Raw genomic sequence first — 230,686 nt, forward strand, 5'->3', positions numbered from 1 at the left:
ACGCCTCTGTCCTCTGTAGGCGTGAGCTTGCTCGCGAAGAACTCCCAGACACCGCGTACATCCAGAATGCCCGCGTCATCATTGGCGATTTTCGCGAGCAAGCTCGCTCCTACAGTGGGTTGCTGTCAGTCCGAGAAATGTTTAGCGGGTCGACACGGGGCGCTTGACCCACACTGGCGACAGGCTGCTGCCGGAACCGGTGACGTACAGCACCGCTGCTTCACCACGCTCCAGGGCTACCGGCTTCACGTCGCCGACTTTCTTGTCGCCGTCGTACAGCGCCAGGCTGACTTTCACCGGGTTGATTTCGCGTTCGCCACGGCTCTTGGCGGCCACGGCCTTGACCACGTCGGTCTTGCCGTCGGCGGTTTTCAAGGTCAGGGCCCTGTCGCTGAGGTTCTGCACGCGCACCAGGGATTTCTGTTTGTTTTTGAACGGCGGCTCTTCGATCAGTTGGGGCTGACCGCTGCTGTTGTTGACCAGGGTGTAGTAGTGGTCGGCGGCAAGTTTCACTGACACGGACTGGCTGCCGACCTTGGCGCTGTAGTCGCCGCCGGGCATAAAGCTGAAGTCACTGCTGGCCAGCGGGGCCACTTCGCTCAGGTTGGTGCTGCCGACGGTGGCGCTGACTTCCTGGTTGGCGGCGTTGTAGACCCGCACGAAGCTGGAGCCTTTCGGTGCGACAGGGCCGTACAAGGCTGCGTCGCCGGCGAAGGCGGACATCGATACCAGGCTCATGCCGGCAGCCAGGGCCAGAGTTTTGGCGAGACGACGCGGAGTCGTAGTGAAAGTCATGTGAGTTACCTCTCTTTCAGTTTTGCGCCCGTTCGGGCGTCTCGGATTTTGGGTGTTTAGCTGGGGTGTTCAGTGCCATGTTCTGTTGGCGCGTACCGGCTTGTTTAAGTTGCGCAACCCACTGCGGGTCGGCATCGCCGATTTCGTTGTTCACGGGCAGATAACGTTCAGGAAACTCCCAGATCAGCACCTGCGGCGGGCTGTTCTTGAAGTCATCGCTTTTGAGGTAGCTGAGCATCGGCAGGATCGGGCCGTGGCCGTCTTCGGAGTAGTTGATGACATCGCTGCCCAGGGCTTGCTTGAGCGCGCCGACGAAGTTCCAGTTGGGGTTGGCGCTGTAGCTGGTGCCGACCAGTGCTACCGGGGTTTCGCTGTCGCTGAACAGCGCGTCGTCGCCTTTGGTGTCGGCCAGGCGCGTGACGCGTTTTTCCAGCGGCTCCTTGGGCGGCATCAGGTTTTCGAACAGCGGGTCCAGGGGCAGGAACAGACGCAGGTCGCCACTGTGCGGGGCGGTTGTCTCGGCCTCGGTGACAAAGCGCTGCGGCTCGCCGCTCAGTGGGGTCTTGGCGGCAATCGCCTTGGCCAGTTGCTTGGCGGCGATTTCGGCACCGTCCGGGGTCCAGTGGGTGTCGGTGCGCAGGAACACTTGCTGGCCGCCGAGCTTGGCCTGTTGCAACGGGCCGAGCAGGTCTGGGGCGAGGATGTGGTCGGCGGCGACACGGGCGTGGAAGTCCTGGTACAGGTTGGCGTGGATGCTCGCCGGTTTCACCTCACCGAGGTGCTCCGGGTACAGGCGTACCTTGGCCGGAATGATCGCCATCACCAGTTGAATGCCTTGGGCCTTGAGCTGCTGGCGCACGCCTTCGACCAGGGCGTAGTTGCCCTCCAGGTTCTGGTCTTCGTTGACGGCCGGGTTGAACTCCTCGTCGCTGTACAACCAGTGATCGCGACCCAGCACTACGCCAGGGCGGCCTTCATTGAACAGCTTGTAGTCCAGCGCAGCCCAGAGGTTGGTGCCGATGCGCTTGATCGGGAACTGGTCGTCGTAGTGCGTCTCGACGGCCTTGGTCCAGCGACCATTGAGCACGGTGGCGTCGGCATTGGTGTTGAAGCCGAAGAAACTGCGCATCGACCAGGCGCCCAGGGCCAGCAGCACCAAGAGAAACAGCGCGATATAGAGGACGCGAAATGAACGGGTCATGGTCGGCTCCCTCAGAATTGGAAGTAAAGGAACGGCGAGAAACTCTGCGCCGACAGTTTGAGAATCGACGCCACGAACAGCAGCAGCACCGCTGCGCGCATGGCGTAGCGTGGCCAGTCAGCGGTCCAGTAGGCCGGTTGTACGGCGGCGTCTTTACCGACGGTGAAACCTGGCTGGTGGATGCTGCCAGGGTCGTCGCCAGGCACTGCCTTGATCAGGCTCGGGTCGGCCGGCTTGGTTTTCTCGGCAGGGCGGTTGCGGTAAAAGTCGCGCAGGCCAAAGAACGCCAGGGTTGCGTAGGCCACCACCAGGGTTGCCACTTGCAGGCCGGTGAGGTTGGCCCGGTTGAGTTCCGACAGCGACCACTCGCCAAAGCTGAACATCGCGCCGTACATGCGGCCGGCGACGTGCAGGTTTTCGGAACGGAAGATCACCCAGCCCATCACCACCAACAGGAAGGTGAAGACCCAGCGCACCGGGTTGAAGCTGCGCGGCGAGGTGTTGAGGCCGATGGCTTTCTCGATGGCCAGCCACATGCCGTGCCAGGCGCCCCACACGATGTAAGTGATGTTCGCACCGTGCCACAGGCCACCAAGCAGCATGGTCAGGAACAGGTTGCGGTAGGTGGTCAGCGTGCCTTTACGGTTGCCGCCCAGGGTGATGTAGAGGTAGTCACGCAGCCAGGTCGACAGGCTGATGTGCCAGCGCCGCCAGAACTCGGTGATCGATTGGCTGATGTACGGCTGCTTGAAGTTTTCCATGAAGCGGAAACCCATCATCAAGCCCAGGCCGATGGCCATGTCGCTGTAGCCGGAGAAGTCGAAGTACAACTGCGCGGTGTAGGCCAGCGCACCGAGCCAGGCATCGCCGGTGGTGGGGTTTTGCAGGGCGAAACAATGGTCGGCCACCACCGCCAGGGTGTCGGCGATGAAGACCTTCTTGATGAAACCCTGCATGAACCGCGTACAGCCCTCGGAGAACTTGTCGAGGGTGTGGGTGCGGTTGTTGAACTGGTCGGCCAGGTCGCGAAAACGCAGCACGGGGCCGGCGATCAAGTGCGGGAAGATCGCCACGAACGCTGCAAAGTCGATGAGGTTGCGCGTGGCCGGGGTGTCGCCGCGATACACGTCGATGATGTAGCTGATGGACTCGAAGATGTAGAACGAGATCCCGATCGGCAACAGCACGTGGGTGAGGATAAACGGCTCCAGGCCCGCTGACTTCATCATCACGTTGATGCTGTCGACGCCGAAGTTGGCGTACTTGAAGTAGCCGAGGATGCACAGGTCGAGCACCACGCCCAGCAGCAGCCAGCGTTGGGCCGGCTTGGTACGCACGCCGGCGGCACCGACCTTGAGGCCGATCCAGTAGTTCCACAGCGTGACGGCGGCGAACAGCGCCAGGAAGTCCACTCGCCACCAGGCGTAGAACACGTAGCTGGCCAGCAGCAGCAGCAGGTTGCGATAGCGTTGCCCGCTCAAGTAGTACAAGCCGAGAAAGATCGGCAAGAACAGAAACAGGAACACATTGGACGAGAAAACCATCCCGATCTCTCCACGTTTAACCAACAGTCAAGGGCCGGAGCCCCCCCAAACCCCCCCACGAATCCGGGGGGAGGTTGTATTGCGTTCTCACTGTCGAAATGCGGTCAGAAATGTGGGAGGGGGCTTGCTCCCGATAGCGGTGTGTCATTCAACACAGATGGCGACTGGTACACCGCCATCGGGAGCAAGCCCCCTCCCACATTTCTTTTTAAACCGCGTTTCGTCAGTGGCTTTTGTTGCCTTTCTCATGTGTCGGGTCGTAGACCTTGGTCAGGTCACCCCCCAGGCGAAAGGTCTTGAACGGCTGCATTCCATGTTTGCGCTCGAGCACATCCGGCGCGCAGGTGTAGAGGCTGCAGAACGGCTCAAGCCAGGCGAATTTCATGTCTTCCTTGAGGTCCTTCATGTCCTGCTCTTTGCCGTTCTTCTGCTCGAAGATCTGCGGGTCTTTGACCCCGGCCAGCACCTTGTCGCCCAGGCGTTTGAGCGCGCCGTTGTTTTCCTGGCGCAGGTCCACCCCGTTGACCAGGGCAAAACTGGCGATCATCGACAGCGGTGGCAGGGCGTAGTTGTGGTACGACAGGGCGCGCTGCTGACGTTTCAATTCGTTCGGCAGGAAGCCTTGGTCGTCGATCTGGTTGACGCCGACCTTGTATTCCTTCACCGACCAATCAAACAGGTCGCGACGGTTGGTCGCGATGGACGTCGCCATCACCGACCAGGCGGCCCAGTAGGAGTGGTTGTTGGTTTTTTCCAGCGGCAGGTTGTCCCAGTCGCTCACCACCTGATCGGCCAGCCGGTTGAACCAGGCTTCGATCAGCTGCGATTCCTGCTGGTGGTTGGCCAGCGGGTGCGAGTCGGAGAACTTCAGGCGCACATAGGCCGAGGCCATGCTGCCCAGCGCCCATTTGCGCATGGATTTGCCGGTATGGTTGAAGTCCTTGGACATCAACGCATCCGCCTTGGCCCAGCTGGTCAGCCAGTTCAAGGTGCATTCCAACTGTTCCGGGCGACCGTCGCGCATGAACTGCATCACGCGCTTGCTGGTGTCTTTTTCCAGCGTGGTGATGTCGGCGGTGCTGTCGCGGAAGGCTTTTTCCGACTGCACGTTCAGCGTGGAGCGCGCCTTGTCCGAACCTTCGTACTTGCTGCGAAACTGCAGCGAGCCGGTGTAGGGCGTCGGCATCGCGTCGCAGCCGTCCTTGAAGTCGCCGGTCTTGAACGCCTCGATCGGTGCAAAGTAGCCCTGGGGCGGGCGCAGCGGCGCGGCGGCATTCACGGAGCCAGCGAACATCGCCAGGCCCAGTAAGGTAGGGATCAATAACTTCTGCATAGGTAACCTCATTGCCCGGTAGAGGCAGTCTGTTGACCACCTGCGGGGAATACGTTGCGTGTGCAAATTTTCGCTTCGACTTTTTGCGCGGCAGCACCCGCTTCGGGGCCCTGCACTTCCACGGCCAGCAAGTTCTGCGAGGCCCAGTCTTCGTCGGTGCGCAGTTCAAAGGCGAAACGCCCGTCTGTATCGGATGTTTCGGGTTTCTCGATCTTGATGTCCTCGTGGCGCCCATTCATGTACCAGAGGGTGGCTTGCAAGGTTTTCACCGACGGATCGGCGAAGCGGATATCGACCTGATGGTTGACGTTGCGCAGGTCTTTGTTCGAGCTGTTGACCATTAATTCGTTCTTGCCGGGTTTCAAGGTGGCGCTGGCACTCATCTGCGCGGTCTTGCCTTCGCAGCCGTTGTCCAGCAACGACATCATCTGGCGATAGATGGTTTCCTGGTCGAGGCGGTACAGCGGCGAGAACTCCCAGATCAAGATCTTCGGCGGACTCTTCTGGAATTCGTCGCTGCCCAGGTACTGGATCATCGAGCCTTCCAGGCCACCGCCGGGGAAGGCGACGTTGAGGATGTCGGCACCGATTTCCTGTTCAAGGAAGCCTGCGAAGTTGTAGTTCTTGCCGCTGTGGCTGGTGCCGACCAGGGTGATCTGCGGGTTGCCCGAATCGCCGAACAGGTCGCCGTCGCCCGCTTCGCCCTTGGGCTCGGTGGTGAACTGGTCCATGTACTGGATCGCGTAGCTGGTGCCGCAGAGTTGCCCGGCCATGTTGTGCAGGGTGCCGGTCTTGCCCATGCGCCCGGAGCGCTTGGTCTCGAATTCACGCTTGGGAATCTCGGCGAACTCGGGCATCGCACGTACTTTGGCGCCGACGATTTTTGCGGTGCGCTGGGCGCCGTAAGGGGTCCAGTGCTGGTCGCCGCGGAAGTAGAAGTCGTGGGCCGGCAATTCATCCGGGAGCTGCTCGTTGGTCAACGGCGACAGGTCCGGCACCACGTAGCCCATCTTGGCGAAACGGCCGAGCATGGTTTTGTAGTTGCCCAGGGCCTTGTCGAAATCGAACGTGGCTTTTTCCTCGGGGTTGAGCTTATTGCGGTTCACCAGGCCACGGGTCGGTTGGTAGACCACCACCAGTTCCACGCCCTTGGCCTTGAACGCATCGTGCAGTTGTTGCATGCGTTTGTAGCCGGCGGGGCTGGTGTCGAACTCGGTGCGCAGATCTTCCTGGGTACGGAACAGCCAGTCGCCCTGGGCTTGCACCAGGGTGGTGAAGTTCTGCTGATAGCGCGTGGTGTAGTTCTTCGCGTCATGCGCCGCCGGGCAGAGGCTGCAGCACGGTTCGGCGCTGAAGGTCGGCGCCTTGATTTCGTCGGCGCGCACGCCCTGGCTGGCCGCAAGCAGGCCGAGGGTCAGACCCGAGAGGCTCAGCAGTTTGATCATGTGTGGGTGCATAAGGGTCATCCTCAGTCCTGCATTTCGGTCTGGCGTTCGACAGGGTCGATCAGCACGGCTTTCTGCTGGCGTACCAGCAGGTCGAGAATTTCTTCCTGGCGCTCGCCAAGAATGCCGTTGAAGCTGATGCCGCTGGATTTGGTCGGCGCCAGCATCGACACGCGGTACAACTCGATGCTCAACGGCGAATCGATCGACAGCGGCCCGCTGCCGTTACCGGCCAGTTCACCGCCGACCACGATCAGCGAGACCTTGGCGTCGAACGGGTCGAGGGCGATGTCGCGGTCGGTGTCGGTCAGATCCTTGATGTGGCCGTAGACCCCGGTCAGGCCGTTGGCCATCGAGGTGTTTTCGTACAGCTTGATGTTGACGCTGTTACGTATACGGATGCCGTGGCGACGGTTGGCGATCACTTTGTTGCCCCACAACAGGTTGTCGCCGCTCTCGTAGAGCGTGATGCCGTCGGTGTGGTTGCGGTAGATCTCGTTGTCGGCGATCAGGTTGTTCACGCTGTTACGGTCGATCACCAGGCCCGAGAGTTTGTTGTCGTAGCTGCGGTTGTTAAAGATGAAGCTGTCGTTCACTTCCCGGGAAATGATGATGCCGTGCTTCTTCTTGGTGCCGTAGACGCTGTTGTCCGCGATGATCAGGCCGTGGGAACGGTCGTGGGGGTCAATCCCGTAGACAATGTTGTCTTTGTAGGTATTGCCCTTGATCACGAAGCCTTCGGTCTCGTAGCAGTAGAAGCCGTACCACATGTCCGAGAACTCGGAATCGATGATCCAGCCGGTCGGCTCAGAGCGCTTGAGCACCTTGGCCATGTTCGGCGTGTACTGGGAAATACTCACCCCATACGACTTACTGTTGGCGTAACCGAAACTGGCCATCTTGGTGTTGGCGATGTAGGTCTCGGTGCCGCCCCAGGCCAGCAGGAACGGACGGAATTCATTGGGCGACTGGAAGGTCGCCGGGCCGTTGGCCTTTTCTTTCCAGCCGGTGATCTTGGTATCGCGCACAAACAGTTGGCCGTCGTTGATCAGGAACGAACCGGCTTCCTGGGACAGGCGCAGTTCTTTGGTCTGCTTGTCGATGTCCAGGATGCCCTTGCGCCCGACCACGATCGGCAACTTGGCGAGGAACACGCCCGGCGAGGTTTCGCTGAGGTACTGCTTGGGCACTTTGCCCAGCAGGTCCTTGAGGTTCATGTAGCCGTCGTCGATAAAGATCGCCTGGGGAATGCCGTGCTGGCGCACCACCCACTCGGCCATCTTGTTGTCGCCGCCGATGAAGTCCTTGAGCGCATCTTCCTGCATCATGCGGCGGATGCTGATTTTGCCGGGCTTCTTGCGCACGATCTTTTTTTCCATCGCCGCAGCGGTGTAGCCCGACAGGTCCGGCAGGGCCGGCTTGGGCATTTCCAGCGGTGCGGTCGGCGGGCTGGAAATGGTGTAGGTCTTGGCCTGTTGCAGTTCTTTGGCGATGGTCGGCGCCTTGACCGGCTGCGCGGTATCGGCGACGGCTGTGGCGCTGGCCATCAGCATCGCGGTCACCAGCAAGCATCTGCCTGTGAAGGGGTGAGCAATCATTGCGCGGGCTCCCATCAGAACTTCCAGATCACGTCGACAAAGGCGCGATGCATGTACGAGTCGACCTGGCTGCCATAGGCGTCGCCCGGTTTGAACACGCCGGCACGAAAGCGCACCAGCGCCGACGGTTCGTCGATCGACTGGCTGAGCGCGGCCGGCAGCAGGCCTTTTTTGAAGTACTTGGTGACGACCAGGTCCATCTCCTGGCCCAGGTCTTTCTTGCCGTCTTCAAGGGGCAGCGAGGTGCTGGACAGGATCGCGCCGGTCACGTCATCGGTGTTGTTCTGCACGGCATCGATGCCGTTGCTGCCCACCGGCTTGTTGCCGTCGACGCGCCAGAACTTGTGGTACACCAGGCTGGCGTCATAGTCCTCGCGCAGTTGCCAGGAAGCGAACAGGCTCATGGACTGCATGTTGTTCATCTCGCCGCGAAACGCTTCGCCGAAACGGTGGACGCGGGACTGCGTGCCGGTCCAGTTCGAGCGGTTGCTCTGCAGGCCGTTCTGCTCGTATTCGGCGCTGGCGCGCGAATAGGCCGCACCGACTTGCCACTGCGGGTCGAGGCGCAGGCGCACACCCAGGTCGGTGGCCCAGCCACTGACGTCGTCGCTGCGCTTGGCGGCGGTGGGGCGGGTGCCGTCGGCGTTCAAGGCGTTGACCGTGTCGCGGTCGCCCTGCATGCCGGTGACGCTGGCCCAGTAGTTGACGGTGTTGGTGTTGCGCCAGTTGTAGGCGTCGCTGTTGGCTTCGATGCCGAGCCAGGTCAGGTCGCCGTTCTCGCGTTTGTCCAACGGGTCAGTGGCCACGCCCGGTTCGGCGTAGTCGAGCTTGCCGTCGTCATGGGTGTGGTGACCGCGCAGGCCGATCCACTGCCCCGGCGTCCACTGGTAGGCGGCGTCAGCGTAGAAGTGCTGGCGGTCCTTGTCCTTGGGCGACAGTTCCTTGAGGTCGGTGCGGTATTCGCTGAAACGTTCGGCGGCACCGACATTGGCCTTGAGCAGGGTCGTGTCGAAGGTCCAGTTCAGCGCTTCGATATTGGTGTCGCGCCATTGGCCGTCGTCATTGTGCAGACGTTGGCGACCGAGCTTGAGGATCTCGCCGGGGTAGGGCGTGAAGCCGCTGTAGCCGACCCAGAACTCGCGCATGGCCAGGTAGTTCTTCTTGGTCTTGCGGTCGTCGTTGCTCGATTGCTCAGTGGCGTCACTCGACGACTGTTGCAGGGTGTCGGTCTCGATGATGTCGCTGGAAGCCACCGCCTGGCCCATGGCGTAGGCGCTCCAGTTGCCGCTTTCGCCGTAGATCCACGGGCGCAGGTCGAGGCCGATGCCGTTGACGTCGCCACCCGCTTTGGTGCCCAGGTCGCGGTCGTCTTCGGACTGGCCGGTGATTTTAACGTCCATGCCGAAATTCTTGGTTTCAGTCAGCGCGGCCAGAGTCGGGCACGACCACAGCAGGGCGAAGGTCAGGCCGATACCGGCCTGCACGAATGGATTGAGCTTCATAGGGATTCCTCGCCGTCTTCTTCTTGCAGGGCGTGCAGTTGCAGCGTGCTCTGGGCCAGGGTGCCGCGCGCGGCCAGTTCCTGTTGCACCAGGCGTTGGCCTTCGGCGCGTTGTTCCGGCGTCAGCGGGGTTTCGAGCTGCGTGGCCAGGTCATTGGCCTCTGGCGTGTCCTGGGCTTTAGCCAATTGGCTGAAGACATAGGCGTTCAATGGGTCGGGCTTGGTGCCCTTGCCTTGGGAAAACAATTGGGCGATGGCGAAGTCGGCGCTGTTCTGGCCGTTGCGCGCAGCGGTCAGCAGGTGGTCCAGGGCCTTTTGCGAGTAGACCTTGCCCAGGTAGCCACGGCGGTAGATCTGGCCGAGGTAGTAATCGGCGGCCACTTCCCGGCCCACGGCTTTTTGGAAGTGTGCTTCGGCGGCCTTGGCGTCTGCCGGTACCCACTTGCCATCGTAGTAGAGCTTGCCCAGCAACAGCTCGGCGCGCGGCTGGTCGGCGGCGCGGCCGTTTTCCAGGTACTTCATCATCTGGTCGACGTCACCCAGTTCGGGGAAGTCGTAGAGCAATTGCGCCAGGCTGACCCAGGACGCGGGGTAGCCGGGGGCGATTTTTTCCAACAGGGCCTGGGCGGTTTTCTCGTCGGTGGTGCCCAGCGTAGCGTCGCCCAATACGCGGGCCACGCTGTCGACACGCTGCGCGGTGACGGTGCCACGGCTGTAGCCGGCTTCCATCTGCTTGAGCAGTTCGGCTTGTTTTTCCGGCTGGGCTTTTTTCTGGTAGACCGTGGCCAGCTCGACGTAGCAGATATCGGTGGTGTTCAGCGCGGCCTTGCAGATGCGCTCAACGTCATCCAAGTGCTGGTCGTAAGTGTCCTGGGTGCGATAGAGCAGCACTTGGGCCAGACCGGCTTCCGGGTAACCCGCCGCCTGCCATTGGTTGATCTGCTGCTGGGCGTTCACGTTGGGGAAGCTGTGTGGGTATTGCAGGTACAGCATCGCCAGCGGGATCAGGGTGTTGCCTTCGCCATTGGCGAAGGCTTTTTTCAGCAGACCTTCGGCTTCGTGGTGTTCGGCTTCGGTGGCGCCGGGCTTGGCCACCAGCAGACGACCCAGGCGGGCCTGGGCGCGCGGCGAAATATCCGCCGCAGCACGGTAAGTGGCCTCGGCCTGTTGGATTTGCGCCGGATCGCGGGTGCCTACCTGGATGTCGGCCAGGCCCACCTGGGCCTCGCTGTAACCCAGGTCTGCCAGTTGCTGGTAATTCTGCTGCGCGGTGACGGTATCGCCACGCTTGAGCGCTTCATTGGCCAGGCGTTGGTCGGGCAGGCCGGCGCAACCGGCGAGGCTGACCGCAAGTGCCAGCAACGCTACAGAACCCTTGTGGGCGCGGGCTTGCTCGCGATGCAGGCCATGCGGTCCGTCAGGCAAACCGCGCAGATCCCATCGCGAGCAAGCCCGCTCCCACAGGGATTGCGGTGTTTTTAGGAGAGTCGTCACAGGCATGTCCTCGCTTACAGTCCGGCAGCCATGGCTTTATCGATCAGCCAGTTCAGCGAGGGGCCACGGTCGCTGGTCACTTCCACCGGCCGGCCGGCGTAGGCGCTGTCCAGCGGAGCATCCGGCTTGATCTGCACGCGGATGTCGGAGGACAGGTCGGCGCTGTTCAGGCTGGTGCTGCTGACGATGGTGCCGGTGCGGGTCTGTTCTTCGTCGGCGACCTGGAAGTTCACCGGCGTACCTGGGCGAACGTCAGCGAACTGGCGATAGGAGAAGCGTGCTTCCACGTTGGCCAGGCTACCGCGTGGCACCAGTTGGAAGATCACGTCGCCTTTGCTCGCGTACTGACCGTCGGCCACCATTTGCTGGGCCACGACGCAGTCGCAAGGGGAGGTCAGGGTGCCGGTCATTTGCTTGCCGAACAGTTCTTCGACCTTGGCCGGTTGCAGTTGGTCTTCGTCCAGGTGGCCCTTGAGCACGTCGAGCATGCTGGTGCTGAAGGTGGCGAGTGGTGCGCCTTTGGCCGCCACCGCATCACCTTTGAGCAGGCTTTGCACGGTGCCGTCGCGGGGCATGGTCACGTTCATGCCGGGCACGCTGACCAGGCCGGCCTGGGCGTGGCTGACAAAGTACATGCCATACAGCGATTTGAAGACGAAACCGAATGCCGCCAGGCCCACCAGGAAGATCGCCAGGCTGAACGTCACGGCGCGCAAGCGGCCGAAGGGGCTCATGTTGCTGCCGCCGTCCTTGACCTTGCGCGCCTTGGTGAAGTTGTCGCGTTGCAGGGTGGCGAGTACGTCACCCATGGTCACGATATCGCCCGACAGGTGCGAGGTGATCAGGTGGCGCAGGGTCGAGATATCCTGCGCATCGAGGTTCTGGAACTGGCAACCGGTGCGCCCGCTCTGGCGGTCGTAGGAGCGAATCTGCAGCTCCACATCCATTGCCAGGCCGAGGTTATCGATGACGAACTGCAGGCGACCCTTGTGGACTTCGCCGACGGTCAACGGCTGCGTGGCGGTGAACGCCAGGCCGCCGGCGGACAGGTCGATGACCCGCGCTTCGGTCTGCGTGCGGTCAGTGTTGAAGAAGCGCAGCTTGGCCGGGATTTTGACTCGGGCGTGCTGGCGCTGGGCTTCGGATTCGTGGACAACGTTGGCGTTTACTTGGCTGTTCATCAGGGCAATTTCCTAGAGTTAATTCAGGCTTGGCAGGGTCAGACCATCATCAGCAACACGGCGACGAAAATGCTGCCGGCGGAGAAGGTCATGGTCCGAGACGACCAGGTGTTGAACCAACGTTGAAAGCTGGCCAAATCGCGGGTCAGTTTGGTGTCCTGGCGGGTCCAGGACTGTTGATCAAGGCGGAAGAACACGTAGATCTTCACCAGCGCGCCCATGATCTGGTTGTAATAGAGAATCACCGGGTACGCCGGGCCGATCCTGTGGCCGGAGCACGACAGCAGCACGGTCAGGATCAGGCGGGTGATGCCGATCCACAGCAGGTACGCGAGGATGAACGCGCCGCCGTACTTGAAGGTGGCGATGATTGCCACGGTCAGGCCGAGCAGGGAGGTCCACATCGACACGCGCTGGTCGAACAGCACCACGCTGGTGAACAGGCCCAGGCGACGTACACCCAGGCCCAGGGCGCGGGAGTTCTGGCGCAGGTTGTTGCCGTACCAGCGGAACATCAGCTTGCGGCTGGCCTTGATAAAGCTCTTTTCGGGCGGGTGTTCCACGGTGTTGATCGCGGCGTCCGGCACGTAGAAGGTGTCGTAACCCAGACGCATCAGGCTGAACCAGCTGGACTTGTCGTCGCCGGTCAAAAACTTGAAGCGGCCCAGGCGCCAGTGTTGCAGCGAGTCGCTTTCCACGTCGGCGATAAAGCCCGGGTCGGTGACGACGCTGGCACGGAACACCGACATGCGCCCGGTCATGGTCAGCACGCGCTTGGACAGGGCCATCGAGCACATGTTGATGTGGCGTTGGGCGAAGCGCAGTTTGTGCCACTCGCTCATGATGTAGCCGCCGCGCACTTCGCAGAACTCGTTGGTGGTCAGGCCGCCGACATTGCCGAACAACTGGAACCACGGCACGGTCTTGCGCACGACGCCTTCGGCGAGCACGGTGTCGCCATCGATCACTGCAACCACGGCGCGGTCATCCGGCAAGTGGCGGGAGATGGCGCGGAAACCGAAGGCCAGGCCGTCGCGCTTGCCGGTGCCGGCGATGCGCACGAAGTCGAGCTTCACATGGTCCGGCGGGTTCATGCGTTCCCACAGGCTCTTCACCAACAGCTCATCGGACATTTCCACCAGCGAGCAGACCACGGTGGTGGGGAATCCGCATTCGATCGCTTCGCGAATCACCGAGCTGTAGACCTGCGCGGTGGTCAGCGCATCGATCCGAAAACTGGTGACCATCAGGAACACATGGGACGGGTCCGCTGACTTGCCCAGCTTGCGCACTTTGCGCCGCAGGTGTGGGTAGACCACGTACAGGAACAGCATGCCGCGAAAGAAATGCGTCGCACCCATCGAGTAGCGCCAGATACCGACGGCACCAATCAGGAAAATAAAATTCTTCGACTCGGAGTCGAACGTACTCGCCGGCAATAGCAGGGCGAGTCCCATCAGCAGGCTCAAGAAGAACAGCCAGCCGGCGGATTGGAGCAGTACGTGTTTTAACTTGGACATAAGCGTCATCCGAAGGTGAAGAAGGCTTCAAGCTGCAAGCGCTGGGGATCAGGACGCTTGCAGCTCGAAACTTGCCGTTGCTGTTACCAGCAAATACCTTCGGTGCGGCCCGTCACGCAGGTGGCCTTGGACATGAAGCCCACCAGGTCGACCACTTGCTTGCCGTGTGGCGCGTTCTGCGCCAGGGCACGGAACTTCTCATCACGGTTGCCGAGGATGATTACGTCGGAGTTGTTGATCACATCATCGAAGTCCGAGTTGAGCAGGGACGACACGTGGGGGATTTTCCCTTCGATGTACTCCTTGTTCGCGCCGTGGACACGGGCGTACTCGACGTTGCTGTCGTAGATGCTCAGGTCGTAGCCCTTGCCGATCAGCATTTCCGCCAGTTCCACCAGTGGGCTTTCGCGCAGGTCGTCGGTGCCGGCCTTGAAGCTCAAGCCCAGCAGCGCGACTTTGCGTTTGTCGTGGCCGGCCACGATGTCGAAGGCGTTCTGCACCTGGGATTCGTTGCTGCGCATCAGCGAGTTGAGCAGCGGCGCTTCCACGTCCAGGGAGCCGGCGCGGTAAGTCAGCGCGCGCACATCTTTGGGCAGGCACGAGCCGCCGAATGCGAAGCCTGGGCGCATGTAGTACTGGGACAGGTTGAGGGTTTTGTCCTGGCAGACCACTTCCATCACTTCGCGACCATCGACGCCGACGGCCTTGGCGATGTTGCCGATCTCGTTGGCGAAGGTCACCTTGGTGGCGTGCCACACGTTGCAGGTGTACTTGATCATTTCGGCAACGGCGATGTCCTTGCGGATGATCGGCGCGTCGAGTTCTTCGTACAGCGATTGCAGGACATCGCCGGAGGCTTTGTCGAATTCGCCGATGACGGTCATCGGTGGCAGGTCGTAGTCGGCGATGGCCGTGGACTCGCGCAGGAATTCCGGGTTGACCGCGACGCCGAAGTCGACGCCGGCTTTCTTGCCGGAGCAGTCTTCGAGGATCGGGATCACCACGTTGGCCACGGTGCCCGGCAACACGGTGCTACGCACGACGATGGTGTGGCGGGTGGTCTTGTCACGCAGGACAAAACCGATCTCGCGGCATACCGATTCGATGTAGTTGAGTTCCAGGTCGCCGTTTTTCTTGCTCGGCGTGCCGACGCAAATCATCGACAGGTCGGTATCGCGGATGGCGTCTGCGAAGTTGGTCGTGCCGCGCAGTCGACCGGTCTCGATGCCCTGGCTCAGCAGTTCGCCCAGACCCGGCTCAACGATCGGCGATTTACCGGCGTTGATCAGGTCGATCTTTTCCTTGGAGATGTCTACGCCGACCACTTCATGGCCACGGGCAGACAGGCAACCGGCACAGACTGCGCCTACGTAACCCAAACCAAATATGCTGATGCGCATCGCATTTACCTCTTTGTCATTGAAGACGGTATTAAATCTGCCAATAGATGGCCGGAGTTCATGTTTGCAAGCGTCACTGATGCCGCGAAAGTTAGGCGAATAGACGCCGACTTATCGCATGCAGGCATGTTGAATAACGAGTGACTAACTATTGCACTCAAGTTGTGCGCAACGTGGCCTTTTTATTGGGGCTTGCCCTCAAATGCAGCCGGCCTTCCTGGGAGAAGGGCCAGGCGCCAGTGCCGCAGGGTCTTGATAGAGGCAATAAGCCTTTAACTATCAATGCCTTGTGTTTCATCACTGACCCATTGGGGTAAACACAGCCTTGGCCTTATAGTGTGTGGCAATTCATCCTTGTCGCCGCTCTTAACTAATCGGTTGGTAATATCAGCCCTGAGTCAAAGTTAAATGTGACAACTTCGCTACTTCCGTTGGTCGCTATGTAAGTCATCTCTTACAGAAACAGAGAATTACGTTACCGGTGGTATGAGCGGTGCTTTAGGACGAAGTTCCTGGCCGCTCATCCTGTTTCCGGAAATTTCTTGAAATATGGGTAAAGATGGCACTGGTACTATATTGATAGCACTTGCTATTTGGGCCAGTAGTTGCGGGGAGTTGGTACGCGGGAATAGTTTTGTGCCACTAGTATTTTAAAAAAGTGGTGCCACTACGAAAAAAAATGATGAATGTCGAGTGAAATAAAAGTTATGGATGTGTCAATGTATTTTTTGACGCCAAACAATTGACGATTTGCGGGGTGGAATGCAGACAAAAATGTGGGAGGGGCGGTGCGACGATTCGACTTGCCCCCGATGGCGGTGTGTCAGTCATACATGTGTCGACTGACCCACCCCCATCGGGGGCAAGCCCCCTCCCACATATGATCTTTAGCGTCTATGAGGGCGGAGCAGGGCCTTATTCCGGTGCGTGATCGCGCAGGAACACCAGTTTGTCGGGCTTGGACTGCTCCGCATTGAAGCGATAACCCTGCACATCGAACTGCTTGAGCTGGGCCGGATCGTTGATGCGCTCTTCGATCACGAAGCGGCTCATCATGCCCCGGGCCTTTTTCGCGTAGAAGCTGATGATCTTGTACTGGCCGTTCTTCAGGTCCTTGAACTCGGTGTTGACGATCCTTGCGTTCAGGGCCGTGCGCTTGACCGCTGAGAAGTATTCGTTGGACGCCAGGTTGAGCAGTACGTCATCGCCTTGTTCGGCCAGGGCTTGGTTGAGCCACTCGCTGATCCGGGTGCCCCAGAAGGCGTACAGGTCCTTGCCACGGGCGTTGGCCAGTTTGGTGCCCATCTCCAGGCGATACGGCATCATCAGGTCCAGGGGGCGCAGCAGGCCGTACAGGCCCGAGAGCATGCGCAGGTGGTCCTGGGCGTAGCTGAAGTCGGCGTCGCTAAAGGTTTCGGCGTTCAGGCCCGTGTACACGTCGCCCTTGAATGCCAGCAACGCCTGCTTGGCATTGGCCGGCGTGAACGCCGGGCTCCAGCTGCCGAAACGCGCGGCGTTGAGGCCGCCGATCTTGTCGGATACATGCATCAATTCGCTGATTTGCGCCGGGCTCAGGTGGCGCAGTTGCTCGATCAGTTCCTGGGAGTGGTCCAGATACTGCGGCTGGGTAAAACGCGGGGTCGCAGGCCTGGACTCGAAGTCGAGGGTCTTGGCGGGGGAAATCACCATCAGCATGAAGTTGGCTCCTGTAATCGTGCGAGGATTCTAGGGTGTTGGGCGTTTTGACTCCACCTATGATGGCGATAGGCGCGATCCGCTATGATGGCCGGTGACTCTGGAGAGGGAGACCCTGTGTGCGAATAGCGTTTTTTTTGTCGGCGTGCCTGTTATGCCTCAATGCCCACGCGGCGCCCGTGGATGTGGCCAGCCTGGATCGTGGCGTCTGGCCGGAAAAACTCAGCAGCCCTGCGCTGTTCGACGTGGCCTCGCGCGCCGAAATCCTGATGTTCGCCCACAGCCTGATCGCCAGCGAAGCCCTGGATGAAGCGGCGCTCAAACAGCGCCTGGGCCTGAAGATCATCAACCTGGCGGCCATCGACGATCTGCGTCGCCAGCTCTGGCAGCGCCTGCTGGAGGGCTACACCTTCGCCCAGGAGAGTTGCGAGGAAGACGCGTCGTTCTGCTACCTGGTGGAAAACATGGACGACTTGCGCGAGCAGGCCGGCAAGTTTGAGATCAGCGAAAACTCCTTCTATATAGGTTGGGCCGGCCCGAGCCACAATTTCCACGAGCGTTACCTGGACGAGCTGCTACGCAAAGCCGCGCTGTTCCCGCAGATCAGCAGCGAAGTCGCGCGTTTCGGCGACCATGAGCGCAATGGCGATGAATTCAACGACCGGTTGTTCCTGCTGACCTTCGACGGCGGCCCGGCCCCGGTCAGCGGCAATACCGACTGGCTCACGGACTACCTGCGCAAGCAGAAGATGAACGCCACGTTCTTCGCCCTTGGCAGCAGCCTGCAAAACCGCGTGGAGCGCAGTTCCGCAGCCGATGTGCAGGCGCTGTACCAAGGCCAGTGCGTGGGCACCCAGGGCTGGCAGTACCGTTCCCACAGCCATTGGGTCGACTGGCAAAGCTCCATCACCCGCAGTGCCTCACTGGCGCAGAACCTGATGCCGGAGAATTACGTGCCGCTGTTCCGTCCACCCTACGGTCAGCGTCGTGCGGACAGCCAGGGTTTCTTCCAGTCCCAGGGTTTGCAGGTGGCGTTGTGGGATATCGACTCCCAGGACGAACCGGGCAAGCTCAAGGCCGATGAGTCGGCGCAGCGGGTGCTGACCTTGATGTTGTTGTGGCGCAAAGGGGTGATTGTGTTTCACGACACCCAGGATAAGGCGCGGGTGGCATTGCCGATGTTGTTGCAGGCAACGGCGCAAAGCGGGCTGGGTTGGCAGGACTGCCGGGAGGCGTTTCGCTGAAAAGGCTGAAGTGCCTATTGCCGTTGGGGATGCGGCATTTCTGCGGTGATTTTGTAGGATATTTCGATGCAGGCGGACTTCCGACTTTAACGGCGTGGCTGGCACTCGGCTAGTGCTATTCGTCATCCTGAAAAATAAACTTCAAAAAAACGTCAAAGTGCTTTTTCCTGTCATGGGTTTTGCGGTATTACGAAGTCAGATCGCCGAAACCTGCAACACAGGTGGCGTCTTCCAAGACTCCTCATGTGGGCAATGCACTTGACGTCCCTCAGGTGCATTCGGTGGTCGAATCGAGGCGCAGCACTGTTGTGGTATTGCGTCGACTGGCTCCCACAAAGGTGACCGAGTATGGATGATCATGGACGTAACCCTTCTTCCGACCAGCCAATCCTTTATGTGCTTGATACCAACGTACTGATCCACGATCCGAACGCGCTGCTTAACTTCGAAGAACACCACGTCGCCATCCCGATGATCGTGCTGGAGGAACTCGACAAACTCAAAAGTGGGCATCACAGCGTGGCAGCAGAATGTCGCCAGGCGATCCGCCTGATCGACAAAACCCTGGGCGAAGCATCACCCGAGGACGTCGAAGTCGGCGTGCCGATCCAGCGCGGCAAGAGCGGGCCCAAGGGCTTGCTGTCGATTCTGATGAGCAAGCGCAGCGAGCCCAACAGCCTGCTGCCGGAAAACCTCAACGACAACAAAATCATCAACCAATTGATCGACCTGCACGCACGTGACAAGGACCTGCGCGTCGTGCTGGTGACCAAAGACATCAATATGCGCCTCAAGGCACGAGCGTGTGGGATCGCTGCCGAGGACTACAGTACTGACCAACTGGTCGACGACGTGTCGATGCTGTCCCGTGGTTATCACACCATGACCGGCTCGTTCTGGGATCGCGTCAGCAAGGTCGAAACCCGTCAGGACCACGGTCGCACCTGGCACCAGGTGCAACTGATCGACAACCTGCCGGCGGTACACGTCAACGAGTTCATCATCGACGAACAGGGTTTTGTGGGCTGGATCAAAGAGATCCAGGTCGACAAGCTGCTGATCCTCGACCTGCATCAGGAACCCCTGTTGCACCAGGAAGCCTGGGGCCTGAAACCGCGTGATATCTACCAGAGCCTGGCGCTGTATGCGCTGCTCGACCCGGACATCCACCTGGTCAACCTGACCGGCGCCGCCGGCTCGGGCAAAACCATTCTTGCCCTGGCTGCCGCCATCGAGCAGACCATGGTGACCAAGCGCTATCGCCGCATCATCGCCACCCGCAGCGTGCAGGGTCTGGACCAGGAAATCGGTTTCCTGCCCGGCACCGAAGCGGAAAAAATGGAGCCGTGGCTGGGGGCGATCACCGACAACCTCGAAGCCTTGCACATGGATGACGAAAACACCCATGGCAGCGTCGACTACATCCTCAGCAAAGTGCCGTTGCAGTTCAAATCCCTCAACTACATCCGAGGTCGCAGCTTCCAGCAGAGCCTGATTTTGATCGATGAATGCCAGAACCTCACGCCGCACCAGATGAAAACCATCATCACCCGTGCTGGCGCCGGTTCCAAAGTGGTGTGCCTGGGCAACCTGGCGCAGATCGACACCCCTTACCTGTCCGCGACCAGCTCCGGGCTGACGTACCTGACGGAACGCTTCAAAGACTTCCCGAACGGCGTGCATATCGCGCTGCAAGGGGTGCCACGTTCGATTTTGGCCGAATACGCCGAATCTCACTTGTAAACGCGGTCGGTGTGGGAGGGGGCTTGCTCCCTCCCACATTTCTTTTACATTGGGTTTACAATCGACGCTCCTGATCAGGAGTATCCCTGTGCTGACTCATCTCGATTCCCAAGGTCGCGCCCATATGGTCGACGTCACCGACAAGTCCGTGACGTTCCGTGAGGCGGTGGCCGAAGCGCGCGTGCGCATGCTGCCCGAGACCCTGAAAATGATTGTCGACGGCGCCCATCCCAAGGGCGACGTGTTTGCCGTGGCCCGCATTGCCGGAATCCAGGCGGCGAAAAAAACCAGCGACCTGATCCCCCTGTGTCACCCGCTGATGCTCACTGGCGTCAAGGTCGAACTCAGCGCTGAGGGTGTGGACGCGGTGCATATCGTGGCGCGCTGCAAACTCTCCGGCCAGACCGGTGTGGAGATGGAGGCACTCACCGCCGCCAGTGTTGCCGCATTGACGATCTACGACATGTGCAAGGCTGTGGACCGTGGCATGACCATCGAAAGCATTCGCCTGCTGGAAAAGCTCGGCGGTAAAAGTGGGCATTTCAAGGCGGATCAAGCATGAGCATCAACGTATTGTTTTTTGCCCGCTACAGCGAAGCGGTGGGCCTGGATTCGCTGGAGGTGGAAGGCGACTTCGCGACCGTCGACGCTGTGCGCCAGGCATTGGCCGGCGACCCGGGCTTTGAGGTGCTCAACGAAACCAGCTTGATGTGTGCGCGTAATCAGGAACTGTGCAGCCTCGACGAACCGCTGCAGGCCGGTGATGAAGTTGCGTTTTTCCCACCCGTGACCGGGGGCTGAGCGTGGCCATTCGTGTGCAGCCCGAGCCCTTTGACCCCGGTGCCGAAGTCAATGCGATGCACGCCGCCAATGTCGGCGTCGGCGCGGTGGTAAGTTTTGTCGGCTATGTCCGCGACTTCAATGACGGCCACGATGTGGCGGGGATGTTCCTTGAACATTACCCCGGCATGACCGAAAAAGCCCTGGCCAAGATCGCCGTGGAAGCCGAACAGCGCTGGCCGCTGCTTAAGCTGGAAGTGCTGCACCGCATCGGCGCGCTGGAACCGGGCGAGCCGATTGTCTTCGTCGCGGCGGCCAGCGCGCATCGCCAGGCTGCGTTTGATGCCTGCGCATTTGTGATGGACTACCTGAAGACCCGTGCGCCGTTCTGGAAGAAGGAAAATACCCCTGAGGGCGCGCACTGGGTCGAAGGGCGCGACAGCGATCACGCAGCAGCGGATCGCTGGAAATAGTCAGCCGAACATAGATGCAAATGTGGGAGGGGGCTTGCCCCCGATAGCTGTGGCACATTCAACATCTCTGTTGACTGACCCACTGCTATCGGGGGCAAGTCGAATCGTCGCACCGCCCCTCCCACATTGTTGAACGCATTTCAGCCTAAGGTCGTTTGCGTTCTACAGCACGGAGCAAGTGCGTCGACGGCGTCTCGCAACTGATCTTACGGCCCAGCAGCGTCTCGATCGACGGCAACTGATACGAGTCATCTTCCCCGGCAAAACTGATCGACACCCCCGCAGCCCCGGCACGGCCGGTACGGCCAATGCGGTGTACGTAGTCGTCCGGCATTTCCGGCAGGGTGAAGTTGATCACGTGGCTGATGCCGTCGATGTGAATCCCGCGCCCGGCCACGTCGGTGGCCACCAGCACGCGGATCTTGCCTTCGCGAAAGCCTTCGAGGGTCTTGATGCGCTTGTGCTGCGGTACGTCGCCCGACAGTTGCGCGGCGTTGACGCCATCGCGCACCAGGCGTTCTTCGATACGGCGCACTTCGTCCTTGCGGTTGGCGAACACCATCACGCGCTCCCAACCGTTGTCGTTGATCAGGTTGTAGAGCAGCTTGTACTTGTCGGCGCCGGCCACGGCAAAGATGTGTTGCTCGACGTTTTCGCTGGCGACGTTCAGCGCCTCGATCTCGACGATGGACGGGTCGGTGGTCCACTGCTTGGCGAGGTTCATCACGTCTTCGGTGAAGGTCGCGGAGAACAGCAGGGTCTGGCGTTCGTTTTTCGGCGGGGTCTGGCGAATGATCTGGCGTACTTGCGGGATAAAGCCCATGTCGAGCATGCGGTCGGCTTCGTCCAGCACCATCACTTCGACCATGTCCAGATGCACGTCGCCGCGCTGGTTGAAATCGAGCAGGCGGCCCGGGGTGGCGACCAGGATGTCGCAATGGCGGGCTTCGAGGTGCTTGAGCTGCTTGTCGAAGTCCATGCCACCGACGAACGTCATGACGTTGAGGCCGGTGTACTTGGTCAGGTCGGCGGCGTCCTTGGCGATCTGCACCACCAGTTCGCGGGTCGGGGCGATGATCAGCGCGCGTGGCTCGCCCATGTAGCGCTCTTTCGGCGGCGGCGTTTGCAGTAGCTGGGTGATGATCGAGATCAGGAACGCGGCGGTCTTGCCGGTGCCGGTCTGGGCGCGGCCGATGGCGTCTTTGCCGGCCAGGGTGAAACCGAGCACCTGCGCCTGGATCGGTGTGCAGTAGGGGAAGCCCAGGTCCTGGATGGCGTGCATCAGTTCCGGTGCGAGCTTGAAATCGTGGAAGCGGGTTTTGCCTTCCTGGGGTTCAACGACGAAATCTTCGAGCTTCCACGGTGTGACGGGCGGTTTGGGCGCGCGTTCACGCCGTGCGGCTTTTGGCGCAGGTGCCGCAGCGGCTTCGGTCGGTTTCGGCGGTTCGGCGGGTGTCACCTCGAGCGGTTTCGGCGCGGCCACAGCGGCGGTCTGGCCAGGCTGTTTACCTTCGTGGCGGCTGCCGGTTGTCGGGACAGGAGCACTGGGAACTGGCGCGAGCGGCTCAGCCTCGCTTTTGCCGAACATCTTCTTAAGTGCTTTGAGCACGGTGATCTCATTAATTGGTTAAGGAATATACGCCGGCCAGTGTAATGCAAGAATCGGGCGCGGCGTAGTGCGTCTGTCATGTGGCTAAATAAACCGGGGCGTTCAGCGCAGACGTTCGGTCAACCACGTACCGATATCGCTGATCTCTTCAGGTAACACTTCGTGACCCATTGGGTATTCCTGCCATGTCACGGTGACACCACGGGTCTTCAAGTGCTCATAAGCGCTGCGCCCCATGGCGTTCTGTACCACATCGTCGTACTGGCCATGCAGGCACAGGACCGGAATGCGCTGCTGACTGGCGGACAACTCCAGTTCGTCGTCGAAAGTGGGCGCGTAAGTGGAGAGGGCAATCACGCCACCCAAGGCGCCTTGCCATTTATGGAACGCGGTGTGGAACACCACGGCGCCGCCCTGGGAAAAACCCGCCAGGAAAATCCGCGAGGCGTCTATTCCGCTGCTTTTTTGTTGCTTGATCAATTCTGTGACCATTTTGGCCGAGTCTTTCAGCTGTTCCAGGCTGATGGAGCGGGCCGGGCTCATGGCCTTGATGTCGTACCAACTGGGCATCTCGTAGCCGCCGTTGATGGTCACCGGACGGGTGGGCGCCTGAGGCAAGACGAAGCGGGTGGTCAGCAAGTTTTCCTGCAGCGCTTCGGCCACCGATTTGAAGTCGTAGCGATCGGCCCCCAGGCCATGCAGCCAGATGACACAGGCGTCTGCGGTGTTGCGGGGCTGAAGAATCAAGGCTTCGGTCATGTCTGCTCCATAAATGTGCGTGCGCTCCGATTAAGTGCGATGGAACGGTGCGCAATAGTTTGATCTGTTACGAGAATGTCGCAAGGTTGAATCTTTTTTCATTGACCTTGGGCTGAAACGACTCAGCAGCCACTCTGGTACGCGCTTTGCTATGTGTAGGTCGATGTCAGAACTTTCCTCGGACGGTAACACTATCAGTGCCTGCCGTTTATGGGATAGCAACTGGAATTACTGCGATCGCCTCATGCCGCTTGACCCTAATAAAAGCCAACACGGGTCGATATCGCCTCATAAGGGTGCGCTGAGGTTCTAGCTCCGACACAACAAGAGCAACTGGAGGTTTGAATGAAGGTATTGAAATCCACCCTGGCCATCGTTTCCGCGGCCGCTGTACTGGGTGTCAGTGGTTTCGCCCACGCCGGCGCCACCCTGGACGCCGTGCAGAAGAAAGGCTTTGTGCAATGTGGCGTGAGTGACGGCTTGCCGGGTTTCTCGGTACCGGATGCCAGCGGCAAGATCCTCGGGATCGACGCTGATTATTGCCGCGCGGTAGCCGCTGCCGTTTTCGGCGACGCGACCAAAGTCAAATTCAGCCAGTTGAACGCCAAGGAGCGTTTCACCGCGCTGCAGTCCGGTGAAGTCGACATCCTGTCGCGTAACACCACCATGACCAGCTCCCGCGATGCCGGCATGGGCCTGAAATTCCCTGGCTTCATCACTTACTACGACGGCATCGGCTTTCTGGTAAACAACAAGCTGGGCGTTAAAAGTGCCAAGGAACTGGACGGTGCAACCATCTGCATCCAGGCCGGTACCACCACTGAACTGAACGTTTCCGACTACTTCCGTGGCAACAACCTCAAATACACCCCGATCACCTTCGACACCTCCGACGAAAGCGCCAAGTCGCTGGAATCCGGGCGTTGCGACGTGTTGACCTCCGACAAGTCCCAACTGTTCGCCCAGCGCAGCAAGTTGGCCTCGCCGAAAGACTACGTGGTTCTGCCGGAAACCATTTCCAAGGAGCCGCTGGGTCCGGTCGTGCGTAATGGCGACGACGAGTGGCTGGCCATCGTGCGCTGGGTAGGCTACGCCATGCTCAACGCTGAAGAAGCCGGTATCACGTCGAAGAACGTCGAGGCGGAAGCCAAGTCCACCAAGAACCCGGACGTCGCACGCCTGCTGGGTGCTGACGGCGAATACGGCAAAGACCTGAAAGTGAAGAAAGACTGGGTCGTGCAGATCGTCAAGCAAGTCGGTAACTACGGCGAAGTGTTCGAGAAAAACCTCGGTAAAAGCACGCCGCTGGAAATTGACCGTGGCCTGAACGCGCTGTGGAACAACGGTGGCATTCAATACGCACCCCCTGTGCGCTGATCGCTGATGGTTCTATCACCCGGTGGGCCAACCGCCGGGTGATGTTCTGTTCCATTCTTTCCGGGGCACTTCATGCAAAATAAAATCGGCGCACCAAAGCAGAAGCTCAGCTTCAGCGATCCCAAAGTGCGTGCGTGGCTCTTCCAGATCATCACGATTGTGGCGGTGGTCTCGCTGGGCTGGTACCTCTTCAACAATACCCAGACCAACCTTCAACACCGGGGCATTACCTCGGGTTTCGACTTTCTTGAGCGCAGTGCCGGCTTCGGCATCGCGCAGCACTTGATCGACTACACCGAATCGGACAGCTATGCCCGGGTGTTTGTGATCGGGCTGCTCAATACCTTGCTGGTGACCGTGATCGGCGTGGTCCTGGCGACTCTGCTCGGCTTCATCATCGGCGTGGCCCGCTTGTCGCCCAACTGGATGATCAACAAGCTGGCGACGGTGTACGTGGAAGTGTTCCGCAACATCCCGCCGCTGCTGCAAATCCTGTTCTGGTACTTCGCGGTATTCCTGACCATGCCGGGGCCGCGCAACAGCCATAACTTCGGCGATACGTTCTTCGTCAGCAGCCGTGGCCTGAACATGCCGGCAGCACTGGCCGCCGACGGGTTCTGGCCGTTCGTGGCCAGCGTGGTCGTGGCCATCGTGGCGATCGTGCTGATGACCCGCTGGGCCAACAAGCGCTTTGAAGCCACCGGTGTACCGTTCCACAAGTTCTGGGTGGGCCTGGCGTTGCTGGTATTGATCCCTGCGTTGTGCGCGTTGATCTTCGGCGCGCCGTTGCACTGGGAAATGCCCAAGCTGCAAGGCTTCAACTTCGTCGGCGGCTGGGTGCTGATCCCTGAACTGCTGGCGCTGACCCTGGCACTGACCGTGTACACCGCCGCGTTTATCGCCGAGATCGTGCGCTCAGGCATCAAGTCCGTCAGCCACGGCCAGACTGAAGCCGCGCGCTCCCTGGGCCTGCGCCCCGGGCCGACGCTGCGTAAGGTCATCATCCCGCAAGCCCTGCGGGTGATCATTCCGCCGCTGACCAGCCAATACCTGAACCTGGCGAAAAACTCGTCGTTGGCCGCCGGTATCGGTTACCCGGAAATGGTTTCGCTGTTTGCCGGCACGGTGCTCAATCAGACCGGCCAGGCCATCGAAGTCATTGCCATCACCATGAGCGTGTACCTGGCGATCAGCATCAGCATTTCCTTGCTGATGAACTGGTACAACAAGCGCATTGCGCTGATCGAGCGGTGAGGAAACGAGCATGAGTTCGCATACGTTCAAACCTGATATGCCACCGCCGAGCAAAGTCTTCGGGCCGATGGCATGGATGCGCGCCAACCTGTTTTCCAGCTGGCTCAACACCCTGCTGACCTTGTTGGCGTTTTACCTGATCTACCTGGTTGTGCCGCCCATCCTGCACTGGGCCATTCTCGACGCCAACTGGGTCGGGACCACTCGCGCGGACTGCACCAAAGAGGGCGCCTGCTGGGTATTCATCCAACAGCGCTTCGGGCAGTTCATGTACGGCTACTACCCCGGCGACCTGCGCTGGCGTGTGGACCTGACCGTGTGGCTGGCGATCGTTGGCGTGGCGCCGTTGTTCATCTCGCGTTTTTCACGCAAGGCGATCTACGGCCTGAGCTTTCTGGTGCTGTACCCGATCATTGCCTTCTTCCTGCTGCGCGGCGGCATTTTTGGCCTGACCAGCGTGGCCACCAGCCAATGGGGCGGCCTGATGCTGACCCTGGTCATCGCCACCGTCGGCATCGCCGGCGCCTTGCCGCTGGGGATTGTGCTGGCCTTGGGGCGGCGTTCGAACATGCCGGCGATTCGTGTGGTCTGCGTGACCTTCATCGAGTTCTGGCGCGGCGTGCCGTTGATCACGGTGCTGTTCATGTCCTCGGTGATGCTGCCGTTGTTCCTGCCCGAAGGCATGGGCATCGACAAGCTGCTGCGGGCATTGATTGGCGTGATCCTGTTCCAGTCGGCCTACGTGGCGGAAGTGGTGCGTGGTGGCTTGCAGGCGATTCCCAAAGGTCAGTACGAAGCGGCTGCGGCGATGGGCCTGGGTTACTGGCGCAGCATGGGCCTGGTGATTCTGCCGCAAGCCCTGAAGCTGGTGATCCCTGGCATCGTCAACACCTTTATTGCGCTGTTCAAGGACACGAGCCTGGTGATCATCATCGGTTTGTTCGACCTGCTCAACAGCGTCAAGCAAGCCGCCGCCGACCCGAAATGGTTGGGCATGGCCACTGAAGGCTACGTGTTCGCCGCCTTGGTGTTCTGGATTTTCTGTTTTGGTATGTCGCGCTATTCCATTCATTTGGAACACAAGCTCGACACAGGCCACAAGCGTTAGGAGTTGTTGTTATGAGCGAAGCGATCAAACAGCCTGTGAGCCCTGAAGGCATTATCCAGATGCAGGGCGTGAACAAGTGGTACGGCCAGTTCCACGTGTTGAAAGACATCAACCTCAACGTCAAGCAGGGCGAGCGTATCGTGCTGTGCGGCCCGTCGGGTTCGGGCAAGTCCACCACCATCCGCTGCCTCAACCGCCTGGAAGAACACCAGCAAGGCCGCATCGTGGTCGATGGCGTGGAGCTGACCAACGACCTCAAGCAGATCGAAGCGATCCGCCGCGAAGTCGGCATGGTGTTCCAGCACTTCAACCTGTTCCCGCACCTGACCATTCTGCAGAACTGCACGCTGGCGCCGATGTGGGTGCGCAAGATGCCCAAGCGCAAGGCCGAAGAAATCGCCATGCACTACCTGGAGCGCGTGCGCATTCCGGAGCAGGCCCACAAGTTTCCGGGGCAACTCTCGGGCGGCCAGCAACAGCGCGTAGCCATCGCTCGGGCGCTGTGCATGAAGCCGAAAATCATGCTATTCGACGAGCCGACCTCGGCCCTCGACCCGGAAATGGTCAAGGAAGTGCTCGACACCATGATCGGCCTGGCCGAAGACGGCATGACCATGTTGTGCGTGACCCACGAAATGGGCTTCGCCCGCACCGTGGCCAACCGCGTGATCTTCATGGACAAGGGCGAGATCGTCGAACAGGCGGCGCCGAATGACTTCTTCGACAACCCGCAGAATGACCGGACCAAGTTGTTCTTGAGCCAGATTCTGCATTGATCGATGGTTGATGCTTGAAGCGATAAACCCGGCACCCGGCCGGGTTTATTTTTGCCTGCTGTTTTTACGCGGACGCTTGAGTTGCAAGCTGCGCATCTTTTGCGATCAGCAGATGGTTCAGGTCTTCGCCGGCATTGAGCGCCTCTATTTCAGCCAGTAGATGCGGATGTTTATCCAGTAGACGCATCAATGTGAGCAGTGGCGCAGGCGGAAAGATTTCAGCCCTTTCGTAGCGGGAAAACGCGTTATGGCCGCGGCCGGTCAATAGCCTTACCGCGTCTTTCTGCGTCAGATGCAATTTGCGGCGAATTCGTTTCATTTCGGCGGCGATGATTGTCCTGGCATCCATTAACAACTTATCGCTGGCATCGGAATAACGCTCTGCGCTATCGGTGTCCGAATCGAATTCGACCTCGTGACAGACCTGGCATTCCCAGCCTGCAATATCAGGGATATCCCGGATCATGCCGCGTGTGTTGATCGTGAAGGTGCGACCTTCGAAATGCTGCATTGCGTCATGGGCTCCGCAGCTCATGCATTGTTGGGTTTTCATAAGGTTTTCTCCTTGAAGGAGATTACGGGAGGACCACCGCCTGGGCGGTAAGTCACTTTGATGTAAATCTCCGTACCGTAAATCTTGATCAGATAGACGTCCTGCCACACACGGTGGTCTGAATAGGTCGTCATTGACTTGTACAACATTCGACTCTCAAGGGCGCAGACCGCGAGTCGCATCTGGCCGATGTTCAACTCAAGTTGTCGAGCCCCCTCCCGCGCGCTTGCGGTGAATGCTCTGCTACCCAACCGGATGACATCCGCCTTTATCACCGCCAAATCGTAATGAGGTGTGTACTTTTCCATAAGACACCTAAGGCTGAAATTACCCTTTAAGGGTGATTTTAACAATCGAAAATACTGCTCCTTTTTCCTGCCTAAGAACCCTAGTGCGTTGCCTTTGTAGGCTGGTCCGAATAGGCTGTAGGGGAATTCATCCTATGATTGGACGAAAGCCCAAAGCCCATGACAGACATCACCCCCCTGATCAAACGCTCCCTGGTCGACCAGGCCCTGGAGCAGTTGCGCCAGCGCATCACCCAAGGCGTCTGGGCCATCGGTGAGCGCCTGCCCACCGAGCCTGAGCTGTCGGCGGAACTGGGTATCAGCCGCAATACCGTGCGCGAGGCCATGCGTGTGCTGGCGTTTTCCGGATTGATCGAGATCCGCCAGGGCGACGGCAGTTACCTGCGGTCGATGACGGACCCGCTGGGCGCCATGCGCGCGTTGTCCCATTGCAGCCTGGAACAGGCGCAGGAGACGCGGCAGATCCTGGAAGTGGAGGCCATCGGCCTGGCCGCCGTGCGGCGCACCGAGCAAGACCTGCACCGGCTGCGCGCGGCGCTCGGCACCAGCGCCGCGCTGTATCACGGGGAGTTGGAGGCCTACATCAGCGCTGATCTGGTATTCCACCAACAGTTGGTGGACGCGGCGCACAACCCGGCGTTGAGCGAGTTGTACCAGTACTTTTCCAGCATCATCGGCGCGCAATTGCGCCAGACCCTGAACATTTCGCCGCGCCGCCAGGCAGTGTTCGACCTGCACACCGCGCTGCTTGATGCCGTCGCGCAGCAAGACCCGGAGCGCGCCAAATCCCTCTGCCGGCAGTTGATCAATGAACCCTGAAGCCAAACGCACGCCCGAGTTGGAACAACTGCTGATCGACGCGGAGGCCGACGACGACGGGGTCCAGCACAGCCACCCGCTGGTGAGCCGGCCGTGGCTGTTGCTGCTGGGCCTGGTGCTGGTGGCGCTGAACCTGCGCCCGGCGCTGTCGAGCCTGTCGCCGCTGCTCAGTGAGGTCTCCAGCAGCCTGGGGTTGTCGGCGGCCAGGGCCGGTTTGCTGACCACGTTGCCGGTGCTGTGCCTGGGCCTGTTCGCACCGCTGGCGCCGATCCTCGCCCGGCGTTTCGGCGCCGAGCGGGTGGTGCTGGGGATTCTGCTGACGTTGGCCGCCGGTATTCTGCTGCGCAGTGCGTTCGGTGAAGTCGGGCTGTTTGCCGGCAGCCTGATCGCCGGTGCCAGCATCGGCATCATTGGCGTGTTGTTGCCCGGTATCGTCAAGCGCGACTTCGCCAAACAGGCGGGCACCATGACCGGCGTTTACACCATGGCGCTGTGCCTGGGCGCGGCGTTGGCGGCGGGGGCCTCGGTGCCCTTGAGTGACTACTTCGGCAACAACTGGAACATCGGGCTGGGCTTCTGGATGCTGCCGGCGTTGCTGGCCGCGCTGTGCTGGTTGCCGCAAGTCGGGCACAAGCACGGCGCGCATCGCGTCGCCTACCGGGTGAAGGGCTTGCTGCGTGATCCGCTGGCCTGGCAAGTGACCTTGTACATGGGCCTGCAATCGTCCCTGGCCTACATCGTGTTTGGCTGGGTGCCGTCGATCCTCATCGACCGCGGCCTGAGTGCCACCGACGCCGGGCTGGCGCTGTCCGGTTCGATCATCGTGCAACTGCTCAGCGCCCTCACCGCGCCGTGGCTGGCCACACGCGGCAAGGACCAGCGCCTGGCCATTGTGGTGGTGATGCTGCTGACCCTCGGCGGGCTGATGGGCTGCCTGTATGCGCCGCTCGACGGGCTGTGGGGCTGGGCGATTCTGCTGGGCCTGGGGCAAGGCGGCACGTTCAGCCTGGCGCTGACGTTGATCGTGCTGCGCTCGCGGGATGCTCATGTTGCCGCCAACCTGTCGAGCATGGCCCAGGGCTTCGGTTACACCCTGGCGTCCTTGGGGCCGCTCGCGGTGGGCCTGATTCACGATTGGACCGGCGGCTGGGCCGCCACGGGCTGGGTCTTCGCGGTGATCGGCCTGGGCGCCATCGTCGCCGGCCTCGGTGCGGGGCGGGCGAAGTACGTCGACGTCAGCAGCGAGAGAGTCTAGAGGTACACCACCTCCAGGGTCGCCGAACCGTCCATGACGATATCGGTGCTCAGGTCCAGGTTCTGTTTGGCGTTGATCACCGTCTCCAGGGTCAGCGTGCTGCTCAGGTTCTGGATCGCCGAGGGGCCGGCGGTGCTGCCGGCGGTGTCAGTGAAGCCCAGCAGGCTTTTGGCGCCGATGTCGATCGGGTTGCGGTTGGCCGTGCGCCAGGCCAGGCCGCCAGTGGTGGATTCGGTGCCGTAGACCTCGGACACGGCATCCACCACGGTCTGCTTTGGATCGAACGCCAGCGAGTACACGCCGATCTTGTTCGCGCTGTTGTCGAAGCCCAATCCGTAATAAATCTCGCTGTTGACGTGGGCCGAGCCGTCGCGGTTGTCGCGCATGCGCAACGCATAACGCACCGGACCGTTGCAGATCACCGTCAGGCCCAGGGACTTGAGGGGCAGCCGCGTGCCCGTCGCGAGGTTGAGGTCTTGCTGGGCGATCTTGCCGAAGTCGACCAGCCCGTTGGCCGACAGGCTCGGGGTGCAGGACGCCGGGATGATCACGCCGTTGACGTTCAGGTCGACGGTGGAGGCGGCATGCGCCGGGGGTAGGTTGACCAGCCCTGTACAGGCGACCAGAAAGATCAGCGATTTTTTCATGGTTCAACTCCTAGAGGTATTTCACGGTCAGGGTCATGGACCCGTCGATGGGTATTTCTTCGGTCAGCGGCAGCGAGGATCAGGTATCGATGGAACATGGGGGTCTCCAATAGTGTTTATAAGTAGGTGATTTCCAGGGTCGCCGAACCGTCGAGCGCTATTTCACTGCTCAGGTCCAGGCTGTCGAGCGGCGCGATAAAGGCTTTCAGGCTCAGTAACGCGCTGAGGTTTTGCAGGGCATTCGGGCCTTCGGTGCTGCCGGTCGTGGCGGTAAACCCCAGGAGGCTGCGTGCGCCGATGGGAAGGGGGGAGGCACTGGCGCTGCTCCAGGCGGCGCCGCCCGTGGTCGAGTCGGTGCGATACAACTGGGGCAGGTTGTCGGCACTCGCCCGGGCCGGGTCGACCAGCAAGTAATAGCGGCCGATTTTCTGCCCGCGTGCATCCAGGCTTAGACCATAGGCCGTTTCATCGATGCCGCCGGTGGCAGAGCCGGCGCGGTTGTCGTGCATGACCAGGGCAAATCGGGTCGGGCTGTCACAGGTGACCGTGAGGCCCAGCGCGCGGGCGGGCAGGGCGGTGTCCTTGTCGCGGTTCAGGTCGCTGACCGACAACGTGCCGAAGTCCACCGTGCCGTTGTTGGCCAGGGTTGGCGTGCAGGCGGCCGGCGCGAAGCGCGCTTGCAGATGCAGCTCGCGTGAGCGCCCGGAGGCGGGTGCGTCGACCAGCGCCGAGGCTTCCCAGGTCTCGGCATCGCGCACCCGAAACGCCTCTTCCCGGGCCCAGGCACTGACCTGCAGTTGTGCAGAAAAACTGCGTCCGGCGGCGGGCTGGCCGTCGTGCAGCGCGACGATGCCGTGGTCGGCGCGCCAAGTCAGGCTCGCCCCCACCTGGGCGGGCGCCTGGCCCGGGCCGGCGAGCAAGCCCAGTTGCACCGCGCGGCCATCGAGCACGGCGTCATGCACCTGCACCCGGTAACTGCCGCCGTCGGTGAAGCGCAAACGCTCGGTGCCGGCGGCCAGGGCGCGGTAGAACAGGCTCATGTCGCCGGTTTCCGGGCAGTTGAGGGTCAAGGACAGGCGCCGTTCGCCGAGCAGTCGCTCCGGCGTCGGCGTTGACGCGATAGCGCGGTTCATCAGGCCAAAATCCAGGCGCGATTCGCTCAGGTCCAGGCGGCAGTCGTCCTGGGCCAGGGCGGTGCCGGTACACAGCAGCAGGGCTGCCAGGCAGGGTTGAAGTTTCATGGGGAATTCCTCAAGGTCTCTGGCAACGGGCCGGTGCGGTTTCGAAATACACGTGGGGGTCGGCCTTGGCCGGCAGTTCAAAGCGCAAGTGGCAGCGCGGCTGGCCGGCGGCTTTGATCCACAGGGGGCGGGTGTCGAGGACGTCAGGCAAGAACACCTGGTTGCCTTCCTGGACCAGGGTGATGAACTCGCCGTCCTCGGTGGTGACGGTCGAGCCGCGTGGCACCGGGGTGTCCAGGGTCAGCAGGGCACGCCGGGTGAGGGACACGCCGAACTCGATGCGGTCGACTGCGCCGCGTCCTGCCGACACCACCGCGAGCCCGTTGTGGATATCGGCATTGCGCGGCAGCGAGCGGGTTTGCACTTCCAGCGGGCTGCGCCCATACGCGCTGAGCTGGGGCGCGACGGCCTGGCCCTGCCAGTCGGTCCACACCGGGCCGCTGGGGGTGTTGACCTTGATCCCGGCCATGTCGCCCACCGACAGCACGGCAAAGGTGTCGCGCACCGGGTAGGGCGAGAACGTCAACCCGTCGCCGTGCAGCACCACGCCGCCGCGTGCGCCGCCCTGGTAGCTGGAGCGTTCGGCGTCGGAGCGGGTGTAGTTGAAGTCCAACTGGCTGTAGAACGGCAGGGCCGAAACGCCGAGGGACGACTCGACCTCGCGGTCGCGGGTGTCATGTTCGACGCCGACCCGATACGCCAAATGGTCGTTGAGCTGTTCGTTGAGCCCAAGCCCGGTGCGGTGCTCGCCACCGGAATTGCGCACCCACGCGCGGCCACGGCGGCTTTCGCCCAGGGGCAGGCTGACCGTCATGTACAGGCTGTCGTCGTTATAGCGGCGCCCGCCCACATGCCATTCGGCGGTGGCGGACACCGACATGCCGGCGACTTGCGTGCCCCAGGAGGCCAGGGCGCGGCTGCTGCTGTCGCCCTGGAACGAGGACGAACGCGAAAACCCCGCGCTGAAGGCGCCCAGCCACGGATGCGACCACGAGGTGGTTGCGCTCTGCTGGTCGCGGTAGCGCGCGCGTTGCTGCTCGCGAGTGTCGGCGATGTAGGTCGACTCGGTGAGGTCGCGATAGCCCTGGGTGCGCCAGGAATTGGCCGCCGTGAAGGCCCAGCGTTCGCTCAGTTTCTGCGACCACGACAGGTCGGTCTGCACACCGCGCTCCTGGGTACGCCGCGAGGCTTCGGAGGTGACCATGGCGACTTGCACCTGGCTGTCCTGCCAAGGCAACAGCCCCAGGCTCAGGCCCGCCGAGCGATAATCCTCGGCCGCCAACACGCCGCTGCCGAAGCTGACCTGCGGATGCGGCGCGGCGCTCCAGCCGGCACTCACCACCCAGGGTTCGGCGCCCGGGCCGTCGCCGATATTGCGCACACGCCCGGCCGCCACCGAGTAACCGGGCGCGGGCAGGCCCAGGCCGAGCATGGCGGCGGGCACGGTGAAGCGCCGTTCTTCGCCGGTGGTTTCCTTGACCGTGACTTCGACGTCGGAGCGCCCATTCAGGCGTGGCACATTGCTTAAACTGAACGGGCCGGCGGGCACCACGGTGGAGTGAATCAATGTACCGTTCTGGCGCACTTCCACCTGGGCCGGGCCGTTGGCGATGCCGTTGATGGTCGCGCTCTGGTTCTGGTCTTGCAGGGCCTGTTCGGTGAGCACTTGCACGCCGGTGATTTGCGCACCTGCGAGCACCGGGTTGTAGAGGTTGATCTGCCCGGCCTGCAACACCGCTTGTTGACTGGCGAAGGTGCGCTGGGCGTAGGCGTCCAGGTGGGTGGTGCTTGAGCTGCTGTCTTGCCAGGTCTGCACCTGGCGGCTGCGCACGATCCAGTCGCCGGCGTTGAAACCGACCTCGGTATTGGCCGAGCCGAAACGGCTGGAATCGTCGCCGTAGTGGTTGTACAGGCCGGTCACGTCGTAGTTGAGCAGCGCGGCAAACCCGCCGGTCTGATAGCCGGAAATGTCCTGGGTGACCGGGCGCAGGGCCTGGGTGGGCACCACCAGGTTCAGGCTCAGGTTGGCCGGGTCATGCTCGATCACGGTTTGCGGGTATTGCTGGAGAAAGTCGTAGCAACTGCTTTCCTCGGCGGGGCCCGAAGACGGCGTCACCAACTGCGCGGCGTCCAGCAGCGGCGGGTCGAAGCAGGTGGCGCCGTGCTGATCCACGCTGACATCGACGCGCCCGCGCCGCTGGCCGTTGACCGTCAGGTTGAGCGCATGGCGGCCTTGGGTAAAACGCGGGGCCTGCATCAGCAGGCTGGCGAGTTCAGGGTCGATGCCGCGCTGGAGCAGGGTCTGTGGGTCAAAGGAACCTGTCGACGACGGCGTTTGTGCCCATGCCAGGTTCGTCAGCAGCCCCTGACTGAGCGTCAGCACCAGCAATGCCAGGCGCGGTGAAACGCCGGGCACGGCTTTGCCGTCACGGAAATGGATGACTGTGTTCACACAAATGCACTCAGATAATGGAAGTGCCCGACTCGATTCCTTATCGCGCCAGACCTTCCCGGTGGCCTTCAGTAGGCGGCCACTTCGTTATAGAGGCGCCGTTGCATCCCTGGGCGCCGTCGCATCACAGGGTTATGGGCGCGTCGTGGGGCGCGACTGCAAAGCCGTACACCGTGGCGGGTTGCAGGCGCACGGTGGTGGCCCCGGCCCTGGCCCCGTTGGCGGTGACGGTCACCGTTTCACCCGGCAGCAGGTACGTGCGTGGCAGCATCGCCGAAGCGTTGCCGGGTAGCAGTTGCAGCTCCTGGGCCAGGCGCACCACATACGGGGTGGGGTTGTGGACGCTGAGTTGATCGGCCTTCAAGGTCCATTCCAGGCCCAGCCACGGCGTGCGATTGGGCGCCAGCCCCTTGGGGTGAATGATCACCGGCAGGTTCTGGCGGACTGTCACGCCCACTTGGGCATGCCCGGCCTTGGCCGGGTCGCGCTGGGCGGGCATGCCTTCGAAAATCACCCGTTTGAGGCGTTGGGTTTTCAGCGGCGCCTGCGTTTGCAGGATGAACCGCACCAATTGGCTCTTGGACGCCTCGACCCGTGTCAGCGGCGGGGTCACGAACAACAGCGTGTCCGTGTCCTCGGGGATGTTTTCGAGGGTCACGTGCAGCAGGGCCATTTTGTTGTCGGTGTTGGTGACCGAGACCGTGGCCTCGCCATCGGCCTCGTTGACGATCACCACCGAGGTGTCCGGGACCATGCCGTCGGCACGCGCGACGCTGGCGCCGAGTACGGCCAATGCCACGCAGCAGAGGCGCGGCATTGCGCGCCAAACGGAAAAAATCAGGTTCATAGCAGGGCTCTTCAAATGGGCCGCCGAGCGCACGGTGCGTGACCGGGGCGGCGGCGGTGCGGTGTTAGAGGTAGCGCAGGTCCAGCGTGATCGAGCCATCGAGGGGCACCTCTTCTTGGAGCGTCAGGGTGTTGGCCGGGCTGATCGAGGTGTCGACCCGCAGGGAGGCCACCAATTGCCGGATCGGCGCGGGCAGCGTGTCGCCGACGCGCGCAAAGCCCATGAACAGGCCCGGATACACGTAAGGCTCCGGTGACCATGTGCCGCCGTTGTCGGATGACGTCAGGGTTTGCATCGACTGCGAGTCGCCTACCGGCCCACGCAGCGAGAGGCTGACCGAGCCCAGGCGTTCGCCGGGTGCGTGGGGGTTCACGCCCAGCCCATAAAAATAATCCGGCGCCAGCGATGACTCGCGCTTGTTATCGATGCCCACCAAGGCGAACAACACCGGGCCTTCGCAACTGATGCTCAAGCCCATTAGCTGGTTCGGCAACACCGTGAACTCGCTGGCGTTGAGCGTCGTCGCCAGGATCTTGCCGTGCTCGACCAGGCCGTTGTCCGACAGCGATACGTTGCACGCGCTGGGGGTGATTCGGCCGTTGACCTCCAACTCCACAATGGAGAGGGCGAAGGCCAAGGGCGCTGCCGTGAACATAAAGGCGAATGTCGGCAAGCGAGTAAGCAGGTTCATGGGGTGAGCTACCTGGTGTTGAACGGGTGGTACGGGCATCGGGCAAGGCGGTGGGTTACAGGTACTTGACTTCGATCGTGGCCGAGCCGTCGATCGGGGTGTCTTCGGTGATGGTCACGTTCTTTGCCGGGTTGATGAACGGGTTGACCGAGAGCGCCATCTGCGTGTCTTTGGCCGGGATAGGTATCAACGCCCCGCTGGCTGCCTTGATCGAAAGCAGGACCGAGGTGGCCCATGCGTCGTCATTCCATTGACGGGACCAGGTGGTGCCGTTATCGACGGAAGCGATAGGCAGGACGGTAGCCGTATCGGCTATGGCGTTGTCGAGCAACAAAATATAGCCGCCGATATGCTCACCGGTAGCGGTCTTGCCGACGCCAAATTCGCTGACGGTGATTGAGGAATCGGCGCGGTTATCGGTGGCTTTCATGGCGAACAGCGTTGGGGACAAGCAGTTAACGCTCAGCGTCAAGGTGGTCGGGGTCAGTAGGGTTCGGCTGTCCTGGTTAAGGTCCTTGACCGAGACCCGGCCCACGTCGACGGTGTTGGCCGAGAGGGTTGGCGTACACGCCGACGGCACGATCAGGCCCTTGACGGTCAGGTCGACGGTGGAGGCGGCAAATGCCGGTGAAAAACTGCCGATCAGGCAGCCGGCGATCAGGGTTTTTATCGGGGTCTTCATGACGTGAATGCTCTTGGCGGATTGAGTGAAGGTCATGGCGTTACAGGTACTTGACTTCGATCGTGGCCGAGCCGTCTATCGGGGTGTCTTCGGTGATGGTCACGTTCTTTGCCGGGAGGATGAACGGGAGTACCGAGAGCGCCATCTGCGTGTTTTTGGCAGGGACAGGGACTCGCGCTGCGCCGGGGTCGCGAATCGAAACCATAAAGGTTGTTGTCCAGGCATCACCCGGACGCATGGTGCCCCAGTCGGCGCCGTTGGTTGAGAAGATATGCGTGACGGTAGCCCCGTCGGCGACCCCTTTGTCGAGGCTCATGTAGTAACCGCCGATACGCTCACCGGGGATCGTCTTGCCGATACCATATTCAGCGTGGGCGCCGGAGTCGGCACGGTTGTCGGTGGTCTGCATGGCAAACAGCGTCGCTGACTCGCAGTCGATGCCCAATTGCAGGGTGGTCGGGGTCAGTTGGGTTCGGGTGTCCTGGTTAAGGTCCTTGACCGAAACCCGGCCCACGTCGACGGTGTTGGCCGAGAGGGTTGGCGTACACGCCGACGGCACGATCAGGCCTGTGACAGCCAGGTCGACGGTGGAGGCGGCAAACGCCGGGAAGGCGCAGCCGATCAGTACACCGGCAATGCTGGTGTGCAGTAGTTTTTTCATGACGGGTGAAGCTCCAGGGATGGATAGGAATACAGGGTGTCCAGGGAGGGACAGGGTTTTACGGGTGTTACAGGTACTTCATCTCAAGGGTCGCGTGCCCGTCGACGTTGACTTCGTCGGTGAGGGTCAGGCCATCGGCGCGGGCAATTCGGGTGTAGAGCACGATGTCCGCGTCGAAGACCGTCACCGCCATTGGCTGAGTGGTGTTGTCCACTGCGGCCACCGCGAGCAGGTTGAGGTGGCCCAACTGCGTACCGGGCGCCCAGGTGGTGCCGCCATCCAGGGACACGAGGGTGCGCACGGCCTGGGTGTCTGCCACGGGGTTGTTCAACGTCAGCGAAACGCTGCCCAGGTTCTCGTCGTTGGGGGTCGTGCCCAGGCCGTGGTGGTTGGGAATCACCGCTGTGCCGTGGCGGTTGTCGATGGTGGTCAAGGCAAAGAGCGTCGAGCCTTCGCACTGCACGTTCAGGCGCAGGGTGTTGCGGGGCAGCAGCGTGTCTCTGTCTTGGTTGAGGTCGCGCGAGGTCAGCTTGCCGTGGTCGACGGTGCCGCCATCCGACAAGCCCGGCGTGCAGGCTTTGGGGGTGATGACGCCGGTCACGCTCAGGTCGATCTGGCTGGCCGCCAACGCGCTGGACACGTTCGTCAGCAGCAGGCTCGCCAGCAGGGCGGGGAAATATTTATGCATGGTATGAACAACCTCTGTGGGCAATGCCCTGCGTGGATGATGAGTTACAGGTACTTGACTTCGATCGTGGCGGAGCCGTCGATCAGTACTTCGTTGCTCAGGTCCAGGTTGTTGGCGGCGGCGATCGTGGTGTCGATCAGCATCTCGGTGACCACGTTCTTGATCGGGATCGGCTTACGGTTCTGGCCTGTCGAGCCGTCGCCAAACGCCGCCAGTTTTTCACTCATCCACATCACATCGTCGATGGCATTCCAGCTCACGCCATCCAACGATTCGATCGGCTCGACGGCGACGTTATCGGCCACCGGGTCTCTGAGGGAGATCCAGAAAATGCCGATTTTCTGCAGGTTGTTGATCAGGCCCAAGCCGTAGCCGCTGCCGCCTTGGCCGTCCATTGACGAGCCGGGACGGTTGTCGGTGCTGCGCAACGCAAACAGGGTCTGGGCCTCGCAGTCCACGCTCAATTGCAACCGGGCGGTGGGCAGTTTGGTTGGGGCGGTGGGGTTGAGGTCTTTTGCCGCGATCTTGCCGTGATCCACCTTGCCACTACCGGACAGTGTCGGCGTGCAGGCGCTTGGGGTAATCAAGCCGGTGACCGTCAGGTCCACGGTACTGGCGGCGAACGTCGTGCCGCTGCCGACAAGGGCGATGGCGGCAGTGAGGGCGGCTAGGGACTTTTTCATGTGATAACGCTTCCGGTGCAAAGCTGACTGCCAAGAGGCTGGGGGCCCTTTGGCAGTTGCGTTGCGACCGACTGGAATGGCCGGTCGCGTCCCGCTCTTGGGATGCCGGGCAATTTATCGGGGGGAGGGCTTCTGGCAAATACAACAAATACGACATTGGGCGGATGTCGCACACACACAATCGACTTGTCGGAACTCGTTTTAATGTCTGTAGGAAATATAAGGATTTCGTAGTTGTTGTATCGCTCAGCCACCCTATTTCGAATAGCTTCCCCGCCGATACAGCTTCACGGCCCATTCGAACGGATGTGAGCATCAGCGCTTGAACCCTCGCCCATCTGTCGGCGCAGGTTCTGTCGGCCGTCGAGGTTGTCGATCCCGGCGCCGCGCGCTTCTTGAAGTTGAGGTAGTCATGTCATCAGGCCCTATCCCAGGCGACCGAGCAGGGGATGACCTGGGCGCGCAGCCCCCATTGACGCGGCATTGGCGCGAACTCAAGGTGCTATTGGTGGACGATCACCCCGCATACTGCCTGCTGATGGGCGCGATGCTGGAGCGATTGGGGCTGGCCTTTGCAGTGTGCGTGCAGGGCCAGGCCGCGCTGGCGATTCTGGATGTCACCCGCGTCGACCTGATTTTCAGCGACTGCCGGATGCCGGTGCTGGACGGCTATGCCATGACCCGTGAACTGCGTTGCCGGGAACAGCGCGCCGGTACGGAGCGCGTGCCGGTCATCGCCTTCACCGGCACGCTGGGAACCCGCGAAATCGAGCAGTGCCAGGCCGCCGGCATGGATGCCTGGCTGGCCAAACCCGTGACCTTTCAACAACTGCGCCAAGTGCTCGGCGACTGGCTGCCCGGCCCGCGCATCAGCGAGGCTGCGCAGCCGGTCATGGCGGTCGAGGGGCGCTGGCCGAGTCGAGCCCGCTTGGGGCAAATGTTCGGTTGCACCGAGGCGCTGCCCGGCATCCTGGCGAGCCTGGTGCATGAAGCCGAGCTCGATCTGCATGCACTGGCCCAGGCCACCGACTGCCTGCAAGCGCAGGCAACGGTCGAGCACTTGCACCGATTGATCGGCAGCGTGGCGTTCTTCGGCGCCACACCGCTGGAGGTGCGCGGTCACCAGTTGATCGAGGCGATCAATCGCGATGGGGTGGCCGCGCACCTTGAGCACTTGCTTGCATTGCGCGGCGACTTGATCGGGTATTTGAAGTATTTGTCGCTGTTAGGAAATGGATGACAGCTCTAGGCGATGACTGCTGTAGGTCGTCAGCGTGAGCAATTTCTTTTTTTTCTGTGGGGCAAAATCCTGCTCCCATAGATTGCTGGGCTATCTGCCATTACGGCTTTGCGGGGCGGTTGTTGCTGATCCGATCCGGGAGTATTTTGCGCGGATTCAAGTTGCCATCATGGTGGTGCTCATGCTTCGCGTAATTATTGCTGACGATCATCCCATCGTGCGTATCGGGCAGAAAGTGGTGATAGAAGCCAACGGCCGGTGCAAAGTCGTCGCCGAGGCCGACGGCCCGGATCAGTTGCTGGCGCTGGTGGACAGCACACCGTGCGATATCCTGGTGACGGACTTCGCCATGCCGGGTAACCAGCAAGCCGACGGCTATGGCTTGCTGGGCCTGATGCGGCGCCGGCATCCGGACTTGCCGGTGATTCTGGTGACCATGTTTGCCAACGTCGCCACATTGCGCGAATCGTTTGCCCAGGGGGCCCGGGCGATCCTGGCCAAAAGCGCGTCGGCCCGCGAACTGCCCCTGGCGATTGCCGCCGTCAGTGAAGGGCGCACCTTCGTCAGCGAATGTTTGCGTGCGCAACTGGCCGAGGCCGGGACGGGCGATCAGCAAGCCGTGCCGCAGCTGTCCGGCAAGGAGCGCGAAGTGGTGCGCATGCTCGCCAGCGGCATGACCGTCAGCCAGATCGCGGCGCGGGTCAACCGCAGCATCTCGACCATCAGCAAGCAGAAAAGCACCGCGATGACCCGGCTGTGCATCTCCACCGATGTGGATCTGTTCGCCTACGCGCGCAGCAGTGGCATGGTGCCCTGAGCCCGCAGCGGTCAGCGGCTTATTTACCCGGCGAATGTTGGTAGCCTTGGCGCTGCGGGCGGCTTATCGTGCGCTATCTTTTCGACGCCAGCGGAGCCTGCCCATGAGTGATGCCCATAACGCCCTGATCAGCGAGTTCTACCGCGCGTTCCAGCGCCTTGATGCGCAAGCCATGGCCGCCTGCTACACCGACGACGTGGTGTTCAGCGACCCGGCGTTCGGCGAACTGCGTGGGCGTGATGCCGGGGATATGTGGCGCATGCTCACCACGCGGGCCAAGGATTTTTCCCTGACCTTCGACCACGTGCGCAGTGATGACACCACCGGCAGCGCGCATTGGGTGGCGACGTACCTGTTCAGCGCGACCGGCAACACGGTGGTCAACGACATCGGCGCGCGCTTCGTGTTTCGCGACGGCAAGATCTGCGAACACCACGACCACTTCGACCTGTGGCGCTGGTCGCGCCAGGCCCTGGGCATCAAGGGGCTGTTGCTGGGCTGGTCGCCCGCGCTGAAAAACGCCGTGCGCGCCCAGGCGCTCAAAGGCCTGAGGGCATTTCAGGCGAGTCGTTGATAAGATTGGCGCTCCTCTGGTTTGCCGAATCGACCCGTGACTGATCTTTCTGAAGCCAAACCCTGGTTCGTTTACCTGGTGCGTGCCGCCAACGGTTCGCTGTATTGCGGCATCAGCAATGACCCGGTGCGCCGGTTTGCCTCCCATCAAAGCGGCAAGGGCGCGCGGTTTTTCCTCTCCAGCCCCGCCGTCGCGCTGGTGTACACCGAGCAGTGCGCCAGCAAGGGCGAGGCGCTGCGCCAGGAACGCCTGATCAAAAAATTGAAGAAGAGCGCCAAGGAATGCCTGGCGGCGAGTGGCGCATTGATCTGATTGATGGGCGCCTATCTCACCCCAGCGCAGTTTTGCAGGCTAAGCTGACCGCTCATTTAATTGAGCGGAGCCTGGTATGTCTGAATTGATCCTGCATCACTACCCGCAGTCCCCTTTCGCTGAAAAAGCCCGCCTGCTCCTGGGCTTCAAGGGCTTGTCCTGGCGCTCGGTGCTGATCTCGCCGGTGATGCCCAAGCCGGACCTGATGGCCCTCACCGGCGGCTACCGCAAGACACCGGTGCTGCAGGTCGGCGCCGATATCTACTGTGACACGGCACTGATCGCCCACCGCCTGGAGCAGGAAAAAGCCGGGCCGGCGCTGTTTCCCCAAGGCCTGGAACTGGTCACCCAGGGTTTCGCCGCCTGGGCCGATTCGGTGGTGTTCGCCCATGCGGTGGCGTTGGTGTTCCAGCCCGAATCCCTGGCGGCCAAGTTCGCCAAAGTCCCGCCCGAAATGCTCAAAGTGCTGGTGGCGGATCGCGCCAAGCTGTTCAGCGGTGGTACCGCAGCCCGTCTGCATCTGGAGCAGGCCAAGCATCAATGGCCGGCGATCATCAGCCGCATCGACCAACAATTGCAGCACCAGGCGGGGGACTTTTTGTTCGGTGAGCCGTCGATCGCCGATTTTGCCCTGGCCCATCCGCTGTGGTTCCTCAAAGGCTCGCCGGTGACCGCGCCGCTGGTCGACGCGTATCCCGCCGTCGCCACCTGGCTCGACCGGGTGCTGAGCGTTGGCCATGGCACTGCCACCGAGATGAGCACCGAGCAAGCCCTGGACGTGGCGCGTCACGCCACCCCGGCGGCGTTGCCCGATGAAGTGTTCGAGGATTTGAATGGCTTCACGGCCGGCCAGGCGGTGAGCATTGCGGCCACCGACTACGGCACCGACCCGGTGGTTGGTGAGTTGCTGTTTGCCGGCCGCGAAGAACTGATCCTGCGCCGGACTGACGAACGCGGCGGCACCGTGCATGTTCACTTCCCGCGCTTGGGTTTTTGCATTCAGGCGCAATAAATCCAAATTATTTTCAACCTGAGGTGAGGTAAACCCAGCGCCCATCCGTGTAGTGTTTGAAACTGCGACCAATTCGCATTAACAGCGTTTTCTACACGGATTCTCACAGCATGAAATCGACGGCGGGCGGTTGGGTTAAACAGTGGCTGGGAGCCTCGGTCTTGACGGTATCGGGGCTGGCGCTGCTGCCCCTGAGTGTGGCGCAGGCGCAGGAGCAACAAAGCGCCCAGTTTAACTTTGCCCTGGCGGCCAAGCCGCTGCCCCAGGCGCTCAGCGATTTCAGCCGGGTCACCGGGCTCAGCGTGATTTATACCGACGAAGCCCCTTACGGTCTCAACGCCCCGGCCGTCAGCGGCCAGATGAGCGCGACCCAGGCCCTGCAACGCCTGTTGGGCGGCTCCGGTTTTACCTTCCGCCAGATCGACGCCCGCACCCTGGCCCTGGAGCCCGTGCCTAGCGACGGCGCGCTGAACCTGGGCGCCACCACCATCAACGCGGTCGCCGAGTCCGCCGACAGCACCAGCTACCAGCCGCCGCCCACCAGCTCGGTGATGCGTTCGCGTGGCCTGCTGCTGGAGACCCCGCAAACCGTCAACGTAGTGCCCGCCCAAGTGTTGCGCGATCAACAACCGCGCAACCTGGATGACGCCCTGGCCAATGTCAGCGGCATCACCCAGGCCAACACCCTCGGCAGCACCCAGGATGCGGTGATGCTGCGCGGCTTTGGCGACAACCGTAACGGCTCGATCATGCAGGACGGCATGCCCGTGGTGCAGGGCCGGGCGCTGAACTCTACGGCCGAACGGGTTGAAGTGCTCAAGGGGCCGTCGTCGCTGCTGTATGGCATCCAGGACCCGGGAGGCGTGGTCAATATCGTCAGCAAAAAGCCGCAGTTGGTGCAGTCCACCTCCTTGACCGTCCGTGGCTCCACCTTCGGCAACGGCAAGAACGGCAGCGGTGGCAACCTCGACACCACGGGGCCCATCGGTGACAGCGGCTTGGCGTACCGCTTGATCGTCGACCACGAGGACGAAGATTACTGGCGCAACTTCGGCACGCACCGCGAGAGCATGATCGCGCCGTCCCTGGCCTGGTATGGCGATACCACCAAGGTGGTGTTCGCCTACGAGCACCGCGAGTTCCTCTCGCCGTTCGACCGTGGTACCGCCATCGACCCCAAGACCAATCACCCGTTGGACATCCCCGCCACCCGGCGCCTGGATGAGCCGTTCAACAACATGGAAGGCCGCTCCGACCTGTATCGCTTCGAGGCCGATCACGAGCTGAACGACGACTGGACGGCGCACGTCGGCTACAGCTGGAACCGCGAGACCTATGACGCCAGCCAGGTCCGCATTATCTCGGTCAATACCAACGGCACCTTGACCCGCAGCATGGACGGCACACGTGGCGCATTGACCACCGACCGCTTCGCTACGGCCAGTTTGGAAGGCAAGGTCAAGCTCGGCGGTATGCAGCATGACCTGGTGTTCGGCCTCGACGATGAGTACCGCAAGATCTATCGCGCCGAACTGATCCGTCAGTCGCAGCGCAGTGCCTTCAGCTACGTCGACCCGGTGTATGGCAACGATGTGCAAGGCACCACGGTGAGCGCCAAGGACAGCGCGCAGACCGACTTGCTGCGCAGTGATTCGCTGTTCTTGCAGGACGCGATTCACCTGACCGACCAGTGGATCCTGGTGGGCGGCGCGCGCTATCAGATGTACGACCAATACGCCGGCAAAGGCGTGCCGTTCAAGGCCAATACCGACGGCAATGGCCAGAAATGGGTGCCGCGTGCTGGCCTGGTGTACCGCTACACGGACGAACTGTCGTTTTACGGCAGCTACACCGAGTCGTTCAAACCCAATTCCACCATTGCCCCCTTGGACGATGGCAGCGTGCTCCGGGGCGACCTGCAGCCGGAGGAATCCAAGGCCTGGGAGCTGGGGACCAAACTCGACATACCGGGGCGCATCACCGCCAGTGCGGCGTTGTTCGATATCACCAAGCGCAACGTGCTGGTGTCCGTCGGTTCGGGTGCTGAAACGGTCTACAGCGTGGCGGGCGAAGTGCGCTCCCGTGGCCTGGAACTGGACGCCAGCGGCCAGCTCAGCGACCGCTGGAGCCTGATCGGCAGCTATGCCTATACCGATGCCGAAGTCACCAAAGACCCGGCGCTGCAAGGCAAGCGCCTGCAGAACGTGGCCAAGCACACCGGTTCGTTGTCGGCGGTGTACGACGTCGGCAGCCTGCTCGGCGGCGATGATCTGCGCGTCGGTGCCGGTGCGCGTTACGTCGGCCAGCGCGAAGGCGATGCCAAGAACAGCTTCAATCTGCCGGGGTATACCGTGGCTGATCTGTTTGCCAGCTACGACACTAAAATCGAAGGGCAGAAGGTCAAGTTCCAGCTCAACGTGAAGAACTTGTTCGATCGCACCTACTACACCTCGGCCGCCAGCTCGGTGTTTGTGTCGATGGGGGATGCGCGGCAGGTGTCGGTGTCGAGTACGTTGGAGTTCTGAGCCAGCGGCGAGGGCGCTTGTCGAGCCTGTCAGGGGCGCTTCGTCCCCCAGCGGGAGCCAGCTCCCTCGCCACAAACACCCGGAACTGTTAGCGTTGCCGCCACTGACGGCTTTGTGGAAAACGGTATTGATGCAGTTTGGACAAAAGTTACACACCGGCGCGATGCTGGTCGGCTTGAGCTTTTTACTGGGTGGCTGCGCCAGCGTTTCGTCGACCTCCAACTCTTCAACCCTGGACCACCTGTTGGCCGACCCGGCCCTGAATGGCGCCACGGTTTCGGTCATGGTGCGCGACGCCCGCAGCGGCAACACGCTCTATCAACACAACCCGCGCACGCGGTTGGTGCCGGCCTCCAACCTCAAGCTGCTGACCACCGCGGCGGCGATGGATGTGCTGGGCCCGCAATATCGGTTTTCCACCCAACTGCTGAGCGACGGCACGCAGCAAGGCGAGCGCCTGAGCGGCAACCTGTACCTGCGCGGCCTGGGTGACCCGACCACGCAGTTCGCCGATTACCAGGCACTCGCCGCGCAACTGGCCAGCCAGGGTGTGCGTCAGGTGCAGGGCGACCTGGTGTTCGACGACAGCTGGTTCGATGCGCAGCGCCTCGGCGTGGATTGGGCTCAGGACGATGAAAGCACCTACTACGGCGCGCAGATTTCGGCGCTGACCGTGTCGCCCAATTCCGATTTTGATGCGGGCACGTTGCTCGTCACGGCCACGGCGCCAGTGAGCCCCGGCCAGCCGGTCAGTGTGGCGATCAGCCCAGCCACCGATTACGTGCAACTGAGCAACCGTGCAGTGAGCGGCTCCGGCAACAGCTATGGGATTACGCGCCAGCACGGCACCAACCTGCTGCAACTCACGGGCGCGCTGGCGCCGGGCAAGCACAGCCGGCAATGGGTGAGTGTGTGGGAGCCGACGCGACTGGTGGCCAATCTGTTTGAACAGGCATTGGCGCAGCAGGGCATCCAGGTGCTGGGCCGGCGCGTGATCGGGGGTGCAAGCCCTGCGACGGCCAGGCTGCTGGCGGAGCATCAATCGGCACCGTTGCAGGAACTGATCACGCCGCTGCTCAAACTCTCGAACAACAACATGTCCGAAGCCTTGCTCAAGGCCATGGGCCGCAAGACCGCGAACGCCGGAACCGCGCAGGCGGGCGTGGCGGCGGTGGCGGCCTTCATGCGGCGCCAGGGAGTGGACCCGGCGAGCCTGAATCAAGTGGACGGTTCGGGCTTGTCGCGGCGCAATCTGGTGTCGGCGCAGACGCTCACCGACCTGCTGTTGGCGACATCCAAACAGCCGTGGTTCGAGGCTTGGTACAACGCCTTGCCGATTGCCGGCAACCCCGAGCGCATCAGCGGCGGCAGCCTGCGTTATCGCCTGCGCGGCACGCCGGCGCAAAACAACTTGCACGCCAAGACCGGTTCCATGGGCGGCGTGTCGTCATTGAGCGGTTACATCACCGACGCCCGCGGGCGGCGCCTGGTGTTTTCGATGATCAGCAACAACTACCTGAGCGACGCGGCACCGATCCGCGCCCTGGAGAACCGTCTGGCCGTCGCCCTGACGCAATGGCACGACTGATTCAGGGCTGGTAGCCCATCCGCCAACTCACCGCCCGGGTCGCCGCCAGCAAGCGCTGCGCCGCCGGGCCATCTTCATCGGCATGGAACAGCGAGGTGGGGCCAACCACGGTCATCACCGCCGCGACCTGGCCGACCGCGTTGAACACCGGCGCCGACAACGCATCCACACCGGGCATCAGCAGGCCATGCACAAAGTGCAGGCCACGTGCGCGGATCTGTTCGCACGCGCTGGCGTAGGCCTGGTCGTCCGCCAGGGCGTGTGCGATGCCGGCCTGGATCTCGCGCTCGCGCAATTCGACGGTTTCTCGCGACGGCAAAAAGGCACTGAACACCAGCCCGGTCGACGAACTGAGCAGCGGCAACACCGAGCCCAGTTGCGTCACTACCGTTACCGCGCGCACCGCCGGTTCGATCTGCACCACGGTCGCGCCCTGGTTGCCCCACACCGCCAGGAAGCAGGTTTCATTCAACTCATCACGCAGCTCGGCCAGGGGCAGGGCGCCGACTTTGAGCACGTCCATGCTGCCCAGCGCGGCGAGGCCCACGCGCAATGCTTCGCGGCCCAGGCCGTAATGGTTGGTGGTGCTGTTCTGCTCGGCGAAGCCCGAGGCGATCAGGGCCTGGAGATAGCGGTGAACCTTGCTCGCCGGCATCTGCACATGCTCGGCCAGGCGCGACAGCGACGTGGAGGGCGACAGTTCGGCCAGGGCCTTGAGGATGTCGGTGCCCACTTCGGCCGAGCGGACTTTTTGTTTACCAGTGTCGCGGGGCTTTTCCATGGGGCAACGGGAATCCGAGAGATGAGTGGGCGTCTTTATAGCTTGACGGTCGACAGTGATCAAATTACGTTATGCGTAACTGGATTACGATAAAAACAACTTCCGTCAGAGGATGATCCATGAACCTCGAATACCTGTCGGGCTTCGGTAATGAATTCGCCAGCGAAGCCCTGCCCGGCGCGCTGCCGGTCGGCCAGAATTCCCCGCAAAAAGCCCCTTACGGCCTGTACACCGAACTGTTCTCCGGCACGGCCTTCACCATGGTGCGCAGCGAAGCGCGTCGCACCTGGCTGTACCGTATTCAGCCGTCGGCCAATCATCCGGCGTTCGTCAAACTGGAGCGGCAACTGGCGGGTGGACCGCTGGGCGCGGTGACGCCGAATCGGCTGCGCTGGAACCCGTTGGCGTTGCCGAGCGAGCCGACCGACTTTGTCGATGGCCTGGTCGGCATGGTGGCCAATGCCGGGGCGGACCAACCGTCGGGCATCAGCATTTACCATTACTGCGCCAACCGTTCGATGGAGCGCGTGTTCTTCAACGCCGATGGCGAGTTGTTGATCGTCCCTGAGCAGGGCCGCTTGCGCATCGCCAGCGAACTCGGCGTGCTGGAAGTCGAACCGTTGGAAATTGTCGTGCTGCCACGCGGCCTGAAATTTCGCGTCGAACTGCTGGATGCGCAAGCGCGCGGGTATGTCGCGGAAAACCACGGCGCCCCGTTGCGCCTGCCGGACCTCGGCCCGATCGGCAGCAACGGCCTGGCCAATCCGCGTGACTTTCTCACCCCGGTTGCCCACTACGAAGACCGCAAGCAGCCGACAACGCTGGTGCAGAAATTTCTCGGCGAACTGTGGGCCTGCGAGCTCGACCATTCGCCCCTCAACGTCGTCGCCTGGCATGGCAACAACGTGCCGTACAAATACGACCTGCGCCGGTTCAATACGATTGGCACCGTGAGCTTTGATCACCCCGACCCGTCGATCTTCACCGTATTGACCTCGCCGACCAGCGTACACGGCCTGGCCAACCTCGATTTCGTGATCTTCCCGCCGCGCTGGATGGTGGCCGAGAACACCTTCCGGCCGCCGTGGTTCCACCGTAACCTGATGAACGAATACATGGGCCTGATCCACGGCGCCTACGACGCCAAGGCCGAAGGTTTCCTGCCCGGCGGCGCGTCGCTGCACAGTTGCATGAGCGCCCACGGGCCGGATGGCGAGACCTGCACCAAGGCGATCAATGTTGAGCTGGCCCCGCACAAGATCGATGACACCATGGCGTTCATGTTCGAGACCAGCCAAGTGCTGCGCCCGACCCGCTTCGCCCTGGACTGCCCGCAACTACAATCTGCTTATGACGCGTGCTGGGCCGCGCTGCCCGTCACCTTCAACCCGAACCGGAGATAACCCATGACTCAACCAACGCTTGCCCGCAGCTGGGTATCCTCCGCTAACGGTCACGGCGATTTCCCTCTGCAAAACCTGCCGCTGGGCGTGTTCAGTATCAACGGCTCGGCACCGCGCAGTGGCGTGGCAATTGGCGACTGCATTCTCGACTTGTTGGCCGCTCGCGATGCGTTTGACGGGGAAGCGCTGCGCGCCGTCGACGCCACCGCCGGCGGGCAGTTGAATGCGTTCTTCGAATTGGGCCGGGGCCCGCGCGTGGCCCTGCGCGAGCGCCTGCTGGAACTGCTCGGGGAGGGCAGCCCGCTGCAGGCGCGGGAGGCCGACGTGCTGCACCGCGCCGCCGATTGCCAGATGCACTTGCCCGCCAAGATCAATGACTACACCGACTTCTACGTCGGCATCGAACACGCGCAGAACGTCGGCAAACTGTTCCGCCCCGACAACCCGCTGCTGCCCAACTACAAGTACGTGCCGATCGGTTATCACGGCCGTGCGTCGACCATCCGCCCGTCCGGCACCGAGGTGCGCCGCCCCAAAGGCCAGACCCTGCCGGCCGGCCAGACCGAGCCGACATTCGGCCCCTGCGCACGCCTGGACTATGAGCTGGAGCTGGGCATCTGGATCGGCCAGGGCAACGCCATGGGTGACTCGATTGCGATTGGCGATGCGGCCGAGCACATCGCCGGTTTCTGCCTGCTCAACGACTGGTCGGCGCGCGATATCCAGGCCTGGGAATACCAGCCGCTGGGGCCGTTCCTGTCGAAGAGTTTCATCACCAGCATCTCGCCGTGGGTGGTGACGGCCGAAGCACTGGCGCCGTTCCGCCAGGCCCAACCGGCGCGCCCCGAGGGCGACCCGCAACCGCTGCCGTACCTGCTGGATCAACGCGATCAGGCAGCGGGCGGTTTCGATATCGAACTGGAAGTGCTGTTGACCACGGCGTCGATGCGTGAACAGAACCTGCCGGCCCAGCGCCTGACCCTGAGCAACACCCGGCACATGTACTGGACCGTGGCGCAAATGGTTGCGCACCACAGCGTCAACGGTTGCCAGTTGCAGGCCGGTGATCTGTTCGGTTCGGGCACCTTGTCCGGGCCGCTGTCGGGGCAGTTCGGCAGCCTGCTGGAGATCACCGAAGGCGGTAAGAAGCCGATTGAACTGGCGTCGGGCGAGGTGCGTAAATTCCTCGAAGACGGTGATGAAATCATCCTGCGCGCCCGTTGCAGTCGTGACGGTTTTGCCGCCATCGGCTTCGGCGAATGCCGCGGCACCGTGGTCGCGGCGCGCTGAGAGGGCCGGGCGATGGAACTCTACACTTACTATCGGTCGACCGCGTCGTACCGGGTGCGGATCGCGCTGGCGCTCAAGGGCCTGGATTTCACCGCCGTGCCGGTCAACCTGCTGGTGCCGGCGGGCGGTGCCAATCGCCAGCCGGAATACCTGGCGATCAACCCGCAAGGTCGCGTCCCGGCGTTACGCACTGATGACGGCGAACGGTTGATCCAGTCGTCGGCGATCATCGAATACCTGGAGGAACGTTATCCACAGCCGCCGCTGCTGTCCCCCGACCTGGCGACCCGCGCCCACGAGCGCGCAGTGGCATCGATCATCGCTTGCGACATTCACCCGCTGCACAATTCCAGCACCCAGAACCTGCTGCGCCAGTGGGGCCATGATGAAACGCAAGTGCTGGCCTGGATTGGTCATTGGATCAGCCAGGGCTTGGGCGCGGTCGAGCAGTTGATTGGCGATCACGGGTTTTGTTTTGGCGAGCGGCCGGGGCTGGCGGATGCGTTTCTGGTTCCGCAGTTGTATGCGGCCGAGCGCTTCCAGGTGTCGTTGGCGGCGTATCCGCGCATCGGGCGGGTGGCGGCGTTGGCGGCGCAGCAGCCGGCGTTTATCCAGGCGCACCCCGCGAACCAGCCCGACACGCCTAAGGGGGCTTAGTGCACCACTGAATTGGGTGGCAGATGCCCCAGCCGTTCGGCCAGGCGCAGGCGCTGGATCGGGTCTTCGCTGAGCAGCAGCGCGTGCTCCAGGTCGAAACGCTCGGCGCTTGGGCAATCCAGGCGTTGATACAGGCTGGCCCGCGCCAGGTAATCGGCGGCGCTGGCATGGCCCAGATCCAGCACGCGCTCGGCGTCGATCAGGGCCGCCAGCGGGTCGTCATTGGAAAGGTACAACTGGCGCAGGTTGCGTGACAGCCGTTGCAGGATAGAGCGTGGGGTGGCGGTGTGCAGGTGGTCGGCCTGCAACTTGAGGTTGGGGCCGTATTGGCGTTGCAACAGGTCGCGGCAATCGTTGGGGTACAGGCGGCGACCGCCACAGGGGTCGAGCAGGTGATCGGCGCCGGGCACCCGCAGCAGGAAGTGGCCGGGGAAGTTGACGCCGACCATGGGGATATTCAGGCGTCGCGCCAATTCCATCGCGATCAGGCCCATGGCCAGGGGTTGTCCGCGCTTGCGCTGCAACACCTTGTCCAGCAGGGCTGCGGCGGGGCGCAGCGGGGTGAAGTCATCCTGGGCGAACCCCAGGTCATTCAGGCGCCGCAACAGCGGTTGGCCGAGTTCATCCGCCGGCAACAGGGGCATGCCCAGGCTGACTTGCTGTTCGAGCGCGTTGAGGTCCTGCAAGATCAGCAGCGGGTGCACCGCCGCATCATGCTCGGCGGCAATCCACAGCGCGGCTTCAAACAGCGCAGGGGGTGAACGTTCCAGGCAGGCGAAAAAGGCGTGGCGGGGGTTCATTGCATTCTCCGGCGGATGCTCCCGTTTTAGCCTTGCTGTGAATTTTCGTCTAGTAGCTTGATAGAAATCCTACTTGCTTATGTCGCATGGCCCACAAAACCGGGCGGCTTATTCCAGCGCACTTCGGCAGTTTTCTGCCGCCCGCCTATACTTGGCGACACCAGAAGTGATTCGGGAGCTTGACGATGTTTGCTCTCATGCACAGCACCCGCCTTGAATCGCTGCACCTGAGCATCGACCCGATGACTGGGTTGAAGGCGGTCATAGCCATCCACAACAGCCGCCTTGGGCCCGCTTTGGGCGGTTGTCGTTACCTCGCGTATCCCGATGACGAAAGCGCGGTGGCCGATGCTGCGCGCCTGGCCCAAGGCATGAGCTACAAGGCCGCCCTGGCCGGTTTGCCGGTGGGCGGCGGGTGCGCCGTGATCCTGCGCCCGGCCCATGTGGAAAGTCGCGCGGCCCTGTTTGAAGCCTTTGGGCGGTGTGTCGAGCAACTTGACGGCCGCTATATCACCGCCATCGACAGCGGCACCTCGGTGGCCGACATGGATTGCATTGCCCAGCACACCCGCTTCGTCACCAGCACCACCGCTGCCGGCGACCCCGCCCCCCATGCCGCCATGGGCGTATTCGCCGGCATCCGCACCACCGCCATGGCGCGCCTGGGCAGCGACAATCTCGAAGGTCTGCGCGTGGCGATCCAGGGCCTGGGCAACGTCGGTTACGCCCTCGCCGAACAACTGCACGCCGCCGGCGCCGAACTGCTGGTCAGCGACATCGACCATGGCAAGGTGCAACTGGCCATGGAACAACTTGGCGCGCACCCGATCGCCAACGAGGCCTTGCTCAGCACCCCCTGCGACATCCTCGCGCCCTGCGGCCTCGGCGCGGTGTTCAATCGCAACAGCGTCGGCCAACTGCGCTGCGCCGCCGTGGCCGGTTCCGCGAGTGCGCAACTGACCAACCTGCAAGTGGCCGACCAACTGGAAGGGCGTGGCATCCTCTACGCCCCGGACTACGTGATCAACTCCGGCGGCCTGATCTACGGCGCCCTCAAACACAGCGGCGCCGAACTGCCGACCATCACCGCGCACCTGTCGAACATCGGCACGCGCCTGACCGAAATCTTCGCCCACGCCCAGGCCGAAAAGCGTTCACCTGCACGGGTCGCCGATGAACTGGCTGAGCGTCTGCTTTACCGATAGGCCATTATTAAACAGGCCCTGAGTCAACGATTCAGGGCCTGTTTAATTCGGGTTTGATTCCGCTGGCGGGTTCAACTATTGGGTTGCTGATCCAGAATCACGACTTCCTTGGCATAAACGAAGAAAGAGCCCGAAGCGTCGAGAACGCCCTCTTTGGCAAGTCGCTGAAACAGTGAGCGTTGGTAGGCGCGAAAGGTGAGGGAGTCGGCTTCATGCTCGAACCACAGACTGCTGACACCGTGCGACACTTGGATATCAGGACCGAAATAGGACGTTATTTTGTCGCCTTCCGGCAGGTAACGAGAGTGTATTTGCTTGCGCACGGCCCGTCCGAATATAGGCTGTTCTGCCGCTACCGCGTCATGAGCCTGGTTCCAGGTCAGGAAAAATCTTTCAAGTGGCACGTCGGGAAGTTTTTTAAGGAAGATCATGACCTTAAAGGCCCCAGTCCCGGGGTGCTGCACCCGTATTTCGCTTTCATCCATCAACTGCGCGATTTGGTTCGACATGTCGGCGAAATTCAGCGCGTCCGGGCCGGTTTTTTGTTGGGTGTGTGGGTCGCTCATGGTTCGAATCATTTGCAAGACATCAGCGAAAAACAATTCGGTCACTGAGTCCCGATGAAATGCTTGCGTGTAAGCAGGATCCGCGTCGGCACCGAAGGCGGAGTCAAACACGTGATTCTGAACGTAGCGACTGAGCCCCAAAGGGTTTTCCCGCGCTAATTGCCCATGTTTATGTTCGATGTAGTTGAGAAACTCGGAATGGGTCATCCCAGGCTTACGACGCACTGCGGCTACAATTTTTATCATCGAAACGCTCACTTTCCAATTTGAGTGCAATCAAGCGACATGCTGCTGTACGTGTGGCAAGGGTGTTCAACGCCTTCCGTGAGCAGGCAGATTTACAACACTTAACACGTACTCCTGTTTGCGCAGCCATCGAGATTGGCGCTAGCAGGTATCGTCCGGAACGCTGCCTGCCCCGTATGTCGATTCGGGTTTGCAGGTATCTCGTTTGCCAATACATCACATCCTGACATGCGATTAGTCAGCGTCCTCTGACACCGGCAACCTTTTCAGCCAGTCGGTCGCGATTTTCGGTGTCCGACCACCACCACCGGACTTACTGGCCCTGACCTCTGAAGAGGGTCTCGGTGAGCCCGTATCATAATTTCAATGGAGTGGTATGGCATGAACATCATTGGCCTTGACGCCCTGGTTTTTGGCGTTGACGACATCCCCGCTTGTGGCGCCTGCCTGAGTGACTACGGCCTGACCCCGGTCGAAGTTGACGGCAACGGTGGGCGTTTTGAAGCCTTGGACGGTACGGCAATTGTCATTCGTCGGGCGGATGATCCTGCATTGCCACCGGCCATCGGCCCGGCTCCCTCGATTCGTGAAACCGTCTACGGCGTGGCCAGCGCGGCGGACCTTGATGCGATCGGGCATGAGTTGTCACGCGATCGAACGGTGACTTGGGACAACGAAGGTGCGTTGCACAGTCTCGATGACTCGGGCTTTGCCATTGCGTTTCAAGTCAGTGTCCGGCGCGATTTCAGCGCCGCGCCCGACCTCACGAACTCGCCGGGTACCGCACCGCAGCGCCCGATCAATCAGCTCGGCATCTTTCCCGACATGCCGGCTGTGCCGCGCACTTTGTCCCATGTTGTGTACTTCGTGCCTGACGCTGTCAAAGCCGAGGCGTTCTATGCCGAGCGTCTGCGGTTCAAAACCACGGATCGTTTCGATCGCGTCGGTCCGTTCATGCGACCGCAAGGTTCAGATGAGCACCATTGCCTTTTCATGATTCAAACCCCGGCCCACATGCAGGGCTGCGAACACTTCACTTTTCACCTGGGCAGCGGCACTGAAGTGCTGATAGCCGGTAAGCGTTTAGAGCAAAAAGGTTGGACCAGTTTCTGGGGGCCGGGACGCCATCTCTTCGGCTCAAACTGGTTCTGGTATTTCAACAGCCCACTGGGTTGTCACATCGAGTACGACGCCGATATGGACCGCCACGACGATGCTTGGGCCGCGCGCGAGGCACCGATATCGGCGGACAGCTCGCAGTTGTTCCTGTTCACCTCGCGTGAGAATTGGTCACCGGGTGGTCCTCCTCCCAAATCAGTTGAACAGGGCTGATGGGCGCAATGCTGCTGTGTCGCATCGACGCTTTGGTCGAGGGTCAAGCCTATGGTTTTGATCCCCTGCAACAAGGGCGTGACAGTGTTTTTGCGCTATGTCATCAGGGGACGGTGCGGGTCTATCTCAACAGCTGCCCGCATCTGCACGTGCCCTTGCAATATCGCAAGGACCGTTTCCTGAGTGCCGACGGCGAGCGAATCATCTGTTATGCCCACGGCGCACAGTTTTTACCCGATACCGGTGAATGCATCTACGGACCTTGTCTGGGTCAAGCCCTGACGGCGCTTGAGTTCAGTCTGGAGGGCGGGTGGCTGGTGCTGCCGGTCGAACAGTTGGCGGTGTAACCGGTGTGATCGAGGTATCGGCTTTGGCGATAGATCGCATCCCAGGACTAGATTGGTCAAATTCTTGTTTTGACGAGAAGCTGATTTAGAGCCAGTCCACGCAGCCTTGCATGCAACACCCTCGGAACCTGCGGCTCTTGAAAGCGTTGCCCCAACACGAGGTGCAGCGCGATGAAACTAAAAAAATAAAAACAACAGTGAGGTTTCTCCATGGCACGTAAAAATGCTGCGGTTTTTCGCGGCGAACGTCCTCCCTTTGCCCTGAGTCTGGCTGCGCTGATGCTTGGCATGATCGGTGCCAATGCCAATGCCTTTGAGTTCGACTCCGGCAATCCCGATCTTCGCGTACGTTGGGACAATACACTCAAATACAGTGCTGCCTGGCGGGTGGAAGGCCAGTCCGACAAGCTGACCAAAGGACAGACTTCCCTCAATCTGGACGACGGTGATCGTAATTTCGACAAAGGCCTGATTTCCAACCGCCTTGATCTGTTGTCGGAGTTCGACGTCACTTACCAGAACTTCGGTGCTCGGCTCAGCGGTGCCGCCTGGTACGACGATGTCTACAACAAGAAAACCGACAACAACGACTCAGGTCGCAATAACAGTCTGTCCGGCGATGATTTCCCCAGTGACACCCGCGAGCTGCACGGCCGCAAGGCTGAGTTGCTGGATGCGTTCATCTTCGGTAAAGGACACATCGGCGATAGAGCGATCTCAGGTCGAATCGGCCAATACGCCATGCAATGGGGTGAAAGCCTTTACTACGGCGCGAACGGTATCGCCGGTGGCATGGCGCCTATCGACGTGGCCAAGAGCTTGTCGGTACCCAATACCCAATTCAAAGAGTTGATCCGACCGGTCAAACAAGTCTCTACACAATTTGAACTCACATCGGAAGTATCGATTGGCGCGTACTACCAATTTGAGTGGGAGGCTAACCGCCTTCCGGCCTCGGGGAGCTACTTCTCGACGGATGATTATTTCGGTGATGGCAACGAGAGGATGTATGTGGGCTCGCCTGTAATGCCAGGAGGCGAGTCTCTGGCTTTCTATCATGGCAAGGACAAGGACGCGAAAGACTCGGGGCAGGGCGGCTTGCAACTGCGTATTCGCGGCGAGAGTGTGGACTGGGGGCTTTATGCGATCCGGTTTCATGACAAATCACCGCAGCTCAATGTGCGCCCGGATTTCGCCAATCTCAATCCTCAGACGGGCAAGGCTGGGGAATATTATTGGCTCTATCCCGAGGGGATTGAGGCCGTTGGCGGCAGTTTCTCCCTTACCCAGGGCGACTACAACATCGCCGGCGAAGTCTCGACGCGCTGGCACCAACCCCTGGCGTCGACCAACCAGCGCACGCTGCTAGCGGGAGAAGCCCTGGACAATGGCGACGGCTCGCTTTACGCCACGGGGCACACCTTGCACGCCAACCTGTCCTGGCTCGCAACCTTGGGCCCTTCGGTGCTTTCTCAGGAAGCCAGTTTCACCGGTGAGTTCGCCTGGAACCGGACCCTGAGTGTTACTCACAGCCCGGCCGCCCTGGATTCCAATGCCGACCGCGATGCCTGGAGCATGCGCACCGTCTACGAGCCGATGTACCGCCAGGCATTTCCCGGCCTGGATATCAGCGTTCCGATGGGCATCAGCTACACCCACGGTAAGTCGTCAGCCCTGGGCACCGGTTTCGGTGTCGATCACGGTGGCGATATCAACATCGGGATCAAGGGCAACTACCTCAATAGTTGGAATTTGGGCCTGACCTACACCCATTACTACGGGCCGGAGAATACTTTTCTCGATGCAAACAATAACTACACCTATGGCCAAACGATGAAAGACCGTGACTTCGTTTCTTTCTCCGTCAGCCGTACTTTTTGAGTCAGGGGCAACCGATGAATACCTATAAACGCATCGCTACTTTGTTTACGTGCCTGGCTTCTTCATTGCTGATTGCCCAAGGTGCCCTCGGAGCCGTATCGGCCGAGGAGGCTGCCAAGCTGAAGACCACCCTGACGCCGCTGGGCGCCGAGCGCGCCGGTAACGCCAGTGGGACGATTCCTGCCTGGGACGGTGGCTACACCAAGGTCGACCCCAACTTTAAAAATGGCGGTAGACGCGGTGATCCGTTCGCCAACGAAAAACCGCTGTACACCATCACGGCGCAAAACATGGGGCAGTACAGCGATCAGCTGTCCGATGGTATTAAAGCGATGCTCAAGAAGTATCCGCAGACTTACCGCCTGGATGTCTATCCGACTCACCGGACCGCTGCCGCACCTCAAATTGTGTATGACACAACCTTCAAGAATGCGACCCAAAGCAAACTGGTCAATGGTGAAGGTGGGCCTGAACCCGAGAATGCCGCAGGCGGTATTCCATTCCCGATTCCGCAAAGTGGCGCCGAAGCCATGTGGAACCATCTGACTCGCTGGCGCGGGGCGTCCTGGCACGCCAGTTTCCTTCAGTACCTGGTGACCTCCGACGGCAAGCCCGTGCTGACCAACGATTCGCGGGCCGATTATCAGATGCCATGGTATTTGCCCAAAGGCACCAACGATAACGGCGTTTTCTGGGCCACGCGGATGACTAACGATGGGCCACCGCTGCGTGCCGGAGAAGGGATCGTCGGGCGTGAGAATCTCAATTCGGACAAAACGGTAGCTTGGACTTATCTGCCAGGGCAGCGTCGGGTCCGTCGTCTGCCCAATAATTGCTGCGATACACCGACGCCGGCCAGCGCCGGGGTCATGAGCTTCGATGAACTGTATGTGTTCACCGGTCGAATCGACCGTTTCAACTGGAAACTGCTGGGTAAGAAGGAACTGTACATCCCGTATAACTCGAACAAAGTCTTTACCGCCAATTCCCCCGCCGATCTGATGGGCCAGCATCACATGAACCCTGATTCGATCCGCTGGGAACTGCACCGCGTCTGGGTGGTGCAGGCAACGCTGGCCGAAGGCAAGCGCCATGTACTCCCCAAGAACACTTACTACCTCGATGAAGACACTTGGAGTGCGGTACTGGCTGACCGATATGACGCCCAGAACCAGTTGGTGAAAGTGTTGTGGACGACCCCCGTCGTGTTGCCTGACCTGCCAGGTGTGGTGACCGTCAACCATGGCTTCTACGACTTGCTGTCCGGCGCTTGGTTTGCAGGCGAAATGTATGCCGGCAAGAGCGAGCAGTACCGAATCATGCCCACTTATCCGGACTCGGTTTTTACCGGCGATTCGCTGGCCGGTGAAGGCGTTCGCTGACACCAGGCGTGCGCCCGTGCATGTGGGCGCCTCCACTCGAGGAGAGGATTGATGGTTTGTCGTCTTAACTACAAGACCCTGCTTGCAAGCGGGCTGCTTTGTGCGCTGCCGACCTTGGCGGTGACGCTAAACGTGCAAGCCGCCGAGCAACCCGATGTGCTGGCGCAACCCAGTGTGATAACGCAACAGGCCACGCATGCCGTGCTGTTGGATATCACGCGGGTTGGCCAGCGTCTGGTCGCGGTTGGTGAGCGAGGTGTGCTGCTGCTGTCGGATGACAATGGCATCGGCTGGCGCCAAGTGCAGATGCCCGTGAGCGCGACCCTGACGGCGGTACAGTTTGTCGATGCCAGAAACGGCTGGGTCGTCGGGCATTCCGGTGTGGTGCTGCATTCTGCGGATGCGGGGCAGACCTGGCAGTTGCAGTTGGATGGGCTGCGCGCCGCCGGGCTGGAATTGGCCGATGCACAACAGGCCGCTGAGACCACGGCCAGCGACGATGCGCAACATCGACTGGCGGCGGCGAAACGCATGGTCGCCGATGGCGCGGATAAACCCTTTCTCGCGTTGAACTTCAGCGATGCGGAACATGGCATGGTCGTTGGCGCTTATGGCCTGGCAATGCGTACCGAGGACGGTGGTAAGCACTGGCAGTCAACGATGGGTCAAATTTCCGATGCCGAAGGCTTGCATCTATATGCGCTGGCCCGTTCCGGTGCGACGGTTTATATCGCCGGCGAACGAGGCTTGTTGCTGCGCTCACGGGATTCAGGAGCGTCATTCGAACGGCTGAACAGCCCCTATGACGGCAGCTATTTCACGCTCGCGGTGCAAGCGGACGGTGCGCTGCTGGTGGGCGGGTTGCGCGGCAATGTCTTCCGTTCACGGGATCAGGGCGAGACGTTCGAGGGGCTGGTTAATCCCGTCCCTGTCTCACTTGGATCGGCAATCGATATCGGACAACGGACGTTGTGGGTCAATCAGGCTGGCGGCCTGCTATTCGGCACGGACGACAGCCCATTTCTGCAACCTCTGGTGACGCCCGAAGGCCCGCCGTTGACCCGTGTGGTTGGCGCCGCCGACGGCTCGCTGATAGGGGCGGGATTTGCCGGTGTCCTGCGACTGTCGATGCCCGCTGTGAACCGCGTGTCCAGTACACCCGCCCAAGCCGCCCTGGAGTAATAGATGAACATCACGACTCCTCCTCGCGCTCAACCCATCATCAGTAGCCTGACCGATTTCGATCGCCACTCCGGTTCGCTTCTTGAGCGGGCACTGTTCAATCATCGGCGTCTGGTCCTGCTGATTTGCCTGCTGGTCACCGCGCTACTCGGCTGGCAGACGACGCACCTGCAACTCAACGCCAGCTTCGAGAAAATGATCCCTGACGATCATCCGTATATCGTCAATTACCTGGAAAACCGCAAGCAGTTATCCGGCCTCGGTAATGCCGTGCGTATCGCCGTGGAGAACAAGTCGGGCTCGATCTACGATGCGCACTACTTGGAGCAACTTCGAAAGCTCAATGACCAGGTGTACCTGTTGCCGGGTGTCGATCGGGCTTATATGAAGTCTTTATGGAGTCCTGCCACTCGCTGGGTGGGTGTCACCGAGGATGGGCTGGAAGGTGGACCGGTCATTCCGGATGGCTACAACGGCGATACCTCCAGCCTCGCGGCGCTCAAGCGCAATGTTGAGCGCTCCAATGAAATCGGCCAGTTGGTCGCTTTTGACCAGCGTTCGAGCATTCTGTATGTGCCGTTGCTGGAGACGACCGCCGATGGTCAACCGTTGGACTACACCAAGTTCTCCCAGCAGTTGGAAAGTCTTCGTCAGCAATACCAAAGCGATACGGTCGGCATTCACATCACTGGTTTCGCCAAGATGGTTGGCGATCTGATCGATGGTCTGAAGAAAATTCTGTTGTTCTTTGCGGCGGCGCTGCTGATCACCACCGCAGTGCTCTATTGGTTCACCCGTTGCCTGCGCAGCACCTTGCTGGTGGTCTGCTGTTCGCTGGTTGCGGTGATCTGGCAACTGGGCCTGTTGCCCATGCTTGGCTATCAACTCGACCCGTATTCGGTGCTTGTACCGTTTCTGGTGTTCGCCATCGGCATGAGTCACGGCGCGCAGAAAATGAACGGAATCATGCAGGACATCGGCCGTGGCGTTCATCAGCAAATTGCTGCTCGCTATACCTTCCGCCGGTTATTCCTGGCCGGCTTGACGGCACTGCTTTGCGATGCGGTCGGCTTTGGCGTGCTGATGATCATCAAGATCCAGGTCATTCAGGATTTGGCGGTGATTGCCAGCATCGGCGTCGCGGTGTTGATCTTCACTAACCTGATTTTGCTACCGATCCTGCTGTCCTTTCTCGGTGTGAGTCAGGCTGCGGCCCTGCGCAGTCTCAAAAGCGAGCAAATGGCCGAAGACGGTGGCGACAAGCATCCCGTGTGGCGTTTTCTCGATGTGTTTACCCAGCGCAAGTGGGCCTCCGTGGGAGTGGTCGTTGCGGGTTCGCTCGCCATCGGTGGTTATCTGGTCAGTACGCACCTCAAAATCGGCGATCTTGATCCAGGTGCGCCTGAGCTGCGCGCCGACTCGCGCTACAACATAGACAATGCGTTTATGACCGGTCATTACGGGGCCAGCAGCGATGTGTTTGCGATTATGGTCAAGACTCCGATTGGCGCCTGCTCCCGTTACGACACGCTCCGACGGGTGGATAACCTGGACTGGCAACTGCGTGGCCTGGAGGGCGTCGACTCGACCAACTCGCTCGCATTGCTTAACCGGCGCATGCTCGTCGGCCTGAGTGAGGGCAGCCCGAAGTGGTATGAGCTGCTGAACAATCAGGCGACCCTGAATATGGTTACTGCGGGGGCGCCACGGGGACTGTACAACGAAGACTGCAGCCTGCTGACGCTTTACGGCTACCTGTCCGATCACAAGGCCGACACCCTGACTCGAGTGGTCGACACCGTGGAAGCGTTCGCCCGTGACAACAATAGCGATCAGGCGCAGTTCCTGCTCGCGGCGGGCAATGCGGGTATTGAAGCGGCGACCAATATCGTCGTCAAGCAAGCCAGCCACGAGATGCTTTGGTGGGTCTATGGCGCGGTCATTCTGCTGTGCCTGGTGACTTTCCGCTCATGGCGCGCGGTGCTCTGTGCGGTGTTGCCCTTGGTGCTCACCTCAATCCTTTGCGAAGCGCTGATGGTGGTGCTGGGTATTGGCGTCAAGGTCGCGACGTTGCCGGTGATCGCCCTGGGCGTGGGGATTGGCGTGGATTACGCGCTGTATGTGATGAGCATTGTGCTGGCGCGCCTGCGTCAGGGTGAAAGCTTGTCCCAGGCCTATTACCACGCCCTGCTGTTCACCGGAAAAGTGGTGATGCTGACCGGAGTGACCTTGGCTATCGGGGTCAGCACCTGGGTGTTGTCCCCCATCAAGTTTCAGGCCGACATGGGCATTCTGCTTGCGTTTATGTTCGTCTGGAATATGGCCGGTGCGCTGATTCTGCTGCCGGCACTGGCTTACTTTCTGTTGCCCGTGAGTCGCCGTGAAGGGACAGAGCAGGCCAAAGAATGGGTACCTGACCTCAATAAGACTCATACCACCGCAGCGGTGCATCGTGAGTCGCCTAATAAGATCTTGGAGGTGTTCAGTGAGCGTTGAACGCAAGGCAGGTTTTGCGCAATCCATATTGCTGCTTCTTGGCAGTTGCCTGCCGGTATTGGGCGCGGTGCTGCTGGCCCCCGTCCTGCCCGGCATTCAGGCACATTTTGCCGACACGCCAGGGGCAAATGTGCTGGTGCCCATCGCGTTAACCTTGCCGGCCCTCATGATTGCGCTCCTGGCCCCCGTTGCCGGCCTGATCGCTGACCGCCTGGGCCGTAAGCCACTGTTGCTGGGCGCGATGCTGCTCTACAGCGTGTTTGGACTACTGCCGATCTGGCTTGAGTCTTTGCCCGCCATTGTCATCAGCAGGGCGGGTATCGGTATTGCTGAAGCCGCGATCATGACCTGTTGTACCGCCTTGATGGGCGACTATTACAGCGGTGCGCGTCGCGAGCGTTTGTTCGCTCTGCAGATGGTCGCCACCTCCCTGGCGGCGACGATTTTCATTGCAGTCGGTGGCTTGCTCGGTGAGTACGGTTGGCGCACGCCGTTTGCGCTGTATGGGGTAGGGATACTATTTCTGCCACTGATGGCCTGGTTGCTGTGGGAGCCGCGTGCGCGTGTTCGGACAGCGGCACCGACGGTGGACAAGGCATTCCCCTGGCGCGTCCTGGCTCCCTTGTATGGCCTGGCTTTCCTGACGGGTGTGAGCATGTTTGTGGTGCCGGTACAGGTCGGTTACCTGCTCAACCTGCTGCACATCGACGGGTCGCAGCAGATCGGCTTGACCATGGGCGCAAGCCAATTTGGTGTGCTCGCTGGTGCCTTGGTTTTCCGTCTGCTCAGTGGCGTGCCGGCGTACCGGCAGTTATGCCTGGCCTTTGTCACGGCCGGTATCGGCGGCGGGTTGATGGCGATAGCTGACAGCCAGGCCCTGGTCGTCATCGCCGTACTGATCAATGGTCTGGGGATCGGTCTGATGATGCCGACGCTGATCACCTGGATCATGGCCCAGGTTGACTTCCAGTACCGCGGTCGCGCCGCCGGAGGCTTTGCTGCAGCGTTCTTTGGCGGTGAGTTTTTCAGCCCGCTGATCGTGCTGGCTATTACCAGCGCGGTGAGTGGGACTTTGCAGATTGCGCTGGGCATCCTTGCAGGTCTTCAACTGGTCGTGGCAGTGGCCTGCCTTCGGCTGCGCGCAAAGAGGGCGGTTTTCCCCGGTGTTGTCGCCGCAGCCTCAGAGAGCTGATCTACACAGTATTTCTCGGAAAAAAGTCGATTGACGTGAAACCCGAAAACGCAAGGTTCAAGCCATTGACGGTGTGCTGCCCTGGATTCAATGCGGTGTCTTATCAAAATAAGAAAAGGGGGAAAACATCATGAGTTATTTGCTCAACACGTGGTACGTCGCCGGATGGGCAGAAGAGCTTGCACAGGACGCACTGCTTGGGAGAACTCTCCTTGAGAAACCCATCGTGTTCTTTCGTGATAGCCAGGGTGTGGATCGCTGCCCACATCGTTTTGCCCCACTGCATATCGGCAAGATTGTCGGTGACAGCGTTCAGTGCCCTTACCACGGCTTGCGTTTCGGTGGCGGTGGCCAATGTACTCACAACCCCCAGGGTAAAGGGAATATCCCCAAGGCCGCCTGTGTTCGCTCGTGTCCTGTCGTTGAGCGCCATGCCGCGATCCGGATCTGGCCTGGCGATCCAACACTGGCCAACGATGCGTTGATCCCCGACTTCTCCTTGTTTGAGCAGGCTCCGCGCCTTGAAGACCCGATTCGAGCAGGGCGTTTGCGGCACTTGTATGACTCGCGTATTGGAAAGCGAACCGGAACATCGCGACATGTTCTTGACCGACGCCGAGAAAGCCCAAAACGACCAGTTCACACCTTGCTGTTCTCGTGCCAGGAGCGCACGCCTGGTGCTCGATCGTTAAGGATATTTTATGAATCAAGCTCTGCCCGCTGCCGCTACGGCACTGTTATTTCTCGAACCTGTTGACGAACTGATTGAGGAGTCGAACATGCAACAACTTTCTGGTTTCAAACGAGTAGTCACCGGGCACGATGCCCAGGGTCGGGCGGTGGTTGCGCACAGCGGACCGACGCCGAGCGTCTTCTCACTCAAGTCCGTACCCGGTACGGTGTTCTATGAAGTGTGGAACAGCAGCAATAGCCCCGCGGCGCTTGATAACGGGGCCGATCCCACAGCCAAACCCCTGCAACTGAGCCCTGTGCCGTTCGGCAGCGTGGTTCGTGTCGTGGATATTCCGCCCGACAGCGTACAGAACCAAGTCAGTGAAGAAGACGCTGCGGCGGCTTTCGCCGAAATCGGCGAGTCCCATGCAGGCACCGGGACAACGGATTCGCAGCACAAGTTGATGCACCGCACCGAGACCCTCGACTACGGCATCGTCACTGAGGGCGAAGTGTGGCTGGTGCTGGATCAAGAAGAGGTACATCTCAAGCGCGGCGATATGGTTGTGCAGCGCGGTACCAATCACGCCTGGAGCAATCGCACCGAACAGATGGCTCGGATGGTGTTCATTTTGCTTGACGGTCGCTATAGCGACGAACTGGCTGTTGTACAAGGAACTCACCCATGAAGCTGGCAACCCTCAAAAGTTCAGGTCGCGATGGACGGCTAGTATTGGTCTCGCGTGATCTGCGTTTGGCACTGGATGTCGGTGATACTGCGGCCACCCTGCAACAAGCCATCGATCACTGGGCCGAAGTCGAGGCGCCGTTGCAGGCGTTGTACCAGGCACTGAACGAGGGCCGGGCGCCAGGCGCCTTCGTCTTTGATCCGGTACAGGCTGGGGCACCGTTGCCGCGTGTGTATCAGTGGCTCGATGGGTCGTCCTTCATCACCCACGGTTATCTGATGCAAAAAGCGTTTCACCTTGAGCCTATCGAAGACGTAGAAAGTATTGCGCTGATTTACCAAGGCGCCGGCGATGACTTTCTCGGATCCCGTGACGATATCCCGCTGCCCAGCGAGCAGCACGGCATTGATTTCGAAGGCGAGTTCGCGGTGGTGGTCGATGAGGTGCCGATGGGGTGCTCGGCCGAGGCTGCCATGGGGCATATCAAGCTGATCCTGCAGCTCAACGATGTCAGCCTGCGCGCCCTGGCTCCGCGTGAGATGAAAACTGGATTTGGCTTCCTCCAGGCCAAACCCTCCTCCAGTTTTGCCGCCGTCGCGGTCACCCCGGATGAGCTGGGCGATGCCTGGCATGAGGGGCGCGTGCATTTACCGCTGCAGGTGGAATGGAACGGTGAATGGTTCGGCAATCCCCATGGTGGTGCCATGCACTTCGGCTTTCACCAGCTCATTGCTCACGCCGCGCTAACCCGTCGCCTTGGCGCCGGTACGGTCGTGGGCTCGGGTACGGTCTCCAATGTCGACCGCCAAATGGGTTCGGCATGCATTGCCGAACGGCGAGCGATCGAAATGATCGAGCACGGCGCGCCACGTACCGGATTCATGCGTTTCGGTGATCGAGTGCGCATGGAGGTGCTCGACGGTAACGGGCAGTCACTATTCGGTGGTATCGATCAGCGCGTCGTTTCTGCCAAGGATTGAGGAAGACAATCATGCGGATATTAGTCACAGGGGCCAACGGTTTCATTGGTCGGATGCTGGTCGAACGACTGCTCAAGGCCGGGACTTTACGGGGGCAACCGATCAGTGCGCTGATCCTGTTGGACAAAGAGTTGAACGACTTCCCCGAGGATAACCGGCTGCGCCGTAGTCCTGGCAGTGTCGGCGACGCTGCCTTGTTACGACGGATACTGGCAGACGGTATCGATGTGGTCTTTCACCTGGTGAGCATACCCGGTGGCGCTGCGGAGCAGCATTACGCTCAAGGTTATGAAATCAATTTGCAGGCCAGTCTGGAGTTGCTCGAGCAACTGCGGCAACAGCCTGCAACCCCGGTGTTGATCTATGCCAGCAGCGTAGCGGTTTACGGTGCGACTCCGGCGGGGCGTATGGATGAGTCCGCGAACACGCATCCTGAATTGTCCTATGGCGCCCATAAGCGGATGGTTGAAATTGCGCTGAGCGATCTGGCTCGGCGTGGAGAGGTCGATGGTCGTGCGGTGCGTTTACCCGGCATCGTGGCCCGCCCTCGAGCACCCAACGGGTTGCGTTCAGCGTTCATGAGCGATCTGTTGCATGCGTTCGCAGCGGGCGATTCCTACTGTTGTCCAGTGTCTCCCCAAGCGAGGGCGTGGTGGATGTCAGCGCGCTGCTGTGTCGACAACCTCCTGCATGTAGCCGAGGTGGACGAAGCCGCACTGGGGGAGCAACGCGTCTGGCAATTGCCTGTGCTGCATCTTTCTATCTCCCAGGTCATTGACGCCCTGGCAGCGGTTTACGGTGAGCAGAGACGCGAGCTCATCACGTTTGCCCCTGACGAAAGCCTGGAAGCATTGTTCGGTCGCTACCCCGCGATGAGTACACCCAAGGCCCGCGAGCTGGGTCTGCGTCATGATGGTTCTGCTTCGGCGTTGGTTCGAAACGCTCTGAATCCCTCTTCGCGCACTCGGCGTACAGACTCGGTTAATTATTCTGCTGGAGATGTTGCTCGTGAAGTTAACTAATCGACGTTTGGTGGACTTGTCCGTCTCCTTGGAAAACAACCTGTACACCGACCCACCGCCGTTGTTACCTAAGATTGAATACAGTAACCACCAGGAAGGTTGGCCGGAGATGGCAGCCATGTTTCCTGGGTTGAAAAAATCTGATATGCCGGGCGATGAATCCTGGGCGGCTGAACGTTTGAACATCACTACCCACAGCGGCACGCATATGGATGCGCCTTGGCACTACGCCTCGACCACCGATGGCGGAAAACCGGCCTATGGCATTGATGAGCTGCCGCTGGACTGGTGCCTGCAACCCGGCGTGAAGCTGGATTTTCGGCACCTGCCCGATGGGCATGTAGTCACGGCCGCTGAAGTGGAAGGTGAATTGACACGCATCGGCCATGCCTTACAACCCTTGGACATTGTCCTGGTCAACACTCGCGCTGGAGCCTTGTTCGGCTTGCCCGGCTATCTGGAGGCTGGTGTTGGTATGGGGCGCGAGGCCACCCTGTATCTGCTGGAGAAAGGCGTGCGGGTTGTCGGTACCGACGCGTGGAGCTGGGATGCTCCATTTAAGTACACGCGCGAGCGTTTCGCTGAAAGCGGCGATGCCTCGATCATCTGGGAGGGGCACAAGGCTGGTCGGGATATTGGTTATGGCCAGATGGAAAAACTTGCCAATTTGGAAAGTCTGCCGCCCTATGGCTTTTTGGTCTCTTGCTTCCCTTACAAGATCAAACATGCGTCGGCCGGGTTTGTCCGTGCCGTGGCGATTTTCGAGGAGTGAGAATGATCGATCATGGCTGATATGAAATCGCCAACTGGCGTCCGGAAAAAACGCTTTAGCCTTTCTCAAGCGCTTGAGGCGCTATTGTCGGAGCACATTAGTGAGGGACGGCTACGAGGGGGTGAACAACTGCCCACGGAGACGGCCATCATGCTTGAGCATGGCGTAAGCAGAACGGTCGTTCGCGAAGCCATGTCTCGTTTGCAGGCTTCTGGAAAGGTAGTGACGCGCCAGGGTGTGGGGACTTTCGTGCGGGGAAGTACGCTGTCGCTAGGGCCACTCATTGATCTCGCTACGATCGACATCATCGTCGACTCCCTGGCCATCATGGAGCTGCGCATTGCTCTTGAAGTGGAAGCGGCAGGACTTGCCGCTCAACGACGAACCTCCGAGCAATTGGAGGCGATGCGTGCGGCGCTTGATCGGTTAAAAAAGCGTGAGGTCATGGCTGATGATTTGGCCACGCGGGACTTTCAGTTCCATGTGAAAATAGCTGAGGCAACCGGCAATCCCTACATTGTTGACACCCTGCGTAACCTCGGCGTCGTCATCGTCCCGCGTAGCCGGCTTGATTCTGCGCGCCTGTTCCACGATAGCCCCCTGAGTTATGAACAGCGCATTCATGATGAGCACGAAAGGATTTACCAAGCGATCCTGCGTCAGGACGTTGAATGCGCACGCGCTGCCATGCGTCTGCACCTGGATGACAGCCGCGAGCATCTGCAACAGGTTCATGAGCAGAACCGAGCTAGAGAATAGGGGGCGTATCCAGGGTTCGGATCGTATCGACCACTTTTTCGCGAAGCCAACGCAACATAGGGTCGCTGTCCATGCTGCGGTGCCAGGCCATGTATTCCTTCATGGTAGTCAGCTCCACTGGAGGGCGAATCAATCGAAGGGGCAGCGTTTTGGCGTAGAGCGCGGCCAGCCGGCTGAGCATGGTCGCTATACGTTCGGTGCCAATGATCAGGCTGGGTATCGTGCTGAAATCGTGCGTGATGACCTCCAGTCGACGGCTGCACCCGTATTGCTTTATCAGCCACTCATCCACCCCTGGCGTTCTGTTCCTGCCAAAAGTTGCGGCGATGTGACCCATCTCCAGATAGCGCTCTAACGTTAGGGTTTGGCAGACAGTGGTATTGTCTTCCCATACAACGCAGACGTGTTGTTCCTCGAAGAGTAATTGTGAAGGGTGTTGGGTCGAAACATAGTGTTCGGGGGCGATCATCAGATCGATCTCGCCATGCAGGAGCATCTCAAGAGGGGAGTCATTCGGGCTGACCAGTTCGAATGTTACAAAAGGCGCTTCTTGATTGGCTTGCTTAATGACCTCGGCAAAGATCACACATATCAGGTAGTCAGACGCCATGATACGAAAATGGCGTTTGCTCTCGGCAATGCTTTCTCCTGGTTTGTTTGTGATCGATGTCTGGATCTTGAGAAGTACCTCGCGGACGGGATTTTGCAGTTGCTTGGCCCGGGGGGTGAGCATCATTTTGCGCCCCACCTGCACAAGCAGATCGTCTTCGAAATAGATTCGCAGACGGCCGATGACACCGCTGGTCGCCGATTGAGTCATGTGTAGGCGCGCGGCAGCACGCGTGACGTTTTGCTCCTCCAACAAAACATCGAGTGCCACCAAAAGATTAAGGTCCAGATGTTCGAAGCGCATGGCATTGATCTCTTATTGTTTTTGTTTTTGACACTCTCATTGAGCGCTCAGTAGTTGTCAACTGCTTGATGCGGAACGACAGGGCGGATCAAAAATAAGCCGCATGTTTCGGCTGCTGCTTCATGTATCTTTCAACTCGATAGTGTGTATCGCCATTCGCGATGAGTGGCAAGCCGATAGCGCGTGCAAGGCCTGAACCATGGCCCTACTGTACACATAATATATTGATTCGCTTGATTATCAGGTTGTCAAGGCGAGGTGCAAGTTTTGGAGTGTGCTGCATGAAGAATAATAAAAATACTAACAATAATGATAGGTTCGACACGGTGCCGCAATGTGCGTCCATTGATTTAACAATTGTTGATCCACGATGGATATTATTTATACGAGTGGCGGCGATTGGAAGTTTAAGTAAAGTTGCGACGTTACTTGACATGCCTCAGTCCATGGTGAGTCGCAATATTGCTCTGCTCGAATCGCAATGTGGTGAACGCCTGTTCCATCGTACTGGGCGGGGCGTGGTGTTGACCGAGTTTGGGGAACAGTTGTTGCCCCGGGTATCGAGCCTTCTCACGGACGCTGAAAGCCTTGTCGATGACATTCGTAACCTGCGCGGAAAACCGGTGGGCGAAGTGGTCGTCGGCATGCTGCCTTCAGCCGTAAGGCGGTATGCGGGTGCTCTTTTTGCGGCTGCGCGTGCGCAGATGCCGGGGGTCAGGTTGCACCTGATCGAGGGGGCGAGTGCTCAACTGGAAGAGCAGTTGCACGATGGTCGCCTCGATATGGCGTTGGTCCTGCGTGAGGATGAGCAAAGTATTGGTGAGGCGTATTTCCTCGCCAGGGTACCGCTGCACTTGGTAGGACTGGCCACCGATCCGGTTATCAGTAATCGAGATATTCCATTGACGCAGTTGTCCGGGTTGCCATTGGTGGTGCCTGGGCGTCCCCATTTGCTGAGGGCCAGGCTCGATCACTTGGCAGTCGAGCACTCAATGGCTTTGTGCGTCAACGTTGAAGCCGATTCCGTTCAGCTTCAGTACGAAATCGTTGCGGCGGGCGGAGGCTACGCGATTGCCTCTGTGTTGCCAGGCTCGCTGGATCATCGACTGACCTCGGCGCGCATCGTTGACCCCGTTCTTGAGCGTTTTGTCGTGCTCGTCGAATCTCCCCGTCGACCCTTGACCCGCGCCTCCCGAGAAGTGCGTCGGCTGATCTGTAGCCTGGCCATGCCATCGACTTGAGCGATAGCTGCTTTCGATTTCACGCAGTATTCGCCGCGACACGTGCCTCGTAGGGTGTCAGTCAATCAATGGCTGATACCCGATGGCGAGGTTAACGATATGCATGACTCCAAGGCGCCCCAAGCAATTGCCCCGACGCTTTTTCTGAGCGACTCCGATGTCGCTTCGCTCGCTGACTGGAGCGGGGCCGTTGCCGCGCTCGCCGACGCGTATGCCCGCCCCACATCGGATGCGATGGTGCCCCCTCGCTCCATGGCTCGGGGCGACGGTATCTGGTTGCGCAGTTTGACCGCAGTGTCACCCGCTGGTGGCCACATGGGATGCAAGTTGATTGCGGCGTCAATGCGGGCCCGTTGCGCCAGTTATCTGATTGCATTGTTCAATCAGCAGACCATGGCGCTCAGCGCCCTGATCGACGGCAACCGGGTGACGGGTTTGCGTACCGCTGCAACCGCTGTACTGGCGATAGATCGACTCGCACCTCAGCGGGCATTGCGGGTTGGCGTGATTGGCTCTGGGTTTGAAGCACGCGGCGCGCTGGACTGCCTCAAGTCCGTGCGTGAGGTGGCCCGGGTACGCGTGTTCAGCCCTACACCCGCCAGTCGTGAGCGTTTTGCCGAGAGCTTCAGGCCAGCGCTGGATATTGAAGCGGTGAACAGTGCGCAAGAGGCGGTACAGGAATGTGATGTGGTGATTTGCGCCGCACGCAGTCGCGACGAGTCGCCGGTGTTGCAGGGGGCGTGGTTGTCGGCAGGCACGACGGTCGTTTCATTGGGTTCGACCTTGCCTGAGCAACGAGAGGTCGATGCGGTCACGATGGAACGAGCCGTTTGCATCGTTGCTGACATGCCCCACGAGGTGCTTCACGACACCGGCGACGCCATCGCTGCGCTCAGTGTCGGCGTAAAAGTCGCCGAGAAGTTAATACCGTTGGCCGATTTGGTTGGCGGTCGTGTCCATCCACGTCAAAACGAAAGCGACATTGTTCTCTACAAATCGGTCGGATCGGCCCTGCAGGATGTCGTCATGGCCGAAATGCTTTATGAGCGCGCCAAACAGCAAGGCATCGGTATCGACCAGCTCACCAGTATTGTCCCTGTCTCGAAGTAAACCCTCCATCGCTTGAAGGAAATCATCATGACCCTCTACAAAAAAGCGGATGCCCGTGCCTGGGCGCGTGAAAACCTGATTGGCTGCTCGGCAGTCACTATCCCCAGCTTCAGCGCCGACCTCAAGCGCCTCAATGAACGTGGCATTCGCCACGACATCGAGCATACGGTCGGACTCGGTTACAGCGCCACATTGCTCTGCAGCGAGCTTGCCATTACTGCGCAAGAAAACGCGCAGTTCACCGCCTGGGCCCGTGAGTCCGGAAAAAATCTGATCCTGTTCTTCCATGCCGCGTTTGGCACGCTCGCCGAGAATATCGAGGCCGCGAAACTCGCCGAGAAAGCGGGGGCAGACATTGTTCTGCTCTCTTACCCACCGCAGTTCTGGCCGACGTCTGAACAGGAAATCTACGACTACACCAAGTCATTCTGTGACGCGACGGATCTTGCGGTGATGCTGTTCCCGATTCCGCTCTGGGGTTTTGAGCGCGTGCATCCGTCCGGTATGTCCTTGGCGCTGGTACGTCGTTTGCTGGCCGATTGCCCGAATATTGCAGCCATCAAGGCGGAGCAGGGTTTTCCGCTGCCAGCAGGTCTCTGCGAGATGTACCACCACTTCCGGGATCAGGTCGTGATCAGTTGCCCGATCGAAGGCGATGCGATTCCATTGATGAGTTTGATGGAACTGCAGTTTTCCGGCACCAGCAACACCGCCTGGATGAGCGACTACTACCCGAAAGCTTTTGAGCTGGCACGCACGGGCCGGTTCGAGGAAGCGATGGAGTTGTATTGGAAGGTCAACCCGGCACGTGGCGCCAACGGCGCAGCGGCTCAGACATATGCAGGCGGGACTGGGGTGCTCAACCGCACGATGTGGAAGTACCAAGACTGGCTCGCCGGATTCAACGGCGGCCCGCTTCGCGCGCCCGCGATGCGAGTGCCGGATCGCCTGATGAAGTCTTTGCGTCAAGGGCTGGTTGCAGCCGGGCTGCCGGTGACGTCGGATCCTGATAGCGCCTTCATGATCGGGCGTAACCCTTGCTGAGTACGAGGATTGCCAAGTGAAGCATTTACTAAAAGATCCGACCCTGTGGCGTACAAGCGCCTTCATCGGCGGAGAGTGGCTGCACGAAACGCCGCACGGCCAGTACACGCTGCGTAATCCGGTCGATCAAGCGGTGCTCGCCGAGTTACCGCGCTGCCGCGAAGCCGAAGTACGCCATGCAATCGATGCCGCGCACGAAGCGTTTGGTCCATGGCGGCGCTTGACGGCGAAACACCGTGGTGAGGTGCTGCGGCGTTGGTACGAGTTGATGGTTGAAAATCGCGAGGACATTGCCACGCTGATTACCTTGGAGGAGGGCAAACCACTGGACGAGGCGCGTGGTGAAGTCGATTACGCAGCGTCCTTTGTCCGATGGTTTTCTGAGGAAGCCACTCGGGTGCGTGGCGAACTGATCCCCGGCGTAAAAGAAACCCAGCGCATTGTTGTACTGCGCGAGCCCATCGGGGTCTGCGCGGCGATAACGCCCTGGAATTTCCCTGCCGCCATGATTACTCGCAAGGCTGCTCCGGCCCTGGCGGCGGGCTGCACCATGGTCGTGAAACCTGCAAGCCAAACGCCGTTGACTGCGCTCGCGCTCGCCGAACTTGCGCAACGTGCTGGCGTGCCAGCCGGTGTTTTCAGCGTTGTCACAGGTAATGACACGCGAGATATCGCGGGCGAACTCACGAGCAACCCGTTGGTGCGCAAACTCACGTTTACAGGCTCCACCGAAGTGGGCCGGTTACTGCTGGCGCAGGCGGCGCAGACGGTCAAGAAGTGCTCCATGGAGTTAGGCGGCAACGCCCCCTTCATTGTCTTCGATGATGCTGATCTTGACGCTGCGGCTGACGCGGTGATGTTGGCTAAATTTCGCAACGGTGGGCAGTCATGTATCGGGGCGAACAGGGTATTGGTGCAGTCCGGGATTTATGACGCACTGGCCGATCGCATCGTCGAGCGCATGGCACGACTGAAGGTTGGCAATGGTCTGGAACCTGGCGTGCAGGTGGGGCCATTGATTGATAAAGCGGCGGTGCGAAAATCCCAAGAGCTGGTTGATGATGCCTTGGCCCAAGGTGCTCGACTGTTGTCCGGCGGTACGTGTCATGCACTCGGTGGGTGTTTCTTCCAGCCCACCTTATTGGCCGATGTGACGCATGGGATGAGGATTGCTCGAGAAGAGATATTCGGCCCTGTCATGCCGCTGGTGCGTTTCGATAATGATGAGGAAGCCATCACGATGGCCAATGACAGCGAGTATGGCCTTGCGGCGTATCTGTTCAGCCGCGATGCGGCGCGTATCTGGCGTAATGCTGCGCGCATTGAGTCGGGCATGGTCGGGATCAACTGCGGTTTGATCTCGAATGAGGTCGCTCCCTTCGGTGGGGTGAAGCAAAGCGGACTGGGGCGAGAGGGGTCTCACCTGGGGATCGACGAGTTCCTTGAGGTGAAATACCTCTGCTGGGACGGATTGGAAAGTGCCTGAAGTTCTGTAGTCGATCATAGGCAGCGACTCAAAGAAATGCGGCTCATGTGAGCCGCATTTTTTCAGGGTGACGCTCGAGGTTTTCGACTAATCCGCGTAGACCCCAGACAGGGGAGAAGCCGCTTCAACCCTGTTCCCTGCACCCATCACTTCCAACGATACCTCAGATTGCATAACGCGATTTCAGCGCTGATACCCAGTCCGATAGTCTCGTTCCTGATCCGGCATTGTCTGTCGGAATCTTATGTGTTTTCAGCATTCGGTCGATAGCGCCGCGGAGCACATCGGTGCGCAACGCAATGTCCGTCCGGTAGAAATAAGAATAATTAGGAGTACGTGATGATTGCAGCAGTCAATAAGGTCCTGGTGATCGGAGGGGGATTCTCCGGAATGACAGCGGCCATCCAGCTTGCCCGCGAGGGCGTTGAAGTAGATCTGGTTGAAATAGATCCTTTGTGGTGTCCGCTGGGCGCCGGAATCACTCTCAGCGGTCCCACTCTGAGGGCGCTCGATACCGTCGGTATCCTCGAGCAGGTGGCCAGCGAAGGGTATCTGTCGAAAGATTTCGATGTATTTTCACCCGCAGGCGAACTGATTGTGCAACTGGCAACTCGACCTCCGATCAGCAGCAAACCGATCCCCGGTGGTGGTGGGATTCTGCGTCCCGTATTAGCTCGAATTTTCTCTGATAAGACGCGAGAAGTGGGAACTCACGTGCGCCTGGGTATTACCTTTGAAACCATTGTCCAGCGTGGAGATGGCGTCGAAGTGACTTTTACTGATGGAACCTCAGGGATCTACGACCTGGTAATTGCTTCCGATGGCGTTCACTCACGGATGCGAAAGGCGTTTTTCCCAGAAGCACCTTCGCCAAAACCCATTCACCAGAGTGTCTGGCGTGCCGTACTGAAGCGGCCACCGGAAATCATACGTCCCAGTCATTGGCTAGGGCGCACTAAAGTGGGCGTCAATCCCATTTCAGACACGCATATGTATATGTTCCTCATGGAAAGCCGCGAGCATTCCGAGTGGATCGATCCGGAAAAATGGCCTGGCGAAATGGCGCGCCTTCTGGGTGAGTTTCCGGCTCCGCTCCTGCAAACACTTGTGCCTCAATTGTACGAGCCGTCCGCCAGTATCGATTACCGGCCGCTGGCGAATCTCTTGGTGCCTTTACCCTGGCATAAAGACCGCATCATTATGATTGGCGATACCGTGCATGCCACTACACCTCATTTGGCGTCGGGCGCGGGAATTGGCATTGAAAGCGCCATCGTGCTCGCCGAAGAACTGTTTAGCCATAGTGACCTGCAGGTCGCTTTGAGTCGTTTCGAAGAGCGGCGTTGGGAGCGTTGCCGGCTGGTGGTTGAGAAGTCTGCGCGCCTGTGCGAGATAGAAAAGAGCGGTGGCAGCAAGGACGAACATGCGCAGATCATGCATGAATCATTCATGACATTAGCCGAACCTATCTGACTGACCTATACCCTCCGTCTGGATTGAGAGGAAAACGCTCCTCACATTCAAGCCGGAGTTTAGCTATACAGGGCCAGTGCACATTCAATGCGGGTCCTGGACGAGGCACCCGTCGGACACTTGCGGCGTTTTGAAGATCGAAGTTGGGAACGGTTGAGCTGCCTGTCACGAACGGACAGTTGGGGGATCAGTCAGTAGCGAAGGGGAGAGAACGGCGGCCGCGAAGCCGCCTTCTATGACTCGATTGATCAGGCTGTACGCCCACCCAACGCTTCGGCAACCCAGTCGGCGATGTAGTGACCGGCATTGCTGCTGTTGTCGAGACTGGAGTGTTGTACGCCGCCTTCTCGATCAGTGAATATCTTCAGTTCACGTTTCGGGCTATTGACCAATTGCTCGTAGGTTCGATGCGCCCACTTCAACGGGATCTGCGTGTCCTTTTCCCCATGGGTAACCAGGAACGGCACTTTGATTCGATCCAATACGCCATCCAAGTGCATGTTTTCGGCGATGTTCATGAAGTCGTCGACATCCTTTGCACCAAATACCCAGCACACATGGGCCCAGTAATGCGGTACCGGGAAGTCGCCTTCCTTCTCCATGCGTCGCTTCTGCACGTCACGCCAGTCGTGGTTGGCGCCCCATACTACGCCGCAGGCGAAGCGCGGTTCGAAGGCTACAGCGCGAGGGCAGTAGTAACCGCCCAGCGAGACGCCTTCCAGGCCGATGCGTTTTGAATCGACATCACTGCGGGTCTCCAACCAATCGACAACACGGCTGGCCCAGTGCTCAGTGTCATAACGAGCGGTCAGGTTGTGCAGGCGCAATGCCTCGCCGGTGCCGGGCTGGTCGATGATCAGCGAGGAGACGCCACGCTTGGCCAGCCATGCTGGCAGGCCGATGCGGTATTTCATTTCCTTGGTGGAGTCGAGCCCGTTGACTTGCACCAGGATCGGTGCCGGACCGTCCACGCCTACCGCACGCACTAGCAGGCCGGAGATATGAGTACCCTCGTAAGGGATTTCTACTCGCTCGCAGTTTTCCCCGCAGAGTTGGGTGCCACGGGCAAAAGTCTCAAGGAATCGTTGATAAAGCGCTTCACGCCCGTTCGCACCGTGGGCCTGTAGACGCTCGCAGGTGAGGTAGTAGATGGCCGCGCGGTTGTACTTCTCCCCCGCTGAGAACAGACGTCCGGCGGCCTCGTCTTCCTCGGCCAGGCCGCAAAGTTTATCGGCCATGTTGGCCCAGGTTTCACGGAAAGCCTTGCTGGCGGCTGCGTCTGGTTGTTTAGCGGCCTCATGCAACGGCGCGCACATCGCTTCAATCTCGTCCATGCGCGCGCCCATTTCGATGGCCAGGCTGATGGAAGCATTCCAGACGTAATTAGTGGGGAAATAACGGAACATTCTTATTGTCCTTTTAGTGGCGGCAGACGGGCGCCGTGACTTGCGCAGGCAAATCCTACGAACGCCATTCGCCAAACACGTTAAGGAGGGGGGGGGCAATTGGCCAATCGTGAGTCGGGATGTGAGGTATCGCGAAAGGAGATAGATCTAGGACCGCCGATGCGATCGAAGCATTCTCAAAGGTGGCAGATTCCGCATTTGCAGCACGACCGGCGACTCACGCGAAAGGCGAACAACAAGGAGGAACTGGATGCGTTTTTTGGTTCTCCGCGAGGCCCGACGCCAGCCCTAATGCGGAGAGTTATCGTTAGGGATGGCAGGGGGCCGTTTTCGCATTCTATATCCCGGATTTACCTATTAAGCCGTCAGCACTTAACCACTGATATCTAGCTTTCAGCATCGGCTGGAGCAGCGAGCTCATTCAGCACCATTGCGTTATTTTTGAAAGCGGTTGCAAACACGGCGCGATTTTTTGCCATATAGATGCTTGCGTCTTCAGCGTGCTTTTCCGAGAGTCCAGGGACGTTTTTCATCAACACGTCCGTAAGTGCCTCTGCCAGCTCAAGCATCTGATCGTGTGCATCGGCGAGTTTTCGGTCCACGAACGTAGTCTCCAAATCGCGGGTACTGCGGTAAAGGGTTTCAACAGCCATTTTGGCCTCGTCGTCATATCTAGTGTTGAAAGAGATTAGCCCAGGCGCTGTGAGCTTCCTGCGATGGCCAACAGATGATGCAAAGCATTGATTCTGCGGGTCGAGCGCCTAACTAGGCAGGTAGCGTTCCCGGGTTGTGGGCTGATCAGCAAGCTTCAGCATCCTAGATTATTGAATTTCCGAATAAAATTTTTACGATCCTCAGATGAGGTGCTCTAACAAGGCACATGGGCGGTCCACAAGACTATAAACAAACGCTCCAGATCTCCGCTGCTACGGTATGCCACTTCGACGGCCATTCACCACCTCACATGCCTTCACGATAGTTGTCTTTTGCGACTACTGTATTTATATACAGCTAAAAGGGTAAGCCAAACTGTGCGGTTTGGGTAGTAGTTTTTTAATGTAGCCCGGAAATACAGGTTTGGAGTGCCTCATGTCACCCCGCCATCATCTTATCCCTGCCGCTGGCCTTTTTTCTGCATGCAGAACAACCGTCACGTCCAACCCGCATTATCCGGTCGAGCCGACCTAAGGAAGCATCATCGTGAAAATCAATTGGGCCGAAAAGCTGCGTCAGAATGTCCACGGGCTGGCCGAGTCTCTGGGCAATCTGTTTGTCGAGACGTTCCACTACCTGGCGTTGTTCGCTATCGGTGCCGTGACTGCCTGGGCGGCGGTGATGGAGTTTCTGGGGATGCTGGAGAACGGGCACATCAAGATCGATGACATCTTGCTGTTATTCATCTACCTGGAATTGGGTGCCATGGTCGGGATTTACTTCAAGACCAACCATATGCCGGTGCGCTTCCTGATCTACGTGGCGATCACCGCGCTGACGCGTCTGCTGATCTCCAACGTGTCCCACCACAACCCGCCGGACATCGGCATCATCTACCTGTGCGGCGGGATTCTGTTGTTGGCGTTCTCGATTCTGGTGGTGCGCTATGCGTCGTCGGCGTTTCCGTCGGTGAAGGTGCAAGGCCCGCACCGCAAGGGCGAGAGCCTTGAAACAGAGAAAGGTGAGCTTTAAAGCCTGACGCTGAAGGGTTGGGGACGGGTGGGCGGTCGCTGCAACAGTTTGTGACTGTCCCCGTCCGTCATCACCGTCAGGATTTCCATGGCGCTGTGGCCCTGTTCGATGGCAATCCCGAACTGGATGCTTTGCACCAGGCGCTTGAGCCGTTGCGGGTCGTTGCGTTGTTCGGCGCTGATCATGCGCTTGGCCACCACGCCCTGCTCATTCGAGAGGGTCAGCATGATGCTGCCATCCAGCCGCTGGATGCTCAGGTTGACTCGGTACTGTGGGGTGAAGGTGTCGGTGATGATCTGAAAAGGATTGTCCATGGTGCGTTACCGCCTGATAAGAACATGCAGTCATTGACGACCGGGGTCTGGATTAGTTCGCGTTGCCTGACCACCGGCCACTCCGTCGCTGAGGGTTCACAACGTCCGTTTGCCTCATGAGCTGTACAGCAAGGGGCGTGCCGTACAGCGACCTGTCTGACGCTGGAATGCACCTGTGGGAGGTGGCTTGCCCGCGATTGCGGTGGATCATTTGATGAATTCGTGGCTGGGCGAGCGCAATCGCGGGCAAGCCCCCTCCCACATGGGGTGGCGTCGTGCTTTGTTTCAGGGCAGTCACGAGAAAGCGGTGCACGATGGGCTGGCGGGGGAAGCAGGGATTTTTCGCGGGTTGCACCCGTGGGCACAGCGGTAATGACGAAGATGGGGGGCATCAGAAGATGTAACTAACTCCCCACCCTACCAGCGTTTTTGCTTGTAGTCAGGGTTAATTTGTAATGTAGGATTTATCTTTGCAAAGGGGTTGAATTGTTTCTCTGACTGCTCAATTGTGTAATCAAGAGGTCATGGTTTCACCACCCCGGTGTTGCAGTTTGTGACCTCTCGCGAGCTAGCTGAAATAAGGGAAGAACTATGCAAATCCAAGTCAATAGCGATAACCATATTGAAAGCAGCATCCGACTGGAGGAGTGGGTACGTAATACCATTGAAAGCACGCTCGAACGTTATGACGAAGACCTGACCCGCGTTGAGGTCTACCTGCGGGATGAGAACGGCGACAAGCCCGGTCCCCACGATTTAAGCTGCCGCCTGGAAGCACGGCCAAAGGGCCATCAACCGCTTTCGGTACTGCATAAAGCCGATACCCTGGAACAGGCGATCGACGGTGCAGCGATCAAGCTGGACCATGCGTTGGAACATCTGTTCGGCAAACTGCAAGGCAAGCCACGCGCTGCTGCGAAAAATGTGCCGGCCAACAAAGTGAATGATGACGCGCTTGAAGAGGAATTCCTGGAAAACGAAAACGCTGCAATTAATAGCTGACAGTTTTTTCATTCCCAACTGAGAACGGGCCTGCTGATGCAGGCCCGTTTTTGTTTACCTGCCGCGTCGGAAGAAATACCTGCTTAACAGCGCCAGCCCGCCAGCCCCCGCGCCCGCAAACAGCATCGCCCAACCGGCGCCATGGCGTAGCGCCGCCTCGGCATCCGGACGCGCCAGGCCCATTGATGTCAGCCCCTCCAGCTTGCCCGCTGCAATGTTCTGACTGATGGCGGGCCAATCCAGTGCGCTGGTGGCCGGCAACACCTCGGCCAGTTGATGGCTGATCCCCAGCAAGAGCACCAGGCCCATCAGCGCGATATTGATCGCCAGGGTGATCAGCCGCGCGCTGAGGTCGATCCCCGAGGCCATGCCCGCACGATCCGCCGACACCGAACCGGTGGTGGTGTTGGTCGTCGGTGAGTTGGTCAGCGCCAGGCCCACGCCGGCCATCGCGCAACTGAACAGCACCAGCCCGATGCTTGGATGCGCGGCGCCATTGGCAGCGGCCATGGCCATAAAGCCCGTGCCCATCACCCCCAGACCCAACGGGATGATCCGTTCGGCGCCGTAGCGCAGGGCCAGGCGTTCGGCCAGCGGCGGCACCAGCAAGGTGGGCAGGGTATAGGCGAGCAGGGCGCCGCCGGTGGTCAGGGTGTCGTAGCCCAGGCCCGCCTGGAAGTACAACGGCAGGTAGATCATGAACGGCCAGAAGCTGAAGTTCATGCCGATCGAACCCATCAACGCGCCGTTGAAACGTTGGAGGCGAAACACCGAGAAGTCGAACATAGGATGGGCGCTGCGCCGCTCAATGAAGATGAACAGCAGCAGCGCGGCCAGCGACAAGCCTGCCCAGCCGAGCATGGCCGGTGCGCCAAAGCCGTTCTCGGTGCCTTGGGTGATGAAGTAAACCAGCGCAAACACCGACAGCGTCAAGGTGACCATGCCGGCGATATCGAGGCGATTACCGGCCGGATCGCGCGACTCCTGCACGCTGACATGCAGCAGCACCAGGGTCAGCAGCGTGAGCGGCACATGCACGAGAAACACCCAGCGCCAGTCCGCAACCGCCAGGATCAACGCCCCAACCATCGGCCCGAAGCCCAGGCCCAGGCCCGCAATCACACCCCACACCGCGAATGCCCGCGCCCGCGCTGCAGGCTCACGGAACTGGTGCGACAAAATCGCGAACTGGCAGATCATCATCGCCCCGGCACCCACGCCCTGGACGAAACGCGCCCCGATCAGCAGGGACGCGTCTTCGGCCAGCCCACAGGCCAGCGAGGCCAGGCCGAATAGCCACAGGCACAGCACCAGCATGCGTCGCCGGCCAAAGCGGTCGGCCAACGTACCGGCAGCCATCAGCACGCTGGTGCAGGCCAGGGTGTAGGCGTTCATGATCCATTGGGCATCCTGGAAACCGGTGCCCAGTTGCTGTTCCAGCGTGGGCAGGATCACCGGCACGCTGGAGATTTCCAGGCCGAACATCAGCGCCACGAGGCACACGGCAGTGAGGGCGAGCGCGTTTCTGGCGGTGCTTGATGCGCTGACAGCCGATACAGCGACGGCGGGAGGCATGGGGTCTTCCTTTCGAGAGGGGGAGCGTGCCATTCTCGCGGGAAGCAGATTCTTTATTCGTGACAAGTTTTCCTTCAATCAGGGAATTAAGGGCGACAATTACAGCATGGCCACCCCACGTTTTGATGGCGTTGAACTCTTTCTGCAGATCGTCGAGAGCGGCAACCTGACCGAAGCCGCCGAGCGGCTGAACCTTACCCGTTCGGCCGTGGGCAAAGGCTTGGCGCGACTCGAGGCACGCCTGGGCACGTGCCTGTTGCAGCGCTCCACCCGCCGCCAGCGGTTGACCGAGGACGGGCAGGCCTATTACGAGCATTGCCTGCGCGCGCTGGCCGAGCTGGAAGCGGCCGAATCGGTGCTGGAAAGCGGTCGGCAGCAGCCACGCGGGCGCTTGAGGGCGAGCTTGCCACTGGCTTTCGGGCATCACTACGCGGCACCGGCGCTGTGGGGCCTGCTGGATCGTTTTGCGCAGTTGGAGATTGATATTTCGTTTTCTGACCGACTGATCGACGTGGCCCAGGAAGGCTTCGATCTGGCGGTGCGCATCGGCGCGCTACCCGACACCGACCGCCTAAGCGCGCGGCGCCTGGGCGAGCAGGCCATCGGCCTGGCGGCAGCCCCGGCGTATTTGCAGCGCGTCGGGCGAATCGAGCGCCTTGAGGATTTGGCCGGACACCGCGGCATTGCCTACCGCTGCACTGCGCCGCGCCTGGAGTGGCAGCTCAACGACGCCCAAGGCCGCCCACACCGTGTGCAGGTCGCGTCGCCGCTGATGATGGACGACCTCCAGGCCGTGGCCGATGCCGCCATCGCCGGCGTGGGCCTGGCCTGGTTGCCGAGTTGGCTGATTGCGCACTATGTGCTGCGCGGGCAACTGGAAGCGGTACTGCCGAGCTACCGCGAGCAGCCCGCGCCGATCCATGTGATCTGGCCCACGGCGGCGCACATGCCGGCCAAGACGCGCTGCGCCATCGACGCCTTGGTCGCAGGCACCCCGAGTTGCCTGGCGGGCAGTTAGGTTTTGCCTTCAGGCAGGTGATTCATCCGTTCTCTTTTGCTTATGAGAATATTTATCATTAATATTGCGCTCTGATGAACCTGGCGCTTCCTGCATGAAAAGCAAAACCTCGCTTCCCGCCGCTTACCGCCTCGCGGTCACGTCACGCGCATTGGCCGCTGTGCTCGGCGGCTATCTGATGGCGTCCCTGGCCGCCATCTGCCTGGCGCTGTGGCTGCCCACGTCCCGCGCCGACGCGGTGATCACCGGGATGATGAGTTCGTTTGTGTTCTACCTGTTGGCGGTGCTGTGGTGCTTTGCCTGCCGCACGGCTTGGCGTGCGTGGTGTGGCGTGATGCTGCCGAGCGCGTTGTTCGCGACCCTGGCGGGTGTGGGTGTATGGATGGCACGCACATGAAAGAAGGATTTCGCCAGGCGATGGCCTGGTTGCACACCTGGGTCGGACTGATCTTTGGCTGGCTGCTGTTTGCGATTTTTCTGACGGGCACCTTGTCGTATTTCAAAGATGAAATCAGCCATTGGACCCAGCCCGAAGTGCAGGTCCACCCGTTGGACGATGGGCGCAGCCTCGCGGTGGCCCAAGCCTACTTGCAACAGCATGCGCCCAACGCCGCACGCTGGTTTATCACCTTGCCGGACAGCCGCGACCCTGGCCTGTCGGTCATGTGGCAAGACAAGGTCGACCCGAGCAAACGTGGCGACTTCATCCAGAAAGTCCTCGACCCGGTCAGCGGCCAAGCCGTGCAGGCCCGTGAAAGCAAGGGTGGCGAGTTCTTCTACCGCTTCCACTTCCAGTTGCAAATGCCGCATCCCTGGGGTCGCTGGTTATCCACCCTTGCCGCGATGGTGATGTTGGTCGCGTTGATCTCCGGCATCATCACTCACAAAAAAATCTTCAAGGACTTCTTCACCTTCCGCCCTCGCAAGGGGCAGCGCTCCTGGCTCGACGGGCATAACGCAGTGGGCGTACTGGTGCTGCCGTTTCATTTGATGATCACCTACAGCAGCCTGGTGATCTTCATGAGCATGGTCATGCCGGCCCCCATCGTGGCCTCTTACGGCAACGACAGTCGGGCCTTCTTCAACGACGTGTTCCCCGCCACCGACAATGCGCCTGCGCTCGGCCAGCCCGGCACCTTGTTGCCGTTGCTGCCGATGTACGAACAGGCGCGGGCGCAGTGGGCGGGTGGGCATGTCGGGCGGCTGGCGGTGAATAACCCAAGTGATGTGAACGCCTCGGTCAATGTGTTCCGCGCCGGTGCCGACCGCGTGGCGCATGATTTCGGCAGCACCGTGTCGTTCAACGGCAGCACCGGCGAGCTGCTGCGGGTCAGCGCCGAGCAATCGCTGCCGGCGGCGATCGGCGGCAGTTTTTATGGCCTGCACATGGGTCATTTCGCCGGTCCGGTGTTGCGCTGGCTGTACTTTATCTGCGGGCTGGCGGGTACGGCGATGATCGGCACCGGGCTGGTGATCTGGCTCGGCAAGCGCCAGCTCAAGCACGCCAAAACCGGGGGCATGCCGTTTGAGCTGCGCCTGGTGGAAGTGCTGAATATCGCCAGTATGTCCGGGCTGTTGCTCGCCATTGCGGCGTTCTTCTGGGCCAACCGTTTGCTGCCGGTGAGCGTTGCCGAGCGTTCCGACTGGGAAGTGCAGGTCTTCTTTATCGTCTGGGGCCTGAGCCTGTTGCACGCCGTGCTGCGTCGAGGGCGCGAGGCCTGGGTCGAGCAACTGAGCGTTGGCGCACTGTTGTTTAGCGCGATCCCTCTGCTCAACGCGCTGACCACCTCGCACCACCTGGGCGTGTCGCTGGCGACGGGCGACTGGGCCATGGCCGGCTTCGACCTGACGTGCCTGGGCAGCGGTGTGTTTCTCGCCTGGGCCGCCTGGAAGATGCACCGTCGCTCGGCGCCCGAGCCCAAGGCCGAAAGGGCGCGCCCGCTCAATCTCAAATCGGAGGCGCACTGAATGTTGCTTGCATGGCTGATGTGCTACGTCGGGTTTACCGCACTGTGCCTGTCTACCGACCGTCACCATGGCGAACTGCTGCGTAGCAAGCCGTCGCCGCGTCGCCGCTTGGGGTTGCGCGTGGCTGGTGGGTGGCTGCTGACGCTATCGATCTGGCCGGCGGTGGCCGCCACGGGCTGGGCCCAGGGCCTGGTGGAGTGGTGCGCGGTGTTGATGTTCAGCGCGCTGCTGCTGGTGCTGCTGTTGCCGTATCGGCCAAGGTTGGCCTTGAGCCTGGCGGGCGTTGGCCTGCTGGCCAGCCCCGTCGCGGCCTTCGCCACCCTGTGAGCTGCGCATGATGATCAGTCCGCCACCGGAACCCCAGGACAGCCAGCCCGCTGACGCGGCGGGTGGGCGTGCGCATTTCCTGCAGGTGTTTTTGTCCCAGCGTTCGCAGATGGAAGCGCTGGTCAGCCGGCGCGTGGGCTGTCGCGCCACGGCGGCCGACCTGGTGCAGGACTTGTTCCTGCGTTTCTGGCGCCGGCCGCTGGTGCAGGTCGAAGAACTCAGCACGTACCTGCTACGCTGCGCCGGCAATATCGCCATCGACCACCTGCGCAGCGAAAGCGCGCGGGTGCGCAGCAACGAAGGCTGGTTGCCCGAGCAGCAGGACAATCAGGGCTCCGAGCCCCAGGCTGCGCTGGAGGCCGGCAACGACCTGCGTCACGTCGAGGCCGCCTTGCGCAGATTGCCCGAGCGCACCCGCCAGATCTTCCTGCTCAACCGCATCCACGGCCGCAAGTACGCGCAAATCGCCAAGGCCATGGGGCTGTCCCAAAGTGCCGTGGAAAAACATATGATGCGTGCCCTCGAAGCCTGCAAAGCCAGCCTTCGTGAGCCATCGCCTCCACGCACGCTAGGGAAAGCACCGTGAACGTCACCCCGACGCCCGACCAGCAACAGGCCGCATTGGCTTGGCTGAGCCTGTTGCACGACCAGCCCAGCAGCGGCGACCAGGCCACCTTCAGCCGTTGGCTGCAGGCCGACCCGGCACATGTCCAGGCCTATTCCCAGGCCCAATTGCTCTGGGAGTTGAGCGAAGTACCGGCGCGCAAACTGGCGGATGAAGACGCGTTGGCCTTGCAGGGTTACCTGAATGCGATGCACACCTCGAAACGCTCGCGGGTCGTGCGCGGGGCCGGCGTGCTGGCAATGGCCGCGTGCCTGCTGGTGATGCTGTCGATGGGCGCCGGCTGGCAACCGTCGCGTTGGGTCGAGGACTTTGGCGCGGATTACGTCACGGCGCCGGGCGAGGTGAAAACCGTGACCCTGGCCGATCAATCCCACGTCACCCTGGATGCCGACAGCGCCATCGCCGTGGATTTCAGCCAGGGTGAGCGGCATGTCCAATTGCGTCGCGGTGCGGGCTTTTTCAGCGTGACTCACACCGGCGCGGCATTTGTGGTGGAAGCGGGCAGCGGTGAAACGCGGGTGCTGGGCACGCAGTTCGAAGTGCGCCTGCAACCGGCGGGCGCGCAGGTGACGGTGTTGTCGGGGCGGGTCGGCGTCACACCGGCCAAGCAGGCGCAGCAGCAAATTCTTACGGCGGGTCAGCAAGTGGCCTACGCCGATGGTGTCGTCGAGCCCTGGCACGCGGTCGACAGCGAAACACGCCTGGCCTGGCGCGACGGCTGGCTCAACTACTACAAGGCGCCGCTGGCCGACGTGATCGAGGATTTGCGCCGTTACTACCCTGGCCGCATCCTACTGCTCAACGACGAGCTGGGCGCCCGGCGTGTCAGTGGCAGCTTCCCGAGTAACGATCCGCACGCGGTGCTGAATGCGTTGCAGGCGGTGCTGGGGTTCGAGCAGCACACGGTGTTGGGACGGATGATCGTGGTGCGCTGATTACTTCAGCGCCGCCATGATCGCGTCAGGGCTGTACTCGCGAATCAACGTGCCATTCACGTCCACAAACGGAATCCCACCACCGCCCAATGCCTCATAGGCCTTGCGCGCTGCGGCGTTTTTGTCGATATCGAACGCCTGGTACGGAATACCTTTCTGGTCGAGGAAGCGGCGGATCTGTTTGCAGTAGCCACACCACTCGGTCGAATAGAGCACCACGCGCGCCGAGGCCCGCGTCTGCTCGGAGACCCCCTGGGACGGGTTGAACAGCCGTTCGACCTTGCCCCAGTTCTGGATCACCACCACCACCAGCAACACCAGCAGGACTTTTTTAAAGACCCCGCCGAGCATCAGTTACGGCGCTTGAGCTGGTCGGTCAGTTGGGTCGGCAGGCCCTTGATGATCAGGGTGCCGGCGGCTTCGTCGTACTCGATCTTGTCGCCCAGAAGGTGCGCTTCAAAACTGATCGACAGCCCCTCGGCGCGTCCGGTGAAGCGGCGGAACTGGTTGAGGGTGCGTTTGTCGGCCGGGATCTCCGGCGACAGGCCGTAGTCTTTGTTGCGGATATGGTCGTAGAACGCCTTAGGCCGATCTTCATCGATCAAACCCGACAATTCTTCCAGGCCCATCGGCTCGCCGAGCTTGGCCTGGCTGCTGGCATAGTCCACCAGGGTCTTGGTTTTTTCGCGGGCAGTTTCGTCGGGCAGGTCCTCGCTTTCAACGAAGTCGCTGAACGCCTTGAGCAGGGTGCGTGTTTCGCCTGGGCCGTCGACGCCTTCCTGGCAGCCGATAAAGTCGCGGAAGTATTCCGAGACTTTCTTGCCGTTCTTGCCTTTGATAAACGAGATGTACTGCTTGGACTGCTTGTTGTTCTGCCACTCTGACACGTTGATCCGCGCCGCCAGGTGCAACTGGCCCAGGTCGAGGTGGCGCGATGGGGTCACGTCCAGTTCGTCGGTGACCGCCACGCCTTCGCTGTGGTGCAGCAGGGCGATGGCCAGGTAGTCGGTCATGCCTTGCTGGTAGTGGGCAAACAGCACGTGGCCACCGGTGGACAGGTTGGACTCTTCCATCAGCTTCTGCAGGTGTTCGACGGCGGTGCGGCTGAACGTGGTGAAATCCTGGCCACCCTCGAAATATTCCTTCAACCAGCCGCTGAACGGGTGCGCGCCCGACTCGGCATGGAAGAAACCCCAGGCCTTGCCTTGTTTGGCGTTGTAGCTCTCGTTGAGGTCGGCAAGCATGTTCTCGATCGCGGCCGACTCGGCAAGCTCGGAGTCGCGGGCGTGGAGAACTGCGGGTGTGCCGTCGGGTTTTTTGTCGATCAGGTGGACGATGCAATGACGGATCGGCATAGGCTTCTCGGCTGGTTGATAGGGGAGCGGTTGGCCTCCCCGAAAAGTCGCCCAGTGTACCGCACCCATTGGCCAAGACGTGCTTGGAAGGTGTTTTGGAAGCCCTCCGACGGGCCATATGCCTTTTTTTCACGGTTTAGAGCGATAAAGCTGACCAAATGGGTAGGTAGAGGCGGATATTTCCCCGTCTCTGTGCTAGTTTTGCCCGGTCTTACGCCCAAGACTCGGCGTTAAGCGTGCATTCAGCACTTGTCAGGTCGAACCAATCCCCGATTCAAGCATCTATAACCCCGATCTCCGTGGTTATAGCCGGGGATGCCAGGCCTTGACGGTCGGGCTCGACGGCTGACACCGCACTCTGCAATCCATATGAATTTGATAGGGAAGGAACACCACAATGGCTATTACTAAAGACCAACTGATCGCCGACCTGGCTGAAGCAGTAGACGCACCGAAAACCACCGTGCGCGCTCTGCTGGATCAACTGAGCCAAATTGTTGCTGATCAGCTGGAAAACGGCGGCGAAATCACTCTGCCAGGCGTTGGCAAACTGAAAGTGACCGAGCGTCCTGCCCGTACTGGCCGTAACCCTTCGACTGGCGCTGCCATCGAAATCGCTGCCAAGAAAGTTATCAAGCTGGTTGTGGCCAAAGGCCTGACCGACGCTGTTAACAAGTAAGACGCAGCAAAAAAAACCGTGCGCCGGAGCGATCCGGGCACGGTTTTTTGTTGCCCGGGATTTGGGCTCAGTCTTTGCGTGCCCAGCGCTGACGCCACACCTGCTGCTCGGATGGGGTCTGGAAGGTCCAGGCGACAAACCGGCTCTGCTTCTGCCCTTGGGACATTTCCACCACCTGGCTCGCCAGTACACCGGCCTTTTTCAGCGCCGTCTGGATCGCGGGCAGGTTCGAGGCTTTCGACACCAGGGTGCTGAACCACAGCACCTTGTGGGCAAAGTGCGCGCTCTCGGCGATCAATTGCGTTACGAAGCGCGCTTCACCGCCTTCACACCACAGCTCGGCCGACTGGCCGCCGAAGTTCAGCACTGGCAACTTGCGTTTCGGATCGGCCTTGCCCAAGGCGCGCCATTTGCGTTCGCTGCCCTTGGTGGCTTCGTCCATGGACGCGTGGAACGGCGGGTTGCACATGGTCAGGTCAAAGCGCTCGCCGGGTTCCAGCAGGCCCAGCAGAATATGCTTGGGATTGCTCTGCTGACGCAGTTGGATCGCCTTGTTCAGGCCGTTGGACTGCACGATGGCCTTGGCGGCAGCGACGGCGGTGGGGTCGACTTCCGAACCGAGGAAGTGCCAGCGGTATTCGCTGTAGCCGATCAGCGGGTAGACGCAGTTGGCGCCCATGCCGATGTCCAGCACCTTGACCGGCGCGCCACGGGGGATTTCGCCGTCATTGACGCTGGCCAGCAGGTCGGCGAGGAAGTGTACATAGTCGGCACGCCCCGGCACCGGCGGGCACAGGTAATCCGCCGGGATGTCCCAATGCTGCACGCCATAGAAGGACTTCAACAGCGCCCGGTTGAACACCCGTACCGCGTCCGGGCTGGCGAAGTCGATGCTTTCCTTGCCGTAAGGGTTAATGATCACGAACTCCGCCAGTTCCGGCGTGGTCTTGATCAGCGCCGGGAAGTCGTAACGACCCTGGTGGCGGTTGCGCGGGTGCAGGGTGGCCTCTTTGCGCGGCACGACGGGTTTGGCCGTGGTGGCGGTTTTAGGCTTCTTGCGCGAAGGTTTCGGTGTGCTGGGGGAAGTCATGGCTGCATCGATTCTGGGGTTGTTTCAAAAGTGACGGGTATTGTCACACATTCTTGAGGCGACCCCGTTCAAATGTGGGAGGGGGCTTGCTCCCGATAGCAAAGTATCAGTCACCAACTGTTTGACTGAGCCACCGCTATCGGGAGCAAGCCCCCTCCCACATTGATCGGGTTTGCAAAGGAAAAAAAAGAGACCCGCAGGTCTCTTTTTTCACACGGCTAGCCCTTACAGGCTGGAAATCCGCGCATGTTGCTCCGCCAGCTTGCCCAGGGCCTGTTCAGCCTCGGCCAGTTTGGCGCGTTCTTTCTCGATCACTTCAGCCGGTGCCTTGTCGACGAATGCCGCGTTGGACAGCTTGCCGCCGACCCGCTGCACTTCGCCTTGCAGGCGCAGGATTTCCTTGTCGAGACGGGCCAGTTCCGCGCCCTTGTCGATCAGGCCGGCCATCGGCACCAGCACTTCCATGTCGCCGACCAGTGCGGTCGCCGACAGTGGCGCTTCGGCGCCAGCCGCCAACACGGTGATCGACTCCAGCTTGGCCAGCTTCTTGAGCAGCGCATCGTTCTCGGTGAGGCGACGCTGGTCCTCGGCGCTGGCGTTCTTCACGAATACCGCCAGTGGCTTGCCCGGGCCGATGTTCATCTCGGCGCGGATGTTGCGCGTGCCGAGCATCAGGCTCTTGAGCCATTCGATATCGCTTTCGGCAGCCTCATCGATGCGGGCTTCGTTGGCCACCGGCCAAGGTTGCAGCATGATGGTCTTACCTTGGACACCGGCCAGCGGCGCGAGGCGCTGCCAGATTTCTTCGGTGATGAACGGCATGAACGGGTGCGCCAGGCGCAGCGCCACTTCGAGTACGCGCACCAGGGTGCGACGGGTGCCGCGCTGGCGTTCGACCGGCGCGTTTTCGTCCCACAGCACTGGCTTGGACAGTTCCAGGTACCAGTCGCAATACTGGTTCCAGATGAACTCGTACAAGGCTTGTGCGGCCAGGTCGAAACGGAACTGGTCGAGTTGGCGGGTCACTTCGGCTTCGGTGCGCTGCAACTGCGAGATGATCCAGCGGTCGGCCAGGGACAGTTCGACGGCTTCGCCGTTCTGCCCGCAGTCTTCGCCTTTATCCAGCACGTAGCGCGCCGCGTTCCAGATCTTGTTGCAGAAGTTGCGATAGCCTTCGACGCGGCCCATGTCGAACTTGATGTCGCGACCGGTGGACGCCAGCGAGCAGAAGGTGAAGCGCAGGGCGTCGGTGCCGTAGCTGGCGATGCCGTCGGCGAACTCGTCGCGGGTCTGCTTCTCGATCTTTTTCGCGAGTTTCGGCTGCATCAGGCCCGAGGTGCGTTTCTGCACCAGGGATTCCAGGTCGATGCCGTCGATGATGTCCAGCGGGTCAAGGACGTTGCCCTTGGACTTGGACATCTTCTGGCCCTGGCCATCACGCACCAGGCCATGGACGTACACGGTCTTGAACGGCACCTGCGGGGTACCGTCCTCGTTCTTCATCAGGTGCATGGTCATCATGATCATCCGGGCGACCCAGAAGAAAATGATGTCGAAACCGGTGACCAGCACGTCGGTGGAGTGGAATTTCTTCAGGAATTCGGTCTGCTGCGGCCAGCCCAGGGTCGAGAAGGTCCACAGGCCCGAGCTGAACCAGGTGTCCAGTACGTCGTTGTCCTGTTGCAAGGCTACGTCCGGGCCGAGGTTGTGCTTGGCGCGCACTTCGGCTTCGTCGCGGCCGACATAGACCTTGCCCGACTCGTCGTACCAGGCCGGAATGCGGTGGCCCCACCACAGCTGACGGCTGATGCACCAGTCCTGGATGTCGCGCATCCACGAGAAGTACATGTTTTCGTATTGCTTGGGCACGAACTGGATACGGCCATCTTCCACGGCAGCAATCGCCGGCTCGGCCAGCGGCTTGGTGGACACGTACCACTGGTCGGTCAGCCAAGGCTCGATGATAGTGCCGGAGCGGTCGCCCTTCGGCACTTTCAGGTTATGGTCGTCGACGCTGACCAGCAGGCCGGCGGCGTCGAAGGCGGCAACGATCTGCTTGCGCGCTTCGAAACGGTCGAGGCCGGCGTATTCGGCCGGGATCTTGCCGTCGATGCTGTCGTTCAGCGTGCCGTCGAGGTTGAACACCTGGCAGGCCGGCAGCACGGCAGCGTTCTTGTCGAAGATGTTCATCAGCGGCAGGTTGTGGCGCTTGCCGACTTCGTAGTCGTTGAAGTCGTGGGCCGGGGTGATCTTCACGCAGCCGGTGCCGAATTCAGGGTCGCAATAGTCGTCGGCGATGATCGGGATACGCCGGCCAACCAGCGGCAGCTCGACGAACTTGCCGATCAGGGCCTGGTAGCGCTCATCGTTCGGGTTAACGGCCACGGCGGCATCGCCGAGCATGGTTTCCGGACGGGTAGTGGCGACGATCAGGTAGTCGTTGCCTTCAGCGGTCTTGGCGCCATCGGCCAGCGGGTACTTGAGGTTCCACAGGAAGCCTTTCTCGTCGTGGTTTTCCACTTCGAGGTCGGAAATTGCCGTGTGCAACTTGGTGTCCCAGTTGACCAGGCGCTTGCCGCGGTAGATCAGGCCGTCTTCATGCAGGCGCACGAAGGCTTCTTTCACGGCTTCCGACAGACCGTCGTCCATGGTGAAGCGCTCGCGGCTCCAATCGACGGACGAGCCCAGGCGACGGATCTGACGGCTGATGTTGCCGCCGGACTGATCCTTCCATTCCCAGACTTTTTCCAGGAATTTTTCGCGGCCCAGGTCGTGACGGCTCTGGCCGGTGGCTTCGAGTTGGCGTTCCACCAGCATCTGCGTGGCGATACCGGCGTGGTCGGTGCCCGGTTGCCACAGGGTGTTGCGGCCCTGCATGCGACGGAAACGGATCAACGCATCCATGATCGCATTGTTGAAGCCATGGCCCATGTGCAGGCTGCCAGTGACGTTCGGTGGCGGAATCATGATGGTGTAGGAATCGCCCGCGCCTTGCGGAGCGAAATAGTTCTCGGACTCCCAGGTCTGGTACCAGGAAGTTTCAATAGCGTGCGGCTGGTAGGTCTTATCCATGCGCGGCGGGACCCTAGTTGGCATTAATTCAGGAAAGCCGACAAGTATAACGGGGGAGAGGGGAGAGGGCGAGTTGAAGACGGCCTTAAGGTGCATGCGATCAACTGTGGGAGGGGCGGTGCGACGACTCGACTTGCTCGCGATCAAATGTGGGAGGGGGCTTGCTCCCGATAGCAGTGTGTCAGGCACTTATATGTCACTGACACACCGCAATCGGGAGCAAGCTCCCTCCCACAGGGGGTATGTGTCTGGTTTAAGACTGGTATTGACTGAGCAACCGCTCCATCCGCGCATCCATCCGGCGCTTGATCTCGGTTTCGATATGCGGGGCGAAGTCGTCGATCACGTCCTGCATGATCAATTGCGCGGCGGCGCGCAGTTCGTTGTCCAGGTGCAGCAGCAAGGCATCCGGGGTCTTTTCGGCAGGCGCTGCAGCGGGCGCTGCAGCGGGCGCCGCTTCGACAACCGGGGTGGCTGGGGCAGGTTGCGGTTCGAGCGGCTCAACCGGCTTGGCGCCGACCATGTCGAACAGCAGGGGAATCTGCACGTCGCCATTGACGGTCTCCGTCAGCAGCGGCGGTTGGAGGTTGCCGTCACCCAGCAACTGACGGATCGACTCCAGGTCGTCCAACAGGTGGTCGTCTTTTTTTATCGTATTCGGGGTGTCCATCATGCACTCAAAGTCGTTGTAGCCGGTGATCCTGCAAAGGATAGCCCTGTTCTCGATAGAAACGGAAACTCTCCCGCGCGGCCTGACGAATAGCCGGATCTTCCACCACTACTTCCGCCACGCGGGCGAACGCCTTGGCAAAGGCCGGGACTTTCAGGTCGAGGTTGACCAGCAGGTCATGGTGATCGCCGCAGCTGTCGCCTACACCCAGGACAACCTGGCCTTCGGGTTCAGCTTCTGCGGGGCCGTGGGGCACGAAACTTTCGCCCTTGAAGCGCCACAGGCGGGCGTCGAGTTCGTCGCGCTGGGCGGCATCGCTGCAATGCAGGTAGATGCGGTGGCCCATGCGCCAGGCTTTTTCGGTGAGTTTGCAGGCAAAGTCCAGGCGCGCGAGCGGGTCGGCGCTGGGCAATATATAGAAGTCGACTTGGGTCATTGCGGTTCCTGGAGCCCGAGGCGGCTGTAGCGCCGCCCCGGAGTCACGGTTTTCAGGCCTTGGCGCGATCCAGCAGGTACTGGGTCAGCAGTGGCACCGGACGGCCGGTGGCGCCCTTGTCCTTGCCGCCGCTGGTCCAGGCGGTGCCGGCGATGTCCAGGTGTGCCCAGTTGAAGTTCTTGGCGAAGCGCGACAGGAAGCAGGCCGCAGTGATGGTGCCGGCTTTCGGGCCGCCGATGTTGGCGATGTCGGCGAACGGGCTGTCCAGCTGTTCCTGATACTCGTCGAACAGCGGCAGTTGCCAGGCGCGGTCGTCGGCGGCCTTGCCGGCGCTGAGCAGTTGCTCGATCAGTTCGTCGTTGTTGCCCAGCAGGCCCGAGGTGTGGGAGCCGAGGGCGACGATGCAGGCACCGGTCAGGGTGGCGATGTCGATCACTGCCTGTGGCTTGAAGCGTTCGGCGTAGGTCAGGGCATCGCACAGCACCAAGCGGCCTTCGGCGTCGGTGTTGAGGATCTCGACGGTCTGGCCACTCAGGGTGGTGACGATATCGCCCGGACGGGCCGCGCCGCCGCTCGGCATGTTCTCGGCACAGGCCAGGATGCACACCAGGTTGATCGGCAGCTTGAGCTCCAGCACCGCACGCAGGGTGCCGAACACGCTGGCGGCGCCGCCCATGTCGTACTTCATTTCATCCATGCCGGCACCCGGCTTGAGGCTGATACCGCCGGTGTCGAAGGTGATGCCTTTGCCGACCAGGGCGTAAGGCTTCTCGGCCTTCTTGCCGCCGTTGTATTGCATCACGATCAGGCGTGGCGGCTGGTCGCTGCCCTGGCCGACCGCGTAGAACGAGCCCATGCCCAGTTCCTTGATCTTCTTCTCATCCAGGACTTCGACTTTCAGGCTCTTGAATTCCTTGCCCAGCGCCTTGGCCTGCTCGCCCAGGTAGGTCGGGTGGCAGATGTTCGGCGGCATGTTGCCGAGGTCACGGGTGAACGACATGCCGGCGGCGATGGCCTGGGCGTGGGTCACGGCGCGTTCGACTTCAGCCTGGGCGGCCTTGATGGTCAGCAGGGTGACTTTGTTCAGGGCGCGCGGTTCGGCTTTCTGGCTCTTGAACTCGTCGAAGACGTAGCCGCCGTCGAGCAGGCTTTCGGCCAGCAGGCGGGTCTTGCCATAGCTGTCGCGGCCTTTGACGACGATTTCATCGAGTGCCAGCGCTGCATCGCTGCCGCCCAGGCCCTTGAGGGTCGTGAGAATGCCGCTGACGATCTTGCGGAACGGGCGGTCGCCGAGTTCGGCGTCCTTGCCCACGCCTACCAGCAACACACGCTCGGCCTTGAGGTTGGGCAGGCTTTGCAGCAGCAGGCTCTGGCCGACTTTGCCGGCCAGGTCGCCGCGCTTGAGGATCGCGCTGATGGCGCCGCCGCTCAGTTCGTCGAGTTGTTTGGCGGCAACGCCGAGCTTGCGGCCTTCGCCGACAGCGACCACGAGGGTGGCGGTTTTCAACGTTTCGGGGCTAACGCTTTTTACAACCAATTCCATGTTCGGGTCCCTTATAAAGGTCTGTGAGCCTGGAGTCTGTGTGCTCCGGCTTTAAAGCCTGGCGGCCGTGTAAACCGCCAGCGACAAAGCCCGCAGTTTGAACCTCGCTGGCGGAGCCTGACAACCCTTGCCGCACGCTTTGTGTACGCGCATGAGTAAGCCCCGTGACAGGCGCGGTCAATCACAGGATAATGCGCCATCTTTTTAGCCGGCCTGTTTAAACGGGTCGACTCGTTATGCTTGCTTGTTTGGCCGCCTTAGCCTGACAACCCTGGAGTGTCTGGTTTGATCGTCTTCCGTTATCTGTCCCGCGAAGTCCTGTTGACCCTGAGTGCCGTGAGCGCAGTGTTGCTGGTCATCATCATGAGTGGTCGTTTCGTCAAGTTTCTTGCCCAGGCGGCTTCTGGCGCCCTGGATCCGGGCTCGTTGTTCTTGATCATGGGCTTTCGCCTGCCAGGTTTCCTGCAGCTGATCCTGCCGCTCGGCCTGTTTCTCGGCATTCTTCTGGCCTACGGCCGGTTGTACCTTGAAAGTGAAATGACCGTGCTTTCGGCCACCGGCATGAGTCAGCAGCGTCTGCTGGCCATGACCATGGTGCCGGCCGCCGGTGTTGCCCTGATGGTGGCCTGGTTGAGCATGAGCCTGGCGCCTCAAGGCGCCATGCAGTTCCAGTTGCTGTTGAACAAACAGGACGCGATGACCGAGTTCGACACCCTGGAGCCCGGGCGCTTTCAGGCACTCAACGACGGCACGCGGGTCACCTACACCGAAACCATGACCGATGACCGCGCCAACCTCGGCGGTGTGTTCATTTCCCAGAAAAACTTTGGGCAGAACCAGAAAGATCGTGGTATTTCGATTCTGGTGGCCGACAGCGGCCGCCAGGAAGTTCGCCCCGACGGCAGCCGTTACCTGATCCTGGAAAATGGCTATCGTTATGATGGCAGCCCGGGCCTGGCGGATTATCGGGCAATCAAATACGACACTTATGGCGTAATGCTGGCTCGTCCTGAGATCAGCGAAGAAGTCACCGACCGCGATGCGCTCCCGACGTCGTCGCTTTTCGGCAGCCCCGAACTGCGCTCCATCGCCGAGCTGCAGTGGCGTATTTCCCTGCCGCTTCTGGTGTTTATCGTGACCCTGATGGCCGTGCCGCTGTCTCGTGTAAACCCGCGACAGGGCCGTTTCCTCAAACTGTTGCCGGCGATCTTGCTGTACATGGCCTACCTGACCATCCTGATTTCCGCCCGTGGCGCCCTGGAAAAAGGCAAGTTGTCGCCAGTCATCGGCCTTTGGTGGGTGCATGGCATCTTCCTGGTGATCGGCCTGGGGCTGCTCTATTGGGAACCTATACGTTTGAAAATGAAGAGCCGTCGTGGCCTGAAGGAGTTGGCGCGTGACTAAGCTCGATCGCTACATTGGTAGCAGCGTACTGATCGCCATCCTGGCGGTACTGGGCATCATCCTCGGGCTGGCGTCGTTGTTCGCCTTCATTGATGAAGTGGGCAACGTCACCGACACCTATACCGTGATGGATGTATTGAGCTTCGTGGCGCTGACCGCTCCGCGTCGTCTCTACGAGATGATGCCGATGGCCGGGTTGATCGGCTGCCTGATCGGCCTGGGCGGCCTGGCCAGCAACAGCGAGCTGACGATCATGCGTGCGGCGGGGGTTTCCATCGGCCGTATCGTCTGGGCAGTCATGAAACCGATGCTGTTGCTGATGGCGTGCAGCGTGCTGATAGGCGAGTACGTGGCGCCACCGTCCGAAGCCACTGCCCAGGCCAATCGTGCCCTGGCCCAGGGTTCGGGCGATGCGCAAAGCGCCAGGCACGGCCTGTGGCACCGTCAGGGTGATGAATTCATCCACATCAACGCCGTGCAGCCCGACGGGCTGCTGATTGGTGTGACGCGTTACACGTTCGACAAAGAGCGGCACATGCTGACCTCCAGTTTCGCCAAGCGCGCGCAGTACAGTGCTGAGAAATGGACGCTGAGTGATGTCACCACCACTTACTTCCGCAATGTGGGCCAGGGCATCAAGGCCAGCACCGAAGTGATCAATGTGCCCACCGAACAATGGGACATCGCCCTGAAGCCGGAACTGCTCAACACTGTGGTCATGGTCCCGGAAGCCCTGCCGATCTCCGGTTTGTGGAGTTATATCCACTACCTCAAGGATCAGGGCCTGAATAACGGCCGTTACTGGCTGGCGTTCTGGGTCAAGGTGCTGCAACCGGTCGTCACCGCCGCGCTGGTGCTGATGGCGATCTCGTTTATCTTCGGCCCGTTGCGCTCCGTAACCCTCGGTCAGCGGGTCTTTACTGGCGTGCTGGTGGGCTTTGCCTTCCGTATTGCCCAGGATTTGCTGGGCCCGTCGAGCCTCGTGTTCGGTTTCTCACCGTTGTTTGCGGTGCTGGTGCCGACCGCTATATGCGCCCTGGCCGGGTTCTGGCTGCTGCGCCGCGCCGGGTGATCGTGCGCTTATGAACAAAAAATGCCCCGTTCGAGAGATCGGGGCATTTTTGTTCTGGTCAGCAAAGATGACGCCTGGCCCGAGCATCAGGTACAATTCCCGGCTATTTTTCAGCGGGCAGTCTGCCTGCAGCCTTTTTGAGTGTTGATCCGTGAGTGATTTGAGTCATATCCGCAATTTCTCCATCATCGCCCACATTGACCATGGCAAGTCGACGCTGGCCGATCGATTCATTCAGATGTGCGGCGGCCTTGCCGAGCGTGAAATGGAAGCCCAGGTGCTGGACTCCATGGACCTCGAGCGCGAGCGCGGGATCACCATCAAGGCCCACAGCGTTACCCTGTACTACACCGCCAAAGACGGTATCAAGTACCAGCTGAACTTCATTGACACCCCCGGCCACGTCGACTTCACCTATGAGGTCAGTCGTTCCCTGGCGGCCTGTGAAGGCGCGCTGCTGGTGGTGGACGCGGGGCAGGGGGTTGAAGCCCAGTCCGTGGCCAACTGCTACACCGCCATCGAGCAAGGCCTGGAAGTCATGCCGGTGCTGAACAAGATCGACCTGCCGCAGGCCGATCCGGACCGCGTGAAGGAAGAAATCGAAAAAATCATCGGCATTGACGCCACCGACGCCGTCGAGTGCAGCGCCAAGACCGGCCAGGGCGTCGACGAAGTGCTCGAACGCCTGGTGAAAACCATTCCCGCCCCAACCGGCAACTACGAAGATCCGCTGCAAGCGTTGATCATCGACTCCTGGTTCGACAACTACCTGGGGGTTGTCTCCCTGGTACGCGTGCGCCATGGCCGTGTGAAGAAAGGCGACAAGATCCTGGTCAAATCCACCGGCAAGATCCACCTGGTGGACAGCGTCGGTGTGTTCAACCCCAAACACACCGCCACCGTTGATCTGAAAGCCGGTGAAGTCGGCTTCATCATCGCCGGCATCAAGGACATTCACGGTGCGCCGGTGGGTGACACCCTGACCTTGAGCTCCACCCCTGACGTCGACGTGCTGCCGGGCTTCAAACGCATCCAGCCGCAGGTGTACGCCGGCCTGTTCCCGGTCAGCTCCGACGACTTCGAAGACTTTCGCGAAGCCCTGCAAAAGCTGACCCTCAACGACTCGTCGTTGCAGTACACCCCGGAAAGCTCCGACGCCCTGGGCTTTGGTTTCCGTTGCGGGTTCCTCGGCATGCTGCACATGGAGATCATCCAGGAGCGCCTTGAGCGCGAATACGACCTGGACCTGATCACCACCGCGCCAACCGTTATTTTTGAGTTGTTGCTCAAAACCGGTGAAACGATTTACGTCGACAACCCCTCCAAGCTCCCAGACCTGTCTTCCATCGAAGACATGCGCGAACCGATCGTGCGCGCCAATATTCTTGTGCCGCAGGAGCACCTGGGCAACGTCATTACCCTGTGTATCGAGAAACGTGGCATACAGCACGACATGCTGTTCCTCGGGACCCAGGTGCAAGTGACCTACGATTTGCCGATGAACGAAGTGGTCCTGGACTTCTTCGACCGTCTCAAATCGACCAGTCGCGGCTATGCTTCGCTGGATTACCACTTCGATCGTTACCAGTCGGCTAATCTGGTGAAGCTGGACGTGCTGATCAACGGCGACAAGGTCGATGCCCTGGCACTGATCGTGCACAAGGACAACGCGCACTACAAAGGTCGACAGTTGACCGAGAAGATGAAAGAACTGATTCCGCGCCAGATGTTCGACGTCGCGATCCAGGCCGCCATTGGTGGGCAGATCATTGCGCGGACTTCCGTCAAGGCACTCAGAAAGAACGTACTGGCCAAATGCTACGGTGGCGACGTCAGCCGTAAGCGCAAGCTGCTTGAGAAGCAAAAGGCCGGTAAAAAACGCATGAAGCAAGTGGGCAACGTGGAAATTCCACAAGAAGCCTTCCTTGCGGTGCTCAGGTTGGATAGTTAGGTCCTATGTCGCTAAATTTCCCGCTGTTGCTGGTCATCGCCGTTGCCGTTTGCGGACTCCTGGCGTTGCTCGATCTTGTGTTCTTCGCCCCGCGTCGGCGGGCGGCTATCGCGTCCTATCAGGGCAGCGTCAGCCAGCCCGACGTCGTGGTGATCGAGAAGCTGAACAAAGAACCTTTGTTGGTTGAATACGGCAAATCGTTCTTCCCGGTGCTATTTATCGTGCTGGTGCTGCGTTCGTTCCTGGTGGAGCCGTTCCAGATTCCGTCGGGGTCGATGAAGCCGACCCTGGACGTGGGCGACTTCATCCTGGTGAACAAGTTTTCCTACGGGATTCGCTTGCCGGTGATCGACAAAAAAGTCATCGAGATCGGCGACCCGCAGCGCGGCGATGTGATGGTGTTCCGCTACCCGAGCGATCCGAACGTTAACTACATCAAGCGTGTGGTCGGTCTGCCGGGTGACGTGATTCGCTACACCAGCGACAAGCGCCTGTTCATCAACGGTGAGTCGGTGGCCGAGCAGCTACTGGGTGCCGAACCGAACACCCTGGGCAGCGCCGAGCTGTATCAGGAAAAACTCGGTGCGGTGGAGCACCAAATCCGCAAGGAAATGAGTCGCTACCGCGCAATGCCTGATGGCGAATGGAAAGTGCCGGCCGGGCACTATTTCATGATGGGCGACAACCGCGACAACTCCAACGACAGCCGCTATTGGGATGATCCCACCATTCCCAAGGATCTGTTGGGCATGGTTCCCGACCAGAATATCGTCGGCAAGGCCTTCGCGGTCTGGATGAGCTGGCCGGAACCCAAACTCAGCCACCTGCCGAACTTCTCGCGGGTCGGGCTGATCAAGTAATACAGACGGCGCTGTGATCACAGCGCCGAATGCTTTTTTGGGGCTTGGACAATCTCCAGCCTCATGCAGCGCCAACCAGGATTTGAATTTGAACACTGCGTCAATCGTCGATGGCCGCCGGTGCCACCAAACAGATATGGGTAAACCGTGAGCGTTTCTCTAAGTCGTCTCGAGCACCTGCTCGGCTACACCTTCAAAGACCAGGAACTGATGGTCCTTGCCCTCACACACCGCAGTTTTGCAGGGCGTAACAACGAACGCCTGGAATTCCTCGGTGATGCCATCCTCAATTTCGTCGCCGGTGAAGCCCTGTTCGAACGCTTCCCTCAAGCCCGTGAAGGCCAGCTGTCGCGCTTGCGTGCGCGGTTGGTGAAGGGCGAGACCCTGGCCGTTCTGGCCCGTGGCTTTGGCCTGGGCGAGTACCTGCGCCTGGGCTCCGGTGAGTTGAAGAGCGGCGGTTTCCGTCGCGAGTCAATCCTGGCCGACGCGCTTGAAGCGCTGATCGGCGCCATCTATCTGGATGCAGGCATGGAAGCGGCCAAGACGCGCGTCACCGCTTGGCTGACGTCCGAGATCGAAAGCCTGACCCTGGTCGACACCAACAAAGATCCCAAGACCCGCCTGCAGGAATTCCTGCAGTCCCGCGGGTGCGAACTGCCACGCTACGAAGTGGTGGATATCCAGGGTGAGCCGCATTGCCGCGTATTTTTCGTGGAATGTGAAATCACCTTATTGAATGAAAAAAGCCGAGGTCAGGGTGTGAGCCGTCGTATTGCCGAACAGGTAGCGGCCGCTGCAGCACTGATTGCCCTGGGCGTGGAGAATGGCCATGACTGATTCAACCGCAACACGCTGTGGCTATGTTGCCATCGTCGGCCGTCCCAACGTGGGCAAGTCCACGCTGCTGAACCACATCCTCGGCCAGAAGCTCGCGATCACCTCGCGCAAGCCGCAGACTACCCGCCACAACATGCTGGGCATCAAGACCGAAGGCACCGTGCAAGCGGTCTACGTCGACACCCCGGGCATGCACAAAGGCGGCGAGAAAGCCCTGAACCGCTACATGAACAAGACCGCCTCGGCTGCGTTGAAAGACGTCGACGTAGTGATCTTCGTGGTCGACCGCACCAAGTGGACCGACGAAGACCAGATGGTTCTCGAGCGCGTGCAGTACGTCACCGGCCCGTTGATCGTTGCGCTGAACAAGACCGACCGCATCGAAGACAAAGCCGAGCTGATGCCGCACCTGAGCTGGCTGCAGGAACAACTGCCGAATGCCCAGATCATGCCGATCTCGGCCCAGCACGGGCACAACCTCGAAGCCCTGGAGCGCGTGATCGCTGGCTACCTGCCGGAGAACGAGCACTTCTTCCCGGAAGACCAGATCACCGACCGCAGCAGCCGTTTCCTCGCCGCCGAACTGGTGCGCGAGAAAATCATGCGCCAGATGGGCGCCGAGCTGCCGTACCAGATCACCGTCGAAATCGAAGAGTTCAAGCAACAGGGCAAGACCCTGCATATCCATGCGCTGATCCTCGTCGAACGTGACGGCCAGAAAAAAATCATCATTGGCGACAAGGGCGAACGCATCAAGCGCATCGGCACTGAAGCGCGCAAGGACATGGAATTGCTGTTCGATTCCAAGATCATGCTGAACCTGTGGGTGAAGGTGAAGGGTGGTTGGTCCGATGATGAGCGCGCATTGCGCTCCCTGGGTTACGGCGACCTGTAAGGTCTCGAATCCACCGCAGGGCTATAAATGTGGGAGGGGGCTTGCCCCCGATGGCAGAGTGTCAGTCACTAAATGTTTTGACTGAGCCACCGCCATCGGGGGCAAGCCCCCTCCCACATTAGGTTTGTGTTGTTTTCACTAGTGCATTCCAGCAGCGAGAACCCATGTCCTCAACCCCAACTCCCAGCCAACCCGCCTACGTGCTGCACAGCCGCGCCTACCGCGAGACCAGCGCGTTGGTGGACTTCCTCACGCCCCAGGGTCGCCTGCGCGCGGTGTTGCGCAGTGCGCGGGGCAAGACAGGTACCTTGGCGCGGCCGTTCGTGGCGCTGGACGTGGAATTTCGTGGCAAGGGCGAACTGAAAAACGTCGGCCGCCTGGAAAGCGTCGGCAACTCCGCCTGGCTCAATGGCGAGGCACTGTTCAGTGGCCTCTATCTCAATGAATTGCTGATCCGCCTGCTGCCCGCCGAAGACCCGCACCCGGCGGTCTTCGATCACTACGCCGCCACGCTGCTGGCCCTGGCCGAAGGCCGCCCCTTGGAGCCGCTGCTGCGCGCGTTCGAATGGCGCCTGCTCGACGACCTGGGCTACGGCTTTGAACTGAGCAACGACCTGCACGGCGAGCCCATCGCCGCCGACGGCATGTATCGCCTGCAAGTCGACGCCGGCCTGGAGCGTGTGTACCTGCTGCAACCCGGCCTGTTTCAGGGCACCGAACTGCTGGCCATGAGCGAAGCTGACTGGACCGCGCCTGGCGCGTTGTCCGCCGCCAAGCGCCTGATGCGCCAGGCCCTGGCCGTGCATCTGGGCGGGCGGCCGCTGGTCAGTCGCGAGTTGTTTCGAAAGCCCTGACAACCCCGTGTATGCTGTGCAGCGTTTCTTTCCCTTTTCAGGAGCGCTTCCGTGACCACCAGCAATCGCATTCTTCTCGGCGTCAACATCGACCACGTCGCCACGCTGCGCCAGGCCCGGGGCACCCGTTACCCGGACCCGGTCAAAGCCGCGCTGGACGCCGAAGAAGCGGGCGCCGACGGCATCACCGTACACCTGCGCGAAGACCGCCGGCACATCCAGGAGCGCGACGTGCTGTTGCTCAAGGATGTGCTGCAAACCCGTATGAACTTCGAAATGGGCGTCACCGAAGAAATGATGGCGTTCGCCGAGCGCATCCGCCCGGCGCATATCTGCCTGGTGCCGGAGACCCGTCAGGAACTGACCACCGAAGGCGGCCTCGACGTGGCCGGCCAGGAGGCGCGGATCAAGGCCGCAGTGGAGCGCCTGTCGCGGATCGGCTGCGAAGTCTCGCTGTTCATCGACGCCGATGAGCGCCAGATCGAAGCCTCGCACCGCGTTGGCGCGCCGGCCATCGAGCTGCACACCGGGCGTTATGCCGATGCGACCACGCCGACCGAAGTGGCCGATGAGCTGCAACGCATCATTGAAGGCGTGAACTGCGGTCTCAACCTAGGCCTGATCGTCAACGCCGGCCACGGCCTGCACTACCACAACGTCGAAGCCGTGGCGGCGATCAAGGGCATCAACGAACTGAACATCGGCCATGCGCTGGTGGCGCACGCGCTGTTCGTTGGTTTCAAAGGCGCGGTCGCCGAGATGAAAGCCTTGATCCTGGCCGCTGCCAAAGCCTGAGCAAACACCCTCTAGAAAACACTGAAGCTCAAAATGTGGGAGGGGGCTTGCTCCCGATGGCGGTGGATCAGCTACACATAAGCTGACTGACCCACCGCCATCGGGAGCAAGCCCCCTCCCACATTGTCCTCGGTGTTTTCGGTATGCGGCAATGCGAAGCCTTACTGTTTAGCCGTCGCAGGTGTATCGTATCTGCCCTTTGCAGGCCCTGCGCCTGCGGCAGATACGTGAGGTTGTTGTGTCCCGATCCTTTTCCCGTCGACAAATCCTGGGTGGTCTTACCGGCCTGGCCGTAGTGGGCGTCGGTGCCGGTGGCGGCTACCGCTATTGGCTGGGCAAGGTCGCCGAGGCCGAGGCGGGACACGACTACGAACTGATCGCCGCGCCCCTCGATGTGGAGCTGGTGCCGGGGCACACAACCCAAGCCTGGGCGTTCGGCCCGTCGGCGCCCGGCACCGAGCTGCGCGTGCGCCAGGGCGAATGGCTGCGGGTGCGTTTCATCAATCACCTGCCGGTCGCCACCACCATCCACTGGCATGGCATCCGCCTGCCGCTGGAAATGGACGGCGTGCCCTATGTCTCGCAATTGCCGGTATTGCCCGGCGAATACTTCGACTACAAGTTCCGCGTGCCCGACGCCGGCAGCTATTGGTATCACCCTCACGTGAACAGCAGCGAAGAACTCGGCCGTGGCCTGGTCGGCCCGCTGATCGTCGAAGAGCGCGAGCCCACCGGTTTCAAGCACGAACGCACCCTCAGCCTGAAAAGCTGGCACGTCGACGAAGAGGGCGCCTTTGTCGCGTTCAGCGTGCCCCGTGAAGCGGCGCGTGGCGGCACAGCCGGGCGCTTGTCGACGATCAATGGCGTGTCCCAGGCGGTGATCGATTTACCCGCTGGGCAGATCACCCGCGTGCGCTTGCTCAACCTCGACAACACGCTGACCTATCGCCTCAATATTCCCGACGTCGACGCGCAGATCTATGCGCTGGACGGCAACCCCATCGAGCCGCGCCCCCTCGGCAAGGAATACTGGCTCGGCCCGGGCATGCGTATCTGCCTGGCGATCAAGGCGCCGCCGGCGGGCGAAGAACTGTCGATCCGCAACGGCCCGGTGCGCCTGGGCACGTTCCGGTCGGTGGCCAACGCCGACGCGCCGACTGAATGGCCGCCTGCGCTGCCCGCCAACCCGATCAGCGAGCCGGACCTGGCCAACGCCGAGAAACTCAACTTCAATTTCGAATGGGTCGGCTCGGTGTCGGTCAACGTCGACAACGGCAAGCCGCCCAGCCTGTGGCAGATCAACGGCCAGGCCTGGGACATCACCGACAAGACCTGCGCCGACCGCCCGATTGCCAAGCTGGAGAAGGGCAAAAGCTACATTTTTGAACTGAAAAACATGACCCAGTACCAACACCCGATCCACCTGCACGGCATGAGCTTCAAGGTGATCGCCTCGAACCGCCACGCGGTGATTCCGTACTTCACCGACACCTACCTGCTGGGCAAGAACGAACGCGCCCGCGTGGCGCTGGTGGCGGATAACCCGGGGGTGTGGATGTTCCACTGCCATGTGATCGACCACATGGAAACCGGCCTGATGGCCGCCATCGAGGTGGCGTGATGCGCCAGTTTCGCCCCACGGCGATTATCGACCGCAGCCGCGACCAGGACTTCATGCGCGAAGCCCTGACACTGGCGGCACAGGGCGCGGCGTTGGGTGAAGTGCCGGTGGGCGCGGTGCTGGTGCAGGACGGTGTCATCATCGGCCGTGGCTTCAATTGCCCGATCAGCGGCAACGACCCCAGCGCCCATGCCGAAATGGTCGCCATCCGCGCCGCCGCCCAGGCGCTGAGCAACTATCGCCTGCCCGGCAGCACGCTGTATGTGACGCTGGAACCGTGCAGCATGTGCGCGGGCCTGATCGTGCATTCGCGCATCGCGCGGGTGGTGTATGGCGCGCTGGAGCCGAAGGCGGGGATTGTGCAAAGCCAGGGACAGTTTTTTACCCAGGAGTTTCTCAACCATCGAGTGTTGTATGAAGGCGGGGTGCTGGCCGAGGAATGCGGGACGGTGTTGAGTAAGTTCTTCAAGGCTCGTAGAACCAAGCCCCCACTCTAAAGAACACTGAGGACAAATGTGGGAGGGGCGGTGCGACGATTCGACTTGCCCCCGATAGCAGTGTGTCAGTCAGCTTATCTATTGCTGACCCACCGCCATCGGGAGCAAGCCCCCTCCCACATTGAGTTTCATTTTTTCAGGGAGATTGGGGGTTACTTTTTGGCGATGATCACCGCCCGCATTGGCGCCGGCAGCCCTTCAATCGTCTTGCTGTGATCCTCTGGATCGAGGAAGTCGCTGAGCGACTGAAACTTCATCCACTCCGTCCCCCGCTGTTCCTCCACCGTGGTCACACTCACATCCACGCACCTCACGTCGCTGAAGCCGGCCCGGCGCAGCCAGAGCATCAATGCCGGCACCGACGGCAGGAACCACACGTTGCGCATCTGCGCGTAACGGTCTTCCGGCACCAGCACCTGTTGCTGATCGCCTTCGACCACCAGCGTTTCCAGCACCAGTTCACCGCCTTTGACCAGGCAGTCCTTCAGCGCCAGCAAATGCTCGATCGGCGAGCGACGGTGGTAGAACACACCCATGGAAAACACGGTGTCGAAGCCTTCCAGGTTCGGCGGCAGGTCCTCGAACGGAAACGGCAGGTGCCAGGCGTTCGGTGCCGACAGGTAGCGTTGTACCGCCTGGAACTGGCAGAAGAACAACCAGTTCGGGTCCACGCCGATCACGCTGTCGGCACCGGCGCCGAGCATGCGCCACATGTAATAGCCGTTGCCGCAGCCGACATCGAGGATGCGTTTACCGTTCAGGTCCAGATGCGGCGCGACCCGCGACCACTTCCAGTCCGAACGCCATTCGGTATCCACATGCACGCCGAACAGGTGGAACGGGCCTTTGCGCCACGGGCTCAGGCCCATCAGCGCGGTATGCATTTGCGCGCGGGTGGCGTCGTCGCACGCGGTGTCGAGGGTCAGGCCATTGAGCAAATCGACTTCGCTGGGCTGGATCTTCGGCAGTGCATCCAGCGCACTCTGCCAGCGCTCCAGGTCGCCATGCCCCTTTTCCATCTTGCTATCGAGTTGCGCTTGCAGGCCCTGGGCCCATACGGCCAGGGGAGTGCCGACCAAGTGGCGGGCGAGGGGGGACAGATCAATCATGGCAAGGCAATCAACGAGGCAAAGTTAAGACACTGGAACCACGGCACGACGGTCGAGAACCCGGCCGCCAGCAGGCGTTCGCGGTGTTCTTCGAGGCTGTCGGGCTTCATGACGTTTTCGATGGCGCTGCGCTTCTGGGCGATTTCCAGCTCGCTGTAGCCGTTGGCGCGTTTGAACGCGACATGCAGATCGGTGAGCAGCGCGTGTTCTTGCGCATCATTGAAACGCAGCTTTTCCGAGAGGATCAACGCACCGCCCGGCAACAGCGCTTGGCGGATGCGCCCGAGCAACGCCAGGCGCTGATCGGGAGCGATGAATTGCAGGGTGAAGTTCAGCGCCACCACCGAGGCCGGCTGGAACTGCAGCGCGAGGATATCGCCCTCGATCACCTGAACCGGCAGCAACTCCTGGAACATCGAGTCCTGGCCATTGAGGTATTCGCGGCAGCGCTCGACCATCGCCGCCGAGTTATCCACCGCGATGACGTGGCAGCCGTCGGTGCGCACGTGGCGGCGCAACGCCTGGGTGACCGCGCCGAGGGACGAACCCAGGTCGTACAGCGCACTGTTGGGTTGGGCAAACTGCGCGGCGAGCACGCCGAGGTTTTCGACGATAGTCGGGTAACCGGGCACTGAGCGCTTGATCATGTCCGGGAACACCCGCACCACGTCCTCGTTAAAGGCGAAGTCCGGCACCTGGGGCAGGGGCTGGGCGAATAGGCGATCGGGTTCTTTGCTCACGGTTGTTCCAGCGACGAGGGGGAAAGGCCGGCATTTTAGCCAAGTTGCTCCGCAGATGCGCGGGTTGTCTGATGGAACGCCGAGGCGGTGATACCCCACTGGCCGAGCCAGTAAGTGCTGATCAGCAGGTACGGCGCGGCATCGAAGCTCAGCACAAACCGGTTGATGCCGATCAGCGTGTCGGAAACCACAAACGATATGGCACCCGCCGCTGCCAGTAACGCCGAGCGCTTGGGCACCGCGCTGCCCAGTCGCGCCAGCGCCCGCCAGAGCATCGCGCTGATCACCAGCGCGTAAACCACCACTGGAATCAGCAACTCGCCCAGCCCATGGGAAATCAGGATGCTCAGCAGCATCGCCCCGACGCCCAGCGCCAGCACCAACGGCAGCCACGCCAAGCGTCGGCAGTCGCTGAAATAGGCTTTGAGGTACGCCAGGTGCGCGCACAGAAACGCGCCCAGGCCAAAGATAAACAAGTCGCCCGGCCATGCCAGCAGCACATCGCCGACCAGGGAAAAAATCAGCCCCAGGCTGATCCAGCGTCGATAGTCGCTCGGCGGCGCATCATGCAGCCAGCCCAGCAGCGCCAGGACCGGCAACGGTTTGACCAGCAGGCACAGTAACGCCGCATGGACGGTCAGGCCGTAGATAAAGGTGCCGGCGCCCATCAACGCAAGAATCAGCCATGGCATATCAGTTCACCGTGATGGCGCAGTCGAACGTCTCGGTCGGTTCGGCTTCCGGTTCCCAGGGCTGCTGGGAGGTCAGGCGCAAACGGCCCTGGCCGGACGCGAAGGCCTGGAAGCGCCAGGTGGATTGGCCACCGCCGCCGATCACGCCGGATTCTGTGCTGCTGTAGACCTCGGGGCTCAGTGCGCGCAGCACGCCGCCGGCGGAATCCTGGATGGCCCAGCGGTAGCCAGTGGTGGGGTTGCTTGGCAGGGTCAGGATCAGGTTTTGTCCGGTTTTGAGTTGGAGCGGGCAGGTGCTCTGTTTTTCCACGCTGACGTTTTGCTGTGGGGCACTGGCGCACGCGGCCAGCAGGGCAAGGCTCAAGGGGAGAAGCAGGCGGGCAGCGGTCATGGGGGCTCCGTTGATGTGCGACGAAGAGCGAGCATAACCGAAGATGAGGCAGGGGGTGGCGGGCAGGCAGTGTATGAGGTGGCTGGGCTGGCGCCATCGAGGGCAAGCCCGCTCCCACATTCGAGCGCATTCCAAAGGATGTACTCGGTCAACTGTGGGAGTGGGCTTGCCCGCGATGACGCCCGCTCAGGCGCTAAAAAACTGTCAGAACAACACCTTCGCCACATCCGCAAAACGCTTGGCGAAGTGCACGGTCATCCCTTCCTTCAGATACTCCGGCAGCTCTTCAAAACTGCCGCGATTGGGCTCGGGCAAGATCAGCTCGTGAATCTTCTGGCGCCGCGCCGCGATCACCTTCTCACGCACCCCGCCAATTGGCAGTACATGCCCGGTCAGCGTCAGCTCGCCGGTCATGGCCACGCCTTTCTTCGGTGGCTGGTTGCGCGCCAGCGACAACAGCGCACTGGCCATGGTCACGCCAGCGCTCGGGCCGTCTTTCGGCGTGGCGCCTTCGGGTACGTGCAGGTGGACGAAGGCTTCATCGAAGAACTTCGGATCACCGCCAAACGACTTCAGATTGGCGCTGACGTAGCTGTAGGCGATTTCAGCGGATTCTTTCATCACATCACCCAGTTGCCCGGTGAGCTTGAAGCCGCGGTTGAGCGTGTGGATGCGGGTCGCCTCGATCGGCAAGGTCGCGCCGCCCATGCTGGTCCAGGCCAACCCGGTGATAACGCCGGTGCCGGACAGCACTTGTTCGTTGCGGAACACCGGTATACCGAGGGAGCTTTCCAGGTCCTTGGTGCCGATCTTGATCACCGCGTCCGGCTCATCCAGCAGCTTGACCACCGCCTTGCGCACCAGCTTGCCCAGTTGTTTCTCCAACTGGCGCACCCCGGCTTCGCGGGCATAGCCGTCGATCAAGGCGCGCAGGGCGCCGTCGCTGATGGTCAGGCTGTTTTTCGACACGCCGGCTTTTTCCAACTGCTTTGGCCACAGGTGGCGTTTGGCGATGGCGACTTTTTCTTCGGTGATATAGCCCGACAGGCGAATCACTTCCATGCGGTCCAGCAAGGGGCCGGGGATCGAGTCCAGGGTGTTGGCGGTGCACACGAACAGCACTTTCGACAGGTCCAGGCGCAGGTCCAGGTAGTGGTCGAGGAATTCGACGTTCTGTTCCGGGTCGAGGGTTTCCAGCAGCGCCGAAGCCGGGTCGCCCTGGAAGCTCTGACCCATCTTGTCGATCTCGTCGAGCATGATCACCGGGTTCATCACTTCCACATCTTTGAGCGCCTGCACCAGCTTGCCGGGCATGGCGCCGATGTAGGTGCGGCGATGGCCCTTGATCTCGGCCTCGTCGCGCATGCCGCCGACGCTGAAGCGATAGAACGGCCGCCCGAGGGATTCGGCAATCGATTTGCCCACGCTGGTCTTGCCCACACCCGGCGGCCCGACCAGCAGCACGATGGAGCCGGCGACTTCGCCTTTATAAGCGCCCACCGCGAGGAATTCGAGGATGCGACTCTTGATGTCGTCCAGGCCGGCGTGGTGTTTGTCCAGGACCTTGCGCGCATGTTTCAGGTCGAGCTTGTCCTTGCCGTACACGCCCCACGGCACTGAAGTCGCCCAGTCCAGGTAGTTGCGCGTCACTGCGTATTCCGGCGAGCCGGTTTCGAGGATCGACAGTTTGTTCAGTTCTTCATCGATGCGTTTCTGCGCCTGCGCCGGCAGCACTTTGCCTTCCAGGCGCTGTTCGAACTGCTCGACGTCGGCGCTGCGGTCGTCCTTGGTCAAGCCCAGTTCCTGCTGGATGACCTTGAGCTGTTCCTTGAGGAAGAATTCGCGCTGGTGCTCGCCGATCTTGCGGTTCACCTCGGCGGAGAGTTCTTTTTGCAAACGCGCGACTTCGACTTCCTTGCGTAGCATCGGCAGCACTTTTTCCATGCGCTTGAGCATGGGCACGCAGTCCAGCACTTCCTGCAGCTCCGTACCGGTCGCCGACGTGAGGGCGGCGGCGAAGTCGGTCAGCGGCGACGGGTCGTTAGGGCTGAAGCGGTTGAGGTAGTTCTTCAGCTCTTCGCTGTACAGCGGGTTGAGCGGCAGCAGTTCCTTGATCGCATTGATCAGCGCCATGCCGTAGGCCTTGACCTCGTCGGTCGGCTCGGTCGGCTGGTGCGGGTATTCGACTTCCACCAGGTACGGTGGGCGGTGGTGCTTGAGCCAGGTGCGAATCCGCACGCGGGTCAGGCCCTGGGCGACGAATTGCAGTTTGCCGTTTTCGCGGCTGGCGTGGTGGACCTTCACCAGGGTGCCGTACAGCGGCAGCGCGGAGGTGTCGAAATGCCGTGGATCATCTGGCGGCGTGTCCATGAAGAACAGGGCCAGGGAGTGATGGTCGGATTTGCTCACCAGCTCCAGGGTTTCGGCCCACGGTTCTTCATTGACGATCACCGGCAACACTTGCGCCGGGAAGAACGGGCGATTGTGAATCGGGATGATGTAGACCTTGTCCGGCAGGTTTTGCCCAGGCAGGGCCAGGCCGGTATTGGACGAGTGACCCTCGGCGTTTTCAGGGTCGGCGTATTCGTTGGCGTCGAAATCAGGGATATCTTGCTGGTCGCTCATGGGGCACCTGCATAGGGAAGTATGCCAGTTAGATGGGGCGGTCCAGCGGTGGTTTCAATGGCGGGGGCTAGATAGCAACATATTGCATGAAATTACTGCAGAGCCCCGGTCAAGGTGGGAGGGGGCTTGCTCCCGATTGCGGCGTGACAGTCACCCCATACGTTGACTGATACACGGTTATCGGGAGCAAGCCCCCTCCCACAGGGTTAGCCGCATGCAGTCAGCTGATTTTGTGGAGGTAGGCGGGCAGGGGTTGTTCCGGCAATACCGACAACACCTTCAAGCGCTGCAACATCCGCTGCCGCGCCCGTTGCAGGTGCTCGCGCAGGTTCAACGCCGCCGCATCGAACGCGCCGTGCAGCAACAACTCCAGGATCAAGCGGTGTTCGGCGAGCATCGCCGGGTCGGCACCGATCCCCAGCAAGCGATAGAAAATCCGGCTGATGATCATCGGGCTCTGGCCCTGGCGGATCAGCGCGGCGATCTTGCGGTTTTGCAGGCCGGCCAGGCAGCGTTGGTGCAAATCCTCTTCGATCTGCTCGATGGCTTCCAGGCTGCACTGTGGGCTGTCCTGGGCGTCGAGCACGCGTTGCAACATGGCTTCGAGCAGCGCGCGGTCAAGGTTCGGCGCGCTCTGGCGCAGCGCTTCGGGCTCCAGGCAGGCGCGCAGTTCGTAGTCTTCGGTGACTTCCCGCGCCGTCAGCGGCCCTGCCAGCCATTGGGAGTAGGGCTCTTTTTCGACCAGGCCACGGTCGCGCAGGCGCATCAGTGCTTCACGCACCACCGCGCGGCTGACGCCGTAGTGGTCGGCGGCGGCTTGCTCATCCAGGCGGTAATGGCCGAAAGCGATGCAGGTGGACAGCGCCGCGCCGATCTCCTCGACGATCCGCTCGCCCAACGGCCGTGTATCCACCAGTTCGTCCTCGTCGTTCAGGCCCAGGTGCGCCGGGCTCAGGGGCAGGCGCAGCGGTTCCATGGCCACGCCCTCGGGGTTGATCAGGTAACCCCGCCCGTTGAAACGGCAGATCAACCCTTCGGCATGCAGCAGGTCCAGCGCCTTGCGTACCGGCACGCGGCTGGTGCCAAACAATTCGGCCAGCGGCGCTTCGAGCAGGACCAGCCCGTGGCGGGCGGTGCCGTTGACGATCGCGTCACGCAAAAGCTGGTGAATCATCGCGTAACGAGAGGCCGAGGCGGACACTGCTTTCATCGTGTTCTCTGGGGTAAAGAGGTCGGGTGTATGTAGGACGCAGCCAGGGATTCTCTCATAGATGTACCTGTCACTCCGCGCCACGTCGGCGGCACTTTTTTGGGGCCTTGAAGGTAGGGCTGTTACTTTTCTGCACCAAAATGTACTTATTAATAAAAGATACATTATTGGCTTGAAGGCCCGCTGCAGGGTCCGCGCCAGGTTTTTTTGCTTCCTACAAAAGCATCTATCCCGCCGCTCTGGTCGATAAAGCGCAATCACAGAAAAAGCCGTCGACACAGACTGGCACGAAAGCTGCCTTTATAAAATGTACATTTTATTAATATGTACGTTTTGTGAGGATCAGCCTGATGTCAGACGCCACTTCAATGGCCGAGGCTTTCGCCAGCGGTCGCAGCGACCCGGTGCACGCCCTCGACCACGCGAGTCGGTCGGCACCCCCGGCCGTCATCCACATCGCCCCAACGGGGGAAGACGCACGCCTGTTGCGGGCTGCGCTGTCCGTCGAATCCCAACTGACTCTCTAAGGAGACACCCCATGGCTAAAGACATCCTCTGTGCATTCGGCGTCGACGTTGACGCCGTCGCCGGCTGGCTCGGTTCCTACGGCGGCGAAGACTCGCCAGACGATATCTCCCGCGGCCTGTTCGCCGGTGAAATCGGCGCGCCGCGCCTGCTCAAACTGTTCGAGCGCTACGGCCTGCGCACCACTTGGTTTATCCCCGGCCACTCGATGGAAACCTTTCCCGCGCAGATGAAGGCGGTGGCCGACGCCGGTCACGAAATCGGCGTACACGGCTACAGCCACGAAAACCCGATTGCGATGACCGCCGAGCAGGAAGAAATCGTGCTCGACAAGTCCATCGAACTGATCACCCACGTGACCGGTAAACGTCCGACCGGCTACGTCGCACCGTGGTGGGAATTCAGCAAGGTCACCAACGAACTGCTGTTGAAAAAAGGCATCAAGTACGACCACAGCCTGATGCACAACGACTTCCACCCCTACTACGTGCGCAAGGGCGACAGCTGGACCAAAATCGACTACAGCCAGCACCCCGACACCTGGATGAAACCGCTGGTGCGCGGCGAAGAAACCGACCTGGTGGAGATCCCGGCCAACTGGTACCTCGACGACCTGCCGCCGATGATGTTCATCAAGAAAGCCCCCAACAGCCACGGCTTCGTCAACCCGCGTCACCTCGAAGAAATGTGGCGCGATCAGTTCGACTGGGTCTACCGCGAACACGAACACGCGGTGTTCACCATGACCATCCACCCCGACGTATCCGGCCGCCCGCAAGTGCTGCTGATGCTCGAACGCTTGATCGAACACATCCAGAGCCATGCCGGCGTGCGCTTCGTCACCTTCGACGAAATCGCCGATGACTTTATCCGCCGCCAACCGCGTACCTGACCCCATCCCACCCTCGAGGCGCGATCCATGTCCATCTACAACAAGCTTGACCTGACTGGCTGGAAACCCCGGCAACTGACGTCCCAGGAAGTGCGCTTCGCCACCTGGATCGCGTTTTTCGCCTGGGTGTTTGCGGTGTACGACTTCATCCTGTTCGGCACGTTGCTGCCGGAGATCGGCCGGCACTTCGGCTGGGGCGAGGTGGAACAAGCTGAAATCGCGACCTGGGTGGCGGTGGGTACGGCGGTGGTGGCATTTGCCATTGGCCCCGTCGTCGATAAGTTGGGGCGGCGCAAAGGCATTATCTTCACCGTGGCCGGCTCCGCGGTGTGCTCGGCGCTGACCGCGATCGGTGGTGCGTGGGGCAAGTCGCCGCTGATCCTGATCCGTTCGTTGGGCGGCCTGGGTTATGCCGAGGAAACCGTCAACGCCACGTATTTGAGCGAGCTGTATGGCGCCTCGCAAGATCCCCGACTGACCAAGCGCCGGGGGTTTATCTACAGCCTGGTGCAGGGCGGCTGGCCGGTCGGTGCGCTGATCGCGGCGGGGTTGACCGCGCTGTTGCTGCCGATCATCGGCTGGCAGGGCTGCTTCATTTTTGCCGCGATCCCGGCCGTGGTCATCGCGATTATGGCGCGCAAGCTCAAGGAGAGCCCGCAGTTCCAGATCCATCAGCGCATCAGCGCGCTGCGTAAAAGCGGCGCGGTGAGCGAAGCGCAAAACGTCGCCGCGACCTACGGCGTGGACTACGACGAGCACAGCAAAGCCGGCCTCAAAGCCGCCTTCCGTGGCCCGGCCCGCCGCGCCACCCTGGTGATCGGCGCCGCGCTGTTGCTCAACTGGGCAGCGATCCAGGTGTTCAGCGTGCTCGGCACGTCGGTGATCGTCAGCGTTCACCACATCTCGTTCGAGAACTCGCTGATCATCCTCGTGCTGTCGAACCTGGTGGGTTACTGCGGCTACCTCAGCCACGGCTGGATGGGCGACAAGATCGGCCGCCGCAACGTCATCGGCCTGGGCTGGATGCTCGGCGGGCTGTCGTTCGCCGGGATGCTGTTCGGCCCGAGCAACATGGCGATGGTGGTCGGGTTGTACAGCCTGGGCCTGTTCTTCCTGATCGGGCCGTACTCGGCGGCGTTGTTCTTTATCAGCGAAAGTTTCCCCACCAGCATCCGTGCCACCGGCGGCGCGATCATTCATGCCATGGGCCCGATTGGCGCGGTGGTCGCAGGTTTCGGCGCGACGCAAGTGTTGTCCGCCGGCAGCGACTGGCAGACCGCCGCGCTGTGGTTCGGCGCCTTGCCGTGCTTTTTGTCCGGTGTGCTGATGTTTGCCGCACGCCATGTGCGTCCGGAAACCGTGCAGTAAGGAGGGTTTGATGAAGCGTAAAGTTGCCTTGATTACCGGTGCCGCCAGCGGCATCGGCCAAGCCCTCGCGGTGGCCTATGCGCGCCACGGCGTGGCGGTGGTGGGCGGGTATTACCCGGCCGATCCTCATGACCCGCGCACCACCGTGTCCCTGGTGGAACAGGCGGCTGGCGAATGCCTGATGCTGCCGCTGGACGTGGGCGATACCGCCTCGGTGGACGCCTTGGCTGCCCAGGCCGTGCAGCATTTTGGCCGCCTCGATTATGCGGTGGCCAACGCCGGTCTGCTGCGCCGTGCGCCGCTGCTGGAAATGACCGATCAACGGTGGGACGAAATGCTCAACGTCGACCTGACGGGGGTAATGCGCACCTTCCGCGCGGCGACTCGGCATATGCCCGCGGGCGGCGCGCTGGTGGCGATTTCGTCGATTGCCGGCGGCGTATATGGCTGGCAGGAGCACAGCCATTACGCGGCGGCCAAGGCCGGTGTGCCGGGATTGTGCCGCTCACTGGCGGTGGAATTGGCGCCGTTGGGGATTCGCTGCAATGCGGTGATCCCGGGGTTGATCGAGACGCCGCAATCGCTGGACGCGCAGAACTCCCTCGGGCCGGAAGGTTTGGCCAAGGCCGCACGGGCGATTCCGTTGGGCCGGGTGGGGAGGGCGGATGAAGTGGCGTCGCTGGTGCAGTTTTTGACCAGTGATGCATCGAGCTACCTGACCGGGCAAAGCATCGTCATCGACGGTGGTTTAACCGTGCGCTGGCCCGACTGACGGATGTACTCGATCCTCAAATGTGGGAGGGGCTTGCTCCCGATAGCGGTGTGTCAGTCACCATTGTTTTATCTGAACCACCGCTATCGGGAGCAAGCCCCCTCCCACATGGGTACTGTGTTTTTTCAGGAGTTTTTGTATGCCCCAACTGACTAACCGCCGCGCCGTCATCACCGGCGCCGGCAGCGGCATCGGTGCCGCCATCGCCCGTGCCTACGCCGCTGAAGGCACGCGCCTGCTGCTGGCCGACCGTAATGCCGTCAGCCTCGCCGAAACCGCCATCACCTGCCGCAACCTTGGCGCCGAAGTGTTCGAGTGCCTGGCCGATGTCGGCACCGTTGAAGGCGCCCGGGCCAGTGTCGATCGTTGCGTCGAGCATTTCGGCGGCATCGATATTCTGGTCAACAACGCCGGCATGCTCACCCAGGCGCGCTGCGTCGACCTCTCCATCGAAATGTGGAACGACATGCTGCGCGTCGACCTCACCAGCGTCTTCGTCGCCAGCCAGCGTGCCTTGCCGCACATGCTGGCGCAGGGCTGGGGGCGGATCATCAACGTCGCCTCGCAACTGGGGATCAAGGGCGGCGCCGAGCTGACCCATTACGCAGCGGCCAAGGCCGGTGTGATCGGCTTCACCAAATCCCTGGCGCTGGAAGTCGCCAAGGACAACGTGCTGGTCAACGCCATCGCGCCGGGTCCCATCGAGACGCCGCTGGTGGGCGGCATCAGCGACAGCTGGAAGCGTGCCAAGGCCGCCGAGCTGCCCCTGGGGCGCTTCGGCCTGGCCGACGAAGTGGCGCCCACCGCCGTGCTGCTGGCCAGCGAGCCGGGCGGTAACCTGTTCGTCGGCCAGACCCTGGGCCCGAACTCCGGCGATGTCATGCCATGAGCGGGGTGTAGCGATGTGCGGACTCTGCGGGCTGCTCGGCGAAGACCTGCACTGGAGCGACCCGCTGGGCGATGAGTTGCCCAGGCGCCGCGAACGCCTGCGCCGGATCGCCGCGATCAACCAGGTGTTGGCGGTGTTCCGGCTCAAGGTCGAAGACTTCCAGGGCGCCTCGTACCTGCTGCTGGGCGCCACCGGCAAACAGGCGTTGGCCAGCGGCCTGGATCAACTCTGGCAAGCGGCCGAAACCCTGCTCGGGCGGCCACTGGACCCGCTTGATCCGCAACTGCTGAACCACTTGGAAAACACACCATGCTTTCCGTAGGCACGCCCCATTGTGGCGAGGGAGCTTGCTCCCGCTGGAGTGCAAAGCGCTCCCAGCGCGGTGTCCGAAGAGGATCTGGCACACCTCGGTCGCTTGGTTTTGGGCCCGCTTCGCAGCCCAGCGAGAGCAAGCTCCCTCGCCACACTCAACGCGTTCCGGCCGACGGCGGTGGGTATGAGGTGGAACGATGAGCATCGCTCTGAATGTGATCACCGGCTTTCTCGGCGCTGGCAAAACCAGCTTGCTCACGCGCCTGCTGCAAGGCGAAAGCCTTGGCGATACGGCGCTGCTGATCAATGAATTCGGCGACATCGGCATCGACCATCTGCTGGTGGAAGAAGTGGCGCCGGACACCGTGCTGCTGCCCAGCGGCTGCGTCTGCTGCTCGATTCGCGGTGAACTCAAAGACGCACTGCTCGGCCTCTTGCAACGCCGCGAGCGCGGTGAAATCCCGGCCTTCAAGCGGGTGATCCTGGAAACCACCGGCCTGGCCGACCCGGCGCCGATCCTTGCGACCCTCAACAACGACGTGCAACTGCGCGGGCGTTTTCATATCGGCCTGGTCATCACCCTGGTCGACGCCAGCCACGCCGCCCTGCAGGAACGCCTGCACCCGGAATGGCTGGCCCAGGTGGCGGCGGCGGATCGCTTGCTGCTGAGCAAGACCGACCGGGTGGACGACTGCGAGCCGCTGCGTTTGCACCTACAGGCGCTGAACCCGGGCACGCCGATCCTGGATACCCACGACATCCACAGCGGCGATCAACTGTTGCTTGGCGAAGGCTTGCGCAGCGCCGAACCGGCGGTCGAAGTCAGCCGCTGGCAACTGCACCGGACCACCACGGCCAGCCATGGCGCCGCGCAAGTCTGCTGCCTGACCTTCGACCAGCCGCTCGATTGGGTCGGTTTCGGAGTGTGGTTATCGATGCTGTTAAGATGCCATGGCGAACGAATCCTTCGCGTCAAAGGACTGCTCAACGTGAACGCAAGCTCGGCCCCCATCGTCATTCATGGCGTGCAGCACTGCCTGCATGCGCCAGTCCACCTGCCGGCGTGGCCGGGCACCGACCGGCAATCGCGCCTGGTGTTTATCCTGCGCGGCCTCGATCCCACGCAGTTGCGCCGCTCGTTTGAAGCGTTTTCACGGCGGTTCGCGGCATGATCACCTTAAGAGTCCTTGGCACTTCGGTGACCTTGCTCGAATGCTTGCGCGTGCGGGCCGAGCAGGAACTGGGCATTCGCCTGGTGTACCAGGTGCATGACGTCGAACAGGCCCAGCGCATCGCGGTGATGCAGCCCGACAGCTACGACCTGTACGACCAGTGGTTCCACAACGTCGACTTCGTGTGGCCCGCCCGCGCAATCCAGCCCATCGACACGCGGCGCATCGCCTTGTGGCACGAGATCAACGACCTGCCCAAGCGCGGTCGCCTGTCGCCCAGCGACTGCCTGGGCAGTGGCAGCGTGCCCAGTGAACGGCTGTTTGTGCAGCACGATGGCAGCCTCGGCAGCACCGTCACCGAACGCATCAGCATGTTGCCGCTGACCCACAACGCCGACAGCTTCGCCTACCGCCCCGAGCGCTTGCCCGAGGCCTTCAGCCGCAGCAATGAAAGCTGGGGCTGGTTGCTCGACCCGCAGTTGCGTGCGCGCACCGCCCTGCAAAGTGACGCCGCCATCGGCGCCCTGGATGCCGCGCTGGCGGTGCAGGGCGCTGGGCTCGCGACGTTCAAGGACATCGGCAATATGAGCATCGAAGAGATCGATGTGCTCGCCGATATCCTGGTGCGCAAGCAGAAAGAAGGGCACTTCGCGGCCTTCTGGTCCGACGATGAAGAAGCCGCGCAATTGATGCTCAGCCCGAGCATCGATATCCAGAGCCTGTGGTCGCCGACCCTGATGCGCCTGCACCGTGCGGGGGGGAAGTACCGCCTGGCAGTGCCGCGCGAAGGTTATCGCGCCTGGTTCGGTGGCCTGTCATTGTCGCGCCATGCCCAGGGCCCAGTGCTCGACGCGGCCTATGCGTACCTCAATTGGTGGCTGTCCGGCTGGCCGGGGGCAGTGATGGCCCGCCAGGGTTACTACATCGGCAACCCTGCACGCAGCCGCGATCACTTGACCAGCGCCGAATGGGACTACTGGTACGCCGGTAAACCCGCGCGGGAAGAATTACCGGGCAGCGATGGCCTGCCGCTGATCGATATCGGCGAAGTGCGCGACGGCGGGTCCTATGAACAGCGCATGGGGCATATCGCGGTGTGGAATTCGGTGATGGATGAACACAACTACCTGGTGCGGCGCTGGGGGGATTTCATGCGCGCGCGAGGGTGATGCCGGCCAACCGCCTGTCGCCAATAATATGACGCGAAATATCCCGATTTTATTGTGTGCGCTTGCCTGAACTCCCAGCTAATCTGCTCAAACCCAACATCTTCTAAAAATAGATGTTTTTTTGACGCAGAGCCGGTCGTCGCAAGGAAGGCACATGACAAAGGGACGCAATGGCATCGAGAGGCGCACGCTTGCGCGGGGCGCGGCCATGCCGTGGCGTCACACGTTTCAGACCCGTATTGCCGGGGTGCTGGCCCTGTTGTTGTTGCTGGTGGTTGCCGGCACCTACTTCGCGGTCAAGGCTACCACCAGCCGCGCCGTGGAGAACCAGGCGCGGGTCCAGTTGAAAACCGGCACCCAAGTGTTCGAGCGCCTGCTGGACTTGCGCGGGCGCCGCTTGCAATACGGGCTCGACTGGCTCACCGCTGACGGCCCGTTCAAACACGCTGTGCTCGCAGGCAAGGCCGCGCCGATCCTGGCCGCTCTGCGGCAACACGGGACCGGCATTCGTGCCAGCGAAGTGTTTGTGCTGGGGCTCGATGGCAAGGTGATGGTCAGTACCTTGCCTATGCTCTCCAGCGGTCAACCGTTTCCTTACGACGCAGCACTGCGCCAGGCACGCCGCAGTGGCCTGCAAATGCTGATCGTGGCGATGGACGGGCGCCCCTATTTGCTGGTGCAAGACGAAGTGCTCGACCCGCTGCCCGTCGCCCGCGTCGTCATGGGCTTTCCCATGGACACGCTGTTCGCCAATGAACTGCGCTCCATGAGCAACCTCGACGTGTCGTTCCTCAGTGTGCAAGGCACACGCCCCGGCGCACTGCTCAGCACTCAGCCCGATGGCTACCAGGCCACCCTGCTCAGCCTGCTGCGTGACCCACACCCCAACCCCGAGGCGCAGATCGATCTGTTCTACGGCGAACGCGTGCTCAGCCATGTGCTGTCACTGGCCAACACCGGCGATGGCGATGAAGTGCGGGTGCTGCTGCAAAGCCCGCTGGACCATGCTCTGGAAGCCTTTGCGCCGCTGGGCCGGCAATTTCTCGGGATTGCCTTGGCGGTGCTGCTGATGTCGCTGGCCGGCGCGTTGTTTCTGGCGCGGCGGGTGTCGCGCCCGCTCAATGCGTTGGTGGAGGCCGCCGAACGCATCGGCGCCGGTGACTACCGCACGCCGGTGCGGGTGCGCGGCAACGATGAATTCGGCCTGCTGGCCCGCGCCTTCAACGCCATGCAAAGCGGGATTGCCGTGCGCGAACGGCAACTGGCCCATAACGCCCTGCATGACCCGCTCACCGGTCTGCCCAATCGGGCCCTGGCCATGGAGCGCCTGGGCAGTGCGATCAGTGCGCAGCGCCCGGTGGTGTTGCTGTACCTGGGGATTGAAAACTACCGGTTGATCAATGAAGGCTTCGGCCCGCAAGGCGTCGAGCAAATGCTCCGCGAAGCCAGCCGCTGTTTGTCCATGAGCCTGCTGGCCAGCGACACGGCGGCGCGCATCACCGGCAGCGAGTTTCTGGTGCTGCTGGAAAACACCCAGATCGACCGCGCCGTGGCCCGTGCCGACCGTCTCTATGCGCTGATCACCGAACCCCAGCGCATCGGCAACGACGAACTGCGCCATGAAGTGAGCATCGGCATCGCCGCGTACCCCACCGACGGCCAGCAGGTCGACGAACTGATCAGCCGCGCCGCCATTGCCCGCCATGATGCGGCGGCCTTGCCCGGCTATCTGCAGATCTACCGGCAGGACCGCGACCTGGCGCACCAGCGCCAAATCACGCTGATCCGCGACCTGCGCCGCGCCGCCCTCGAAGGTGAGTTATTCCTGTGCTATCAGCCCAAGCTCGACCTCAAGCACGGCCATGTGCGCCAGGCCGAGGCTTTGCTGCGCTGGCAGCACCCGACCCTGGGCCTGGTGTCGCCTGTCGAATTCATCCCCCTGGCCGAACGCACCGGCAGCATAGGCAGCCTGACGTTGTGGGTGATCGAAGAAGCCATCCGCCAGATCGCCGAGTGGGCGCGCAGTGGTCTGCATATCCAACTGTCGGTGAATATTTCGGTGGACGACTTGGCCGATGACGACCTGGCGATTCGCGTCACTGCCTTGCTGCTGCAATACGGCGTACTGGCCCAGCAATTGATTTTTGAGATCACCGAAAGCGCGATCATGCACAACCCGCAACAGGCGCTCCGCGTGCTGGAACAACTGCGCGGCTGCGGCATCAGCCTGTCGGTGGATGACTTCGGCACCGGCTATTCGTCGCTGGCGCAATTGCAGCGCCTGCCGGTGCAGGAACTGAAGATCGACCAGTCCTTTGTGCGCAACCTCGACAGCACCAGCGGCGACGGCGTGATCGTGCGCTCCACCATCGAAATGAGCCACAACCTGGGGCTCAAGGTGGTGGCCGAGGGGGTTGAGTTCGAGCCCAGCCTGGCGCTGCTCAAACAGTGGAATTGCGACACCGCCCAGGGTTACTTGATCAGCCGGCCGTTGACCGCGATGGCGTTCGAGCGGTGGATGCGGCGCGAACACGTTCTGCTGTGAAAAAAACGCAGTAAAAAAGGCGGCTACCCGCAAGGGAAGCCGCCTTTGTTGTGCTGCCGGTAACGCTTAATCCGGCAGTTTGAACGCCATCACATAGTCACCCTGCTTGGTGCCCAGGGAACCGTGACCGCCGGCCATGACCAGCACGTACTGCTTGCCGTCCTTGCCGGTGTAGGTCATCGGTGTGGTTTGCGCACCGGCTGGCAGGCGACCTTCCCACAGTTGCTTGCCGTTTTTCACGTCATAGGCACGCAGGTACTGGTCGAGGGTGCCGCTCAGGAAGGACACGCCACCGGCGGTGGTGAAGGTGCCGCCCAGGCTAGGCACGCCCATGGTCAGCGGGACCGGAACCGGCGAGCTGTCGCGCACGGTGCCGTTCTTGTGCATCCAGATGGTTTTGTGGGTGGTCAGGTCGACCGCCGCCACATAACCCCACGCTGGCGCCTGGCACGGCAGGCCCATCGGCGACAGCATCGCTTCGAGGATCACGCCGTAGGGCGCGCCTTTGTTTGGCTGCACGCCTTCGGTTTCGCTGACGCGTGGGCCCTGCTTGGCGATGTCGGCGGCCGGGATCAGTTTCGATTTGAACGCCATGTAGCTCGGGTTCACGAAGGCGATCTGGCGCACGGGGTCGACGGAAATGCCGCCCCAGTCGAACACGCCGAAGTTACCCGGGTAGACGATCGAACCTTGCAGCGATGGTGGAGTGAAAGCACCGTCGTAGCGCATGGATTTGAAATCGATGCGGCACAGCATCTGGTCGAACGGGGTCACGCCCCACATGTCACGCTCTTTGAGCGGCGGTGGCATGAAGTTCAGGTCAGACTTCGGTTGCGTCGGCGAGGTGTGATCGCCCGCGACGGCGCCTTGCGGTACGGCCACTTCGTGGATCGGCACCACTGGCTGGCCCGTGGCGCGGTCCAGCACGTAGATGCTGCCTTGTTTGGTCGACGCCATCACCGCTTGCTTCACGCCGGCGTCGGTCTTGATGTCGATCAGCGACGGCTGGCCGCCCACGTCCATGTCCCACAGGTCATGGTGGGTGAACTGGAAGGTCCACTTCACGTGGCCGCTGTCGATGTCCAGGGCGGTCAGGCCGGCGCTGTATTTTTCCGAGTCTTCGGTACGGTCGCCGCCGTATTGGTCGGGCATCTGGTTGCCCATCGGCAGGTAAAGCATGCCGAGTTTTTCATCCACGGCGAACATGGACCACATGTTCGGCGAGTTGCGGGTGTAGATCTTGCCCTCGGCCAACGGGGTGGTGTCGTCCGGGTTGCCGCTGTCCCAGTTCCACACCAGCTTGCCGGTGTGTACGTCGAACGCACGGATCACGCCGCTGGGCTCGTCGGTGGAGACGTTATCGGTGACGTGACCGCCGATCACTACCAGGTTTTTGGTCACGGCCGGTGGCGAGGTGGAGTAGTAACCGCCTGGGGCGAAGCTGCCGATATTGGCACGCAGGTCGACCTGGCCTTTGTCGCCGAAGTCTTCGCACATCTTGCCGGTGTCGGCGTTCAGGGCGATCAGGCGGGTGTCGGCGGTCGGTACGAAGATGCGTTTCGGGCAGGCGTTCGGCGCGGCAGCCGGGCTGGCGCTGCCGGTTGGGCTCTGCTCGGAGGCATAGGCGGCGTCATCGTGATAGGACACGCCACGGCAGGTCATGTGCGCCCAACCCTTGAAGCTCTCGGCGCCTTGGGTGGTGATCTTCGGATCGAAACGCCAGATTTCCTTGCCGGTATCCGGGTCGAGGGCAATCACCTGGCTGTGCGGCGTACACACGTAGAGCATGCCGTTGACTTTCAGCGGGGTGTTTTCCGCGGTGGTTTCACCGGGGTCGCCTGCGCCAGGAATGTCGCCGGTACGGAAGGTCCAGGCTGGCACCAGCTTGTGGGCGTTTTCCGGGGTGATCTGTGCCAGGGGCGAGTAGCGATCGCCGTAGGCCGAACGGCCGTAGGCGTTCCAGTCGCCATCGGCTTGGGTTGGCGCAGCGCTGGCCATGCCTGGCACCGCGTCGCGGTCCAGTTGGCCTTTGATTTCACCAGGGTGGGTGAATTGGCTGGCCACGGCAGCAGCGCCGGCCAGGACCACGGCCACGCTTAGCGCGCCGGTGCCCAGCGGTGCTGGTTGGCCACGCAGCAACGGGCGGCGAAACCATGGGAGCAGCATGATGATGCCCAGGGCGAACAGCAGCGCCAGGCGCGGCACCAACTGCCACCAGTCCAGGCCGACTTCCCACAGTGCCCACACGGTGCTGGCGAACAGCACCAGTGCGTACAGGCCCAGCGCGGCGCGGCGGGTGGCCAGCAGCAGAAGGCCGGTCAGGGTGATGCCGATACCGGCTAGCAGGTAGTACAGCGACCCGCCGAGTAGGCTCAGTTTGATACCACCGGCCAGCAGGGCGAGGCCCATGATCAGCAGCAAGACGCCTAGCAGCCTGGGCAGCAGGCGGCTTGGGCTTGAGGCACCATCAGTGCTCATAGTGTGTTTCTCCGTGACGTTGGAATTATGTATCCCCGTGTTGCTTCACTGTAGATGACGATTTGGCACGGGCTTGGTTCAGCGTTAATTGGTTTTTCTGGGGATAGCGGGGGTTATCCACAGGCGGGCGATTTATCCCCAGGCGCGCAAGGGTGTGAGACAGCGCTGTCTTTATGGCGAGGGTTAATCGGCAAGATGGGGTCGACCGAGGGTGAATCGTTTCAGGTTATTGCCGCCAAGGATAATGCGCTGGGGCGTTGAGAGAAAGCGAAAATCGTAAGATGCATTATTTCGGATTTGGTAACAGTGACGGATTGTCGCTGTTAAACGGGGGGAGTTTGCTGGTGTGGCGGCCTTGTAGTCAGCCCGGGGAGTGGGGTGTATATCCGTTTCTTTGGTAACGGCGGCTTATGGTTCCGCCCTTACGGCGGGTCACTTTTGAAAAGCGCAAAAGTAACCCAAACGCTCTTGCCCCACCACTCGGCACCTCGCTTAGGCTCGGTGTGGCCGAACGCAGGCTTGAATCCGTGGGCCGCCGTCATGGGCCATCCTTGGCCCAGGACGGCTAACCCGGCGTCCTGCCGGGTTACCCACGGATTCAAGCCTGCGTTCGGCCAGCGTGGTTTAACGGGGCGCCTAAGATCAAAAGCCAAAGCCAAAGGCAAAGCGAGGCGGCCTTATAGCCGACCTGATCCTGGAAGCCGAATCCGGTCAAAAATGTGGGAGGGGCGGTGCGACGATTCGACTTGCCCCCGATAGCGGTGGATCAGTCATGCATGTATTGGCTGACACACTGCTATCGGGGGCAAGCCCCCTCCCACATTTGGATCTCCATAGCGGCGTTTTTTTGGGTGGTTAGAAGGTGGTGCGTAGGCCAAATTGCACGCTTCTGCCTTCTGCCGGGGCGATGTCGCGCAGGATCGAGCTGGCGTAACGCACGGTCTGGTTGGTCAGGTTTTCGCCGTTGACGAAGGCCAGCCACTGGCTGCCGCCGACGTTGAAGCGATAGCCGGCGCTGGCGCCTAACGTGGTGTAGCCGTCGGTGCCGCTTTCGTTGGTCGGCACGCGGCCTTGTCCAGCGGCGTGTTCGATGTCGATGCGTGCTTGCCAGCGGTCCAGTTCCCACAGCAAGCCGCTGTTCAGGCGCAGGGGCGCAATGCGTGGCAGGGCTTCGCCGGTGTCGAGGTTGGTGGCGCGGGTGTAGTCGCCCGACAGTTCCAGCGCGAATTTGCCGTAGGCGCTTTCGCCGAGTTTCCAGTGATCCTGGGCTTCAAAGCCGGCGAAACGGGCGCGTACTCCCGAGTATTTGTATTCAGGGATGCCGGCTGCGTCTTCTTCACCTTCGTCGTTCAATGTGCGACCTGTGCCCAGTAGGCCGATGTAGTTGGAGAAGCGGCTGTAGAACACGCCGAAGCTGCCTTTGTGCGTGCCGTTGTCAAAGCGCAGGGCCAGGTCGCTGGACACGGCTTTTTCTTTTTTCAGGTTGGCGTCGCCCAATTCGTAGGTGCCGGTGGCGACGTGGGCGCCGTTGGCGTACAGCTCGTAGAAGGTCGGCGCGCGTTCGGTGTAGCCCAGGGTTGCGGCCAGGGACCAGATTGGCGTGAGGGTGTAGACCGCGCCGGACGATAGGCTGCCGGCGGTGAAGTCGTTGGTTTTGTTGGCATTGGCGAAACGTGCGTTGCCTTTGCCGTCCGGGTCGACGCTGGTGTGCTCCAGGCGCCCGCCGAGGCTGAGTTTCAGGCGCTCGGTGGCCTGCATTTCTTCGAGGATAAACAGCGCGCCGGCGTTGGTGTCGGTCTGGGGCACGAAGGCTTCTGCGCCGAGGGCCGAGAACTCGTTGCGGGTCACTTGTGCGCCGATCACGCCGTCGAACGGGCCGAGCGGCTGGTGGCGCGCTTCAACCCGTGCTTCGTAGCCCTTGTTTTTGAAGATCGTGCCGGTTTCGCCGCCTTCGATTTCGCGGTGTTCGTAGTCGGTGTAGCCAGCGTCGAGTTTCACCGAGGTGAACGGGCCTTGCAGGTTGCGGATCTCGGAGGCAAACGCGTAGTGGTCCTGCTTCATGCGGATGCGCACCGCCTGCTCGGCGGGTGAGCCGTAGTTGCTGTCGTAGGTGCTGTAGGACAGCCCGGCATAACCGTCGTCCCAGGTGTAGGAACCGCCCAGCGCTCCGCCGTCCTGGCGCCCGTCGCTGTTGCCCAGGCGGCCGTTTTTGCCGGGGCCGTCTTCGGCCTCCGGGGCGTGGCGGCTGCGGGCCTGGCCCGGGATTTTCAGGTCATTGAATTGCCGCGCATTGGCGTCCAGGTGCAGGGCGAAGGTGCCGTTGCCGGCTTCGAGCTTGCCGGCGCTGCTGCGCGTGGTGTCGGCGCCGCCGTAGCGTAATTCAGCGGCGCCGTGGATGCCTTCGATGGCTTCAGTGGGGATGCGGTTGTCGAAGGTGTTGACCACGCCGCCGATGGCGCTGCCGCCGTACAACAGGGCTGCCGGGCCACGCACGATTTCGATGCGGTCGACGTTGACCGGGTCCAGCGGCACGGCGTGGTCGTAGGACAGCGACGAGGCATCCAGCGCGCCCACGCCGTTGCGCAGGACGCGAATGCGGTCGCCATCCTGGCCGCGAATGATCGGTCGGCTGGCGCCCGGGCCGAAGTAGGACGACGACACGCCCGGCTGCTTGTTCAGGGTTTCGCCGAGGCTGCCTTTTTGTTGCAGGGTCAGGTCGTCGCCTTCCAGCACGGTGGTCGGTGAAGCCAGTTGCTCGCTGCCCAACGGGTTGGCGGTGATGACTTGGGGTGGCAGTTCCAGCGCGTGGGCTTCGGAGCAGATCAGCAGGGCGGCGGCGAGGGGGGACAAGCGCCAGGCAGAGGAGAGGGACATCGGACATTCCTTGGCAAAACGACAAAAAAGAGAAGGCGGCAGACGTGATCGAACGGGTTGTTTTTGCTTGTTGTCGTTATAATATAACATCTCTTTTTGCCCTGAAAAGAGCAACTTTTCCCCAGGGGCTATATTCAATGCGGTGCTTCCACCTGTTCGCCCCGTCGGCTAAGGTGCGCGGCTGTATTTCCTCTTTTTGCGATAGGCCTGGCATGACCGCGACAAGCAACGACCCGCTTCACGGCGTGACTCTGCAACACGTCCTCACTACCCTGGTGGAACACTACGAATGGAGCGGTCTGGCCGAGCGCATCGATGTTCGCTGCTTCAAGAGCGACCCGAGCATCAAGTCGAGCCTGACGTTCCTGCGCAAAACCCCGTGGGCGCGGGAGAAAGTCGAAGGGCTGTACGTGAAACTGATGCGCACCAAACGCCCGCTGGACTGAACCCATGAAGCGCTGTGTAGCGGCGGCCGCCCTGGCCGGTTGGGTGGGGTTGGCGGTTCAGCAATACCTGATTTTCTATTCGCGCTGGTCGACGGGCGCCAGTCTGTTGGGCGGGCTGATCAACTTCTTCAGCTTCTTCACGGTGCTGACCAACACCCTGGTGGTGGTGGTGCTGAGCTACGCCGTGGTTCATCGTGATTCAGCGGCGAAGCGGTTTTTCCTGGCGCCCAGGGTCAGCAGCGCGATTGCCGTCAGCATTGTGCTGGTGAGCCTGGCCTATAACCTGTTGCTGCGGCATTTGTGGCAGCCCGAGGGGTTCCAGTTCATCGCCGACGAATTGCTGCACGACGTGATGCCGCTGCTGTTTGTCGTCTACTGGTGGCGCTGCGTGCCCAAGGGCGCCTTGCGGTTCAAACATATTGGCCTGTGGGTGCTGTACCCGCTGGTGTACTTCGCCTATGTGCTGCTGCGCGGGGATATGCTCGGGCAGTACCAGTACCCGTTCATCGACGTCGGCACCCTCGGTTATCCACAGGTGTTTATGAATGCCGGGGGGATTTTGACCGGGTTTGTGCTGATTGCGCTGGCGGTTGTGGGTTTTGACAAATTGCTCAAGCGGGCACCGTAAAAAAGCGCGGGCTTGCCCGCGATGACCATGCGTATCTACACAATTTTATTGGTCGTTCGACGGACCTGTGGCGAGGGAGCTTGCTCCCGTGGCGGCCTGTGAGCCGACCCTTTGCTCGGGTTGGAATGAGTACATATCCATTATTCAGGTAACGGCCGCTATGGGTTCCGCCCTTACGGCGGCTCACTTTTGAAAAGCGCAAAAGTAAGCACGAAATCGATATCTAACTCGCCGAGGGACAGACGGCTTCCTCTCCGCGCTCATTACTTAATTAGTTAGTGGGTCTGACCCAGTAGATGCTGTTATTTTTTTGTGTCTGTAATCCAGTTCTTACATACCCGTTCGTAGTTAATAGATTCTCATTAACTTGCATGTAGTCTGTTTCTTACGGCTGTTTTTAAAGTTTTGGCAAATTGCCATAATTTTCCTATGTGTCTGGGTGTAACAAAGCTACGCAAATTTGCGAAGCGGACGGCTTACTTCTTCATGGCGGCAGGGGAAACTTGCCCGGCTTCGAACGTGATCCTGATTTGCAATACAAATAGTTGGAAAAGCCGTTTTGCGCGCAATCGCGTGATCCAAACTTTTGCCGAGATGGAATCAGGAACTACACCCTGTTCGTTGCTTGCTTAATAAGTCCTGCTGCACTGCTGCGGCAGGCTTTCTTAATGAGGTTTATTAATGTGTGAGTATTGGCAAATGAAAAGCAAAATGAAAACTGCACTGTTGGCTGTCGGGCTGTTGATGGGTTCGGCGTCCGTTGTAAATGCGGCGGATGGAACGGTTACGTTTATCGGGTCGGTCCACTCGGGTGCTTGCTCTATTAAGCCTGACTCCGTCGATCAGACCGTTAACTTGGGGGCGATTGCAAAGCATCAGTTGCAAAGCGGAGGCAAGTCTGAAGCCCGGCGTGTACTTATCGAACTTGAAGGCTGCGATTTGACGGGCCTCACAGATAAAACCGTGACGACCACCTTCACCGCGGCGCCCTCAAGCGCTGTGCCTGGCGCGATCGGCACTGTCGGCGGCGCGGGTGGCGTCGGCATCATGATGACGCATGGCAGCAAACTCGTTGAGTTGGGTGTCCCTACGACCCCGCAGGCCATTGTCGTCGGTGATAACACCCTGGAGTTCGGTGCCTATGTACAAGGCGCCGCTACGGACCCGATCGTCCCGGGTAGTTTCAGCGCGGTAACCAATTTCACCTTGGCTTATCAGTAAGTTCTTCCCCCGCCACTTAGGGTGGCGGGGACGCTGGTGGGAGAAATCGGTGAAAACATTCATACGCGTTGCTATCACCTCGTCATTGGCGATGTTCATCAACCCTTGCGTTTTCGCGCAAACGCCGGCGCAAGGCGATGGGGTCGTCACGTTGGGAGGAGAGGTCATTGACTCCGCTTGCGGGCTGGAATTGGCCAGTGCCGATCAATCCATCGAGATGGCTCCCGAACCAATAGGTCGACTCTTGCGCAATACGAGGGGAGAACCACACCCCTTCCAGTTGCGTCTGGTCAATTGCTCATTGAGTCGCCCTGACCCGTTGCGCCCAGGCGTAAGTCTGCCTGATTGGCAGCATCTGCAAGTGACGTTTGACGGTCCTCGCGATAGAGAAGGTCGCTCCTTTGCTGCCTTCGGCAATTCAGAGGGGGTCGCTCTTCATATTTGGGATGCGGCCGGTCAAGAGAGTGTTCCGGGTGAGCCGATGGCGCTGCTTCCGTTGGCTGAAGGTGACATGACACTTCACTACACGCTTCGCCTGGTTGGCAACGGACTGCCGCTGGTACCTGGCGCTCACCTTGCCGCAGTGCGGTTCAAGTTGGAATACTTTTGAACAGTGATGGGTTGCTTTCATGTTGAATGCGTCGAAGATCAAAAATACGCTCCGCCCAAGCCTGTTTGGCGGGTTGATGGCAGTGGTGGGAACTGCATTGAGTGCAGGGGATATCGAGTTTAATACGGATGTTCTTGATCTCGTTGACCGCACCAATATTGACTTGTCTCAGTTTGCACGCAGCGGGTTTATTCTGCCGGGCACCTACTCGATGGTTGTACAGATAAATAGCCAGCCCATTTCTGAGCAATCGGTGGCGTTCTATCCCCCGGATAATGATCCCAAAGGTAGTCAGGCCTGTATATCGCACGGTCTTGTGGAACAGTTGGGCCTGAAGGCGTCCGGCGCTGCCAAGCTCACCTGGTGGAAAGGCGGGGAGTGCCTGGATATACAAGGTTTACCGGGTATGGAAGTCAGTGGAGATTTGGCCACCTCCACGCTGAATATCAACCTCCCCCAAGCCTATCTTGAATACAGTGCCATCAACTGGGACCCGCCCTCCCGCTGGGACGAGGGCGTGTCGGGGTTGCTGATTGACTACAACGTGACGGCGCTCTCCAGCCACCAAAAGAATGACAGTGTCCGCAATAACTTCAGTGGTAACGGAACCGTCGGGGCCAATGCCGGGGCGTGGCGCTTGCGGGCAGACTGGCAGGGGCGTGTCGACAGAGATCGTGAAGAGGCGTCCAGGCATCCGAAGCTGGAATGGAGTCGCTACTATGCCTATCGCGCAATTCCTGCGCTGAAAGCGCGCCTGGTACTGGGTGAGGACTACCTGTATTCGGACCTGTTTGACAGCTTCCGCTTTACCGGCGCCGCACTCAATTCGGATGAAAGCCAACTGCCACCCAACTTGCGTGGTTACGCACCTGAAATTGTCGGGGTCGCCAAAACCAATGCAAGGGTCATCATCAGCCAGCAGGGGCGTGTGCTGTATGAAACGCTGGTCGCGGCAGGGCCTTTTCGTATTCAGGACCTTCATGACGCCGTGAGCGGCAGGCTCGATGTGCGGGTGGAAGAGCAGGATGGTTCGGTCCACACGTTTCAGATCGATACGGCAGGCGTTCCCTACCTGACGCGGCCGGGACAAGTTCGTTACAAACTGGCGACTGGGCGACCGTCCAATCTTCAGTACGGCGGTGATGGCAACTTTTTTGGTAGTGGCGAGTTCTCGTGGGGCATCAGTAACGGCTGGTCGCTGTATGGCGGCGGTATAACGGATAACAACTACCGAGCGATGTCTGTTGGGGCAGGTCGTGACCTGTTGGCGTTCGGCGCCGTGTCGCTGGATGCTACTCAGTCGCGCGCCAGTGTGTGGAATGAGACGCTCTCGGGGAAATCATACCGTCTTCAATATTCCAAGAAGTTTGAACAGTACGACAGCCAAGTCACCTTTGCCGGTTATCGCTTTTCCGAGAAGAACTATTTGAGCATGAGTGAATACCTCGATGCTCGACATTACGGAAGGAACGGCGAACTCGCCGGGCTCGACAAGGACAGTGAGTTCCACACAAGTTGGAGGCCCATTGGTGGCAGCAAGGCACTTTATACGGCCACGGTGAATAAGCAATTTCGGGATCTGGGTGCGACCGTTTACCTAAGTTACAACAAGCAGACTTATTGGGAACGCTCGGCCACTCAGCGTTGGAATGTGTCGGTGTCACGCTACTTTAATGTTGGAAGCGTCAAGAACATGAGCTTATCGCTGAATATGTACCGCACTCAGGAATATAACTATAAGGATAACGGCATGGCGCTGACGGTCAGCCTGCCGTTGGGGCGCAGCGGTACATTGTCGCTGGACGCCAATCGAGCGGCAGGCAATAACAGTCTTTCGACGCGCTACAGTGATCGCCTCGATGAGCGTAATAGCTACCAGCTCAGTGCCAGCGATAACGCTGCCAGTGGTTATCTGAGTCATGTGGGTGACCAGGTAGACATTGATCTCGCCGCCAGTAAACGCGAAGGCAGCTACACCAGCCTCAGTGTGTCCGCTCGCGGCGGCGGCACGCTCACGCCTTACGGTGCAGCACTCCATCGTACCAACAGTACGGGCGGAACCCGCCTGATGGTCGATACCGCCGGTGTCCCCGATGTGCCTGTGCGGGGTTATGGCGCACCGACCCGCAGCAACGCCTTCGGCAAAGCGGTCATTTCCGATATCGGCAGCTATCAGCGCACGGCGGCCAGTGTCGATCTGGAGAGTTTGCCGAGCAATGTCGAAGCCACTCAATCCGTCACGCAACTGACGCTCACCGAGGGGGCGATCGGTTATCGGTTCCTGGACGTGATTTCCGGCGAAAAAGCCATGGCGGTTCTTCGCCTGCCGGATGGCAGTTCGCCGCCCTTCGGCGCGACGGTGAAGAACGTCAAACAGCAGGACACCGGGATTGTGAATGACGGCGGCAATGTCTACCTGAGTGGTATTCAGGCCGGCGAAGAGATGATCGTCAGTTGGGGAGGGGCCGAGCGATGCATCCTCACGCTCCCAGGCGTTTTGCCCGCGAATGGCTTGACCGATGCCCTGCAACTGGGCTGCCGGAGGGTAGCCACTGATCAATCCTTGTCCGAGCCAGCGACGCTGACCGGCAAGCCTATCGATACGGAGAACACATCCTCATGATGCTCAATACACGCCTCACACTCCAGGCCTTCACGCTGCTGGCCCTGGGCTTGAGTCAGAGTGCCAACGCGGCGGTTGGCCTGGATCGTACCCGAGTGATTTTTGATGGCGGCAAAGATGCCACCAGCGTGAACATCACCAATAACAATACCCAGTTACCGTATTTGGCCCAGGGCTGGATCGAGGATGAAGAGGGCAAAAAAATCACCTCGCCCTTGATCGTGCTACCGCCGGTTCAACGCTTGGAGCCAGGGAAGCAAAGCCAGGTGAAAGTCCAGGCGTTGCCGGCGGCCAAATCGTTACCGCAGGATCGAGAGACGGTCTACTACTTCAACTTGAGGGAAATTCCGCCGCGCAGCGATAAGGCCAACACCCTGCAAATTGCGCTGCAGACCCGGATTAAATTGTTCTACCGACCGCAAGCCATTGCGCCAAGCCAGCAGGATCTATCCAACCCTTGGCAGGAAAAGCTAACCCTGACTCGCGAAGGCGAGCGGTATCGGGTGAATAACCCTACGCCTTACTACGTGACCCTGGTGGATGCGCGCAGCACCAAGGACGGTAAAACCGTGCCCGGTTTCGAACCCCTGATGGTCCCGCCCAAAGGTACGCTGACCTTGGGGCCAACGGCCACGGCACTCGGCACCACGCCGTATTTGGCCTACGTGAATGATTACGGCGGACGTCCGCTACTGGCCTTCACCTGCGGTGGCAACACTTGCAACGTCAACTTGCAAGTATCAACGGCTAATGAGTAGCGCCTGCTGCTGGAGAACATCATGAAGTCGCACCATGTGAAGGTCTTGGGCGGCCTGTTACTGGCCTTTGCGGGGGGCGCGCATGCCGAGGATGTCGAGGGCATGAATGGGCTGCTGAACATTTCCGGAACCATGCATGAAACCCCCTGCAGCCTGGAGATGGCATCACTCCATCAAACGATTGAGCTGGGCGCCGTGTCGACCAGCCAGTTGCAACGTCCCGGCGATCAGGCAAAACCCGTGGCATTTCAGCTGCGGTTTACCGATTGCCACCGCACGGCAGGCAGCATCCGCAGTGAACGTACCGGGAACCTGACATGGAGTGCCTTTCAACCCGTACTGTCGGTGGCGTTTTCCGCGCCTGCCGATGCCGATGATCCGCGGCTGGTCAAAGTGCAAGGCGTCACCGGGATGGGCCTGCATTTGACCGATGCACTGGGGCGGGATGTGCAGTTGGGTTCAAGGGGCGAACCTTTGTTTTTGCCCCTGGGCGGCAATATCCAGACCTGGAATGTTCAACCCACGCGCACCTCTGCGGCGTTGACCAGTGGCGCATTTCGGGCCGTGGTGGATTTCAGGCTCAATTATGAGTAGGGGCAGAACGATGGCAACCTCAACCGGTCTGCGGGCCATTCTTATCGGTGGCGGCCTGCTGTGGGCTGTCGGCCAAGGCGTGCACGCTGAAACCAGCCTGACCATCCGCGCGGTCATCATTGCGCCGCCGCCGTGTGTGATTAACAGCGGCAGCACGCTCGATGTGCCTTTTGGCAATGACCTGCTGACGTCACGGGTTGACGGGGTCAATTATCGTCGAGACGTGCCTTACACCGTCACGTGTGACTCCCCCTTCAGCAACGCGTTGACCCTGGAACTCAAGGGCTCGGGGGCTGCGTTTGATAATGGCGTACTCGTGACCCGCAAACCGGATCTTGGGGTAAAGCTGTTCGTGAATGGGGCTGATTGGCCGCTGAATACGGCAGTGAATTTTACTTATCCGAACTTTCCGGTGGTGCAGGCGGTGCCGGTCAAACGGGCAGGTAGCAAGCTGACGGGAGGCGCATTTGATGCGACCGCCACCCTTGTGGTCGATTACCAATGAAGAGGAACGATCAATGACATTTTGGCAGCCGCGAGCGTTGCTCGTCTGCTGGTCCATCGGCCTTTGCAGTGGTGCTTCGGCCAACGTGACCTTTAGCGGAACACTGAATGAGCCTCCCCCTTGCACGATTGATGGCGGCAACACGATTGAAGTCGATTTTGGGGATGTCGGCGTAAAGCGCGTCGACGGTGTGAAATACCGCAAGGGGCTCGGTTACACCATCAGCTGTAGCCCCGCCACGCTCCCATGGGAACTGAAACTGAGCGTCAACGGCACCCCCACGACTTTTGACGGCTCAGCGGTGCAGACCAATGTGCCTGACCTGGGCATTCGGATTTTTCAGAATAACGTGCCGTTTCCACTCAATACGCCACTGGACATAAGCCTGTCGTCACCGCCGACATTGGAAGTGGTTCCGGTCAAACCGCTGGGTGCAGTGCTGACCCCGGCAAGGTTTACGGCGGTGGCCACGCTATTGGCCGAATACGAGTAGGAGTTGAGCCCATGCAACATGAAATGCTTCATAAAGGTTGGCCATGTGCCGGGCTGGCAGTGCTGTTCATCTTCGGCCTGATGCCCGAGGGGCATGCGGCGGACAACCTGAGTTTCAAGGGCAACCTGGTTGAAGAGGCCTGCACGATCCGCCCTGGCGACGAGGCAATCACGCTGGAACTCTGGGACGTTACCAGCAAGCACCTCTATATCAACACGCGCTCACAGGGGAAGGGTTTCAAACTGCACCTGGAGGACTGCGACACCACGATTGGCAACACGGTCACCGTCACGTTCGGCGGTAGGGAAAACATGGCACTCCCCGGATTGCTCGCGCTCGATGGTGGAAGCGGTGCCTCAGGTATCGCGGTCGGTTTGGAGACGCCGAGCAATAAGCCATTGCCGCTGAATACCGTCAGCGATGAACAGGTGTTGAGTAACGGCAGCAATGTCATTGAACTCAAGGCCTATGTGCAGGGTGAGCCGGATGCGATCAGGGATCAAACCATCGGGCACGGTCTGTTCACGGTGACCTCGACGTTCACGCTGGACTATCCGTAACCGCCTCAGACAAACCTCAACGCTCCCCAGGGCGGCTTTAAAGCGCGGGCTGAATGTTCGCTGGGCAATGCTTGGGTAGAGCAGCAAGAGAGATCAACATGAAACAACTATATGGTGCGATGGCGCTGTTCGTCCTGATTGGTTTCAGTACGACCGTGAGCGCAGCGACATGCCGTGTGAATGGCGGACCGTGGGAACCGATATTCGGGGACCTACCCCTACAGGTTCCCGTTACCGTTACCGTTACCTTGGCCGCAGATCGTACACGGATCATGTTGGAAGGCGCGCGACTTGAATGTGGGTTTTCCAGAGGGGCGCAGAGCCCGTCTTCCCGGCAGGACTACTGGTCAACGGGTAGCGCGGCGGGGACCCCCTGGGTGCCGGGTATCAAATTCAGCCAAGAAGGCGCTGGTTTACGAATGAATGGAGCGTACCGAAATATTCCTATCCCGAATGGAATACGGGTCGCCACGCTGCCTGACGACGAGAGAGGTTACCCGATCGATGTCACGCCCTATATTCTGGTGCGCAACAACCCGTCTAATCCGATCGATATTCGAATAGGCGATACGCTCGGGATCCTGCGTCTCGCCGCCACGAACAACTACAACGCAAGTACGGCGCGGATCTCAGTTACCTACACCGCCGCCAACAACTTCACCATCACCCCGTCAACCTGCACGATCAACAATAACAACCCGATCGAGATCAACTTCGGCAACGTCCACCAACGTGCAATCGGCGCCGATCCGCTGACAACGTCCATCCGCAGCGACCGCCGGCTCACCTACTCCTGTCCGGACGGCGGGATTACCACACCGATCACGATCTCTTACAAAGGCAATCCGTCGTCGTTTGATACACGCCTGCTCACGATGACCAACCCGGACGTAGGCACGGCCCTCATCCGTGCCGGGGCTGCGGTTCCGGTCAACGGTTCATTCCTGACCCGCATTACCAACAGCGTGGGGGGCGACGATGTGACGTTTTCTCTCGTTCGGCGAGCGGGGTCGCTACCTGCTGCTGGCGCCACCAGCGGCAGCGGGGTACTCGTGATGGGGGTGCCGTGACACTCGCGCCAGGCTCACGCTTCCTCACTGCCCTCGGCGCGCCAGTAACCGACGGCCTTGAGGAACGCTTCATCGACCTTGTGCGTGTCCAGCAGCACTCGGCGCACTTGGCGCGACAGCTTGGTTTCCATCGCCACGAAGGTGTACAGCGCACCGCTCGGCAACGTCAGTGTGCGCACGGTGTCGAGCAGGTCAGCCTGGCCGCGTAGCACCCAGATCACGTCAACCTCGGCCGCGCTTTGCAGCGCCTGTTGCTCGGCGGCATCGGCGATTTCAATCACCGCCAGCACCCTGCGCCCGGCCGGCAGTTCTTCGAGGCGGCGGGCGATGGCGGGCAGGGCGGTTTCGTCGCCGATCAGCAGGTAACTGTCGAAGATATCCGGCACGATCATCGAGCCCCGTGGGCCGCCGATGTACAGGTGCTGGCCGACTTGCGCCTGCTCGGCCCAGGTAGAAGCGGGGCCATCGCCGTGCAGCACGAAGTCGATATCCAACTCGCCAAGGCTCAGGTCGAAACGCCGTGGCGTGTAGTCGCGCATCGCCGGCTGCGGGCCATCGCCCTTGATGTTGAACGTCGGGCTTTGCAGGGCGGCCTGCTCGGCGGCGTTCTGCGCGAACATCAGCTTGATGTGATCGTCACTGCCCAGGCTGACAAACCCCGCCAGCTCAGGCCCGCCGAGGGTGATGCGGCGCATGCGCGGGGTGAGATCGACCACCCGCAGCACGTCGAGGCGACGGCGTTTGATCTCGTGGGTGACGCGATGGATGACGGGCGTATTCATTGGGTTTTCCCCTGGATAGGTTGAACGGCCGGGCCGTCGACGATGGCGTGGGCGGTGCTGTTGAGCAACGCGGCGACGCGCGCGATTTCTTCGGCGCTCCAGCGCCCGTGGTGCAGTTGCAGGGCATGGCGCAGGTTATGCACCGCCTCGTGGATTTCCGGCGGGCGATCATGGCCGCGCAGCGAGCGTTTGCTGACGTCGATGCGCGTGCGCACGCCTTCCAGTGCAATCGCCTGCTCACCTAAAGAAAGACGACCGGCGTCGGTGACGGTGTAGCGCTTTTTTCCACCTTCGGCGTCGCCGCTGATCAATTCGCTTTCTTCAAGAAAGGTCAGGGTGGGGTAGATCACGCCGGGGCTGGGGCTGTAGGCACCGTCGAACAGGCCTTCGATCTGGCGGATCAGGTCGTAGCCGTGGCACGGCTGTTCGGCGATCAGCGCCAGCAACAGCAACTTCAGGTCGCCGGGGGCAAACACGCGTGGGCCGCGACCGCCGCGTTCGCGGCCGGGGCGTTTTTCGAAGCCGTCGCGGCCCTCGCCGTGGGGATGATGCTCGCTCATTTTGGGTCTCTCCGTTTTGGTTAAGATATAACTTAAGATATATCTTAATACTGTTCAAGATCAGTCGACCAACGGTCGCAGCCCGCGCCTACTTAACTACCACCGGCCTGCGCCGGGCGCCCACCATGCTGATGGCTCTTCCCATGCGCATGGAGCCAGTGCGATGAGCACATTGATTTCTTCCCCGTATTCGCCGACATCTCTGGAAATACGGGGCTATCTGCATCAGATCGGTCACCAGTTACTTGAAGCCGATACACCGTTACTGTCCAAACGGCCGCTCCCCGTCGAGTTGCAGCAGCTTGAAAAACTCAACCAGACGCTCAAGGCGCACACGCACGCTCATTTCGATAGCAGTCGTGCGCTGTATGCCGGTGTGGCACAGGCCGACCTGCAGAGTGAAGAGGGCAAACAACTGCTGGCGACGCTCCAACGCGACCTCACGCCGCAGCTGCAGAAACTCGATGAAGTCAGTGTGCTGGGCAGCAAAAGCCTGCGCACCTTCATGGCCAATGACGCTGGCCTGGCCGCGTTGGAACTGGAAGCCAAGCTCAACTTTCAGGGCTATCTGCTGCAGCGTGAGGAGGCGCGACTGGTGCAGAACCTGGGTTTGGGGCCGACCTTTCGACCGGGTATCTATGCGTTGACCTTCAGCTATCAAGCGCAGACGATCGAATTCGCCGGGGCCTTTGTGCTGACCGAAAAGAACACGCCCGTGGTCACCCAACTGACCCCGGCTGACGATGTCGGCTACGTCGTGTTGTTTACCCCGGCCCGTGGCTTCGAGTCGTTCAGCTCGCTGGCCGACATGAACACCCGGCTGCGCGACGCGATGGCGGTCGGCACTTGGCGCAAGGCGTTCATCAGCCTGCTGCCCCAGCAATACCAGGCGCTTTCAGCCATGGGCATCTGGCCCCTGGCGCTGGCGCCGATCGATGGCGAACCGCTGTGCGAACACGCCTACGACGCCAGGCTGGCCAAGCGTGCGCGGGATATCGACTGGGCCTTGAGCCTGGAAAACAACCCCGGCCACAGCGCCCAACAATTGCTTACGGACCTGGACGACGCCATCCGCGCGGCCTTGCCCGATCTCGGCCTGCGCCTGGAATTGCGCGCCCAACGCCTGCTGGACCGCTGCCTTGAATACAGCGCCCCGGCCTGGTATCGCAACGCGCCCAGCCCCCAACGCGAAGCCCTGGCACGCCACCTCAGCGAGTACGACGAGGCTCGGCAAACCCTGCTGAACCTGTTCGGCCATGCCGCCTCGCCGCCGACCCTGGCGCGTTACCAGGTGCTCGAACAACTGGCCAGCGACCTGGAAATCACCGACTTGGACCCCGACCGCTTGCAAGTGCGCACGCGCCGCAGTGTGGCCAGGGTCGGGACCTACGAGCAAACACACAGCCTGACCGAGCTGGCGCTACGGGGCCTGCACAGCGGTGACGAACTGGCCGGGTCGGCGTTTTTGCTCAATACCACCTTCACCTATGCCGACGCGCCGCTGGCCGAGGACTATCAGGAGCTGACCCCCGTCTACCTGGTCGGCCTGCTCAACACCCTCAAACCGCGCGTGGAGTTTGAGACCGTGCGGCGCGAGTACTACGCCAAATCCGAGATCCACGCCGCCCTCGAACAGATGCTCGACCGTCGCATCCATGCCCTGGCCTACACGGCCAAGCTGCAAAACCACATCACCGAGGCAGACTATCAACGGTTTACCCGTCTGCGTCAGGGCGCCAGTGCGCCACTCGGCGCGAGCACCGTTGCGCTCAATGGCTGCGTGCTCAAGGACCTCTGGCTGCTGCGCGAGACCGACGCACAGGGTCGCCTCCAACGCTTGCTGCTGTGTACCCCCGAAGCGCCCCAGGCCCAGCAGTTTCATGGGTTCGACACGGAAATCCTCTGCCAGGCGCATATCCTCGCCTGGTGCGCAGACGCCGCCATGCGCGCTTATCTGCTGGAGCAAGTCGCCCTCACATCCCGTGCGGGCCTGCAAACTTTCATGGCCAGCCTGGGCTTCATCCCGGCGCAACAGGAATATCGCCACGTCACCTTCAGCGAGGCGAGCAGCCACGCCGATTGCCTCAAAGCCTTGCGTGCCCGCTTGCTGGACATTCAGACCGACGATTACCACCGGGGCACCCCGACCTGGTACCGCGCGGCCACCGAGGCGCAACGTCGCCAATTGACCCAACTGGCGGAAAATGCCGAAGGCGCCGCGCACACCTATGCGCAGCACCCGTTATCCGACGCGCGCTTTGTCACCTTCGAACGCTTCGTGCATGCCCAGGCCAAAGCACAGCTCAACGCTCTGCTCGGCCGCCAGCGGCAAAACGACGTCGACCCCGATACCGTGTGGGTGCATTAGCCCAAAGACTTCCCCGCCTTAACGCGCCCCGCGTCCGTCACCTATACCCGGCTGTATCGCGAGGGTTTTGAAGACGCCGTGGGCTTCCTCGACGCCAAGTTCGAAACCGTCGCCACCTTCATGGGCCCGGCCGGGGTCAATCTGAGCAAGCTCACGCCGAGCAACGTCGTGCTCTCGGTACGCGGCGTGTGGATCGGCCAGCGCTACGCCGATGAAGTCAAAGCCAAGCTGCAAAACCCCGGCAGCCAAGGCTACCCGCTGCGCCGCGATGCAACGCTGACCATCAGCCAGCTACAACTGCACAGCGCTGCGCTGGAGTCGCGCCTCAAAGGCCATATCGCCCAGGCCGATCTTGATTGGCTTGAGCGCGCCATCCACAGCCTGGATGACACGTCGGCCGAAACGCGCAACACCTACTGCGTGCATCGCCTGATGATCGACGGCGACTGGGTGATCGACACCCTGCTGTTCAGCCACAGCGTGAACCCGGTGCTGCTCTACACGCCGCAGGCGCCGGATGGTGTTTTCTTCCGTGAAGCCCGGGTGTTCAACTACCTGCTGAAAAAAGTCGACGGCATGCTCGATTACTTCAGCGCGCGCGTCGGTGTGCAGTCCCAGGTTCGGGTGCGAGGTTTTCTGCAAACCGCCAAGGCCGGCCTGCCCGCAGACCTCAACAGCACCGACCTGAGCCCGGCGCGCTACGACTCAACCGAACGCGTTGCGCCCGTGCTCGACCTGCGCCACCTGCTGCACGACATGAAGCTGCAGCGCAAGATCGACGACGTGGCTGCCACCACGGTCAATCGCAGCGACATGATCATGGGCCTGATCTGGAGTTGCCTCGAACCGCTGATCGCGATTGCAACCGCGCCGTTTCCGGTGTTGAGCCTGAGCCTGGGCCTGTTGCTGGCGCTCAAGGACGGCATGCTTGCCCTGCACGCCTATAACCAGGGCGACACGCATGCCGCGCTGCAACACTTTATCGGCTACCTGAGCAACAGCCTCGGCGCCGTGTTCAGCGATCTGCGCCCGGCACTCAAGTCCATCGGCCCGTTGGCGCGGCCCATGCGCCACCTTATGCGCCCGGCGGTGCAGCACCAGTCCATGGCGCTGATCAAACAACTGGAGCCACCGACCCCCGCACCCGCCGGCATGCAGGCGGTGATGTTCGAAGGTCGGTCGTTGTGGGCCACGAAAACCCCCGATGCGCTAGGCCGCTATCTGCTGTTTCATCAGGACCCGGTGAACGGAAAACTGCTCTCCACCGCACGCCTGGTCAACCAGAATGCCGAGGGGCACTGGGTGCGCTCGGGCCTCACCGGCGGGGTGCCGACACCACCTGCGCCGACACCCCACGCGTTGCAGCGCTATGAAGTGCCGACGGAGCGGATCAAGGACTATGAAACCGTGCTGACCCTGGAGTTTGGAACCCTCTCCAGCGTGGATGAGTTTTTCGGTGATGGAACCCGCAATGCCCTGCTGATCTATGAAATGGGCCCGCTAGAAGCCCCGTACTTGAAGGCATACCGGCAGTTGCGCAGCGATGCCGACACGTTCTTCACACAGCTGCAACCCATCGTCCCCAGGGCCGATGTACTGGCCTTTGAAACAAACGCGACCCATCGGCACATCCTTGAAAGCGCCTTCAAGGAAAACCAAGGCCTGGTCGTGGGCGCCGTGCCGAGCTCGCTCGCTGGCAAACAGTTGCTGATCGACAACATGCACGCCCTCTACGCGCTTGGCGTGCGGCGCCTGTACATCGAATACCTGCCGGCGGACCTGTTCAGAGTCAAACTCAACAAGTTCAACGCCGGGGGCAGCTACAGGCACATCAGCGCCTATCTGAAAAAAGTCGAGAAAGCCCTGGGGATCGCCAAAGACTCGCCGCACGCCTATCGCGCCTTGATGCTTGCGGCGCGTCGCGAAAAAATCGCCGTCTGTGCGCTGGATGCGTCCACTGGCTACGAGCTGGACAGAGCCTTCTACCTGAGAAACGGCGCGCTGGTCAGTCCCCGGCCCAATGCCCAGCGAAACTTCTACTCCCATAAACTCATCGAAGCCGATATCGCCGAAAACCCCACAGACGGCTGGGTCGCCCTGGCTGACAGCCGCCGCACCAACACCCACACACAAACCCCGGGCCTGGCCGACCTGCAAAAGACCCTGAGTGTGCGGGTCGAAGACGTCGCCGCCGGCCAGCCGGTGGGTGTCTGGAACGACTCCGCCGGCGCGATCGCCGACGACCCGCTGGCCAAAGCCGATTTCAAGTTGACCCTGCAAACCCCGTACACCGCGCCCCCGGCGTTCATCAGCGCAACCCGCGACGCAAGCGCCTACAGCGACTTCGACATAGACGCACGGTTCACCCACGAGCTGCATGAAATGGGCAAAGGCGCCCATCCGTTCGACACCCGTTACGGATCGCTCGACCACAAAATAGCCGCCGCCGAAAGCGCCTTCAGGAAAACCCGCGAACGCCTGGATAAGCGCGCCGAGGAGTTTTTCAAAACCGCTGAACTCCCCGCCCGGCCGACCTTGCCGGACTTGCCGGCGCACGCCACGCAAGCCGACTTTATCCAGGAGAGCTACAAACACGCCCCAGGGCTGATTATCTGTGAGAGCCACGCCGAGCAATCGAGCAAGGCGTTGCTGATCGATCAGATGAGCACGCTCAAGGCACACGGGGTCAAAACCCTCTACATGGAGCACCTGTTCACCGACCTGCACCAGGCAGACCTGGATACGTTCCATCGCACAGGGGTCGTGTCAAAATCGCTCAAAGACCGACTGTGGACCCTGGACCGTGGGCAAATGCCCGAGTACCGCGGGCCGCACACTTACACCAGCGTGGTGGACGTGGCGGGCAAACACGGGATGCGCATACGCGCATTGGATTGCGTATCCAGCTACCACACCAAGGGCATGGCCGCAGCCGATACGTCGCGCCTTTCGATGTTCAATTTTTTTGCCGGAGAGGTCATCCGCAAGGACCAGGTGGCCCAAGGCGCGCATAAGTGGGTGGCGCATATGGGGAGTGCTCATGCGCACCCTGTCGCGGGCATTGCGGGCGTCGCTCAAACTCAAGGAGCCATCAGCCTGCGGACCTTCGACGTCCCAGCGGGCACCGCCACCGAGTTGCGTTCAGGACTGCAATGGACCGTCGCCTATGGATCGTCTTTGTACCCCAACCGGCTCACGGCGATCCGCAGCGACTTCACCTTGAGTGTCGCCGTCTCAGGCGCACGTCCCCTTCGCGCCTATGTTCCGGTCGATCGTTCACGGCTGACACACCCCGGACAGTTCATGGTCGAGCAGCGTTCACCCCACGCAGTGAACCTGGTGCATCACTCGCGCACTGGCGAGATTCTCACCACGCCGGTGCAGATTGACGATCAAGGCCGCTTCTTCATCGAGCGCTGGGCCGAACTGAAGGACGAGCGGTTTAGTGCGTTTGAACGGCTGCTCTCGGCGCTTGAACAGGTGATCAAGCTTAAGCATGTTGAGTAAGCCTGGTCATTGCCCCTGCCGTGGCGGGCAGGGGGTTGGAAAGGGGAGCCCACTGAATTCGGAAAATCGTAAGCTAAGGCTCTCCGATCTGGCTAGGGCTGCCAGGTTGGGTTTTGGGGAGCAATGAAACCAATAAGCTATGAATTGTTTAGGAAGCGCCTGAACAGAAAGTGCACTTAACCCCAGTGGCTGTCCGCCCTTCGTATTCGATAGGGCGCAGGCCGCTTAGCTCAACCTGATTCTGTAGCTCCCTACTTTGACAAGCGCTTAACTAAGACGCCTATTTATTGTGATCCCAGTCCAACTATTCAGTCGCAATGTGGTTAATTATTTGGTTTTTATGAAAAACCCAATAATGCCCGCCCTCAGCCTCTAGGTATCTGGCATCGCGTACACAAAACTGAAGTTCTATCATAGAAGATAAAACCTCTAGCCTAACGAAGTCCTCAAACTTCGCTTTACTCATATAACTATTTCGAGTGGATACGATAATAAACCCACCGCCAGCACAGTAATCGATCAAAGACAATAATGCCTTGGGCTCTACGTGTCCGTGTGTGAACATACCACAGCTGACAACAATCCCATACTGCCTGCCTCGGTGGTTTTTTGAACGAATATTAAGATCAATCCCCCCGCGAAGACTGCGGTACACTTGAGTTTTTAAGGCCTCCTCCACCATCTGCTCGGACAGATCAATTCCGTCGATTATATTAAAACCTCTTTCATTGAGGCCTACCCCCACAAGCCCAGTACCGCACCCCGCATCCAAAATACTTGTATTGTTGAGCCCGTAGCTTGTTGCAACCAACCGAACTAGATCACAGGTCACTTGAGGGGCGACCCAACTCTCGTTTTCAAGGTCCTTGTTGTAATGGGTGGCCCAAGCTTCATAGTACTGCTTGAGGCCCTCCACATTATCCTTAAATACATGAGAACGCTTGACCGCTTCATATGATTTACGCATATTTCGCCCATCCCATCTTGGTTTAATTAAAAGTCTCATAGCGTTGCAAGCTAAGCTTGGCGTTTGGTTAAAAGTTGGGGTTAAGCCGTCACACCTCTCGCAAACGCCCCTTCCTAAGTTCATAATACAGACACAACACTACCCCTAATATGATTAGAAAACTTCCAAAAGCCTCAAAACTTGTCGGAAGCCGCTGCTCCCAAATCAGACTAAGGATAGCCCCGAAAATCGCCTCAGTAGCTAATAGCGGCCCCGCGAGCGCTGCCGGTAGCCTTTGAGCTGCCCGCACCCAAATATAAGTTCCATACCAAGAGCCAATAAACCCAAGACCAAGAATCCATAATAATAAGTTTCCAAAAATAATTGGCGAGAACGTCGCCGCAGGAGTCGAAATTAATGCCATTGGCAGAAGTAGAAGAGATCCGGCTCCGGCTCCGACCGCAACTAATGCAGTCCAATATCTGGTCGTTGGCAAACCAACCCAGGTGCGCTGGGCATGAGCATTCAACACTACAAAATAAGTCCACGTCGCACTGGCGAGAAGCGCCAAGCTAATACCAAATATTGATAGGGCCGTGTAATGAGGCGACTCCCCAGCAGACTGCGTAAGACTAATACTATATATCCCAATAAAAATTAAAGTGACAGAGGACAATAGCACGCCCCAAGGGGTACGACGTTCCAAGATGTTTCCCACAGCGGCAATACCGATTGGCGCAGAACCCGCAATAATAGCGGTGACAAATCCGCCACTGAAGGTGACCGCATATGAAACAGCAATATAGAAGACTAAGTATCCAATTACACCCAGATGCAAAGCGAATAATATTCGCCGCAACGAAACTTTTTTCATCTCTTCACGATCGACATACAGCACAAAAATACCACAAAGCCCAAATACAATGTACCGTCCAGCAACCAATAGTAATTCCCCTGCTGGCTGTACAGCCGTTGGACCTATATATGCAAAGCTCCACAAAAACGAAGCTACCAGCGCAGCTATTATATCGCCCCGCGAGAAATCAAGCATTTTACCCCCTGGCCAGAATAACCGTAATCCGTCTTACAGATCCAAATGCAACAGGCTATATCCCCTGAATCACCTTGATGCCAGAAAAATGATACGCAACCAAAATTTATAAACGCTACTTATACTAAGATCAAATCTCGCTAACATCCTGAGTTGCGAAACCGTGATAAGCTAGCCATTCATCGTCGTATATTTTGGAGAGATACTTAGTGCCGCTATCAGGCAAGACAGTCACTATTACTGCTGGTTTCGGTATTGTTTTAGCGAGTTCAAGACAGCCCCAGACATTGGCCCCAGAACTTCCCCCACAAAACAATCCTTCTTTACGCGCCAGTTTTTGGCAGGTTTGAAATGCTGATTGGTCGTCAAATTGAATCACGTCGGTCAACACATTAAAGTTCATACATTTGGCTAGATGATCCTCGCCGACGCCCTCTACATAATAGGGTCGTATCAGGTCAGTATCTACCAACCCATGATGAAAATAATGATGATATATAGAACCGATCGGATCTAGCAAAACCACACTAATATCAGGAATTTTTTCTTTTAGAAAACGGCCTACCCCACAAATCGTCCCACCAGTACTTCCAGAAGCGACGAATGCTGAAATAGTTTTTCCAAAGACCTTAAATATCTCTGGGCCTGTCGTGAGATAGTGGGCTTCCGCATTTAAAGGGTTATCATATTGATTTAGCATGAACGAATCCGGAGTCTCAGCGTGGATTCGCCGAGCAACAGAAACGTAATGATTTTCCGATTCTGGAGGAACACTGGTTGGACAAACTATGATCTCGGCCCCCATCGCTTTTAGGGCATTCTGTTTTTCCTTGCTGACTTTATCGGGCATAGTCAGAATGGCGTGATAACCGAAAGTCGCAGCAAACATTGCAATAGCAGCACCGGTATTGCCGGATGTATTCTCAACTATAACTGAGCCTGGCTTAAGCTTGCCCCTTGACTCCGCATCACGGAGAATATGAAAGACCATGCGATCCTTAATACTTCCACCTGGATTCAAAAACTCTAGTTTCGCGAAAATCCGCACACCTTCTGGAATGCCCAATTTTGTGAGTTCAACGACAGGTGTGGAACCAATTAGCTGTAGTATGTGCTTTGGCATGAGATCGATCTGCAGATTGTTAACAGTTTACCAATCAGTTGATTCCAGCACCGCAACCGTATGGCCTATTTGAATTCCGTCCTGAAACCCTTGTAGCGCTTGAACAGCACTCAACTCATAACCCGCCAGAGCTTGCTCAAACTCAAGTGCATCGCTACTTTCGACTACGAACGTTGGCTTGTTAAAGATAACTTTCAGAATATCTACTGGATAAAATTTAAAGGGGCCAAAGCCAGCTTGTTCCCAATGAGCATACCCACCAATAACGTCCTCAGGCTCAGATTGCACCTTCCAAGTATAAGCGAGAATTCTGCCGCTGTAGTTAGTTGCCGATGCAAGTTTAAGTGTGACTTCAAGAGGCACTCGTCCACCAATCGAGGATAGAATCCTACCGCCTGGTCGGAGTATAGAACGTGCATTTTTCAGCATAAGAAAGTGTAGAGAAAGTAGGTGTTGCGAAACAAATTTCGGGAGATTCTCCTTGCGCCTAGCGGCAAAAGTCGAACTATTCTGTCCACTATGAAGATCGCTCTCAACCTCAATCGGAATGTTCGGCAAATTCTCGTAGAGAAGGTCCGCTCTAAAGTTAGCGTCTACCACTGGACTTATCATGTCGCCAGTGCCCGTGGCGACCAATATGTCACTCTCCCTTATATTTCCTACAATGTTTTTAGCTGCGAGTGATACGACATCCTCATGTAAATCCGTTATAAAAATATTTTTGGATTCAAGAATTTCTATCGCCGCCAGGGCATCAAGACCCGCACCGGTACCGATCGTGCAAAAGTCGCGAGCACGAAAACCTTCCTTAGCCAAAATGTGGAACGCCGGCGCAGTGACGCTAGCAACCCAATCACTCAGTAAATCGTCGTCCTTCGGACGGTAAGAGCGGTCGCTGAGGTGGATCTCAAGCACCTCCTTGAGGCGTTCGGCGTGGTGGAGCCCGAAGAAATTAGCTGTTTTTACGTCGATATGAAACGATTCAATTTTCCCGTTAGTTAGCGTATTCATATTGGGTGCTCCCTACTGTTTCATAAAAGTTATAACTTCTATATAGCCTCAGGTGACTGGGTTGAGCGCAAACTGATATCTCTCGAGAGAGAGCATTTTTCTGTCGATCGAGGGGTGATCCTAGCTCTCAAGCCGGTCGACAAGAGTCCAATACCTAAGCATCTGATACTTGTCCGTTAGGTAGAACGATGGCAGGCCGAGCGGTGTTTGGAAAATTAATAATCCTCTATTCATAATAAGAAATTTTGCTACCTCGTTACGCATCGGTCGGCGGCTGACCAGGCGTGGGCTATCGCTCTGCGGGATTGCGGCTTCAAAATTTTCATATTTGCGAAGGCATACTCGTCGAACTGAAACAAAATGCGACGGATTGGATCCAACACGCAATGACTCATCCTATAATTACTGATAGATTCAAAGAAGATGGCAAGATTGGTTCGAAGGGGATTTGGGGAAGGCTTGCAGGTCGCAGTGATTGCTGCCAAAGATCTTACAAGCGCCGTTGAATAATGCTGGAGCATGGGGCAATGGAGAAGGAAATTTGGTCACATCTGGGCGACCGCCGTGCAACGTTAGAGCACCTGAGGACGTTCGCTACAATCGCTTTGGATGGCGGCTTCATAAGTGCCAGCAAAAAACTGCACAGATCGCAGTCCGCCATTACGCAAAATCTTAAAAAGCTTGAACAGATAGTAGGCTGTAAGCTGCTCGAACGGCGTCAAGGGCGAGTTATTGGTCTAACTGACGAAGGAAAGCACTTTCTACCTCAGGTAAATGAGATACTTAATACAGTCTCAGTTGCAATTGGAACGCTCCAAAAATCGCCTGTGCGCGGCCTTGTTCGGCTAGGGGTACCTGACGACTTCAGTATCGCTTATATATACAGCGCTTTATCGAGTTATTTTGCTGTAAATCCTCAATTGAAAGTCGAGGTGCACGCTACGCTCTCGGATAAAATCTTGACTTTGGTTAGAGCTAACGAGCTTGATGTCGCTCTCTTTAAAAGAACGACAGACTTCGAAGAAAATGGATTTTCCCACTACCGTCCACTTAAAACAGAATCACTCCATTGGGTTGGAAGGGAAAATACTAACTTTAACAAAAGCCACGAATTACCTCTCATTCTATTTCCAGAAGGTTGTTCGTACCGTAGGGCTGCGCTCGAAGTACTTAGGAAGGAGAATAAACAGGTAAAAATCGCATATACTGGATCGTCATACGAAAACATAAAAAAAGCGGTTTCTGCCGGATTGGGTATAGCAATACTCCCTTACAATGCCATTAGCAAGGATGAAGTAATTTTAGGTGAGGAACATGACTTCCCTACTTTGCCAAACTCCAAACTTATTATAGCAGTCAACTCGAGCGGAGATATTTATAGGCAGTTTGCCGACCATCTTGTTCGGTCATATCAAGGCAACTTTCCGACAATCTTGCCAGAGACACCGGAGACACCACCGAAGATAAAATTCTCCATGTAGCTCCGAAGATAACCCCAAAATAAAATCACCATCATATATTCTTCGCCATTACTCAAAATACGATTTCGATATCTTATTGCTCACAGCCTTACGCTAAAACTTAAAAGCAACAGTCATTTCATTTCGTCGCATTACCGACCAAGACGCTGAGAATGCATAATTAGAATATTGTTTTTTTATAACGGGCCTGTCTTACTTATGAAACAACCCTTCAACTCCCGGTAGGCCTTCGCAGCAGTCCGTGACAAAAAATGCTACCAGGGCCCTTGCACGTCCGGCGTCGATTCGGCAACGCTGCACCCTGCCTTGTCGCTCTTGAGTCATCAAGCCCGCAGCAACAAGCTGAGCAAGATGGTGGGCAAGAGTCGATTTGGGAATGCCAAGTTGTTGTTGAATCTCCCCCACGGCGAGCCCGGCATCCCCGACCCGGATTAAAAGTTGAAATATCTGTAGACGATGAGGGTGGCCGAGTTCAGCCATGCACCGCGCCGCGTCATCGAAGGCTATGTCATTCAAAGTATTTAGCATTCTATGATTTCAACCATGGGGAAGACATTTTCCAGCGCGATTCTCCTCAGACTGCTCCCGGCATCCAGGCTGCGGTGAGACAAAGCTCGCCACAAGCTCAATTCGCTCCACGCCAGTATCACGTAGGACCTCGTCGCTGAGGCTGTTGGTGAACCGTAAATTGGCACGACGCCGACGCGTTGTGGACAGAGTATCAAAAAATTGCACAATTCCGTTGAACATGATCGTTACTCAAAAGAACTATAGTTCCAGAATTGTAGTCCTAAAATCCATAATTACAAGGGGAGCGCGTAATGTCAGAGGTGGAGGTAAAACAGATCCGAGCGACCGGCGGATGTCTATGCGGTTCGGTGCGCTATATCGTTCGGGGCGAATTGCGCAATGTCGTTGCCTGTCACTGCGTATTCTGCCGCCGCTTGCATAGCCACTTTGCCGCCTACGCCGCCTGTGATAAGGCAGACCTTGAACTAATAAGCGTCGGCAAGCTGCGTTGGTACCGCTCATCGCCAACCACGCACCGTGGTTTTTGTTCTCGGTGTGGAGCACAGATATTTTCGGAAAATCGAGATGAGGGGTATATCTCGATTGCAGCTGGCACGTTCAACGAGCCAGCAGGGCTGACACTGATAGAGCACATCTGTGTGGCACAAAAGGGCAGCTACTATGAGATAACAGATGGCCTTCCGCAGAAAAGAGGTGGGACAGATTGCAACTGATGGAGCGTAGTTATACGAAGTGTGTTCTGAGGGGAATAGGGGGCTGACCCTGAGGGCTCCAAGCTGTCCCTGCAAACCCCGTACACCGCCGCCCCCGGCGTTCATTCGTTCGACATCCGATACGGATCGCTCGACTACAAAATAGCCGCCGCCGTGAATCCTGCCGGTCTATATCTCGCTCAATGTGCGTGGGTCGCCGGGCGTGGTCACAGATGTTGGTCAAGACGTGACGGGGATTTGGCTGGCTGGGGCAGGTGTTGGGCTGGGTTCCCCGGTCCCAACGCGGATTACCGACCAGCTCAGGGGGGCGCGATTTTTTTAGCGTTGATGCGTTCAGGAGGGCGTTTTGGAAGGCCGTCGCTGTGTCAATGCCACGGGCCATCGCTACCTGCAAATGACAGCGGCCGGTCCGGGCCCCAGTCCAGCCTGGCTATCGGTCTTCACGGGTGTGCCACAGGCGCAGCAGGTAGATAGTCGAATCCACTATCTCGTAACGCATCTCGTAATGGCCGATCTGAATTCGACGCACATCCCTTGGCTCGAACTCTTCCAGGCGTTCACCAATGCGTGGGTTGGTCAGCAGTGTGATAGGGGCCGCCGTGAGTTGCTGCACTGTTCGTGCGGCGGCAGGCTGATTCACCGACGCCAGAAACTCGTACAGCCGGGTAATGTCGGAAAACGCCTTGCTTGTCCACTTCAACTCCATCAGCGCGGCACCGTCAACGGAGTGTCGGTGCTGAGGCTATCAGCCCAGGCCTGGACAGCTTGGTGGTCAATAACGCGGCCAGCGTCAACATCGGCCAAGGCCTCACGGGTCAGGCGACTACGCTCTTCTTCCTGCTCTATCCAAGCGGACAGAGCCTGCTTGACGATCCAGTTTTTGGAACGCTCCAGACGCTCTGCCATCAAATCGATCTTTTGGGCCAGTTGCTCAGGGACGTGAGCCGTGACAGATCGGGTTTTCGCGGTGATTGCCATGCTGAGGGGGACTCCTGATTGAATTTGATATCGCCGCAGCCTGCCACTGACAGTTTGGCGGATGTAGCCACCCACTCACGGGTGTCCACATCGGTCGATCCTTGGTGATTGATTCTACACTAATATTCGTCGGTTCGATTTAAAGTCAATCATAGTGAATAGCTATGCGTCGTCAAGCGTGCCGCCAGGTTGGGCTTAACAAGGGAGAGGCGCGAAACGTCCATCTCCTACGTCAATAACACCGTGGTCAACCGGTGCCGCACAGTTTGAACGTATAGAATAATGCTCGCACGTAGTTTCAATACTACAGTCGCGGTCTTATCGGCTAAGTTGGTTTTTATATCTGTACTGCTTTTGTCGATATATCTGTGCGTCATTCAATTCTTACAGTCATTTTTTTAAAAGTCGTATTTATTGTATTTCTTCCTCCTGCGTAATGGCCTAGTGGCTTGCATGTTTCTCGGAGCGTGCCTGCATATCTTAAAGTTGATTTGATCGAATATGCCCTGGCGTTGAACGTTCACCAAAACACTGAACCTCAATGCCAGTGTGTTAGTTGGAAGTGAGTCCTGGCTTGCTTTTGAGTTAACCGCCTTCCTTTAAATGACTACAGGTATTCAAGCATGATCAAGAAGTTTACTGTTCTGCTCCCTCTGGCTGTTGCCGTACTGGGCTCTTCGGTTGCGATGGCCGCCAACGATGCAAGCACCACGATCAACATCAAGGCCGATATCCCTACCAAGCAGTTCCACGCTCAACCCCTGGACCCCAACTTCGGTCGTGACGAAATCATGTCCTACAACACCGTGACCGGTGAGTTGAGCACGCTGTCTTCCATGTTCACCCTGAAAAACACCGGTGGCTCGATCGACGCTTACCTGCAGGACGGCCCGGCATCGCTCACCAACGGTACAGACGCTATCGCGCTGACCATCAGCCTGGGCGACGTCGTCCTGACCGGCGCCCCTTTGGAAGTGGCTGCCGACGCAGAGTCCAACCCGGGTCTGCAAAAGCTGATGACCATCAAGGCCGCCAAGCCAGCGGACACTCAGAACGGTCAATACACCACCACGGCCACCGTGATCTTCGACAACGTGCCGCGCACCACGTTTTAAGCGCCCGGCAATCGATAAGGGTTTGCCTTATTGATCACACCCACCGACCGCAGGCGGTGTTCGCCTGGGGTCGGTGCTCCGATGGTTTGCTGTTCGCCCTAGAGTATTAAGTTCATGTTCCCGATGAAACCCATCGCGGCGGCGCTGGCCCTGCTTGCCTGTTCGGCTGCCTTGGCCGCGGCTGACAACAGTTACACGCCGCGCAGTTTGCTGGCTCAGGCGAAAGGTTTGCCGAGCGAATTCGAAGAGCATTTTTTTGATGTGCCGCTGGCCGTGCGCATAGAACGCGACGAAGTGTTCATGGGCGAGGCAATGGTGGTGCTTTCGCGCGATGATCGCCTCACGCTGCTGGACTTTACCGATACCAGCGACAGCCCGATCAAACCCGCTGAGCGCGATACCTGGAGCAGTTACTTGCAACAAGGCGTCGCGCTAGGCAGTTGCACGCAACACTGCCCGGAGAAGATGTTGGCGGTGCATTACAACCTGGAAAACTCGCTGGTCTCGATCCTCACGCAGAACGCCGAGCACGACACCGATCATCAGCGTTATTACCACCAACCCAAAGACGGCAGCACGGGCTTGATTGTCAGCAACCAGTTGAACCTCAACGGCGGGCAAGACCAGGCACTCGGCGGACGTTTCGGGGTTGAAGCCAGCAGCAGCCTGGGGAACTGGAGCCACGCGCTCAACCTGCAACTGGCACGCCTCGGCGGGCCGGACACGCAGCTGTATCACGCGTTGTATTCGCTGTATGCCCAGCGCGAATTCGAAGGCCAGTTCCTGCGCCTGGGCTATTTCACGCCCACTTCCGAAGGGCTTAATCGCCAGCCGCGCTCCTTTGGGGCGGCGCCGGATGTGGCCGTGGGTGTGATGCTCGGCAGTTCCGACAGCCTCGCGATCAGCAACCCCAAGCCCAGCGTGTACCCGATCTACGTCACCTCCAACCGCCAAGGCTCGGTAGAGATTTATCGCAACGGCCTGCTGATCAACACCCAGCCAGTGGCGGCCGGTTTGCAAAGCATCGACACGCGCGCGCTGCCCGGTGGCATTTATGAAGTGGAAGTGCGCCTGGTCGAAGACGGCCAGGTCACGGCCACCACCCAGGAGCTGGTGTACAAGCCCAATAACTGGCGCAACCACGACGAGCGCTGGCGCTACAACCTGTTCGCCGGCCGCGAAAGCACCCTGCTCAACAACTGGGATCAGCGCGACAAAGGCGACATGACCGCCGGCGCCTCGGTCAATTACCTGCTGCACCCGCGCGTGATCCTCGGCCTGTCCGCTCGCCAGGTGCAGGACCGCATGCAATACGGCAGCTCCATCGACTGGACGCTGGCGACCCAGGCGAGCGTCTACGCCAACGTCTACCAGACCCAGGACCACGGCACCGGCATGGACGTGCAAGGCCTCTACAGTTATGGCGCCGGCAGCGTGATTGCCAGCCACAACCGCAGTTGGCTGGACACGCGCAACACCTACGACACCCTGCCCGACGGTACACGGCTGCGCTCCCGACAAACCTTTGTCGGCCAGACCAGCACCTCGTCGCTGTCGATCAATCATCGTCTGCTCAACCAACATTCGCTCAATGCCCGCCTGTCCCACAGCCAAGGCAATGTCGAGGGGGTTGGCCTGGACCTGGGCTGGAGCAAACACGATGTGTTGTTTGGCAGCGATGCCAACTGGCGCCTGTCGCTGTTTGACCGCCCCGCCAGCCGCAGCACCGGCGACCAGCGCAACCGTGGCGTCGACCTGACCCTCAACCTGGCCCTCGGCGGGCCGGGCGAACAGTGGTCGGGCAGCATCGGCTCGCGCACTTCCCGCGACGGCAAGCGCGACAACAATGGCTCGTTGACGTACCGCAAAAGCATGCCCGATCACGTCTTACAGAACGTCTCGGCCACCGTGCTGACCGACACCTACGGCGTCGGCCTGTCCGGCATGACTAGCTTCCACGGTGACACCGTCGGCGGCGATGTTTTCGCCCAGCGTTCCTCCTACAACGGCAACCTCACCGGTGGCCTGAACCTGCACAGCACCTTCGCCGTCGGCGGCCAGAAGATGGCGCTGACCAGCCAGTACCACGGCAACGGCGCCGGCATGATCGTCGATGTGGAGACCGACCTGGACGACATCACCTTGCGCGCCGACGACCTCAGCGGTGGCAGCACCGCGCTGCGGCCGGGGCGTAACTTTGTACCGCTCACCGCTTACAGAACCGGCTCGGTGGCGTTCGACTTCGAAGGCAACCACCCGCCGTCGGCGAACATCCAGCCGCCGCGCAGCGCCTACCACATCAACAAGGGCGGGGTGGACTACCGCAAGATCAGCGTGATGAAAACCGTCACCGTGCTCGGTCGCCTGGTCGACCCACAAGGCCGGCCGCTCAAGGGCCATCACGTGATCAACCACGCCAGCCGTGGGGTCAGCGAGGTGGACGGGTTCTTCTCGATGGAAATGAACGCCGGCTCGCCGACCCTGCAAGTGCGCCAGGGCAACCAGTTGCTCTGCCAGTTCCGTCTCGACCCGAGCCTGGCCCGCACTGAAAACGATGTGCTGATGATCGGTGACCTGCGCTGCACGCCGGACACCTTGGCGGATGCCGCACTCACCCAGCAGAAGTCGGGCTGATTCTTACAGGACTGACGTCATGCACATCACGACGTATAGGGCAGGGGCACCTGCGCGGGCGCGGTCACGGCTATTTGGGATTCGCAAGTCTAGTGCGTTGGCGTCGGGCCAATCGTTAATGAGGGTGTAAAACAATGAAAGTATTAGCCGCAATCCTGGGCGTGTGGATGGTGTCCTTTGGGGTCCAGGCGGGCCCGAATATTAACGTCGGCGTGGTCTACGACTACCTGGACGGCAGCAAAAGCAGTTACCTGAAACGCATCTTCAACGGCGGCACCAGTACCGCCTTCGTCAAGGTCGAGATCCTCGAAATCGTCTACGACGCCAGCGGCGTGCCCCAGGAAGTACCGCTGCAAAGCCAGGCTGACGCCACCGCACGGGATGGCCTGATGGCCAGCCCCGCACGGCTGATCGTGCCGGCCAACGGCATGCAGGGCACGCGCTTGTTGTACATGGGCGAGCGGGCCAGCGAGCGTTACTTCCGGGTGCGCTACATCCCGGTGGTGCCGGAAAAAGAGGACGCCTTCGCCGTGTCCGACGAAGAGCGCGAGGCCTATCAAAAAACCTTGCAGGCCGGCGTCAGCGTATTGGCCGGCTACGGCACGGTGTTTTTCGTGCGACCCAAGGACACCCGCTACGACACGCGCATCGACGACGGTGCCGGCCGCTATGAGCTGCGCAACAACGGCAACAGCGTGATCGTGGTCGACGAGTTCAAGAACTGCGTGGCCGGTAAACCGACCGACTGCCATCCGACCACCAAAAACCACGTGCTGCCGGGGCGCGCCTTTACCTTCACTAAGGACGCCGGGCGCCAATACACCTTCAAGCTGCAGGAAGGCGACAACCAGAAAAATCTAGAGGTGAAAGGATGAGCCGTTGGCCAGTGTGCAGGGTTCTGACGGTACTGGGCCTATTGAGCCTGCTCAGCTTCAGCGCCCTGGCGGCCCGCGAAGAGGCGGTGTTCCAGGTGTCGGTCAAGGTGCCCACCAGTGACTTTTATGTGTTGCCGCTCAACCCCGGTTTTTTGGAGCGTGAGCAAACGCTGAACTGGAACCCGGTGACTGAAACCCTGACCGCGCTGCGTGAGTATTTCGACGTGAAAAACGTGCTGGGCGCGGTGGATGCCTACCTCGCCTATGAGCCGGTGTTGTTCAACGGCAGCGACAACATTGCCTTGACCGTCACCTTCAACCAGCAGGTGCTGGGGCTTGCCGCCGTGCGCGTGGTGCCGGAAGACGAGGCCCGCGTCGGCAAACGCGTGCTGCTGGAAATCGCCGCGCAGAAGCCTGACGACGGTTATCTCCCCGGCCAGTACTTCGGCAATGTGCAGATCATCTTTGACGCGTTGCGCCCATGAGCGGCGCAGCGTATTTGAATCGTTCGAGGACGAGTGAACCCATGCAAATCAAACACACGCTGTTGGGGCTTTGGCTGGTCGGCCTGCTCCTGGGGCTGCCCGCTGACGCAACGGCGGCCACCGTGGATATCCTGGCCTCGTTCCGGCCGGACCCCAGCCAGCCTTCGCGTAACGTGTTCAAAAACCACACGCCACCGGGTAACAGCTATTGCACCTGGGCGCCGCAGTATTGCAACGAGACGCGCTACAGCATCGGCTTTCCGATTGATTTTCGGATGAACTCGGCGATTACGCCGGGCGGGGACGACCGCAACCATATCCTGTTTCATGCGCCGACCGAGCGCCGCAATATAACGGTCTTGCACGAAAGCACCGGAGAGGCGGAAACCCTTCAATTCCGTATCAGTGGCATCGGCATGATGCTTAAGTGGATCGAGCCGAACCCCGGTCCCGGCGTGGGTTGGGAATCATCATGGGTTTACCCCCCGGCACCGTGCCAATACATCGGTACTGGGGTCGGCAGCCCCTCGTTCTATGCATTTACCTGGGGGTTGCCGGAAGGCAGCAGGGGATGTGCGCAAAGAGCGGCCACTGCCGTGCCTATGGGGACGTTTTGGATGGAGGGTTTGGGGTTCACCTACGAGTTGATCACGCCCAACCCATTGGGCATGAGGGCCGGTACGTATCGCGGGCAGATCACGTTCAGCGTGGGGCCTTACAAAGACTTCGACATGGGCGACGTGCTGTTGCCCGACGATGACCAGATCACCCTGAATTTCATTCTCTCGGTCGACCACGTCCTCAAGGTCGAGATCCCACCGGGCGGTGATCGTGTCGAGCTGCTGCCCCAGGGTGGCTGGCAGGGCTGGGTGAGCCAGGGGCGTAAACCGACGCGGCTGTTCAGGGATCAGACCTTCAACTTCTATTCCACCTCGCGCTTCAAGATGGGCCTGCAGTGCCAGTACGTCGAGGCGGGGGACAACACCTGCCGGATACGTGAGGCCGCCTCGGGGCGCTCGGTGCCGTTGCAGGTCGGCGTGACCATGCCCTACGGCATCGTCGACCCCGAGGGCCAGCCGATCCAGCGTCGCCCGCTGCGGCTGGATGGCACGGGCACGCAGTTGCTGCTCTCGACCATGTTCGTGAACCGCAAACCTGGCACCCTGCATTTCGAAGTGGCGCGTGATGACGTCGCGACGATGTTGCAGCCCGGTGAGGCCGCCGCCTATGAAGGGAGCGTCACGGTGATCTGGGATTCGGAGGTGTAACGGCGGCCGGCGCGAGCACCCTCGCGCCGGCCATTGCCTCATTGTTCGGGCAAGGGCTCGCGGTTATGGCGTTGGCGGGCCTTTTTCAGGGCCTCGCGGGTCAGGCCGCGCATCCATTCCTTCTCCTTGTACCCCAGGTCGTTGAGCAGGCGGTTGTTCAGCGCTTCACTGATCGGTGTGTCGGTCAGTACGACGCTTTCGGTGGTTTCCAGTTCGTCCGCGAGTGCCTTGAGCTTGTTTTTGAGCCGGTCTTTCTGCTGCGGTTCCTGTTCCTCGCGCCATTGCGCCTGCAGGGTTTGCAGGTCGTCCAGGCGGTAGAACTTCTCGGTGTACGCGCTGGCATTCTGTTGAGAGAGGGTGTCGTAGGTTTGCTGCAGGAAGGTCTCCCAGTACGGCTCCAGTAAGATCTGGTTGACCAGGCCGTCGCCCTGGCCCAGTGCCTGAACGGTGGTGTAAGCCTGTTGGATCTGGGGCGGGCTGACATTGGCGGTGTCGCGGTACAGCATGTGGTCCGACAGCCAGGGCAAGTCCAGCAGGTTGGCCAGCGCGGTCTGGTAGGCCAGGTGGATATCCACTTCGTCCACCTCGCCCGCTTCGCCATCCACCCGTTCTGAGCGCAGGTGCAGGCCTTCGCCACCGGCCGCTTTGGGCCGCAGGCGGCGGGCGACTTCTGCCTGGGCCACCTGGTTCAGGTGTTTGAGGCGCGCCGCGCCTTTGGCCAGGGTCACCAGTCGGCCTTCGAGTTCAGGCAGTGTCACCGAAAAGCGCCGTGCTTCGCTGGCCATCACCTCAATGCCCATCTCATTGAAAATCTGCGCGCCGCCATCGCCACACAAACCGGGGAAGCTCGACAGCTTGAACAACCGCTCGCGCAGTGCGCTGTCGGCGTGGGTGGCGTTGATCAAGCGCCACACCCGTTGCGTCAGCTGCGCTTGGTTGAGGGCATAGCGCTGCTGGTCCTGGGGGTTCTCAAAAAACTCGGGAGGCTCAAGCAGTTTGATCACTTCGAAAAAGCCCTGGGAGCCGTGTTCGTCTTCGACCGCGTCCCACAATTGCTCGCGGATACGCCGGGTGTTGGCGTCGACGCCAGCCAGCCAGGGGTCGCTGCTGCCTTGGGGTTCGTAGGTGCGATACGGGTCCAGCCCGGCCTCGCTGCGGTAGCGCTCGTACAGGGTGCGCTGATCGTCGTCCAGCGCGTTGCGGTCCAGGCGGGTACGCGCCACGGTGCGTGCGGCGGTGGGCTGCGGCGTGAGCGCGGGCAGGGCGGTGATCGGGTTGCCGCTCAGGTCGAGGTCGAACATGTCGTTCCTGGGGTGGGCAAACAGGCCGCGGGGCCATTGGCTGATTTGCGTATGGTTCAGGTCGAGGCGGCGCAGGTTGGGCATGCGCGTGATGTCCGGCGGGGCCGCGAGGGGGTTGTGGTCCAGAATCACGGTTTGCAGGCGCCGTAGATTGCGCAGGCGCGTCACGTCTTCAGGGAACAGCACCATGCGGTTGTTCGACAGGTTCAGGTTGCGCAGAACCCGCATCGCCGCCAGTTCGACCGGCAAGCTCGTCAGGTTGTTGTGGCTCAGGTCCAGGGAGCGCAGCGCCGGGAAGTGTTTGAGCAAGCCGCAATGGGTTTGCCCGACGCTGCTCTGGCTCAGGTTCAGGAACGTCACGTGCTCAAAGTTGACGGTCAGCGCAGGCAGCGACTCGGGTAACGGCATGCCGTCCAGATCGATCCGCGCGCCGGGCTGAGTTCTGCCCCAATCGTCGGTGTATTCGGCGTAGCGCTCGCCCCAGCACTGTTCAAGCAGGTGGGCCAGGCGTCGGCGGGCGGCCAGTTGTTGGCGTTCCTGCGCGCTGCCTTTGGGGTGATGGGTGGGCGATTGTTTCCAGGCCTGCAATTGGGTGCGCAGGGTGTGTTTTTGCAGGGTCAGCTCGTTCAGGGTGGTGCTCAGTTGGTCGGGGGGGATTTCGTCGATAAAACGGTTCAAGCGTTGCTCGCTCAGGCTCGGAAACAAGCGCTGCAGCACCTCGCGCGCAAACGTCGCGTGGGTATCGGCTGGGGCTGCGCGGCAGCGACTGAGCAGCGGGCCGCCGAGCAATTGCTGGGTGTGTCGCTCCATGACGCGGTGGGTTGCCGGCGCTGCCAGCAGCTTGCGGCGCTCGGCCAAGGGTTCCAGGGTGGTCATCAACCAGTTTTGGAAGCCGTCGCCGTCGCCGGGGTTGTAACCCAGCGTGCTACGTGACGCGTCGGGCAGCACCCGCAACACAGCCTCGTACAGACTGCTCGGGCTGTGCAACTGCCGGCCTGCAGCGTCGTAGACCGCGTAACCCAGGCTGTTGCGCACCAGTACTCGACGCGTGCTGGCGGTGTCCGGCCCGGCCTGGCTGCGTAGGGTGCCGGTGATGGAGGTTTGGCGGATTTGAATGTGCAGATCGGTGAGCGCATCGGTATGAAACAGCAGGGTCTTGAGCACCAGGCTTTCCGTCGCCGGGCTGGGCGACGCCGGTGGATAGAAGCCTTCGTAGGCGCGCACCGAATCGGCGGCCACGTGCAGCTCATGGGCCAGGTTGCGCAGGCGCAGCGGCCAGCGATGCTGGTCGGCCAAGGCCTGGCGTTCGCTCGGGCGGGCGGTCTCCAGCAGGCGGCGGGCCAGGCTCAGGTCGAGGTCGGGGTGGTCCTGGCGCAGGCCGATGATGCCGGGGTCGTCGCTCGCTTCACGGGCGCGGTAGACCGCCGGCGCGGTATCGCGGCTCTGGCTCAGTACGTAGCGGGCCAGTTGCTCGCGCAACGCTTGTACGCGCTGCGATTCGGGCACCTCGACGCCCAGCAGGGCGGTGATCGCCGCTTCATCCAGAAACCCCAGCACCCGTTCCGGCAAATGACCGGACAGCACCTCGCCGAGGCTGATGTGCAAGGTGTCGGCTGGGCTGGCGTGCGCGGCGCCATAGCGGTGCGACGTGCCGCTCAGGTCGGGCTTGAGGAACACCTGCAGGGCTTTGTCCTGGGGCCAGCCGTCGAGTTCGGTGACCATTTGCTCGAACCAGTCCGAGCTCGGGTCGGCGCTCAAGGCTTGCCCTGCGCGGATTTTTTCACTGGCGACCCTGATGGACTCGTCCGCTTCGAGCCGTTTGAGGCTGGCATCGAGCAGCGGCGGCAGGGGTTCGTTGTGCTCGTACATGCGGCGTAACGCGCCGTCTTCGGTGGCGCTGGCAACCCTTAGCTGCTCCAGTTGCGTGTCGCTGAACGGTTGCACCCGATGCCCAAGACGGCGCAGCAATTGCGCGCGCTCCCACGTGCGCGGGCGTTCGCCCTCATGGGTCACGGCGCCGTCGCCGTTCAATTGCAGGCGTGGCCGGTAGGCGTCCGGGCGTTCGGGGTGGACCACGCGGTGCGCTTCGCTGAGCGGGTCGTATTGCACCTCCAGGTGCTGGCCGCCGAGGGCCAGCAGGGTTTTGCCAGCATGCTGATGCAGGCCCGAGGGCGAGGGCACCGAGCCGTCGGGGATCGGGTTGTTCTGGGCGAACGCGCGGATGTCCGGGTTCCACAACCGCCGTGTGCCGTCGGCCCGCTCTACCGGGACCAGGCCTTCGATAAAGGGCGAGCGTTTGAGCCGCGCCAATTGACCAAGACTGCCGCCCGCCGCAAACAGGGCAAACTGCATCACGCTGTCGGCCACCCCCGTCACGTGTTCCCAGGCTTCGGTGCGCCGGCCCTCGGTCCAATCGACGAGGCCTTCGAACACCTCGTCCATGATCTGGTACGCGCTGTAGACCAGCATCAGTTCGCCGAGCACCGGCACGAACGGGGTCAGCACCAGCAACGCGGCATTGAGGATGTCGCCGAGCATCTGCTCCAGGTTGTCCCACCAGGCCCAGCGGGCGTGGCGCTCGACGTCGGCGGTGGACACGGCGAGGGTTCGCGCATCGTTGACGATTTTGTTCAGTTGCACGCGAAACAGGTAACTCCACAGGGTGTCCGCGTGAGGTGTCGGCGGGCGCTGGCGATAGTCGTCCTGCCAGCGTTGCACGCTGAAGTGCAGGTTGGGATCGCTGATCGGCGTGTCTTTCCAGCTCGGCCCGCTGTCGGTGCGGGCCTTCTGATGCCACTGGATGTGGCTGAGGCGCGCATTGAGCCCGGCAAAAAAAGCGCCGCGCTCGGCATGGGGCACGAACTGGCTGAAGAACACCTGATAGCGCGCCCGGTCGCGCAACTGACGGGTCAGTTCGGCCATGAACGCCTGCGGCGACGGGTACTCCTTGAGCGGGTGCTCGGGGTCTTCGGCGACGTAAGCGATCACTCGGGGGCTTGGCGCGGCGATAAACAGCACGATGCCCACCAGGGCGACATTCATCACGCTGAGGGTATAGGCCTGGAGCGCCGTCGGCTGCTCGTTCACCCGCTCAAGCAGCATGCCGTGGGCGTCGGGCTTGAGGTCACCCTGGAGCAGGGCCAGGTGCGCGGCGCTTTTCAGCGCGGCCTTGTGGCGTGCGACCACTTCGTCGTGAACCGTGCGGGCCAGCGGCGGGTGGTTGAAGCCAAGCGCCTGGCTGAGCCTGAGTTGATACTGCGCGCCGATGTCGAGCTGGCGGCAAATGGCTTTGAAGCGCTGCGCCGTGAGCCGGGCGCCGCTGGTGCGGTGGCTGATCGACACGACATCGCGCTGGCCTCGCACGTCGCTCGGCCCGAGGAAGGCGAAATCGAGAAAGCGGTCGTCGGCGGCGAAGTTGCCCAGCGCCGCGTCGAGCAACGAGACGGTCTTGCTGGTCTGGGCGCCGGTCACGTTGAGCGTCCACCAGGCCTGGCTGGCGTCGACGTAGAGGCGCAGGTAAGTGTTGCGTACCTCCACGGCGCCGTAGTCGCGCAGGGCGTTTTTCAGCAAGGGTTCGGCGAAGGCGTACACATCGTTCAAGCCGGCGAGCCGTTGGTCCAGCAGGTTTTGCCGGTGCCAGTGCTCGGCAATCGCGGCCTTGAGCGGGGCTGGCGTGCTCACGACGTTGAGGCGGGCGGCTGTCAATGCGCCGAGGCGTTCAGGCGTGGTCTGGGTGAGCCAGCGCGGTAGGGCGTCGCGGATGTGCGCGTAGTGGGCGCCGTTGAAGGCGCTGTCGAGTGGCGGTAGAGCGGGCATGGATCAGGTCCTGATAAAAGGGTGATCCATCAGTGTGTTCAGCGCTGTTGCGCGGTGGTGGCAGATAGATAGTGCAGCCGCGCGTCAGTGTTTGCCCGCCAGGCACAGCGCCGGGTCGCCCGGTTGCAGGAGTGGGTTGAGCATCGGCGCCATGCCCTTGAGCACCTGCACCGGCAAGGCTGACGTGAAGGTAAAGTGCTGCGCCGACGCCCCCGGCACAAACGCGGTGAGAGTGCCGAAGTGATGCGCGCCGATGTAGAACACGAACGTCGCCGTGCGGTTGATCGACTTCGAACTGAGCATGCGCCCGCCGGCCCCCATGGCTTCGATGCGGTTATCGCCGGTGCCGGTTTTGCCGCCCATCGCCAGCGGTGTGCCGTCGGCCAGTTTGAAGCTGCCGGCCACGCGCTTGGCGGTGCCGGCGTCGACCACTTGCGACAGCGCGCCGCGCAACGCCGTGGCGACTTCGCTGGGTAGTACCCGTTTGCCGCGATTCGGGTCGTTGGCGACGTGGGTTTCGTAGGGCGTGCCGCTGGCAAATTGCAGGCTGTCGATACGCAGCACGGGCAGGCGCACGCCGTCGTTGAGGATGATCCCCATCAGTTCCGCGAGGGCGGCGGGGCGGTCGCCGGAGCTGCCGATGGCGGTGGCCAGCGACGGCACCAGGTGGTCGAACGGATAGCCGACGGCCTGCCAGCGCTGGTGGATATCGAGGAACGCTTCGATCTCCAGCATGGTGCGAATCCGGCTGTCACGCGCACTCTGGTGGCGGCTCTTGAACAACCAGCTATAGACCTCCTGGCGCTCGAACTCACTGGCTTTGACGATCTCGTCGAAGGTCGCTTCGGGGTGGTTGAGCAGGTAGCCCAGTAACCACAGGTCCAGCGGATGCACCTTGGCGATATAGCCCTGGTCCGGCAGGTTGTAAGCGCCGGGGCCGTAGCTCTGGTAGAGCCGTTCGAGGCGCTCGTCGGTGAGCTTATCGGTGGTTTTGAGGTGCTTCAGGTGCGAGCGCACGAAGCCGTTGAAACTCTCCTGGCTGGCCTGGGGCAGCAGGTAGCGGTGGACGGCGGCCAGGCGGATCGCGGTGGGGTGCAGGCTGTCCATGAAGGTGTCGAGCCGGGCCTGGGTGTCTTTGTGGCGGTATTTTTTCCAGAACTTGAGCAGGAATGCGGTGCCTTCGTGGTCGGCGAATTTGGCCAGGTATTCCTGGCGGCGCGGGTCGTTGTCGTCCTTGAGCAGCCGTGCGCTGTTGTCTTCGCCCGAATAGGTGGTGTAGCGCACCAGATCACGCATCAAGCGAATGAACGGCAGGTTGATCGACTCGCGCAGGGCATCGCGCAAGGTCGGGTCGCGGCCGTTGTCTTCGTTGCGAAAGTTATGGAAACGGTGCAGGCCGCCACCGGTGAAAAACGCCTCGCCGGGGTTGGCCGAATAGGTGCGGTCGAGGGCGGCGTCGAGCATCTTCGACAGGTCGCGGTCGCTGTGCTGGGTCAGGTAATTCAGCGCCCAACGCGAGAGCACGTCCTGTTCGGGCAGTTCGACGTTTTTCAGCTCGGCGGGCGTGCGCGCCTGGTAGCGCTCATGCAGCTCGGTGATGATTTGCAGGTAGGTGGTCAGCACCCGCAGCTTGGCGGTGGAGCCCAGTTCCAGCTTGCTGCCTTCGTTGATGTCGAACGGCTGGTCGGTGTTGTCGGTCTGCACCCGCACGCGTGCGCCGTCGGGTGTCAGTTCGTAGAGGGTGAAGCTGTAGCGCACCTGCGGCGTGCTTTGCGGGGTTAGCAGGCGCGGGCCGAGCAGGCCCATTTGCGCGGCGAACGTCGGGTCGGCCAAGTGCTTGAGGTAGTCGGTGGCCTGGGTTTGCAGCGCGTAGTGCAAGGTGCTGGTGGCCGACAGATCGAGGCGGTCGAGGTCATACAGCGAGCGGTTGAGCAGGTTGGCGAGACGGCTGCGCGCAACGTTGATGGCCTTGTTGGTTTCCACCGGCTGCAGGGTCGGTTGCTGCTGCCAGTCGCGGTAGGTCACAGGGCTGGCGAGGGCGGCGGCGGACAAGGTGGCGGGGATCACCTGGTTCTGCGCGAGCAGGCGGATATGGCTGTCGGTCAATTGCGCCAGCTCTTCGCGGCCTTTTGTCAGGTAGTGCGAGGGGCGGCGCTGGGCAATCATCAGCGACAACACCTGGCGCAGGGCCAGGCCGCGTCTGGCCAGGCTAGGCGGGTCTTGCGCGCTGTCGCTCAAGGCCTGGTTGACCTGATTGAAGTCGGCGCCGTACCACACCCGCAGCCCTTCGGCCAGGCCATGCACTTCGCCGTGGCCAGGCACCGCAGACAGCGGCACGCTGTTGAGATAATCGCGCACGATATTTTGCCGACTGCCCAGGGTGTCGGGCCCGGCCTGGTAGGCCCGGACGCTGGCGGAGAGCATCTGGCGAATTTTTTCGCCGCCGGACACGGTCAAGCCGTCGGGCGAATGGCGATATTTTTCGAGCTGCGTGGCCAGGGTGCTGCCGCCGGCGGTCTGCCCTGGTAGATGCAGGAGTTTGGCCACTTGCGACCAGGCCGCCTTGGCAAAGCGCGGCCAGTCGACCGCCGGGTTGGCCAGCGGTTGCTTGGGGTCGAGCAGGTCGCGGTCTTCAATGAACAGCAGGCTCTGCACCACCAGCGGCGGGATCGCGGCAAAGCGGGTGTAGAGCTGTTGCGGGTAGGTGAAGGTGTACAGCGGCGCGGCGCGGCAATCGGTGATGCTCAGGCCGGCCTGGACTTTTTCCGCGTAGGGCACGAACAGCCCGCGCTCGGCATAGCCCAGCAAGGCCGGGGAGAAACGCGTCTGGGCCTGGATCAGGTAATTGCGCTTGAGCAGGCGCGGTAGGAATTCACCGAGGGCGCTGTAGCCCAGGCGCCGGTCGAACGGGCCGTCGCCGGGATACACGATGGCATCGCTGGCGCCGGGTTCCAGGCGATAACTGAGCGATGCGGCCAACGGGCTTAGGTAGCGTGCTTGCAGGCGCGAGGTGCGCATTTCCACGCTGGCGGCCCAGCCCAGGGCTAGTAGCGCGAGCAACAGCACCAGCCACACCAGGCGCCACCACGCTGTTCGCGTGCGGGCGCGGTGTGGCAATGGCGGTTGATCCGGGCTGTCGGTTGGCAGCGCAGCCTGCTTCGAATCGGTTTGCCATAAAGCGCCCATAGTCGATTGATCCATTGACGTAGATTGATCGGACTTGGTTGAAGCGTAGTCGTTGGTGACGAAATGTGTCAGCTCACGGCTGTGGGCGTTTCACTCCGCTGCGCAGCAGCGCCAGCCAATTGCGGTCGTTGGCCTGGCCGATGCCGGTGCTTTTGACCCGCGCCACGTTGCCGGATGTTGCCCAGGCGTCCGAACGACGGATGCAGGTGCGCCCGGCCGTGTTTCAGGACATCGAGGGTGGTCGGCATGGGGAGATCCTTTCGCTGGGATTGCCGTGCTGGCAATCGAAGCGGCCCATGGTGACGGGGCCTCCCGGGCGCGGGTATGGCGATGCTTCCCGTTCGACCGTGGCCGGCTTCCGCGTTGTCTGCCTGATGGGCTGAAAGTGTTGAGACAGAGCCTTCGGGTGGGTATATGCGGCCTAGGTAGGGGCATGACGCTGCACCAAAGCTGTGCAATACTCGGCGCGCGTCAAAACGAGAAAATCCCTTCGCTATCCAGGTAATGCCTCTCCACAAAAGGCGCTTTTACCGCGACTTCTCGCTGAATCTTGCTGTTTATTGAGTGAAAAACCCTGGGTTGAGCTTTTTATACTGCACCCCCGCTGAACTGGCCCCGGCCAGACGGGTTGGCCCATGAGGCGAGCTCGGTGAGAGGCGTCGTGGCGGACCTGCCGTGACGTCGAGTACTCGGTGGATTAATCCAATAACAAGACGAGGTTGTACCCCTATGCCAGTTGGCAACCACCTGCCTCATGGCGAGACCGCTCAGGGCGGCCCGCTGAAACGTGAACTGGGCGAACGGCATATTCGCCTGATGGCCCTCGGCGCCTGTATCGGTGTCGGCCTGTTCCTTGGCTCGGCCAAGGCCATTGAAATGGCCGGCCCGGCGATCATGCTCTCTTACATCATCGGCGGCCTGGCGATCCTGGTGATCATGCGCGCGCTAGGCGAAATGGCGGTCCACAACCCCGTCGCCGGCTCGTTCAGCCGCTATGCCCAGGATTACCTCGGCCCGTTGGCGGGCTTCCTGACCGGCTGGAACTATTGGTTCCTGTGGCTGGTGACCTGTGTGGCGGAGATCACCGCCGTGGCCGTGTACATGGGCGTCTGGTTCCCCGATGTGCCGCGCTGGATCTGGGCCCTGGCGGCCTTGCTCAGCATGGGCACGATCAACCTGATCGCGGTCAAGGCGTTCGGTGAGTTCGAGTTCTGGTTCGCCCTGATCAAGATCGTCACCATCATCGCGATGGTGATCGGCGGCGTCGGCGTCATCGCGTTCGGCTTCGGCAATGACGGCGTAGCGCTGGGGATTTCCAACCTGTGGGCCCACGGCGGCTTCATGCCCAATGGTGTGCAAGGCGTGTTGATGTCCCTGCAAATGGTGATGTTCGCCTACCTGGGTGTGGAAATGATCGGCCTTACCGCCGGTGAAGCGAAGAACCCGCAGAAGACCATCCCGAATGCCATCGGCTCGGTGTTCTGGCGCATCCTGCTGTTCTACGTCGGCGCCTTGTTCGTGATTCTGTCGATCTACCCATGGAATGAAATCGGCACCCAGGGCAGCCCGTTCGTGATGACCTTCGAGCGCCTGGGCATCAAGACCGCCGCCGGTATCATCAACTTCGTGGTGATTACCGCCGCATTGTCTTCCTGCAACGGCGGCATCTTCAGCACCGGGCGCATGCTCTACAGCCTCGCGCAGAACGGCCAGGCCCCGGCGACCTTCGGCTCCACCTCGCGCAACGGTGTGCCGCGCAATGCGCTGCTGCTGTCGATTGCGGCGTTGCTGCTGGGCGTGCTGCTCAACTACCTGGTGCCGGAGAAAGTCTTCGTGTGGGTCACCTCGATTGCCACCTTCGGCGCGATCTGGACCTGGGTGATGATCCTGCTGGCGCAGCTCAAGTTCCGTAAGAGCCTGAGCCCGGCGGAACAGGCGGGCCTCAAGTACCGCATGTGGCTGTACCCAGTCAGTTCCTACCTGGCCTTGGCCTTCCTGGTGCTGGTGGTGGGCTTGATGGCGTACTTCCCGGACACCCGCATCGCGCTGTATGTAGGCCCGGTGTTTCTGGTGCTGCTGACCGTGCTGTTCTACGTGTTCAAATTGCAACCGACCCAGGTTGCCCAAGGCGTCGCGCGCTCGGCGTAACGCTTGTTCAAGGCGGCCTGTCGCGCACAGGCCGCCTTGATGCCCTCAATCGTGGTGCAACGCGTGCAGGGCCGCGTCCGTCAACTGGCCGATGAGGCGGTTGCGCTCGGCGGTCTGCGTGTCGATCAGTGCTTGCAGCCGGTCGAGGTGTTCATCGGAGTGTTTGTCCGGCAGCTCCTTTTGCAAGCGCCCGACCTTGTTGCGGGTCACTTCCTTGATCGTTAAGAAGGGCGCGGGAAAGCGTCGTTCCAGGTAGTCGAGCCAGAAGTCGCGGGTTCGGTACGCGTTCGCCAGCCCAGGGGAATCCTTCAGCCCACGCAGCATTTGACGAGCCTGTTGGACATCATTGTCGACCACGCCGTACCCCTCCACTGAATACAACATTTGGTCCGCCTGGACCGGCAGGTTGAATTCCTCGCGTAACGTCACGCGATAGAACAGCGTGATTTCGGCGGGGTCCGGCGAACGCCCTTGTGCGGTCAAGCGGCGGGTGTGATCGTCGGCGAACTGATCGAGCTGCTCCAGGTAATACACCTGTTTGGCCAGGCCGAGCAGTTCGCGGTCGATCCGCTGCTTGTTGTACCGAGCGAGGGTCTGATGCACCCGGTGCAGGAGCTCCATGTTGCTGAACAGCAGCATGGCCCCGTCGCCGCAGGTGCCGGCAGCGCTGGTGTTGAGGAAGACTTTTTCGCGCAGCTCGGTGGAGTCACCCAGGTCGTTGAGCAACCGCCAGACCCGACGCGTCAGTGTTGTACGTGTTGCACCGCCCTGCCGGTAATCCAACGATTTGGTCAGGTCTGCCAATACTCTGAAGGCGTCATCCGGGCGGGCGCCTTCCTGGCTTGATAGCGCGTCCCACAGTTGTTTCGCCGGCGCGTGTTGAGCGCTGTCGAGGGCGCGCAGCCAGGGCGTGACGTGACGTTCTGTCGCGGGCGCGTGAGTGATGCCTGGCACGGCTCGGGCCATGACAATGCCGCTTTCGGTGCGGTATTGCTCCAGGCGCTCCAGGGCTTGCGCGGACAGCGGGTTGTCATGCAGATAGATACGGCGGTTGCGCAGGCGCGCCCTGATGTGAGTAAAGACTTGTTCGGGAATGCTGCTGATCTGGTTTTCTTGCAAATACAGCGTGTTCAGATTGCCGTGCTCTGCGGCGCCTATCGGCCATTCATGGAGATCGGTGCCCCTTAGCCTCACGCTTGTGAGTTGGACCATCCGGGTAAGGTCCGGGGTGATGCCCAGGGGGTTGCCATTCAGATTAAGACTGCGCAGATTGACCATGTTGGCGAGTCGCCCGGCCGACGCTTCGGTTAAGCGAAGCCTGTTGAATTGCAGGTTCAGGTCGGTCAGTTGCGTCATGTCGGTGATGGCGGCGGGCAGTTCGGTCAGCTCGCAGTCGATGTGCAAGGCGCGCACGTTGGGGAAGAGGGCGAGGAACGCGTGGCCTGCGGCGGGGAAGGTGTTCCCGGCGATGCTCAAGTGCTCGATGTGCTCGAACCCGGTGAACCCCGTACCAAAGGCGTCTGTGGGCAGGTCGTTGTCGTCCAGTCGCAACGTCAGTGAGTGGACGTCAAACAAGCCCGCCACATAATGCAACGTCGACTCATCCCGTCGCCACGCCCTGCGCAGTTGGTTAGCGATGTGGCGGCGTTGCCCCAGATGCATGCCTAGCGGGTCGGTCTGGTGGGCGTCGATGGGGCGTGGGGTGTCGCTCCAGCGGGTCAGTTCAATGTCCATGAAGCGGAATTCGGCCTGGCGCCGGTCAAGCTCGAGCAGCGCGGCGGGCGCGTCCAGGTTGAGCTGTTGGATGAAGGCGCGGGCGTTGTCATTGTCAAACCTTGGATAAAGCGTCTGGACCCTGTTCATCAGGTCGGGCGTGCGGTTCCCCCCGAACGGCCACAGCCAGCTCCAAACGGGATACACCAGGAACGAGCGATCCAGCCCCATGGCGGGTTGTAGCCAGGGTTGCAAGTGAGGCAGGTCAAGCAGGCTTTTGATTTCGACCCGGCGGGACAGCGCCAGGTTGGCGATCTGCTCTTGCAGGGGTGAGAGGTCGAACTCATCGGTGATCCCCAGCGAGGTGCGTTCGGTAGGGCTCAAGGTCTGGACGATGGCCGCCAGCAATCGGCTGCCAGCGCCGACGGGTGCGGCGAGTGCCGTCCCCTGAGGGGTGTAGGCGTGGTAGATGCGGTGTTGCTTGACCAGCACGTTTCGGCGCGTTCCGGCCTGGTTGCCGGCGGCTTCGATGTGGGGGCCGTTGAAGTGACTGTCGCGTATCTCAACCCGAATGTCAGTGGGCCAGCCGGGCACGGCGTCGAGCAGGTGCAAGATGATCTTGTCACTGTCCGGGTTGATCATGCTGTCCAGATACAAGCCTTCGAAAGCACGATTGAGGCGGACTTCATTGGCGGTGAAGCGGGCCTTTTCGGTGAGGCGCAGACTGACTTGACCATGTTCGTGCAGTTGCTTGAGCTCGCGGGGGGTTGCATGGCTCAAGATGCCTTCGACCGTGCTGTTAGGTAAGTCGGCGTGTTTGGCCTTGAAGCGTTCGTGCACGGCGTTGGGGCTTCTGCGTTCGCTCCTTCTGTACTGTGAATCGAACAGTTTGTCGGTTTCGTGCTCGGCAAACTCGATGACTTTTTTCACCAGTTTGAACAAGCGTTCTTCAGTGGAGGTGGGCAACTCTCCCAGCAAGGCGCTGATCAGTGCGTCGTTGCGTGTGAGTTCGTTCAGCAGCCGGGCCTCCTTGTAGTGCAGTTCGCTCACGCGGATCGTTTCAACATTCGGTCCCTCGGTGGCGGGGTGTTGATAGCGCACTTCATTGTGCGGGCCGATGATCTGCAGCCTGTGGCTGTTCGGCCACTCCGGCAACCCGGAGATCACCAGCAATTGCAGGTCTGGATCGGCATTCTGGGTATTGGGGTCTACCCGCAGCGCTTCGATGAAGCGTCGGATCTGTTGTTCGATCTTGAAGCGTTTGCAGGTGTCGGCCAGCAACGGCGGTGCCGGATGGCCGGCGCGGTGTACCTGGCGCAGCACGTGGTCGGGGGTATCGGTCAGGGCGAGGATTTGCTGGGCCTGTTCGCGGGTAAATGCGTAGTCCTTATGGCCCAGGCGGTGGAACAGTTGGTGTGTGTCCCAGGTCATCGGGTCCTCGCTGGCCAGTCGCCAGGCACCCTGGCCGTTGTGTTCCAGGAGCGGGGTGTCGACGCCGATCTTTTTCGGGTGTTTGAGCCGCCACTTGAACATCTTTTTATCGTAGGCGACCCGGTACAGGCTGCCGGACAGTGGCAGGTACTCGTTGCCCTCAATCGTGTAGATACCGTCGGCCCTGGGGGTGAGGTGCGGTGACAGCATCAGGTTGTGTTCGTAGGGCGACAGCGAGCCATTGACCAGGCTGACGAAACCTTCGGGGCTGCGCCGGGCGCTCATGTTATCGCCCAGGGTTTTGCGCAGGCCCTTGGCGTCGGTGGCGCTGCGCATGCCCAACTGTTGATGTTCGTGGGGGTGGAGCACCGAGGCGATGGCCAGATAGAAGCTGTCATGAGCCGGCGACACGGGGATTTCGCCATCGTTGCGGATGTCGTAGGCCTGGTAGCGGCCACCGGGGTGCAAACGCAGGTTCACGGTGAGGTCGTCCGGACCACTGGGCACGAAGGTTTCGCCGCGGGCGACATCCGTGACCACGAAGGGTCGCTTAAGGGTGTCGCGTATCAGCGCGCCGGCAAACTCCCTGGCCCAGAGATCGGTGTCGGCGTTGAAGTCGCGGGGGTTGTACAGGCTGTCGATCACCGCGTCGATGCGCAGCGCGGTGCGGTGGTGATCGAGCATTTCAACAAACGCCACCGGCAGGGTGCCTCCCGTCAGGAACGCCGCTTGCTGACGTTGCGTCAGCGGGTGTTCGGCAAGCAACCGCTCCAGGTTGGCGGCGGTCAGGGGCGGGTTCAGGTCGCGCAGTTTTTTCAGCAAGGGCGTGACGCTGATCAACGCGGGTGACACCTTGACCGGCAGAAACCGCCTGGCCGCCGGTGCGGCGGCGAGTTCGCCTTTTTCATAGCCCCAGTAATCGAACAAGGCTGAAAACAGCGCGTGTCGCTCGATGCTTGCCAATGCGCTCACCTGTTGGCGCACGCTGCTGATGCGCGCGTCCTCGGAGGCGTTGGGCTGGTGCTCTTTACCCAAGGTCGAGTCGCGCGGTTGTTGGCGAATGATCAGTTCAAGCAGGTGCTCGTCACCTTCGGGGCCGCTGCCTGGGTCGTTGAGGTTTAGGTAGCTGCCGTCCTCGCGGCGCTTGAGGTTGATGGCATGGGGCCGCGGTGGGGGTTGCTCGGTTTTACCGTAGGTCTCGATCCGCGTGCCGTCTGGATTGTGGATATGCAGCAGGGTGTCGGTCGGCCAGCCGCTCAGTTGGGTCAGCAGGCAGAAGACCGTGCTGTCGGTATGCGCCGGCAGTTGGCCAGGCTGGGGGAACCGCTCGATGATTTGCTGGATGACTTGGTCGACCTGCAGGCGTCTGGTCCCTTCGATCAGGTTCAACGGTGCAGGCTGGGCGCGCCACACGCGGTTCAGCGTGTCACGCGTGGTGGCAGTGCTGAGCAGCATGTGTTCAAGGGCGGCCGGCGCGATCGTCGAGGCACCGCTGGGCAGCATGCGTTGCAGCAGCGCGTGGTTGGACAGGAGATGGGCGTTGTGCAAATCGAAGGTCCAGGCCTGGAGCGCCGGGTCGAAGGTAATCGCCGGGGTGTAGCCGTCCTTGCCGTGCGTGAGTACGTAGCGTTTGTTCACGTCGTCGAATTTGACTTCGACCAGCACGTCCTTCTCGCCCTGGCGCAGTTTAGCGTAGAGCTGTTCCTGGTCGGTGTAAATGCCCACGGCGTTGGGCATGACGCCGTTGACCAGGCGTTGGTTGTCGTGGGCATAGGGTTGGGCGTCGGCTTTCCAGAGCCCATGGCTGCCATCGGCGCGCGTGATCCTGTGCGGGTTGCCGAGTTTTTCCAGGTACGCGTGCATGCGCTGGCGATGGGCTCTTCCGGCGGTTGAGATCAATTTGCCGCTGACCGCCAGGTCTGTGACGTCGGCCAGGGCCGAGGCAAACCCGCTGGCCTCGCCCTTGACCAGCTCATTCACGCCCTGGGCGGCGCTGTAGGTCAGGCTGCCCATGACCGTCAGTTGCATGACCCGGTTCATGCCGGTGACGCCGCCGGGCAGCGGGGTGAGCAGCAGTTGCAGTACCTCGCCGGCAATCGCCGCCGCCGCGTCCTTGAGGGCTTGCCAGTCTTTTTCCGAACGGGTTTGCGCCAGGGTGTCCAGGTCTGCCTGGAAACGTTGGATCTGCCGATAGGCACAGGCCTGCACCAGGGTGGTTTCGCGAGCGGATTTGATGTCGGTGCGAAAGCGGATGTTGTTCAGGGTTGTTGGCGGAAAGGCCAGGTGAAAACCTTCGTACACCTGCCTGCCCAGCCAACTGGCGCCTTGGGGCGGTTGCTCTTTGTTGATGAGTGATTTGAACAGCGACAGCCCGATCAAGGGCAATTGCCGGGAGAACCAGCCCAAGTCGTTCTTGGCGTGGCTGTCCAGCAGTTGTGTGCGAAACGTGCGTTGCGCGGCCTGGGCATCGTCGTGGTATTGCAACGCCCCGCCGGGACGAAAGGGGAAGTAGGACAACACGCCAAGGCTGGCCACGCGGATCAGCAGCAAGGGCACCGGGATGCCGGTATCCCAGGCAACGAAGGGCACCGAGATCAGGGGGGTGATGCCGGAGCTCAGGTTCAGGGTGTCGAACGGCAACTGCGGGCCAGTGCCGTCGATGGCGGCGTTCAGCCGTGTGTAGAGGTCCAGGGTGACGCCGGTGGTGGCGCGGTTGCGGTAGGCTTCGATCGCGTCGAAGCTCAGGCTGGCCTTGGCCGCCGCGTCGAATAACGGGCGCAACGGTCCGCCCGGCGCCATCGCGGTGCGGGCTTTGTTGCGCAACTGTGCGCCCAGGTCCAATGCGCGGGCGGCTTCGATGAAGGTGACTGCGCTCAGGCTGCGGTCGTTGTCCGGCCCCACGATATAGCTGGCTTCCACCAGGCTGAAACCCGAGTCGCCGGGGATGGAATGGGTGAAGCCGTAGTTGAGGCACGCCGCCTCCCACAGCGACATGTGCTTGAGGTGGTGAATGGAGTGAAAGTCGTACTCGGCTCGTCGCGCACGATTGGCGCCCTTGGGAATAGGCATGTAGCCGATCGGGGCAAGCGGGTCCGGTGGGTCCCAGGGAAAGCCCCGCTCGCGTTTTTCCTTGAACCGGGTGAAAAGGGTGTACTGCTCGGGATCGCGCCCGCCGATTTTTTCCCGCAGTTGCGCAAGGCCTTGGGTCTTGAAGTCGCGGGTCAGCGCTTGCTGGGCGGCTTCCAGAGCCGCCAGGGCTTTCAGTGCCTCGCGTTGCAAGCTGACGTAGCGGGCGGTTTGCGCTGGGTTCAAGCTGCTCATGGCTTGAATGACGTTGTGCTGGATCTGCTCAAGGGCTTGTTGGCGTGACCAGGAACTGCTGGACTGCAGGTTCCCTGATAAACCGTTGAGCAGTTGATAAGTGGACATGTGCCATGACCTTTCACGATAAGTGGAAGGGCATGGAAGCATCGACGCGAAAACTGCCGGGGCTAACTATTTAATGACGACGTGGGCACTGAGCGACGGCCTTGCAAGGAACTGTCCAGGCGCTTGTTGAATTCCAGCCAGGTCGCCAGAAAGCCCATCAACGCCACGCCTGCCAACGCGCTGAACAACTGCATGGCCAACGCATCGCCGGCCAGGGCATTGAGCATGTCCGCCAGCGGCGCCAGCAGTACGCCGAGGCAGAACACCTCCAGGGAATAGCGGCCCATGCGGCAACTTTGTTGCGCCAGCCAATGGCGGGTCCAGCCGGCGTGGGGCAAGAGCTTGGCGGTGACATAGGCCAACGCGAGGAAGTGCACCAGGCGCACCGGCGACAGGTCGGTTTTGCTGATGGGGTACAGCAGGTCGCTGAGCCACGCGGGCATCAGTGCGTCATGCACCTCGGGCCAGCGCCAGGAGAGTGTGATGATCGCCGCCAGCAGCGAGTAGGCCGCCGCCGCGATAAACAGCGGCTGGCGCAGCAGCCCACGGGTTTGCGTCGGGCGTGGCCGGCGGGAATGAAGCGCCGCCGCGCCGCCGAGCACAAACAGCAACTGCCAGGTGACGGGGTTGAAGTACCACACGCCATCGGCGATTGCCCGCAGGTTCCAGCCCATCCACGGCGCCAGCAGGTACACACCCAGCGACACGCCCACCACCGCCCAGGTCTGGCGCAGCAGCAACGGCAACACCAGCGGCAAACCGCAGAGCAACACGATGTACAGCGGCAGCGGGTCCATCAGGTTGGGCTTGAAACGCAGCAGCAATTCATCGGTGAGCGCCTGCTGCGGCTGGGTGACGAAATGCGTCAGGCCCATCTCTTCGACCAGATCGCGGGTTTCCACATGGCTGTTGGCGAAGAACACGATGCCCATCAGCATCGCCAGCAAAAAGATATGCACCACGTACAGCACCCAGGCGCGCCGCAGGATTTTCAGCGCGGCAACCCAGTAGCCGTCGCGTTGCAGGATCTTGCCGTAGGCCAGCACGGCGGCGTAACCGGCGAGGAACACAAACACCTCCGCCGCATCGCTGAAACCTAAGTTGCGCAGGGTGATCTGGCCGAGGGGATTGTGGGGGACGTGATCCCAGAAAATGAAGATCAACGCCAGGCCCCGAAAAAAATCGATGCGTGGGTCGCGTCCGTTCAGCATGGCAGCGGGCTCTTGTACGAAGGGTTTAGTAATGACAGACGAGCGCGGCGGTTGTCTTACGCCGCACGTCGGGCGGGCGCAGGTTGGCGGTATTTATAAGCAATTGCAAAGGCTGGGTATTACTGAATGTCTCAATGGCGCAGCGGCGCTACCTGTTAATTCTGACAGTAGACGGCGTTCGGGCGCCGTGGCTTGCTGGAGCCAGCCGCAACGGGACAACGCTATGACCAGACTGTGGAAGGGGTTCTCCAGTTACACGGTGATTGGCATCGCTAATACGGTGATCCATTGGCAGCTGTTTTTTGTGTTCCGGGCCGCGCTGGACCTCAGCCAGGTCGTGAGTAATGTCCTCGCGTTTTGCGTGGCGGCGTCCTTTTCGTTTTATGTCAATGCGATCTACACCTTTTCCACGCCCCCCTCGCTGCCGCGTTACACGCTGTTCATTGCGTGCATGGGCAGTGTGAGCCTGGGCGTGGGGTGGCTGGCGGACCGTTGGCAGGCGCCGGGGATCATCACCGTGATGGTGTTTTCGCTGATCAGCCTGGTGTGCGGGTTTTTGCTGTCCCGGTGCGTGGTGTTTCGCGAGCGTGGGCAATGAGGGTCTCGCTGGTGGTGCCGGTGTATAACGAGGAGCAGGCGGTCGGCGTGTTTTACCGCAGCGTGCGGCAAGAGGCCTCGTTGCACGAGCATACGGTCGAGATTGTGTTTATCAACGACGGTAGTTCCGACTGCACCGCCGAGTATGCCCAGGCGCTCGCCTTGGCCGATAGCCGCGTGGTGCTGATCAACTTCTCGCGTAACTTTGGTAAAGAAGCGGCGCTGTTCGCCGGGCTTGAATATGCCACGGGAGATGCGGTAATCCCGATGGATGTCGACCTGCAAGACCCGGTCGAGGTCATCGCGCAACTGCTGGCCGAATGGCAAAAAGGCGCCGACGTGGTGCTGGCCAAACGCCGGGATCGCACCAGTGACGGCTACTTCAAACGCCACAGTGCATCGCTTTTCTATCACCTGCTCAATCGAATTTCCTACACCCACATCGAAGAAAACGTCGGCGACTTCCGGCTGATGGACCGCAAGGTGGTGGACGTGATCAAGGCCTTGCCCGAGCAGCAATTGTTCATGAAAGGCGTGCTGTCCTGGGCCGGTTTTAACGTAGCCATCGTCGAGTACGACCGCGCCCCCCGTGCTGTCGGCCAGAGCAAGTTCAATGCCTGGAAACTGTGGAACCTGGCACTGGATGGCATCACCTCGTTCAGCACCTTGCCGCTGCGGTTGTGGAGCTATATCGGCGGCGGTATTTCGCTGCTGGCGCTGGTGTACGCCGGGTATCTGGTGGTGGACAAGGTGCTGTTTGGTAATGCGGTGCCGGGGTATCCGTCGTTGATGACGGCGATCTTGTTTTTGGGTGGTGTGCAACTGATCGGGATCGGGATATTGGGCGAGTATGTGGGGCGGATTTATATGGAGGCCAAGCATCGGCCGAGGTACGTTATCCGGGACATCGTTCTAAAAAAGACAGGCATGCGTGGGGTTTGAATGAACGCAGTGAGGTAAACGATGACTGATTTCTGGCTGAGGCCGCTCTCAAGATGCCACCGGTTGATATTGTTTGGCGTAGCTGTCTTTTTGTTCGCCTGGCCACTGATCCTCGCTGACCACCTCTACCTTGATGACAACTTGCGAGCACTATCTGGCGGGATGACCTGGCAAGAGAGTGGTGTAACCTGGCAAGAGAGTGGTATGACCTGGCAAGAGAGTGGTCGGCTGTGGGTCGAGCTTTTCTATCAAGGGCTTTCTTTTAGCAGCGGCATGCCGGATGTTTTTCCATTGCCGTTAGTGTTGGCGATGGTGTTGTTTGTTTGTGCGCTTGACACGTTGGTTATGCACTTATTCCAACGATCTACAGCCGCAACTTGCCTGGTGGTATTACCACTGTGGTACAGCCCTTTTTTCCTGCAAAACCTTTCCTATCACTATGATGGCCCGACAACGGCTTTTGGGGTGGCGGCTGCTATTTATGCAATTACGTTTCGTCATCGCTCAATGATTTTGCGACAGGCCGTGGCGGGGCTGTTAATGGCGTTGGGGTTGGGTTTTTATCAAATGGTCATCAACGTATACATCGGATTGTGTTGTGTTGAATTGATTCGGGAAGTGGACAGGAACCTATCGTTACGTCGCAGTTTGCTGTTATTGCTCGATCAATGTTTGAAGTTGACCTTGGGGGTTCTGATTTATGTGCTGACGGCCTATCAGTTCACGGTTGCGGAACGAAAGGCTTTGCGCGTCCTTGACGGCGACTGGTTACGGCTTTTGAGCAATGACCTGCTGACGTGCGTGCAGCACATTGCATTGTTGGTTCACGACGGAAACCGTTGGTTAATAGCTCTGGTGCTCGCGCTCGCGGCGTGCGGCTTTTGCTTGAGCCTTTATCGCATTTTCAAAAGCGATAACACGTTTTTCCAAAGGCTTATGTTGAGCCTGATCTGCCTTATTGCCCTTGCAGTGGCCTTTCTTGCGATTCCGGGCTTGGCACTGGTTTTCAGGTTTTTTGACAGCAATGCCAGGTTGATGATGGGGATGTCGACATTTCTGGTACTGGTGTTTTATTTGTCCCGAAACGTGCTGGTGCTGGGCGGGGAGAAATGGGGACTGCTATTGCTGCTGCCGTTACTGGCAATGCTGGCTTTTTCTTATGCCTATGGGCGTGTATTAACGTTACAGAAGGAACTGGAAAACAGTGTCGTTCACTACCTGTCTTATGAGTTGATAACCAACGAGCGACTATCGGGTATCGAGCACGTTCAGATGGTCAATAACTTCAGCAACGATTGGTATGGTGGCGCTGAGGGCGCAATGAAGATAATGCCTGCTTTGAGGTATGTGCTTAACGTTCATGTCCTGCTCCAGCCAGAGTTACTGAGCCGTTCGGGAGTAATAGTACCGTTCCCACCTACTCAGAGCTTTGATTGGTGGGGCCGACAGCAGCAGGGAGAACGTCTGATCGAGAACCGCTTTTACAGTGTGTATCTTCAGGACAAGACTGCAGTTGTCGTGATGAAAGATATATCTGCCGACGGGAGGGTTCGTTAAGGGGCGCCTGAGCTCCAGGCGCCGTTTGGACTACGCAGCCACCACCTCATGCGGCTCAAAACTATCCGCCCGCGCCATCTGCCACATGCGCGAATAAAACTCGCCGTTCACTTCCCCGGTTAGCAACTCCCCGGGCTTGAGGAACACATGCAGCTGCGAGAACAGCTTGATTTCGGTGGCTGACATACGTCGCACCAAATGCTTGGCCGACAGTTGCGACGGGTGCTCCAGGCCCGCTGCCGCGAGCATTTCGGCCAGGGCCTTGAGGGTGTTGCGGTGGAAGTTGAACACGCGCTGGGCCTTGTCGGGCACGACCAGGGCGCGTTGGCGCAGGGGGTCCTGGGTGGCGACGCCGGTCGGGCATTTGTTGGTGTGGCAGCTTTGCGACTGGATGCAGCCGATGGCGAACATGAAGCCGCGCGCCGAGTTGGCCCAGTCGGCGCCGATGGCCAGGACGCTGGCGATGTCGAAGGCGCTGACGATCTTGCCGCTGGCGCCGAGTTTGATCTTGTCACGCAGGTTCAAGCCCACCAGGGTGTTGTGGACGAACAGCAGGCCGTCGCGCAGCGGCACGCCGATGTGGTCGGTGAACTCCACGGGCGCGGCGCCGGTGCCGCCTTCCTTGCCGTCGACCACGATAAAGTCGGGGAGGATGCCGGTTTCGAGCATGGCCTTGGCGATGCCCATGAATTCCCACGGATGGCCCAGGCAGAACTTGAAGCCAACCGGTTTGCCGCCGGACAGTTCGCGCAATTGGGCGATGAAGTGCATCAGCTCGATCGGGGTGGAAAACGCACTGTGGCGCGATGGCGAGACGCAGTCTTCGCCCATCAGAATGCCGCGTGTATCGGCGATTTCCTGGGTGACCTTGTGCTTGGGCAGGATGCCGCCATGGCCAGGCTTGGCGCCCTGGCTCATTTTGATTTCGATCATGCGCACTTGCGGGTTCTGCGCCTGCTCGGCGAAGCGCTCCGGGTCGAAACGGCCATCGCGGGTGCGGCAGCCGAAGTAGCCGCTGCCCAGCTCCCAGGTCAGGTCGCCACCGTTTTCGCGGTGATAGGGGCTGATGCTGCCTTCGCCGGTGTCATGGGCGAAGTTGCCCAGCTTGGCGCCCTGGTTGAGCGCGCGGATCGCATTGGCGCTCAGAGAGCCGAAGCTCATGGCCGAGATATTGAAGACCGAGGCCGAGTACGGCCGCTTGCATTGCGGGCCGCCGACCATCACGCGAAACGAGTTCGGGTCAGTCAGCGGAGCGGGGCGCATGGAGTGGCTGATGAATTCGAAGCCCGACTGGTACACGTCGATCAAAGTGCCGAAGGGTTTGTCGGCGGTTTCGTTCTTGGCGCGCGAGTAGACCAATGAGCGTTGCGCACGGGAGAAGGGCAGGGCGTCGCTGTCGGACTCGAGCAGGTACTGGCGGATTTCCGGGCGAATGCCTTCGACCAGGTAACGGATATTGCCCAGGATCGGATAGTTGCGACGTATCGCGTGAGGGCTTTGCAGCAGGTCGAAGAGGCCGAGCAGGCTGAGGAGGCCGGTGACCAGGGTAATGGGCCATAACCATTCATGTTCGATGAAAGGCAGGCTGGCGAGGGTGAAAATGACGCACACGGCAAACACCGCGTAACGGCTTAGCAAGGACAGGCTCATACGGTTACCTTGGGGTCGGACTCTTCTGGTCGGTGCGGCATTCTGCGCCAGTAAGGAAACCCTGAACAACCTGTAGGTGCATTCGCTTGGGTCGCATAGACACGGCGGACTGGCCCGATATAGACAGTTGGCGTGAGGCGTTCAGGCCTTACCTCTAAGGCCGTTCCAGTGTCTGGAGCGGCTTTTTTGACTGCGGCACTGGCCGCTCGTCGCCATCCCTCAGGGCCTATTCAACTGCCGGTTGAATACATCGACAGCCCATGTAGAGCTGGTCCTTAATGAATAACGTTAAGCATTAAGCGAGGATAAGAAGCTTTAAATGCGCCGAAACCCAAAACCTGTTTGAAACCGGTCGAATCCGACGCTGGTCCGCTGTCGTTTCCGTGGTGGAACGAAAGCTGAGCATGCTGGATGCAGCGGTTGATCACCGCCCGGGAATCGGCTGGAACCGCTATACGGTGACAGGGAGGGGCAACACAGTATCCGAATCAATGGTCAATTCCGGGTCTGTTTCATTTGGGGGCCTCACGGCCCTGAAAATGTTGAAATTGTGGATTACCACTGAGGTGAATCATGTTTAAGAATGGTATGCGGCCTGTACACCCTGGGGAAATACTCAAGGAAGAGTACCTGGAACCGCTGGGCCTGACCGCAGCCGCTCTCGCAAGGGCGCTGCATGTTTGCGCCCCTACGGTGAATGACATTGTGTTGATGCGTCGGAGCATCAGTGCGGACGTTGCATTACGCCTGGCAGTCGCGTTGGAAACATCTGCACAGTTCTGGCTGAACCTGCAGACCGCCTATGATCTGCGCACTGCGGAAATTGCCAAAGGCGCCCAGATTTACAAAGAAGTCGAGAGAGTTGCGCATTGCGCATGAGGTCGTATCGGGTCCTATTCGAACTCGATGGAAAGTTCGGGAGTTGATCCGACCGTTGCGTGATGCTTTTTCGAACGGGCCTACACCGCTGTTTGGCGAATGGGCAGCACCACCCGAAACGTGGTGCCTTTGCCCAACTCGCTGCTGACGGAGATTTCACCATGGTGTTTCTTGACGATGCCGTAGGAGAGTGACAGCCCCAACCCCGTGCCTTCGCCCACTGGCTTGGTGGTGAAGAACGGGTCGAAGATATTCTGCAGGGCGTCCGGGGCAATTCCGCAGCCGTTGTCCGCGACTTCCAGCCAGATGCTCTCGCCTTCCACGCCGTTGCTGATGGTAATGGTGCCGCGCTCCGGCCCGATGGCTTGCGCTGCGTTGATCACCAAATTCATCACCACCTGGTTGAGCTGCGAGGCCAGGCATTCGATTTCCGGCAAGGGCGCATAGTGCTTGATCACGTCGGCTTTGTACTTGAGCTCGCTGGCGACGATGTTCAGGGTCGAATCGATGCCTTGTTGCAGGTTGGCCCACTGCCAGGTCTGGTCGTTGTCCACCCGCGAAAAGTCTTTCAAGTCCTTGACAATTTGCGCCACACGGCCGATGCCTTCCTTGGATTCGCGAATCAGCGTCGGAATATCTTCCCTGAGAAAGTCCAGGTCCAGGCGATGGCGCAGGGCTTGGAACTGATCATCGCCGATCGCGGTTTCAGCCTGGCGGTAGGCATCGAGCATCTGCTGCAACTGCGTGAAATAGCCCTCGAGGGTGCCGAGGTTGGAGGAAATGAACCCCACCGGGTTGTTGATCTCGTGCGCCACGCCCGCAGCCAGTTGCCCCAGGGACGCCAGTTTTTCCGATTGCACCAGTTGGCTTTCCAACTGCTTGCGCTCGTCGATCTCCAGTTGCAGGGCCTGGCTGGCGTGGGTCAGCGCTTGGGTACGTTGTTCCACCAACAGTTCCAGCTGGCTGGTTTGCAAGGACGCGCGCCGGGCCATGTCCCATTTGGCAGTCAGGGTGTTGGCCATTTGCTGGACTTCGATGTTGTCAAACGGCTTTTTCAGGATCAGCAGCCGGTCATGGGCGTGCAGGCGAAACAGCAGCTCTTCCCAGGAATAATCCGAGTACGCGGTACACACCACCACCTGCAGGTTCGGGTCGACCTTCCACAGTTCTTCGATGGTTTGCGCGCCGTCCCAACCCTGGGGCATGCGCATGTCGACAAAGGCCAGGGCGTAGGGCCGTTGCGCGGCCATGGCGGCCTCGAGCAGTTGTAAACCTTCCTGGCCACCGTAGGCAGAGTCCAGCTCGAACAGCGGGCCTTGCGGTTTGTCGCTGGCGCCGAACAGCGTGGCTTCCATAGCGTCCAGGGCCTGGTTCTGTTCCAGGGGCGGCTTGAGGATCTTGCGGAAATCTTCGTGAATCGAGGGCGTGTCATCGATCAGCAGAATCCGCCGGTTCGGTGGTTGGTTCATGCGGGGCCTGCTGCATCGTTGAGGGGGATTTGCAAAGTGAACAGCGCACCCTTGCCCGGGCCGTCGCTATGGGCGGTCAGCCTTCCATTCATTTCAATGGCTGCCAGGGCACAGCTGTGCAGGCCGAAGCCATGGCCTTCCTTGCGCGTGGTGAAGCCGTGGGTGAAGATCCGCGTCATGTTTTCGGCGGGGATGCCTTCACCTTCGTCTTTGACGCTGATTTGCAGGATGCTGTCCTCCACGGTCGTGATCGACAACGTAATCTGCCGAGGCCTGTCGCTCAGGTTGGACATGGCGTACTTGGCGTTGCTGATCAGGTTGACCATGATCAGCAGCAGCCGGTGTTTGTCGGCCATGATCTCAGGCACCTGGGCATATTCCTTGACCACCGTCACATGATGGCGATTCAGTGCGCCGGAATTCATGCGCAGCGCGTCGTCCATCAGGGCACTGACCTGCAAGGGCTCCAGCACGCTGGAAACCCCGGCGTAGGATTGCTGGGTGGAGACGATGTCCTTGATGTGGTCGACGCTTTTGCTCAATTGCGCCAACTCATCGCTCATGCCCTGTTGCTCGACGGCGATGGCTTCCACCAATTGGTTGAGGTAGCCGGGCAGCAGTTTGCCTTTTTCGTCTTCGCGCAGGTAAGTGCCCAGGTCATCAGGGTGTTCGTTGATCAACTGCATGGCCTTGCCCAGCCCCGATGCTTTGCTGGTGCGCAGCTTGCGCGCGACCAGTTCGGCGGAGATGTTCACGCTGTTGAGCACGTTGCCCACGTTGTGCAACACGTTGGTCGCGATCTCCGCCATGCCCGCCTGGCGTGCGCTGTCGAGCAGTTCGCTTTGCGCATCCTTGAGCTGGCGGGTGCGTTTTTCCACGCGCTGTTCCAGGCTCGCGTTGGCGGTGTGCAGGGCGCGATTGACCCGGTTGATCTCGGCGAAACTGCGCAGCAGCCGAATGGCCAGGTACAGCAGCAACGCCACCAGCAGGGTGGAGAACACCAGTAAGTAGTTGTGATACTTCTGCTCGATCAGGTCGGAGGCCTGCTGATCCTGATTGAGGTGGGTGGTCAGCTCGTCCAGGCGCTCGGCCACCGGAACTGCGGCGATCTGTTCCAGCAGGGTGTTGACCAGCGGCTGTTCGCGCAGGATCAGCGCAATGTGGTTGCTGAGAATGTCCACCGGCAGATGGAAGTCAGCCGGCAAGCGTTCTTTGTTCACGGCCAGCAGGTTCAGGCCCAGCAGGATCTCGGCCGCGCGGTCGTCACTGGCGACCTGGGCGAATTCCATGCTGCTGAGCAACAGGTCATAGGTGTCGGTGGCCACGTTTTGCAGGGGCAGCCGGCCCTCGTCGTCGAGCCGGGAGAACGCAGCCTGGATATCGTCTTCGGCGGTCGGCAGGAACGCCAGGGAGTTGCGCAGCACCGCGTTATGGGATTTGAATTGGTCGATCCGCCGCGCTTTGTCCTGGATCGCCGCCTCGCCGGCGTCCAGGCTGGCTTGCCAGCCGGGCAGGTCTTTAGGCGCGTGGTATGACTCGTGGTGGCGCAGTTCCTCCCAGAGTCGGGTGATCTGCGTCAGTGGCGTCACCAGGGGATCGTAGTTGTGGGTCAGGGCGATTCTGGCCTTGAGCACTTCACTGTCCCACTGCGCATTGAGCTGCTGCATCTGGCGGATCAGGTCACGGGACTCGGTATAGCGGCTGGTCTGGTCGGAGGTTGACTTGATGTACAGGAACACCAGTACCGATGCCAGCAGCACGGTCGCGGTGGCCAGCAGCAATTGGACGACGTTGTGGCGGGAGAGTCTCATGACCGTCTGCTCATAGAGGTTTGCCCGCCCATTGGCCGGTCAGGGTCTTGAGAAATTTGATGATCTGGTCCTTGTCTTCTGCTGAGGGAATGCGCCCCAACTGGAAGGTGAACATCACGTCCACGGCTTCTTCCAGGGTTTTTGCTGAGGCATTGTGAAAATACGGCGCGGTGACGGCGACGTTACGCAAGCTGGGCACCTTGAACACGTTACGATCTTCGTCGTCGTGGGTAACGAGGTAGCGGCCCAGGTCGGTCTCGGCGGGAGGGCGGTCCTTGAAATAATCCCCCATGACGCCGAATTTCTGGAACATGTTGCCGCCGATATTCATGCCTTGATGGCAGGCGATGCAGCCATATTCCTTGAAACGTTGGTAGCCGTATTTTTCTTCGCGGGTGAGGATCTCGGTATTGCCTTGCAGGTATTGGTCGAAGCGTGAGTTGGGCGTGAGCAATGTGCGCTCATAAGTCGCCAGGGCATTTTGCACATTGGCCGCCGTTACGCCGTCGGGGTACACCTGGGTGAACTGGGCCTTGTAATGCGGCATGGCCGCGAGGTTGTCGACCACGGTCTTCCAGTCGCTGCCCATTTCCCGCGGGCTGATGACCACCTGTTCGACCTGAGCCTCGAGGGTGTCGACCCGGCCATCCCAGAACTGCTTGAAGTTCAGGCTGGCGTTGAACACCGTGGGCGTGTTGATCTTGGCCGGTTGGCCATCAACGCCCAGGGAAAACGGCTTGTCGTCGGCCCCGCCCGTCTCCAGTCGATGGCAACTGGCACAGGACAGGCTGCCATTGACCGACAGGCGTTTCTCGTTGAATAACTGGCGCCCCAGCTCAACCGTTGCCGCATCCAGCAGCGGCACCGGCGGCAGCGGTTTGAGCGGTTCATCCAGCGGCGCGGCCAACACGGGCAGGGCGCCGCCATACCCCAGGACGACGGCAAAGCCGAGTGCCCGAGGGGACAGGCGAGGAGAGCGAGAGGGGAGACGGCTCAAGCGTTCGTTCCTTGATAGACAGTTATTGGTCAGGCATCAGGCTGGGGTGCCCGGCCTGCATCAATTGAGCGAAGTCATCGGCAGCCACGGCTTTGCTGAACAGGAAACCCTGACCCTCCTCACAGCGGTGGGCTTTGAGAAATGCCAACTGCTCCAGCGTCTCGACGCCTTCGGCAACGATGTTCAAGTCCAGACTCTTGCCCAGGCTGATGATGGCACTGATCAGTTGTGCGTCCTGGCTGTTTTCGCTCAAACCGCGCACGAAGGATTGATCGATCTTCAGCACATCGATGGGAAACCGTCGCAAGTAACTGAGGCTGGAATAGCCGGTGCCGAAATCGTCGATCGACAGCCGCACGCCCAGGGCCTTGATGCCTCGCAGGGTGACGAGCGTGTCCTCGACGTTCTGCATCAGCACGCTCTCGGTGATTTCCAGTTCAAGCAAACCGGGCGCCAGGCCCGTGCGCTCCAGAATAGCCGCCAGGTTCGCGACAAAATTGCGCTGGCGAAAATCAATCGCCGAAATATTCACCGAGATACACAGCGCAGGCAGGCCGGCGGCGCTCCAGGCCTGCGCTTGCTCGCAGGCTTGGCGCAACACCCATTGGCTCAAGGGGACGATCAGGCCGCTGTCTTCGGCCACGGGAATGAAGGCTGACGGGTAGATCCAGCCGTGGTCGGGCTGGTGCCAGCGAATCAGCGCTTCGGCGCCGACGATCTGGCCGCTGTTCAAATCCAGTTTCGGTTGGTAGTGCAAAATAAACTCATCGCGCTGCAAGCCCAGCCGGATCGCGGTTTCCAGACTCTGCTGGGCCTGGGCGCGCAGGTTCATCTCGTTGATGAAGAAACTGAAGTCGTTGGGGCCACGGGCTTTGATGGTGTGCATGGCGGTTTCGGCGTTCTTGATCAACTCCACCGCGTTGAAACTGTCGTTGGGGTAAATACTGATGCCCAGGCTCGCGGTGACGCTCAAGTCATGCCCGGCCACATAGCGTGTCGCGCTGATGGCACCGAGCAGTTTTTCGGCAATGTACTGGGTTTGCTGAGGGTGCTTGATGTCGTTGAGGATCAGCACAAACTGGTCGGCGCCATAGCGAAACACCGAATCGGACTCGCGCACCGTGGCCACCAGGCTTTGGCTGACCTGCTTGAGCATGTCATCGCCGACCGGGTAGCCCAGGGCATTGTTGATGCGCTTGAAGCGGTCCAGTCCGATAAATATCACGGCCAACTGAGTGTCATGGCGCCTGCAGACGGCGATCGCCTGCGTCAGCCGGTCGCCCAGCAGGGCGCTGTTGGGCAGTTCGGTCAGGGCGTCGTATTGCAGCAGGTGCGAGACCTTGAGCAGTTCCTGCACGCGTTCTTCAATTGTGCGCTCCAACCCCATCAGTTTGAGCGCCGCGTCCTGGGCCAACTGCCATTTCCAGGTCAGCGCACTGGCCATTTGGCGGATTTCCAGGTTGTCGAACGGCTTTTTCAGGATCAGCAACTGGTCGCTGTATTGGATGCGCGCTTCGATGGCTTCGAAGGAATAGTCCGAGTAGGCCGTGCACAGGGCGATCTGCAGGTTTGGGTCGACGTTCCACAGCTGTTCGATGGTCTCCAGGCCGTCCCAGCCCGGCGGCATGCGCATATCGATGAACACCAAGGCGTAGGGCGCCTTGTCAGCCACGGCCTGGTTGACCAGGGCCAGCGCTTCCTGGCCCTGGTAGGCGGAGTCCAGTTCAAAGGTCTGGCGCACGGTGGGGGCGGTGCCGAACAGGGTTTCTTCGATGCTGTCCAGGGACTGGCCGCCATTGGCATCGGCGCACAGGATCTTGCGGAAATCCTCGTGGATGGAGGCCGTGTCATCGACGATCAGGATTCGTCGGTTGGCCCGTCCCGAGCACGGGTTCATGACTGACACCGGGGCGCGGGCAACTGGAAATTCTTACGCATCGGGCTTCCTTACCTTGAATGCTTCGGTAAACCGGGACGAGTCATGGCTTCATGCTACTAGCATAGTCGGGTCCCTTGAATAAGTACGCCAGTTGGCGTCAAATCAACCCCAATTACCCCAGCGTGCATCTAGCGCTCATCGCTTGTGCAAGTACAGCGATGGATTACGCCGGGGCGCGATGAAGCAACTGTGTGCCATTGTCAGGAGGTGTCGCCATGGATGAACAAACTGCTACGACGTCCCCTTACAGGCCAACTGTTTTGCTGGTCGACGATGAAGAGTCGATCCTCAACAGCCTGCGCCGCCTGCTGCGGGGCCAGCCTTATGATGTATTGCTGGCCGGCAGCGGTGCCCAGGCTCTGGAAATCATGGCTGCCCAGCCCGTCGACCTGCTTATGACCGACGCGCGCATGCCTTCGATGGACGGGGCGATGCTGCTGGCCGAGACCCACCGCCTGTACCCGGCCACCACGCGCATCCTGCTGACCGGCTATGCCGACATGACCATGATGATCAAGGCGATCAACGAAGGTCAGATCCACCGCTATATCAGCAAGCCCTGGAACGACGAGGAAATGCTCCTGACCTTGCGCCAGTCCCTGGAACACCAGCATTCCGAACGCGAGCGCGTGCGCCTTGAGCGGTTGACCCGCGATCAGAACGAGCAGTTGAAGGCCCTCAACGCCACCCTGGAAAAACGCGTCGCAGCCCGCACCAGTGAGTTGCAGCAAACCGCCGACATGCTCGACCTGGCCTACGATGAGCTAAAGCGCAGCTATGTGACCGGCACCGAAGTGTTTTCGCTGCTGGCCAACCTGCGCCTGCCCAAGCATAAGCAGACCAACCGCCAGTTGATCGAGCTGATCCGCGTGTACTGCAAAGCCCAGGCGGTGGACGAAGCCAGCGCCCGTGACCTGGCCATGGCGGCGGCGCTCTACAACATTGGCAAGTTGAGCTGGAGCGACGGCATGATGGCCGCGCCGTCGGACCTGCTGCACAGCAACGACCGCGAACGCTATCGGGTCTACCCGACGCAAAGCGAATCGTTATTGATGACCCTGGAACCGATGAAGGACGCCGCCCGGCTGATCCGCCATCACCAGGAACGCTGGGACGGCACCGGGTTTCCCGATCACCTCAAGGGCGATGCGATTCCCGAAGGCGCGCGGTTGCTCAAACTGGCGGTGGACTTCATCGAACTGCAGAAAGGCCTGATCCTGGAGCGGCAGATGAACAGCGGTGAAGCACTGCTGTACATCCGCAAGTACGCGGGGCGGCTCTATGATCCGGATATGGTCGAAAACTTCGTCCTGGCCTGCGCCACGTTCCTCAGCGACGTGACCCTGGGCGACCCCAACGTCAAAGTGCTAAGCACCCGTGAACTGGCCGAAGGCATGGTCCTGGCGCGCAACCTCAACGCCGATAACGGCATGTTGCTGCTCAATGCCGGCAAGGTGCTCAACCTGCCGCTGGTGGACAAGCTGATCGCGTTTGAAGCGATGGAGGGCGCCAAGTACAGCGTGTTTATCAAGGAGCCGGAAGAGCCGCAGCTTTTAGGCTGAGGCGCTTCATGGGATTATTGTGCCTTTGCATTCAAGGTGATTTTGTCCATGCCAACCACTATCCGCATCGCCGCCGCGCTCCTGATCGGCGGCGACGGCCAGACTTTGCTGGTGCGCAAGCGCGGCACCCAGGCGTTCATGCAACCGGGCGGCAAGATCGATGCCGGTGAACAACCGGTCGAGGCGCTGGCCCGTGAGCTGCACGAAGAACTGAACGTGCGTATTGAGCCGAGCCAGGCGGTCTACCTCGGCCGCTTCTCGGCCCCGGCCGCCAACGAACCGGGCTTTACGGTGCAAGCTGAACTGTTCCAGGTGCAGATCGATGTGCCGGTGACGCCGGCGGCCGAGATCGAAGAAGTGCGCTGGATCGACCCGGCCGGTGACGGCGGCCTGCACTTGGCGCCCTTGACGCGTGAGCTGATCCTGCCGTTTTATCGCCAATCGCTGACCACCACCGCCTGATTGGCGCGCTCAAAGGACTGAGCCGTGCGCCCCTCAACGCACGGCGCTGACCCCATCCAATGTGGAAAACGACGTGTCCTTGGCCGTGAGCAGAAAGTCGCGCATGTAGGGCGCGTCCAGCATGTCTGCACGAATCCCCGCATACAGCGTCGCAAACAGGCCTTTTTCACCCAGGCGCTTGGCCTTGACGTAACCGCGCGAGCTGTATTCATGCAGGGCCCAATGTGGCATGCCGCACACGCCACGACCGCTGGCGACCAGTTGCATCATCATCACTGTCAGCTCCGAGGTGCGCACCTGGGCCGGTTCCACATCGGCGGGTTCGAGGAACCGCGTGAAAATGTCCAGGCGGTCGCGTTCCACCGGGTAGGTGATCAGGGTTTCGCTGAGCAGGTCTTGCGGCACGATGTACGACTTGTTCGCCAGCGGGTGCTGGTTGGCCACGGCCAGCATGGCTTCGTAGGTGAACAGCGGCACATACGTGATGCCCGGCAGCTCCAGCGGGTCGGAGGTGACCACCAGGTCCAGGTCGCCACGGGCCAGGGCCGGCAGCGGGGCGAAGGCGAAACCGGACGCCAGGTCCAGCTCGACTTCGGGCCAGGCGTCGCGGAACTGGTCGATGGTCGGCATCAGCCATTGGAAGCAACTGTGGCATTCGATGGCCATGTGCAGGCGTCCGGCGGTGCCGCCGGCCAGGCGCGCGATGTCACGCTCGGCGCCGCGCAGCAGGGGCAGGGTGGCGTCCGCCAGTTGCAACAGGCGTAAGCCGGCGCTGGTGAAACGCACGGGTTTGGTCTTGCGCACGAACAACTGCATGCCCAATCGCTCCTCCAGCTCTTTGAACTGGTGGGACAGGGCGGACTGGGTCAAGTGCAGGCGTTCGGCGGCTTCGACCAGGCTGTCGGCTTCGCGCAAGGCGTGCAGGGTTTTCAGGTGGCGGATTTCCAGCACCGTGGCCTCCATGAGCAATATTGATGAAAAATTCGAATGGGGTGAGTTTGTCTCATGTTGCTCGGACTGTCGACAGACAGGCCAAGGGCACGACGTTCATATCCAGCCATACATTACGAAAAGGCGCTGACCCGGAGCCCTGGCGGATGACGCGTGGGTGGACATAGTCAATTACGCATTTCTTATTTCACCGTAGGGGGGAGTGGGTATTTTGGCGCGAGACTCGTCCCGAAGGGCACTTCATACGTCGTTGGGATGACACCGTATTTCCACGCCAAGGATGTGCCCCATGACCGCTAGCAACGCTGCAAGTCCCTTCATCCCTCATCTGTACCCTGCGGCACCGCCGGCCAATCCGGCTCCTGCGCCAAACGCATTTGCGACAACCTCGCGGGGCAGTGCCGGCGTCGAGCCCAGGGCCATTGCCGATGTGCAACCCTTTCCCACCGCCACCCACCTCGCCGCCCACGCCGTCAGCAGCCAGTTCGCGACACGGCCCGGCGTGCGCTCGGTCGTCAGGGAAATGCTCGGCGAGGCGATCAAAAGCCTGTATCCCACGCTGGAACTCGACGTAGCTCAGACCTCGGTGGCAGAGCCCATCGCGCAAAACCCGGTTCAATACCGATTGACCCCGCTGCTGGATGTCGCCCTCAACCATCTGGCCGCCGGGGCCGAAATCGATTTCACCGACAAGTATTCGTGGCCGCAGAAACTCGTCAAACAAGGCACAGGCACCACCCTCAGGGTTCCCCACCCATCAGGCGACCGGCGCGACGATATCGACATGTCGGCCATCGAACTGGTGATTCGCAGCCTTCGGCCCAGCCTCAGAGACGGTTTTGCACGGGCCTTGACGCGCTATTGGGGACAAAGTGCCGCCGGCGCCACCGGCCCTGTCGCAGGCAATCGCTGGTTGTGGCTCAGCGGCATGCTCAGCGACAGCCTGCGCAGTGCGTCGCTGAAACAGCCCGGCCTCACGGATGCGCAACGCGCTACGCTTGATCAGGTGGTTGCCTGGCCCGAGCGTGCGCAACGTGTGAGCGCCAAGGGCGACGACGCGGCCCGGGTTTTCGTGCTCGACGCCACCGTCCGTTACAGTGGTGGTTCGTCCACGCAGCTCAGTCCCGATCTGCTGATCACCCGCCAGATCGGCGGCAGCACCCAGGTCCTGCATGCCGCTGCCAACGGCCTGATTACCCCTTACGACTCGCTGGAAGCCTTCGGCAAGGCATGGGGCGAGACGCTGGAGAACGACTTCGTCTTCGACAATTTGACGTGGAAGCGTCAGGAGCCGGACGCGCATATCTTCGATACGCAAGCGGGCATCATTCTAAATAATCAGTTGCAGGCGATAGACGCCCTCGAGCTGCCGGAAGCCGGCGGCCTCAACGCTCTGGAGCAGCGCTTCTCCCTGGTCAGCGATCCGAGCCCATGGTTTGTCGGCGCCTACGCCCCGGATTCCGCGCAACTGGCGCGGCTGCGGGAAAAACTACCGCAGTGGATGCGCAATGCCGACCCGGCCGATCGCTTTGCCTATCACCGCCACGCCCTGGAACTGGCCAGCGATGTACAACGCAATCACGGCCGAAACTTTTTTTCAGACATCCCCGATATTCGCGCCTATACCCAGCAACAGCTTCAAGCGCAGTTGGAGAACACCGGGTTTCTCGCGGACCACCTGGAAGTCACCTTCAAGGTGCCGGTCGGCACGCTGGGCGGCGGCTATATCGAACGCGTCACGATGAGCCTGACCGACATGGCCTTGCGCAATCTGGCCGGGTTGCCCAAGGGCGAAATGGAAGTGCGTCACTTCGGTCAACTGATCACCGACCCCGCAATGCCCCAGCGCTTGAAAGACATCGTCAAGCGGGTGGACATCGGCAAAAACTACCCCGCGTTGCTGCACTCCCACCTGCTTGGCGCCAGTGATGAAGCACGTCGGGGCAGCGCCTTGTTCGCTCAACAAGTCCCGCTCCAGCTCACCATGCAAGCGCTGGAACTCAAGCTCAAGGGCGAATCGGGCATCACCGCGCGAGGCTATCAGTATGTGGCGGCGGTGCTGAGCCCTGGCGCCGGGGCAAAACAGGTCGACGGGCAAGACATCGTCATTCGTCCCCTGGCGTTTTTACGCAAGCCCGGCGCGACACCCGATGTCGTCCAGAACATGTTTGTCATCGAGCCGGCCGATTCGGTTGTCGGCCCGCACATTCTCTACCGTCCGATGTTGTCCCCGGCGTTGCAGGCGTTTACGACCCGCCAAGCGCTGCTGGAGGCGGTGCAACAGCCCGGCCCTTTGCAGCAAAGCGTGCTGGCCTGGTTGCCCGACGACAGGACGCGCGCGGTGTACGGCAATGGCGGGTTCAAGACACCGAATATTGCCCGCTACAGCGTCTTTAACGCGTTCGATCCGCCCGCCCAACCGGCACCGACGGCGCTGGCCGTGGACGGCTATGACGCCGCGCGCGCATTACGCCAGGCCCTGGCGCAAGGGCGCCTGATGCAGCACGTGTACCAGAGCAATACCCACAGCCTGGTGAGCCTGGCCGAGGGGCAATCGGTATCGGACGCGCAAAGCCGCTGGGCCTCTTTCAAGGAACTGGGCGGGTTGCTGTTCAACACGCTGTTACCCGTATTGCGCGGGCCTGGGGCGATGGCGGGGTGGTTGTTGCAGTTGGCCGGCAGCGAGGACGACATCCGCAAACTGTCCAACCCCACCGCTCAGGACGACAGCACGGCTACCGTGGTGGACCTGCTGCTCAATATGGGCATGGTGTTGACCCATTCTGCGCCCGCAGACGTCGCGCAGCCGCCGGTGACGCTCGACGCGCTCAAAGCCATCCCGCAAAACAATGGGCCGACGCGTCGCGTGCCGGGTCAGACACCGAGCGCTCATCGCGCGCCCCTCCGCCAAAGCAGCGTGGAGCCAACTGCCGGTGTCGTCGGCGATAATGCGAGCGTGCTCGATTTTGCGTTCTCCAGCCCACGCCGGTTGACCCCCGGGCAGCTCGCACAGATCGGGTCATTCCGGGTGCCCGCGCCGGCCGATGTCGGTGCCGCGATTGCCGAGGGGCAAAAAAGGGGGTTGTACCTGAGCCAGGGCCGACTGTACGCCAACATCGACAATCAGTGGTTCCGGGTGGCCAACGACTTGGACGGGGTGTTCATCATCGACGAGCACAATCGGGCGCGTACCGGCCCGCCGATCAGGCGTGACGCACAGGGGCGCTGGAGTTTCGACAGTCGCCCAAGGTTGCGCGGTGGCATGCCGCGAAAAAGCGGCGTCGCCGAGCGGGTTAAACAAAATACGCAGGCGAAACAGGCGCGAGGGGAGCAGTTCAGTCAGGCTGTTGAGGCTGCGTTGCAGCTCGATGGGCCAAGGGTCGATGCGCATAACCAGCTTGTCGTGACCATTACCGATTACCACAATGCCCGCAAGAAACTGCGCACGCTGTGGGGGCTGTCCACCACCGGCGAGCATCAACAGCGCTTCCTCACACCTTATTTGACGCAGTTGGAACTCACGAAAAACCTCAGGCAGACAATCGACCAGCAGTTCGCGCAACTCAAGCAAAGCACTCAGGCGCACAGTGCGGCGGTTCAGACGGCCATTGACAGCCTGGCACCAAAAAAACTGGGCGCCGTGGACGATCTCTCCGAAGAAAAACAGGCGCGCTCCAATCTCTACGGCGCAGTACTCGACAACTACCGTCAAATCGAACAGTTCTACAGAACGCTGGCCGAAGACAGCAATCAACACGTCCCCAGCGGACGGTCGATGGCGGAGGTGGTGAGCGAGGCGAGGACAGGCTCCAAAAGCGCCTATATCGAGCTGATGGACAACTTCGGCAGGGTCTACCATGACTTGGAAAACGTGCGGGAAGCCGCCTTGGCCTCTGCCGCCGTGCTGGAAAAATGGACGAACGATTCGTCGTTCGGCAAAACCAAGGCCGCGCACTTCCTCAAGCTGCAAGACAAACAGCCGCCTGCGATTATTGCCCTGCGCATGAAGCTGACCACCCTGTCCAACCTCAAAGAGCTGAGCCTCGATCGCTATGCCCGAACGACTGACCCGGTGGAGTCGTTTTACCTGCAGCGATTGAGCTCAACCAACCTGATTCCCGTCTACAGGGCTCACCTGGACCTGCGGCAGTACAGCGGTTACAGCTTGAGCGAACGCAAAGCGACGCTGGAAACCATCATCGGCACGTACCAGCGAGAGCTCAGCGACAGCCTGGCGATACAGGACGCGAATCCCAGCCTTCAGCGCGCCGAGTATCAGCAGCTGTTTGCCGAACGCCTACGCGATGTTATCAACGATGCCCAAACCGACCTGGCTGAAGTGATTCGCGAGGAACAAGCGCTGGTGCCGGTCGCCGTCGCGCGTATCGATCAGCAACAAAAGCCGGCGGGCCAGCGAACGTTCAAAACCCGCGACAAGGAAACCTTGATCGGCACCGCGCGTCCTCACGCAGCAGGCGCCAGCGCCATCATTGATGTACTGGACCCGCAATCCGGCCAGCCGGTCGCCAGTTACAGCGAACACCCCAGCGACGGCGAGTGGGTCAAGATCGTTCCCGCGCAACCTGCACGGCCCGCGCAGTCGCCCAAGTCGCTTTCAACGCTTAAATCCGACGCCAGAAAACTGCTCGAAGAAAGCGCCGGCATTGAACGAACGATCGAGTTCCAGAAGCGCAAACTCAACGACCCGCAACGCCGCGAGGGCGTCAACCCGCTGGACTGGAACGACATGTTGCAAGCCCAGGCCGAGCGGCTTCAAGCGACCGCCCTGCAAGCCGAAACCAGCCAGAGTGGCAGGCCTGAAACCGCACAGTTGGTCAACCAGTGGCGCACAGCGGCGGACGAACTGCTCAACAAGGCTCGGCAGCATTGCGCCGATGGCTACAAACGCCTGCCCCCCAAGCCGGAAAATATCGATTACCTGTGGAAGCACGGGTTCGTCGATATCAACCTGGTTCAGCGAGACACCGCGACCAAAAGCGGCGATGTCTTCACCGAATATGCCGTGCGTGAAAAAGGCAAAGTCGACGTCTTGTGGTATGCCCATTTCCACTACCCGGCCAAAGGTTCGCCGCGCAACCTCTACACGGCGGCGCATCTGAAGATCCCGTCGCAGCGCACCAAGACCCAGAAAGACCTGGTGGCCGAGGCGGGAAACAACCGCGTTGTGGAACAGATCGTCAGGGCACGGATAGGCTCGCCGCTGGATGAAAAACTGTTTTTGAAATTGTGATTGAAACGCTCTGATGAACAGCCGCAGCTCACGTTTTGTGGTTATTGGGCAACCCCTAGCGACCGGATATGCGGCAACGCGGCAGACTGCCTGCCAATGTCGGAAAACGGCAGCGACGGGTCGTCGGCATGGGTCAAATAGCGGTGCTCCGGCAGTTTCAGATGGGCCTTTTCGAACTCGTCGAAGGTTGCCGTGCGGCGGTTGTAATGAAAGTGCGCATACCACAGGGCGCGCGCTGGGGTGGCAGTCAGGTCCCAGACTTCATATTCCTGCATGAAGTCGCGATGCCCGTTCGCACGCCTCGCCAGTTCGGTCATCGACGCGGTTCGACGCACCTCGACCACGTGATGCCTGACCAGGTCATCGAGCATGCCGTCGGTGGGTTTGCGGCTGGCCAATGATTGTCGGGTGCGCAGGGCGCGGCCGGCGGCGGTCAGTTCGGTAGAGGTCTTGCGTAATTGCGAGAGGCTCGGTTCTTCGGGGTCAAGGCGCGCGATGCGGTTTGAGCGCAGGGTGAGTTCGGCGGCTTCGCTGACCAGCATGTGTTCAAGGTCCACCGGCAACATGCCCTGCCGGGCATAGGCTTCAACTTTGGCCTGGTACGCCGGCACGGCACGCAGGCGGTTCTGGGCTTCGCTCACCATCACCGACTTCACGTTTGCCTCAGGTGGGAACTCCACGGGCGGGGCCGGTTGGCGCTGGGCACGACCGTTTGGCCGTTGCTCCCAGGTCTCGGTGTGGCCGCTGAGGTTGTCGATGGTATAGCGCGTGGTGTTGGTGCGTGGGTCGGTGCTTTTTATGCCGATCAGCAGCCGGTTGTCGTCGCTTTCAAACACTGTTCCTTGTGGTTCGTCGGGCCGCGGGCGCCGCAGGCGAGGTGTTGTGCCGATACGGTCGCGGGCCAGTTGAATCATGCGCTCGAGGTTGTTCAGCAAGGCGTCCAGGTTTTCCAGGTCAAAATGTTGCGGGTAGCCTGCGCTCAAGGTTTTAGCGCTGAGGCTGAAGCGCGTATAGGCAGCGATACATTCGTTGAGGATTCGCGTGCGCTGGCTGACGGTGGTGGGGGTCTTGGTCAGTGCGAAATGCGTGTTCAGGGCCAGGTGGGCGTCGAGATAGACGCGATTGACCTCACTTTGCAAGTACAGCCAGGAAGGATCGGTGACGTGATCGTAGCGGTTGAACGTATCGATGCTGTGGACGGTGCGCAGGTGCGTGCGAAACCCTTCATCGTAGAGCTCGTTCCAGCGCGCCGTGTCATCGCGAGCCTCGCCCACCATCGTGCGCGTGTTGTGCAGGTCCGCGTCGATCTGTTGCGCGGTCCTGCGTGTGCTTCTGCCCTGGAGGCGCAAATCGGCCTCCAGCGATACAAGGTTGATCTGGCTGCTCCATTCGTTCATGACTAGGAAGATGCGGTCGATCCGGTCGAGTGCCTGCACGATTTTCTGGCTGAGACCTTTGCGGGTTTGCAGAAACTGCAGAATGGCGGCGGGTCGTGCCGGCGGCACCTGGATGCCAGCGAATTGCTCGGTCAACGCCTGCAGAGCAGCCGCAGCAACTTTCAAGCGTTCCACGGTTCTGCTGGTGACAATCAAGGCGGCGCGGCTTTGCATGCCTTTGAGGACCAGATGCTCTCTGCTGGGGGTAAAGGCGATCACGTCCTGGATCGCGTTGGCCTGCTGAATCGCCAGCTCGATGTCCTTGGTGTAGGCCTGATCGAGGGTCGGTTGCAATGTCTTGCGGGTGGCGAAATCGCTTTGGTTGGACAGGTGTTGCAGGTGGTTGGTCGCGGCCAGTTGAGCGTCGAGCCGGCTGCTCAGCGTATTGATCGCATCGTCGAGCGCCAGTTGGCGGCGCACGACATGATCGGTCCACCAGATCGGCAACCGTTGTCGAATTGCCATCGGCCAGAGCGGGTCGAGGGTGTCTGCCAGGTGCCCGAGCGCGCCGCCGCCGCCGGCCAAACCACTTGGTTGCGCGGTGCCGTAGACCCCGAAGTGGGTGTCCCACTCGCCCGCTTCATCCAGGGCAATCGGCTGTTTGTATTTTTTCAGCGAGTTGCCGGCTAAGCGCCAATGCCCGTTCTGCAGTTCGACCTGGTAAACGTTGTCCTGACGCACAATAAAATGGCCGTCTGCATGCCGATAGACGTTGCGATACACGCCGTGGATCGCGGGGGACAGGTGGCCCAGGGCGATCTCCTTGTCGTACTCATACCCGCTGAAACGCTCGGCGATGCGGCGCGCCTTGCGGCTCATGGGCGGTTGCAGGTAGCGGCCGCCCTTGAAGGCGTTGCGCAACTGGCGCCCCCGGGTCCGCACGCGTGCCGCATTGGGCGTGATCAGCACCCCGCCGGCCACATCCACGCCGGCGTCGATCAATGATTGCAGGACTTGGGTGATGTCGTGCAGGCCCTGGACATGATCACCGCGTCTGAACGCATCCACCGCGTCATTGGCGCTGACCCAGCCATCGTAAAGGCCGATCACCGTACCCACCACGGGGACCACGCCGAGCGCCATCTTGATATAGCTGAAGGCCTGCACGCCCTTCATGGCGTAGCGTTCCAGGTACAGGTCGCTGTTGGAGCGCGAACTGGCGCGGTGGGCTTCCTTGACGCGGCCCATGTGGGCGTTGAGCAAATGGCCGGCCAGCGACGTGGTGACGGGCCAGGGGCTGCCGACGCCGATCAGTGCGTCGAAATGCCGGAGCACCGCTTGATTGATCCGGCTGACGTGGTTGGCCACGTTGCCCAGCAAGGCGCGGCCGGCCAGGTAATTGACCATCGAGCTGTTCAGGCATAGGTGGAACAGTGCCAGTCGGGCGGCTTCAAGATGGGTGTAGCTGCGCAGGGAGTGACCGTCGGGGATTTCAGGCAGATAGAGCAGGGTGAACCCGGAGTTTTTCTGACGGATGAAGGTGATGCCGGACAAGGTGCTTGAGCCGTCCTGGGTATCTGGCCCGCCGACACTGAGGTAGGCGGGGAGTAACTCGATATCGTTGCCATCGGCCCGCCAGGCCTGGGCGGTGGTGGCATTTATGGCGATGTTGAAGGTATTCAGTTCGCTGGCATTGATGTGCTTTTGCAGGAACGCCAGGCGCCCCTGGAGCGTGAGCATCTGGCGATGAGGTTCGAGCAGGCATTCGAGGCGATGATCACGGCTGAAGTACGCTTCGCGATCCGAACCTTGGTAGGTCTCGACGATCAGGTTTTCATACGCTTGGGCCAGGTCCAGCTCGGGCACCAGCGTGCGCAGGTAGTTGACGCTAAGCCCGGCCGTGAGTGCCTGGCCTTCCGTGGCGTCCTCGGTGTTGACCTCGACCTTCATGAACGACAACCGCTCGGAGATCGGTGTATCGATGTTGCTCAGCGCCAGCTCTTCCAGGGCCATTTTGACCCGGGTGGCGCTGGGGACCAGCACGGTCTTGGTCGGAGTGCCCGGTGCGCCGGCGGCTGCGACGAAATGCTGTTGGCGGGTGACGGATTCGGGCACGTCGAGCTGAACGCTGAACGGGTGTTTGAGCGAGAAGTCCCGGGACAGTCGTGCGTGCAGGCGTTTTTTGCAAAAGCTGCTGATCAGCGGCAGCTTCAGGTTCAAGGCCTCGTCGGCGCGCTGGAACGCCTGGATGTAGCGCTCCAGCAGGGTCTTGAGTTCGGCCCTGTCGGCTGGCGAAACCTGGCCGAGCCAGACCGGCAGTTGCGCGGCCAGTGCGCCGCTCTGGTTCTGCTCCAGAAGCTGCGCGTAGGCCAGTTCGCGCACGGCGTGGGTCGGTACGCCGAGTTCCTCGATCGCTTGCACGCGCAGGGGTTCCAGTTCCCTGGCTTGACGCTCGGTGTCGTCCGGGGCGCGCCGAAGCATCTCTTCAATCTGGGTGACCCAGCCATCGAGTTGCACGGTGAGGCTGTAGTCGAGCGGGGTCTGATTGAGCAGGGCCAGTTCTACGGACGAGGCGCCAGGCGGCGTCACGCCGAGCCACCGTTCAAGCGCCTGGAGCGAGTCGAAGTGCTGCAGCCCGCCCTGGCTGCCCGGCCAATACAGCAACAGGTCCTGGGGCGTTGACGCATCGCGCAGCGCCGCTTCCAGGGTGATGAGCAGCACGCCGTCCAGCTCTTTGCGCTGGGTGTTGGTTGCGCCGTTGCTGCGGTCGCTGATCGACAGCGTCAAGGTCGCCACCGACACGTTGAGTTCGGGATTTTGCGCGTTAAGCGGGTCGAAGGCGGCCAGGAGCATGTCGTGCCCGGCCTGGGTGATCTGGTTGAGTTGACGTTGCAGGCTGGCCTCGGCAAGCAGCCCATTCAGTCGCGCCTGGAGCAAGGTGTGGTAGTCGGGGTTGGCTTGCTGGGACAGCTCCAGCAGTTGCGGCCGGGGCTGATTCCACAGCGCTGTGGCCGCTGCATGGGCTTGCTGTTGCGCCTCGTGCAAGCGGCTGAGTTGGCTGCGCAGTGCGGCCAACTGCTCGTCGCTCATTGGCGTCAGTCGGGCGGGCGCCTGCACGGCCCCGAAGAGCGACTGCTGTTGCCGCAACAGTGCGTGGCGGCGCTGGGCCAATGGCAGGTCGGCGGTCAGTCCGGCGAAGACCGTGGGCGTGTTGTCGAAGGGCGCGTCGTCCTCGGCGGCAGTGAGTATGGAGGCCGGCGGCAAGGCGAAAAACCCCTGGTTGCGCTGTTGCCGGTCGACCTGATCGGCCGTTTCCAGCGCTTTGTGTCCATGCTCGGTGAGGTCTCTGCCGTGGGTGTATTTCAAGCTGGCCTGCTTTTCTTTGAGGCGATGTTCCAGCAGGTGCGTCACGCCGGCTTGCAAGGGCTCGTCGACTTCGCGGTAGTCGATCAGGTTGTCGCGTGTGATTGCGGCCACGCCGGGGAACAGCGTGGGGTGATCGAGCAACCACTGCTCCATGCTGACGCGACTGTTGAACAGGCTCAGCGCGGGTACTTCAGCGGGCAGGTATAACAGCTGGAGGACGATCTCTGCATCCAGGGTGATGACCAGCGCACCGGGTATCTCTGCATCGGCCAGCCCTGTGCGTTTGAGCAGCAGTTGCTCGGTATAGATCTTTTGACCGTCGAGCTGCAACGCGCCGCTCGGAGGGTCGAGGACCGTCAGCAACGGCTTCAATTGATCAGCCGTGATGGCCCCCGACGCGCAGGCCAACTGAGCGGCGGCCTGCAGATGGCTGCTGTACTGCGCGACTGCGTGATCGCGGCGCGAGACCGGCGTGCCGGGTGCGCGCGTGAACCACCAGTAGCGGACCCAGGCCGTTCGCAGGGCCTGCTGCACATTGAGCTGGGTAAAGGGTTTAACCAGCTCGAGCGGTTGCGCCGCGTATTGGGTTTTCCCCTCCGGCAGGCCGACCACCCGGCAGTGCTGGTAGAGCGAGGCGGGGACGGTGATTTGATGAACAAAGGCGCAGGCCTGGGTGAGCGTGACGTAACGCGCCGGCTGGTCGGCGGTAGCCGCAAAATGCAACTGCACGCTGTCGCCGTCCAGGCCCAGTTGCTCGTGGATGAACGCTTTGAGTGAGGCGTGAACACTGGGGGCATCGGTGGTGAGCCGGAACAGGTGTTCACGGCTGGCGTTCCAGCGGGCCGTGGCTTCCAGCAACAGACTTTCATTCACGGGACGAACCTGCGCGTGGGAAAGCGGCAGGAAATCGCGCACAGCAATGGGGGAGAGCGGGTTGGGTGTAGCGGTCATGGGACGGCACTCGAAAAAATAGGGGCAGAGCGGTGCTTTACCGGTCGGAGCCCTATTTAAAGGTGAGGAACCAGGCGCGCAGGGATAGATAGTTAGTGGCCGACCGTTGAGCGGCATTCATCAAACTGTCACGTAACTGTGGCAGCGCGCTTGAACAAACTTCATCAGACTCGCGCTCTACTGGGGTTCTGCGTTTCGGTGTTTTTCATGCGCGTGTTGCTGTTATTGGCCGCTCTACTGTTCGGCCTGCCGTCTTTTGCGGCTTCTCGATGTGATGTCAATGTCCCGACCCAAACGGTCGACCTGGCTCAGGTGAGCATCGCTTACCAGAGTATCGGCCGTGCGTCCGATCCCGCCTTGCTGCTGGTGATGGGCCTGGGCGGGCAACTGATCCACTGGCCGGATGAGGTCGTTGTTGCGCTGTGCCAGCAAGGTTTTCGGGTGATCCGCTACGACAACCGCGACGTTGGTCTGTCCACCTGGCGCCAGGCCCCGGCCAGCGCCAACCTGACCTTTGAAGTGCTGCGCTACAAACTCGGCCTGCCGGTGGCGGCGCCGTACACGCTGACCGACATGGCCGATGACGCCCTGGGCTTGATGGATGCGTTGCAGGTCCAGCAATTCCACGTCCTTGGGGCGAGCATGGGCGGCATGATTGCTCAGCACCTGGCCGCGATGGCGCCGCAGCGGGTGGAAAGCCTGACGCTGATCATGACCAGCTCCGGCGCCGAAGGCCTGCCGGCGCCGAATGCGGCGCTGGTGCAATTATTGTCGCGGCGCAGCGCCCCCAATCGTGAAGTGGCCCTAGAGCAACAGGCCGATTTGCTGGCCGCGCTGGGCAGCCCGAACGTCAAGGATGATCGCCAGGTGTTGCTGCACCAGGCGGCGCTGTCCTACGACCGCGCGTTCAACCCCGACGGCGTGAAGCGCCAGATCATGGCGATCCTCGCCGAACCGAGCCGTGTGCCGTTGCTCAACCAATTGCGCGTGCCGACCCTGGTGGTGCATGGCACGGCTGACCCGTTGTTGCCGGTGATGCATGGCGTACACCTGGCCGCGCATATCCAGGGCAGCCAGTTGAAGCTGATTCCCGGCCTGGCCCATCGTTTCCAGGAAGCGTTCAAGGCGCCATTGCTGGCGGCGGTGTTGCCGTACTTGCAAGCCCATCGCGAAGACGCCGCCCATTGGGCGCAGATTGAGCCCCAGGTCTCGGCGAAGGTGTTGTGACATTGGTGTATCGTGCAACCTTTGCGGCGCATTAATGCCAGCGAGGTTGCCTACCATGAGTACTGCCCTGAAAATCGATTTCGTCAGCGACGTGTCCTGCCCCTGGTGCGTCATCGGCCTGCGCGGCCTGACCGAAGCCCTCGACCAGCTCGGCGCCGAGGTGCAGGCCGAGCTCCATTTCCAGCCATTCGAACTGAACCCGAACATGCCCGCCGAAGGCCAGAACATCGTCGAGCACATCACCGAGAAATACGGCTCCACGGCCGAAGAGTCCCAGGCCAACCGTGCGCGTATCCGCGACATGGGCGCCGAGTTGGGCTTTGCGTTCCGCACCGACGGCCAGAGCCGCATCTACAACACCTTCGACGCCCATCGCCTGCTGCATTGGGCCGGGTTGGAAGGCTTGCAGTACAACCTCAAGGAAGCGCTGTTCAAGGCCTACTTCAGCGATGGCCAGGACCCGTCCGATCACGCGACCCTGGTGCGCATCGCCGAGAGCGTCGGCCTGGACCCGCGGCGCGCCGCCGCGATTCTCGCCACCGATGAATACGCCGCCGACGTGCGCGAGCAGGAACAGCTGTGGGTGTCCCGTGGCGTGAGTTCGGTGCCGACCATCGTGTTCAACGGCCAGTACGCCGTCAGCGGTGGCCAGCCGGTCGACGCGTTTGTCGGGGCGATTCGCCAGATCATCCGCGAATCCCAATCCTGACGCTGTTCCCATGTGGGAGGGGGCTTGCTCCCGATAGCCGTGGCACATTCAGCATCTCTGTAGGCTGAGACTCTGCCATCGGGGGCAAGCCCCCTCCCACAGGGGGGCTCATTGTCCTCAAGAGAGTCCCTGGCCCGTCCCTTGCATTGACCCCCTAAAGCCCATCCGCGATCCGGCTGGGTGCTGCCATTAGGGGTGAAACACTACCTTGAATATTCTTGACCTCGACCACAGCCTTACGGGTCAGGCGCCGATTGCCCGGCGTTTGGCCAGTGGTCATGCCACCCGTCTCGACTTGTTGGACCTGGGCCCGAAACTGCGCCTGTGGTCCACCGAAAAAACCTGGAAGCGCTTCACCGAACGCCTGGCGGCACGGCCCCGGCCCACGGATGCGCGGCCGGAAATCCTGTTTGTCGGCTCCGGCGATTATCACCACCTGACGCCGGCATTTCTCGCCGACCTGAAAGAACCCATCAGCCTGATCCACTTCGACAACCACCCCGACTGGGTCCGCTTTGCGCCCAAGCGCCACTGCGGCTCGTGGGTCAACCGCGCGCTGAAGATGCCGACGGTCAAGCGCATCGTCACCCTTGGCCCGTGCAGCGATGACCTGCATAACCCACAGCTGCGCGGCGGCAACCTCGGCGCCCTCAAGCGCGGGCAATTGCAGCTGTTCCCATGGCAGCACCCGCCTTCGAAAGTCTGGGGTCGGGTCGGCGATGGCGCCGGCCACCAGCAGCAGGAAAACTACCTGCACTGGCGCAATCTGGCGGAGCTGGACTGGGCCGCATTCCTTGAGCAAATGATTGCCAGCCTGCCCACCGAAGCCATCTGGATCACCCTCGACAAAGACGTGCTGGCCAGCGAAGACGCGGCCACCAACTGGGACCAGGGTGGCATGCGCCTGAGCCATCTGCTCCAGGCTCTGCGGGCCCTGGCGGCGCGCAAGCGGATCATTGGTATCGACGTGTGCGGCGAGTTCGCCAAGCCCGTGTTCAGTAACGCCTTCAAGCGTTGGGAGGCCAAGTCCGACCAGCCGCCGGCCGAGCGCTGGAGCGCCGAGGACTTGCAGCGCAATGCGGCGACCAACGAAGCCCTGATCAACCTGTTTGAGGAACTGTTTCCGTGACTTTGACCGTGGTGTTGCTGGTGGCCTTTTCCATCGTGCTCGATGTGGTCGGCCAGCTGTTTTTCAAGATGGGCCTGGACCGTTTGCCGGAGTTGGAGGGCGGCTTTCGCCTGAACGCCTTCTGGGGCCAGGTGTTCAATGCACCGTTGTTGTGGGCGGGGCTCGGGGCCTATGCCATTGAGTTTTTCGTCTGGCTTGAAGCCTTGTCCCGCGCGCCGCTGAGCCTGTTGTTTCCGTCGGCGGCGCTGGCTTATTGCGGGGTGGTGCTGGCGGGTAAGGTCGTGCTGGGGGAAACCGTCAGCCGCAGGCGTTGGATGGCCACGCTGGTGATTACCTTCGGCGTGATGTTAGTAGCGATTGGAGGGGGTCAGGCATGAGTACGCAAAATATCGACCAGGGCTGGTTGCACGAACGTCTTGGCACCGTGGTGTTGTGGGCCTTGCTGATCTGCACCGAGAGCGCCGGGCAGCTGTTTACCAAAGTCGCCGGTGACCAACTGGGGCAGATGAATTTCAACTGGCTGTGGTTGTCCGAAGTGGCGCGCAACCCTGGGATTCTGGCGGCGATTGCCAGTTACATCGGCGCGTTCTTCGTGTGGATGCTGATCCTGCGGCGCAGCAGCCTGTCCCTGGCGTTTCCGCTGAGTTCGCTGGTGTTTGTGGTGGTGTTGCTCGGTTCGTGGCTGGGGCTGGGGGAGCACATCAGCCTGCTGCACTGGGTGGGCGTTGGGGTGATTATCGTCGGGATCGCGTTGTTGGCCGAAGGCGAAGAAAACTGAAAGTATCGCGATGAAATACTGGCTCCATGTGGGAGGGGGCTTGCCCCCGATAGCGGTAGATCAGTCCCGTATGTATTGGCGGACTCTGCGCTATCGGGGGCAAGTCGAATCGTCGCACCGCCCCTCCCACATTTTTATCGATGTGCATCAGTCGAACTTGTAGCTGATCGCCGTCTGCACCTGGCCCTGGTTCACTTCGCCGGTCTGCTTGACGATGCTGCTGTCCGCTGCCGAACCCACCAGGTGTACCCAACTGGCACTGGTCAACAGCGACCATTTCGCCGCCAGGGGAAATTCGAAGCTCTGCGTGAACGTCAGGTTCTGGAAACCGCCGCTGGCGTTGTAGGGCCGAAAGCCCGAGGCGGCGGCTTCGCTATCGCTCACGCCGAAAAACGTGTTGGTCTGGCGTGCGTCGGCAAAATGCGCCATCAGGCCGCTGCTGCCAATGATCCCGCCACCCAGCGGATAGCCTAGCTCGCCACCGACCTTGCCAAGCACGCCGCCTTGGCCCTGGGCGCCACCCACGGCGCGACCCAGTTGGGCATAGACCCGCCAGAAATCGGCCGGCGCGTACTGCACGAACCCGCCGACCTCGGCCATGCTCGACACTTCGCGCAACCCCGACAACGCGCCGTTGGCCGTGCGGCCCGAGAGGTAGTTGATGTACGGGCCGGCGCTGAAACCGTTGGTTTTCAGCGCGCTCCAGGTCAGGCCGTCATCGGTGCCGAGGCTGACGTTGCCCCAGTCAAGGTCGAGGTACGGAATGGCCGCGGTTTCATAGCGGGTGCCGGTGGGTTCTTTGGGCTGGTAGCTGATGCCCGCACCTGCTTCACCGGTGATGCCGTCGGCCTGCGCGGCTTGTGAAACGCTCCACAGCCCCAGTAATCCGGCGAATACAGCGGAGGTGATCCTGAACATGGTCACTGTTCCTTGATTGACTATGCGCGCATGAACGCGCAAAGCGCGGCGTTGGCGCAAGCACTCATCTTGTTTGTAGCAAGCTACAAAAATTGTAGCTCGCGCGACACAAAACCGCCTGGCACCCGCGCAAACCCCCAGCGCCATTGGGCGTTGGCCAGTTGGCACAGTCCCTGCTCTAGCACCTTTTGCAAGCGCACAGAGCGCGCCCCTCCAAGGCCCTTCACCTAAAGGAAAGGCAGATGATCCACTGGCATATCGTGTGTGACTTCGACGGGACCATTACCCCCACCGATGTCATCGACAACGTCCTCCAACGCTTCGCCGGCCCCGAGTGGGAAACCATCGAGCAGGAATGGCTGGACGGGCATATCGGTTCACGCGAATGCCTGAGCCGCCAACTCGCGCTGATCAAGGCCACGCCCGCTGAACTGCTGGCCTATTTCGACAGCGTCGAGATCGACCCCGACTTCCCCGATTTCGTCGATCACGTCATCGGCCTGGGGGCGTCCATCGAAGTGGTCAGCGACGGTATCGAGCAAGGCATCGCGCGGATTCTGTCGCGCAATTACGTGAGCCTGCTGCCGATCCTCGCCAACCGCCTGCGCCAGGTCGACCAGAACAGCTGGCGCATTGATTTCCCGTATGCCAGCGATGCCTGCCGCGCCGCTTCCGGCAACTGCAAATGCAAATCCACCCCGCGTAACAAGCGCGTGCTGGTGATCGGCGACGGTAAGTCCGACATGTGCGTGGCCTCCACCGCCGACTTCGTTTTCGCCAAGGGCAGCCTTGCCCAGTACTGCGAGACCAACAACATTGCGTATGCGCGCTTCGACACCTTCGCCGAAGTGAGCGCATTGCTGGCCAAGCTGCCACAGGGCATCGCTGCCAACGCCACCACCTTTGCTGCTACTGACCTCTCTATTGAAAATCAGGAACTCTTCCACCATGTCTGATATCCGAATCGCGAGCGCCGAAGACCAGATTCTTCTGGATAAAGAAGCCAAATACTGCTCTTACGGCGACACCGTTCACTACATCGAACCACCGCGTATTTTCAGCCGCTGCGAAGGTTCCTACGTGTGGGACACCGAAGACCAGGCCTACCTCGACCTGCAAATGTGGTACTCGGCGGTCAACTTCGGCTATGCCAACCCGCGCTTGAACAATGCGCTGAAACAGCAGATCGACACCCTGCCGCAAATCGCCAGCCAGTACCTGCACAAAGGCAAGATCGAGCTGTCGGAAATGATCGCGGTCGACGCCAAGAAGAAATTCGGCCTCGACGGTCGCGTTCACTTCAACGTCGGCGGTTCGCAGTCCATCGAAGACTCCCTGAAAGTGGTGCGTAACGCTACCAACGGCAAGAGCCTGATGTTCGCCTTCGAAGGCGGCTACCACGGGCGCACCCTCGGCGCCTCGTCGATCACCTCCAGCTACCGCTACCGTCGCCGCTACGGCCATTTCGGCGAGCGCGCGCAGTTCATCCCGTTCCCGTACCACTTCCGCGGCCCTAAAGGCATGACCAAGGAAGAATACGGCAGCCACTGCGTGCAGCAATTCGCGCGCCTGTTCGAGACTGAATACAACGGCGTGTGGGACCCGAAAGTCGGCCAGAGTGAATACGCCGCGTTCTACGTCGAGCCGATCCAGGGTACCGGCGGTTACGTGATCCCACCGCTGAACTTCTACCGCGAGCTCAAGCAGGTGCTGGATCAGCACGGCATCCTGATGGTGTCCGACGAAATCCAGATGGGCTTCTATCGCACCGGCAAGTTGTGGTCGATCGAGCACTTCGACGTACAACCCGACGTGATCGTGTTCGGCAAGGCGCTGACCAACGGCCTCAACCCGCTGGGCGGCATCTGGGCCCGTGAAGAACTGATCAACCCGAAGATCTTCCCACCAGGCTCGACCCACTCCACCTTCGCCTCCAACCCGTTGGGTACGGCGGTAGGCTTGGAAATGTTCAAAATGACCAGCGAAGTCGACTACGGCGCAATGGTCATGGCCAAGGGCAAGTTCTTCCTGGAAGGCCTGCAGGACCTGCAAAAACGCTTCCCGATCATCGGCGACGTCGATGGCCTGGGCCTGGCCCTGCGCTGCGAAATCTGCGGCCCGGATGGTTTCACGCCAGACAAGGCGACCCTGGACTACATGGTCGAAGAAGGCATGAAGGGCGACATGGTCGTGGACGGCCGCAAGCTCGGCCTGATCCTCGACGTGGGCGGCTACTACAAGAACGTGATCACCCTGGCACCGTCCCTGGAAATCAGCTACCCGGAAATTGAGCTGGGCCTGAAGCTGCTCGAGCAACTGCTGGTGCGAGCGACTAAACGGTGAGCAACGTCGGGATCGACCTCGGTGAGGGTGATGCCGGCTTCGTTCTCGGTGAAGGGCCGGTCGGCATCCTGTTGATCCACGGCCTGACAGGCACGCCGACGGAACTGCGCCAGGTCGCCAAGGGCCTGGCCAAGGTGGGTAATTGCACGGTGTACGTGCCCACCCTGGCCGGGCACTGCGGCGACAACAGCGACCTGCAGGCCACCGGCTGGCTGGACTGGTACGAAGGGGTGCGTAAAACCTTCGTCCAGGTCCGCCAGCGTCATGAACAGGTGTTTGTCGGCGGTTTGTCGATGGGCGCGGTGATGTCGATGTACCTGGCCTCGGAACATCCGGGCCAGGTCGCCGGGCTGCTGATGTATTCGACCACCTTGAAGTACGACGGCTGGAGCATTCACAAGCTGGCGTTTCTCACGCCGTTGTTGATGAAAATTCCGTTCGGCGTGCATATCTGTCGCTTCGAAGAGAAGCCGCCTTACGGCATCAAGAACGAACGCCTGCGGGCGATCGTCGAGCGGCAGATGAAGGAAGGGCAGAGCAGCGAGGCCGGTCTGTTGACCATGGAAGGCATCACCGTGCGCGAGTTGCACCGGATGAACGCCGTGGTCAAGAAACGCATGCCGCAGGTCAAGGCCCCGGCGCTGGTACTGCATTCGATCGAGGACGACATCACCAGCCGCTGGAACGCCGATTACGTGGAACGTCACCTCGGCGGGCCGGTGACCAAGGTCTTGCTGGACAACTGCTACCACATGATCACTGTCGACCTGCAATACCGTCGGGTGATCGAGTTGAGTGCTGAGTTTGTCGAGCTGCACGCCGGTCTTTGCAGATCCAAACAGGCTGATGGGGGAGCTGTAGCGCTTAAGCGAGACGGCGATGCAGCTATCGCGGTCTATCCGTTACACCGAGGTGATGCCATCACCGCCTCGCAGGGGCTCGAAAGCTCACACATTTGATCGGCGGCTTGCGACAAAAATAAGGGAAATATGTGATTACCACCCAAGCCTTCCCGACCATCCGGGCCATTCGGCGCAGTGCCTGGAATGACTGTTTTCCCGGTGCGCTGGAGGACTGGGACTACTACGTCGCCGTGGAAAATGCCGCCATCGACGATTTTCAATGGCGCTACCTGGCGGTATTTGAAGACGGAGCGCTGGTAGCCGTGGCCGCCGCGTTCATCACCCATTACCGCCTCGATACCACGGTGTCGGGCGCCGGCAAGCGCTTGACCTCGCGGTTGGAGCGACTGTGGCCGGGTGTTTTGCAAGTGGGGCTGTACGCCATCGGTTCGCCGGTGGCCGAGCGTTGCGACGTCGGGTTTGCCAGTAGCGTGCCTGAGGGGCACCGCCCGCTGGTGCTCAAACACCTGCTGCTGGCGGCGCGCCAGGACGCCGATGAGTTCGGCATCGGCCTGGTGGCGGTCAAGGATGCGCCGACGCAGGACCCGCACTGGGCCGACAGTTGCCGCGCGGCAGGCTTTCAAAGCATGCCGAGTTTGCCCACGGGCGTATTGCCGCTGCCTTACGGCTCGGTGGACGCCTACCTGGGCTCGCTGGGCAAATCCACACGCAAGGACTTGCGTCGCAAACTGCGTGCGCCGGGCCCACGGGTGGAGTGGCGGCGCAACATCGACGATGTGCTGCCCGAGGTCATGCGTCTGTATGAGTCCACGTTGACCCGTGCCGAGCTGCAGTTCGAACGCCTGCCCGCCAGCTACTTCACCGGCGTACTTGAACGCCTTGAACAGCGCGCGGTCTGTGCTCTTTACTGGGTGGGCGAGCACTTGGTGGCGTTCAACCTGATCCTGGTGGACGAGCATCGGCTGGTCGACAAGTTTTTCGGGCACGACGCGGAGTTTACCCGTGACTACAACCTCTACTTCCGCAGTTGGTTGACCAATGTCGACTACTGTATCCAACACAATATTGCGCTGTATGAGTGCGGACAGGCCGGGTATGCCAGTAAGCTGCGGCTGGGGTGCGAGTTTGAGGGCAATAGCCTGTTCTTCCGCCACCGTAACCGGCTGGTCAACGGCCTGCTCAGACTCGTGAAAATGTTTCTTCGACCGGATCGTTCCGACCCTGCCATGGCTGCTGCGATAAGCGAAACCCGATGATCACCAAGACCCGCCAAAAAGCCCGCCCCTTTGCCATTTCGCGCTGGAGCGTCCAGCGCAAGCTGGTGCTGGCGTTCTGGCTGGTCAGTGTGATTCCGACCATGATCGCGGCCGAACTGGCCGCCACCACGTTGTCGCAGATTTTCGACAGCAACGTGCGGATCTGGCTGCAGGAGTCGACCAAGATCGTCAAGGACGAGATCGGTGACATCCGGCATGACAACGCGCGCATGGCGAAATTGTTCCTGCGCTACACCAGCCCGCCCTCCAGCCGGCAGGCAGCCAAGCACGACCGGCTCACCGCCGATATCGCCCAAGCTACGGATATCGACGTGGTGGCCCTGATTCGCAGCAGTGATCACAAAGTGGTGTTCAGCACCGCCCCCGATGACATCGTCAAGCAGATCAACCTGACCAGCAACGCCGCATTGCAGACCGTCCAGCTGGAGGGGGTGAGTACCGGTATCGTGGTCTCGACCTTCGAGACCAGCCAGGAAGGCGTTGACTACGTGCTGCTGGTGGCCACCTACCTGGATAGCAGTTTCCTCACCAGCGTGGCCGATGTGCATTCCCTCGACCTGCGCCTGTACCTGGCCAACCCCAGCGGTTTCTCGGAAATTTTCGCGACCCAACGCTTCAAGGATCGCCCCTCGCACATCCCCAAAAGCGTCGAAGCCGAGTTGCGCAGCACCAAGCAGCCCAGCGAACAGTTCACCAACAAATACAGCGGTTTGTATTGGCCGATCTTCAACGATAGCGGCGAGCTGCAAGGCGTGATCTTCAGTGGCCTGCTGCGCCATACCAGCCTGGTGGGGCTGGTGAACCAGAGCAACTTGTTCGTGCTGATTTTCCTGGTTAGCTCGGCACTGTCCCTGGCGGCGGGACTGCTGGTGTCGCGGCGCTTGACCCAGCCGTTGCGCGATCTGTCCCAGGGCGTGAGCGCGGTGATCTCGGGCAATTATGCACACCGTGTGGCGGTCAGCGGCGGCGATGAACTGGCGCAATTGAGCAGCACCTTCAACCATATGACCGAGCGGCTGGGAGAGTTGCATCACCTCGAAGCCCAACTGCGCCGGCGCGACCGCTTGCACGCCCTGGGTGAAGTCGCCATGGGCCTGGCCCACGAAATCCGTAACCCGCTGGGCATCATCAAGACCGCCACCCAACTGCTGCACCGTCGCGCCGACTTACCGGAAGCCGACAAGCGCCACCTGGAATACGTGATCAGCGAAGTCAGCCGGATCAACGACCTGATCACCGAGTTTCTCGACTTCGCCAAACCCAACCCGCCGTTGCGCGTGTTGCTGCCGGCCCGCGCGCTGGTGGAAGACATTCTGGGTTTCTGCGGCCCCGAGCTGGCCAGCCACAACATCGATGCGCACATCGACGACCAGGCGCCCGGCGCGACCATCTACGCCGACGCCAAGCAACTCAAGCAGGCCTGCCTTAACCTGATTCTCAACGCCATCGATGCCATGCCTGAAGGCGGTCGCCTGACCCTGGGCATTCGTTCAGAGGGCGGCAATACGGTCATCAGCATCGCCGACACCGGCCAGGGTATTGCGGCGGATATGATCGAGCGCATCTTCACGCCGTTCGTCACCACCAAGGCCTCCGGCACTGGCCTGGGCCTGGCCAAAGTCTATTCGATCATGGAAAGTCACGACGGCAGCATCGAATGTGCCAGCGAGAATGATGCCGGCGCCACGTTCAGCCTGTACATTCCGGCGATTGGCGAAGACGATGAGGACACTCATGACGCATAACATATTGGTGGTCGACGACGAGCCCAAGCTCTGTGACCTGCTGTCGTCGGCACTCAGCCAGAACGGCATCCAGGTGTTCACTGCGGGGAACGGCCTGCATGCGCTCAAAGTGCTGGAGCAGGAAGACATCGACCTGGTGATCAGTGACTGGCGCATGCCGGGCATGGACGGGCCGGCGCTGCTGGCCGAGATCAAGGTGCGCTATCCCCAGGTGCCGGTGATCGTGATGACCGCCTACAGTACGGTGAAAAACGCCGTGCAGTCGATGCGTAACGGTGCGTATGACTACATCGCCAAGCCGTTCGATATCGACGAACTGGACATCACCGTGGCCAAGGCCCTGCAGTTTCGCGACATCATGCGCGACAACGCACGTATGCGCGCCGAGCTGGACGAGCAGGCGCAGTTCGACAGCCTGGTGGGCGACAGCCCGGCGTTTCGCAAGGTGTTGCAGGCGGTGGATTCGGTGCGCGACAGCAGTGCAACCATCCTGCTGACCGGCGAGAGCGGCACCGGCAAGGAAATGGTCGCCCGCGCCATCCACAAGCACGGCAGCCGGGCCGACAAGCCGTTCGTGGCGGTCAATTGCGCGGCGATCCCCGAAGGGCTGCTCGAAAGCGAAATGTTCGGCCATCGCAAGGGCGCCTTCACCGGCGCCGTGGCCGACCGGGTCGGGCGCTTTATGCAGGCCGACAAGGGCACGCTGTTTCTCGACGAAGTGGGTGACATGCCCCTGGCGCTGCAGGCCAAGATTCTGCGCGCCTTGCAGGAGCGGGTGATCGAGCCGGTGGGCGACCCCCGCGAGCGCAAGGTGGACGTGCGGGTGATCGCCGCCACCAACAAGAACCTGCTGGACGCGGTGGCCAATAAGGAATTTCGCGAGGACTTGTATTACCGCCTCAACGTGTTCCCGATCCCGCTGCCGCCCTTGCGCGAGCGCGTGGAAGACATTGCGCCCCTGGCCCGGCACTTCGCCCAGACCCTCAGCGCCACCGCCGGCAAACGCATCACCGGTTTCAGCCCCGAGGCCTTGCAGGCCATGACGGCGTATCACTGGCCGGGCAATATCCGTGAGCTGCAGAATTGCGTGGAGCGCGCGACCATCGTGGCGTCGTCGCCGGTGATCGAAGATATCGACCTGCCGGGTTATCTGTTCGCGTCCAAGCCCAGCGAGGGCGGCGTGATGGCGATTCTCAGCGACGGGCCGGGCATTCCCCAGGACCTGGATGCGGCGCTGGCGGAGGTGGAGAAAGCCTACATCCAGGCGGCGTTGCTCGAGAGCAATGGCGTACAGGCAGCCGCAGCGGCGAAGATCGGGATTTCCGAGCGCAGCTTCTGGTATCGCCTGAAAAAACTGGGGATTCAGATCGACAAAATAGTCCGCTGAGTTACCTAGCACAGCACTGTTCTAAATGTGGGAGGGGGCTTGCCCCCGATGGCGGTGGATCAGATACAAATAGGCTGTCTGACCCACTGCTATCGGGGGCAAGCGCCCTCCCACATTTGGATTGTGGTGGGTCAGCTATGGAGGCGTACCCAGACGCTGACCAGCACTGTCGCTGCCATCAACCACGCCACCGCCGCCACGGCGAGCGAGGCCTCCAGCCGCAGGCGGTCGACCATCACGTAGAGCGTCGCCAGGTACACAAAGTACGGAATGATCGACCACATCCCGAACAGGATGGTGGTCTTCAAGTCGTCCACCGAGCGGCCCTTGCCGACGATGTAATGGGCGATCAGTGCAAAGGTCGGAAACAATGGCACCAGCCCGGCGATGTAGTAATTCCGGGTCTTAGCCAACGCGGCCAATATCAACACCACCGCCGCGCCCAGGGCGGCCTTCAATACCAGATCCACGCGCAGCTCCCTAGTGGCTTAAACCGTATTTCTTGACCTTGTCGAACAGGGTGGTCTTGGCCATTCCCAGTTCCTGGCTCGCCTGTGTCAGGTTGCCGCCGCTGCGTTGCAGGGCGTCGTTGAGCAGGTTGCGTTCGAAGGCTTCCACCGCCTCGGTGAAGGCCACGCCCTGGCTACCGCTGCTGGCGCCGCTTTTCTTGAAGGCCGGGAGGCCCAGGGCGAAGCGTTCGGCGACGTTGCGCAGTTCACGCACGTTGCCCGGCCAGTCGTGGCTCATCAGGTTGGACAAGGTCTGGTTGTCGAGGTCCGGCACGCTGCGGTCGAAGCGCAGGGATGACTGCTGCAGGAAGTGTTCGAACAGTTGCAGGATGTCTTCGCGGCGCTCGCGCAGGGGCGGCAGTTCCAGGGTCACGACGTTGAGGCGGTAGTACAGGTCGCTGCGGAACTGGCTGGCACGGCTTAATTCGTCAAGGTCGGACTTGGTGGCGGCGATCACCCGGCAATCCACCGCCACACTCTGGTTCGAGCCCAGGCGTTCCAGGGTGCGCTCCTGCAACACGCGCAGCAGCTTGATCTGCAGGTTGATCGGCATGCTTTCCACTTCATCGAGAAACAGCGTGCCTTCGTGGGCGTGCTCGATCTTGCCGATCCGCCGTTTGCCGGCGCCGGTAAAGGCGTTGGCTTCGTGGCCGAAGATCTCGCTTTCGAACAGGTTTTCCGGCAAGCCGCCGCAGTTCAGTGCAACGAACGGGTGGTCGTGGCGTCGGCTGAAATCATGCAGGCAACGCGCGACCAGTTCCTTGCCGGTGCCCGTCTCGCCTTCGATTAGCACGTTGGCCGAAGTATCGGCGACGTTGACGATCAAATCGCGTAAGTTCTGCATCGCTGGCGAGCGGCCGATGATGCGCCCTTCCAGGGAATCGCGCTCGGCCAACTGGCGGCGCAGCGACCAGACTTCTCGCGCCAGCCCGCGTTGTTCCAGGGCGCGGCGCGCCACTTCGACCAGACGTTCGGGGGAGAAGGGTTTCTCCATGAAGTCATAGGCGCCGTTGCGCATGGCGCCGACCGCCATGGAAATATCGCCGTGCCCGGTAATCAAAACCACCGGCAGGCTTTTATCCAGGGTCTTGAGGCGGGTGAGCAGTTCCAGGCCGTCGATACCCGGCAGGCGGATATCGCTGATGACGATACCGGCAAAGTTCTCGCCGATGCGTTTGAGCGCCTCTTCGGCGCTGCCCACGCCGACGCTGAGGATGTCTTCCAGTGCCAGTGCCTGCTGGCAGCCGAGCAGCACATGGGGGTCGTCTTCGACGATCAGGACGGTGAGGTCAGTGTTTTTTTCTACGTTCATGACGACTCAGCTTTTTGAGCGCCCACCAGTGGCAGGCTCAGGACAAAGGCAGTACCACCGCCGACGGGGTGCTCCACGGCGAGGTTGCCGCCGGTGGCTGCGGCCAGGCTGGCGGACAACGTGAGGCCAAGGCCCAGGCCTTGTTCGCCGGGTTTGGTGGTGAAGAACGGTTCGAATAGATGCTTGCGCGCCTCGGGGTCGATGCCATGGCCATTGTCGCGCACCTGTAGGCGGTATTTGCCGTCGGCTTCATGGCCTTCCAGCCACAGCTCGGGCGCCGGTTGTGCTTGCATGGCATCGAGGGCGTTGCCGATCAGGTTGACCAGGATCTGCTCCAGGCGCGTCTGGTCGATCTGCAGTTGGGCCGGGGCAAAGTCGCGGTGCAACGTCAGCGGCAGGCTGTCGAGGCGCGCACCGAGCACTTGGAACGCTGCATCCACGGCCTTGCCCAGGCTGGCTTCGCCCTGGTCGTCGCCGCGTCGCGCGAAGGAGCGCAGGCTGGCGGTGATGCGACCCATGCGGTCGATCAATTCGTTGATGGTCTTGAGGTTCGCGCTGGCGGTATCCAGTGCACCGCGCTCCAGGAAACGCACGGTATTGCCGGACAAGGTGCGCAGCGCGGCCAGGGGCTGGTTCAGTTCGTGGGCGATGCTGGTGGACATCTGGCCGATGGCCGCCAGCTTGCCCGCCTGCACCAGCTCATCCTGGGCGCGGCGCAGGGTTTCTTCGGCCTGGCGGCGCTCGCGAATCTGCCCCTTGAGGCGCTCGTTGCTGGCGCGCAGGTCGGCGGTGCGTTCGGCAATCCGGCGCTCCAACTGGCTGTTGGCTTCCTGCAAGGCTTCCCGGGCGGCCAGGCGGGTGGCGATGACTTTGCGTCGTTCGTTCCAGGCAATCAGCAGGAACGCCACCAGGCCAAAGGCGACGGCCACCAGGATGCCTTGGTTGATCGCCGCCCGGCGCAGGTCGTTGAGCGGGGTGAGCAGGGTGAAATTCCACGGCGTGTCGCTCAGGGGCCGGGTCTGCGCCAGGTAGCTGACTTCGTGCTCGTCGGCCACCACTTCGCTGTTCGCCGGAAAGGTCAGCTTTTCCGTACCCTCGTTGAGGCGCTCGCGGGCTAGGGGCTCCAGCTCGTTCAGCGTCGCCCAGTAATATTGCAGGCTGTGTGCCAGGCGGTCCTTGGTCTCATCGCTCAGGGGGCGCACGGCTTTGAGGCGGCGGGCCGGGTCGCTGGAGAGGATGATGATGCCGTTCTCGTCGCTGACAAACGCTTCGAGACGCGCGCGCTTCCAGCGTTCTTCCAGGGCTTCGAGGCGGACCTTGACCACGGCGACGCCGATGATCTTGCCGTGTTCTTCCAGGCCATGGGCCAGGTAGTAACCGGGTTCGCCGTTGGTGCTGCCGATGCCATAGAACCGCCCGGGCTGGCCGCGCACGGCGTTTTGGAAATAGGCGCGGAAGGACAGGTCTTCACCTTGGTAACTGTCGGCATCGCGCCAGTTACTGGTGGCCAGCACACGGCCGGTGGTATCCATCACATAGATGGCCCGACTGCGGCTGCGCCGGTTCAGGCCTTCGAGGTAGTCGTTGACGGTTTTGCGGGTGTCCTGATTTGGCTCGGCCAGCAGCGCGGACACGCTGGACTCCAGTTCCAGGAGGCTGGGCAGGTAGGTGTATTTGCTCAGCTCGCTTTCGACGGTGCGGGCATGCAGCTCCAACTGGCGTTCGCCGGTATCGCTGAGGGTGCGGATGCCATAGTACTCACTGATCCAGAAGCCGATGTAACCCAAGCCGATCATCAGGGCGATGGTCAACGGCGGCAGGAACAGTTGGCGAATCAGACGAGGCTTCACGGCAAGTGATGGCGGCGCGGCGCGATAGAGGTTGGGGTCGCATTTCATCACAGATGCCTTGGGTCAACCAGAGCTTGCCAACTTGCGCGGCCCAGTGTGGGAGGGAGCAAGCCCTCTCCCACATTGAACCGGTTTCTACAGTGCAAGCTAGGTAGTGCTTAGTGCTGCAGGATTTTCTCGAGGAAGTGCTGCGCGCGTTCGGAGCGGGCGCTGATGTCGCCGAAGAACTCTTCTTTCGGGCAGTCCTCGATGATCTTGCCGGCGTCCATGAAGATCACGCGGTCGGCCACTTTGCGGGCGAAGCCCATTTCGTGGGTCACGCACATCATGGTCATGCCTTCCTGGGCCAGTTGCACCATCACATCCAGCACTTCGTTGACCATTTCCGGGTCGAGGGCCGAGGTCGGTTCGTCAAACAACATGACGATCGGGTCCATGGCCAGGGCGCGGGCAATCGCCACCCGTTGCTGCTGACCACCGGAAAGCTGGCCAGGGTGCTTGTGGGCGTGCGCTGACAGGCCGACGCGTTCAAGCAGTTGCAGGCCCTTTTTGGTGGCTTCTTCCTTGCTGCGGCCGAGCACCTTGATCTGCGCGATGGTCAGGTTTTCGGTGATGGTCAGGTGCGGGAACAGCTCGAAGTGCTGGAACACCATGCCGACGCGCGAACGCAGTTTCGGCAGGTTGGTCTTCGGGTCGGCGATGGACGTCCCGTCGACGATCACGTCGCCTTTCTGGAACGGTTCCAGCGCGTTGACGCACTTGATCAGGGTGGATTTACCCGAACCAGACGGCCCGCACACCACGATCACTTCGCCTTTTTTAACCTCGGTGCTGCAATCGGTCAGCACCTGGAAGTCGCCATACCACTTGTTGATGTTCTTGATAGAGATCATACGGCAAACCTTTTTTGCAGACGCTTGACCAGCAGCGAGGCGGAAAAGCTGATGATGAAGTAGACGACACCGGCGAAGATCAGGAACTCATTGGAGCGGCCGATGATGTCGCCGTTGGAGCGGGCGGAGTTGAGGAAGTCCACCAGGCCCACGGTGTAGACCAGCGAGGTGTCCTGGAACAGGATGATGCTCTGTTGCAGCAGCAACGGGGTCATCTTGCGGAACGCCTGGGGCAGGATGATCAGACGCATGGTCTGGCCATACGTCATGCCCATCGCCTGTGCGGCCCCCATCTGGCCCTTGGGGATCGACTGCACGCCGGCCCGCACGATTTCACAGAAGTACGCGGCCTCGAACATCATGAAGGCCACGACGCAGGAAGTGAACGCACCGATTGGCGTGTCTTCGCCGGTGATCCAGCGCAGCACGAAGGGCACCGCCAGGTAGAACCAGGTGATGACCAGCAGCAACGGAATCGAGCGGAAGTAGTTCACGTAGGCGCCGGCCAGGCGCGATAGCAGCTTGCTGGACGACAGGCGCATCAACGCCAGGGCTGTGCCGAGAGCAATACCGCCGACCACGCCCATGACCATCAACTGCAAGGTCATGATCATGCCGTTCCACAGGCCAGGGATAGCGGGGATGATGCCGCTGAAATCGAGTTCCATTATTTACCCCCCACGGAGATCAGGCCGGGCACGGCGACTTTCTTCTCGACCAGGCGCATCAGCAACATCAGGCTCATGTTCAGGGTGAAGTAGATCAGCGTGGCCAGGGTGAAGGCTTCAAACAGGTTGGCCGAGAACTCGGCGGTCTGCTTGGTTTGCGCCAGCAATTCCATCAGGCCGATCAAGGACGCCACGGAGGAGTTCTTGAACACGTTGAGGAATTCCGAGGTAAGCGGCGGAATGATGATCCGGTAGGCCTGGGGTAGCAGCACGTTCCAGTAGATCTGCGGCAGCTTGAAACCCATGGCGCGAGCGGCGGCTTCCTGGCCACGCGGCAGCGCCTGGATGCCGGTGCGTACTTGCTCGCAGACACGTGCGGCGGTGAACAGGCCCAGGCACACCACAACGCTCAGGTAGGCCGAGGTGGTCGGGTTCAGGTCTTGCTTGTACCAGTCCTGCAGGTTTTGCGGCAGCAGGTCGGGTATCAGGAAGTACCAGATGAACAGTTGCACCAGCAGCGGTACGTTACGAAACAGTTCCACGTAGCAGGTCGCGATGCCCGATACGATACGGTTTGGCACGGTGCGCATGACCCCCAGAATGGAGCCCAGCAGCAAGGCGATAATCCATGCCACGACGGCGATGGCAATGGTCCAGCCCAAGCCGGCGATGTACCAGTCGAGATAAGTCTCGCTGCCAACGCCAGTGGACTTGAAGAACACGCCCCAGTCCCAGTTGTAATTCATTAGGGTCTCCCCTCGAGATCGATCGATGTACAAGCACCCGCTTGGGGAAAATCCGTCCCCGCCTGACGGTGAACGCCAGGCACACACGATCGGCTCGAAAACCGCCCGGTCGAGTGTTCCAAAATAAAGCTAGCAGGTAGTAACAGACGCCTGAGGGAGTGTTGGCTCCCTCAGGAGATAAGGTTAGCCAGGAATCAGATTTTTACGTCAGGCGCTGGCTTGTCGCTCGGATTGGCGATCAGTTCCTTAACCTTTTCACTCATCGGGAAGTTCAGGTTCAGGCCTTTTGGTGGGATCGGGCTTTCGAACCACTTGCTGTAGATCTTGTTGATTTCGCCGGACTTGTACAGGGCGACGATGGCGTCATCCACGGCTTTCTTGAACGCAGGGTCTTCTTTGCGAACCATGCAGGCGTAGGCTTCGAAGGACTGCGGAGTGCCGGTAATGACCCAGTCGTCGGGCTTCTTGGCCTTGGCTTCTTCACCGGCCAGCAGGGCGTCGTCCATCATGAACGCGACGGCACGGCCGCTTTCCAGCATCTGGAAGGATTCGCCGTGGTCTTTGGCGGAGATGACGTTCATGCCCATCTGCTTGTCGGCGTTCATCGCCTTGATGATGCGCTCGGACGTGGTACCGGCGGTGGTCACGACGTTCTTGCCTTTCAGGTCGGCGAAGTCGCTATAGGACGGCTTGCCATCCTTGTCTTTCTTGACCAGCAGGCGGGTGCCGATTTCGAAGATGTTGGTGGTGAACGCAACTTGCTGGGCGCGCTCGGCGTTGTTGGTGGTGGAACCGCACTCGATGTCCACGGTGCCGTTCTGCACCAGCGGGATACGGGTCTGCGAAGTGACCAGGTTGTACTTGGCCTGCAGTTGGGGTTTGTTCAGGTCTTTTTTCAGGGCTTCGACGATAGCCAACTGAATGTCGTGGGAGTAGCCCACCGGTTTGCCCGAACCATCCGCGATGTAGGAAAACGGGATGGAGCTGTCGCGGTGCCCGAGGGTGATGGTGCCGGAGTCGTTGATTTTCTTCAGCGTGCCGGTGAGTTCGGCGGCGAAAACGGGAGTGCTGATCAGAGCGGCAGCGATAGCTGCGCCCAAGATATGGGGAACGATGCGCATCAATACTTCCTCGACATTTGTTTTTTTTATGAAGCCGGTTAAGCGGCTCTCTTATACAGCGAATGCCCATGACGGCTCCTGAGACATCTCAGGCAATCGTCCTGAAGTGTAGAGCATGAGTCGTGCCAGACCATGAGTAAATGACTAACTATATGATTTATATGGCTATTAACTTTATGTGACGGAATATTTGTAATGGCCAGATCCGGCAAACCGAATCAGGCATGGGGGGCGCGTTCGGAAAGCCGAATGGACGCGCCGATATAACAAAGCCCCTGGACCTTACGGCGCAGGGGCTTTTGTGAGAGCGGTCTGTCAGGCCGCCTGGATCTTGCTGCGGCTCAATTCAACCTTGGACAGGTAACGCTGCACGTTGGCCTGTTCTTCCGGGGTGGTGGACAGGCCGAGCTTGGTGCGGCGCCACAGCACATCCTCGGCTTGGGTCGCCCATTCTTCGGTGCACAGGTAGTCGACTTCGCGGGTGTACAGACCGCCACCGAGGTGGTCGCCGAGGTCGGCCAGCGATTGCACGCCTTCCAGCAGGCGCCAGGTGCGGCTGCCGTAGGTGGTGGACCAGCGGCGTGCGATGTCGCTTGGCACCCAGTCGAACCGGGCGCGGATGGCCGCAGCCAGGGCTTCTGGCGTGCTCATGTCTTCGCCGCCCGGCAGGCTCGCGTTGGCGGTCCAGCTTGGGCGCATCTGCGTGAAATAAGGCGCCAGGTGGGCCATCGCCGACTCGGCGAGCTTGCGGTAGGTGGTCAGTTTGCCGCCGAACACCGACAGGATCGGCGCCTCGCCAGTGCCGCCGGAGAGCGACAGGGTGTAGTCGCGGGTGATGGCCGACGGGTTGTCCGACTCGTCGTTGCACAGTGGGCGCACGCCGGAGTAGGTGTGGACGATGTCATCGCGGCTCAGTTGCTTCTTGAAGTGAGCGTTGACCACCTTGAGCATGTAGTCGGTTTCACCTTCAGTAATCGCCACTTTCGCCGGATCGCCGGTGTATTCGCGGTCGGTGGTGCCGATGATGGTCAGGTGGTCCAGGTATGGAATCGTGAAAACGATGCGCTGGTCTTCGTTCTGCAGGATATGCGCGTGGGCGCCGTCGTACAGTCTTGGCACGATCAGGTGGCTGCCCTGGATCAGACGGATGCCGTAGGGCGAATCCAGCTTCAAGTCTTCCTTGATGAACTTGGCGACCCACGGCCCGGCGGCGTTCACCAGCGCCTTGGCGCGGATCGAGAACAGGCTGCCGTCGGCGCGTTCCATGTTCATTTCCCACAGGCCCTTGCTGCGGTGTGCGCTGACGCAACGGGTCTGGGTATGGATGTGTGCGCCTTTTTCGCGGGCAGCCATGGCATTGAGTACCACCAGGCGGGCGTCATCGACCCAGCAGTCGGAATATTCGAAGCCTTTGGTGATTTCGCTTTTCAGCGGGCTATCGGGGCCGAACTTGAGGCTTTTCGAACCCTCGAGTTTTTCGCGCTTGCCCAGGTGGTCATACAGGAACAGGCCTGCGCGGATCATCCACGCAGGCCGCAGGTGCGGGCGGTGCGGCAATACAAAGCGCATCTGCTTGACGATGTGCGGGGCCTTGGCCAGCAGCACTTCGCGTTCGGCCAGGGCTTCGCGCACCAGGCGGAATTCGTAATGTTCGAGGTAACGCAGCCCACCGTGGATCAGCTTGCTGCTGGCGGAGGAAGTGTGGCTGGCCAAGTCGTCCTTTTCGCAAAGGAATACCGACAAACCGCGACCGGCTGCGTCTGCTGCAATGCCGACGCCATTGATCCCGCCACCGATAACGGCAACGTCATAGACTTCGGCAAGCGGTGGAGCAGGCAAGGTAGAAGGGTTCATCGGCTGGCCTCGCGATCTTTTCGTATTGGAATTCGAACATTAATGTTCATTTCCGAAAATGGTAGCTGATAAACGCGCCCACAGCCACCCGAATTCGATTGAAAAAACTCATCGAAGGGCGAGAAAAGGAAAATTTGTGAACATGTGCCTGGGGAAGGCTCAAGGAAATGGGGGCAGGATCAATCGCTATCGGGGGCAAGCCCCCTCCCGCACTTTGATGTGCGAACCCATTCAAATGTGGGAGGGGGCGTGCCCCCGATAGCGTCAGTGCAGGCGCTAGACCACTTCCAGCCGAACCTTATGCTGGTTCAACAACTGCACCAACGCCGGCACCGGCTGCTGGTCAGTCACCAGGCAGTCCACCAGGCTGATCGGCCCCAGGCGAATCATGGCATTGCGCCCGAACTTGCTCGAGTCCGCCGCCAGAATCACCTTGCGCGCATTGGCGATGATCGCCTGGGAAACCCGTACTTCTTGGTAGTCGAAGTCGAGCAGGCTGCCGTCTTCATCGATGCCGCTGATGCCTACCAGGGCGAAATCGACCTTGAACTGGTTGATAAAGTCGACGCTGGCCTGGCCCACGACACCGCCATCACGCCGCACATTGCCGCCGGTCAGCAGCACGTCGAAGTCGTCCTTGGCGCTGAGCATGGTGGCGACGTTGAGGTTGTTGGTGATGATTTTCAGGTGATTGTGGTTGAGCAACGCACGGGCGATGGATTCGGTGGTGGTGCCGATGTTGATGAACAGCGAGGCGTGGTCGGGGATTTGTGCGGCGATCGCTTCGCCGATGCGCTGTTTCTCGTCGCGCATCTGGTCGGCACGCATGGCGTATGCGGTGTTTTCGACACTGGAATCATAGGCCGCGCCGCCGTGGTAGCGGCGCAACAGGTTGGCGTCCGCCAACTGGTTGATATCGCGGCGGATGGTTTGTGGGGTGACAACGAACAACTGCGCCATTTCCTCGATACTGACGTAGCCGCGTTCGCGGACCAGTTCGAGGATTTGTTGCTGGCGGGGAGGCAGATTCATGGGGCGTCCTTTGGGCTGCCATACAAAAGTGGCCCATGATGACGCAGGAATCTGCTCCCTGCCAGTTACAACCCTAAGTGGTTCCGGCGGATGGCTTATTCAGCGCCTTCGTGAGGTTCCCAATCACGGGTGCGGCTCACCGCTTTTTGCCAGCCGGCGTAGAGTTTCTCCTTGGCCGTTTCTTCGAGCTGGGGTTCGAAGAAACGCTCGATCACCGCCTTGCCACGCAATTCCTCCAGGCTGCCCCAGAAGCCACAGGCCAGGCCTGCCAGGTAGGCGGCGCCGAGTGCCGTGGTTTCGCGCATTTGCGGGCGCTCGACCTGGGTGCCGAGGATGTCGGCCTGGAACTGCATCAGGAAGTTGTTGGCCACCGCGCCGCCGTCCACGCGCAGGGATTTAAGGCGTTCGCCGGAATCCTGCTGCATGGCGTCCAATACGTCGCGGGTCTGGTAGGCAATTGACTCCAGGGCTGCGCGAATAATGTGATCCACGCGCACGCCACGGGTCAGGCCGAACAGTGCGCCACGGGCATACGGGTCCCAATACGGCGCGCCCAGGCCGGTGAACGCGGGCACTAGGTACACGCCGTTGCTGTCCTTGACCTTGCCGGCGAAGTATTCGGTGTCATGGGCGTCGTTGATGATTTTCAGCTCGTCGCGCAGCCACTGTACGGTGGAGCCACCGTTGAACACTGCGCCTTCCAGGGCGTAGGCCACTTCACCACGCGGGCCGCAGGCGATGGTGGTGAGCATGCCGTGCTTGGATTTCACCGCTTTGTCGCCGGTGTTCATCAACAGGAAGCAACCGGTGCCGTAAGTGTTCTTGGCCTGGCCCGGTTCCACGCACATCTGGCCGAACAGCGCCGCTTGCTGGTCACCGGCGATGCCGCCGATGGCAATGCCGCTTTTGGTGCGGCCGTAGATTTCCGACGAGGATTTTACTTCTGGCAGCATTTCGCGCGGCACGTCGAGGATGTCCAGCATCTTCGCGTCCCACTCCAGGGTGTGGATGTTGAAGAGCATGGTGCGCGAGGCGTTGGTGTAGTCGGTGACGTGGGTCTTGCCGCCGGTAAATTTCCAGATCAGCCAACTGTCGATGGTGCCGAACAGCAACTCGCCGTTGCGCGCACGTTCGCGGCTGCCTTCGACGTTATCGAGAATCCACTTGAGCTTGGTGCCGGAGAAGTACGGGTCGGTGACCAGGCCGGTGGTGTCGCTGATGTATTGCTCGTGGCCATCACGCTTGAGCTGCTGGCAGATTTCGGTGCTGCGTCGGCACTGCCAAACGATGGCGTTGTAGATCGGGCGGCCGGTGACTTTATCCCAGACCACGGTGGTTTCACGCTGGTTGGTGATGCCGATGGCGGCGACTTGGTCATGGTGCAGGCCGGCTTGGGCCAGGGCTTCGACCATCACCGCGCTCTGGGTGGCGAAGATCTCCATCGGGTCATGTTCGACCCAGCCTGCTTGTGGGTAATGCTGGACGAATTCACGCTGGGCGGTACAGACCACGTTTGCGTCGCGATCGAAGATGATTGCCCGGGAACTGGTGGTGCCCTGATCAAGGGCAATGATGTAGTTCTTATTCTGAATGTCGGTCATGTCGATTGCCTTGGACGAGAAATAAGGATTGGTAAGCCGCCTGGGCCACGAACGGGCAGGGTGGACCAGGCCGGCTATCAGGAAATACGGGTGTTGCCGTTGACGGCACGTTCTTCAGTTTCTGCAGCAGCGGGCGCGGCGCTTGGCAGATGACGGGCAATCAGCCCGCGATACGCTGCGGCACCCAGGCATGCACCGACAATCGGCGCGAAAATCGGCACCAGGAAGTAGGGGATATCACGCCCGCCAGTAAAGGCTATTTCACCCCAACCGGCGAAAAAGGTCATCAGCTTGGGCCCGAAATCCCGCGCAGGGTTCATTGCAAAGCCGGTCAGCGGGCCCATGGCGCTGCCAATCACCGCGATCAGCAAGCCGATCAGCAGCGGCGCCAGCGGGCCGCGTGGCAGGCCGTTGTTATCGTCGGTCAGGGCCGTGATCACGCCCATCAGGATTGCGGTGATGACCATTTCCACCAGGAAGGCCTGAGCTGTGCTCAGCAGTGCATGGGGGTAGGTCGAGAAGACCGAGGCCAATTCCAGGCTGGCCTGGGTGCCGCGCACCAGATGGTGGGTTTGTTCGTAATCGAAAAACAGGTTGCTGTAGAGCGTGTACACCAAGGCCGCGGAGCAGAAGGCACCGGCGACCTGGGCGAGGATATAGAAGGGCAGTTTGCGTTTGTCGAAATCGGCAAAAATACACAGGGCGATGCTGACCGCCGGGTTGAGGTGAGCCCCGGAGATGCCTGCGGTCAGGTAGATCGCCATGCTGACGCCGATCCCCCAGATAATACTGATTTCCCACAGGCCAAAGCTGGCCCCCGCGACCTTGAGTGCAGCGACACAGCCTGTACCGAAGAAGATCAGAAGCGCAGTCCCCAGGAATTCGGCCATGCATTGGCTCGAAAGTGAAGGCTGTTGAAGAGCAGTTGTCATGGAAAACCTCAATTTGTTGTTCTTGTTTGGCGTCTGGCCTCAGCGGGCCTTGCGCGTTGTTCACCGTGCCAAGGATCCCCATCCCGGGCGCGGCTTACTGCTGGAATGCTGCAGGTGTATTCCTACAGTATTCGGAAACGAAAAAATATAGACAAGAATGACGCCTGTCAAAGGTCGAAAGTGAACCATTGGTCATTTTCGAACTATAGGTTTGATGAATGATCACGCTCGCCACGGTAAGTATTGCCGGGAGTGAGGGGCGTACTAGAGCGTTTTGTGTGGGCTTGGCCTAGAATTGGCCATCCGTTTGCCACGCCAGGAGTGTCCATGACCCCCGCATTGGATTTGTTGAAAAAAGTTCGCGCCGAACATCGCATCCACAGTTATGAACACGATCCCAAGGCGGCGTCGTATGGCCTGGAGGCCGCGGAAAAGTTGGGTCTCGACCCGGCGCAAGTGTTCAAGACCTTACTGGCGAGTAGCGAGAAGGGCGAATTATTGGTGGCGGTGGTGCCGGTCGTCGGAAGTCTGGACTTAAAAGCCTTGGCCCATGCCGCTGGCGTGAAAAAAGTCGAAATGGCCGACCCGGCGGCAGCGCAGCGTTCCACCGGCTATCTGTTGGGCGGGATTAGCCCGTTGGGGCAGAAAAAGCGTTTGCGGACCTTTATCGATAGTACGGCGCAGCCGTTCCCGACGATTTTTGTCAGCGCCGGTAGAAGGGGGTTGGAAGTGGAGTTGGCCGCTGCGGTCCTGGCCGAGCATACCCAGGCCAAATTCGCGTCGATCGGGCGGGCCTGAAACCCGTTGTAGAAGGGCCTGAGATCCACTGTGGGAGCGGGCTTGCCCGTGATTTCGGTGTGTCAGTCACGGATGTTGACTGATCTGCCGCCATCGCGGGCAAGCCCCGACATTGAGTACAGGTTTCTTCAGTTGGCAGGGCTGTAGCGCCGCACACCTGAATCGGCGTGAGGCACCTGCGCCGCAGTGCTGCCGGATGCCTGGAACAACACCAGGTGTTCGGCGGCGACACGAATCCCCACGTCTGCACCGACTTGATGGTCGGCATGGCTGGGGAAAATCGACTCCAGCTGTGCGCCCGTCGACAGCTGCAGGCGGTACAGGGTCGAGGCGCCGAGGAACGTCTTGCCGACGATCCGCGCTTTCAATGCACTGTCCGGCGCGTAGACGATGTCATCCGGGCGCAGCAATACATCCACGGCGCCGCCTGTCGGCCAGGTATACGCCCGGTTGCCACGCAGGTCGCCGAGCTCGGTGCTGACGGATTCCGGCGTGCTCAATTGGCCACGGATGAAATAGCCCTGGCCGACAAAGCTGGCGACGTAGGGTGTCAGCGGCTCGTGATAGAGGTTGTAGGGCGTATCCCACTGCTCCAGGCGGCCTTCCTTGAACACGCCGACGTGGTCACTCACGGCGAACGCTTCTTCCTGGTCATGGGTCACCAGGATCGCACTGGTGCCTCGTGCCTTGAGAATGTCGCGCACCTCATGGCTGAGCTTGCGCCGCAGTTCGCCATCGAGGTTGGAGAACGGTTCGTCGAGCAGCAACAGTTGCGGCTCCGGTGCCAAGGCGCGGGCGAGGGCGACGCGTTGTTGCTGACCACCGGAAAGCTCGTGGGGAAAACGCTTGCCCAGGTTCTTCAGGTTAACCAGCTCTAGCAGTTCGGCGACCACGCGGTCTTTCTGCGGGTGCTTGCGAATGCCGAAGGCGATGTTGTCGGCCACGCTGAGGTGGGGAAACAGCGCGTAGTCCTGGAACACCATGCCGATACGACGTTTCTCCGGCGCCAGGGTGAACCCTGCACTGGAGATGACTTCGCCGGCCAGGCTGATTTCGCCTTCGTGGACCGGCTCAAACCCTGCGATCGCGCGCAGGGTGGTGGTCTTGCCGCACCCCGAGGAACCGAGCAGGCAACCGATGTCGCCGGCGTTGAGGTGCAGGTTGAGGTTCTGCACCACCCGCTGATCTTGATAGCCGCATGCCAGATTGCGCAGGTTCAGCAGTAATGGCTGGCTCATGCGTGGTGGTACGCCGGTTCGACCAGAAATTCGAGCAGGGCCTTTTGCGCATGCAGGCGGTTTTCCGCCTGGTCCCAGGCGACCGAACGCGGGTCGTCGAGCAGGTCGAGGCTGATTTCTTCGCCACGGTGGGCGGGCAGGCAATGCATGAACAGCACGTCCGGTGCGGCCAGGTCGAGCAGGGCGCGGGTGACCTGGAATGGCGCAAACAGCTTCAGGCGCTTGGCAG

General features: G+C 60.7%; 191 protein-coding genes and 3 pseudogenes (1 of these 194 only partly in view). 112 read left to right on the plus strand and 82 right to left on the minus strand.

From position 1 onward, the window contains the following. Nucleotides 1-141: 141 nt before the first annotated feature. The 12 genes from ACP7CJ_RS00265 to yaaA all read right to left on the minus strand — a co-directional run bounded on the left by ACP7CJ_RS00265 (nt 142) and on the right by yaaA (nt 16,707). Nucleotides 142-795 carry an alginate O-acetyltransferase AlgF gene (locus ACP7CJ_RS00265; RefSeq protein ID WP_247403357.1) on the minus strand — a complete coding sequence of 218 codons (654 nt, stop codon included), beginning with the start codon at nt 793-795 and terminating at the stop codon, nt 142-144. 16 nt (nt 796-811) lie between these two features. Continuing rightward, the gene (locus tag ACP7CJ_RS00270; protein ID WP_426099705.1) at nt 812-1,996 is read right to left on the minus strand and encodes an alginate O-acetyltransferase; all 1,185 of its coding nucleotides are present in this window, start codon (nt 1,994-1,996) and stop codon (nt 812-814) included. A gap of 11 nt (nt 1,997-2,007) precedes the next feature. Further along, complete coding sequence (locus tag ACP7CJ_RS00275) at nt 2,008-3,540, minus strand: MBOAT family O-acyltransferase (protein ID WP_426099704.1); 1,533 nt, start codon at nt 3,538-3,540, stop codon at nt 2,008-2,010. Nucleotides 3,541-3,763: 223 nt separating this feature from the next. Continuing rightward, entirely contained in the window at nt 3,764-4,873 is a 1,110-nt protein-coding gene (locus ACP7CJ_RS00280) for a mannuronate-specific alginate lyase (protein WP_276196595.1), read from the minus strand. An 8-nt stretch (nt 4,874-4,881) separates the two neighbouring features. Further along, the gene (locus tag ACP7CJ_RS00285) at nt 4,882-6,330 is read right to left on the minus strand and encodes an alginate O-acetyltransferase (RefSeq protein ID WP_276196596.1); all 1,449 of its coding nucleotides are present in this window, start codon (nt 6,328-6,330) and stop codon (nt 4,882-4,884) included. 11 nt (nt 6,331-6,341) lie between these two features. Continuing rightward, a complete protein-coding gene (gene algG, locus ACP7CJ_RS00290; RefSeq protein ID WP_426099703.1) occupies nt 6,342-7,931 on the minus strand; it encodes a mannuronan 5-epimerase AlgG in 1,590 nt (529 codons plus the stop codon). Beyond that, nucleotides 7,931-9,418 carry an alginate export family protein gene (locus tag ACP7CJ_RS00295; protein ID WP_426099702.1) on the minus strand — a complete coding sequence of 496 codons (1,488 nt, stop codon included), beginning with the start codon at nt 9,416-9,418 and terminating at the stop codon, nt 7,931-7,933. The genes algG and ACP7CJ_RS00295 overlap by 1 nt, the downstream gene beginning before the upstream one ends. Further along, a complete protein-coding gene (gene algK, locus ACP7CJ_RS00300) occupies nt 9,415-10,917 on the minus strand; it encodes an alginate biosynthesis TPR repeat lipoprotein AlgK (protein ID WP_426099701.1) in 1,503 nt (500 codons plus the stop codon). Before algK ends, ACP7CJ_RS00295 begins: the two co-directional genes overlap by 4 nt. 8 nt (nt 10,918-10,925) lie before the next feature. Beyond that, nucleotides 10,926-12,092 carry an alginate biosynthesis protein Alg44 gene (locus ACP7CJ_RS00305; protein WP_276196600.1) on the minus strand — a complete coding sequence of 389 codons (1,167 nt, stop codon included), beginning with the start codon at nt 12,090-12,092 and terminating at the stop codon, nt 10,926-10,928. Nucleotides 12,093-12,130: 38 nt separating this feature from the next. Further along, nucleotides 12,131-13,612 carry a mannuronan synthase gene (gene alg8 / locus ACP7CJ_RS00310; protein ID WP_276196601.1) on the minus strand — a complete coding sequence of 494 codons (1,482 nt, stop codon included), beginning with the start codon at nt 13,610-13,612 and terminating at the stop codon, nt 12,131-12,133. Nucleotides 13,613-13,695: 83 nt separating this feature from the next. Next, a complete protein-coding gene (locus ACP7CJ_RS00315) occupies nt 13,696-15,012 on the minus strand; it encodes a nucleotide sugar dehydrogenase (protein WP_247399050.1) in 1,317 nt (438 codons plus the stop codon). Nucleotides 15,013-15,927: 915 nt separating this feature from the next. Then, entirely contained in the window at nt 15,928-16,707 is a 780-nt protein-coding gene (yaaA, locus tag ACP7CJ_RS00320) for a peroxide stress protein YaaA (protein ID WP_247399052.1), read from the minus strand. Between the two features lie 119 nt (nt 16,708-16,826). On the opposite strand from yaaA, the gene ACP7CJ_RS00325 reads away from it, so the two are divergent. The 5 genes from ACP7CJ_RS00325 (at nt 16,827) to moaE (ending at nt 20,947) form a co-directional block, all read left to right on the plus strand. Continuing rightward, nucleotides 16,827-17,951, plus strand: a complete 1,125-nt coding sequence (locus tag ACP7CJ_RS00325) for a polysaccharide deacetylase family protein (protein WP_426099700.1) — start codon at nt 16,827-16,829, stop codon at nt 17,949-17,951. Between the two features lie 348 nt (nt 17,952-18,299). Then, nucleotides 18,300-19,694, plus strand: a complete 1,395-nt coding sequence (locus tag ACP7CJ_RS00330; protein WP_247399072.1) for a PhoH family protein — start codon at nt 18,300-18,302, stop codon at nt 19,692-19,694. Between the two features lie 88 nt (nt 19,695-19,782). Then, nucleotides 19,783-20,256 carry a cyclic pyranopterin monophosphate synthase MoaC gene (gene moaC, locus ACP7CJ_RS00335; RefSeq protein ID WP_253393480.1) on the plus strand — a complete coding sequence of 158 codons (474 nt, stop codon included), beginning with the start codon at nt 19,783-19,785 and terminating at the stop codon, nt 20,254-20,256. Beyond that, nucleotides 20,253-20,495, plus strand: a complete 243-nt coding sequence (moaD, locus tag ACP7CJ_RS00340; protein WP_247399093.1) for a molybdopterin converting factor subunit 1 — start codon at nt 20,253-20,255, stop codon at nt 20,493-20,495. The genes moaC and moaD overlap by 4 nt, the downstream gene beginning before the upstream one ends. 2 nt (nt 20,496-20,497) lie before the next feature. Beyond that, entirely contained in the window at nt 20,498-20,947 is a 450-nt protein-coding gene (gene moaE, locus ACP7CJ_RS00345) for a molybdopterin synthase catalytic subunit MoaE (protein ID WP_276196604.1), read from the plus strand. A gap of 145 nt (nt 20,948-21,092) precedes the next feature. Here the strand turns inward: moaE and rhlB are convergent, their stop codons facing one another. Both rhlB and ACP7CJ_RS00355 read right to left on the minus strand, forming a co-directional pair. Continuing rightward, nucleotides 21,093-22,562: an ATP-dependent RNA helicase RhlB gene (gene rhlB, locus ACP7CJ_RS00350; protein ID WP_247399120.1), complete on the minus strand. Its 1,470-nt coding sequence runs from the start codon at nt 22,560-22,562 to the stop codon at nt 21,093-21,095. Between the two features lie 96 nt (nt 22,563-22,658). Beyond that, nucleotides 22,659-23,315 (minus strand): alpha/beta hydrolase, encoded by a 657-nt coding sequence (locus ACP7CJ_RS00355; protein WP_247399100.1) that lies wholly within the window; start codon nt 23,313-23,315, stop codon nt 22,659-22,661. A 345-nt stretch (nt 23,316-23,660) separates the two neighbouring features. On the opposite strand from ACP7CJ_RS00355, the gene ACP7CJ_RS00360 reads away from it, so the two are divergent. The 4 genes from ACP7CJ_RS00360 (at nt 23,661) to ACP7CJ_RS00375 (ending at nt 27,830) form a co-directional block, all read left to right on the plus strand. Beyond that, nucleotides 23,661-24,692, plus strand: a complete 1,032-nt coding sequence (locus ACP7CJ_RS00360; protein WP_247399103.1) for an amino acid ABC transporter substrate-binding protein — start codon at nt 23,661-23,663, stop codon at nt 24,690-24,692. A 72-nt stretch (nt 24,693-24,764) separates the two neighbouring features. Further along, nucleotides 24,765-25,946, plus strand: coding sequence for an amino acid ABC transporter permease (locus ACP7CJ_RS00365; protein WP_247399106.1), 1,182 nt, complete (start codon nt 24,765-24,767; stop codon nt 25,944-25,946). 10 nt (nt 25,947-25,956) lie between these two features. Then, the gene (locus tag ACP7CJ_RS00370) at nt 25,957-27,054 is read left to right on the plus strand and encodes an amino acid ABC transporter permease (RefSeq protein WP_426099699.1); all 1,098 of its coding nucleotides are present in this window, start codon (nt 25,957-25,959) and stop codon (nt 27,052-27,054) included. 11 nt (nt 27,055-27,065) lie between these two features. Continuing rightward, the gene (locus tag ACP7CJ_RS00375) at nt 27,066-27,830 is read left to right on the plus strand and encodes an amino acid ABC transporter ATP-binding protein (RefSeq protein ID WP_003171943.1); all 765 of its coding nucleotides are present in this window, start codon (nt 27,066-27,068) and stop codon (nt 27,828-27,830) included. Between the two features lie 64 nt (nt 27,831-27,894). Here ACP7CJ_RS00375 and ACP7CJ_RS00380 read toward each other — a convergent pair whose 3' ends face one another. Both ACP7CJ_RS00380 and ACP7CJ_RS00385 read right to left on the minus strand, forming a co-directional pair. Continuing rightward, the gene (locus tag ACP7CJ_RS00380) at nt 27,895-28,383 is read right to left on the minus strand and encodes a type II toxin-antitoxin system MqsA family antitoxin (protein ID WP_426099698.1); all 489 of its coding nucleotides are present in this window, start codon (nt 28,381-28,383) and stop codon (nt 27,895-27,897) included. Beyond that, on the minus strand, nt 28,380-28,691 hold the full coding sequence (locus tag ACP7CJ_RS00385) for a type II toxin-antitoxin system MqsR family toxin (RefSeq protein WP_426099697.1): 312 nt from the start codon (nt 28,689-28,691) through the stop codon (nt 28,380-28,382). The genes ACP7CJ_RS00380 and ACP7CJ_RS00385 overlap by 4 nt, the downstream gene beginning before the upstream one ends. A gap of 159 nt (nt 28,692-28,850) precedes the next feature. Here ACP7CJ_RS00385 and ACP7CJ_RS00390 point away from each other — a divergent pair, with 159 nt between their 5' ends. Continuing rightward, on the plus strand, nt 28,851-29,510 hold the full coding sequence (locus tag ACP7CJ_RS00390) for a FadR/GntR family transcriptional regulator (protein WP_426099696.1): 660 nt from the start codon (nt 28,851-28,853) through the stop codon (nt 29,508-29,510). Continuing rightward, nucleotides 29,500-30,765: a CynX/NimT family MFS transporter gene (locus ACP7CJ_RS00395; protein WP_276196607.1), complete on the plus strand. Its 1,266-nt coding sequence runs from the start codon at nt 29,500-29,502 to the stop codon at nt 30,763-30,765. Before ACP7CJ_RS00390 ends, ACP7CJ_RS00395 begins: the two co-directional genes overlap by 11 nt. Here ACP7CJ_RS00395 and ACP7CJ_RS00400 read toward each other — a convergent pair. The 9 genes from ACP7CJ_RS00400 to ACP7CJ_RS00440 form a co-directional block, all read right to left on the minus strand. After that, entirely contained in the window at nt 30,762-31,412 is a 651-nt protein-coding gene (locus ACP7CJ_RS00400) for a DUF1120 domain-containing protein (protein WP_276196608.1), read from the minus strand. The genes ACP7CJ_RS00395 and ACP7CJ_RS00400 overlap by 4 nt on opposite strands. Before the next feature lie 116 nt (nt 31,413-31,528). Then, nucleotides 31,529-32,653, minus strand: coding sequence for a DUF1120 domain-containing protein (locus ACP7CJ_RS00405; RefSeq protein WP_426099695.1), 1,125 nt, complete (start codon nt 32,651-32,653; stop codon nt 31,529-31,531). A 10-nt stretch (nt 32,654-32,663) separates the two neighbouring features. After that, the gene (locus ACP7CJ_RS00410) at nt 32,664-35,105 is read right to left on the minus strand and encodes a fimbria/pilus outer membrane usher protein (protein ID WP_426099694.1); all 2,442 of its coding nucleotides are present in this window, start codon (nt 35,103-35,105) and stop codon (nt 32,664-32,666) included. 124 nt (nt 35,106-35,229) lie between these two features. Then, complete coding sequence (locus ACP7CJ_RS00415; RefSeq protein ID WP_426099693.1) at nt 35,230-35,952, minus strand: fimbria/pilus chaperone family protein; 723 nt, start codon at nt 35,950-35,952, stop codon at nt 35,230-35,232. A 64-nt stretch (nt 35,953-36,016) separates the two neighbouring features. Continuing rightward, on the minus strand, nt 36,017-36,643 hold the full coding sequence (locus ACP7CJ_RS00420; RefSeq protein ID WP_247406159.1) for a DUF1120 domain-containing protein: 627 nt from the start codon (nt 36,641-36,643) through the stop codon (nt 36,017-36,019). Between the two features lie 55 nt (nt 36,644-36,698). After that, the gene (locus ACP7CJ_RS00425) at nt 36,699-37,325 is read right to left on the minus strand and encodes a DUF1120 domain-containing protein (RefSeq protein ID WP_426099692.1); all 627 of its coding nucleotides are present in this window, start codon (nt 37,323-37,325) and stop codon (nt 36,699-36,701) included. A 40-nt stretch (nt 37,326-37,365) separates the two neighbouring features. Then, nucleotides 37,366-37,986 (minus strand): DUF1120 domain-containing protein, encoded by a 621-nt coding sequence (locus ACP7CJ_RS00430; protein WP_426099691.1) that lies wholly within the window; start codon nt 37,984-37,986, stop codon nt 37,366-37,368. Between the two features lie 67 nt (nt 37,987-38,053). Continuing rightward, nucleotides 38,054-38,674 carry a DUF1120 domain-containing protein gene (locus ACP7CJ_RS00435; RefSeq protein ID WP_426099690.1) on the minus strand — a complete coding sequence of 207 codons (621 nt, stop codon included), beginning with the start codon at nt 38,672-38,674 and terminating at the stop codon, nt 38,054-38,056. Nucleotides 38,675-38,718: 44 nt separating this feature from the next. After that, nucleotides 38,719-39,357, minus strand: coding sequence for a DUF1120 domain-containing protein (locus ACP7CJ_RS00440; RefSeq protein WP_426099689.1), 639 nt, complete (start codon nt 39,355-39,357; stop codon nt 38,719-38,721). Between the two features lie 412 nt (nt 39,358-39,769). Here ACP7CJ_RS00440 and ACP7CJ_RS00445 point away from each other — a divergent pair, with 412 nt between their 5' ends. The 7 genes from ACP7CJ_RS00445 (at nt 39,770) to dacB (ending at nt 47,425) form a co-directional block, all read left to right on the plus strand. Next, nucleotides 39,770-40,597, plus strand: a complete 828-nt coding sequence (locus ACP7CJ_RS00445) for an Hpt domain-containing response regulator (RefSeq protein WP_426099688.1) — start codon at nt 39,770-39,772, stop codon at nt 40,595-40,597. Nucleotides 40,598-40,778: 181 nt separating this feature from the next. Next, nucleotides 40,779-41,414, plus strand: a complete 636-nt coding sequence (locus tag ACP7CJ_RS00450) for a response regulator (protein ID WP_426099687.1) — start codon at nt 40,779-40,781, stop codon at nt 41,412-41,414. Nucleotides 41,415-41,517: 103 nt separating this feature from the next. Then, nucleotides 41,518-41,988 (plus strand): nuclear transport factor 2 family protein, encoded by a 471-nt coding sequence (locus tag ACP7CJ_RS00455; RefSeq protein ID WP_426099686.1) that lies wholly within the window; start codon nt 41,518-41,520, stop codon nt 41,986-41,988. A gap of 36 nt (nt 41,989-42,024) precedes the next feature. Then, nucleotides 42,025-42,300, plus strand: coding sequence for a GIY-YIG nuclease family protein (locus ACP7CJ_RS00460; RefSeq protein WP_247407777.1), 276 nt, complete (start codon nt 42,025-42,027; stop codon nt 42,298-42,300). Between the two features lie 76 nt (nt 42,301-42,376). Continuing rightward, nucleotides 42,377-43,312: a glutathione S-transferase family protein gene (locus ACP7CJ_RS00465; RefSeq protein ID WP_426099685.1), complete on the plus strand. Its 936-nt coding sequence runs from the start codon at nt 42,377-42,379 to the stop codon at nt 43,310-43,312. A 110-nt stretch (nt 43,313-43,422) separates the two neighbouring features. After that, nucleotides 43,423-45,837: a TonB-dependent siderophore receptor gene (locus ACP7CJ_RS00470; protein ID WP_426099684.1), complete on the plus strand. Its 2,415-nt coding sequence runs from the start codon at nt 43,423-43,425 to the stop codon at nt 45,835-45,837. 130 nt (nt 45,838-45,967) lie between these two features. Further along, nucleotides 45,968-47,425 (plus strand): D-alanyl-D-alanine carboxypeptidase/D-alanyl-D-alanine endopeptidase, encoded by a 1,458-nt coding sequence (dacB, locus tag ACP7CJ_RS00475; RefSeq protein WP_426099683.1) that lies wholly within the window; start codon nt 45,968-45,970, stop codon nt 47,423-47,425. 1 nt (nt 47,426) lies between these two features. On the opposite strand, the gene ACP7CJ_RS00480 is transcribed toward dacB, so the two are convergent. Further along, on the minus strand, nt 47,427-48,206 hold the full coding sequence (locus ACP7CJ_RS00480; RefSeq protein ID WP_426099682.1) for an IclR family transcriptional regulator: 780 nt from the start codon (nt 48,204-48,206) through the stop codon (nt 47,427-47,429). Nucleotides 48,207-48,325: 119 nt separating this feature from the next. Between ACP7CJ_RS00480 and hmgA the strand changes: the two genes are divergently transcribed. The 3 genes from hmgA to maiA are packed head-to-tail and all read left to right on the plus strand — an operon-like array spanning nt 48,326 to nt 51,556. Then, on the plus strand, nt 48,326-49,609 hold the full coding sequence (gene hmgA, locus ACP7CJ_RS00485) for a homogentisate 1,2-dioxygenase (RefSeq protein WP_426099681.1): 1,284 nt from the start codon (nt 48,326-48,328) through the stop codon (nt 49,607-49,609). Nucleotides 49,610-49,612: 3 nt separating this feature from the next. Next, nucleotides 49,613-50,899 (plus strand): fumarylacetoacetase, encoded by a 1,287-nt coding sequence (fahA, locus tag ACP7CJ_RS00490; protein ID WP_426099680.1) that lies wholly within the window; start codon nt 49,613-49,615, stop codon nt 50,897-50,899. Between the two features lie 12 nt (nt 50,900-50,911). Beyond that, nucleotides 50,912-51,556, plus strand: a complete 645-nt coding sequence (maiA, locus tag ACP7CJ_RS00495; protein ID WP_426099679.1) for a maleylacetoacetate isomerase — start codon at nt 50,912-50,914, stop codon at nt 51,554-51,556. On the opposite strand, the gene ACP7CJ_RS00500 is transcribed toward maiA, so the two are convergent. After that, nucleotides 51,553-52,356 (minus strand): SirB1 family protein, encoded by an 804-nt coding sequence (locus tag ACP7CJ_RS00500; protein WP_426099678.1) that lies wholly within the window; start codon nt 52,354-52,356, stop codon nt 51,553-51,555. The two genes, maiA and ACP7CJ_RS00500, sit on opposite strands and share 4 nt — an antisense overlap. Nucleotides 52,357-52,541: 185 nt before the next feature. On the opposite strand from ACP7CJ_RS00500, the gene ACP7CJ_RS00505 reads away from it, so the two are divergent. Further along, nucleotides 52,542-53,561: a Leu/Phe/Val dehydrogenase gene (locus ACP7CJ_RS00505; protein WP_276196624.1), complete on the plus strand. Its 1,020-nt coding sequence runs from the start codon at nt 52,542-52,544 to the stop codon at nt 53,559-53,561. A gap of 71 nt (nt 53,562-53,632) precedes the next feature. Here the strand turns inward: ACP7CJ_RS00505 and ACP7CJ_RS00510 are convergent, their stop codons facing one another. Further along, nucleotides 53,633-54,373 (minus strand): EthD domain-containing protein, encoded by a 741-nt coding sequence (locus ACP7CJ_RS00510; protein ID WP_426099677.1) that lies wholly within the window; start codon nt 54,371-54,373, stop codon nt 53,633-53,635. A gap of 381 nt (nt 54,374-54,754) precedes the next feature. Here ACP7CJ_RS00510 and ACP7CJ_RS00515 point away from each other — a divergent pair, with 381 nt between their 5' ends. The 14 genes and pseudogenes from ACP7CJ_RS00515 (at nt 54,755) to ACP7CJ_RS00580 (ending at nt 69,079) form a co-directional block, all read left to right on the plus strand. After that, a complete protein-coding gene (locus ACP7CJ_RS00515) occupies nt 54,755-55,705 on the plus strand; it encodes a VOC family protein (protein ID WP_426099676.1) in 951 nt (316 codons plus the stop codon). Continuing rightward, nucleotides 55,705-56,052: a Rieske (2Fe-2S) protein gene (locus ACP7CJ_RS00520; protein WP_426099675.1), complete on the plus strand. Its 348-nt coding sequence runs from the start codon at nt 55,705-55,707 to the stop codon at nt 56,050-56,052. The genes ACP7CJ_RS00515 and ACP7CJ_RS00520 overlap by 1 nt, the downstream gene beginning before the upstream one ends. Before the next feature lie 210 nt (nt 56,053-56,262). Next, nucleotides 56,263-57,933 (plus strand): DUF1302 domain-containing protein, encoded by a 1,671-nt coding sequence (locus ACP7CJ_RS00525; protein ID WP_426099674.1) that lies wholly within the window; start codon nt 56,263-56,265, stop codon nt 57,931-57,933. Between the two features lie 14 nt (nt 57,934-57,947). Further along, entirely contained in the window at nt 57,948-59,315 is a 1,368-nt protein-coding gene (locus ACP7CJ_RS00530; protein WP_426099673.1) for a DUF1329 domain-containing protein, read from the plus strand. 51 nt (nt 59,316-59,366) lie between these two features. Further along, nucleotides 59,367-60,497, plus strand: a complete 1,131-nt coding sequence (locus ACP7CJ_RS00535; protein ID WP_426099672.1) for a WD40/YVTN/BNR-like repeat-containing protein — start codon at nt 59,367-59,369, stop codon at nt 60,495-60,497. Between the two features lie 3 nt (nt 60,498-60,500). After that, complete coding sequence (locus ACP7CJ_RS00540) at nt 60,501-62,993, plus strand: efflux RND transporter permease subunit (RefSeq protein ID WP_426099671.1); 2,493 nt, start codon at nt 60,501-60,503, stop codon at nt 62,991-62,993. Further along, nucleotides 62,983-64,185 (plus strand): MFS transporter, encoded by a 1,203-nt coding sequence (locus tag ACP7CJ_RS00545; RefSeq protein WP_426099670.1) that lies wholly within the window; start codon nt 62,983-62,985, stop codon nt 64,183-64,185. The genes ACP7CJ_RS00540 and ACP7CJ_RS00545 overlap by 11 nt, the downstream gene beginning before the upstream one ends. 130 nt (nt 64,186-64,315) lie before the next feature. Beyond that, nucleotides 64,316-64,501: pseudogene (locus ACP7CJ_RS00550) on the plus strand (Rieske 2Fe-2S domain-containing protein); the annotation flags it as partial. A 220-nt stretch (nt 64,502-64,721) separates the two neighbouring features. After that, nucleotides 64,722-64,877: pseudogene (locus ACP7CJ_RS00555) on the plus strand (2Fe-2S iron-sulfur cluster-binding protein); the annotation flags it as partial. Nucleotides 64,878-64,964: 87 nt separating this feature from the next. After that, a complete protein-coding gene (locus tag ACP7CJ_RS00560) occupies nt 64,965-65,546 on the plus strand; it encodes a cupin domain-containing protein (RefSeq protein WP_426099734.1) in 582 nt (193 codons plus the stop codon). Then, nucleotides 65,543-66,526, plus strand: coding sequence for a fumarylacetoacetate hydrolase family protein (locus ACP7CJ_RS00565; RefSeq protein ID WP_426099669.1), 984 nt, complete (start codon nt 65,543-65,545; stop codon nt 66,524-66,526). The genes ACP7CJ_RS00560 and ACP7CJ_RS00565 overlap by 4 nt, the downstream gene beginning before the upstream one ends. Nucleotides 66,527-66,537: 11 nt before the next feature. Continuing rightward, on the plus strand, nt 66,538-67,548 hold the full coding sequence (locus ACP7CJ_RS00570) for an NAD-dependent epimerase/dehydratase family protein (protein WP_426099668.1): 1,011 nt from the start codon (nt 66,538-66,540) through the stop codon (nt 67,546-67,548). Further along, a complete protein-coding gene (locus ACP7CJ_RS00575; protein ID WP_426099667.1) occupies nt 67,535-68,320 on the plus strand; it encodes a cyclase family protein in 786 nt (261 codons plus the stop codon). The genes ACP7CJ_RS00570 and ACP7CJ_RS00575 overlap by 14 nt, the downstream gene beginning before the upstream one ends. Nucleotides 68,321-68,332: 12 nt before the next feature. After that, nucleotides 68,333-69,079, plus strand: a complete 747-nt coding sequence (locus ACP7CJ_RS00580; protein ID WP_426099666.1) for a FadR/GntR family transcriptional regulator — start codon at nt 68,333-68,335, stop codon at nt 69,077-69,079. Here ACP7CJ_RS00580 and ACP7CJ_RS00585 read toward each other — a convergent pair. After that, complete coding sequence (locus ACP7CJ_RS00585; RefSeq protein WP_426099665.1) at nt 69,069-69,992, minus strand: LysR family transcriptional regulator; 924 nt, start codon at nt 69,990-69,992, stop codon at nt 69,069-69,071. The genes ACP7CJ_RS00580 and ACP7CJ_RS00585 overlap by 11 nt on opposite strands. A 281-nt stretch (nt 69,993-70,273) precedes the next feature. Between ACP7CJ_RS00585 and ACP7CJ_RS00590 the strand changes: the two genes are divergently transcribed. The 5 genes from ACP7CJ_RS00590 (at nt 70,274) to ACP7CJ_RS00610 (ending at nt 76,346) form a co-directional block, all read left to right on the plus strand. Continuing rightward, nucleotides 70,274-71,233 (plus strand): LysR family transcriptional regulator, encoded by a 960-nt coding sequence (locus ACP7CJ_RS00590; RefSeq protein ID WP_426099664.1) that lies wholly within the window; start codon nt 70,274-70,276, stop codon nt 71,231-71,233. 99 nt (nt 71,234-71,332) lie between these two features. Continuing rightward, nucleotides 71,333-72,343, plus strand: a complete 1,011-nt coding sequence (locus tag ACP7CJ_RS00595) for an ornithine cyclodeaminase family protein (protein ID WP_426099663.1) — start codon at nt 71,333-71,335, stop codon at nt 72,341-72,343. Between the two features lie 27 nt (nt 72,344-72,370). Next, nucleotides 72,371-73,387: a dihydrodipicolinate synthase family protein gene (locus ACP7CJ_RS00600; RefSeq protein ID WP_426099662.1), complete on the plus strand. Its 1,017-nt coding sequence runs from the start codon at nt 72,371-72,373 to the stop codon at nt 73,385-73,387. Between the two features lie 16 nt (nt 73,388-73,403). Further along, nucleotides 73,404-74,873, plus strand: coding sequence for an NAD-dependent succinate-semialdehyde dehydrogenase (locus tag ACP7CJ_RS00605; protein ID WP_426099661.1), 1,470 nt, complete (start codon nt 73,404-73,406; stop codon nt 74,871-74,873). Nucleotides 74,874-75,212: 339 nt separating this feature from the next. Continuing rightward, nucleotides 75,213-76,346 (plus strand): FAD-dependent oxidoreductase, encoded by a 1,134-nt coding sequence (locus ACP7CJ_RS00610; RefSeq protein ID WP_426099660.1) that lies wholly within the window; start codon nt 75,213-75,215, stop codon nt 76,344-76,346. Between the two features lie 248 nt (nt 76,347-76,594). Here ACP7CJ_RS00610 and ACP7CJ_RS00615 read toward each other — a convergent pair whose 3' ends face one another. Both ACP7CJ_RS00615 and ACP7CJ_RS00620 read right to left on the minus strand, forming a co-directional pair. Continuing rightward, complete coding sequence (locus tag ACP7CJ_RS00615; RefSeq protein ID WP_426099659.1) at nt 76,595-77,752, minus strand: alpha/beta hydrolase family protein; 1,158 nt, start codon at nt 77,750-77,752, stop codon at nt 76,595-76,597. A gap of 386 nt (nt 77,753-78,138) precedes the next feature. After that, entirely contained in the window at nt 78,139-78,405 is a 267-nt protein-coding gene (locus ACP7CJ_RS00620) for a YebG family protein (protein ID WP_426099658.1), read from the minus strand. A 547-nt stretch (nt 78,406-78,952) separates the two neighbouring features. Here ACP7CJ_RS00620 and ACP7CJ_RS00625 point away from each other — a divergent pair. After that, entirely contained in the window at nt 78,953-79,438 is a 486-nt protein-coding gene (locus ACP7CJ_RS00625) for a phosphate-starvation-inducible protein PsiE (RefSeq protein WP_247405845.1), read from the plus strand. Here ACP7CJ_RS00625 and ACP7CJ_RS00630 read toward each other — a convergent pair. After that, complete coding sequence (locus ACP7CJ_RS00630) at nt 79,435-79,752, minus strand: DUF3509 domain-containing protein (protein WP_276196627.1); 318 nt, start codon at nt 79,750-79,752, stop codon at nt 79,435-79,437. The genes ACP7CJ_RS00625 and ACP7CJ_RS00630 overlap by 4 nt on opposite strands. A gap of 591 nt (nt 79,753-80,343) precedes the next feature. Between ACP7CJ_RS00630 and ACP7CJ_RS00635 the strand changes: the two genes are divergently transcribed. Further along, nucleotides 80,344-80,754, plus strand: coding sequence for an HPF/RaiA family ribosome-associated protein (locus ACP7CJ_RS00635; RefSeq protein ID WP_247405840.1), 411 nt, complete (start codon nt 80,344-80,346; stop codon nt 80,752-80,754). 54 nt (nt 80,755-80,808) lie between these two features. Here the strand turns inward: ACP7CJ_RS00635 and ACP7CJ_RS00640 are convergent, their stop codons facing one another. Further along, nucleotides 80,809-82,329, minus strand: coding sequence for an MFS transporter (locus ACP7CJ_RS00640; RefSeq protein WP_426099657.1), 1,521 nt, complete (start codon nt 82,327-82,329; stop codon nt 80,809-80,811). A 106-nt stretch (nt 82,330-82,435) separates the two neighbouring features. Here ACP7CJ_RS00640 and ACP7CJ_RS00645 point away from each other — a divergent pair, with 106 nt between their 5' ends. From ACP7CJ_RS00645 to ACP7CJ_RS00670, 6 genes are all read left to right on the plus strand, one after another. Beyond that, nucleotides 82,436-83,347: a LysR family transcriptional regulator gene (locus ACP7CJ_RS00645; RefSeq protein WP_253393513.1), complete on the plus strand. Its 912-nt coding sequence runs from the start codon at nt 82,436-82,438 to the stop codon at nt 83,345-83,347. Nucleotides 83,348-83,441: 94 nt separating this feature from the next. After that, complete coding sequence (locus tag ACP7CJ_RS00650) at nt 83,442-83,744, plus strand: DUF3649 domain-containing protein (protein ID WP_247408408.1); 303 nt, start codon at nt 83,442-83,444, stop codon at nt 83,742-83,744. Beyond that, nucleotides 83,741-85,315, plus strand: coding sequence for a PepSY domain-containing protein (locus ACP7CJ_RS00655; RefSeq protein ID WP_426099656.1), 1,575 nt, complete (start codon nt 83,741-83,743; stop codon nt 85,313-85,315). Before ACP7CJ_RS00650 ends, ACP7CJ_RS00655 begins: the two co-directional genes overlap by 4 nt. Then, a complete protein-coding gene (locus tag ACP7CJ_RS00660; RefSeq protein WP_276196630.1) occupies nt 85,316-85,642 on the plus strand; it encodes a DUF3325 domain-containing protein in 327 nt (108 codons plus the stop codon). It abuts the gene before it with no gap. A 7-nt stretch (nt 85,643-85,649) separates the two neighbouring features. Continuing rightward, nucleotides 85,650-86,228, plus strand: a complete 579-nt coding sequence (locus ACP7CJ_RS00665) for an RNA polymerase sigma factor (protein ID WP_276196631.1) — start codon at nt 85,650-85,652, stop codon at nt 86,226-86,228. Further along, on the plus strand, nt 86,225-87,202 hold the full coding sequence (locus tag ACP7CJ_RS00670; protein WP_276196632.1) for a FecR family protein: 978 nt from the start codon (nt 86,225-86,227) through the stop codon (nt 87,200-87,202). Before ACP7CJ_RS00665 ends, ACP7CJ_RS00670 begins: the two co-directional genes overlap by 4 nt. Here ACP7CJ_RS00670 and ACP7CJ_RS00675 read toward each other — a convergent pair whose 3' ends face one another. Together ACP7CJ_RS00675 and yejK are read right to left on the minus strand one after the other, a co-directional pair. Then, nucleotides 87,203-87,553, minus strand: a complete 351-nt coding sequence (locus ACP7CJ_RS00675) for a glutaredoxin family protein (protein WP_276196633.1) — start codon at nt 87,551-87,553, stop codon at nt 87,203-87,205. Continuing rightward, nucleotides 87,553-88,557, minus strand: coding sequence for a nucleoid-associated protein YejK (gene yejK, locus ACP7CJ_RS00680; RefSeq protein ID WP_247405233.1), 1,005 nt, complete (start codon nt 88,555-88,557; stop codon nt 87,553-87,555). The genes ACP7CJ_RS00675 and yejK overlap by 1 nt, the downstream gene beginning before the upstream one ends. Before the next feature lie 397 nt (nt 88,558-88,954). Here yejK and ACP7CJ_RS00685 point away from each other — a divergent pair, with 397 nt between their 5' ends. Continuing rightward, nucleotides 88,955-89,236, plus strand: a complete 282-nt coding sequence (locus tag ACP7CJ_RS00685) for an HU family DNA-binding protein (RefSeq protein WP_003212743.1) — start codon at nt 88,955-88,957, stop codon at nt 89,234-89,236. 67 nt (nt 89,237-89,303) lie between these two features. Here the strand turns inward: ACP7CJ_RS00685 and rlmF are convergent, their stop codons facing one another. The 5 genes from rlmF to ACP7CJ_RS00710 all read right to left on the minus strand — a co-directional run bounded on the left by rlmF (nt 89,304) and on the right by ACP7CJ_RS00710 (nt 96,047). Then, nucleotides 89,304-90,326 (minus strand): 23S rRNA (adenine(1618)-N(6))-methyltransferase RlmF, encoded by a 1,023-nt coding sequence (gene rlmF / locus ACP7CJ_RS00690; protein ID WP_276196634.1) that lies wholly within the window; start codon nt 90,324-90,326, stop codon nt 89,304-89,306. A 225-nt stretch (nt 90,327-90,551) separates the two neighbouring features. Next, the gene (locus ACP7CJ_RS00695; RefSeq protein ID WP_426099655.1) at nt 90,552-93,398 is read right to left on the minus strand and encodes a valine--tRNA ligase; all 2,847 of its coding nucleotides are present in this window, start codon (nt 93,396-93,398) and stop codon (nt 90,552-90,554) included. 253 nt (nt 93,399-93,651) lie between these two features. Then, the gene (locus tag ACP7CJ_RS00700; RefSeq protein WP_426099654.1) at nt 93,652-94,068 is read right to left on the minus strand and encodes a DNA polymerase III subunit chi; all 417 of its coding nucleotides are present in this window, start codon (nt 94,066-94,068) and stop codon (nt 93,652-93,654) included. A 7-nt stretch (nt 94,069-94,075) separates the two neighbouring features. Further along, entirely contained in the window at nt 94,076-94,504 is a 429-nt protein-coding gene (locus ACP7CJ_RS00705; protein WP_247403241.1) for a DNA polymerase III subunit chi, read from the minus strand. Nucleotides 94,505-94,556: 52 nt separating this feature from the next. After that, nucleotides 94,557-96,047, minus strand: coding sequence for a leucyl aminopeptidase (locus ACP7CJ_RS00710; protein ID WP_426099653.1), 1,491 nt, complete (start codon nt 96,045-96,047; stop codon nt 94,557-94,559). A gap of 285 nt (nt 96,048-96,332) precedes the next feature. Between ACP7CJ_RS00710 and lptF the strand changes: the two genes are divergently transcribed. The 10 genes from lptF to tadA all read left to right on the plus strand — a co-directional run bounded on the left by lptF (nt 96,333) and on the right by tadA (nt 106,833). Continuing rightward, complete coding sequence (lptF, locus tag ACP7CJ_RS00715; RefSeq protein ID WP_276196637.1) at nt 96,333-97,451, plus strand: LPS export ABC transporter permease LptF; 1,119 nt, start codon at nt 96,333-96,335, stop codon at nt 97,449-97,451. Continuing rightward, nucleotides 97,444-98,523, plus strand: coding sequence for an LPS export ABC transporter permease LptG (lptG, locus tag ACP7CJ_RS00720; RefSeq protein ID WP_276196638.1), 1,080 nt, complete (start codon nt 97,444-97,446; stop codon nt 98,521-98,523). The genes lptF and lptG overlap by 8 nt, the downstream gene beginning before the upstream one ends. A 151-nt stretch (nt 98,524-98,674) precedes the next feature. Continuing rightward, nucleotides 98,675-100,474: a translation elongation factor 4 gene (gene lepA / locus ACP7CJ_RS00725; protein WP_247403232.1), complete on the plus strand. Its 1,800-nt coding sequence runs from the start codon at nt 98,675-98,677 to the stop codon at nt 100,472-100,474. Between the two features lie 5 nt (nt 100,475-100,479). Continuing rightward, nucleotides 100,480-101,334 carry a signal peptidase I gene (gene lepB / locus ACP7CJ_RS00730; RefSeq protein ID WP_276196639.1) on the plus strand — a complete coding sequence of 285 codons (855 nt, stop codon included), beginning with the start codon at nt 100,480-100,482 and terminating at the stop codon, nt 101,332-101,334. A gap of 147 nt (nt 101,335-101,481) precedes the next feature. Further along, nucleotides 101,482-102,171, plus strand: a complete 690-nt coding sequence (rnc, locus tag ACP7CJ_RS00735; RefSeq protein ID WP_276196640.1) for a ribonuclease III — start codon at nt 101,482-101,484, stop codon at nt 102,169-102,171. Beyond that, nucleotides 102,164-103,066: a GTPase Era gene (gene era / locus ACP7CJ_RS00740; protein WP_247403227.1), complete on the plus strand. Its 903-nt coding sequence runs from the start codon at nt 102,164-102,166 to the stop codon at nt 103,064-103,066. Before rnc ends, era begins: the two co-directional genes overlap by 8 nt. Before the next feature lie 164 nt (nt 103,067-103,230). Beyond that, entirely contained in the window at nt 103,231-103,920 is a 690-nt protein-coding gene (recO, locus tag ACP7CJ_RS00745; protein ID WP_426099652.1) for a DNA repair protein RecO, read from the plus strand. A 51-nt stretch (nt 103,921-103,971) separates the two neighbouring features. Further along, nucleotides 103,972-104,715 carry a pyridoxine 5'-phosphate synthase gene (gene pdxJ / locus ACP7CJ_RS00750; RefSeq protein WP_426099651.1) on the plus strand — a complete coding sequence of 248 codons (744 nt, stop codon included), beginning with the start codon at nt 103,972-103,974 and terminating at the stop codon, nt 104,713-104,715. A gap of 238 nt (nt 104,716-104,953) precedes the next feature. Beyond that, nucleotides 104,954-106,336: a multicopper oxidase family protein gene (locus tag ACP7CJ_RS00755; RefSeq protein ID WP_276196642.1), complete on the plus strand. Its 1,383-nt coding sequence runs from the start codon at nt 104,954-104,956 to the stop codon at nt 106,334-106,336. Continuing rightward, a complete protein-coding gene (gene tadA, locus ACP7CJ_RS00760; protein WP_426099650.1) occupies nt 106,336-106,833 on the plus strand; it encodes a tRNA adenosine(34) deaminase TadA in 498 nt (165 codons plus the stop codon). The genes ACP7CJ_RS00755 and tadA overlap by 1 nt, the downstream gene beginning before the upstream one ends. 152 nt (nt 106,834-106,985) lie before the next feature. On the opposite strand, the gene cmoB is transcribed toward tadA, so the two are convergent. The 6 genes from cmoB to ACP7CJ_RS00790 form a co-directional block, all read right to left on the minus strand. Beyond that, nucleotides 106,986-107,942: a tRNA 5-methoxyuridine(34)/uridine 5-oxyacetic acid(34) synthase CmoB gene (cmoB, locus tag ACP7CJ_RS00765; RefSeq protein WP_426099649.1), complete on the minus strand. Its 957-nt coding sequence runs from the start codon at nt 107,940-107,942 to the stop codon at nt 106,986-106,988. Then, on the minus strand, nt 107,939-108,682 hold the full coding sequence (gene cmoA, locus ACP7CJ_RS00770; RefSeq protein WP_247402160.1) for a carboxy-S-adenosyl-L-methionine synthase CmoA: 744 nt from the start codon (nt 108,680-108,682) through the stop codon (nt 107,939-107,941). The genes cmoB and cmoA overlap by 4 nt, the downstream gene beginning before the upstream one ends. Nucleotides 108,683-108,717: 35 nt before the next feature. After that, nucleotides 108,718-109,374: a lysoplasmalogenase gene (locus ACP7CJ_RS00775; protein ID WP_276196645.1), complete on the minus strand. Its 657-nt coding sequence runs from the start codon at nt 109,372-109,374 to the stop codon at nt 108,718-108,720. A gap of 1 nt (nt 109,375) precedes the next feature. Further along, nucleotides 109,376-109,765 (minus strand): protease inhibitor I42 family protein, encoded by a 390-nt coding sequence (locus ACP7CJ_RS00780; RefSeq protein ID WP_253393531.1) that lies wholly within the window; start codon nt 109,763-109,765, stop codon nt 109,376-109,378. Nucleotides 109,766-109,969: 204 nt separating this feature from the next. Further along, nucleotides 109,970-112,390, minus strand: a complete 2,421-nt coding sequence (lon, locus tag ACP7CJ_RS00785; RefSeq protein ID WP_276196646.1) for an endopeptidase La — start codon at nt 112,388-112,390, stop codon at nt 109,970-109,972. Nucleotides 112,391-112,610: 220 nt separating this feature from the next. Continuing rightward, the gene (locus tag ACP7CJ_RS00790; protein WP_247402153.1) at nt 112,611-113,600 is read right to left on the minus strand and encodes a GntR family transcriptional regulator; all 990 of its coding nucleotides are present in this window, start codon (nt 113,598-113,600) and stop codon (nt 112,611-112,613) included. Nucleotides 113,601-113,950: 350 nt separating this feature from the next. On the opposite strand from ACP7CJ_RS00790, the gene ACP7CJ_RS00795 reads away from it, so the two are divergent. From ACP7CJ_RS00795 to ACP7CJ_RS00835, 9 genes are all read left to right on the plus strand, one after another. After that, a complete protein-coding gene (locus ACP7CJ_RS00795) occupies nt 113,951-114,127 on the plus strand; it encodes a hypothetical protein (protein WP_247402149.1) in 177 nt (58 codons plus the stop codon). 11 nt (nt 114,128-114,138) lie between these two features. Next, nucleotides 114,139-115,017 (plus strand): polysaccharide deacetylase family protein, encoded by an 879-nt coding sequence (locus ACP7CJ_RS00800; RefSeq protein ID WP_276196647.1) that lies wholly within the window; start codon nt 114,139-114,141, stop codon nt 115,015-115,017. Nucleotides 115,018-115,044: 27 nt separating this feature from the next. Then, nucleotides 115,045-116,385 (plus strand): MFS transporter, encoded by a 1,341-nt coding sequence (locus tag ACP7CJ_RS00805; RefSeq protein ID WP_276196648.1) that lies wholly within the window; start codon nt 115,045-115,047, stop codon nt 116,383-116,385. Between the two features lie 10 nt (nt 116,386-116,395). Next, nucleotides 116,396-117,157, plus strand: a complete 762-nt coding sequence (locus tag ACP7CJ_RS00810; protein WP_276196649.1) for an SDR family NAD(P)-dependent oxidoreductase — start codon at nt 116,396-116,398, stop codon at nt 117,155-117,157. A gap of 139 nt (nt 117,158-117,296) precedes the next feature. Then, nucleotides 117,297-118,046, plus strand: coding sequence for an SDR family NAD(P)-dependent oxidoreductase (locus tag ACP7CJ_RS00815; protein WP_426099648.1), 750 nt, complete (start codon nt 117,297-117,299; stop codon nt 118,044-118,046). Between the two features lie 13 nt (nt 118,047-118,059). Further along, a complete protein-coding gene (locus ACP7CJ_RS00820; protein WP_247408807.1) occupies nt 118,060-118,368 on the plus strand; it encodes a hypothetical protein in 309 nt (102 codons plus the stop codon). 187 nt (nt 118,369-118,555) lie between these two features. Continuing rightward, the gene (locus tag ACP7CJ_RS00825) at nt 118,556-119,530 is read left to right on the plus strand and encodes a CobW family GTP-binding protein (RefSeq protein WP_426099647.1); all 975 of its coding nucleotides are present in this window, start codon (nt 118,556-118,558) and stop codon (nt 119,528-119,530) included. Next, complete coding sequence (locus ACP7CJ_RS00830; protein ID WP_276196652.1) at nt 119,527-120,699, plus strand: ABC transporter substrate-binding protein; 1,173 nt, start codon at nt 119,527-119,529, stop codon at nt 120,697-120,699. Before ACP7CJ_RS00825 ends, ACP7CJ_RS00830 begins: the two co-directional genes overlap by 4 nt. Before the next feature lie 208 nt (nt 120,700-120,907). Further along, on the plus strand, nt 120,908-123,244 hold the full coding sequence (locus ACP7CJ_RS00835; protein ID WP_426099733.1) for a putative bifunctional diguanylate cyclase/phosphodiesterase: 2,337 nt from the start codon (nt 120,908-120,910) through the stop codon (nt 123,242-123,244). A gap of 66 nt (nt 123,245-123,310) precedes the next feature. Here the strand turns inward: ACP7CJ_RS00835 and ACP7CJ_RS00840 are convergent, their stop codons facing one another. Then, nucleotides 123,311-125,722, minus strand: a complete 2,412-nt coding sequence (locus tag ACP7CJ_RS00840) for a glucose/quinate/shikimate family membrane-bound PQQ-dependent dehydrogenase (protein WP_426099646.1) — start codon at nt 125,720-125,722, stop codon at nt 123,311-123,313. Nucleotides 125,723-126,577: 855 nt separating this feature from the next. Beyond that, nucleotides 126,578-128,596, minus strand: a complete 2,019-nt coding sequence (locus tag ACP7CJ_RS00845) for a TonB-dependent receptor (RefSeq protein ID WP_276196654.1) — start codon at nt 128,594-128,596, stop codon at nt 126,578-126,580. Nucleotides 128,597-128,808: 212 nt separating this feature from the next. Between ACP7CJ_RS00845 and ACP7CJ_RS00850 the strand changes: the two genes are divergently transcribed. From ACP7CJ_RS00850 to ACP7CJ_RS00900, 11 genes are all read left to right on the plus strand, one after another. Further along, nucleotides 128,809-129,042, plus strand: a complete 234-nt coding sequence (locus tag ACP7CJ_RS00850) for a VF530 family DNA-binding protein (RefSeq protein WP_010212838.1) — start codon at nt 128,809-128,811, stop codon at nt 129,040-129,042. A gap of 4 nt (nt 129,043-129,046) precedes the next feature. Next, on the plus strand, nt 129,047-129,670 hold the full coding sequence (locus tag ACP7CJ_RS00855) for a Pr6Pr family membrane protein (RefSeq protein WP_426099645.1): 624 nt from the start codon (nt 129,047-129,049) through the stop codon (nt 129,668-129,670). 711 nt (nt 129,671-130,381) lie between these two features. Next, complete coding sequence (locus ACP7CJ_RS00860; RefSeq protein WP_276196656.1) at nt 130,382-130,891, plus strand: fimbrial protein; 510 nt, start codon at nt 130,382-130,384, stop codon at nt 130,889-130,891. Between the two features lie 49 nt (nt 130,892-130,940). Then, the gene (locus tag ACP7CJ_RS00865) at nt 130,941-131,501 is read left to right on the plus strand and encodes a fimbrial protein (protein WP_276196657.1); all 561 of its coding nucleotides are present in this window, start codon (nt 130,941-130,943) and stop codon (nt 131,499-131,501) included. A 19-nt stretch (nt 131,502-131,520) separates the two neighbouring features. Further along, entirely contained in the window at nt 131,521-134,124 is a 2,604-nt protein-coding gene (locus ACP7CJ_RS00870) for an outer membrane usher protein (protein WP_276196658.1), read from the plus strand. Further along, entirely contained in the window at nt 134,121-134,882 is a 762-nt protein-coding gene (locus ACP7CJ_RS00875) for a fimbria/pilus periplasmic chaperone (RefSeq protein WP_276196659.1), read from the plus strand. Before ACP7CJ_RS00870 ends, ACP7CJ_RS00875 begins: the two co-directional genes overlap by 4 nt. A 21-nt stretch (nt 134,883-134,903) precedes the next feature. Further along, entirely contained in the window at nt 134,904-135,476 is a 573-nt protein-coding gene (locus tag ACP7CJ_RS00880; protein ID WP_276196660.1) for a fimbrial protein, read from the plus strand. 10 nt (nt 135,477-135,486) lie between these two features. Then, nucleotides 135,487-135,981, plus strand: coding sequence for a fimbrial protein (locus ACP7CJ_RS00885; protein ID WP_276196661.1), 495 nt, complete (start codon nt 135,487-135,489; stop codon nt 135,979-135,981). 13 nt (nt 135,982-135,994) lie between these two features. Continuing rightward, nucleotides 135,995-136,474, plus strand: a complete 480-nt coding sequence (locus ACP7CJ_RS00890) for a fimbrial protein (protein WP_276196662.1) — start codon at nt 135,995-135,997, stop codon at nt 136,472-136,474. A gap of 11 nt (nt 136,475-136,485) precedes the next feature. Beyond that, nucleotides 136,486-137,034: a fimbrial protein gene (locus ACP7CJ_RS00895; RefSeq protein WP_276196663.1), complete on the plus strand. Its 549-nt coding sequence runs from the start codon at nt 136,486-136,488 to the stop codon at nt 137,032-137,034. A 98-nt stretch (nt 137,035-137,132) separates the two neighbouring features. Further along, entirely contained in the window at nt 137,133-138,104 is a 972-nt protein-coding gene (locus tag ACP7CJ_RS00900; RefSeq protein WP_426099644.1) for a fimbrial protein, read from the plus strand. A gap of 14 nt (nt 138,105-138,118) precedes the next feature. Here the strand turns inward: ACP7CJ_RS00900 and ACP7CJ_RS00905 are convergent, their stop codons facing one another. Both ACP7CJ_RS00905 and ACP7CJ_RS00910 read right to left on the minus strand, forming a co-directional pair. Then, nucleotides 138,119-138,886 carry a siderophore-interacting protein gene (locus tag ACP7CJ_RS00905; protein ID WP_276196665.1) on the minus strand — a complete coding sequence of 256 codons (768 nt, stop codon included), beginning with the start codon at nt 138,884-138,886 and terminating at the stop codon, nt 138,119-138,121. Then, a complete protein-coding gene (locus ACP7CJ_RS00910; protein ID WP_426099643.1) occupies nt 138,883-139,446 on the minus strand; it encodes a PadR family transcriptional regulator in 564 nt (187 codons plus the stop codon). The genes ACP7CJ_RS00905 and ACP7CJ_RS00910 overlap by 4 nt, the downstream gene beginning before the upstream one ends. Nucleotides 139,447-139,609: 163 nt before the next feature. Here ACP7CJ_RS00910 and ACP7CJ_RS00915 point away from each other — a divergent pair, with 163 nt between their 5' ends. Continuing rightward, nucleotides 139,610-141,814, plus strand: a complete 2,205-nt coding sequence (locus tag ACP7CJ_RS00915) for a dermonecrotic toxin domain-containing protein (protein WP_426099642.1) — start codon at nt 139,610-139,612, stop codon at nt 141,812-141,814. Between the two features lie 78 nt (nt 141,815-141,892). Continuing rightward, a complete protein-coding gene (locus ACP7CJ_RS00920; protein WP_426099641.1) occupies nt 141,893-145,321 on the plus strand; it encodes a dermonecrotic toxin domain-containing protein in 3,429 nt (1,142 codons plus the stop codon). 304 nt (nt 145,322-145,625) lie between these two features. Here ACP7CJ_RS00920 and ACP7CJ_RS00925 read toward each other — a convergent pair whose 3' ends face one another. From ACP7CJ_RS00925 to ACP7CJ_RS00940, 4 genes are all read right to left on the minus strand, one after another. Next, on the minus strand, nt 145,626-146,288 hold the full coding sequence (locus ACP7CJ_RS00925; protein ID WP_426099640.1) for a class I SAM-dependent DNA methyltransferase: 663 nt from the start codon (nt 146,286-146,288) through the stop codon (nt 145,626-145,628). Between the two features lie 88 nt (nt 146,289-146,376). Continuing rightward, nucleotides 146,377-147,318, minus strand: coding sequence for a DMT family transporter (locus ACP7CJ_RS00930; RefSeq protein WP_426099639.1), 942 nt, complete (start codon nt 147,316-147,318; stop codon nt 146,377-146,379). A gap of 130 nt (nt 147,319-147,448) precedes the next feature. Continuing rightward, nucleotides 147,449-148,441: a PLP-dependent cysteine synthase family protein gene (locus tag ACP7CJ_RS00935; RefSeq protein ID WP_426099638.1), complete on the minus strand. Its 993-nt coding sequence runs from the start codon at nt 148,439-148,441 to the stop codon at nt 147,449-147,451. A 27-nt stretch (nt 148,442-148,468) separates the two neighbouring features. Beyond that, nucleotides 148,469-149,452 (minus strand): hypothetical protein, encoded by a 984-nt coding sequence (locus ACP7CJ_RS00940; RefSeq protein WP_426099637.1) that lies wholly within the window; start codon nt 149,450-149,452, stop codon nt 148,469-148,471. A 527-nt stretch (nt 149,453-149,979) separates the two neighbouring features. On the opposite strand from ACP7CJ_RS00940, the gene ACP7CJ_RS00945 reads away from it, so the two are divergent. Next, nucleotides 149,980-150,933: a LysR family transcriptional regulator gene (locus ACP7CJ_RS00945; RefSeq protein ID WP_426099636.1), complete on the plus strand. Its 954-nt coding sequence runs from the start codon at nt 149,980-149,982 to the stop codon at nt 150,931-150,933. A 192-nt stretch (nt 150,934-151,125) separates the two neighbouring features. Here the strand turns inward: ACP7CJ_RS00945 and ACP7CJ_RS00950 are convergent, their stop codons facing one another. Further along, a complete protein-coding gene (locus tag ACP7CJ_RS00950) occupies nt 151,126-151,461 on the minus strand; it encodes an ArsR/SmtB family transcription factor (protein ID WP_426120540.1) in 336 nt (111 codons plus the stop codon). A 293-nt stretch (nt 151,462-151,754) separates the two neighbouring features. Between ACP7CJ_RS00950 and ACP7CJ_RS00955 the strand changes: the two genes are divergently transcribed. Beyond that, on the plus strand, nt 151,755-152,177 hold the full coding sequence (locus tag ACP7CJ_RS00955) for a GFA family protein (RefSeq protein WP_426099634.1): 423 nt from the start codon (nt 151,755-151,757) through the stop codon (nt 152,175-152,177). 226 nt (nt 152,178-152,403) lie between these two features. Continuing rightward, entirely contained in the window at nt 152,404-152,499 is a 96-nt protein-coding gene (locus ACP7CJ_RS00960; protein WP_426120541.1) for a hypothetical protein, read from the plus strand. 108 nt (nt 152,500-152,607) lie between these two features. Here the strand turns inward: ACP7CJ_RS00960 and ACP7CJ_RS00965 are convergent, their stop codons facing one another. Both ACP7CJ_RS00965 and ACP7CJ_RS00970 read right to left on the minus strand, forming a co-directional pair. Further along, nucleotides 152,608-152,883, minus strand: coding sequence for a type II toxin-antitoxin system RelE/ParE family toxin (locus ACP7CJ_RS00965; protein ID WP_426099632.1), 276 nt, complete (start codon nt 152,881-152,883; stop codon nt 152,608-152,610). Then, nucleotides 152,883-153,155 carry a CopG family ribbon-helix-helix protein gene (locus ACP7CJ_RS00970; RefSeq protein WP_247397627.1) on the minus strand — a complete coding sequence of 91 codons (273 nt, stop codon included), beginning with the start codon at nt 153,153-153,155 and terminating at the stop codon, nt 152,883-152,885. The genes ACP7CJ_RS00965 and ACP7CJ_RS00970 overlap by 1 nt, the downstream gene beginning before the upstream one ends. Before the next feature lie 623 nt (nt 153,156-153,778). On the opposite strand from ACP7CJ_RS00970, the gene ACP7CJ_RS00975 reads away from it, so the two are divergent. The 5 genes from ACP7CJ_RS00975 (at nt 153,779) to ACP7CJ_RS00995 (ending at nt 159,532) form a co-directional block, all read left to right on the plus strand. Continuing rightward, on the plus strand, nt 153,779-154,270 hold the full coding sequence (locus ACP7CJ_RS00975; RefSeq protein ID WP_276196670.1) for a CS1 type fimbrial major subunit: 492 nt from the start codon (nt 153,779-153,781) through the stop codon (nt 154,268-154,270). Nucleotides 154,271-154,384: 114 nt separating this feature from the next. Continuing rightward, complete coding sequence (locus tag ACP7CJ_RS00980; protein ID WP_426099631.1) at nt 154,385-156,904, plus strand: TcfC E-set like domain-containing protein; 2,520 nt, start codon at nt 154,385-154,387, stop codon at nt 156,902-156,904. Between the two features lie 134 nt (nt 156,905-157,038). Then, complete coding sequence (locus ACP7CJ_RS00985) at nt 157,039-157,779, plus strand: molecular chaperone (RefSeq protein WP_426099630.1); 741 nt, start codon at nt 157,039-157,041, stop codon at nt 157,777-157,779. Continuing rightward, the gene (locus ACP7CJ_RS00990) at nt 157,776-158,264 is read left to right on the plus strand and encodes a CS1 type fimbrial major subunit (RefSeq protein WP_426099629.1); all 489 of its coding nucleotides are present in this window, start codon (nt 157,776-157,778) and stop codon (nt 158,262-158,264) included. The genes ACP7CJ_RS00985 and ACP7CJ_RS00990 overlap by 4 nt, the downstream gene beginning before the upstream one ends. Nucleotides 158,265-158,305: 41 nt before the next feature. Then, nucleotides 158,306-159,532: a hypothetical protein gene (locus ACP7CJ_RS00995; protein WP_276196673.1), complete on the plus strand. Its 1,227-nt coding sequence runs from the start codon at nt 158,306-158,308 to the stop codon at nt 159,530-159,532. 38 nt (nt 159,533-159,570) lie between these two features. On the opposite strand, the gene ACP7CJ_RS01000 is transcribed toward ACP7CJ_RS00995, so the two are convergent. Both ACP7CJ_RS01000 and ACP7CJ_RS01005 read right to left on the minus strand, forming a co-directional pair. Beyond that, nucleotides 159,571-164,649: an NEL-type E3 ubiquitin ligase domain-containing protein gene (locus tag ACP7CJ_RS01000; protein WP_426099628.1), complete on the minus strand. Its 5,079-nt coding sequence runs from the start codon at nt 164,647-164,649 to the stop codon at nt 159,571-159,573. Nucleotides 164,650-164,733: 84 nt separating this feature from the next. Next, nucleotides 164,734-167,835: a transglycosylase domain-containing protein gene (locus ACP7CJ_RS01005; protein ID WP_426099627.1), complete on the minus strand. Its 3,102-nt coding sequence runs from the start codon at nt 167,833-167,835 to the stop codon at nt 164,734-164,736. A gap of 65 nt (nt 167,836-167,900) precedes the next feature. Here ACP7CJ_RS01005 and ACP7CJ_RS01010 point away from each other — a divergent pair, with 65 nt between their 5' ends. After that, entirely contained in the window at nt 167,901-168,218 is a 318-nt protein-coding gene (locus ACP7CJ_RS01010; RefSeq protein WP_426099626.1) for a hypothetical protein, read from the plus strand. A 346-nt stretch (nt 168,219-168,564) separates the two neighbouring features. Then, nucleotides 168,565-169,983 (plus strand): amino acid permease, encoded by a 1,419-nt coding sequence (locus ACP7CJ_RS01015; protein ID WP_276196677.1) that lies wholly within the window; start codon nt 168,565-168,567, stop codon nt 169,981-169,983. A 45-nt stretch (nt 169,984-170,028) separates the two neighbouring features. Here the strand turns inward: ACP7CJ_RS01015 and ACP7CJ_RS01020 are convergent, their stop codons facing one another. Beyond that, entirely contained in the window at nt 170,029-176,556 is a 6,528-nt protein-coding gene (locus ACP7CJ_RS01020) for an NEL-type E3 ubiquitin ligase domain-containing protein (RefSeq protein ID WP_426099625.1), read from the minus strand. 62 nt (nt 176,557-176,618) lie between these two features. After that, complete coding sequence (locus ACP7CJ_RS01025) at nt 176,619-177,767, minus strand: OpgC family protein (RefSeq protein WP_276196679.1); 1,149 nt, start codon at nt 177,765-177,767, stop codon at nt 176,619-176,621. Nucleotides 177,768-177,990: 223 nt separating this feature from the next. On the opposite strand from ACP7CJ_RS01025, the gene ACP7CJ_RS01030 reads away from it, so the two are divergent. Genes ACP7CJ_RS01030 through ACP7CJ_RS01040 form a run of 3 tightly spaced genes read left to right on the plus strand, consistent with a single transcriptional unit; the run spans nt 177,991 to nt 180,863 of the window. Next, a complete protein-coding gene (locus ACP7CJ_RS01030; protein ID WP_426099624.1) occupies nt 177,991-178,365 on the plus strand; it encodes a GtrA family protein in 375 nt (124 codons plus the stop codon). After that, nucleotides 178,362-179,306: a glycosyltransferase family 2 protein gene (locus tag ACP7CJ_RS01035; protein WP_426099623.1), complete on the plus strand. Its 945-nt coding sequence runs from the start codon at nt 178,362-178,364 to the stop codon at nt 179,304-179,306. The genes ACP7CJ_RS01030 and ACP7CJ_RS01035 overlap by 4 nt, the downstream gene beginning before the upstream one ends. A gap of 21 nt (nt 179,307-179,327) precedes the next feature. After that, entirely contained in the window at nt 179,328-180,863 is a 1,536-nt protein-coding gene (locus tag ACP7CJ_RS01040; RefSeq protein ID WP_276196682.1) for a glucosyltransferase domain-containing protein, read from the plus strand. A gap of 30 nt (nt 180,864-180,893) precedes the next feature. On the opposite strand, the gene ACP7CJ_RS01045 is transcribed toward ACP7CJ_RS01040, so the two are convergent. Next, on the minus strand, nt 180,894-182,513 hold the full coding sequence (locus ACP7CJ_RS01045) for an FMN-binding glutamate synthase family protein (protein WP_276196683.1): 1,620 nt from the start codon (nt 182,511-182,513) through the stop codon (nt 180,894-180,896). Nucleotides 182,514-182,818: 305 nt separating this feature from the next. Between ACP7CJ_RS01045 and ACP7CJ_RS01050 the strand changes: the two are divergent. Next, nucleotides 182,819-183,078 (plus strand): annotated as a pseudogene (locus ACP7CJ_RS01050) (type II toxin-antitoxin system RelE/ParE family toxin). A gap of 8 nt (nt 183,079-183,086) precedes the next feature. Then, complete coding sequence (locus ACP7CJ_RS01055; protein WP_426099622.1) at nt 183,087-183,392, plus strand: HigA family addiction module antitoxin; 306 nt, start codon at nt 183,087-183,089, stop codon at nt 183,390-183,392. 80 nt (nt 183,393-183,472) lie between these two features. Here the strand turns inward: ACP7CJ_RS01055 and ACP7CJ_RS01060 are convergent, their stop codons facing one another. The 4 genes from ACP7CJ_RS01060 to ACP7CJ_RS01075 are packed head-to-tail and all read right to left on the minus strand — an operon-like array spanning nt 183,473 to nt 189,566. Next, complete coding sequence (locus ACP7CJ_RS01060) at nt 183,473-184,861, minus strand: ATP-binding protein (protein WP_426099621.1); 1,389 nt, start codon at nt 184,859-184,861, stop codon at nt 183,473-183,475. Then, the gene (locus ACP7CJ_RS01065) at nt 184,858-186,672 is read right to left on the minus strand and encodes a DAHL domain-containing protein (protein WP_247403209.1); all 1,815 of its coding nucleotides are present in this window, start codon (nt 186,670-186,672) and stop codon (nt 184,858-184,860) included. The genes ACP7CJ_RS01060 and ACP7CJ_RS01065 overlap by 4 nt, the downstream gene beginning before the upstream one ends. 10 nt (nt 186,673-186,682) lie before the next feature. Then, nucleotides 186,683-187,639 (minus strand): cytochrome-c peroxidase, encoded by a 957-nt coding sequence (locus ACP7CJ_RS01070; RefSeq protein ID WP_426099732.1) that lies wholly within the window; start codon nt 187,637-187,639, stop codon nt 186,683-186,685. Between the two features lie 52 nt (nt 187,640-187,691). Further along, the gene (locus ACP7CJ_RS01075) at nt 187,692-189,566 is read right to left on the minus strand and encodes a putative bifunctional diguanylate cyclase/phosphodiesterase (protein ID WP_276196686.1); all 1,875 of its coding nucleotides are present in this window, start codon (nt 189,564-189,566) and stop codon (nt 187,692-187,694) included. 257 nt (nt 189,567-189,823) lie between these two features. Here ACP7CJ_RS01075 and ACP7CJ_RS01080 point away from each other — a divergent pair, with 257 nt between their 5' ends. Then, complete coding sequence (locus tag ACP7CJ_RS01080) at nt 189,824-191,170, plus strand: HD domain-containing phosphohydrolase (RefSeq protein ID WP_276196687.1); 1,347 nt, start codon at nt 189,824-189,826, stop codon at nt 191,168-191,170. Between the two features lie 48 nt (nt 191,171-191,218). Continuing rightward, entirely contained in the window at nt 191,219-191,632 is a 414-nt protein-coding gene (locus tag ACP7CJ_RS01085; protein WP_276196688.1) for an NUDIX hydrolase, read from the plus strand. Between the two features lie 33 nt (nt 191,633-191,665). Here the strand turns inward: ACP7CJ_RS01085 and metR are convergent, their stop codons facing one another. After that, nucleotides 191,666-192,583, minus strand: coding sequence for a transcriptional regulator MetR (gene metR / locus ACP7CJ_RS01090; RefSeq protein WP_276196689.1), 918 nt, complete (start codon nt 192,581-192,583; stop codon nt 191,666-191,668). Nucleotides 192,584-192,872: 289 nt separating this feature from the next. Between metR and ACP7CJ_RS01095 the strand changes: the two genes are divergently transcribed. After that, the gene (locus ACP7CJ_RS01095; protein ID WP_426099620.1) at nt 192,873-197,834 is read left to right on the plus strand and encodes a dermonecrotic toxin domain-containing protein; all 4,962 of its coding nucleotides are present in this window, start codon (nt 192,873-192,875) and stop codon (nt 197,832-197,834) included. Between the two features lie 41 nt (nt 197,835-197,875). Here the strand turns inward: ACP7CJ_RS01095 and ACP7CJ_RS01100 are convergent, their stop codons facing one another. Then, nucleotides 197,876-203,527, minus strand: a complete 5,652-nt coding sequence (locus ACP7CJ_RS01100) for a dermonecrotic toxin domain-containing protein (RefSeq protein WP_426099619.1) — start codon at nt 203,525-203,527, stop codon at nt 197,876-197,878. A gap of 207 nt (nt 203,528-203,734) precedes the next feature. Between ACP7CJ_RS01100 and ACP7CJ_RS01105 the strand changes: the two genes are divergently transcribed. The 5 genes from ACP7CJ_RS01105 to ACP7CJ_RS01125 all read left to right on the plus strand — a co-directional run bounded on the left by ACP7CJ_RS01105 (nt 203,735) and on the right by ACP7CJ_RS01125 (nt 207,370). Continuing rightward, entirely contained in the window at nt 203,735-204,754 is a 1,020-nt protein-coding gene (locus ACP7CJ_RS01105) for an alpha/beta fold hydrolase (RefSeq protein ID WP_247401135.1), read from the plus strand. Between the two features lie 55 nt (nt 204,755-204,809). Further along, complete coding sequence (locus ACP7CJ_RS01110) at nt 204,810-205,463, plus strand: DsbA family oxidoreductase (RefSeq protein ID WP_426099618.1); 654 nt, start codon at nt 204,810-204,812, stop codon at nt 205,461-205,463. 208 nt (nt 205,464-205,671) lie between these two features. Next, a complete protein-coding gene (locus ACP7CJ_RS01115; RefSeq protein ID WP_426099617.1) occupies nt 205,672-206,592 on the plus strand; it encodes an arginase family protein in 921 nt (306 codons plus the stop codon). Continuing rightward, the gene (locus tag ACP7CJ_RS01120; RefSeq protein WP_247401054.1) at nt 206,589-206,969 is read left to right on the plus strand and encodes a transporter; all 381 of its coding nucleotides are present in this window, start codon (nt 206,589-206,591) and stop codon (nt 206,967-206,969) included. The genes ACP7CJ_RS01115 and ACP7CJ_RS01120 overlap by 4 nt, the downstream gene beginning before the upstream one ends. After that, nucleotides 206,966-207,370 carry an EamA family transporter gene (locus tag ACP7CJ_RS01125; protein WP_426099616.1) on the plus strand — a complete coding sequence of 135 codons (405 nt, stop codon included), beginning with the start codon at nt 206,966-206,968 and terminating at the stop codon, nt 207,368-207,370. Before ACP7CJ_RS01120 ends, ACP7CJ_RS01125 begins: the two co-directional genes overlap by 4 nt. Nucleotides 207,371-207,517: 147 nt before the next feature. On the opposite strand, the gene ACP7CJ_RS01130 is transcribed toward ACP7CJ_RS01125, so the two are convergent. Then, entirely contained in the window at nt 207,518-208,288 is a 771-nt protein-coding gene (locus ACP7CJ_RS01130) for a MipA/OmpV family protein (RefSeq protein ID WP_276196694.1), read from the minus strand. A gap of 242 nt (nt 208,289-208,530) precedes the next feature. On the opposite strand from ACP7CJ_RS01130, the gene ACP7CJ_RS01135 reads away from it, so the two are divergent. The 6 genes from ACP7CJ_RS01135 to ACP7CJ_RS01160 are packed head-to-tail and all read left to right on the plus strand — an operon-like array spanning nt 208,531 to nt 215,903. Then, the gene (locus ACP7CJ_RS01135; protein WP_247401092.1) at nt 208,531-209,244 is read left to right on the plus strand and encodes an MtnX-like HAD-IB family phosphatase; all 714 of its coding nucleotides are present in this window, start codon (nt 208,531-208,533) and stop codon (nt 209,242-209,244) included. Next, nucleotides 209,237-210,631: an aspartate aminotransferase family protein gene (locus tag ACP7CJ_RS01140; RefSeq protein WP_247401096.1), complete on the plus strand. Its 1,395-nt coding sequence runs from the start codon at nt 209,237-209,239 to the stop codon at nt 210,629-210,631. Before ACP7CJ_RS01135 ends, ACP7CJ_RS01140 begins: the two co-directional genes overlap by 8 nt. After that, entirely contained in the window at nt 210,628-211,590 is a 963-nt protein-coding gene (locus ACP7CJ_RS01145; protein WP_276196695.1) for an alpha/beta hydrolase, read from the plus strand. Before ACP7CJ_RS01140 ends, ACP7CJ_RS01145 begins: the two co-directional genes overlap by 4 nt. Nucleotides 211,591-211,622: 32 nt before the next feature. Continuing rightward, nucleotides 211,623-212,750, plus strand: a complete 1,128-nt coding sequence (locus ACP7CJ_RS01150) for a GNAT family N-acetyltransferase (RefSeq protein WP_276196696.1) — start codon at nt 211,623-211,625, stop codon at nt 212,748-212,750. Beyond that, entirely contained in the window at nt 212,747-214,516 is a 1,770-nt protein-coding gene (locus tag ACP7CJ_RS01155; RefSeq protein ID WP_276196697.1) for a sensor histidine kinase, read from the plus strand. The genes ACP7CJ_RS01150 and ACP7CJ_RS01155 overlap by 4 nt, the downstream gene beginning before the upstream one ends. After that, on the plus strand, nt 214,506-215,903 hold the full coding sequence (locus ACP7CJ_RS01160; RefSeq protein WP_276196698.1) for a sigma-54-dependent transcriptional regulator: 1,398 nt from the start codon (nt 214,506-214,508) through the stop codon (nt 215,901-215,903). Before ACP7CJ_RS01155 ends, ACP7CJ_RS01160 begins: the two co-directional genes overlap by 11 nt. A gap of 131 nt (nt 215,904-216,034) precedes the next feature. Here ACP7CJ_RS01160 and ACP7CJ_RS01165 read toward each other — a convergent pair whose 3' ends face one another. From ACP7CJ_RS01165 to ACP7CJ_RS01215, 11 genes are all read right to left on the minus strand, one after another. Next, nucleotides 216,035-216,373 (minus strand): GlpM family protein, encoded by a 339-nt coding sequence (locus tag ACP7CJ_RS01165; RefSeq protein WP_276196699.1) that lies wholly within the window; start codon nt 216,371-216,373, stop codon nt 216,035-216,037. 10 nt (nt 216,374-216,383) lie between these two features. Then, nucleotides 216,384-217,724 carry a sigma-54-dependent transcriptional regulator gene (locus tag ACP7CJ_RS01170; protein ID WP_276196700.1) on the minus strand — a complete coding sequence of 447 codons (1,341 nt, stop codon included), beginning with the start codon at nt 217,722-217,724 and terminating at the stop codon, nt 216,384-216,386. After that, nucleotides 217,721-219,622: a sensor histidine kinase gene (locus ACP7CJ_RS01175; RefSeq protein ID WP_276196701.1), complete on the minus strand. Its 1,902-nt coding sequence runs from the start codon at nt 219,620-219,622 to the stop codon at nt 217,721-217,723. The genes ACP7CJ_RS01170 and ACP7CJ_RS01175 overlap by 4 nt, the downstream gene beginning before the upstream one ends. Before the next feature lie 110 nt (nt 219,623-219,732). Beyond that, on the minus strand, nt 219,733-220,467 hold the full coding sequence (locus ACP7CJ_RS01180; protein WP_065926530.1) for an amino acid ABC transporter ATP-binding protein: 735 nt from the start codon (nt 220,465-220,467) through the stop codon (nt 219,733-219,735). Beyond that, a complete protein-coding gene (locus ACP7CJ_RS01185) occupies nt 220,464-221,135 on the minus strand; it encodes an amino acid ABC transporter permease (RefSeq protein WP_426099615.1) in 672 nt (223 codons plus the stop codon). Before ACP7CJ_RS01185 ends, ACP7CJ_RS01180 begins: the two co-directional genes overlap by 4 nt. After that, on the minus strand, nt 221,135-221,881 hold the full coding sequence (locus tag ACP7CJ_RS01190; RefSeq protein WP_159954486.1) for an amino acid ABC transporter permease: 747 nt from the start codon (nt 221,879-221,881) through the stop codon (nt 221,135-221,137). The genes ACP7CJ_RS01185 and ACP7CJ_RS01190 overlap by 1 nt, the downstream gene beginning before the upstream one ends. Nucleotides 221,882-222,075: 194 nt before the next feature. Further along, nucleotides 222,076-223,002, minus strand: coding sequence for a glutamate/aspartate ABC transporter substrate-binding protein (locus tag ACP7CJ_RS01195; protein WP_276196703.1), 927 nt, complete (start codon nt 223,000-223,002; stop codon nt 222,076-222,078). Between the two features lie 315 nt (nt 223,003-223,317). Further along, entirely contained in the window at nt 223,318-224,856 is a 1,539-nt protein-coding gene (gene glpD / locus ACP7CJ_RS01200) for a glycerol-3-phosphate dehydrogenase (RefSeq protein WP_426099614.1), read from the minus strand. A 276-nt stretch (nt 224,857-225,132) separates the two neighbouring features. Beyond that, nucleotides 225,133-225,888 (minus strand): DeoR/GlpR family transcriptional regulator, encoded by a 756-nt coding sequence (locus ACP7CJ_RS01205; protein WP_247396312.1) that lies wholly within the window; start codon nt 225,886-225,888, stop codon nt 225,133-225,135. A 95-nt stretch (nt 225,889-225,983) separates the two neighbouring features. Further along, a complete protein-coding gene (gene glpK, locus ACP7CJ_RS01210) occupies nt 225,984-227,489 on the minus strand; it encodes a glycerol kinase GlpK (RefSeq protein ID WP_247396310.1) in 1,506 nt (501 codons plus the stop codon). A gap of 77 nt (nt 227,490-227,566) precedes the next feature. After that, nucleotides 227,567-228,421, minus strand: coding sequence for an MIP/aquaporin family protein (locus tag ACP7CJ_RS01215; protein ID WP_426099613.1), 855 nt, complete (start codon nt 228,419-228,421; stop codon nt 227,567-227,569). A 327-nt stretch (nt 228,422-228,748) separates the two neighbouring features. Between ACP7CJ_RS01215 and ybaK the strand changes: the two genes are divergently transcribed. Then, the gene (gene ybaK, locus ACP7CJ_RS01220) at nt 228,749-229,219 is read left to right on the plus strand and encodes a Cys-tRNA(Pro) deacylase (RefSeq protein ID WP_276196706.1); all 471 of its coding nucleotides are present in this window, start codon (nt 228,749-228,751) and stop codon (nt 229,217-229,219) included. Between the two features lie 128 nt (nt 229,220-229,347). On the opposite strand, the gene ACP7CJ_RS01225 is transcribed toward ybaK, so the two are convergent. Both ACP7CJ_RS01225 and argF read right to left on the minus strand, forming a co-directional pair. Beyond that, complete coding sequence (locus ACP7CJ_RS01225) at nt 229,348-230,457, minus strand: ABC transporter ATP-binding protein (protein WP_276196707.1); 1,110 nt, start codon at nt 230,455-230,457, stop codon at nt 229,348-229,350. Then, on the minus strand, nt 230,454-230,686 hold the 3' portion of the coding sequence (argF, locus tag ACP7CJ_RS01230) for an ornithine carbamoyltransferase (protein WP_247396301.1). Its footprint extends 688 nt past the window's final position; the window shows 233 of its 921 coding nt (coding positions 689-921); its start codon lies off the right edge, out of view — the gene reads right to left on this strand; it ends in the stop codon at nt 230,454-230,456. The genes ACP7CJ_RS01225 and argF overlap by 4 nt, the downstream gene beginning before the upstream one ends.

It is taken from the genome of Pseudomonas sp. PSPC3-2, assembly GCF_049897085.1.
GTDB classification, from domain to species: Bacteria; Pseudomonadota; Gammaproteobacteria; order Pseudomonadales; family Pseudomonadaceae; genus Aquipseudomonas; species Aquipseudomonas paraveronii.

What these genes read in the sequence shown, in the direction of transcription:
- ACP7CJ_RS00510 (WP_426099677.1), bottom strand. Translation starts at nt 54,373, where the DNA reads ATGATAAAAATTGTAGCCGCAGTGCGTCGTAAGCCTGGGATGACCCAT.
- ACP7CJ_RS01040 (WP_276196682.1), top strand. Translation starts at nt 179,328, where the DNA reads ATGACTGATTTCTGGCTGAGGCCGCTCTCAAGATGCCACCGGTTGATA.
- cmoB (WP_426099649.1), bottom strand. Translation starts at nt 107,942, where the DNA reads ATGATTGATCTGTCCCCCCTCGCCCGCCACTTGGTCGGCACTCCCCTG.
- maiA (WP_426099679.1), top strand. Translation starts at nt 50,912, where the DNA reads ATGGAACTCTACACTTACTATCGGTCGACCGCGTCGTACCGGGTGCGG.
- ACP7CJ_RS00540 (WP_426099671.1), top strand. Translation starts at nt 60,501, where the DNA reads ATGAACATCACGACTCCTCCTCGCGCTCAACCCATCATCAGTAGCCTG.
- ACP7CJ_RS00870 (WP_276196658.1), top strand. Translation starts at nt 131,521, where the DNA reads ATGTTGAATGCGTCGAAGATCAAAAATACGCTCCGCCCAAGCCTGTTT.
- ACP7CJ_RS00820 (WP_247408807.1), top strand. Translation starts at nt 118,060, where the DNA reads ATGTGCGGACTCTGCGGGCTGCTCGGCGAAGACCTGCACTGGAGCGAC.
- ACP7CJ_RS00305 (WP_276196600.1), bottom strand. Translation starts at nt 12,092, where the DNA reads ATGAACAGCCAAGTAAACGCCAACGTTGTCCACGAATCCGAAGCCCAG.
- ACP7CJ_RS01225 (WP_276196707.1), bottom strand. Translation starts at nt 230,457, where the DNA reads ATGAGCCAGCCATTACTGCTGAACCTGCGCAATCTGGCATGCGGCTAT.
- ACP7CJ_RS00595 (WP_426099663.1), top strand. Translation starts at nt 71,333, where the DNA reads ATGCATGACTCCAAGGCGCCCCAAGCAATTGCCCCGACGCTTTTTCTG.
- ACP7CJ_RS00685 (WP_003212743.1), top strand. Translation starts at nt 88,955, where the DNA reads ATGGCTATTACTAAAGACCAACTGATCGCCGACCTGGCTGAAGCAGTA.
- ACP7CJ_RS00795 (WP_247402149.1), top strand. Translation starts at nt 113,951, where the DNA reads ATGTCAGACGCCACTTCAATGGCCGAGGCTTTCGCCAGCGGTCGCAGC.
- ACP7CJ_RS00505 (WP_276196624.1), top strand. Translation starts at nt 52,542, where the DNA reads ATGTTTGCTCTCATGCACAGCACCCGCCTTGAATCGCTGCACCTGAGC.
- ACP7CJ_RS00425 (WP_426099692.1), bottom strand. Translation starts at nt 37,325, where the DNA reads ATGAAGACCCCGATAAAAACCCTGATCGCCGGCTGCCTGATCGGCAGT.
- ACP7CJ_RS00835 (WP_426099733.1), top strand. Translation starts at nt 120,908, where the DNA reads ATGCCGTGGCGTCACACGTTTCAGACCCGTATTGCCGGGGTGCTGGCC.
- ACP7CJ_RS00615 (WP_426099659.1), bottom strand. Translation starts at nt 77,752, where the DNA reads ATGTTCCGTTATTTCCCCACTAATTACGTCTGGAATGCTTCCATCAGC.
- ACP7CJ_RS00380 (WP_426099698.1), bottom strand. Translation starts at nt 28,383, where the DNA reads ATGAAAACCCAACAATGCATGAGCTGCGGAGCCCATGACGCAATGCAG.
- ACP7CJ_RS00420 (WP_247406159.1), bottom strand. Translation starts at nt 36,643, where the DNA reads ATGAACCTGCTTACTCGCTTGCCGACATTCGCCTTTATGTTCACGGCA.
- ACP7CJ_RS00640 (WP_426099657.1), bottom strand. Translation starts at nt 82,329, where the DNA reads ATGCCTCCCGCCGTCGCTGTATCGGCTGTCAGCGCATCAAGCACCGCC.
- ACP7CJ_RS00330 (WP_247399072.1), top strand. Translation starts at nt 18,300, where the DNA reads ATGGATGATCATGGACGTAACCCTTCTTCCGACCAGCCAATCCTTTAT.
- ACP7CJ_RS00365 (WP_247399106.1), top strand. Translation starts at nt 24,765, where the DNA reads ATGCAAAATAAAATCGGCGCACCAAAGCAGAAGCTCAGCTTCAGCGAT.
- ACP7CJ_RS00710 (WP_426099653.1), bottom strand. Translation starts at nt 96,047, where the DNA reads ATGGAATTGGTTGTAAAAAGCGTTAGCCCCGAAACGTTGAAAACCGCC.
- ACP7CJ_RS00355 (WP_247399100.1), bottom strand. Translation starts at nt 23,315, where the DNA reads ATGACCGAAGCCTTGATTCTTCAGCCCCGCAACACCGCAGACGCCTGT.
- ACP7CJ_RS00580 (WP_426099666.1), top strand. Translation starts at nt 68,333, where the DNA reads ATGGCTGATATGAAATCGCCAACTGGCGTCCGGAAAAAACGCTTTAGC.
- ACP7CJ_RS00620 (WP_426099658.1), bottom strand. Translation starts at nt 78,405, where the DNA reads ATGGCTGTTGAAACCCTTTACCGCAGTACCCGCGATTTGGAGACTACG.
- ACP7CJ_RS00600 (WP_426099662.1), top strand. Translation starts at nt 72,371, where the DNA reads ATGACCCTCTACAAAAAAGCGGATGCCCGTGCCTGGGCGCGTGAAAAC.
- ACP7CJ_RS01125 (WP_426099616.1), top strand. Translation starts at nt 206,966, where the DNA reads ATGAGTACGCAAAATATCGACCAGGGCTGGTTGCACGAACGTCTTGGC.
- yejK (WP_247405233.1), bottom strand. Translation starts at nt 88,557, where the DNA reads ATGCCGATCCGTCATTGCATCGTCCACCTGATCGACAAAAAACCCGAC.
- ACP7CJ_RS00975 (WP_276196670.1), top strand. Translation starts at nt 153,779, where the DNA reads ATGATCAAGAAGTTTACTGTTCTGCTCCCTCTGGCTGTTGCCGTACTG.
- algG (WP_426099703.1), bottom strand. Translation starts at nt 7,931, where the DNA reads ATGGGAGCCCGCGCAATGATTGCTCACCCCTTCACAGGCAGATGCTTG.
- ACP7CJ_RS00905 (WP_276196665.1), bottom strand. Translation starts at nt 138,886, where the DNA reads ATGAATACGCCCGTCATCCATCGCGTCACCCACGAGATCAAACGCCGT.
- ACP7CJ_RS00950 (WP_426120540.1), bottom strand. Translation starts at nt 151,461, where the DNA reads ATGCTAAATACTTTGAATGACATAGCCTTCGATGACGCGGCGCGGTGC.
- ACP7CJ_RS01155 (WP_276196697.1), top strand. Translation starts at nt 212,747, where the DNA reads ATGATCACCAAGACCCGCCAAAAAGCCCGCCCCTTTGCCATTTCGCGC.
- ACP7CJ_RS00375 (WP_003171943.1), top strand. Translation starts at nt 27,066, where the DNA reads ATGAGCGAAGCGATCAAACAGCCTGTGAGCCCTGAAGGCATTATCCAG.
- ACP7CJ_RS00875 (WP_276196659.1), top strand. Translation starts at nt 134,121, where the DNA reads ATGATGCTCAATACACGCCTCACACTCCAGGCCTTCACGCTGCTGGCC.
- ACP7CJ_RS00415 (WP_426099693.1), bottom strand. Translation starts at nt 35,952, where the DNA reads ATGAACCTGATTTTTTCCGTTTGGCGCGCAATGCCGCGCCTCTGCTGC.
- ACP7CJ_RS00370 (WP_426099699.1), top strand. Translation starts at nt 25,957, where the DNA reads ATGAGTTCGCATACGTTCAAACCTGATATGCCACCGCCGAGCAAAGTC.
- ACP7CJ_RS00945 (WP_426099636.1), top strand. Translation starts at nt 149,980, where the DNA reads ATGGAGAAGGAAATTTGGTCACATCTGGGCGACCGCCGTGCAACGTTA.
- ACP7CJ_RS01180 (WP_065926530.1), bottom strand. Translation starts at nt 220,467, where the DNA reads ATGATCTCTATCAAGAACATCAACAAGTGGTATGGCGACTTCCAGGTG.
- ACP7CJ_RS01015 (WP_276196677.1), top strand. Translation starts at nt 168,565, where the DNA reads ATGCCAGTTGGCAACCACCTGCCTCATGGCGAGACCGCTCAGGGCGGC.
- ACP7CJ_RS00940 (WP_426099637.1), bottom strand. Translation starts at nt 149,452, where the DNA reads ATGAATACGCTAACTAACGGGAAAATTGAATCGTTTCATATCGACGTA.
- ACP7CJ_RS00780 (WP_253393531.1), bottom strand. Translation starts at nt 109,765, where the DNA reads ATGACCGCTGCCCGCCTGCTTCTCCCCTTGAGCCTTGCCCTGCTGGCC.
- ACP7CJ_RS00830 (WP_276196652.1), top strand. Translation starts at nt 119,527, where the DNA reads ATGATCACCTTAAGAGTCCTTGGCACTTCGGTGACCTTGCTCGAATGC.
- moaD (WP_247399093.1), top strand. Translation starts at nt 20,253, where the DNA reads ATGAGCATCAACGTATTGTTTTTTGCCCGCTACAGCGAAGCGGTGGGC.
- ACP7CJ_RS00910 (WP_426099643.1), bottom strand. Translation starts at nt 139,446, where the DNA reads ATGAGCGAGCATCATCCCCACGGCGAGGGCCGCGACGGCTTCGAAAAA.
- ACP7CJ_RS00900 (WP_426099644.1), top strand. Translation starts at nt 137,133, where the DNA reads ATGAAACAACTATATGGTGCGATGGCGCTGTTCGTCCTGATTGGTTTC.
- ACP7CJ_RS00560 (WP_426099734.1), top strand. Translation starts at nt 64,965, where the DNA reads ATGCAACAACTTTCTGGTTTCAAACGAGTAGTCACCGGGCACGATGCC.
- ACP7CJ_RS01065 (WP_247403209.1), bottom strand. Translation starts at nt 186,672, where the DNA reads ATGAGACTCTCCCGCCACAACGTCGTCCAATTGCTGCTGGCCACCGCG.
- era (WP_247403227.1), top strand. Translation starts at nt 102,164, where the DNA reads ATGACTGATTCAACCGCAACACGCTGTGGCTATGTTGCCATCGTCGGC.
- ACP7CJ_RS01030 (WP_426099624.1), top strand. Translation starts at nt 177,991, where the DNA reads ATGACCAGACTGTGGAAGGGGTTCTCCAGTTACACGGTGATTGGCATC.
- ACP7CJ_RS01190 (WP_159954486.1), bottom strand. Translation starts at nt 221,881, where the DNA reads ATGAATTACAACTGGGACTGGGGCGTGTTCTTCAAGTCCACTGGCGTT.
- ACP7CJ_RS00635 (WP_247405840.1), top strand. Translation starts at nt 80,344, where the DNA reads ATGCAAATCCAAGTCAATAGCGATAACCATATTGAAAGCAGCATCCGA.
- lon (WP_276196646.1), bottom strand. Translation starts at nt 112,390, where the DNA reads ATGAGCGACCAGCAAGATATCCCTGATTTCGACGCCAACGAATACGCC.
- ACP7CJ_RS00630 (WP_276196627.1), bottom strand. Translation starts at nt 79,752, where the DNA reads ATGGACAATCCTTTTCAGATCATCACCGACACCTTCACCCCACAGTAC.
- ACP7CJ_RS00535 (WP_426099672.1), top strand. Translation starts at nt 59,367, where the DNA reads ATGGTTTGTCGTCTTAACTACAAGACCCTGCTTGCAAGCGGGCTGCTT.
- ACP7CJ_RS00700 (WP_426099654.1), bottom strand. Translation starts at nt 94,068, where the DNA reads ATGGACACCCCGAATACGATAAAAAAAGACGACCACCTGTTGGACGAC.
- ACP7CJ_RS00280 (WP_276196595.1), bottom strand. Translation starts at nt 4,873, where the DNA reads ATGCAGAAGTTATTGATCCCTACCTTACTGGGCCTGGCGATGTTCGCT.
- ACP7CJ_RS01060 (WP_426099621.1), bottom strand. Translation starts at nt 184,861, where the DNA reads ATGAACCAACCACCGAACCGGCGGATTCTGCTGATCGATGACACGCCC.
- ACP7CJ_RS01175 (WP_276196701.1), bottom strand. Translation starts at nt 219,622, where the DNA reads ATGAAATGCGACCCCAACCTCTATCGCGCCGCGCCGCCATCACTTGCC.
- ACP7CJ_RS01215 (WP_426099613.1), bottom strand. Translation starts at nt 228,421, where the DNA reads ATGACAACTGCTCTTCAACAGCCTTCACTTTCGAGCCAATGCATGGCC.
- ACP7CJ_RS01055 (WP_426099622.1), top strand. Translation starts at nt 183,087, where the DNA reads ATGTTTAAGAATGGTATGCGGCCTGTACACCCTGGGGAAATACTCAAG.
- ACP7CJ_RS01170 (WP_276196700.1), bottom strand. Translation starts at nt 217,724, where the DNA reads ATGAACGTAGAAAAAAACACTGACCTCACCGTCCTGATCGTCGAAGAC.
- ACP7CJ_RS00805 (WP_276196648.1), top strand. Translation starts at nt 115,045, where the DNA reads ATGTCCATCTACAACAAGCTTGACCTGACTGGCTGGAAACCCCGGCAA.
- ACP7CJ_RS00515 (WP_426099676.1), top strand. Translation starts at nt 54,755, where the DNA reads ATGAACATCATTGGCCTTGACGCCCTGGTTTTTGGCGTTGACGACATC.
- ACP7CJ_RS00845 (WP_276196654.1), bottom strand. Translation starts at nt 128,596, where the DNA reads ATGTCCCTCTCCTCTGCCTGGCGCTTGTCCCCCCTCGCCGCCGCCCTG.
- ACP7CJ_RS00275 (WP_426099704.1), bottom strand. Translation starts at nt 3,540, where the DNA reads ATGGTTTTCTCGTCCAATGTGTTCCTGTTTCTGTTCTTGCCGATCTTT.
- ACP7CJ_RS01205 (WP_247396312.1), bottom strand. Translation starts at nt 225,888, where the DNA reads ATGAATCTGCCTCCCCGCCAGCAACAAATCCTCGAACTGGTCCGCGAA.
- ACP7CJ_RS00565 (WP_426099669.1), top strand. Translation starts at nt 65,543, where the DNA reads ATGAAGCTGGCAACCCTCAAAAGTTCAGGTCGCGATGGACGGCTAGTA.
- ACP7CJ_RS01045 (WP_276196683.1), bottom strand. Translation starts at nt 182,513, where the DNA reads ATGAGCCTGTCCTTGCTAAGCCGTTACGCGGTGTTTGCCGTGTGCGTC.
- ACP7CJ_RS00705 (WP_247403241.1), bottom strand. Translation starts at nt 94,504, where the DNA reads ATGACCCAAGTCGACTTCTATATATTGCCCAGCGCCGACCCGCTCGCG.
- ACP7CJ_RS00840 (WP_426099646.1), bottom strand. Translation starts at nt 125,722, where the DNA reads ATGAGCACTGATGGTGCCTCAAGCCCAAGCCGCCTGCTGCCCAGGCTG.
- ACP7CJ_RS01140 (WP_247401096.1), top strand. Translation starts at nt 209,237, where the DNA reads ATGTCTGATATCCGAATCGCGAGCGCCGAAGACCAGATTCTTCTGGAT.
- ACP7CJ_RS01195 (WP_276196703.1), bottom strand. Translation starts at nt 223,002, where the DNA reads ATGCGCATCGTTCCCCATATCTTGGGCGCAGCTATCGCTGCCGCTCTG.
- ACP7CJ_RS00455 (WP_426099686.1), top strand. Translation starts at nt 41,518, where the DNA reads ATGAGTGATGCCCATAACGCCCTGATCAGCGAGTTCTACCGCGCGTTC.
- ACP7CJ_RS00270 (WP_426099705.1), bottom strand. Translation starts at nt 1,996, where the DNA reads ATGACCCGTTCATTTCGCGTCCTCTATATCGCGCTGTTTCTCTTGGTG.
- ACP7CJ_RS00825 (WP_426099647.1), top strand. Translation starts at nt 118,556, where the DNA reads ATGAGCATCGCTCTGAATGTGATCACCGGCTTTCTCGGCGCTGGCAAA.
- ACP7CJ_RS00385 (WP_426099697.1), bottom strand. Translation starts at nt 28,691, where the DNA reads ATGGAAAAGTACACACCTCATTACGATTTGGCGGTGATAAAGGCGGAT.
- ACP7CJ_RS00985 (WP_426099630.1), top strand. Translation starts at nt 157,039, where the DNA reads ATGAAAGTATTAGCCGCAATCCTGGGCGTGTGGATGGTGTCCTTTGGG.
- ACP7CJ_RS00880 (WP_276196660.1), top strand. Translation starts at nt 134,904, where the DNA reads ATGAAGTCGCACCATGTGAAGGTCTTGGGCGGCCTGTTACTGGCCTTT.
- ACP7CJ_RS00395 (WP_276196607.1), top strand. Translation starts at nt 29,500, where the DNA reads ATGAACCCTGAAGCCAAACGCACGCCCGAGTTGGAACAACTGCTGATC.
- ACP7CJ_RS00645 (WP_253393513.1), top strand. Translation starts at nt 82,436, where the DNA reads ATGGCCACCCCACGTTTTGATGGCGTTGAACTCTTTCTGCAGATCGTC.
- ACP7CJ_RS00810 (WP_276196649.1), top strand. Translation starts at nt 116,396, where the DNA reads ATGAAGCGTAAAGTTGCCTTGATTACCGGTGCCGCCAGCGGCATCGGC.
- ACP7CJ_RS01160 (WP_276196698.1), top strand. Translation starts at nt 214,506, where the DNA reads ATGACGCATAACATATTGGTGGTCGACGACGAGCCCAAGCTCTGTGAC.
- ACP7CJ_RS01005 (WP_426099627.1), bottom strand. Translation starts at nt 167,835, where the DNA reads ATGGGCGCTTTATGGCAAACCGATTCGAAGCAGGCTGCGCTGCCAACC.
- ACP7CJ_RS00465 (WP_426099685.1), top strand. Translation starts at nt 42,377, where the DNA reads ATGTCTGAATTGATCCTGCATCACTACCCGCAGTCCCCTTTCGCTGAA.
- ACP7CJ_RS00935 (WP_426099638.1), bottom strand. Translation starts at nt 148,441, where the DNA reads ATGCCAAAGCACATACTACAGCTAATTGGTTCCACACCTGTCGTTGAA.
- ACP7CJ_RS01085 (WP_276196688.1), top strand. Translation starts at nt 191,219, where the DNA reads ATGCCAACCACTATCCGCATCGCCGCCGCGCTCCTGATCGGCGGCGAC.
- ACP7CJ_RS00965 (WP_426099632.1), bottom strand. Translation starts at nt 152,883, where the DNA reads ATGGAGTTGAAGTGGACAAGCAAGGCGTTTTCCGACATTACCCGGCTG.
- lepB (WP_276196639.1), top strand. Translation starts at nt 100,480, where the DNA reads ATGTCGCTAAATTTCCCGCTGTTGCTGGTCATCGCCGTTGCCGTTTGC.
- ACP7CJ_RS00930 (WP_426099639.1), bottom strand. Translation starts at nt 147,318, where the DNA reads ATGCTTGATTTCTCGCGGGGCGATATAATAGCTGCGCTGGTAGCTTCG.
- ACP7CJ_RS00860 (WP_276196656.1), top strand. Translation starts at nt 130,382, where the DNA reads ATGAAAACTGCACTGTTGGCTGTCGGGCTGTTGATGGGTTCGGCGTCC.
- ACP7CJ_RS00925 (WP_426099640.1), bottom strand. Translation starts at nt 146,288, where the DNA reads ATGCGTAAATCATATGAAGCGGTCAAGCGTTCTCATGTATTTAAGGAT.
- fahA (WP_426099680.1), top strand. Translation starts at nt 49,613, where the DNA reads ATGACTCAACCAACGCTTGCCCGCAGCTGGGTATCCTCCGCTAACGGT.
- ACP7CJ_RS01075 (WP_276196686.1), bottom strand. Translation starts at nt 189,566, where the DNA reads ATGAACCCGTGCTCGGGACGGGCCAACCGACGAATCCTGATCGTCGAT.
- ACP7CJ_RS01095 (WP_426099620.1), top strand. Translation starts at nt 192,873, where the DNA reads ATGACCGCTAGCAACGCTGCAAGTCCCTTCATCCCTCATCTGTACCCT.
- ACP7CJ_RS00980 (WP_426099631.1), top strand. Translation starts at nt 154,385, where the DNA reads ATGTTCCCGATGAAACCCATCGCGGCGGCGCTGGCCCTGCTTGCCTGT.
- ACP7CJ_RS00430 (WP_426099691.1), bottom strand. Translation starts at nt 37,986, where the DNA reads ATGAAAAAACTACTGCACACCAGCATTGCCGGTGTACTGATCGGCTGC.
- ACP7CJ_RS00480 (WP_426099682.1), bottom strand. Translation starts at nt 48,206, where the DNA reads ATGGAAAAGCCCCGCGACACTGGTAAACAAAAAGTCCGCTCGGCCGAA.
- ACP7CJ_RS00470 (WP_426099684.1), top strand. Translation starts at nt 43,423, where the DNA reads ATGAAATCGACGGCGGGCGGTTGGGTTAAACAGTGGCTGGGAGCCTCG.
- ACP7CJ_RS00590 (WP_426099664.1), top strand. Translation starts at nt 70,274, where the DNA reads ATGAAGAATAATAAAAATACTAACAATAATGATAGGTTCGACACGGTG.
- ACP7CJ_RS00915 (WP_426099642.1), top strand. Translation starts at nt 139,610, where the DNA reads ATGAGCACATTGATTTCTTCCCCGTATTCGCCGACATCTCTGGAAATA.
- dacB (WP_426099683.1), top strand. Translation starts at nt 45,968, where the DNA reads ATGCAGTTTGGACAAAAGTTACACACCGGCGCGATGCTGGTCGGCTTG.
- ACP7CJ_RS00405 (WP_426099695.1), bottom strand. Translation starts at nt 32,653, where the DNA reads ATGAAACTTCAACCCTGCCTGGCAGCCCTGCTGCTGTGTACCGGCACC.
- ACP7CJ_RS01135 (WP_247401092.1), top strand. Translation starts at nt 208,531, where the DNA reads ATGATCCACTGGCATATCGTGTGTGACTTCGACGGGACCATTACCCCC.
- ACP7CJ_RS00525 (WP_426099674.1), top strand. Translation starts at nt 56,263, where the DNA reads ATGGCACGTAAAAATGCTGCGGTTTTTCGCGGCGAACGTCCTCCCTTT.
- ACP7CJ_RS00445 (WP_426099688.1), top strand. Translation starts at nt 39,770, where the DNA reads ATGTCATCAGGCCCTATCCCAGGCGACCGAGCAGGGGATGACCTGGGC.
- ACP7CJ_RS00360 (WP_247399103.1), top strand. Translation starts at nt 23,661, where the DNA reads ATGAAGGTATTGAAATCCACCCTGGCCATCGTTTCCGCGGCCGCTGTA.
- ACP7CJ_RS00800 (WP_276196647.1), top strand. Translation starts at nt 114,139, where the DNA reads ATGGCTAAAGACATCCTCTGTGCATTCGGCGTCGACGTTGACGCCGTC.
- ACP7CJ_RS00315 (WP_247399050.1), bottom strand. Translation starts at nt 15,012, where the DNA reads ATGCGCATCAGCATATTTGGTTTGGGTTACGTAGGCGCAGTCTGTGCC.
- ACP7CJ_RS01025 (WP_276196679.1), bottom strand. Translation starts at nt 177,767, where the DNA reads ATGCTGAACGGACGCGACCCACGCATCGATTTTTTTCGGGGCCTGGCG.
- ACP7CJ_RS01100 (WP_426099619.1), bottom strand. Translation starts at nt 203,527, where the DNA reads ATGACCGCTACACCCAACCCGCTCTCCCCCATTGCTGTGCGCGATTTC.
- ybaK (WP_276196706.1), top strand. Translation starts at nt 228,749, where the DNA reads ATGACCCCCGCATTGGATTTGTTGAAAAAAGTTCGCGCCGAACATCGC.
- ACP7CJ_RS00995 (WP_276196673.1), top strand. Translation starts at nt 158,306, where the DNA reads ATGCAAATCAAACACACGCTGTTGGGGCTTTGGCTGGTCGGCCTGCTC.
- ACP7CJ_RS00390 (WP_426099696.1), top strand. Translation starts at nt 28,851, where the DNA reads ATGACAGACATCACCCCCCTGATCAAACGCTCCCTGGTCGACCAGGCC.
- ACP7CJ_RS00285 (WP_276196596.1), bottom strand. Translation starts at nt 6,330, where the DNA reads ATGCACCCACACATGATCAAACTGCTGAGCCTCTCGGGTCTGACCCTC.
- yaaA (WP_247399052.1), bottom strand. Translation starts at nt 16,707, where the DNA reads ATGCTGATGGTGATTTCCCCCGCCAAGACCCTCGACTTCGAGTCCAGG.
- ACP7CJ_RS01035 (WP_426099623.1), top strand. Translation starts at nt 178,362, where the DNA reads ATGAGGGTCTCGCTGGTGGTGCCGGTGTATAACGAGGAGCAGGCGGTC.
- ACP7CJ_RS00520 (WP_426099675.1), top strand. Translation starts at nt 55,705, where the DNA reads ATGGGCGCAATGCTGCTGTGTCGCATCGACGCTTTGGTCGAGGGTCAA.
- ACP7CJ_RS01110 (WP_426099618.1), top strand. Translation starts at nt 204,810, where the DNA reads ATGAGTACTGCCCTGAAAATCGATTTCGTCAGCGACGTGTCCTGCCCC.
- ACP7CJ_RS01080 (WP_276196687.1), top strand. Translation starts at nt 189,824, where the DNA reads ATGGATGAACAAACTGCTACGACGTCCCCTTACAGGCCAACTGTTTTG.
- ACP7CJ_RS01000 (WP_426099628.1), bottom strand. Translation starts at nt 164,649, where the DNA reads ATGCCCGCTCTACCGCCACTCGACAGCGCCTTCAACGGCGCCCACTAC.
- ACP7CJ_RS01130 (WP_276196694.1), bottom strand. Translation starts at nt 208,288, where the DNA reads ATGTTCAGGATCACCTCCGCTGTATTCGCCGGATTACTGGGGCTGTGG.
- ACP7CJ_RS00400 (WP_276196608.1), bottom strand. Translation starts at nt 31,412, where the DNA reads ATGAAAAAATCGCTGATCTTTCTGGTCGCCTGTACAGGGCTGGTCAAC.
- ACP7CJ_RS00650 (WP_247408408.1), top strand. Translation starts at nt 83,442, where the DNA reads ATGAAAAGCAAAACCTCGCTTCCCGCCGCTTACCGCCTCGCGGTCACG.
- ACP7CJ_RS00530 (WP_426099673.1), top strand. Translation starts at nt 57,948, where the DNA reads ATGAATACCTATAAACGCATCGCTACTTTGTTTACGTGCCTGGCTTCT.
- tadA (WP_426099650.1), top strand. Translation starts at nt 106,336, where the DNA reads ATGCGCCAGTTTCGCCCCACGGCGATTATCGACCGCAGCCGCGACCAG.
- ACP7CJ_RS00855 (WP_426099645.1), top strand. Translation starts at nt 129,047, where the DNA reads ATGAAGCGCTGTGTAGCGGCGGCCGCCCTGGCCGGTTGGGTGGGGTTG.
- ACP7CJ_RS00295 (WP_426099702.1), bottom strand. Translation starts at nt 9,418, where the DNA reads ATGAAGCTCAATCCATTCGTGCAGGCCGGTATCGGCCTGACCTTCGCC.
- ACP7CJ_RS00990 (WP_426099629.1), top strand. Translation starts at nt 157,776, where the DNA reads ATGAGCCGTTGGCCAGTGTGCAGGGTTCTGACGGTACTGGGCCTATTG.
- ACP7CJ_RS00695 (WP_426099655.1), bottom strand. Translation starts at nt 93,398, where the DNA reads ATGGATAAGACCTACCAGCCGCACGCTATTGAAACTTCCTGGTACCAG.
- ACP7CJ_RS00440 (WP_426099689.1), bottom strand. Translation starts at nt 39,357, where the DNA reads ATGAAAAAGTCCCTAGCCGCCCTCACTGCCGCCATCGCCCTTGTCGGC.
- ACP7CJ_RS00775 (WP_276196645.1), bottom strand. Translation starts at nt 109,374, where the DNA reads ATGCCATGGCTGATTCTTGCGTTGATGGGCGCCGGCACCTTTATCTAC.
- hmgA (WP_426099681.1), top strand. Translation starts at nt 48,326, where the DNA reads ATGAACCTCGAATACCTGTCGGGCTTCGGTAATGAATTCGCCAGCGAA.
- ACP7CJ_RS01105 (WP_247401135.1), top strand. Translation starts at nt 203,735, where the DNA reads ATGCGCGTGTTGCTGTTATTGGCCGCTCTACTGTTCGGCCTGCCGTCT.
- algK (WP_426099701.1), bottom strand. Translation starts at nt 10,917, where the DNA reads ATGCCTGTGACGACTCTCCTAAAAACACCGCAATCCCTGTGGGAGCGG.
- ACP7CJ_RS00570 (WP_426099668.1), top strand. Translation starts at nt 66,538, where the DNA reads ATGCGGATATTAGTCACAGGGGCCAACGGTTTCATTGGTCGGATGCTG.
- ACP7CJ_RS00265 (WP_247403357.1), bottom strand. Translation starts at nt 795, where the DNA reads ATGACTTTCACTACGACTCCGCGTCGTCTCGCCAAAACTCTGGCCCTG.
- glpD (WP_426099614.1), bottom strand. Translation starts at nt 224,856, where the DNA reads ATGAACCCTTCTACCTTGCCTGCTCCACCGCTTGCCGAAGTCTATGAC.
- rlmF (WP_276196634.1), bottom strand. Translation starts at nt 90,326, where the DNA reads ATGACTTCCCCCAGCACACCGAAACCTTCGCGCAAGAAGCCTAAAACC.
- ACP7CJ_RS01185 (WP_426099615.1), bottom strand. Translation starts at nt 221,135, where the DNA reads ATGGAACTCGATTTCAGCGGCATCATCCCCGCTATCCCTGGCCTGTGG.
- ACP7CJ_RS01020 (WP_426099625.1), bottom strand. Translation starts at nt 176,556, where the DNA reads ATGTCCACTTATCAACTGCTCAACGGTTTATCAGGGAACCTGCAGTCC.
- ACP7CJ_RS00665 (WP_276196631.1), top strand. Translation starts at nt 85,650, where the DNA reads ATGATGATCAGTCCGCCACCGGAACCCCAGGACAGCCAGCCCGCTGAC.
- ACP7CJ_RS00970 (WP_247397627.1), bottom strand. Translation starts at nt 153,155, where the DNA reads ATGGCAATCACCGCGAAAACCCGATCTGTCACGGCTCACGTCCCTGAG.
- ACP7CJ_RS00815 (WP_426099648.1), top strand. Translation starts at nt 117,297, where the DNA reads ATGCCCCAACTGACTAACCGCCGCGCCGTCATCACCGGCGCCGGCAGC.
- ACP7CJ_RS00955 (WP_426099634.1), top strand. Translation starts at nt 151,755, where the DNA reads ATGTCAGAGGTGGAGGTAAAACAGATCCGAGCGACCGGCGGATGTCTA.
- alg8 (WP_276196601.1), bottom strand. Translation starts at nt 13,612, where the DNA reads ATGTCCAAGTTAAAACACGTACTGCTCCAATCCGCCGGCTGGCTGTTC.
- ACP7CJ_RS00435 (WP_426099690.1), bottom strand. Translation starts at nt 38,674, where the DNA reads ATGCATAAATATTTCCCCGCCCTGCTGGCGAGCCTGCTGCTGACGAAC.
- ACP7CJ_RS00655 (WP_426099656.1), top strand. Translation starts at nt 83,741, where the DNA reads ATGAAAGAAGGATTTCGCCAGGCGATGGCCTGGTTGCACACCTGGGTC.
- ACP7CJ_RS00675 (WP_276196633.1), bottom strand. Translation starts at nt 87,553, where the DNA reads ATGCTCGGCGGGGTCTTTAAAAAAGTCCTGCTGGTGTTGCTGGTGGTG.
- glpK (WP_247396310.1), bottom strand. Translation starts at nt 227,489, where the DNA reads ATGACCGACATTCAGAATAAGAACTACATCATTGCCCTTGATCAGGGC.
- ACP7CJ_RS00660 (WP_276196630.1), top strand. Translation starts at nt 85,316, where the DNA reads ATGTTGCTTGCATGGCTGATGTGCTACGTCGGGTTTACCGCACTGTGC.
- ACP7CJ_RS00890 (WP_276196662.1), top strand. Translation starts at nt 135,995, where the DNA reads ATGACATTTTGGCAGCCGCGAGCGTTGCTCGTCTGCTGGTCCATCGGC.
- ACP7CJ_RS00610 (WP_426099660.1), top strand. Translation starts at nt 75,213, where the DNA reads ATGATTGCAGCAGTCAATAAGGTCCTGGTGATCGGAGGGGGATTCTCC.
- ACP7CJ_RS00790 (WP_247402153.1), bottom strand. Translation starts at nt 113,600, where the DNA reads ATGAAAGCAGTGTCCGCCTCGGCCTCTCGTTACGCGATGATTCACCAG.
- ACP7CJ_RS00450 (WP_426099687.1), top strand. Translation starts at nt 40,779, where the DNA reads ATGCTTCGCGTAATTATTGCTGACGATCATCCCATCGTGCGTATCGGG.
- ACP7CJ_RS00885 (WP_276196661.1), top strand. Translation starts at nt 135,487, where the DNA reads ATGGCAACCTCAACCGGTCTGCGGGCCATTCTTATCGGTGGCGGCCTG.
- ACP7CJ_RS00585 (WP_426099665.1), bottom strand. Translation starts at nt 69,992, where the DNA reads ATGCGCTTCGAACATCTGGACCTTAATCTTTTGGTGGCACTCGATGTT.
- recO (WP_426099652.1), top strand. Translation starts at nt 103,231, where the DNA reads ATGTCCTCAACCCCAACTCCCAGCCAACCCGCCTACGTGCTGCACAGC.
- ACP7CJ_RS00500 (WP_426099678.1), bottom strand. Translation starts at nt 52,356, where the DNA reads ATGAACCCCCGCCACGCCTTTTTCGCCTGCCTGGAACGTTCACCCCCT.
- ACP7CJ_RS00850 (WP_010212838.1), top strand. Translation starts at nt 128,809, where the DNA reads ATGACCGCGACAAGCAACGACCCGCTTCACGGCGTGACTCTGCAACAC.
- ACP7CJ_RS00895 (WP_276196663.1), top strand. Translation starts at nt 136,486, where the DNA reads ATGCAACATGAAATGCTTCATAAAGGTTGGCCATGTGCCGGGCTGGCA.